The organism is Lewinella sp. JB7, from assembly GCF_024297185.1.
Taxonomy (GTDB): domain Bacteria; phylum Bacteroidota; class Bacteroidia; order Chitinophagales; family Saprospiraceae; genus Neolewinella.
The window spans coordinates 1-230686 of sequence record NZ_JANCTD010000006.1 but is presented as its reverse complement, the minus strand read 5'-3'; the positions used below and the strand labels follow the sequence as shown (position 1 = coordinate 230686).

Sequence of the window (230686 nt, the reverse complement as noted above, 5' to 3'; positions counted from 1 at the left end):
CCCACTTCATTGCATAATGAAGGAATAGAATTTGCGGTAAATAATGGTGCTGCAATTTTCGTCGAGAAACCCTTGATTCACTCTCGGCAGGCCCTTGCTGAGACACACTCCATTCTCACCTCCGGCCCCGTTACGTTTTTCATTGGTTTCATGTTACGCTTTCATCCCTTGGTACGTAGAATTAATGAGGTGTTGCAATCCGGGTCGCTTGGAAAGGTATACTCTGCCCGGTTCTCTTTCGGAAGCTACTTGCCGTACTGGCACCCCTGGGAGGATTATCGGGACAGTTACGCTTCCCGCAGGGAACTTGGTGGTGGAGTGATCAATACCATCACCCACGAGCTTGATCTGATCCAGTACCTTTTTGGAGAACCCGTATCTGTCTACTGTGAAGTCGGCAACACCGGAATGTTAGGTATCGAGGTTGAAGAACAGTGCGAGGCAATCTTCAGCTATCCGGATAAGTTGATTACCCTGCACTTAGATTACCTGCAAAAGGATTACGACAGAAACATCATTATACTCTGTGAGGAGGGTAAGCTTACGTGGGATTGGCACGCTAACGAGATCAACCTGAAGCAACACCGGAGCGAGGACCAGGTAATTGCCACACCGGTAGACTTTGAGGTTAATCATCTTTACATAAATGAACTCCGCACATTTCTCGATCTTGTAGGCAAAGGTAGTGTTTCCCACGATCTAGATTTCGATCACGCTGTAAGGAATACCGAGTTAATGCTATTGATGCACGAATCTGGAGTGCAAGGAAAAAAACTACGAAATGAATAAGATAGATAAGCTTTTCGGGTTAAAGAATCGCACGATCATCGTTGGTGGAGGAGCGGGACAGATTGGGTTTTCATTCTGTCGAATACTGGCCGAAGCTGGGGCTACCATACTGATCGCTGACGTGGATGTCGAAATGGCTCAGCAAAAACTTTCGACGGTCGAAACTGATGCGCTGCGGAATAGAATCCACGTTTTTCCGTTAGACGTTACTAAAAAGAGAGACGTCCTAGATTTTTTCCGGCGGGCGGGGGAAACATACGGTCCGTTGTATGGATTGATAAATTGTTTTCACTTTAAAGGGAATACGCGTAAACTCGATACATCGTCTAACTTTTTCGCTCCGCTCGAAGAGTATCCGGAAGAGGCCTGGAACATGGTCCACGACGTAAACCTGAAGGGGTCCTTTTTAATGACGCAGTCGGCTATTCCGTACCTCGAACAGAACGGTGGTGGTGTTATCGTGAACATTTCATCGACGTACGGGAACGTAAGCGCAAATAAGCACGTATACGGCGACTCGGGAATTAATTCGCCTGTAGCGTATGGTACGTCCAAGGCCGCGTTAATCAACTTCACGCGGTATGTGGCCACCCATGTAGCCGATAAGAATATTCGGGCTAACTGCCTCAGCCCAGGTGGCGTGTTCAACAATCAGTCGGACGAGTTTATTGCGAATTATACCAAATTGACCCCCCTGGGAAGAATGGCTTCAGCTGACGACTATCAAGGGGCCATTCTTTTTCTGATGTCAGACGCCTCCGCTTATATGACGGGCGCCAATTTGAATGTTGATGGTGGATGGACGGCATGGTAAGTGAAAACGTAACCCATAAAAATGGCTTAGTATGAGGGATGAAACTTCGGTAATCAAAGAATTAAGTGGACAGTGGAGAAAAAGTGGAATCGAGCACGGAGATACTGTACTGGTCCATTCCTCCCTCAGGCGGTTGCTACGAAAATTGTCCCCGCGCACTGAGGTCAAAGTCACCCCAAAATTGGTCTATGACTCTTTAGTAGAGGCCGTAGGGAAGTCAGGTACATTGTTGTTACCGTTGTTCAATTTCGACTTCCCCAAAGTGCGGACATTTGATATATTGAACACTCCATCGCATATGGGGGCTCTAACTGAGGTAGGCCGCCTAGATACGGACTCCGTGAGAACGGGACACCCGATCTATTCGTTTGCCGTCCGGGGGCATCATGCAGAACATTTCAGGGGGATAGATAACGTTAGTGGATACGGGAGTGACTCACCCTTTGCAATGCTCAAGGAACTGGATGGTAAAGTTGCGGTCATTGGTCTGGATGATCAAAACAGCATGACGAGCTATCATTTCGTGGAAGAGCAAAACCAAGTCGACTACCGGTATTACAAAGACTTCAGCGGTCTGTACACGGATCATACCGGCAAGACTTCCGAACGAACGTACAAATTATACGTCAGGGATATTGAAAAGGGGGTAACTACGGATGTGAATCGTATGATGGAGCATCTGTGGGCCGCGGGTCTGTATAAAGGAGATAAATATGATGAAAGCTATGGTATGCGTACTATAAAGTTTAAAGACCTATATGACGAAACTGACCGTATCATTAGGTCGGGGAAAGCGATTGACTACCTTTATTCCATAAAAGGCGATTGAAAATGGATGTTACTTTAGGTAAGGAGGTTACCTTCGACTGTACGTTCAGTGAAGAAGAAGTTACGCTATTTGCACAAATATCGGGCGACAATAATCCAATCCATCTGGATAAGAAGTATGCTGAAGATTCGATCTTCAAGCGACGGATAGTCCATGGCTGTCTGGTAGCAAGCTCATTCTCTAAAATTTTCGGTACGCTCTATCCAGGGGAGGGGAGTATATACTTATCTCAAACCTTGAAATTTATAAAACCCGTCTACCTGGGGCAACTTATTACCGCAAAGGCTACTTTGATAGATTTTGATCCGGAGAAGCGACGGGGCCGATTCACGACCGAATGTGTGAACGAAGAATCAGCGGCAGTATTAATTGGAGAAGCCGTGGTAATATTCCCAGATGAAAAGTGATATTGAAGGTTATTTTGACCGATTGTGGCCCATTAATCGAAGCCTCACCGGCGAGGGCAATAGAAAAACTCTGGAAATACTATCCGAAATCGTAGACTTAAACATTAAGGAAGTTCCTTCTGGAACCAAATGTTTTGACTGGGAGGTTCCACCGGAGTGGAACGTCAAGGAAGCGTGGATCGAAAATTCAGCAGGCGAGAGGATTGTTGACTTCGCCGATCATAATTTACATCTTGTTGGGTACTCGGAACCCTATGTTGGAACTCTAAGCTTCGCTGAACTTGATGAGCACCTCTATACACTGCCCGAGCAACCTACAAATATACCCTATGTCACATCGTATTACAAGCGACGGTGGGGATTCTGTATGGCGCATAATAAGTATGAATCGCTTGACCGATCCGATACCTACCGGGTCTGCGTGGATACCAGTTTCAATGGTTCAGGAAGCATGACAATGGCCGAGGCAACTATAGATGGTACCTCGGACCGTGAAATCCTTTTCTCGTCGTATATATGCCATCCTTCACTGGCCAGTAACGAATTGTCCGGGCCATTGGTGGCATCATTCGTCTACCGTGAACTTGCGAATAGAGACAATTTGTATTATACCTACCGATTCGCCTTTCATCCAGAAACCATTGGGTCAATCTGCTATCTGGCACAGAATGGGCGAAGATTACAGCAAAAATTAGATGCGGGATATGTGCTCACATGCTTGGGTGACGAGGGTAGTTTTACGTATAAACAATCGCGTCGTGAAAACGCGCTTTGCGATCGCGTGACTGAAATGGTCCTTTCTCAGAGTGATTGCGCTTATAGCATAATTCCCTTTTCACCCATTGGCAGCGACGAAAGGCAGTACTGCTCACCGGGTTTTAATTTGCCGGTCGGTTCATTAATGCGTACAAAATACGAGGAGTATCCGGAGTATCATACCTCAGCGGATAATAAAGAATATGTGTCCTTCTCGTCGATGGAAGATACTGTCCGTAAGATACTGCAAATAGTCGATGTGCTAGAGATGAATCATCACTTTGTCAACCAACGCCCATACGGAGAGCCAAGGCTCGGTAAGTTAGGTTTGTACCCGAGCCTTGGAACGCCAAAGCGTAACCAGGAGGAATTTGCTGCAATGATGTGGCTACTAAATTTAGCGGATGGGTATAATGATATGCTTGCAATATCAACACGAAGCGGTATCCCACTGAGCGAGTTGATACCGGTGGCAAATAAGCTTACGGAAAAGGGACTGTTGGTGCACGGGGATTACGGTCCACGGAAGACCAACCTGAGCTGAGGATGCAATAACCGCGTTCAGCTAGATTCAAGTACATAGCCTCCAAACTTCAGTAGTTGAGCGGGTGCCGAGGAAAGGTTGATGTTGCCTTTGCTCACAGCTTACGGGCAAGGTCCTGGACACTTTGCCCAATCGTGTGTTAATATCTAACAACAACCGGAACTGACAATACATGTACTTATGGCTCTGCTTGTATCTCCGAGGAAGTGTCAGTTGGAATGTATGACCGTCTCTGACAGCTTAATCGCTTCAGTAATATTTAAATATCGAGCTGTCAATTTTCATAATTTTTAAGCCATATATTTTATATACCGCCCAAAATTATATTTTATGTTATTTCCCGATATGATTGATGTACGTCACAAAGTAATTCCATACGTATTAGATGCATGCTCTTCACTTGGTGTAAACTGGGACAAAATCAGCGCTCGATTTAGGCGAGAGGCTATACTAAGTCAGGTCGGAAGGATGTTCAAAGAAGATCTGGTAGGATTAGGCAAAGCCAACTCACCGCTTGACATAGTGTTTGTACCCTACTTAGGCTGTTTTTTGGGGAACAACATTGTACAGATTACCCTAGGAAAAATTCTTCAGGCGCGTGGTCATAACGTTAAGTACTTGGTGTGTGACATTGAGCTACCTATTTGTGAAACTACCGATATAAACAGTCACAATAATCGTTCTGAGATTTGCGCATACCAGGCGCGTCATATGAGGGCTTTCTTCCAGAAGGCAGGTTTCCAGGTTATCAACTTAACGGAGCTCGTGTCTATTGAACGGATCGAAGGGTTAAAACAACAACTTAACGATGACACGTGGGATGTTTTTGTCGAGTCAAAACTTATCAGGTACTTCAAGGTAGGCTTGCTGGACCGGTCGCACCCTATGTTCGGGGAACTGTTTGATAGAGCCCGGCACGCCGCGCTAATATCGGCCGAAATGGGGAAAGCCCTTGCGGCCCTCCGGCCCGATCGCGTCATCATGAGTCATGGAACGTACACCACCCGGGGGCCCGCCAGAATAACGCTGAATGAGGCCGGCATTAAGGTACTGACGATATCGCGCGCGAAGATGGCCGAATCGCAAAAATTTAATTGGAAGACTGCTGGGGATTGGTGGGATGTGGAGAAGGAATGGAAATCCGTCTGCGAGGTGCCTCTTAACCACCAACAGGAAGCCTTAATAGATGACTACCTGCAATCTAGGCGGAACCATAAAAGAGACATTGTGGTCTTCAATAAGACGGCGGAAGAGGACCGGGCGAAAACGTTCGCCAAGTTAGGACTCGATAATAGCAAGCGTACCTATACACTCTTCACTAACGTGCTATGGGATGCTGCAAGCGCACAGCGGGAGATAGCCTTTAAGAACCCTGTGGAATGGACTATAGAGACCGTCAAGTGGTTCCGTCACCGGCCCGATAAACAACTTGTGGTCAGAACCCATCCGGCAGAAACTATCATCGGTACTAATCAACCTTTGGCAGATTTGATCAAGAACAAGCTTGATGATAACATCCCGGAGAACGTAGTAATTTTAGATCCTGATGCCCCCATAAACAGTTGGTCACTACTCAAAATTACCGATTTAGGGTTGGTGCACACAAGTACAGTAGGCATAGAATTAGCCCTGGAAGGTATTCCATGCGTATGCGTGTCTAAAACGCACTACCGGGAAAAGGGCTTTACGCTTGACATAAATAGTAGACAGGAATATTTTGACCTCCTTGAACTGGACGAGATCTCGGACTTTGACGCTGCAACGGCAAAAATGGTGGCTAAGCGATATTCCTACCTGTTGTTTCTTCGCTACCAACTTCCCATGCCATTTTATCACCCGAGGTCACACATTGGCATCTACTCTTTTAAATCGACGGATTGGAAAGAAATATTATCATCCCACGCAATTCCGACAATTGTCAAGGGGATTGAAGAGGGTGATGAATTCATCTTGCCGGACGAAGTTGTTTACGAAATTTACAGGCATCACCTGAATAAGAAGGTAGACCACGGGCCAGACGCGGAACGGGCTATAACCACGACCCTTTAGTGCGGGCAATTGATCACATATCTGTCGATTAGTAGTGCCAGTTGCTAGAGAATTGAAAATGCTATCAATGAAGAAAGTTCTCGTGACGGGAAACGCCACTTGTGGAAACCGGGGCGACGCTGCGATCCTACGGGGGTTAGTGTACGAGTTGCGCAGGGTTTACCCGGATTTAGAGTTGCATATAACTAGCAGGAAACCGGAGGGGTCTTCCTACCTTTTTGGGGAGCCTCTCGAGTCGGATATACTGTATGACCTGAACAACCTCAGCGGAAGTGGTCTGCGTAGGCTAAAGGGGAAGGTGTTCAGAAACATTCGGTACGACTACTTGTATTATTCGGTGAGCAACAGCGTATTTCGCCATATATTTGGAATCCCACGGAGTTACCGAGCAGGGATCGAATTTCTGAAGCAATTTGACGCCGTTATCCACGTAGGCGGATCGTTTTTTATCGACCTCTACGGTAAGAATCAGTACGAGTGGTTAATGGTAGCACGTTACGTTGACGTTCCAGTCTACTTAGTCGGACATAGTCTGGGACCGTTTGAGACAAAGGGGCCCAATCGGATGGCATCATTTCTATTTCCTGGAGTCAAAAAGATTTATTTAAGAGAACTGGCATCCAAGCCGTACCTAGATACACTAAAAGGGAGATTGGATAACGTAGAAGTGGGGGCCGACACCGCATGGCTACTACCAGAAAGCACGCCATCCGGCATAGCGGATGCGGAAATGATACACATCAAAGACCCTATCATCGCCATCACGGTACGAAATCTCGCTCCGTTCGATGTTCGATTGGGAGTCAGCCAAGAGGACTATGAAGGGCTTATGGTTACATTGGTGAACGAGTACAACCACAGGGGGTATCACGTTGTTTGCCTCTCAATGTGTACGGGTTTGGATGGATACGTGAAGGACGACCGGATAGTAGGATACCGTATTCAACAAAGATTAGACGATTCGGATCGGATGACTGTGCTAATGCACGAGTACAATGATACCGAGCTTGGTTATATTTTACAGAGGTGTAAGCTATTGATCGGCACCAGGCTACACAGTGTTATTCTTTCCCTTCGGTACAGAACCCCCGCGATAGCCATATACTACGAGCACAAATCTCTTGGAGTACTGGAAAAATTGGGCTTAGGCGAGTGGTCATTCTATATTAACGACATCCAGGGTAAAGGTATTCGAGAAACCATCGATTACATATTGGCTAATGGTGATAGCGTCAGAAAAAAAGTTGACCAGGCCGTTCAGCTAGAAATTGAAGTAGGGCAGAAGATGATCCGTAACCTGTTTTCCGAGTGAGTAGGAACCTTATTCTTATCACGGGTAACTACCCGTTTTCTGGCCAGGAGACTTTCCTGGAGACCGAAATTATCGAACTCGCTAGTGTTTTCAATAGAGTCGTTATTCTGCCTTCAGACATTCGGGGACGGAAGCGGTCAGTTCCAGCCAATGTTGAAGTTGATGAGTCCTTTGCGGTAGGTTTCAATACTGCGGGTAATAAAGTTCGATCTCTTGTCTCTTATCAATTCCTCCGGGGGCTGATCCTTCACGCTAGGTACGCTGGGAGTATTCAGGCCATTCGAAGAATCAATTCATTCTGTCGGGATCTGATCCTCACGGAAAGTTGGCTGGAAAAGCACAATCCATTTAAAGAGGCCGTTATCTACACGTACTGGCTGAACGGTAAAACACATGGGGCTGCGCGGTACGCACAGGAAAGAGCCGGCATATCGGTCATCTCCCGTGCGCACCGCTACGATCTATACGACTATTGGTTTACACCGAGTTTTTGGCCGTTCCGACAAAAGACCCTGGACCTAATCGACAAGCTCTACGTAATTTCTCAAGATGGCTACGATTACTTACAAAGTCATTACCAAATTCGTGAAACTAAGGTAAGCGTTTCGCGACTCGGTGTCTATTCTACCAATAATACCACACAACGCTCTTCAGATGGGGTGTATCGTATTGTTTCAGTGTCCGGTGTAACGAAGATGAAACGGGTAGAAATGATCGCTGATTATCTGGTAAAACTTGCTACTACCAACGCAAAGCAAAAGTTTGCCTGGACGCATTTAGGTGCAGGTCCGTTGCTGGATACTGTGAAAGATTGCCTGAAGGGGTTGAACTCAAGCAATTTACGAGTCGAACTAAAGGGGCACGTAACTAATGCTGAGGTTTACGATTATTACCGACATCATCCAGTGGATGTTTTTCTCAATCTTAGCGAATCTGAGGGACTACCAGTTTCAATTATGGAGGCGCAGGCTAATGGAGTCCCCGTTATTGCACCAGACGTTGGTGGAGTTAGCGAGATAGTTAACGAAACCACCGGAGTTCTGCTTTCGGAAAAAGTCACCTACGCTGAGTTTGAGAACGCATTTTGGAAAATCTGTACTTCGGAGTCTAGTTACTCCAGTGCAAGCATTCAGGAATACTGGCGTGCTAACTTTGACGCGGCGGTGAACTATATGAAGTTCGCCCACGAAGTGCAGTCTTTTTGTCAAGATGAATAATCAACTACTGGTGGTTACTCACGCTTTCCCTCCTATGGGTGGCGGCGGTGTGCAGCGAATCGTCAAGTTTGCTGTCTATCTGAAGCAGCATGGTTGGGCAGTAACCGTCGTATGTCCTTCACCTGATTCCTACGCTTGGATCGACGAAGAGCGGTACAAGGAAGTTGTTGATATACCGGTAATCAGGATACCACTGCCGCGAATGTCAGATTCCCTGGTGGCCAAGCTTAATCGCCGGTTGGGCTTCATAGACCCTTTTACAAATTGGGCAAAGGATGCGATCAAGCACATTGACCGGCTGGACCTCTCGGGCTTTGCCGCCGTACTGACCAGTGGACCGCCGCACTCTTGTCACTTGGTTGGGATGCACCTCCGCAACCAGCTTGGACTACAATGGGTAGCGGATTTTCGGGACCATTTTACCTTAGGGCCCGAGTATTCGCCTATTTCTATTATACACAGAATTGTCAACCGCCGGTTCGAACGGTTGATCTACGTGCGCGCGGATCATATCATTACTAATACCTATACTAATCAGCTAGACATAATTAAAAAATTTCCAGAGATTAATCACAGCAATTCCCATGTGTCGACGATTTATAATGGGTTTGACGCACGCGATCTCTCGCGTAGTAAAACCGTTAATTGGGACGACAGCCTTCTACATCTCATCTACCTTGGTGGACTGAGAGGGGATCACATTGACGGGGTATTTTATACATTGGTAAGGGAGGCGGTAAATATTAAGCCGGATATCAGTAATCAAATCATGATTCACGTTCTTGGCGATATTAGTAGGAAGGGAACTTTGACGGAGGAGTTGGGAATCGATGATCTATTTGATTTTCAGACCTATGTGCCCTACAATGAGGTTGGATCATATTTGGCAAGCGCTGATGCGGGAATTACTTGGCAAAGGGATCGGGAGTCGTACCGAGGTACCGTTGCAGGGAAGGTTTTTGACTATATCGGCATGTCATTGCCGATCTTTTCTGTCGGACAGAACGATGGTGAAATTGCCAGGATACTCACCGAATTCAAGATTGGTATTTCAACTTCACCAAAGAATACGGAACAGGCAGCAGCTGATTTTATTCAATTCTGTGACAAATTACGAGCCGGCGAAATAACCTACAGTGTGGAAGCCACCAGAACCTTACACGAAAAATTTGATCGTACGAGTCAGGCCCTTCAACTGGCAACCGTACTGAATAAATTACTATAGACGATGTGTGGTATATTTGGAGTGTTCAACTTGGCCAATAGACAACCTATTAATACTAGTGCGGCCGAAGATGCGCTTGAGATAATCGCCCACCGGGGGCCTGATGCTGCCGGATTAAGGGAATGGGAGGGTCAGGTTTGTCTTGGACACCGACGTTTGTCAATAATCGATCTGCGTAGCGAAAGCAATCAGCCATTCACCTACGAACATCTACATATAACCTTTAACGGAGAAATATTTAACTATAAAGAGTTAAGGTCGCTGCTGGTTAAAGTTGGGTTCGTCTTCAGGACCGCATCGGACACGGAGGTTATCCTGGCGTCGTACCTACACTGGGGAGCTGATTGTGTGAACCATTTTAATGGTATGTGGGCCTTTGTGATCTATGACCAAAAGAATCATACCCTGTTCTGTTCCAGAGACAGGTTCGGTATTAAACCATTTAATTACTCGTTCAAAAACGGTCGGTTTTGTTTTGCTTCCGAAATTAAGGCTCTTATAGCTTTTGATCCGGGTACTTACCGAAGCACGAACTATAATGCCATATCGAGATTTTGTCGAGAAACCGTAGGTGCCCAGACAGAGGAAACCTGGTTTGATAATGTGTTGCGCCTTCCCCCAGCTCATAATCTTTTCGTGTCACTTAATGGTCATCACTTCGAAAAGTATTGGGATTATCCTACCGAAAAGAATCGGTTAAACTACCAAGATGCAAAATCCGAGTATCGAAGTCTTTTTGAATCGGCTGTCCGACTAAGACTGCGAAGCGACGTACCTATTGGTCTTACCCTTTCGGGAGGTGTAGACTCCGCTTCTATTGCCTGTCAAGTGAGTCCTCATCAGGAAAAACCATTGCAAACTTATACAGCAAGTTTTCCGGGGAAAACCTTCGATGAATACCCAGTTGCCCGTGCGTTGTCGGAGAAGCTCGGCATGAATTCGGTAGAAGTTCAGTTGGACTATTCAAATTACGTATCAACTCTCGACCGAATCATTTATCACCTGGAATCAGGCCATGGCTCACCGGCCATATTCCCCCTTTGGAATATTACGGAGAGGGCCAAGCGAAATATCACGGTGTATCTAGAAGGGCAGGGTGCGGATGAACTGTTAGCCGGGTATGCGAATTCCGTTTTCGTAGATCATTTTCTAGACCTTGTCGCTTCCGGCAACTATCAAAGGGCCCTCGGCGAACTGAATTCACACCGTAAAGTGTGGCCCATCAAAGAGACTTTGTTACTATATCTTCGTCAGCAGTTACCCGCCAGTTGGCGGACCAGGTACCGGGAGTTTACCGGGCTAGAATCCTTGTACCGGAATGAGCTTACCAACCATCGCCCCTACGAAGGGGATGTGGCAATTTTGAACGCGGACAGCAAACTGAACCGGAGGCTGCAACTTCAGCACCGAAACGGGCTGGTAAATTTATTACATTACGGAGACGCCATATCCATGGCACATTCGTTGGAGAACCGGCTGCCGTTTCTGGATTATAGACTTGTGGAATTTGTGTACGCTTTGCCCTCAGAATATAAAATCAGCGGAGCAATCGGAAAAAAGATTCACCGTGATGTTATGAATGGCTCGGTGCCGGATGCTATTCTTAAAAATGCGAACAAGTTAGGATTTGTTTCACCGCTGAAGGAGGTATTTACCGCCGGATCAGAAGCAGTGGATGTGCTACAGTCCACTGATGCCCGTCAACCAGAACTCTTTGACCGACGTGCGATTGCTAAGCTTCTCAAGGCTCATCAGAATGGATCGGTCAACCACGAAAGAATTTTGTTCAAATTACTGGGTACTAAACTTTGGCTTAATCGCTACGCGCAATGACAGAAAGGGTGTTAGTGGTGCAAACGATCCTTCCACATTATAGGAAATCATTTTTTAGTAAGATAACAAGGTGCAAGGAGCTAGAAATTTATGTATTAGCTGGTTCGTCGGGTAGAGGAATAAAGTCAATGAAGGCGGATGGTCGCCGAATAATGGATACCTTGGGCAACCAAACTTTTCGGGTTGCAGGGCATACCTTTTATCTGCAAAAGGGCTTGTTTAAAGCTATTCGGAGGCTAAAGCCTACGCACGTTGTTTTTGGCGGTCCGGATCTTCACCTAGTCACTACAATAGTGGCTTTTTTATTTCTCCGGTATCTTACCCCCACGAAGGTCCATTGGTGGACCCATGGGCTGAAAGCAGACGCGGGGAAGTTCAGAAGGTGGTTGCTATCGGCCGCCGATTCCGTACTCACCTACGAAACGCGTGGTCGGGATACTGTTATTGCGCTGCCTGGGTTCGCTAAGCCGGTCACTGTGCTTAAAAACTCAATAAGCAACGATGACTACGGATACAATAAACCACGTGTCGTGAGGTCCTCCCGCCCGCGCCAATTCAAAATACTGTTCGCGGGACGACTTACACACGCCAAGCGGTGCGATTTATTGATTAAGGCGGTGAGTGAACTTAGAAACCGGGGAATCGATTGCTCTTTGGATATAGTGGGCGACGGAGCAACCTATGATGAAAACAGGGATTTAGCGATTCGATTAAGTATTGAAGCTCACGTTCACTTCCACGGTGCTCTTTATGACGATGACCTGGTTCCGTTTTTTTCCTTAAGTGACGTATTTGTCATTCCAGGAAAAGTGGGTTTGTCCATTGTCCATGCGTTGTCGTATGGCTTGCCAATAATTACGAGCGATGCCGACATTCACAGCCCTGAAGTTGCTATTGTCAAAGCAGGCGTGAATGGAGCATTTTTCGAAAACTTGTCATTAACTTCTCTGACGGATGTATTGGCTTATTGGCACATTAAGTTGGCTAACGACAACCACGGACTTAAGCAAAGAATACAGAAGACCGTTGTAGCAGCAGGTTACACTCCTGACCAAATGGCAAAGACATTCCTAAATCATTTTAATAGGATGACGGATGTCTAAGGCAATTGAAAGACAACTTGTAGGTCTGTTCTACGGAGTAGCCGTTATCTATACAATCGTAAATCTGGGAGGAACGTTTATTGGGATCCCCGGTGTCGTGTTTCTGGCAATCTTTGGAGTCACGGTCGTATACCTGTACTGGCAAACTTTTGCCAGAACACTCAGTAAGAATATTGCGTCACTCTTAACGTTTTCTATACCGTTATTCGTTCTAAACGTGTCGTTTTCGATCGAGCCCATCAACACAGGAGTCTATTGGGTGCTTTGGCTGATGTTTCTGATTGCATTGATCAAGATAATTCAGCGCTTAAATCAAGCAGACCTGAACCGTATCCTTCGACACGTACCGTATATGCTCTTGGTCGCAAGTGTTGTTTTGTACATAGTATTATTTCCGTATCTAACTTATAGTCTGCCGACCAAAAACTCACTTGGCTTATTTGCCGGTGCAACGCTCATTTCTGCTATGAGCATTCAAAGCTTGGCACGCAAGGGGTTAGTGGGCAGTGTTGCCTTGTTTATTTTAATCGCTTCGGACTCCCGAAGTTCGCTTGTCTTCGCAATCGGTATTGTTGTAATATATCTGGTCAGCATAGCTAGAATGAAGTACGGTTTGGTGTACATGCTAGCCATTGTGCTTCTCCTCATCTTTGAACAGCCGCTTTACACCTTCTTTGAAGACAAGATGCTGAAGAAAGAATTGTACGCCACCAATCTGGATCAGGCTATTGAAAGTGCACAAAAGGAAAGAACGGATCTACTAATCGCCGGCTGGGAACTATTTAAAGAAAGGCCGATCGAGGGGTTTGGTCTCAAAACGAAGTATTACGAAGGGCGGCTGGCACTGACCCCTGGAGCGTACGTACACGTTCACAATGGGTACTTAGGCACGCTTATTGAGACGGGGCTGCTGATCAGCTTCCTCGTCGTACTTTTTATAATAAAAATTTTATTGAAAACGGTTCGCCTCATAGTGGTGGCACCTAAAAGGTACGACAAGATATGGCTGTTCTTTATACTATTCGGATTCATCCGAGCCTACGGTGAAAATTACCTATTTTTCAACATCGGGAACATTTTTTCGATAGTGTTCGTCTTTTTCTGCCTTGTACTTTTACTTGGAGGTAGTAGGTTGAGCTTATTGCCCCTTAGAAAATGAATGCTTTATCGCTCACGTATTAGGTATTGACGGTCTTAACATTCGGGCCGGTGGGGGACTCAAACACTTGTTGGAACTCACGAACAGCGAAGTTTCCCTGCGCTCGTATGGCTTCGCTAAGATTGTCGTGTTCACTTCCCTGGATGATCTTGATCACAGAATCAACAATCCTAACATCCAGGTGTGGGTATTGCCCAGAAACCCAAATCCCCTCTTCAATTACTTCATCCAGAGTCGACAACTTAGGGAAGCTATCATAAAAACAGGCTGCGATATAATTTTTTGTCCCGGGGGTACGGTCCCCCCCACCAACCTCCCTTATGTCTCTATGTCTCAAAACATGCTGGTGTTTGAAAAGGAGGAACGGAACCGATTTCCTTGGGGACCACAGCGGTGGCGCTATCAGCTACTTCAAGTACTGCAGTCCAGATCACTCCGAAATGCAACTGGGAACATATTTATTTCCAGATATGCCAAAGATTATATAAGTGACCGGTTACCGGAGTTGCAAGGTATACCGTCCCGTATCATACCACTAGGTGCAAGTACTAAATTTAGCAGAGGCCCGGAAAGGCAGTATACGGTTCGCGAAAAAATTGACAATGGTATATGCTTCAGGCTTACGTACGTTTCGATTGTAAATTATTACAAACATCAGTGGAACGTGATCGAAGCCGTAGCTCGGTTGAGGGAGGAAGGCTACCCCGTTCAACTCCAGCTAGTCGGTCCGGTCGTGAAGGGTCTGCGTGATCGGATATCCGCCATCGTTGAAGATTACGATAGCTTCGTCGAATATTCGGGTGTCGTCCCTTACCAGATGATTGAAGAGGTTTACCACAATACTGATATATTCATATTTGCTAGTTCCTGTGAGAATATGCCAAATGTACTGGTGGAAGCGATGTCAGCGGGCCTACCCATAGCGTCGTCGCACTACGGCCCTATGCCGGAAATTCTAAGGGATGGCGGTAGGTACTTTGACCCGCTGCAAATTTCTGAAATAGCGGACGCGGTAAAATTCTTACTCGATAACCCTTCCGAGAGATCCACCCTCGCGCAGCGGGCTCATGAATATGCCCAACAGTATACCTGGCAGGATTGCGCGGTGCAAACCCTGACCTTCTTAAGTGAAATGCTTAAGGACGGTACAAAATCAACCATCTCCAAATGAATATCCTTTCCATCGTAGGTGCCCGCCCCAATTTTATGAAAGTCGCGCCCCTGCACCGCGCCTTTACGGCCCACTCAGGCATCACCTCCAAAATTTTGCACACCGGCCAGCACTACGACGCTAAGATGTCGGATGTGTTCTTCAATCAACTCGGGATGCCCGAACCAGATTTTCACCTTGGCGTGGGTGGTGGTAGCCATACCTGGCAGACGGCCCACGTGATGCTAAAATTTGAGGAGATTCTCACAGAGGAGCGGCCGGACGTTGTTCTGGTGGTTGGGGACGTTAACGCTACGGTTGCCTGTAGCCTGGTAGCGGTCAAAATGGGCCTGCCCACGGTGCACGTCGAAGCGGGCTTGCGATCCGGAGATCGTACGATGCCAGAAGAATTGAACCGTCTGGTGACGGATGTTATCAGCGATCACCTATTCGTGACGGAACACAGTGGCCTGGTCAACTTAGCGAAAGAGGGAGTGTCGGACAACAAGGTTTCCTACGTCGGAAACGTAATGATCGATTCGCTGGTCCATTTTCGGGACCAGGCCGCGGATGAATCCATTTTGGACGATCTGGGGGTGTTGCCAAAGGAGTACATCCTAATGACGATGCACCGGCCGCATAATGTAGACGACGAAAAGGGACTGCGGGATATCATTCAAATAATCCGGGACGCGACCCGGCATAAGCAGGTGGTTTTCCCCATTCATCCCCGTACGGCAAACAACTTCAGACAATTTAGTTTGACCAAAGAGTTGAATTCAATTCCCGGGCTGATCTTAACTGATCCGCAAGGCTATTTGCAGTTTCTCAAACTGATGGATAATGCTGCGGTGATCGTGACTGACTCGGGTGGCATTCAGGAGGAGACTACCTTCCTACAAGTACCCTGTATCACATTTCGCGATACGACCGAGCGGCCGGTAACGGTTGAGCTAGGAACAAATTTTTTGATGGCCGATCTCAATCCGGTAACGGTGCGTACCCAATTAGAAGATATTCTTTCGGGTAATGCCAAAGTGGGCACTATTCCTGCCTTGTGGGATGGTCACGCCGCTGACCGGATCGCCAAGCGCCTATGGATGCTGTACGGTCAATAATAAGGCTGGCTGCAATGCGCCACGGAGCCTCATCAAGTAAGTAATTGAATATCAGGCTCCAAACAACGATATGAAGCAACTCATTCAAAATCTCAGGTCCGGTGAGACCATTCTGGAAGAGGTTCCCGTCCCTCGTGTCGGGCGGGGTCAGGTGTTGATCCGCACACGAAGGTCACTAGTGTCGTTGGGCACTGAGCGTATGCTAGTGGAATTCGGAAAGGCGGGATTGGTGGCCAAAGCGCGACAGCAGCCCGAAAAGGTGAAGATGGTACTGGATAAAATCCAGGCAGAGGGTCTGCTGCCCACGCTGGAGGCTGTGTTCAACAAATTAGGACAGCCATTACCGCTTGGGTACTGCAACGCCGGAATCGTCGAAGCCGTCGGACCCGACGTTACCAGATTTCGTGCAGGTGATCGTGTAGTTTCTAATGGACCCCATGCAGAGTTTGTAACCGTGCCCCAAAACTTAGTGGCTCGGGTGCCGGAAGGAGTGAGTGACGAGGAGGCAGCCTTTACGGTCATCAGTGCCATTGGCCTGCAGGGCATCCGATTACTGCAGCCCACGCTCGGAGAAACGGTTGTTGTTTTCGGGCTTGGATTGATCGGTCTGATAACCGCCGAGCTCTTACTGGCAAATGGTTGTCGGGTTATCGGACTGGACCTGGATGAACAAAAGCTGGAGTTTGCGCGGAACAAAGGAATAACCACGTTCAATCCTAGTACGACCGACCCAGTCGCCGCGACGAGTCACCTTACGGATGGGGTGGGTGTCGATGGAGTCATCATCACCGCGTCGGCCAAAACCGACGCTATTGTGTCCCAGGCCGCCCGGATGTGCCGCAAGCGCGGACGGATCATCCTGGTGGGGGTGGTGGGCTTGCAATTGAACCGCTCCGAATTCTACGAAAAAGAGTTAAGTTTCCAGGTATCCTGCTCCTACGGGCCGGGCCGATACGATGCGGAATACGAGGAGAAGGGTCAAGATTATCCGATCGGCTTTGTACGGTGGACGGAGCAGCGCAACTTCCAGGCCGTATTGGAAGCCATTGAGCGGGGTCGATTGGATGTTCAATCGCTCATTACCGAGAGGGTCCCGCTAGCGGAATACGGACGGATCTACGAGCACATGGGACAATCCAATTCGATTGCATCTATTTTAGAATATCCTGAAGAGGTCAGCGAAGCACGCAGTGTCGTCGTCAATCCGCCTAATAAGAAAAAAGCGACCGGATCGACGGTAGGAATAATTGGCGCAGGCAATTTCACTAAGATGACCATGCTGCCGGCCCTAGATAAAACGGGTGCGGACCTGTCCTTCATCGCGGGAGCGGGGGGCGTTAATGCCACCGCGTTAGCAAAAAAGCACGGAATTACCCGAAGTACAACCGACTACCGAGAATTGCTGGATGACCCGCAGTTGGGGTGCGTCCTGATCGCTACCCGCCACCATTTGCATGCTCCCATGATTGCGGAAGTGCTGGGCGCGGGAAAGCACGCATTCGTGGAAAAACCCCTAGCCATAGATGAGGAGGGACTGAACAAGGTCATGGAGGCATACGCGTCTTCGTCCGGAGGCCTTATGGTCGGCTTTAATCGGCGGTTTAGCCCGCACACCGAGAAAATTAAAGCCGTACTAGATCCAAAAGCCCCCAAGAATATGATCGCGACGATGAATGCCGGTGCCATTCCACCGGAGGTCTGGGTACACGATATGCAGACCGGCGGCGGCCGGTTGGTCGGAGAGGCTTGTCATTTTATTGATCTATTAGTTTTCCTCAGCGGTAGTCTGGTAACGGAAGTGTGTACTTCCGCTTTAGGACTTCACCCGGAGGATAATACGGACAATGCGAGTATTCTGTTACGCTTTGCCAATGGGGACCAGGGAGTAATCAATTACTTCGCCAATGGTGATAAATCCTATTCAAAGGAACGCCTGGAAGTCTACAGCCGGGGGGGGACCATCGTGATGGACAACTTCCGCAAAACGAAAGGCTTCGGAGTGCCGGGCCTTAAGAAATTTTCGACACGTCTCGACAAGGGACACCGGAACCAGTTCACCAGGCTTATGGAGGGTGTGAAAACTGGCGACATTGAACTCATACCCTACGCCGAGATAATAAACGTGAGCAGAGCAGCACTGGCTATAGTCGAATCACTCAAAACCAAAAGCTGGGTAAGCGTTCCCGTATGATCGAGAAGCTACAGAGTGCCGTCAATCTTGCCCGGAACATGGGGCCACGTTACGTGGGCTTTCGACTGTGGTATGAGTTGAGTCGACGTACCGGGTGGCTCCGTCGCAGGTTCCCATCCGCCCCCCCTCATCGGACATTTTGCTCCCTTTCAGAATGGCGCCGGAATACTCCGGCGTTTTTTTTTAATTCCCGGCAAGCGCTTTCGTTCCCGCGCAATCCATCAGGAGATCTCAAAGAATACACTAACCGACTGGTAAGTGGGGAATTTCAATATTTTTCGGCGGAATGGAAGAAAATAGGTACGCAACCTGACTGGTGGCTGAACCCGAATACGGGTTACCGGTATTCCGACGATCACTGGACGGAAATACCAGATTACGACCAGGATAAGGGTGACATAAAGTACGTTTGGGAACGATCACGATTCTCGCACCTGTTGCCGATGATTCGCCTGGACTATCACTCGGGCGATGATCGCAGTGAAGCTGTCGTTGAAGAAATAATTCGCTGGATTGAAGGTAACCCCATTAATCGTGGCCCGAATTGGCGGTGCAGTCAGGAGATATCCCTACGCGTACTGAACTGGACGTTCGCGCTACATTACTACCGAGATGCGACAGTCTTGACGGAGGATCGCTTCTCTCAAATAATTCATGCAATTTATTGGCAGATCCATCACGTATACGAAAACATTCATTTTTCCCGCATTGCCGTGCGCAACAACCACGCGCTGACGGAAACTTTGTTGCTTGCACTTAGTGGATGGTTGTTCCCCTTCTTTCCCGAAGTGGCTAAGTGGCAGAAAGAGGGCGCGAAATGGTTTGAGGAAGAGGTGGATTACCAAATTTACGATGACGGCACTTTCTTGCAGTTTTCCCACAATTATCACCGGGTGACGGTTCAGTTGCTCACGTGGGCAATCCGCCTAGCAAAAGTGAATGACCAGCCTTGGTCGAGAGTAGTTTACCAGAAGTCAGCGGCATCCCTTCAATACCTTTCTGCGTGCATGATCGACCAAAATGGTCATTTGCCAAACTATGGGGCAAACGATGGCGCGCTTTTTTTCCCGCTCACCGACGCGGATTACAGGGATTATCGTCCGGAACTGGGCGCGCTAGCTGCGGCGCTGATCGATGCTGGCTGGGATAACGAAGAAACACGAGGAGCATACGAACGTTGTCGCGAGGCCGCGGCGGAAGCCACATCATGGTACGGTGTAATGATCAGGAGTGCTCCCCAAAGTGCAACTTACCGTCTCCCGACGCTGGCCGAATTTACTGTCGGAGGATACTACCTGATGCGATCGTCTCCGAACGACCTTACGTTCATCAAATGCGGTAGCTACCGCGACCGACCGTCCCACGCTGACAATCTGCATATAGATATATGGTACCAGGGAGATAACATCCTGCGCGATGCAGGAACTTACCGATACAATGCCGAACCGGAATTGCTGCGGTATTTTAATGGAACCAGATCCCATAATACCATCACATTGGGAGACTATGATCAGATGAAGAAGGGCCCCAGGTTTGTCTGGTTTCACTGGTCAAAGGCGCGGGGTGCCAGTTTGTGGAAAGAAGCGGATACGCTTAAGTTCAGGGGTCAGATTGAAGCATTTGCTGAGTTGGGAACAAACATTACGCATACCCGGGAAGTCAGCTATATGCCGGCTAAGTCTTGCTGGGTCGTTCGGGATGAGGTAGATCATGCAACCCCACTGCCCATACAACAGCACTGGAATCCTTCACCTTTATTTTTCGATAATTTTCAGTTGACGGCAAGGGATGCTGAGGGTAATACGCTGGATCCGGAAATTCTACAAGGTTTGTATTCAGGGTATTACGGAAAGAAAGAGACCACCGAGGTATGGAGATTCACCACAACTAAAAAAACGATTATTACTGAAATTCGGCTCCGATGAAAATTTTATTAATCCACCAGTATTACCTGGAAGAGGACGATGGTGGCGGTTCGCGTTTTAATGAAATGACCCGGGTGTGGGCCGATCGGGGACACGAAATTCAGGTGCTCGCAGGGATGATGCACGCTAACGCCCACGAAAAAAGACCGGAGTACCGGGGTAAATACTATGTCCGTAAAGATCATGGATCGGTCTCGGTACTTCGTTGTCATGTTTCCGAAGCCTATAACCGGGGATTCATTGGGCGTCTATGGGGTTACTTTTCCTTTGTTTTTTCTTCTCTTTACGGTGGGCTGTTCAAGTTAAAAAAAGACTATGACGTTATTTTGGTGACGTCCCCCCCGCTTTTTGTTGGTATTACGGCTTTGCTATTATCACTGATCCGAAAAAAGCCTTTTGTTTTTGAAGTGCGTGATCTTTGGCCCGAATCCGCTATCGATACGGGGGTTTTGCGCAACAAGGCAATAATACGCCTCGCGTACTGGTTCGAAGCCATGATGTATCGGAAAGCCCGGTTAATCAACGTGCTTACACCTGCTTTTCGGTCCACTTTGATAAATAAGAAGAACGTCCCGGCCGATAAAGTCATTTTCATTCCGAATGCAGCGGACTTTACTTTGGCGGAAAACGTATTATTTGATTTCAACAGATCGGCATTTCGAAGAAAAATGGGGTGGGACGATCGATTCGTAATTACCTACGTTGGGGCGCACGGAGTAGCAAACCACCTAATGCAATTGGTAGAGGTGGCCCAAACTCTTACTGACGTGCCGGTACACTTTGTTCTCATTGGAGACGGTATGGAGAAACCCCACTTGCGCAAAGAGGTCAATGAACGCGGCCTCAAGAATATAGAGTTTATTGATCCGGTCCCCAAACGAGAAGTATTTCGATACATTGCGGCATCTGAATTTGGAACCTCGGTTTTAAAGCGGGTGGATACCTTCAAGACGATCTATTCTAATAAGACTTTCGACTATATGTCTTGTCGCCGGCCCATCCTTCTGTTAATCGATGGAGTCTCTCGTGAACTAGTGGAAACAGCCGGTTGCGGAGTGTATGCCGAACCGGAAAACATCCGGGACATTGCTAACAAAATTCGTAGCATTTATTCTACGACCGAGGATGAACGCAATGCTATGGGTGTGTCGGGATATACTTACGCGCGTGCGCACTTCGATCGGGAAGAATTGGCGTTGACGTACGAAACAGCGCTACGCGAAGCCATCGAGTTGCCCGCAGTAGACAAATGAAGTCAACGGTACTGGGTCGCAAACCTACCTTATTACGCATCACTACTTCCAGGACCTCCCTTAGCGTGCTACTGGATGGTCAGCTACCGTATATGAGGGATCATGGCTTCAGGGTAGTGAGCGTAGCGGGGGATGATCGTATGGCACCCGGGCAAACTTTCAGTTGGCCGCACTTTGAAGCGCCCCTTACGCGACGCATGACCCCCTGGCAGGACGTGCGCGCCATAATACAGTTAATAACGCTGATGCGTCAACTACGGCCCGATATTGTTCATACACATACTCCCAAGGCAGGCCTATTAGGAATGTTAGCGGCCCGATTTACCGGCGTGCCCATACGTATTCATACCCTGGGTGGTCTTCCGCTAGTGACTGCCCGGGGCAGTAGGCGTGTTTTACTGTGGCTGGCGGAGAAAGTGACCGGTTACGCCGCTCAACACATTTGGGCGAACGGGCCAACCTTACTCGACGATGTTCGACGAATGGGGCTTTATCCTAAAAATAAACTGGAGATGGTGGCCGATGGATCGTCTAATGGGATTGACCTAAGGTACTTCTCCTCCTTAAGCGTTAGTGACCATCGAATATCCGCCGCACGAAAGGCATTTTCTTATTCGCCGGCTGCGTCTTACTTATTGTACGTTGGGAGACTGGTACACGATAAAGGTATTGACGAGTTAGTCAGTAGTTTCGCGCAATTGGTGAAGAAGCGACCGCAACTAAAGTTGCTGCTCATCGGTCCCCTCGAAGAGGAGCGCGACGAAGAAAAATTATTGCCTACGACCCGAAGGATTATCGAAAGCAATCCGGCAATTGTACATCTGCACTGGACTGACGACGTGCCGGCTTTTATGTACGCTGCGGATTTGCTGGTCTTTCCCTCCCACCGTGAAGGTTTCCCCAACGTACTCTTACAAGCGGGGGCCATGGAGTTGCCCATTGTTTGTTCGGATGTTCCGGGAAATATCGATATTGTCGATCACCGATCAACGGGGCTTGTATTTCCGGCCAGAAATGGTCCGGCTCTACTGGATGCGATCGAAAATGCCCTCACTCACCCGGAACAGATGAAACGGATGGCGGTGAAATTGCGGCAAATAATAGAGAATAAGTTTGATCGCAATCATATACACGCGGAATTGCTACGTCGCTACCGGTCGCTGTTGTTTAAGGCGGATTCTTGCTCTACCTTGAGCTAAGAGAATTTGTGATAGAATAACATTTTCTAAAAAATAAGAAAAGCAATCGAGGCCACGACACTTATTGGATATTCCGGACACGCATTCGTCGTTGCTGATGTAATCCTAGCGACTGGGCGTTCACTGTATGGCTATTTTGAGCGGGAACAGAAAACTACGAATCCTTATAAATTAAAATATCTTGGTGAAGATTCGGCGACCCAACTGATTGCCCTACCCCCAGGCGTCGATTTGTTTGTAGCCGTAGGAAACAATCACCACCGCAAGGTCATCACGGAGCGGCTACTCACCTGTGATCGTAAGTTAGCATTTCCGGCTCTCCACCCCTCGGCAGTTGTTTCCCCCCTGGCTTGTATATCGGCTGGTGTACTGCTGGCACCTCAAGTTACTGTCAATGCTCTCGCCAAAGTTGAGGTTGGAGTCATTCTAAATACTTCAAGCATTATTGAACACGAATGTGTCATCGAGGCTTTTGCCCACATTGCACCGGGCGCGGTCCTGGCCGGCAACGTGAGAGTAGGGGAAGGAGCCTTTGTCGGTGCCAACGCAATAATCAAACAGGGCGTGAATATCGGACAATGGTCGACCATTGGTGCCGGTGCAGTCGTTCTGGAGGACGTCGCCCCCCGCACCACCGTAATTGGTAACCCGGCTAAACGAATTAGCCCACCTCTTAGCCCCAGGCCCTAACTTATCTTGCCTCTACAGTATAATCTATGATCCCACTTTCCATCCCCCACCTTGCCGGTAACGAATGGACGTACGTCAAGGAATGCCTAGACACCGGCTGGGTATCCACGGCCGGGGCTTACGTAAGTAAGTTCGAAGAATCCATTGCATCTTTCACCGGAAGCCGCCACGCTATTTCATGCATGAACGGAACCGCCGGTCTGCATACGGCGATGAATTTACTGGGGATCGGTACCGGCGACTACGTACTCGCCCCGAATCTGACCTTCGTGGCCACGCTCAATGCAATCTCCTACACCAAGGCCGAGCCGCTGTTGCTGGACATCGACCCGGAAAGCTGGCAACTCGACCTCGACTTGCTGCAGCGGTTCCTCACCTCGGATACCTACGGCAAGGCGGGTGTCCGCTATCTGAAGGCGGATGACCGCCGGATTGCCGCCATCATGCCCGTACACGTTCTGGGCAATATGTGCGACATGGACCGGCTACTCGCGATCTGTCGAGATCACGATCTTCCAATCATCGAAGACAGTACCGAAGCCCTGGGGAGCACCTGGAAGGGAAAACACGCGGGCACCTTCGGCACCTTCGGCACAAGTAGTTTCAACGGCAATAAGATCATTACTACCGGCGGGGGAGGGATGATCTTTACGCAGGATGCAGTACTAGCCGACCGGGCTAAGCACCTCACGACTACGGCGAAAACCGACCCACTCGACTACTTCCACGACGAAGTAGGGTACAATTACCGACTAGTGAACGTGCTGGCGGCCATCGGCCTGGCCCAGATGGAGCAACTGCCGGAGTTGATCCAGTACAAAAAGCGAATGGATGCATTTTATCGCGCGCAATTGAGCGGGGTAGGGGACATCCAGTTCCAGCAAATCACCGATGGAGTGGACCCCAACTGCTGGCTGTTTACTTTCCGGACCGCCCGGATGCGGGAACTGCTGACCTTTCTGAACGACCGGGGAGTGCAGTCGCGCCCCTTCTGGACGCCCATGAATCAACTCCCCATGTACGCTTCCCTACGGTACGTCACCGAACGCAATCATGCAAGCCGAGTCCACGCTACGGCCATTAGTATTCCGAGTTCTAGTGGATTGAGCGAAGCACAACTCGGAGAGGTCGTAACCACGATTAGAGAGTTTTATCACGCCTAAAGCGCCTACATAACGAATGAAACATTTTAGTCTTAATAATTTTATCAGTCAGTACGTGACCGAACGGGAAGAAAGCCTGTTTGCCGGTGATCTCGCACGCTACCGTGCCGAACTGGCGCGGGAAATCGACGGCAAGTCGGCACTCGTCATTGGCGGAGCCGGCACTATCGGTTCCTCCTTTATCCGCGCGCTACTCAAATTTCGTCCCGCCCGACTGTACGTGGTGGATACCAACGAAAATGGCCTTACGGAGTTGACACGGGACCTGCGCTCCGCCGCCGACCTGAACGTGCCGGACGATTATAAGCCATATCCCATCAACTTCGGAGATCCGGTATTCTCCAAAATCATGCGCAACGAAGGTCCGTTTGACATCGTAGCAAATTTCGCCGCCCATAAGCACGTCCGTAGCGAAAAGGATCATTATTCTATTGAGGCGATGATAGACAATAACGTGCTTAAAGCCCGGCATCTCTTGGAACTACTATTGGCCTACCCTCCTAAACACTTCTTTTGCGTCTCTACGGATAAGGCAGCTAACCCAGTGAACGTGATGGGTGCCAGCAAGAAGTTGATGGAAGAACTGATTTTGGCGTATTCGGACCGAATAAAGATCAGCACGGCCCGCTTCGCCAATGTGGCCTTTTCCAATGGCAGTTTATTGTTCGGCTTCCTGGAACGCATGATGAAGGAGCAACCGCTGAGTTCCCCCAACGACGTAAAGCGGTACTTCGTAAGCCCGGAAGAGTCCGGCCAGATCTGCCTGCTGGCCTGTATTTTAGGCCGTAGCGGAGAAATCTTTTTCCCTAACTTGAGGGAAGAGCAAATGCGCACCTTTTCCAGCATCGCCGTAGACTTTCTACGGGAATACGGCGCGTACGATCCGGATTACTGCGACACTGAGCAGGAGGCCCGGGAAAAGGCCACCCAACTCACGCAACGATCGACCCGGTACCCCGTGTATTTTTTCGGCAGCAGTACGTCGGGGGAAAAACCTTACGAGGAATTCTTCACCGAGGGGGAAGCGGTGGACCACTCACGATTCGAGCAACTCGGTGTAATTCTGAACGCGGGACGCAAGAGTACCCGGGATATCGATGTGATGTTTGCCAAATTAACGGCTCAATTTCAGGACAATCAAATTGACAAGGCCGCCATCGTACGCCTCATCGCGGATTTTATTCCCAATTTTGAGCACATGGAGACGGGGCGGTCACTCGACCAGAAAATGTAAGGATGTACCAGTATATCAAGCGATTTTTCGATTTTGTTTTTGCCCTCATTGCGCTGATTGTCCTTAGTCCCCTGCTGATTCCCATCGTGATCGGTCTGCGGCTAACGGGAGAAGGATATGTCTTCTATCTCCAGGAGCGTATCGGTTACCGTAACCGTCCGTTCAGTATTTATAAGTTCGCCACGATGCTTAAAGATAGCCCAAACATGAAGGGGGGCATCATTACCACGGCCAAGGACCCCCGCATCACCCCCATGGGCGGATTTTTGCGCAAATCAAAGATTAACGAACTTCCTCAATTACTCAACGTGCTTTTTGGGGATATGAGTTTTGTCGGTCCTCGCCCCGTCATGCGGAAAAGCTTCGATCAGTATCCGGAGGCAGTGCAGGCGGTAATCTACAACGTCAAGCCTGGGATCACCGGCATCGGTAGTATTGTGTTTCGTGACGAAGAACAGTTGATCACGGAGGTACGTGACAGCGGCGGGGATACGTGGGCTTACTACCGGAAGGTTATTTATCCCCACAAGGGAAAGATCGAGCAGTGGTACCAGGCAAACCAGTCATTCTGGGTGGATCTCAAAATTCTTTTCCTGACCGCCTGGGTCATTTTGCAACCGGAATCCGACATGGTGTACCGGGCATTTCCGGAAGTCCCCGTTTTCAGGAGAAATGCCGCGAACGAACGGTCAGCGGGTGGCTACAATGCCTAACTAAATCGAGCGTATTCGTGGAGGCGGAAAAAATTCTTTTTCTCACCAATTATTTTCCGCCACGTCCCGCCGTTGCCGGTCGTCGACTTGGCCATTTAGCTACCCGGGCGCTCCAGCAGTATGAGCAGGTTTTCGTTATCCGCGCGGACAGAAAGTTTGTTGGAGAAGATCCTCCCGGATTGATCATCACTCCGCTACCGGCACAGGATTTAAGATCACTGATGAGCGGTGACGGACCCGCGGGCACCCTTCCCCACGATAGCTTGCGCCGAAGGTTTGCCGGCCCTCTTCTTCGCCTACGACAATCCTTCCCTTTTCTTTACTTCACGGACGACGGCGGCCCTCTATATCGTCGCAGCGCTTACCGGGAGGCCGTCCGCCTGATTGAAACGGAAGGAATCGGGACGATCTTTTCCTCCTTCCGCCCCTGGTCGGATCACCTAGTGGCGAGAAAGCTGAAGAAGCGGTTTCCCCAATTACGCTGGATCGCTGATTTCCGCGATATCCATGCAGACCCCGTGCGTAAGGATGTGTGGTGGCCCGCTCTACAACGCTGGTGGGCTCGACGAATGATTGCCAGTGCCGACGAAGTATGGGGGGTTTCCGAAGGACAGGTAGGACATCTGCGGGAGATCTATCCCGCACCCATCATTCGGCGTAATCGCCTGACCGGGCTCCCCCCGGCCACTACGGCCCCCCCCAGCGAACGATTCACGATTCTCTATACGGGTAGCCTGTATGATCGCCTGCAGTCAGTCGAACCCCTGGTGTCTGCGCTGAATGAACTCGTGGCGGCCGGTCAGATCGATCCGCGAAAGGTGGAACTCATATACCGGGGCAAGGACAACGTGCTTTGGGATCTATGGCTCGCGACCCTACACAAAGAAATCCACCGCGATACCCAGACCTACGTTGCTCCCGCGATCGCGCAATCCATGCAACACGCCGCCCAAGTACTGCTATTGCTGAATTGGTCGGCGCAGAACTACTACGGTGTACTTACCGCGAAGTTGTACGAATATCTGTACGCCGGCCGGCCGATTCTGGCGCTGGTCAATGGTCCCGCTGACCCGGAACTTTCCGAACTCGTAGAACTGACCGGCGCGGGCCGGGTTTTTGCCGCCCGGGAGCCGGTGACCGAATGGCTGCTCGAGCACTATAGGAAGTGGCGTGACAACGGGGGCAAGCTAGCGTGGTCACCCAATCTATCACACCTTCGGGTATATCTGGAAGACTGGCAATTCCGGCCGGCTCCAACGCAAGACTAGAATTGCCTTCCCACGCACCGGTTACCAATTGAGTGTACCTTTGCTTGGCTTATGACACATTTAGATCTCAACGGCAAATCCCTCCTCATCACCGGCGGCACCGGCTCCCTCGGGAAGGCGCTTACGAAGCGCATTTTCTCGCAGTGGCCCGACGTGCGCCGCCTGGTCATCTTCAGCCGCGACGAGCAGAAGCAGTTCGTCATGGCGCAGGAGTATCCGAATAAGGCGTACCCGGCGATCCGCTTTTTTATTGGTGACGTACGCGACCGGGAGCGACTGGTGCGGGCCATGCAGGACATCGACTACGTCATCCACGCCGCGGCCATGAAGCACGTTCATCTGGCGGAGTATAACCCCTCGGAGTGCATCAAGACCAACGTGGGAGGTGCCGAGAACGTGATCTACGCTTGCCTGGAAACCGCCGTCGAGCGGGTCGTTGCGCTCAGCACCGATAAAGCCTGCGCGCCCATCAACCTGTACGGAGCCACGAAGCTTACCAGCGATAAGCTGTTCATCGCCGCGAACAACATCCGGGGCAGAAACCCCATCCGCTTCTCCGTCGTGCGCTACGGCAACGTGATGGGCTCCAACGGATCGGTGATCCCCTTTTTCATCAACAGGAAGGGGCAGGACTTTCTGCCGATAACGGATCCGCGCATGACGCGCTTCAACATCAGCCTGGACGGGGGCGTGGACATGGTCTTTCACGCGCTGGCCAACGCCTGGGGCGGTGAGATCTTCATTCCCAAAATTCCCAGCTACCGCATTACCGACGTAGCCACCGCCATTGCTCCGGAAATGGAACAACGGGTGGTCGGCATTCGTCCCGGCGAGAAGATTCACGAGGAGATGATCACGCCCTCGGACAGTTTTTACACCTACGACATGGGCAAGTACTACGCGATCGTCCCTTCGGTGCCGAACTGGAATCTGGAGGACTTCAAGCGGATGTTCGGGGCCCGGTTGGTGGAGACCGGCTTCAGCTACAACTCCGGCACCAATACGGAGTGGGTATCCGTAGAGGAACTCCGCGAATTCATCGTCACCCACGTCGACCCCGAATTCGCCGTATGAGCACCCGATCCATCCCCTACGGCCGGCAGAATATTACCGAAGCCGACATCGCCGCCGTCACCGAGGCGCTGAAAGCCGACTACCTCACCACCGGCCCCCGGGTCGACGAGTTCGAGGAAAAGTTTGCTGCCTACATCGGAGCTAAGTACGCCGTCGCGGTCGCCAACGGTACGGCCGCCCTCCACCTCTGTGCCCTGGCGCTGGACGTCGACGAGCACTCCCGGGTCATCACTACCCCCATCACTTTCGCCGCCAGCGCCAACTGCGTACGCTACTGCGGGGGCGAGGTTTGGTTCGCCGACATCGACCCGGAGACGCTGACGCTGGACCTGGAAAAGGTGCGGGAGCTCATCGAGTCCCATCCGAAGGGCTTTTTCACGGGCATCGTCCCCGTAGATTTCGCGGGCTACCCCGTCGATTTGGAAGCTTTCCGCGCCCTGGCCGACGCCCACGGTCTCTGGCTTATCGAGGATGCCTGCCACGCCCCGGGTGGCTGGTTCACGGACAGTAAGGGCATCCAACAGTGGTGCGGCAACGGAGCCTACGCCGACCTCGCCATCTTCAGCTTTCACCCCGTGAAGCACATCGCCAGCGGGGAGGGAGGCATGATCACCACCAACGACGCGGCCCTCTACGAACGCCTGAAAGTCCTGCGTACCCACGGCATCACCCGCGATCGCGGCAACCTGCGCTACCCCAATCACGGCGGCTGGTACATGGAAATGCAGCAACTGGGCTACAACTACCGCATTCCGGACATTCTCTGCGCGCTGGGCATCAGCCAACTTTCCCGGGCGGAGGAAGGCATGCAACGCCGTCAGGAGATCGCCCGGCGGTACGACGAAGCATTCAGCGGCGGGGACGCGGGAGCCATCCGGTTCCACGGCGTGCCGGCTACCAGTATCCGCCATGCTTTTCACCTCTACGTCATCGAAGTTCCCGACCGGCGCGGACTCTACGATCACCTGCGGGAGCACGGCATTTACGCCCAGGTCCACTACATACCCGTACACACCATGCCCTACTACCGCGATATCGGCTACGAAGACGCGGATCTGCACCGGTCGGAAGACTACTACGCCGGTGCACTAAGTCTGCCCATGTATCCCACGCTCACCGATGAGGAGCAGGATTTCGTGATCGCCCGGGTAAAGGAGTACGCGGGTGGGTAGGCTGGCCATCATTCCCGCGCGGGGCGGAAGCAAGCGCATTCCGCGCAAGAACATCCGGCCCTTTCTGGGTAAGCCGATCATCGCGTATTCCATCGCCGCGGCCCTGGAGTGCGGACTCTTCGACGAGGTCATGGTATCGACGGACGATGCGGAGATCTCCCAGGTGGCCACCTCCCTGGGAGCAGACGTTCCGTTCCTGAGGAGCGCCGAGACCAGTAACGATACCGCCACCACGCTTGATGCCATCACCGAAGTGATCGATGCGTACGGCGATCGGGGGGTGTCGTTCGCGTCGGTATGTTGCATTTATCCCGCCAGTCCGTTCGTGACCCCGGACTTACTGCGCTCCGGCTATGACCTACTGGAAAGACAGTCCTTCGACTGCGTATTTCCCGTACTACGCTACGGCTTCCCGGTGCAGCGTTCCCTGACCCTGAACGACGACAGGCGCATGCGCATGCGGTACCCCCACCACCTCACGAGCCGTTCCCAGGACCTCGAGCCGACCTACCACGACGCCGGTATGTTTTACTGGTTCCGACCGGAGCCCGTGCTGTCCGCCGGCCGGCTGTGGACCGACAATACCGGCTGCCTGGAGATCGACGAACTCGCGGCCCAGGACATCGATACTCCGGCCGACTGGAAACTGGCCGAATTCAAGTACCAATACCTCCGTCGTGGGTAAGCCGGTCGTCATTTTCCGTGCCGACGGCCACGCGGAAATGGGGCTCGGTCACTTGATTCGTTCCGCCGCGCTAGCGGAAATGCTCGCTCCGGACTTCGCCTGCTATTTCGCCTACCGGCACTGTCCTGCGGGTCTGAGTGACCAGATCGCCGTGTCCTGCTCCGGTACCCATCTGCTTGAGAGCGACGAGCCAACGGAGTTTTTGCGGTACGCTGAAGGGGTCGGTAACGGTCCCGTGATCGTGGTACTGGACGGGTACCACTTCGGTACGGCTTACCAACGATCCGTGATCGATGCCGGGCACCGACTGGTCTGCATCGATGATATTCACGCGTACCATTTCCTCGCCCACGTCGTGATCAATCACGCGGGGGGCATCCGGCCCGAAGACTATTCCGCCGAAGCGTACACCCGGTTCTGTCTGGGTCCCCGCTACGCCCTTCTGCGGAAGGCTTTCCGGGATACATCGCCGGTTAGGGCGGCCCTGCCCAATAAGTCCGGCTTCGTCTGCCTGGGCGGTGCCGACCCCCCCAACGCGACCCTTACCGTCCTGGAGGAGTGCGGGGTAGAATGTCCGGACTACACCCTGGACGTCGTGATCGGAGCCGCCTACGCTCACCGGGACGTACTGGACCAGTACTTGGCCGCATCGAACGCGCGGGTCCGCCTGCACCACGGGGTCAGCGCCGAAGAAATGGCCCGGCTAATGGCGGACTCCGACTTCGGAATCACCTCGCCCAGTACGGTGAGTTTTGAGTACCTGAGCGTGGGGGGAACCCTGTACCTGCTTCCCATCGCCGATAACCAGGCGGATATTTACGCCTACTTTGTTTCCGGCGGATTGGCCTTTTCCTTTGAGGATGACTTTCCCGTTTCGCAGGACCGCATCTTAGGGAGTCGGGAGAAGCGTGCCCTCCTGTTTGACGGAAACATTCAGCACCGGTATCGCCAACTGTTCACCGAACTTGCCATCCGATGACGATCACTCTTCTCGTTAGCGGGGCTCTGGGACAGACCTGTCTGGAGCAGATATTATCCACTCACCGGGTGAACTTCGTATTCACCGATCGGGGGTCGGCGTCCATTATCCAGACGTGCCGGGACCGTAATATTGGGTGCTTTGTCGGCAATCCCCGCGGCGGCCGGGCCCGGAGTGTACTGTCCGCGGCCGGGTGCGAGGTGTTGTTGTCAATTAACTACCTCTTCCTGGTGGACGAGGACATCATCGGGCTACCGTCTCTGTACGCCATCAACCTCCACGGGTCGTTACTTCCCCGCTACCGGGGCCGAACGCCCCACGTCTGGGCCGTCATTAACGGGGAGACGGTCGCCGGGGTCACCGCTCACCTCATGGCCCCGGAAATGGACGCCGGCGATATCGTAGCTCAGCGGGAAGTGCCCATCACCGATCAAATGACGGGCGCGGACGTGCTGAGTGAATACCAGCGCATTTATCCTATACTGCTGGGGGAACTGTTGGAGCGTATCGCGCGCGGGCAAATCCACCCGGTCGTCCAGGACGAACGACTGGCCACCTACTTTCCGAAGCGCACCCCCGCGGACGGAGCCATCAACTGGGCGTGGAGCCGCGAACGCGTGCGCAACTGGATAAGGGCCCAGGCCGCGCCGTATCCGGGAGCCTTCTTTACGTTTGCCGGAAAGCAGTGGACCGTTCACCGATCCGTTCCGGACCCACTGGGATTCCGGCACGAGAACCCGGACGGTCAGGTACTGAAGGTGGGAGAAAGTTACATCGTCGTAAAATTGACCAACGGTGCGCTGCGCATCGGCCCGTTCAACCCGGAAGAACTCCGGAGCTTTACCATCGGCGACCAATTACTATAACATGAACATAGGAAAGTTCCAGATCGGCCCCGACCACAGGCCCTTCGTGATCGCGGAGATGTCCGGTAACCATAACGGCGACATCAACCGGGCCCTGGATCTCGTCCGGGCCGCGGCGGAGGCCGGCGCCCATGCCCTGAAGCTGCAGACCTACACGCCCGATACCCTCACGATCGACGCCCGCGGCGGCCTGTTCGAAATCACCAACGAGGATTCCCTGTGGCGGGGGAAGAACCTTTACGAACTGTACGGAGAAGCCTATACGCCCTGGGAATGGCACGGAGAGATCTTTGATCTGGCCCGGTCGCTGGGCATGGTCGCCTTCTCCTCTCCCTTCGACGAAACGGCCGTCGATTTTCTGGAATCCCTGGACGTCCCGGCCTATAAGATCGCTTCTTTTGAATCCAATCATCACCCCCTGCTGCGCAAGGTAGCCGCTACCGGTAAGCCGATCATCATCAGTTCGGGTGCTTCGCGACTGGACGAAATCTACGAATCGGTCCGCGTTCTGCGGGAGGCCGGGGCGAAGGACATCTGCGTGCTGAAGTGCACCAGCACCTATCCGGCGACCCCCGAAAACACGAATTTGCGGACCATTCCGGTCTTCCAGTCGGTCTTCCCGGACTGCACGGTGGGACTTTCCGATCATACCATGGGCATCGGGGTATCCGTCGCGGCCGTTGCCCTCGGGGCCTGCGTGATCGAGAAGCACTTTACCCTGCGCCGGGCCGACGGGGGCGTCGACAGCGCCTTCAGTCTCGAACCCGAAGAGCTGCGGGCCCTGGTCACGGAAACCGAACGTGCCTGGCAGGGCCTCGGGGGCGTGCAACTGGATACCCAGAAAGCGGAGGAGAAAAGTCTGCAGTTCAAGCGGTCGATCTACGTGGTGCGGGATATTGCCGCCGGCGAGGAACTGACGCGGGAGAACCTGCGGGTGATCCGGCCGGGAGACGGCCTGGCACCGAAATACTACGACCAAGTGATCGGACGAAAAGCTACGCTGGACTTTAAACGGGGGACACCCTTCCGGTTGTAGGCTATCTTGGCCGCAATGAATATTCTCGTCAACGGATTCGCTACCCACGCCGTAGACGGCCTCGTGGCCAAACTCGCCGCAACGCCTCCCGTAGACCACGTGTACTGGATTCGGGACAACCTCGGAGAACGTCGGCTGTCTTCCGGCCCGGAAATTACCGTTATCGACCACCAGGCCGCCCTGGTTCTGGAGAGCGAGAACATGCCGTCCGTCCGGACGACGGTAGAATGGACCGACGCATTACTGGATCGGTACACCGCGATTAAGCCTACGGTACTGAAGATGCAGGACCGTCTCGAGCGTTACGGTCCCCCGGTAAGCGCTCCCACGCGGGAGGCCACCTTCCGCCGGCAGTTTCTGTACTGGCTCGGATTCCTTCGGGAATACCGCATCGAGGCTTTCGTCGCATCCAATATCCCCCACGAAATTGCGGACTACGTCATCGCGGAACTCTGCGGCGTACTGGGTATTCAGACCCTTTACTTCTACCAGTGGACGCCGGACCTCTTGCTACCCATGGCGCACTACCGGGAAATGGGGCAGCCCGCCACGCGACCGGCCGCGGTCCTGTCCGACGAGGACGCCGATATCCGTAGCGCCGTAGGCAACCGCATCAGCAGACAGCAAAGGGGCGAAGCGGAGGCACGACCCTTTTACGTGCAGGCCGGTAACATCGCGCGCCAGCGCCGCAAACGGGAGCAGCACTGGCTCACCCGGGCCGCGAACAAACTCAAGGGCGACTGGCGCAAACTGATCCGTCCGTCCGCACTCCGGTACGCCTGGTACCTCGGGATAGAAAAACGCTGGACTCAGCCGCGCCACGACGAAGCCTTCGTAAGACGGTACGCCGCCCTCGCCGACTCCACCCCCGACCTCGAGCGCCCCTACGTCTACCTCGCCCTCCACTACCAGCCGGAAGCCACTACCTCGCCGTTGGCCGAGCGGTTCGTCGATCAGTACCTGATGGTCGATGTGCTACTGGCCGCCTTTCCCCCCGAGGTGCACGTTTACGTCAAGGAGCATCCCGCGCAGCGACTGATCGGACGGGGAGCACGGTATTACGAGCTCTTTGGCAAATCCGCGCGGGTCCGCTTCATCGCGACGGAAGTGAGCAGTTCCACGCTTCAACAAAGGGCGGTGGCGGTCGCTACGGCTTCGGGAACCGTAGGTTTCGAATCCATGTGGAAGGGTATACCGGTACTGGCGTTCGGGTACACCTACTACGAGGGCGGTCCCGGGGTGTATACCGTACGATCGGTGGCGGATGCCCGCCGCGCGGCGAAACGGATTATGGAAGGTGATCACCCAGCGGCTTCGGATCCCGAAACCTTTACGCAAGAACTGGTAAAGCGGGCCCTACCCGCCAACGGTGATGGCTATTACCACGATAACTCCGTGCTTGGTCTGTCGGTCGGGCATAATGTTCGCGTGATTGGGAATGAGATCATCGCCCGACTCGCCGCTCCTGCGTCCCCGCCCTCATGACTACGCTGTTCGTATCCCTGCAGGGCATCAGCCCTATGCATCAGGCGACCGAGGAGGAGCTGTTGCAGCGGTACGCCAAACGGGGGGATCGCCTCTTCCTTCTGCATTGCGACGCCTGCCTGCTCACCTGTAGCCTCAACTCTACCCACAACCTACTGGGCTGCGCCGTATGTGATGCCCGGGCCACGCGTACCGCCGGCCGCGGTGGAGCCACCACGCTAAAACTGGACGGCTCGCTCTTTCCCGCCGGCTTTCCCGACCGGCTGCCCGCTGACCTGGAGGAATTGCTCGCGCTGGAGTACGAAGGCGTGAACATCGGAAGGGGGGTCGCGTCCTCCACCATCTCCGTACTGCGGGAGTACGCCGTAGAACCCCGGGGGAAGCACCAGGAACTGATTAGCCTGCAGCTCCGGAACGCGATCGGGGCCTTGCGCAATTACCAGCGGGTGATGGATACGGTACATCCTGATCGCGTCATCGTATTTAACGGCCGCCACTCCGAACTCTGGCCACTACTCGGCCTATGCCGGCAATGGGGTATCCCCTTCGCCACCCACGAACGCGGCGGCAGCGATCAACTGTACCAGCTCTTCGAGAACAGTCTGCCGCACAGCATCGCGACCCGCCGGCGCCTGATGCAAGAACTTTGGGAAGGAGCCGACCCCCGGGAACGGGTGGCCGCCGCGATGGACTGGTACGAGGCCAAGCGGCGGGGTCAGCACCGCGACGACCGCAATTACCTGAGCGATCAGCGGGCGGGTACCTTGCCCCAAAACTGGGACGAGCGGAAGCACAATATCGCGATCTTCGTTTCCTCGGAAGACGAGATGCAGGCCATCAAGGAATGGGTAACGCCACTTTTTCGGCAGCAGAATGAGGTCGTCTACCGGCTACTGAACGATCTGCGGGACGCGCCGGAGGTACACCTCTACATTCGCATGCATCCGAACCTGAAGCCGGTCGACAATCAGCAGACGCGCGAATTGTACGCAATGCAGCAACGGAACCTGACGGTGATCCGGCCGGAGGAAGCCTTCGACACCTACGCCGTGCTGGAAGCCGCCGACGTGGCCCTGTGCTTTGCTTCCTCGGCCGGCGTGGAGGCTACCTACTGGGGAACGGCGAGCGTACTCTACGGCCGCGCCTTCTACGAGGGCGAGGATGCCGTGTACGAACCCGCGAATTACGGGGAATTGCTCCACCTGCTTACCACGCCGGACCTTCCGCCGAAGCGCAGAGAGAACGTACTGCGGTACGGGTACTTCGTGAGCCACTTCGGCATCCCCTACACCCACACCCGGGTGGTCGATACGAAGACGGCCTACGTGCACGGAGAAAAGATTCGCCGCCTCACCCCCGCCGCCCTACGCAACCTCCTGCGCTACCTGCCCCAAATTCCCCGCTGGCTGCGCACCCACCGGATCGTGACGGGCCGAAAACTGCGGATTACGGAAATCGGAAAGTTGTACTCTCACTTACGGGAAAAGGCGTAGGTATGGGGATCATCCGTCGGCAGACCATCAAAAATAACGCGGTTTCCCTGCTGGGGGTGGCCATCGGGGCGGTGAGCCAGTTGCTCATCTACCCCCTGGATGTCGAGTTGAAGGGGCACATTGACGGCATCGTCAGTTTCGCGACCCTGCTGGTGCCTCTGTTGCTGCTCGGTACGCCGGCGGTCATGGTGCGCTACCTGCCCTACCTGCGGGGAGAGAACGAGGTAAGGAACGCCGGGCAACTACTGACCCGCAGCCTGGTGGTCTCCACGCTCGCCCTGCTGGTGATCGTGGCCCTCAATCTGCTGCTCGGCGATCGGCTCGCGGTGGGGCGGGGGGTGCTGGAGAACAGCCGCTGGACCATCATCGGCATTTCCGCTACCCTGGTGTACGCCGGAATCTTCACCTCCCACCTGATCAATTTCCAGCGGATCGCGCTACCGGTGATCTTCAACAATCTTCTGATCAAGGTAGGGGCACCGGTGCTGGTACTGGCCGCGGTCTACGGCTACCTGTCCGACCGCCAGGTAGACGGGTGGCTGGTGGTGCTGTACGGCTCGTCGGCGCTCGGACTCCTGCTGTACGCCTGGCGACTGGGCGTACTGCATCTGGGGTGGGGGAGTCTGGACCTGGACGGGGTACGCGTCAGGGAGTTGTACGGGCTCGCCGTGTACAGCGTCTTCGGGGCCATCGGGTCACGGCTGGCTGCCCAGTTGGATACGGTGAGCATCAATACCTTTCTGGGGGACGTCGACACCGGCATCTACGCGATCGCCAAGTACGTCATGAACGTGATCATCATTCCCACGGTGGCCATCAACGCCATCACCTCGCCGATCGTGGCCCGGGCCTGGCGGGAGCGGGATCTGTCACACCTCGGATTTCTGTACCGGGAGTCGGCCATGGTCCTCTACGCGGTGGGCGGACTCATCTACGTCGGGGCGGTCGTCTGCATGCCCTACGTGTACAACCTGACCGACGGACTGGAGGCCTACCGCATCGGGTACGCCTCCGTATTGCTGCTCGGCGGGGCGCAGCTGTTCGACCTCATGACCAGCATCAACGGCAACCTGATCGGTATGACGGACTACTACCGCTGGAACGTTATTCTAGTGCTTATCCTGGGCGTACTGAATGTTTTTCTCAATTATTTATTCATCGCCGTGCTGGGCTACGGCATGACCGGCGCGGCACTGTCGACCCTGGTCTCTTTACTCCTCTACAACATTCTGAAGGTGGGCTTCGTGTACTGGAAGATGCGACTGCAGCCCCTGACAATGAGCCTGTTGTACACGACGCTCGTACTCGTAGGCTGTGGACTCGCGGCCTGGTTCCTGCCCCTGAATGCCCGCTCATCGGTGCAGGTAATTGTGCGGGGAAGCCTCGTGTGCCTACTCTTTTTCGGCTATCTGCGCTTCACCAACGGGGTGCCGGCCCTGCGGCGGTTGTTGACTAATGGGGTCGGAAAGATGTTCACCTGACGCATGATCGAGCTACTGTCCACGAATCCCCTGCTCCTGCTCTTCGCCGTGATGGCCATCGGCTACGGCCTGGGGGAAGTACGGGTGCGTGGATTTAAACTGGGGGTCGCGGCGGTACTCTTCGTCGGACTGGGCTTCGGAGCCCTCGATCCCGGACTGGAAGTGCCGCAGTTTATCATCTTTCTGGGGCTGGCGATCTTCGTCTATACCGTCGGTCTGAGCTCCGCCCCGGCCTTCTTCGCCAGCTTTCGCCGCAACGGTTTCCGCGACATCTACTTCGCCACGGGCACCGTTTTGCTGTCCGCCCTGCTCGCTTACGGGGTCGGTCAGTGGTTCGCCTTCGATGCGGCAACCACCAGCGGGCTCTACGCCGGGGCCAGCACCAATACTCCCGCCCTGGCCGGTCTGCTCGACGCCATTCAGAAAAACGCGCCGGTGGACGGGCGGGACGTCATGAGCCAGCAGGCGGTAGTCGGCTACTCACTGGCCTATCCACTCGGGGTACTGGGCGTGATGCTCGGTCTGTTTGCCCTCCAACGCCTGTACCGTATCGATTACGCGGCGGAGTTCCGTACCCTCCAGAAGGAGTACCCGATGGGGGAGGAACTCGTCAGCCGGACCTTCCGCGTCGAGCATCCGGATCTGGCGGGGCACACCCTGCGGGAGTTCCGCCGTCGCCACCCGGCGGGCGTGGCCTTCGGTCGCATGATGCACGAAGGGCAGACCACCCTCACCACCTGGGACAGCCGACCCGAGTACGGCGACCTCATCGTACTAGTGGGGCCCCGCGACGCCATCGACGAAATCGCCCCCCTCGTAGGTCCGGCCGTAGAGGGGCAGCTCAATCACGACCGGTCGATCTTCGACGTGCGTCGCATCTTCGTATCCAACGATGAGATCGCGGGCAAGACCATTGCCTCCCTCAATCTGCAGGAAAAGTTCAATGTCCTCATCACGCGCGTGCAACGGGGTGACATGGACCTGCTCGCCAGCGGCGACACGGTGCTCGAACTCGGCGACCGTATCCTGCTGGTAGCCCACCGCAATGACCTGCCGGAGGTCTTCCGCGTGTTCGGCAACAGCTACGAGGCGCTCTCCCGCGTCAACCTGCTTTCCTTCGGCCTGGGCATCACCCTGGGTCTTCTCCTCGGCATGATCACCTTCGCCCTGCCCGGCGGCTATTCTTTCAGTTTGGGCTTCGCGGGCGGCCCCCTGATCGTCGCGCTCCTGCTCGGTCAGCTGCGGCGTACCGGTCCCATACTCTGGACCTTACCCTACGGTGCCAACCTTACCCTCCGGCAACTCGGCCTCATCTTCCTGCTCGCGGGCATCGGTATCCGCTCCGGCCAGACCTTCTACCAGACCCTGCAGACCGATCTCGGTCCTAAGCTGTTTCTCGCCGGTGGCGCGATTGCCCTCATCACTACCGCGGCCACGATCGTGGTCGGTTACCGTCTGTTGCGCATCCCCTTCAGCTTTCTCGGCGGCATGGTCGGCAGTCAGCCCGCCGTCCTCGAGTTCGCGGTGGAGCAGGCCGGCAACAAGTATCCCACCATCGGCTACACCCGCATGCTACCCGTCGTCCTCATCGGCAAGATCCTGGCCGTGCAGTTGCTGTATAATATGCTGAGCTAGGTCATCCCCCCCATCCACTCGTCTTCAAAAACTAATATACTCCCCCGGGTCCACCGCCCGTCCCTCGTGCCAGAGCTCGAAGTGCAGGTGGGGTCCCGTACTCTGGGTACCCGTGTTGCCGATGATGGCGATGGCCTCCCCGGCCTTGACGCGGTCGCCGACCTGTTTGAGAAGCTGTGAATTATGCTTGTAGAAGCTGATGAGGTTGTTGTCGTGCTGAATGCCGATGACGTTGCCGTGGGCGTTCGTGAACTCCGACATGAATACGATGCCGGCGCGGGTAGCCTTGATGGCCGTATTCTGGGGCGCCAGGATATCCACTCCGGTATGTTCGGAGGTGAGGTTGAAGGATGCACTCACCTCCCCGTTTACCGGCGCGACGAGGTACACCTGCGCCAGGGACACGACATCCGTCACGGGGAGTGGGGGAGGGGCCGTCGCGGTGGGCCGTAGCTGTCCGTTTCTTTCCTGCTCCAGTTCGCGGCGCAGCTGAATTTCGGCTTCCGAGGGGGGCAGGGCGGTCACCTCTTCCGGGATTCCCACCGCGTCGCTCTGGTCGATGCTGTCGGCCGTGATGGCTTCTCCCAGCACCGTGCGCTTCAGATTGTTGATGTAGAGATCCTGGGCTTCCACCAGGTCGCTCAGTTCGCCGACCATAGACTCGAGTTCCTCCAGTTCCTGTCGCTCCACCACGTTGCCGTAGCCGGGGATGTACTCGCGCAGGGGGGTGAAGGTGATGAGCAGGAACACCAGCGCGGCCACCACCAGGAGTAGGGTCGACAGAAGGAAGTAGAGGTTCAGGGGCGTCAGGTGGTAGCTGGCAATTTCCTCGTAGTTCTTGACGTCGCGCACCAGCAGTTGGTACTCCGCCCGGCTTCGGTCCTTCAGCCGCCGCCAACGGTTCGCTTTTGCCTTATTTTCCTGCATCTTATCTTTATTTTGGGCGGGCCCGCGGGTGCAAGGTAGCGTACAATAAAGCAAGCCTTTGGGGCACTTTCCCCGGAGCAGACGGCGTTTGCCCTAAGCAATTCAACGTCCGGTAGGGTAGATCCGTTATCCGGGCGTGCGCCGTGGCAGACCTAAAGAACAAACGAATTTGAAGAAGATAACGCAGCTTTTCCTGCTACTGTTGGTCCTGCAACTGGTCCTGACCGCTTGCTCGTCCACGAAGAGCCGCGAAGATCAGGGGATCGTCGCCCGGGCGTGGCACAACATGAACGCTCACTTCAACGGCTACTTCAACGCCCGCGAGATCATGGACGAAAGTCTCCTCGCCCTCAACGAGCAACACGCCGACAACTACAACCAGCGGCTGGAGATGTTCCCCTTCCTGGCCGTCGACAATCCCAGTGCCGTCGCTGCCGAGCTGGATCGCGCCATCGAGAAGGTTGCCATCGTGGTCAAAAAGCACCCCTACAGCAACTGGACCGACGACAGCTACCTGCTCGTCGGGCAGGCGCAGTTGCTGAAGCAGGATTACGAAGGCGCCGAGCGGACCCTCAACTTTACCGTCAACGAATTCCGCCCGCGCCCCGAACGTCGTAAGGGGAAGAAGGGGAGCTCCGAAGAAACGGAGGAGGACGAGTTCGAAAGCCGCCGCGAAGTAGCCACCAGTCAGACGCAGAACCGCCGCGATCGCCTGCGGGCCCGCCGCGACGCCCAGCGCGAACGCCAGCGTACCATCAAGCAACGGGAAAAGGAAGCGAAGGCCGCCCAGAAGGAACGCGAACGGGAACGAAAGGCCAAAATTCGCGCCCGGAAGAAGGGCATTCGCCTGCCGACGAAAACGCCCGTAGACACCACCCGCGCCGAAGGACTGGAAAATGAGCCGGAAGCGCTCGCCGAAGACGATACGGCGGACATGGAGGAGGGCCCCATCGGCATGATCTCCATTTTCAGCAACCGCAACGAGGCCGATGCCTCCGGCGGTGAGTACGGCAAGAAGTCTGGCAGTTACCTACTCAAACACCGCCCGGCCTTCCAGGAAAGCAGACTATGGCTCGCCTGGACGCTCATAAAGCGGGATAATTTCGACCGCGCCCAGATCATCCTCGAAGACCTGCGCAACGACCGGGGTACCTACGCCGACGTACGCCGTAAGGCCATCGCCGTGCAGGCCTACCTCTACCTCGAGCAGGAGCGGTTGGAGGAAGCTATTCCCTTTCTGGAGGCCGCCGCCGATGTCGCCGAAGAACGCAACGAGCGGGCCCGCTACTACTACATCGCCGGTCAGCTCTACCAGGAACTCAGCCAGCCGGGCTCCGCCCTCGACGCTTTCCGGCAGGTGGTGGCCAGTAAGCCCGCCTACGAATTTGAACTCGGTGCCCGCATCAACATGGCCCAGAATGCCTACCTGAGCGGTGGCGGGACCTCCGCCGACGCCCTGCGCGAACTCGAGCGGATGGTGAAGGAGGAGAAAAATCGCGACTACGAAAGCCAGATCCTGTACTCCATGGCCGGCATCGCGCTCCGGGACGGGGACGAAGCCGCCGGTTCCCGGTATCTGCGTCGGGCCCTCGACAGCCCCAGCGGCGGCGGAGCTACCCGTACCGAAGCCTACCAGCTACTGGGCGATATGGCCTACGAATCGGGGGATTACCTGGGGGCGAAACTCTACTACGACAGCACCCTCCAGGTGATGGGACCCGCGGACAGCCGTTACGTGGGCACCACCGATCGCCGGGACCGGCTCACGGGCATTGCCACCAACATCCAGGAAATTACCCTCAAGGACAGTCTCCTGCGCATCGGCACCCTCCCGGATGCCGATCGCCGCAGCTGGGCCGAGGAGGTCTTCGAACTCCGCCGGGCTACCAACTCCGCGGCTAATTACAGCACCCCCGCTACCCAGGGTAGCCTGCCGGTTGCCAACGCCGCCGCTTCGGCCTCCACCCTGTCGGGCAGCAGCTTCTGGGGCTACAACGATCAGATGATCCGCCGGGGCGGCCGCGACTTCAGCCGCCGCTGGGGCGACCGCTCCCTGGAGGATAACTGGCGACGCAGCAACCGAACCGACGCCGGACTCTTCACCGACGAGGGCGACCTCGCACCCGGCGACCCTACCCGCCGCGAAGTGCAGCTGGCCACCGAGGACGAGATCAACGCCATCCTGGCCGATATCCCTACCGACGAAGCCACCCAGACCGCCACGCGCGACGAACTCGCCGCGGCCTACTTCAATCTCGGACGGGAGTACCGGGATCGCCTGGAGGATAATCCCCGGGCCATCGACGCCTTTACCCAACTGAATACGCGCTATCCGGGCTCAACCCACGAAGCCGAAAGCTGGTATTACCTCTATCTGCTCCACAAACGGGAGGGCAACGTCGCCGACGCCCAGCGCTACGCCGGAGAACTGAACCGGAAGTACCCCGACAGCAAATTTGCCCGTCTGACCAACGATCCTTCCTACGCGGCCGAACTGGTGGGCGAGGAAGGCCGCCGCACCCGCGAGTACGAGACGGCTTATGCAGCCTTCGAGCGCAACGATTACCAGCAGTCCGAGCAGCTTATCGCCTCGGCCCTGCCCGCCCTGCCCGGAGACCACCCCCTGCGGGCCCGGTACGAACTGCTGCGTGCCATGGTGGCGGGCAAGCTCCAGGGACGTGCGGCCTACGTAACCGCCCTCCAGCAAGTAGTCGCCGATCACGACGGCAGCCCGGAACAGATCCGCGCCCGGGAGATTCTGCGGTTGCTGGGCGAGAGCGGCGCCCGTTTGCCCGGCCGTGCCGTCACCGCCGGCGAGACAAGCTTCCGGGAGAGCATGGACGAAATCCACTACGTGCTTGTCGTATTCGACAACAGCAACGCCCCCCTCAACGAGCTGAAGGTCGAACTGGAAACCTACAACCAGAAGTACAACAAGCTGGACCGCTTACGCTCGACTCCTATCTTCATCGGGCAGGACAACGAAACTCCCGTACTGGTCATGCGCCGCTTCAAGAGCGGTAGCGAAGCCATGGACTACTACGAGATCGCCCGGAAGAACACGGGCGAATTTTTGGCCGATAGCGGGCAGGCCTACCAGCTGTACCCGGTTTCCCAAACGAACTACCGCGAGATCCTCAAGGCCCGCTCCTTCGCCGGGTACGGGGAGTGGTTCGAGCAGCACTACTGAAGCATCCGGCGTGGTTAGTCGACGTCAAAGACCCAGCACCGGTGGAGGTTCTTCTTGCGAAAGTCGGGGGGTAGGGTCTGGGCGGTAATCTCCCGGGCAAGGCCGGCAAGTTCGTCGGCCAGTTTGAATTTACGGTAGTTCGTGCTGAAGTACAGACGCCCCCCCGCGGCGAGGCGGGAGAGGGATCCTTCGATCAACCGGACGTGATCCCGCTGGGTGTCGAGTACGTCGGCCATCATTTTCGAATTGGAAAAGGTGGGTGGGTCCAGCACGATGATGTCGTAGCGTTCCGTGACGGGTTGGGCCAGCCACTGGAGGGCATCGGCACGGATAAAGCCGTGATCACGGGAATCGATCCCGTTGCGTTCGAAATTACGTCGGCCCCAATCCAGATAAGTATTGCTCAGATCCAGATTGTCGACCCGGCCGGCCCCGGCCGTAGCCGCGTACACGCCGAAGGAGCAGGTGTAGGCGAACAGGTTCAGTACGCGTTTGTGCCGGGATTGATCGCCGACCATGCGCCGCGTAGCCCGGTGGTCGAGAAAGAGGCCGGTATCCAGGTAGTCGCTCAGGTTGACGAGGAATTGTCGACCGTATTCCGCGACGGCAAATTCCTCCTGACTGGCTGCGAGCTTTTCGTACTGACGGTTTCCCGATTGCCGCTGACGTACCTTGAAGTGTACCCGTTCGGCGGGTATGTCCAGTACTTCGGTCAGGTGGGTACGGTAGGTTTCCGTAAGGTCCCGTTCGCCCCGCTCGTACACCGCTACGTAGAGCCGGTCCGCGTAGCGGTCGACCGTAACGGGAAACTCATCCAGGTCGGCATCGTAGATTCGGTAGGCTTCCAGTTGCTGCCGGCGCGCCCACTTGTCGAAGTGGCGTGCCATTTTGCGCAGACGGTTACGGAAGGGGTCAAAGTCGCTCACCAGTCGATGCCTTTGCGAAGTAAGGCGAGGGTATCGGCCTCGGCGCTGCCCGGTACCGGGCGGTAGTCGTACGTCCAACCGGCTAGTGGAGGCAGGCTCATCAGGATGCTTTCGGTCCGGCCGTTCGTAGTAAGGCCGAACTTGGTTCCCCGGTCCCATACCAGGTTGAACTCCACGTAGCGGCCCCGCCGGAGTTCCTGCCAACGGCGCTGCTCCGGGGTGAAGGGTTTATCCTCATTTTGGCGCAGGAGTTCGAGATAGGTCGGGGCGAAGGTTTTCCCGACGGCGGCGGTGAAGTCGAATAACTGTCGTTTGCTTTTCTGCTCCGCAACGGGTTCGAGCCGGTCAAAAAAGATGCCTCCTACGCCGCGGGTCTCGTCGCGGTGAGGAAGGAAGAAGTACTCGTCCGCCCACTTCTTAAACCGGGTGTAGTAATGAGGATCGGCCGCGTCGCAGGTGTTTCGTAGTTGTTGGTGGAACCAGCGCGCCTGTTCCCGGTCTACGTAGTGGGGCGTCAGGTCGATGCCTCCGCCGAACCAGTAACGCCCCCCGTCCAGTTCGAAGTAGCGCACGTTCATGTGAATGATCGGTACGTGGACATTGCGGGGGTGGAGCACGATGCTTACCCCGGTAGCGTAGAAGGAGGTTTCCCCGGGATCGGTATGGAGGCTGGCCGCGGCGGCGGGCGGTAACTCTCCGTGCACCGCGCTGAAGTTGACTCCCCCCTTCTCAATGGCATCGCCCAGCAGGACCCGTGCCCTTCCGCCACCGCCTCCCGGTCGGTCCCAGCTGTCTTCCGTGAAGGTTCCGCCGTCGGCGGCCGCGAGTTGATGACAAATATCGTCCTGCAACTCCTGAAAGTACCGGGTGATCTCGTCGCGTCCGGGATCACTCATCGAGCGCGGCTTTAGTGGCGGCAACGTTTTTCTTGGCGCTTCCGATGAATATGCGGTCGCCGACGACGGTGACCGGGCGCTTCAGGAAGGTATACTCCTCCAGCAACAGACGCCGGTAAGCCGCTTCCGTGAGGGATTGATCGGCCAACCCCATACTCCGGTATTTCATGGCCCGACGACTGAACAAGGGTTCGTACCCTCCGGCAAGTTCGGCCAGGTGATCGACCTGTGCCGGAGTGAGCGGATCTTCCTTAATGTTGACGACCTCCAGCTCCGGGTATTCCCCGATCTCGGAGCGAATGCGCTGACAGGTCTTGCAGTTGCTGAGTTGGTACATAATTGCCATGGGGCAAAAGTAGGGTACTAGGCCGACTGTGACCGCCACTCGCGGGCAAAGAGGCGGAAGGCGTCCTCGGCGCCGCTCACCGCCTGCTCGATGGCTTCGTCCGTCGGTTGCAGCTCGTGTAGCAACTCTACGTAGGATCGCCACTGCTGCAGTCCCCATTCGGACTGCTCCCGGTAAAAGGGGAAGGGGGCGTGGGCACTCAGGGCGGGATTCGCGCACAGTTTGCGATAAATAATGCTACCCCCCAGACTTGCGCCCTCCAGGACGTACAGCGTGCCGATGGCCCGTTCCCCGTTCATTGCTCCTGCGCTCCGCGCCCCCGAACCCAGCGGAAAGCGTGGACGATAGCGGTAACGTGCCGTGGTAAAATCGGCGACGGTCGGTTCCAGGGTCTCGTGTACGCGCCGTTGCCAATCGATCAGGGTCAGGTACTGCTCGGAGGTGAGGGTGCCATCCATGATCTTATCCCCCCAGGTGACCCGCTCCAGCTCCGTATGCAGGGGCCGGGTCGCGGTGCGGAGACGCTCGAGTAGGGGAGACTTCATGCTGCTCGGTATGGTGATGCGATAGTGGGCTAGGCGGCACCGGAAACCCGATCCCGGCCGTCGGAATCAAAGGTGTGCTGGTTTTCGGGATCGAGGTAGAAGTTGAAGGTCACTCCGAGACCGTCGTTGGTCACCCAGACCTTACCGTTGTGGCGGCTGACGATACGTTCGACGATGGCCAGTCCGATCCCCGTACCCTCCGTCTTACTATTGGAGGAGATCCGGCTAAACATCTGGAAGATCGTATCGCGGTATTCGTCTTCAATGCCCGGGCCGGTATTGCTCACGGTATAGATGGTAGGCTCGAAACCTTCCTCCGGACGACGGTAACCGACCGCGATGCCCAGAGAACCGTCCTCATCCGCCTGCATATACTTAAGGGCGTTCGATATTAGGTTCGTATACAGTTGCCGGAGAAGCCGGCGGTCGGCGACCACGGGGGGCAGGTCCTTATCGACGCGCACGGCAAAATCTTCCTCCCTGGCGTATACGGGGCGGCTCTCGTTTACGACTTCGCTGACGAGTGGAGCGACGTCTACCGGTGACAACTTCAGGCCGCCGCTGCCGACACGGCTCAGCTCCAGGATATCGGTGATGAAGGTATTCATCTGGTCTACGCCCCGCTGAATTCCCATAATTAGGGTACGAGCGTCATCGGTAAGAACCTCCCGGAACTCTTCCTCCAGAATTTCGGCGTAACCATTGATGGCCCGCAGCGGAGCCCGCAGGTCGTGGGACACCGTATAGCTGAAGGTTTCGAGGTCCTCGTAGGCTTTTTTAAGTCTTTCGTTGATCTGTTTGACCTCAGCGTAGTGCTGGATCATACTGTTGATGATCGTGATACGCAGCGTGTAGGCCGCGTCGATCTCCGCCTGCTGCCAGGGGGCGCTACAACCCTCCATCGTCTCGACGTAGCGTTGGAAGCTGCGCCGGGGACCGAGACGCCGGGTGCCTTCCCGGGAAAGAATTTCTTCTTTTTCCGGCTTTCCTCCCCAGGTAATCTTGCGGGTGAGCCCCGGCCGGAACCAACAAATCCAGTCGGCGTGGTCGGGATTGAAGTAAATGATCATGACCCCGGCGGCGATATCGCAGTGGGGGGCGAAAGCGGGATAGTCGCGGCTAACGGAATCATTTGAGTAGATGAGGCTGTCGTGATCGACTCCGTTATTATTTACCCAGTCGATCAGTCCCAGGATATCCTCCATGGGAGGAGTTTCTCCCTTAGTTTCCTGGCGACCCTCGAAATTTATGACCGCGCCGGTGGTATCGTTGAAAATATTGAGTAGGGTGTATTTCCCCTCCAGGAGCCCGGTAAAGAGATCGCGGGTTTTGGTGATGTGCTCTCCGATCGCCAGGCGGACGAGGTTACGGGTCAGGGTTTGTTCGCGGTACCGCCCGGCGGCCTGGAGCGAAAGATGACCGCTGAAGATCTGGCCGATGAACTGTAGCAGATTGCGCAGCGCGTAGTCTACGTTCTTCGGCGAGTAATGGTGCAGCGCGAACAGGCCCCAGAGTCTGTCACCGAGCACGATGGCTACGCTCAACGAGTTGTTGACGCCCATGTAGCCCAGGTATTCCAGGTGAATGGGCGAAACGCCCCGGCTACCGGCCATCGTAAGGTCGAGGTATTCGTCCGTGACCGCCTCACTGCTGTGCACACGGGAGGGCGACTGGCTAATGTCGGAGATGAGCCGCACGCGATTTTTGAGGTACAGTTCGCGGGCTTGCTTAGGAATGTCGGTGTGGGGATAATGCAATCCGAAAAAGGGCTCGAGATCGTCGGCAAGAGCCTCGGCGATGACCTCTCCGTTGTAATCCTTGTCGAAACGGTAAACCATTACACGATCGTAGCCCGTCAGCTGCCGGATGATGGTGGCGGTTTCAGTAAATAGCCGGTCGTGGTTGCTGATGTTCTGAATACGGGCTACCGCGCGCGCCAGCAGTTGCTGATACCCGGAAGTCTGCAGATCTTCCGTGGCATTTTCAATTTCCAGCAGAATGCGTGACCCGTCCCGGTGAACGATTACGTTTTTGAGGGACTGCTGCCCGTCGATTCGAAAAAAGGTCTGAATGGGATTGAGCGACTCGAAGCCGTCTTCCCGGGAGAGTCCCAGGCCGATCTGTTCGATGAGATCGCGGGAAAAGATGCGGGACAGTGGCTGGTCAATAATGTCCTGCCAGTCAATGCCGAGGTAACGGTCGGTGTTCTCGCTGACGTACCGCACGGTTAGGGAGCCGGCATCGGCGGCGATAAGGCAAGCGAAAGCCTGCACTACCTGAATATGACGGAGGGGTTCGTGGTCACAATTCTCCAGATCGACCCTATAGGGATAGACTTCTCTGACCGAGCGTGCTACAGGGTCGTGATTGATTTGCATTCAAAAAGTTGTGTAACCGACGACGCGGCTAGTGAGGGTTTACGACGGGTCAGTCGTGAAGGGGCTTCAGCCGATTAGTCTTGATCCAAAAGGTATGGATGGAACCCACCAGATCGCGCAGGTCCTGGAACCGATTGGGTTTGACCAGATAGCCATTGGCACCGCAGTCGTAGGCCCGGGCGATGTCCTGGGGCTCGTCGCTGCTCGACATGATAATGACCGGTAAATTTTTTGTGCGCTCGTCCGATTTAATCTTCTCCAGAAGTTCCAGGCCGTTCATGCCCGGCATCTTGATGTCCAGAATGGCCAGCCGCGGCAGGGCGGACGCATCGTCCTGACCGGTGAGACCTAAATAAGCCTCCGTTCCGCTTTTGCACCATACCAATTCGGGAGGAGAATCCAGCCGGCTAAGCGCGCGCTGGAAGAACTCGGCATCCGTTGTATCATCCTCGGCAAGTAGGATCTTGTTGGCGTACATGGTAAGTTTATGAGGTTGACAGTAAAAGTAAAATAATCGCAGGAACTCATCCTCCCGTCCGGGGAAGATTCGCTGAAATAACGGAACAGTCGGCTAAATTGTTTGACCCGTAATTACCGGAGGCAGATCCGTATAGAAAAAGAAGGTGGCCCCGCTGCCCGGTTTGCTTTCAATGCGCACTTCTCCGTTATGCCGACGGATGATACGGCGCACCACTGCCAGTCCTACTCCGGAGCCGGCATAATCATCGTTCGTTACGAGACGATTGAACATGCCGAAGATCCGCTGGTGATGATCCTCATTGATGCCGATGCCGTTGTCGGCGATGTAGAATTCCCCATCTCCGAAGGTATTGCGGCGAACGAATCCGACCTCGATGGTACTGATGGCCTGTTTGGAGCTGTACTTCACCGCGTTGCTCAGCAGGTGCTTGAACACGAGCAGCAATTGGTTACGGTCTCCCCGCAGCGGAGGGAGGGGCTGTTGGAGCTTGACCTCGATGGGGTGCCCGAGCTGCTTGGTCAGATCGGCCACGGCCGAGCGGACCAGTTGCGCCACGTCGCAATCGTTCACGACCAGGTTCACCCGGCCCACCCGGCTCAGCTCCAGGATATCCGTGATGAACTGGTTCATGCGGGCGGCATTGAACTGAATCGTGCGGATGAGCTCGCGGGCATCGAGTTCCATCTTCGATCCGTATTCCTCCATGAGAATTTCGGCAAAGCCGTCGATACCCCGCAGGGGAGCCCGTAGGTCGTGGCTGACCGTGTAACTGAAGGCTTCCAGTTCGTTGTAGGCCGCCTGGAGTTGCCGGTTGATGTAGGTCAGTTCGCTGTACCGCTCGATGACTACGTTGCGGACAAAGGCGTGAAAGTCACGAATGCTGGAGAGCTGTTCGTCGGTCCACGGTAAGCTGAAGCCTTCGCGCACTTCAATGGTCTTGGTGAACCGTTCCCCGGGCTTGCCGTCGCCGTCGCGGCTGCCGTATACGACCCGGTCCACGTGCTCGGGGCGGAGCCAGAGGATCCATTCGGTACGGCGGGCGTTGAGGGGGGCCAGTAGGATGCCGGCGGCGCAGTCGCGCAGGTCCCGTGCGGGTGGATAGACGCCCTCGAGGTGGTCGGTGTAGTAAATCTCCTTTTCGCCGTGCTCCTGACGGGCCCACCGTAGGATTTCCCGCACCTCGTTTTCCCCGGGCGTGCAACCAAGGCTGAGGTAATTGTCCTCCACCAGTACGGCGATGCCGCCGGTGTGGGGAATGTAGTCGATCAGAGAGGGGTCGGGTTTGGAGAAGCCCTCCACCAGGCTGGAGGCGCGGGCGATGTTGTTGCGAATGCGGGCCCGTAGGTGGTCCGCATCAAGTATGCGCCGGTTGGCGAGATTGGCCGAGAAACTGCTCAGATCACGACTTACCTGAATGCCGAACAGGCGAGCAAAGGTGCGCAACTGGTAGTCCAGGTAGAGGGGCTCCCGGGACTGGCAGGTAAAGACGCCCCACACCTTATCCCGGATCGTGAGTGAAATGGTGACCTGCGTAGATACGTGAATCTGTTCCACGAATTCCTTCGCCGCGGTGTAGGTCGTACGGCAACCGAGGACGTAGTTGATCAGTTGCGCCGCTTCCCCCGGATCTCCGATCAGGGCGGCCGGCGGCTGGTCGGATACGGTATACTGAGACACGGGTTGCTGAACGTGTAGGCGGTAAGCCTCCTCGGGATAGTCCTCCTTCCGGAACCGAACGCCCAGCAGGGATGGCAGGAGGTCGTTCTTATGCTCGTATTTAACGATGCCGTCGCCGGTCACTTCGTCGATCTGGTACAGCATGGCGCGGTCCAGACCGAGCGTACTGGCTAGCAGCCGGCACGCATCGCCCAGCATTTCCGCTTCGGAAACGGCGCGGGCGAACAGTTCGGAGGCCTCCAGCAGGCGCAGGTCCCAGTTTTCTCCGTAGACCTTCGGTGAGCGGGGTTCGATCTCGAGCAGGATGCGATGACCGGCACTGAAAACGATGGCCTGACGGTTGCCCCACCGTACGGGTTGACCCTCGTGGAGGGGCAGGGGGGGGGGAAGGTACTGGTCGGCCATTCTGCGCATGGCTAGAATGGTGTCCGGGGAGAACAGACTGGTCAGGGTTTGGTCTACCCAGGTATCGGCTTCTTCCGTACCTACGGCTCCCGCGTTCGCGCCCACTACCTGTTGCAGGTTGTTGCTGTGGGCACAAATGTGCAGGGTCGTGGCGTCAAAAATGACGACGCAGGCGTAGGGCTGAATCTGATTGTCGGCGGGCATTTGTGCGGAAAAGAGTAACTTATCAGTTAAGCGTATTGGGCGGAGGCCATGTTTAGCAGCCAAATGTAAAAAAGGCCGGCCCGGGTAAACCACCTTGCGGTTTCCTGGATATACCATCATGACATCTGACGAGCGGATTATAGGGCACCCCGGACTGCGGCCGCTGTGGGATAGCCTGGAGCGGGAACACCGGCTTCAGCAGCTCACGGCCCTCGGGCTGGTAGTCTGCGGACTCGCCGTCAGTTTATTTACCTTATCCGGCTCGGCAGTCCTACCCTTCCTCGGTATGCTGGTGGCGACGCTGGGTGTTTTTTGGCTGGTCCGGTTGCTAGGTAAACGACCGGCGGCAAGTTGGCGAGAGCGGCTACGGGAGGAACCCGAACGCATTGTATGGGTATTCAGCCTGGTCACGGAGCGTATGCCCTTCGGTCTGAACCTCATGCGCAGCGGAATGCTCTACCTCGTGGACGCCGACGGCGAAATGCACGATTTCAGTCTGAAGGCCGACCATCTCCTGCTGGTAACCAAGACCCTGAACCGATTGCTTCCCCACGCCGAATTTGGCTATACCGAAGAGCGGGAACTGAAGTACCGCGGAAAACTGACCCGCTTTAAATAATTTCCCCATGGCCAACTTCTGGCAAAAAATAAGCGCCCTCTTCGACGCTGCGGAGCAGAGCACGCCGGCAGCCCCCGCGGTGCACGAACTCATCGAACGCGACGCGGAGGAACTGGCGCGATACGCGCGCTGGAAAAAGACGCTGGCCCGCCGCCGCCTGTTTGATTGGCTTATGGACCAGTACGCTCAGTTTCGGGTCACCGGAAGGGTCGATACGTCGGTCAGCTTTCTCGATACCCCCAGCAGCAAGGGCTTCGTCATCCACTTCCACCAAACGCAGTACGGAAAGGAGGAGATCAGCCACTTCTTCCACTACCTGCAGGAACGGATCCTGGAGCTCGATTACCGGACCCAGGTCAGCGACCGGCGGATATTCAGCCGGCCCGACTGGGTAGAGACCCAGGAACGCCACTACCTCAAACCGCGCACCCGGCAGCAACGCCAGGAAGCTGAAATCGGGCGGGGAGATCTGGATCAGAAGTTCGGCAACATCACCGTGGAACTGGAACTCCGGGACGACCTTCCCTGGAACCTGCGACTTCGGGCTACGACCTACCAGGATGCCCTGTACCGGGAAGCCGAAAGCTTCCGGGCGCTGATGGTCGCCCTGGCTGGAACATCGGAATAAATCCTTGTGTTTCAAGGATATGAAACTCCTGCTGCCCCTGCTGCCCCTGCTGTCCATGTTGTTCTTACCCCTCCTCGGTGACGCCCAGAGCCTGGAGGATTTTCGCTGGAAATCGCGGCTGGTTCTGCTCTTTACGCCGTCCGCTGACGATCCCCTGTTCGTGGAACAATACAATTTACTCCAGGCACGCGTAGAGGAGCTCAGCGAGCGCCGGTTGAAGGTGATGCTGATCACCCCGAACGGGAACCGGGAGAATACGGGTGTATTCCTGAAGGAAAGTGCCTCCGCGTACTTTTACGATCACTTCAGTGCCGCTCCATACCAACTGGAACTCGTATTGGTAGGCCTGGACGGTACCGAGAAGTACCGGGCGCGCAACACCGTCACCCCCGTATCCGTCCTCATCGAGTTGGTTGACGGCATGCCCATGCGGCAACGGGAACTACGGCAGGGATACGGTAACGAAAGCCAGATTAATACGGAGCGAAGTACGCGATCCCCCGAGCGACGGGGTGGGGGGTAAGTTTACTGGATCATGGTGCGGACCGCGTAGATCTTGGGTTTCCAGTACGAGGAAGCCAGAATGTTCTCCCGAATTACGCCCCGGCTGCTGGTAGGGTGGATGACCCAGATCTCCCCCGGCCCGCTAGCCACGACCATCGAAACGTGAAAAACGGGCTGATTAGCTCCCCGACGGTAGAACACCAGATCACCGGGTTTGGCCGCGGCTACCTCAATCTGCTTCCCCTGGCGCGCCTGATCGCGGGATACGCGGTGAATGTCCAGCCCCTGATCGTTGTAGAGATACTTTACAAATCCGGAACAATCGAATCCTTCCCGGGGATTGTTGCCGCCGTACTTGTAGCGGACGCCGAGAAAGCGCTCCGCCTCCGTGACCAGCTTACTGCGCACGGCGGCGGTCGGGCCCGTGGCTACCGTGACCGGCGGGGTAGACGATTCGGTCCGGCTGCGCGGAGGACGAGCCGTAGGCTTTTCCGCCGGGGGGCGGGTACGGACCGTTTCGGTGGGGCGGGGCAGGCGGGAGGGATTTCTGACCGACGATACCGGACGGAAGGAATTACAGCCCGTGAGCAGGGTAGCCAGAAAAAGGATGGTGACGAGCGGTAACTTCAAGCGGAGGGATTGTGGGGTAAGAACGTCATATTCCACCGAATTAGTTTAGCTTGCCAGGCATGGCTAGCCGTCGGAGTTCCATTCTTACCCATCTGCGGTGCCTCTACCTGGGCGATCGATTTTTCGTGGGGCTCGGCCTGGTGTGCGTGCTGTCGGCCATCGGTTTTTGGAAAACCCCGGCCTTCTGGCTGGCGGTACTGCTCCTGATCGTGCTGGTAGCCACAACCGTCCTGGATGCGGTTCGGCTGTACGCTTGTGCGGGTCAACTCACCGCACGCCGCCGCCCCCCGGAGGTGTTTAGCCTGGGTGATGAAATGGAGGTGCGCATCAGTTTGCACAACGGTAGCAGCGCCAGTCTATCGGTATCGATCATGGACGAACTGCCTGTCCAGTTGCAGTACAGAGACCACGAAATCTCGCTCGGACTTTCCTTTGGCGAAAAACGCGCCGTCAATTATCGGGTACGCCCCCTTACCCGCGGGCGGTACGGTTTCGGAAACCTGAACGTCTATATCCGTACCAAACTGGGATTGATGGAACGTCGCGTGATCTTCACTCAGCCCCAGGAGGTCGCCGTATACCCCAGCATTCTGCAGATGAAGCGCTTCAGCCTGGGAGGCAACATATCGGCCCCGGCCAGCGGCCGGCACCGGCCCCGGCCGGTCACCCAGAGTTATGAATTTGATCAGATCAAGGAGTACGTACGCGGTGATGACCTGCGTAGCGTGAACTGGAAAGCGACGGCCCGGCGCGGGGAAGTGATGGTCAATCAGTACCGGGATGAGCGCGCCCAGCGAATCTACTGCGTGATCGACAAGGGGCGCACGATGCTGATGCCCTTCGGCGGACTCAGCCTTCTTGACTACTCCATCAACACCTCCCTGGCGCTGTCGAATGTAGTGCTCAAGCGCGGCGACCGGGCCGGCATTCTCACCTTTTCCGATAAGCTGGGTGACGTGGTGGCGGCGGACAACAGGCCCGATCAGCTGCGCAACATCCTGGAAACGCTGTACCGCCAGCTGGAACGTCCCGGTGAGAGCGACTACGACTTGTTATACTACGCCACCCGGCGATTCACGGCCGGGCGGAGTCTGCTGATACTGTTCACCAACTTCGAAAGCAGCTATGCGCTTGACCGGGTATTGCCCGCCCTACGCCGCATCGGTCGTGATCATCGACTGATGGTGGTACTGTTCGAAAATACCGAGGTGACCGACCTGCTCGCCGATCGGGCGGTGGACGTTGAGTCGGTGTACCGCAAGCATACGGCCCGCCGCTACGTCCAGGAACGTCAACTCATGGCGGCCCGCCTGCGACAAAACGGAGTGGATGTGCTCCTGACCCGGCCCGAGGAGCTAACGGGGCGGGCCCTGCAACGGTACCTCGAACTTAAGGGGCGGGGCGCGATTTAGTGGAGCCCCGGAAAAAACACGTCTTCGTAGTGATCGAGGCGGTAGTCCTGCGACGAGGGTAAATAAATAGCGATCAGATCGAAGCGGACCTCCCAGTCGTAGCCCGTCTCCTCCATGTATTTGGAGGCCGCCCGGCTGATCCGGCCCTGCTGTTGCTTCCCGAAGAAAATACTGGGGTGACCGAAGGCCAGGGACGAACGGGTTTTGACTTCTACGAACACCAGAATGTCCTGGTGCCGGGCTACGATATCGATCTCGGTACGTCGATAGCGATAATTGGTTGCCTCGATGCGGTAGCCCTTCTCCAGCAAGTACGCGTGGGCCAACGTTTCCCCCCGCCTGCCCGTCTTCATACGGTCGGTCATAGCACCAAATTAGGAAATTCACGAACAAAGCCTGGCGACCGTACTTATCTTAGCCCGCCCCAAACTTGCCGCCAATGAAACATGTAAGTCTACTCCTTTGCCTCATGCTGGGTTTATCCGGAATACTGCCGGGTCAGACCCGGGAGGATTCCGCCCGTGACGATCTCTCCTACGGTAACCGCAGCCAGCGTAACGTCAGCGACGAGGGTGGAGGCATCTGGTACGGAGCCGGTGCCCAACTCGGGTTCCGGGGCGGGAACAACTTCAGCTTCTTCCAGATCGGCGTCTCGCCGATGGCGGGGTATAAGTTCAACAACTTTCTGAGCTTCGGCCCCCGCGTCAGTGTCACCTACAACAGTTTCCGTGACGACTTCGCCGCGATCAAGGATAAGTACTTCAGCTGGTCGGCGGGCCTGTTTGGTCGGGCCAAGATCTTCCGGGGCCTGTTTGTGCATGGAGAGTACAGTTTGATCAGCGACGTGGACTACTTCGTTGCCGGAGGACAGGAGCGGGTGACCCGGGCCATTCCCTTTCTCGGTGCCGGATTTAACCAGGGCGGTGGTCCGGGAAATCCCGGGTTCGAGATCCTGCTACTCTTCCGCCTCACGCAACGGGAACGCCTGAACGACGCTCCGTACGAACTGCGGACCGGCATCAACTACAATTTCTAAAGACGAAGCCCCGGTTCGCGTAGTGAACCGGGGCTTCGTTAAAGGTTATAAAGTTAACCGTGCTTACTTGTTGCTGCCCAGGAGGTAGCTGAAGTTGTTCCGGAAGCCGGCAACCCGGGTGGGGTTCCACTCGCCCTGCTGAATCTGGGCCACGACGTGATTAACGATTTCACTGACCGTTATGTCGGCGGGGTTTTCGCCGTTGGCCAGGCGGGCCTGGTAGATCTTACCGGTCTCGGCGGTGAGGAAGCCACTCAGTGCGGCCTGGGTAGCACCGCCGATGAGAAACTTAAGGGGAGAAAAGGCTTTGGTGATGGACGTTGCCACGCCGGTGATCAGTCGTCCCATGAGGGAGGTCACCCCGGTGGTGATGGTCATGCGGATCATCTGGTCGTCGACGTCATACTCGTAAACCCGGGCCAGTTCCTTGATCATCTTCACCTGTACGCCCGTCAGCACGGCTACGTCCAGTCCGAAGGTAGGGATCAGTCCCGTGGCGGTACCAAAGAGTGCGTAACGCTTAATGATGGCGTCCGCCTGTTCGTTTTTGTTCTGGAGGTCCGTTTTTGCGGGAAGGTTCTCTCCGTTGGTTTTTGAAGGGTTGGTTTCAGTTTTTTGCTCGGTCGATGCCATGGTAGTTGAATTGTTAGATTTGTACCCTTTACAACCCGCCCCGCCGCGGTAAATGTTCGTTCGCCGCCCGGATTAGCTTGCTCACTCTCCGTACTGGTCCAGCAACAGCGACGCCAGTTCCTCGCTGTTGATGGTGATCTTGCCGCTGGCCTCGTCAACGTGGATCTGTCCGTTGCGGAAGTGGTCCTTCGTGCAGGTGATGCTGATGCCCCCGACGCCCGCCCGTAGATAGAACTGGTTGCGCAGCGCTTTACGGTCGACCCGGAAACCCTGATCCAACGGACTGTTCTGCTCGGCCAGCATGTCCTGAAGGGGCTTGTCGTTGCCGTAGAAGTGCTGGTCGAAATCCTGCACCCGGATGGTCTGCTGCGGAGCCTTGGCGGCATACTTGACCAGGGCCTTCTCGAAGTCGCCCTCGTTCATGGCGAAGCCCGTCTCCCGGTCCTTCGGCACCGGTAACTCCTCCACCATTTCCAGGAAGGAGTGGGTAAGCTCGGAGCTGGTTTCGGCCCGGTCAATGCCCACCCAGTCTGTGAAATACTGACTGATGCTGCTCTGCGTCCGCGCGTGGCGGATCATCTGCACGTTGCGACCCGGTCCGGCCAGCAGCCGGGCGGCCATGGCCATGTGCTGGATGTCGAGGTAAGCAATGGTGTGCAGGCGCAGGGATTCGTCGGTTTCTTCCTCGGTGAAGACCATTCCCTCCGTGTTCCGGATCATGTAAATGCCCAGCATCCGTTGTTCGTCGATGCTGTAGTCGGCAAACAATAGATACCCTCCCTTGGCACCTACCACCCCCTGCAGGTTGTCCTTCAGGGCCGTGACGGCATTTCGGCTGAAGTCGACGAAGGCTTCCCGCCGCCGCCCGTCCTCGAGCCAGTTCTGGTAGTATGCCGGAAAGAGGCCCTCGTCGGGCTCGATCAGAAACCCCTGCAGCAGGTCCGATTTCCGCTCGAAGGTCTGGTCGAGACGCCCGATCAGATCGGTGGCCAGCTCGGTGATCGGCAGGGCCTGACTGCTCAACAGCAAATCGGCTTCCGCCATCTCCGGCTGCTTCTTAAGTTCGTGAACGATGAGGTGGTGAACGATGAGCTGATCCATGCCGCGAAGGTAGGCACGCCCCCCGCTTTAACCCCCTACGGGAACCGAAACTTTCGGCAGTCGCAGATGTTTGTTTATAACAATTAATGTACCTACAATAAATAATTATGAAAACCACCTTTCATCCCGCCGCTTCCCGGGGGCACGCCAATCACGGTTGGTTAAATACCCACCATACCTTCAGCTTCGCCGGATTTCACGATCCGGAACGCATGCGCTTCGGGGCGTTACGCGTACTGAACGACGATGAGGTTGCCGCCGGCCGCGGCTTCGGTTCCCATCCTCACGATAATATGGAGATCGTTTCGATCCCGCTGGTCGGCGATTTGGAACACCGGGACAATATGGGCAACACCACCGTTATCTGGGAAGGCGACATCCAGGTGATGAGCGCAGGTACCGGCGTCGTACACTCCGAGAAAAACGGCAACACCGACCGGGAAGTCAAGTTTTTGCAGATCTGGGTCTTTCCCGATCGACGCAACGTGACGCCCCGCTATCAGCAGGTAGCCATGAATCCGCAAGACGAGGTCAATGCCTGGAACCAAGTACTGGGTCCCGAACCCCGGGAAGGTGCCGTCTGGATCCACCAGGATGCCTACTTCAGCATCGGTCGCTTCGATCCCACGACTACCGCGTCGTACGTGCTGCAACGGGAGGGACACGGCGTATACTTCTTCGTTCTCGAGGGTGGGGGACACATCGGAGCACAGGCCGTCGGCCGGCGCGATGGCCTCGGCGTCGAGGCGGCCACCACGATCGAGCTCACCGCCGGCCGGGAGGGCATGCGGGTGCTGGCTATGGAAGTACCAATGAGCTGATTAGCGGGAAGGCCGGCTGATCTCCCTTCCGTCGAAACCGGTGAAATGGATCTCCTCAACTCCGGGGGGCAGCCACACGCCCCGGCCACGCTGACTGAGGTAGCCGCTGCCGTAGTACACTTCCTCTACGACCGAACGCCCCGCTAGGGTGTAGCTTACCCGTTGTACGTTGGCGGGTACCGGCACGAAATTCAGTCTGGACCGGGTAGGAGCAAAGGCCCGCGTCGTGCCCTGATTCTCGGAGGCGACGAGGAGGGGAGCTCCGCCGGCGTTCACGACCGTCAGGCTGCGCCCGTTACCTGGCACGAAGATGGCGGCTTCCCGTTCCCGCGCCGGCCGGAAATCACCCCGCTCTGGATCGAAGAGCAGGACCAGGCCGTTCAGGGCATCCAGAGTACCCATACCGGTTTCGGCGCCGTAATCGTTGCCGATCGCGACCAGGTCGGGGTATCCGTCCGCATTCACGTCCAGGGCCTGGGCACCGAACAGGGGGGCGGACTGGGCTATCCGCGGCAGATCGTGGAAGCGGAAGGTGCCATCGCCCAGGTTCTCGATCCAGGCGGAGCGCAGGTAGTCGGCTTCCAGCAGCGTGACCTCCGCATCGGGATATCCCGCCACGATCTCATCAATGGTGGCCCGCCCGAACTGCTCGTGGCGTTCGAACCGCCGCTTTACGCTGATGAGTTGCTTTTCGGTGTCGTTGCGCTGGTGGTGGGGGAATTTTTGGTACGTACCGTCCTCCGCGAGCGCCAGGTCGGCCACCAGAAGGTCGTAGCCGCCGTTGCCGTCAAAATCCGCACCGTACAGTCCGACGTATTCGCGGCCACTCTGCTGGTAGAGGTTATTCAGGCCGAAGTTCGTCGCGACGTAGTCGATGTCACCATCCTGGTCGAAGTCGGCACCCGTCAGGCCGTTCCACCATCCGGCGCGGTCACCGAGTGATGGGGGTGTACTCGATACAAGTTGTCCCTCCCGGTTCGTAAAGAGTTGAAGAGCCATACCCTGCCCGGCAATCAACAGATCGACCCATCCGTCGTTGTCGTAATCCGTCCACAGCGCGTCGCACACCAAGCCGAGGGCGGCAAATTCGGGCGGGGACGCAGGAGCAAAGCGGCCACGACCGTCGTTGATCAGCAGGTAGCTGTCGACGGGTTCCGGGAAGCGGGCCGGTTTCAGCCGACCCCCTACGAAGAGATCGAGATCACCGTCCCGATCGAAATCAGCGGCGCGTACGCAGGATCCACTGGACCGGATATCGGGCAAAGCGTTCCTGGTGGGGGTGAAATTTCCCGCTCCGTCGTTGAGGAGCAGCTGGTCCAGAAGTTCGGGCTGGTCGAGGCTGTATTCGCTGCCTCCGCTCACGAGGTACAGGTCCGCGTCCCCGTCCCCGTCCGCGTCGAAGAAGAGACTTCCGAGTTCTTCCGGTCCGGACGCGGTGTTGAGGCTCCCCCCGGCGGTGAAGGTCGGGCGACCGTCGGCCGATCTGCCCTGCAGCAATAATTCGCCGCGGTGAAAGTGGGAGCCCGAGCGGTAGAGATCGTCCAGGCCGTCTCCGTTGACGTCCGCCACCGCGAGGGCGGGGCCGTATTCCGAAAGTTTGTGGGGCAGGAGGGGTTGTACGTTAAAGTCGATAAAGAGACAGTCCCGGTGCATGGGGAACTGCCGGAGTAGGTCCGGTTGCTCCACCAGCAGGGGAGCGGCCGGGGGGCGAACGGATAGGGAGCCTGCCTCCCCCCCGCGGGGGGTGAGGGTGATTCGTTGGTCCCACGCTACGTCCTTATATATACGTTCGTTTCCGTCGGGCCAGCGCACGCTCACGGCGAGGAGGGAATCTCCGGGGCCGAAACCGAAGTGAAGCACGTCGCTGACGCTCGAAAGGAAGCCGCGGGACGGGTGGTTGAAGGCGGTCACGGTCCGGTTGCCGGCGTCCACGGTCACGCGGGCACCCAGGGCGGCGGTATTCTGCCCTTCCTGGGCCAGGCTGATCGTGAGCCAGTGAGTGGAATCCGGAACATGTCCGGGCTGAATGAGGTCGTTGCGGAAGAGAAAACAGCTGTCGTTGATGTTATTGACGACGTAGTCGAGATCCCCGTCGTTGTCTAGGTCGGCGTAGGCCGCCCCGTTGCTGAAGGACGGATACTCAAACCCCCACTCCTTTACGCGATTGGTGAAGGAGGGAATGTCCTGACCGTCGTTCTCGTAGGCGTAGTTGGCAATTTTGATGGAGGGGATCTGCGCCAGGCGGACGTCCCGGCTCACCAGGTTACTCATCTGCACGTTGTAGTCCATGAAGTCGCGGTCCGTTACGTCCCGGGGAAATCCGTTAGTGATGAGCAGGTCGCGGTCTCCGTCGTTGTCCAGATCGGCGGCCAGGGGGCTCCAGCTCCAGTCCGTGGCGGCTACCCCCGCCAGCATGCCTACTTCGGAAAAGACGAAAGTGGAGTCGGTGAGTTGCCGGTTTAGCTGCAGCATGTTGCGGGTAAACTGGTACTGGTAGTTGAACCGCTGGTTGTTGAGGTAGGCCGTGTAGTTGTTGGGGGGCATCATGGCTTTCCGCCGCAGGTTGCCTTCGGGAAACATATCGACGGAAACCAGATCGTCCAGGCCGTCGTTGTTGAGGTCGGCTACGTCGTTGCCCATGGCCGAATAACTCGTGTGTTTGAGGTAGGTACCGGCCCGATCGGTGAAGGTTCCGTCTTGGTTGTTGATCCAGAGCAGGTCGTTGCTGACGTAGTCGTTCGTCACGTAGAGGTCGGGCCACCCGTCCATATTCACGTCGCAGACGCTTACCCCGAGACCGTAGCCCTCCTTAAGGATGCCGGCTTCCCGGGTCACTTCGACGAAGCGGGGCAGACCGTCGGCGGCGTTGCCCTCGTTGCGGTATAGTTTATCGTTTTTCCGGCCCGTGCCGTCCGTGATCTTCGGCAGGTAACGATTCGGGAGGGCGCGGTTGTCCATTTCGTTGACCAGTACGTATAGGTCGAGATCGCCGTCGCGGTCGTAATCGAAAAAGACGGACTGGGTTGTATGGGAAGTATCGGCGATACCGCAGGTGGCCGCCACTTCGGTGAAGCGGGGTACGGCGATGCCGTCCTGTCCGACCTCGCTGCCCTGGTTGATGAAGAGCATATTGGCCCGGAGTCGCCCCGGTTGCCGGACGGTGGCGCTTACGTAAAGGTCGGGACGTCCATCCGCATTAACGTCGGTGACCGAGATCCCACTGCTCCAGCGCCCCCGCCCACTTACGCCGGCGGCTTCCGTCACGTCCAGGAACTTGAATTCACCGAGATTGAGGTAGAGTCGGTTGTCCGCCGTATTGCCGGTAAAGTAGAGGTCGGTGAGGCCGTCGCCGTTGAAATCGGCGGTGCCAACGCCGCCGCCGTTGTATACGTATTCGAAGTCGAGAATGTTAAAGGTGTCGTTTTCGGCGATGCGATTGGCAAAGGTGAGGCCGCTTTCCGCGGCATCTATACGTTGGAAGAGGGTAGGGGAGGTATTCTCCTGACAACTCGCTAGTAATAAGAGGCTAATCGACGATAAACAGAGGACAAATTTCATGGAAGCCATTAAGGTGGTGGTAAGATAATAAGGACTGGTCGCCGACCGTAACACTTCCCGGCAACGGGGGCGGCAAAAGTAATTTTTCTGACTTCCGTTGTCTATTGAATATTTGGTATGTTAGCGTCTTGTTAGAGCATAAGGGGTCACCCCGGGGATGCACCATACAAAAATCTGAACTCACTAATTTAACTTCGATCATGAAACAACTTTTGAGCCTGATGATGGCGCTGCTGTGTTCGGCGGCCGTCTATGGGCAAACAACGGTATCCGGTACCATAACCGATCCGGACGGCTTTCCCCTCGTGGGCGCGACGGTGCTGGCAAAAGGAACGACCGCCGGTACGGTAGCCGATCTGGACGGTCGCTACGAACTCACCGTCCCCGCCAACGTCACGGAACTCGTGTATTCCTACACCGGCTTCGAATCCCAGACCCTCGTCCTGAGCGGCGAGACGGTCGTGGACGTCATTCTCTCCGAGGGAGTCGCCCTGGATGAAGTCGTCGTAACGGGTTATGCCGTTACCAGCAAGCGACAGACGACGGGAGCCATCTCTACGGTCAGTACCGAAGAACTCACTGCTATTCCTTCGGGTAACGTGGAGCAGCAGCTGCAGGGACGCGCCGCCGGCGTTACGGTCATCACCAACGGACAACCCGGTACGGAATCCATCATCCGAGTCCGCGGATTCGGTTCGTTCGGTGGAAACAACCCCCTCTATGTGGTAGACGGGGTGCCCCAGACCAACATCAACTTCCTGTCCCCCGACGATATCCAGAACACCTCGATCCTGAAGGACGCGGCCTCGGCTTCGATCTACGGTGCACGTGCCGCTAACGGTGTGGTCGTCATTCAGACCAAGCGCGGTACCCGCGAGCCCTCGCCCCTGCAAATTTCCTACGACGGACTGACCGGCTTCACCGATCCGGGAATGGGTCAGCCTATTCTGACGCCCGCTCAGGATGCCATGAAGACGTGGGAGGCTATCCGCAACACGGCCGCCGCTAACGGCACCGATCCGGTCTTCAACCACCCCCAGTACGGTTCGGGCGAAACTCCCGTCCTGCCCGACTACATCCTGGTCGGTAGCATCGGCGGTGTCCGCGGAACGGTTGACCTGGAGGCTGAGCGCAGTAACTACAACATCGACCCCAGCGCCGGCCCCCTGTACCAGGTCGTTCGCGCCAACAAGGAAGGTACCGACTGGTACGACGCCATTACGCGCACCGCCATGACCAATCGTCACACCCTCGGTTTCCGGGGATCGACGGAGGATGCCCGCTACTACGTCAGCCTGGGTGCCCAGATTCAGGAGGGTATCCTGCTGAACAACAGCTACGAGCGCTACACCGCCCGTATGAACACCGAGTTTGACCTCGGCAACCGCGTCCGCTTCGGACAGAACCTACAGTTCACCCACCGCAAGGCCCTGGGGCTCACCGGTGACGGTGCCGGTGCCGGTAGCTCGGACGACGAGAACGAGATCCTTTCGGCCTTCCGCCTGAACCCCCTCATTCCCGTCTACGACGAATTCGGTGGTTACGCCGGTACGAAAGCCCCCGGTTTCGGTAACCCCCGCAACCCGGTAGCTGCCCGTGACGGTCTGGCAGACAATCAGAACTTCGACAACATTGCCTTCGGTAACCTTTACCTGGAGTTCGAACCCATTTCGGACCTGATCCTGCGCTCGAGCTTCGGCGGTAAGTACATTGGGTACAACGGTCGGTCTTACAGCCGGCAGACGTACGAGAATGCCGAGAACAACGCCAGCTTCGGTTACAGCGAATTTCAGGGCTACGGTACCGACTGGGTGTTTACCAACACGGCTAATTACAAGCGCAAGTTTGGCGGACACAGCGTAGACGCCCTCGTGGGTGTGGAAGCCCTGGAGGCCGGTAAATTCCGCTTCAGTAACGGCTCCGGTATCAACCCCTTCAGCCAGAGCCCCGACTTCGTTTCGCTCAATAACGTCAGCAGCCGCAACGTCAGTTCCGGATTCACCAACGGTAGCCGTTTCTACTCGGCCTTCACCCAGGTGAACTACAACTGGAACGATAAGTACTACCTGACCGGTGTTCTGCGCCGCGACGGTTCGAGCCGCTTCGGTGCCGAGAATCGCTACGGTACCTTCCCCGCCATCTCCGCCGCCTGGCGGGTGACCAGCGAGGGCTTCATGCAGAACCAGAACTTCATCAACGACCTGAAGATTCGGGGTGGCTGGGGCCAGATGGGTAACTCCAACAACGTGAACGGTGACAACCGCTTCAACCTGTTCGGTACCAGCCTGGGTGCTTCGAGCTACGACATTGCCGGTACTAACTCCACGGCCATTGCCGGCTTCTTCCGGAGCCGGATCGGAACGGAATCCGCCCGCTGGGAGACCTCCGTTACCTCTAACGTCGGTTTCGACGCGACCCTGGCCGGCGGCAACGTCGACCTGATCGTCGATCTCTGGCGTAAGGAGACGAACGACCTGCTCGTACAGCTTCCCACTCCCGACGTCCTCGGACCCAACGCAACCGCTCCGGTAGTCAACATCGGTAGTATGCTCAACCAGGGCCTCGACGCCCAGCTCATCTACCGGGCCAAGATCGGTACCGACTTCTCCATCGAAACCACCATCAACGGTGCGATCCTTAAGAACGAGATCACCAAGTTCACCGACGACGTCGACTTCTTCGACGTAACGGGTAGCCGGATCTCCGGTACGATCGTCCGCAACCAGGTCGGCATGCCGCTTTCCTCCTTCTTCGGTTACCGTACCCTGGGCCTGTTCCAGAGCGATCAGGAAGTAGCCAACGCCCCGACGCAGGAAGGTGCCGCTCCCGGCCGTTTCCGCTTCGAGGACAACAACAGCCGCGACGAGAACGGTGACCTCACCGGTCAGCCCGACGGACAGATCACCGAAGCCGACCGCACGTTCCTCGGAAGCGCCGTACCGGACTTCACCGGTGGTCTTAACCTGAAGCTGAGCTACAAAGGCTTTGACCTGACCTCCTTCTTCTACACCTCGCTGGGTGGGGAGATCTACAACAACTCGAAGTGGTTCACCGATTTCTACGGCACCTTCGTCGGCGCCGCGGTATCGACCCGCGTACTCGACAGCTGGACGCCGACCAACACCGATACCGACGTGCCGATCTACGAGAACGTATCGAACTTCAGTACGTCGACCCAGTCGAACAGCTACTACGTGGAGAACGGTAACTACCTCCGCCTCCAGTACCTGGCCCTCGGCTACAACCTGCCCAATACTGCCTTCGGCGGTGCGCTTAACAACGTCCGCATCACGCTGGCGGCTAACAACCTCTTCACCATTTCCGGTTACGACGGACTGGACCCCGCTGTCGGTGGAGCTGCGGATACGAAGTTCGGTGTAGACGTAGGTAACTACCCGGTCACCCGGGCTTACAACCTGAGCCTGCACGTCGACTTCTAACCCCAATACGTCCCGGAGCGCTTGGCCCGCCAAGCGCTCCGGGACCCTATAATCAAACAACAATAAACAATCATGCAGACACACAAACGTCTCACTTATATATTCGGCGCCCTCCTTTCGATGGGCGTCGTCCTCTACAGTTGTTCGGAGGACTTTCTGGAGGTGGCCCCGACGGGCTCACTTAACGAAGCCGTACTCAGTAGCCCCGCCGGTATCGACGGGCTTCTCATCGGCGCTTACTCCCAGCTGGGCGGCCGCGGCAACTGGTTCGGCGGTGCCTCCAACTGGGTGCACGGTTCCATCCAGGGCGGTGACGCTAACAAGGGCACGGAAACGGGTGACTTCACCGCCATCAACGAAGTGGTGGAGTACCAGCTGTCTCCTACCTCTCAGGTACCCGCTAACCGCTGGACGGGCATTTTCGAAGGAGTAGCTCGTTCCAATGCCGCCATCAAGGTAGCGAGCCAGTCGGAGGATCCAACCGTAACCGAGGCCCTGCGCACCCGTGCCGTAGCCGAAGGTCGCTTCCTGCGCGGTCACTACTACTTCCAGTTGGAGATCACCTTCAACCAGGCCCCGTACATTACGGAACTGATGACCTCGGAGGAGGTAGTTACTACCCCTTCGACCGATCTGTGGCCGCACATCGAGGAAGACTTCCGCTTCGCTTACGACAACCTGCCCGAAACGCAGTCCCAGGCCGGTCGTGCTAACAAGACCGCCGCCGCCGCCTACCTCGGCAAGACTTACCTCTTTCAGGGAAAGTGGGCCGAAGCGAAGCAGATGTTTGACTGGGTAGTCGCTAACGGCATGACGGCCAACGGTCAGGAGGTCGGACTTATGGAGAGCTACTCCGAGGTATTCAACGCCGAGTTCGACAACAACAAGGAATCGCTGTTTGCCATTCAGGCGGCCGCTAATACCGGTACCACCAACAACGCTAACCCCGATTTCGCGTTGAATTTCCCCCACAACACTGGTTCCAGTGGACCCGGTAACTGCTGTGGCTTCTTCCAGCCGAGCTTCGACCTGGTAAACTCCTTCCGTACGGAAGACGGACTGCCCCTCCTCGACGAGCAGTACCGTCAGGATCAGTACGAAGTGGCTAACGATTTCGGCCTCGCGTCGGCCGAACCCTTCACGCCGGACAGCGGCCCGCTGGATCCCCGCCTCGACCACTCGGTAGGACGCCGGGGTATTCCTTACCTCGATTGGGGACTCTTCCCCGGACGGGACTGGATTCGCGATCAGCCCCACGCCGGTCCCTACTCTCCGAAGAAATTCGTGTACTACCAGTCGCAGGAAAACACCTTCTCCGACGGTACGAGCTGGACCCGCGGCTACCCCGCCGTCAACTACGTAGTCATCCGGTACGCCGACGTACTGCTGATGCTCGCCGAGGCGGAGATCGAACTGAACAACCTGAGTCGTGCATTGGAACTGATCAATATGGTGCGCGAACGGGCCCAGAACTCCGAACTGACGACCGACGACGGCAGCCCCGCAGCAAACTACGAGATCGCGCTGTACGACGATCTCGGCAGCCAGGACAACGCTCGCAAGATTCTGCAGTTTGAGCGGAAGCTGGAGCTTTCCGGTGAGGGTCACCGCTTCTTCGACCTGCGTCGTTGGGGAAAGGCGGAATCCTTTCTGAACGGCTACATCAACTACGAGAAGCAGTTCCTGCCGGTACAATTCGGTGGTGCGCAGTTCACCGCCCCCCAGGATCTTTACTACCCCATCCCCCAGGGACAGATCGACCTCCAGGGCTTCGAAGTACTCGGCCAGAACCCCGGGTACAACTAAGCCTTGATCGGTTTAGGCCGAATGAGTAGCGGCCAGGATACATCCGTATCCTGGCCGCTTTCTTTTTGGTACGTCGCGCCGGTTGAGGGAGTCTTCCCCCCCCCTTATCCCAGTGAGCTACCGCAGCAGGACCAACTTCTCCAGCTCACCGTTCACCACGTTCACCCCGTCTCCGCGTAGGCGAACCTGGTAGAGGTACACGCCCCGGGCGAGTTGGTCGCCGTAGTCGTCCAGACCGTCCCACTCAATGCAGTCATCCTGACGGATGGAACCGTCACTGAAGGGGAAGGGGCGCTCGATGGTTTTGACCAGGCGGCCATTTACGGTGTATATCTGTACGATCGCTTCCACGTTCTGACCCACTAGGGTATGGTCGAACTGGAAACAGGTACGGGTAGTGAAGGGATTGGGGTAATTCAGAACGTGGGTGAGCGCGTCGCCAACGTCGGTTGCTACGATAAACTCCGCAGTGGTGACCGTACTATTGTTGGCTACGTCCCAGGCGCGAACGGTGATCGTATGCGCTCCGGGTTCCAAATCGAAGAGGGGGTAGCGTACTTTTCCACTGCGGAAGTCGTCCACGTCGGCTTCGTAGTAATCGTTGAGTACGATCGGATTGCGGGTGTCTCCGTCCAGTACGGCTTCCAGGTCGTGGCCGATGCTGTTACCGGTTACGTTGATGCCCAGATCATCGCTGAGGTGCAGGAGTAACACCGGATCTTCCGTTACCTGTCCACCGGCTACGAAGTCAGTGTCGTCGAGAAAGACGTCGACGGTAGGGCCCTGATCGTTGGCGTCGGTTCCTGTCCCGGTACCGCCGATGACGAGCCGGTCGTAGTAGCCGGCCGCATCCGTAAACCGTTCCCGGTCGGCGGCGTAGTAGCTAACCTTACCCGGACCGAAGGTATAGTCGATATCGTTGGGGACGACGAACTCGAAGGAGAATTTACCGGCGGTTACCGTAGCCCGCCCCCGAAACACGATGTTCCGCTGCACTTCCACTTCGATCAGCGGACTGCTGGGGTCCTGTTGCAGGGTAGGAATTACCTGGGCCTTGTCGTAGATAGTGGGGTAGACCTGTCCGTTGAAGTCCGGTAACAGATTACCGTTGACGTCGACGATCTCCCCGCTTATGCGCATCTTTTCCAGAGCACGTACGGTGTCGCGGCGAACGGAATCGACGGCGAGGGTGTCGATCATGGTGGTGCGGATCCCGTGACGGGGAAAGGCGATGACCGTGGCCGGGTCTCCGAGTAGGGTGAATTTGCGGGCGTTCTCCGTGTCACCGGAGAGAAATCCGCGGTCGATGGGCGTGGTTTCATTCTTGGCGATGCGGATGATGTCACCCAGGCTGCGCCAAGAACCATCCGGCCGGTCGAGCATGGCCTGAACGGTATTGTTAGTTAGCTCGTAGTTGCGGGTAGCGAATACCGGACGGGTCGTGGTCATGAGAGCAATCACCCCGCCCCGGGGCGTGAGAAAAGCTTCCTCCCCCGCGCTCACAAAGGAGGCATCGTCGTAATCGCTAAAGGTGCAGGTAGCCGTGATGAACACGGGGGGCTGTATGGGATCGACGGAATTAACGGGGCGGGTCCAGTTGCGGATCTGGGGGATGGTCAGTACCCTTTCCTGAGCCCAGCCCCTGGGGCCGCCGTGTCCGAGGTAGGTCACGGCGAGGGCACCGCGGAAGACGGCCCGGTCCAGTCCCTCCGTGATGTCGGGAAAACGATCGCCGGCCGAGAGGCTCTGCTGGGGGAACAGGTCGAAGTATAGCTTGTCGAAGTTCAGGTCGGGTTTGCGTTCCTGTACGGCGGTTGCGACCCGGTTCACGTCGCGCGTGTGCTTACCGTCATCCTCGTCGTCTCCGACGAAAACCATGCGCGTACGCCAGTCTCCGAGGGAGGAGGGGTCGGTGTCGTAACGAATCAGTTTAGCTACTACCGGGCCGGCCTCATCGGCTGACTTTACCGGGAGCCGTCCTACCGCTATGCTCAGGTCGGGGGCGAGCGGCTGACTTCCGGTGGCGGGAAGCATGATGCCGAAGAAGTCGTCGGCGGGAAAGCTTTTTACCTCGGTGAAGGCTCCCTCGTGCTCGTACACCGGGATGAAGTTGGTCCCCAGTTTGTAAATATTGCGGTGATCGAAGCTCCCATCCCCGAACAGCAGGAGATACTTCAGCGAGGGATCGCGTTCGTACACCATACGGACGAAGTTGCGGATGGCGGCCGCATCATCACGCCCACTACTGAATTCATTGTAGATCTGTTGGGTGGTAACGAGGTGGGTGGTGTACCCGTTGTGGGCACGGCGGTGTTCGGCCAGGGTCTCCGCCTGGGTAAGAAAATCGCGGTGGGTAACGATGATCATATCGGCCCGGTCGATGGCGTGCAGGTTCTGGTTCTCTACTCGTCCTACGGCCGTCGGGGTAAGTAGGCCGGCCCCGGGGCGGAAGGCAATGTATTCGAAGAGTGTCCCGCCGGCAGCGGCGCTGAAACTGTTTCCGTTAAGTGGAGCCTGACGGACGTCGGGGCCGTCTACCCGCCATACCCGTACATCGGCGGGAGGATTCAGGAGTTGGTAGGTTACGGAAGCCTCGTTCATCGTACGGGTGTCGCGGAAGGAGAACTGGTCCTGACCGGCAAAGCTCAGGCGACGGCGGGCGCGGAGCTGGATCCAGTCGAGCCACCCCTCGCTCTGTCCGTTGCCGGCCTGGTGGGGGTAACTGAGTTTGACATTGACCCGCTCCCCGCTCATGTCGGCGCTGCCCGACAGTTCGACGGGGATGACGGCGGATCGTTGCTCCTGGGCGCCGAATACGACCGGGGCGGCGTTGAAGCTGCTCAGTTCCTGGTTGTTTACTTCCAGGAAGAAGCGGCTGGTGGCTTCCGTTCGTAGTCCCATCCGCGCCCGCACGCGTAGCGGCTCACTGACTACCGCGTCCGGGAAGGTGACGAGACCCGGGTAGTTACGCTCCCGCGAAACCCGGAAGAATTCCCCGAACCAGGTCTGCCCCGATCCGTGACTGTTGCCTCCGATTTCGTGAAGTACGTTGTAACGATCCTCCTCCAGGCGAAACAGAGCGTCGTAACTACTGGCTACCGTACCGGTGGAAGTCGAGGGAAGCATACTTACGCGCCGGCCCCTTCCGGCGGTGCCGATCTGCAGGAAGTAGTGGTTCTGCTCGCTGTAGATATTTTTGGTGTAGGTGAAGCGGTCGGTGAGGGCGTCGTACGTCCGCTCGTCCGGCCCCTCTGCGTACAGCAGGATGTAGTCGTTGGCGTCGAAGCGCCCGTCACTTTCGCCCTCAATAGTTATGGCCTGTTCGGTGAGGTCGTCGGGGGGGGTAACGTTATTGAGCTCGGGCAGCATGCCGCCCCGCTGACCGTAGATCTTGATGTCGCGCGGGTCCAACTGGTCGATCCCGCTGACCTTTAGTTCATTGGCCAGAAAGGCTCGGGTAAGTTTGTACACGCCGGACTGGGGTACGGAAAAGCGGTAGATCTCTCCTTCCCGGAGAACGGAATTGCTCGCGAAGGTTGATCGTCCGCTTCCGTTGCCGGCCGGCGGGGCGGGGGTTAGCTCCAGTTCAATGGACACCAGCCGTTTAAGGGTTCCCCCCGCGCGGATAATCGCCGGGCCGCTGACCTTACCGAGCCACCCCTCGGGTTGCAAAGAAGCGCCGAACGTAAAGGTGAATGCATCCTCCGGTTCGGCGGCGAAGCCGGCGGGAGGGGTAAAGTCTTCCGTCTCGATGCCGAGGATACGGACGTCCCGGGGGGCTCCCGAGGAGGCGGTGAAGGTGTGCACGAAGGATGGCAGCTCTCCGGATTTCTCGGCTCCTGCGTCCCCGCCCAAATGGTAAGCCAGGATGACGCGACGGCTTCCTTCCCATTCGATGGTCTGGGGAGGTAACCAACTCAGTTCCTGACTCAACCTCACCTGGGCGACGGCGGTCAGTGAAAAGAGAAAACAAGAAAAACAGAGAAGAAGCTTCGGCATGGTCCGGCATTAGCGCGCAAAATTAAGATACACTAGCGGCGGGGAAACGTTGTTCGCGGTAGCCACATTGCCGGTAACTCCACCGTGGCTGTCGCAGGGACGACGGCCGCTACGTAGCGTTTGGAAAGCGGTGTTCCGGAGGTTAGCTTTAGGCATGCGTAGGTTATTGGCTATTCTGGTGCTGGGCTTGTTGAGTGGGACTGTCCTGAACGGCCAGGACGCGGTATTTTCCCAATTCTACGCTTCGCCCATGCAGCTCAATCCGGCCTTCACCGGGGTAAGTGTGGCTCCCCGTATTACGACCAACTACCGCAGTCAGCACACCAGCTATCCCAGCGCCTACCAAACGTTCGCGGCCAGTCTGGAACTGCCGGTCAACGGTAGCCCGTCCAGTTTCGGCCTGCGCATGCTGACCGATAGCCAGTTAGAAGGGCTGTACCGCAATACCCAAGTCGCGCTGGTGTATGCCCACGATATTCAACTCAACTCCGACTGGCACGCCCGGATCGGGCTGAGTGGCGGATTACTGACCAGCCGGATCGATTTCGGCGGGCTGATTTTCGGGGACGTGATCGACCCATCGGCCGGCATTGACGGCGTCACGGAAGAGCAGCTGGAGAATATTTCCAAAACTTCCGCGGATCTGGGGTCGGGGGTCTTGTTCTACGGCAAAAACGTGTACGGGGGCTTCAGCATCGAGCACCTCAACCGCCCGGACGAGGGGCTTTTGGCCCTGGATAATAATCTGTACGCCGGTCGCCCCCAACGCTTCAGTGTACATACCGGAGCACAGTTTGACGTCAAGCGGTTCAGCAACCCCCGGCGGCCGGCGTACGTAACGCCGAACCTACTGTATACGCGGCAGGCGGGTTTCCAACAACTCAATATGGGGGCCTACTTTGGTTACGGCACCTTTGCCTTGGGGGGGTGGTACCGCCACGCCTTCGGTAACCCGGATGGGTTCATCGGTACGGTTTCCTTCCGCAAGGACGTACTGAAGGTAGGCATCAGTTACGATGCGGTGATTTCGGGATTGCGCGCAGTTCCGGGCGGGTTAGGACCGACCTTCGAGATGAGCGTCGCCATCGATTTTGGCGACAGCCGGGAGGTGCAAAGAAAGCGTCATGCGGACCGCTACAACGATTGTATGGGGATGTTCCGGTAAAAGAATCCTCCATTTTGGAGGAAAAATCGATAATCCGTCCATTTTATGGGTGATATACCGATAATTTCCGGATTAAGTGCCGCTCAGTAATTAGCTTTGCAAGCATCGGATTAGCGGACAAAAAAATAGCGCCAACCGAAAAGCGGTTGGCGCTGTCGTTATAATTTCGCTAAACCGGTTAGTTGACACGAGGCTAGTTATGTCAACCACTCCTTTGATGCTATAAACCCCACATTCAAGGGTTGCGAATTATAACTAAAGAGACACTATGAACAAACACAATTTCATAAAACTCAAGATTAAATTTTGCCGCGATGGGCGGTCTTAGGTGTTTTTCCCTGTTGATGATACAAATATAGAGGGGGTAGGGACCCGAAAAAGAAGCAGCTTACACGATTTCGCAGCACCTAAAAGGGTGCTTTTTTTTTGCCTAATTTTTATAATCGGTTGATCTACTGTAATTTGAGGAGGCAAGATTTACCTAAAATCCACTGTTTTTGAAACATCCTCATGCAAGACCTTAGAGAGCTTCTGGACATAGCCTCCCCAAAAAAGGTGGCGAAGCTGTTGAAAATCAGCCACTCGAAGGGCAGAGAGTCAATGATTGCGCAGCTTCACGGCCTGTTGGTGAAGACGGATCTGGCGGAAGATGAGATCGTTGCGGAGCTTTACGGTCCCGAGTACGACTCCCGGCACCCGGCGTACCGGGCGCTCAAGGGTAGGTTGCGTGATCTGATCACGACAGCGGTGATGGACGATAACGTCTACTCCGCCAACTACAAGACTTACGACGACGCTCAGGTAAATGGATACCGGCAACTCAACCTGATCAGTCTGTTGCTGACCCGCCGTGCGTGGCACAGCGTGAAGTACCTGGCACACACGACGCTTCGCCGGGTGCAGGATTACGAGATACTGCCGATCAACAGTCGTTTGACGTCCATTCTGGCGAGTCTCTACTTAGGGGTGGGTTTCGACGAGAAGCAGTTTCTGAAGTACCAGGAGCTGGCGGATCACTACGCCGACGCGGAGAACGTACTCAACCGGATCTCGAGTGGATACCGGGACATGCGCGGTATGATCTATGCCCATAAGTTGTTGCCGAATGAGATCGGACAGCGGGTGGGTGCTTTCGTAGCCGAGCACGAGGTCGCCGTAAAGAGGTACCCCCGGGTATCGGCGATGCAGGCGATGTTCTACATTATGAAGGTGCACAGCCTGACGCTCCTGGGGAAATACGGCGATGCCATTAAGGTGGCAAACGAGGCCGAAGTCGTGCTCCGTAAGTGCAAGGGTGCCGGTCAGCAATCACTAAGCCTGATGGCCCTGACCCGGGTAGAGTGTTCGGTAAAGCTCCGGGATTTCGAAGAGGGAGTCGTGCAGGTAAAGCGAGCCGATACCATGGTGCCGAAGGAGTCGATCAACAACATCAAGCTCGCGGAATACGCCATTACGCTCGGGCTGCAGACCGGTAATCTGGAATACGCCTACGAGCAGCTGGCGGTAGTCAACCGCAGAACGCTGAACCGACTGCTTACTCCGCAGCACGTGGAATACTGGCTGATCCTGGAGGCCTACGTCAATCTGCTGGTGATGGCCGGGAAGATTGACCTGACCAAAACGAAGGGTACGTTGCCGGATTTCAAACTGTACAAGTTCGTCAACAATGTGCCCTCGTATTCGAAGGACAAACAAGGGATGAACGTGCAGATTCTCATTCTTCAGGTTATTTTCTTCATCATCAACGACCAGTACAGTAAGATCATCGATCGGACGGATGCGCTGATCCGTTACGGTAGCCGTTACCTGATGAACAACGAGAACCTGCGCAACAACTGCTTCTTTAAACTGCTGTTGACCGCGGAAAAATGCAACTTTCACCGCGCGGCAACGGTGAGAAAGTCGAGTAAGACCTACCAGAAGATGGTGAGTCCCCAGGCTAGAAAACTGGGGCGCGCCAATAGTTCCGAGATCATACCGTACGAAACGCTGTGGGAGATCGTCCTGGAAAACCTGGAACAGAACTCACCGGATGGTCGAAAGATCCGCAGCAGGGCGGCGCAGTAGACCCGCGTTCTGGACATTCGGGTAGAAGTGATCCATACAACGCTTTTTAGTAGTGAAGGAGGGGAAGTCTGGTGACTCCGTAAGCAGTATGCTGCTGTCTTAGAGGATGATATCTTCTACCATGATGACTTGAATTGTAAGGGTGATGGGAAAATGTCCGGGAAGGGTCTCCGCCATTTAAGCGCGGCAGACTTAAGCTCTTGTGATGATGTCCTCGACTACGATGCTGGAGACGTCGCCGCGGGTGATGATGTCTTCGACCACGATGTTGGAAGCCAGTTCGCTACCGCGGGTAATGATGTCCTCGACTACGATGCTGGAGACGCCGCCGCGGGTGATGATGTCTTCGACGACGATGTTGGAAGCCAGTTCGCTGCCGCGGGTAATGATGTCCTCGACTACGATGCTGGAGACGTCGCCGCGGGTAATGATGTCTTCGACGACGATGTTGGAAGCCAGTTCGCTACCGCGGGTGATGATGTCCTCGACGACGATGTTGGAGGCGCCGCTGCGGGTGATGATGTCTTCGACGACGATGTTGGAAGCCAGTTCGCTGCCGCGGGTGATGATGTCCTCAACGACGATGTTGGCGGGAACGGAGCTCAGGTAGTCGATGAAAGACTGAGCGGCCTGGAGGGTTTCGGGGGAGAGAATTTCGGTAAAGAGAGCCATGGGATACGAATGAGAGAGATGAAAATTCTTGGTGGGAAGTAGGTGATGGTTGTGAGCGACTTAGGCTACACGGGTGATGATGTCCTCTACTACGATGTTGGAGACGTCGCCGCGGGTGATGATGTCTTCGACCACGATGTTGGAAGCCAGTTCGCTGCCGCGGGTAATGATGTCCTCGACGACGATGTTGGAAGCACCGCTGCGGGTGATGATGTCTTCGACGACGATGTTGGAGGCCAGTTCGCTGCCGCGGGTAATGATGTCCTCTACTACGATGTTGGAAGCACCGCTGCGGGTGATGATGTCTTCGACGACGATGTTGGAGGCCAGTTCGCTGCCGCGGGTAATGATGTCCTCGACGACGATGTTGGAGGCACCGCCGCGGGTGATGATGTCTTCGACGACGATGTTAGAAGCCAGTTCGCTACCGCGGGTAATGATGTCTTCGACAACAATATTGGGGGATACGGTACTCAGGTAGTCGACGAAAGACTGAGCGGCCTGGAGGGTTTCTGGGGAGAGGATTTCCGAAAAGAAAGTCATGAGATGTGTGTTAAGATATGATTTGAGAGCAAGCCGGGCGGGCCCGGAGGTGGTGAATGGGCGGTTGGCCCGTTGTTAGAGAATGATGTCTTCAACCATGATGCCGAAAATTTTTTAGCCCCGTAGAGACTATGTTAAATGTTCTATGCGTTCACTTCATGAGAGAAGAATCAACCCTTGTTGTTGATTGTGATCCAAAGATGACACCGCCTTTCCCCCGAATCATCGGCACTTTTCGCCCATTTGGCAACCAAAAATTGCCAATATATCAGACAATAATTGCGTAAAACGCAGAAAGCCAGCGGTGTACACCGCTGGCTTTCTTTAGTTTCGTAATATGTAAAGGGCGCGAATTTTCTACTCGCTGTGATCGAATTCCCCGAAATCATCTCTTCTACTGCGTCCGGGAGGGCCTAAACGCTCGAAAGTGCTCTCCTGAGGCGGGCCGAATCGTCCCCGGCCTTCCGCCTCGTCGGCGGCGTCGTAGGCTTTAATGATGGACTTAACCAGCCGGTGCCGTACTACATCCTCCGCACTGAGCCGTATAACGGAGATGCCCTTGATCGGGGCCAGCAGTTTGATGGCTCGCCGCAGTCCGGAAACTTGATTCCGGGGTAGGTCCACCTGACTCAGGTCACCCGTCACGATGCACTTAGCCGAGGGGCCCAAACGGGTCAAAAACATTTTGATCTGGGAGGTCGTGGTATTCTGAGCCTCGTCCATGATCACAAAACAGTTATCCAGCGTTCGTCCACGCATGTACGCCAGGGGCGCAATCTCGATGGTGCCGTCCTCCCTAAACTTATCCAGTCGTTCGCGGGGCAGCATATCGTCAAGCGCGTCGTAGAGCGGTCGCAGGTAGGGATCAATCTTGTCCTGAAGATCACCGGGCAAGAATCCCAGACTTTCACCCGCTTCCACGGCTGGCCTGGTTAGAATGATTTTCTTGACCAATTTATTTTTCAGGGCGCGAATCGCCAGCGCGACCGCGGTATAGGTTTTACCCGTTCCTGCAGGACCTACGGCAAAAACGATGTCATTGGATTCAGCCGCCTCGACCATGGCGGCCTGATTGGGCGTCCGAGCCTTGATGGGCTTACCGCTGCGGCCGAAAACGATGGTTTTATTTTTGTCCCCGCTGCCCAATCGTGTCCGGAACGGATTCTCGCCGGCCAGCAGATCTTCTACGGTCTGACTGCTGAGTTCGCGGTTGTCCTGCAGTAGCCGCATCATCAGTTCCAGGTGGTGTTTGATTTTCTGGGCTTCCTGCTTTTCGGCTTTAATCTTCACGTTGGTACCGCGCTGAGTGACGGTAGCCTCCGGATATGCCGCTCGTAGGAGATTCAGTTTTTTATTGTTCTCCCCGAGGAGCTCAACGGGATCCACCCCATTGATGGTCATTACGATTTCGCTCAAACGTCTGCGTTTTAACCACAAAAAAAGCGTTGTGGCGTTCGGCTATTAAACCGTAAGTTCAGCCCCAAAGTTGCGCCAGTGTCCACGCTCCCGGCGGCCGCCTACTCCTTCACGCGGAAACGCAGCGCCCGCAGGCCATTCACGGATTGCAGAGGATCGAGCACCAGATTTTCGACGGCCCCGTCGATGTAATTCGCCTGATGCAGGTAGTGGAGGTAATCCTGGTACTCATCGGCATCCCGGTCCTGCATATACACGATGCTGATCATACCGGGCTGGGTTAGCCGTTCCTGCCCCTGGCGGATAGTCGCCTTGTCGATCCGCTTCTTCAGAATCTCGTAGCGTACGTTGTAATCACCGTCGACGTCGAACCGCTTCTCGTCCATTCGGAAGCGGATGTTTAGCGGCGTGGTGTAGGCGAACACGAGCTGAGCCGTGCGGAGGGGCATGGGCAGTTCCTGGCTGAGCCGACCGACCCGGCGGGTGAGTTCACACATGTCCACGAGCTGGGAGAGGCGGAGATTGCTCAGGTGAATCCGCGTAAACTCATGGCGCTTGAGCATACTCTGCCCCGCGTAGATCTCGTATTCGACCCCGTCGGTCTTGTACTTCTCGAAGTAGTGGGGGAGAATGCGCTGCGCGGCCTGATCCCGGTCGCTCAGGAAGTCACCGATCATTTGATTCAGTCGGTGTACGCTTTGTTCGTAATCCCGCCGCACGCGGTAAAACAGTCCCAGGTCTTGGTTAAGGTCGCCGCGGTACTGCTCCATCAGCTCCCGGAGTTGGGGAATCTGACCTCCCAGTTGCTCGATCAGAGGAGTGAGCCGTTGCTGAATAAACTCGCTGAAGCGGATCTCGTGGCTACTGTCGAATTCTTCCAACGTAACGGCGAGGTGGACGTCTAACGTCATCACGACCTGCTTGACGATGGGAAAATCCACCAGATCCATCGCGCGGGTGAGGAAAAAGCGGGCCGCCCGCAAGTTGTCGACCAGGTCCTGGTAGATAGCCGTATTCCTGAGGTCACTACTGCCAACGATGTCCGCCTGTCCGTATAGTGGATAGACCTTCTTAAACTTGATCTCCTCCGGTTGTTCCGGCAGGCCGTCCTCGAGCCGCTGGAGAATATTGAACGCGGCTTCGGTGAACCGCCACTCCACGGCGGGGTGCAGACTCGTGTACTGTTCCCTAAGAATAACCTCAATACGGTTGTCGATGTACTCCCGGCTACGCTCAACGGCCGTACGGAAAAGTCCGCGAATCTCCTGAAACCGGTCCTTCATGAGGGCGTTCAGCGCATTCGGCGTCGGGCAGGCAACCTCGACCAGGCCGATGACGTGCTTGTCCTGACTTAGTAAGGGAGCCAGTAGCAAGCTCCGGTACCCCAGTCCAATGAGTTTTCGCTCCAGGTCGGTGGGGGAGGGAAGCGCCCGCAGGTCCTCCACGACCAGCATTTCACCGGACGAGAACGAGCGATCGTAGACACCGCCCGCGTGGCGGCTGTTGACGAGTCGATCAACCTGATCGGCCAGCAGATTGTAACGGATCCGGTGTTCGTGGTCGATGGCCCGCTCCAGAGGAAAATCCACGGCCGTAAGCCCCAATTGCAAATTGGGTAACTGAAAGTGCAGACGCACGAGTTCGGCCAGCTCCTTCACGCGTTCCACGTCCAGTACGGCGTCGCGACTGATGAGGCGGTGTTTTAGCCGGCTAAGACTTTCTTCCTGCGTCACTTCGTGTAGCTGAGACAGGTGAAAGCCCCGGAAGGAGAAGGACTCCGGGGGAAGCTTGCGCAGCCACAGCTCGCCGTCGTGGATGTTGTTCAGTAAATGCTGAATGTCGGCCTTGCTCAGGGGGGGGAGGGGCCCCTCTACGACGACCTCGGCGTAGTCGGTACTGACCAGGGGCTTGTAGAAGCGTTGTAGGCCAGTGTTCGGGTCCGGAACCGTGAGCAGCGCGGGAGCCGCGAAATCCACTTCAACCCCGTAGCACTGATTCAGGATCCGACAACCGACCATGACGGCCAACGTTTCCCGCAATTCGGCCATGTCGCACGAAAAGGAATAGCAGACGTCCTGCTGTCCCAGTATTCGTTGCAGTGCCGGACTCACGTAGATGGGCACCATACTGAAGGGTAGGGCCACCTTAAACAATCGGGTCGCGCGGTCCAGTGGTGACATCAGCGCGGTAAACAACAAATCGAGAGTATCCTGGTGGCGTTCGATAACCTCCATGGTCAACTGCGGGCCCCGCAGCGCGGGAGCATCTTCCACGCGTCGCAGGATCTCCCGCGCGAGGAATCGCGCACCGAACTCTTCACTATCGGCAATCTCCTCTACGCGTTGCAGCAAGGTATCCAGACTGAATACCGTGGCATAAGCGGGCGAAAAGGGGGATTGCTCCGCCGTAAGATTGGCGGGAAGGCGGAACGTATGCTCGTTGCCGGTATGCTCCTCAACCCCAACCAGTTGAATATCTAGCTCCATCGTACCGCAACAACGCTCCGGTACCTGCCGTGGTTGCTTATCCCCGGATAGCCCGGATGCCGGGAAGCTCCTTTCCCTCCAGCAACTCGAGCATGGCGCCCCCGCCGGTGGACACGAAACTCACCTTGTCGGCCAGTCCGGCCTGGTTGATCGCGGATACGGAATCTCCTCCCCCGATGAGGCTGTACGCGCCGTTATTTTCCGTCGCGTCGGCCACCGCCTGGGCGATGGCGTCGGTTCCCTTGGCGAAGTTCTTCATTTCGAACACCCCCATCGGCCCGTTCCAGAGGATCGATTTACTGCGGGCGATAACGTCAGAGAATTCCTCAACGGACTTCGGACCGATGTCCAGTCCCTGCCAATCATCGCCGATCTCGCCCGCGGCGACCACCTGCGAGGGGGTTTCGTTGCTGAACTCCTTACCGACTACCGTATCCACGGGGAGGTAAATCTTGGTGCCCGTCTGCTCCGCTTTTTCCAGCAGTTGCAGCGCCAGGTCGGTTTTGTCCCGCTCCACGAGCGAATTACCCACCTTGCCGCCCTTAGCCAGGCTGAAGGTGTAAGCCATGGCACCCCCGATGATGACGTTATCGGCGAAGTTCATGAGCTTCTCCAGCAGTTGGATCTTGTCGCTCACCTTGGCACCACCGACGATGGCGGTCACCGGGTGAGCCGGATTGTTCAGCAATTTATCGGCTCCCTCCAGCTCGGCCGCCATCAGGAATCCGAAGCTTTTTTTGTCCTGGTCGAAGTACTTGGCTACCGTAGCCGTGGAGGCATGCTCCCGGTGGGCGGCACCGAAGGCGTCGTTTACGTAGATGTCCCCGAGTTCCGCCATCTGCTTCGCCAGGTCTTCGTCCCCTTTTTCTTCGCCGGCGTAGAAGCGGGTGTTCTCGAGCAGCAGGACCTGCCCGGCTTCCAGCGCACGGACGGCCTCCTGCGCTTCCTCCCCGATGGTGTCGGCTACGAATTGCACCTGGCAGCCGATGTGGTCCTCCAGGGTGGTGACGACCGGCTTCAGGGTAAATTGTTCCTTGTCGACCGTTCCGTCCTCCAGCTTTTCCTTTTGCGGACGTCCCAGGTGGGACATCAACACGACGGCCGCCCCCTTCTCCAGGAGGTGGCGAATAGTGGGCGCGGCCTTCGCGATCCGGGTGTCGTCGGTGATCGTACCGTCTTCGTCGATGGGTACGTTGAAGTCTACGCGTACGAGTACGGTTTTATCTGCAACGTCAAGATCTTGAAACTTCATAGCGGGGTAGGGTTAGAAAGCAAAAGGGGGCGCTACCGTTCCTGGCGCGCCCCCGTAAATGGTCATGTTCTTACAGGCTGGCAATGCGTTCGCACAGGTCAGCCAGGCGGGCGCTGTAGCCGGCCTCGTTGTCGTACCAGGAGACCACCTTGACGAGGGTTCCGGCAACGATAGTCTGTTCCTTGTCGTACAGGCTGCTGTACTTGCTGCCAACGATGTCGCTGCTGACGTAGGGAGCGTCGACGTAGGCCAGGATGCCCTTCATCTCTCCCTCGGCGGCTTGCTTGAAGGCGTTATCGACTTCCTCCAGCGTTACTTCCCGCTTCACGATGGCGGTCAGGTCCGTCAGCGATCCGGTGGGCACGGGCACGCGCATGGCGCCTCCGTCGAGTTTTCCGTTGAGGTGGGGGAGTACCAGCCCGACGGCCTTAGCGGCTCCGGTCGTGGTGGGTACGATGTTCAGGGCGGCGGCGCGGGCGCGGCGCAGGTCCTTGTGGGGGCCGTCCTGCAGGTTCTGGTCGGCAGTGTAGGCGTGTACAGTAGTGATGAGCCCTTTTTCTACGCCGAAGGCGTCATCGAGCACCTTCACCATCGGAGCGAGGCAGTTGGTGGTACAGCTGGCGTTGCTGTAGATCTTGGTTTCCGCGTTGATGACCTCCTCGTTCACGCCGAGTACGACGGTCGCGACGTCTCCCTTTGCGGGGGCCGAGATGAGGACTTTCTTCGCGCCGGCCTGCAGGTGAAGCCCGGCTTTCTCCTTGTCGACAAAGCGGCCGGTACATTCCAGCACGACGTCAACGTTCATATCTCCCCAGGGCAGTTTGCTCGGATCGGGCTGGCTCAGCGCGTCGATCTTCTTTCCGTCGATGTAGATGTAGTCGTCGTCGGAAGTAACCTCGCCGGAGTAGTTGCCCTGTACGCTGTCGTACTTAAAGAGGTGAGCCAGCGTGGCGTTGTCGGTAAGATCGTTGATCGCCACCACGTCCAGTCCTTTCTCGAGGAGGTTCCGCAGGGTGATGCGTCCGATACGGCCGAAGCCATTGATTGCAATTCTTGCCATAATGGGAGTTGATTTTGAAGTTTGGTCTTTTCACTCCGCCGCGCTTTCGGGGGGCGGGGCCGCAGGTGCCATGTTGTCCACGTGAGGAGCTAACATAAACGGTGGCACCCTTGAATGTTCAAAGGTAAACTACTTAGTGTAAAAAACACAATTAGTCTAGGGGAGGGGAAGGAAATTTACAATGTCCGATTCACCAGCTACCATTTTCGATCGACCGGCAGGGGAGGGTGGCGGAGTGATCGCTTGCTGCCGTGAAAACGAACTGGGAGGGGGAGTTCCCATTGCGAATTACCAGCTTCGCTTGGCGGCCGCTGGAGAAGGATCCGGAGCGACGGCCAAATGGTCAACGGAACATCCGTAAGATGTCAAATTGTCAATTTCAAATCTAGTGTAGCCCGTAGGGGAATCGAACCCCTCTTACCAGGATGAAAACCTGGCGTCCTAACCGATAGACGAACGGGCCAAGAGATTTACCATTTGCGAATTGAAATTTACAATATTCAATTGGCGGTCGTTGGAGATAGCTCCGGAGAGACGGACAAATTGAAAATGGTAAATCCTGAAATGGTAAAATTAAAACGTCAAATTGTCAATTGTCAATTTCAAATCTAGTGTAGCCCGTAGGGGAATCGAACCCCTCTTACCAGGATGAAAACCTGGCGTCCTAACCGATAGACGAACGGGCCTTGATGATTTACCATTTATTAAACTGTAATGTACAATAGTCAATTGGCGGTCGTTGGAGGAAGCTCCGGGGGGACGGACAAATTGGAAATGGTAAATTTCAACCGGCATTCCGGCTTTAGCGAGTGCAAAGATAAGTAGGTAGGGGAAAAACGCAAGAGAAACCGAAAAAAACCTTTACGATGCTTCCGTCTCCTGGTTTCCTTTCTTGCCCAGGGTCATCCGCAATTGCTCGAGTCGCTGGCGCAAGTCTTCGGTTTGGGAGGCTTTCTCGGTCGTGACGGCGTTGTTGCTGAGTTCCACGATGGTCTCCAGTTCGATGCTGTCCTGCTCGATGCTGAAGCGGGTTTCCTCTACCGCGGCCTCGTCGTCAAAATTGCTCTGTCGGAGTTCGCGCAGCTCCCGCCGCCGCGCCGCAATACTTTCCACCAGCCGGTGGCGATCCAGCAATTCCCGGAGACGTTGCGCACAATCGGCGAAAAAACTGGCCTTCGCGTGGCGGAGACTGAATTCCGTCTCCAACTCATGGATGATCTGTTCGGCCCGGCTGGTTTCTCCGGGGTCGGCCGCCGGATTGCGCGCCAGATCATCGCGTAGGGTAGCGATGCTGTGCATGATCCGTTCCCCCTCATCCCGGAAGCGCTCCTCCCGTTGCCGGCAGTCCTTCAGGCGCTCGGCCACGCGCCGCGAGAATTCATCCCGTTCCTGCCCCGTGTTCGGGGAGAACAGTTGCTTCACGGCGGCCGGGTCAATAATCTTGCTGCCCAGTAAAAAGAAGCCGACGATGCTGCCGACAAAGAACGCCATGAAGGCCACGGGAGGGTAGATCCGCAGCAGCAGCAACAGGCTTAGCACGATCAACCCACCGATCAACAACACGCGCGAGAAGTCGGGACCTTGTTCGGATTTCATGTTCAGGAAACTGTTTTAAGTCGGTGGTAGTTGCGTACTATTCGTATAATTGCCACCTAGGATGGAAGCCTCCGCCTAAGATAACTACCCCGCATCATGATCGTAGCAGTCGTCGCCTGTTTTGTCATCGGTTACATCGTAATCGTCTTCGAACACCCTCTCCGCTTAGACAAAACCGTGCCCGCCCTGCTCATGGGGGCTGTCTGCTGGGCCCTGGTGAGCATCGGCTTCAGCAACGGAAGCCTGGAGATCATCAACACCGAGGGGGAGGTCTTCAATATGTTCAACTCGATCAGCGGCGAAGCCTTGGAGGTCGGTCATGCCGGCGCCCACGAAGTAGCGGAGGAAGGCTTCGTCGGCACCCTGCTGCACCACCTCGGCAAAACGGCCGAAATCCTGATCTTCCTGATCGGGGCCATGACCATCGTCGAGATCGTCGATCTGCACCGCGGCTTCGATGTCCTTAAAGGTTGGGTCAATACCCGTTCCAAGAAGCGGCTACTCTGGATCGTGGGTGCCCTCGGGTTCATCCTATCGGCCATCATCGACAACCTGACCGCCACCATCGTCCTGGTTACCCTGCTCCGCAAGCTGGTGCCCGACCGCGACCAGCGTATCTGGTACGTAGCAATGATCATTATCGCCGCGAATGCCGGCGGCGCCTGGTCTCCGATCGGCGACGTGACCACCACGATGCTCTGGATCGGCAAGCGCGTGAGCACCGCGGGCCTGATGGAATACCTCATTGTCCCGTCCCTCGTCTGCTTCGCCGTGCCCTTCGTGATCGCCACCTTCCTGAAACCCTTCCAGGGTGAAATCTTCATGCCCGAACTTACCGATGCGGAGGAGGAGGAACAGGGGCGACTGCTGTCCAGTAAGACCATGCTCTTCCTCGGCCTGGGTATGATCGTTTTCGTACCCATTTTCAAGACCATTACTCACCTGCCGCCCTACCTGGGTATGATGCTGAGCCTCGGTGTCGTCTGGCTGGTGTCCGAGTACATTCACCCCGAAGAGGACTTCACCGAAGAGCGTAAGGCACAGTATTCCGCCCACAAGGCCCTCAGCCGGATCGAAATGTCGTCCATTCTGTTCTTCCTCGGCATCCTGCTCGCGGTGGCCTCCCTCGAGACGGTGGTCATCAACGGCGTAGGTGCCCTGCGCGCGGTGGCCGAAAGTCTTCAGTCCGTCATTCCCAATGAAGACATCGTCATTCTGGTGCTCGGCTTCCTGTCGGCCATCATCGATAACGTTCCCCTGGTAGCGGCCTCGATGGGTATGTACGACCTGGTCACTCACCCCATGGATGCCCGCCTGTGGCACTTCATCGCCTACAGCGCCGGTACGGGCGGCAGCATGCTCGTCATCGGTTCGGCCGCCGGAGTAGCCGCCATGGGTATGGAGCGCATCGATTTCATTTGGTACTTCAAGAAGATCTCCTGGCTGGCCTTCGTCGGTTTTGCCGCCGGCGCCGCCGTATTCCTCATCATTGAATCGATGTTCAACGTCGGAGTGACGCACTAAATACCATCCGCGCATTGCCGAAATACCTCCTGTTCCTACCCCTGCTTCTTCTGCTGCACTGCGAGCGGGAAGATCAATTGCTGCTCGGCGAATGGCGGGGCAGCCTGGTCACCGAAAACGGAGATAGCCTGAAGCTGGACCCCCGGGAGATCACCTTCGACTTTCGCCCCGACAACCGCTACCACTTTACCTCTACGCTGCGGTATTCGGAGGCCGGCACCTGGCGCTACGACAGTGACTACCTCTTCGCCCGGGATACGACCCAGCCGGCCAATCCCGAGCGGGTCGTGGCGATCGAGAAACTCACCGTCGATAGTCTGGTACTGCGTATGCAGGCCGATACCGCCGAACGCATCGTGGTCCTACTCCGTACCAGTCCGATTACGCCAGAGTAGACTGCTGTCTCCGTAACTCAGGAAGCGGAAGTCGTTGGCCAGCGCATAGTCGTACACCCGTCGCCAGTCGTCTCCCACCATGGCCGCTACCAGCAGGAGCAGGGTAGAGCGGGGCTGGTGGAAATTGGTGATCAGCCCGTCAACCAGCCGGGGCCGCGCGGCCGGGGTGAGCAACAGCTGCGTATAGCGGGAAAAAGCGGAGTCCCGCCGTTCTTCCATCCAGTGGATCAGGGCGGAGATCGCGGGTCCGGCGTCGGTTCGGGTAAAGCGGTCCCGGCTGGCCACCCACTGATCGAGTTCTTCCCCCGGTTCACCCTCCTCCAGGGTCGTTGCGCCAAAGTAAAACAGGCTTTCCAGACAGCGCATGCTCGTCGTACCGATGCTGACGATGGGTTTTCCCGCCCCCAGTTGCTCCCTCAGCTGATGCAACAGGGGCAGGGAAACGGAGAAGTACTCCCGGTGCATGACGTGGTCACCCAGGGTGGGTGAAGTGACTGGCTTAAAGGTCCCGGCTCCGACGTGCAGGGTCAGCGCTTCCCAGTTTACTCCGCGTTCCCGCAGTCGGTCGATGACCTCCGGCGTGAAGTGCAAGCCGGCGGTGGGTGCGGCCACGGAACCCTCCTGGCGGGCGAATACCGTCTGGTAACGATGCCGGTCCGCGGACTCCGCGGCGCGGTTGAGGTAGGGGGGGAGGGGTATCGTGCCGGCCGCATCGATCACCTCTCCGAAGCTCATCCGGCGCGGCGCGTTCCACTGAAAGGTGATCTCGAAGGCGTTGTCCCTTCTCCGTCCCCGGGTGGCGTGGAGCGTGAGTGGCTGCCCGGGAAAATCGATGCGCAGGGATATTTCACCCGACTTCCACCGGCGGTTGCCGCCCACCAGACATTTCCATACGACCGGCCCCGGACTGCTCAGGGACAGCGCGTAGTCTACCGGATCGAGGGGTTCCAGGCAGAAGATTTCGAGGGGTCTACCGTCCGGGAGGGTAAACAACAGGCGGGCGTGAATGACCCGCGTCTGGTTGCCGATGAGTAGACTGCCGGCCGGGATCAGGGCCGGTATGTCCCGAAACCGACCGTGGGTGATCTGGCCTTCCCGGTAATGAAGCAGGCGTGAACCGTCCCGCTCCGGAAGGGGATGGCGGGCAATACGTTCGTCGGGGAGATCATAGTCGTAATCCTGAATGCGAAGACCGCGGGCGTCCGAAATCATGCCGTAAAGGTAATTCGTGCCTCCCGACCGGGCACGGAAAGTCTATGATATCGTAGCGTTCATCGAAAAGCGGGTAACCTTCGCGTCCTACTTCCGTTCTTAGCGCTCCCGACCATCCTTCTTAACTTCCCCGGTATGCCCAATTTCGTCAAAATCCTGTTCGGTTCCTGCCTTGGTACGATCCTGGCGCTCGTCCTGCTCGTACTCGTGAGCATCTCCGTAATCGGAGGGCTTGCCGCTACGGGACAGGAGAAGCCTACGGTACAGGCTAATTCCATTCTCACGCTCGACATCGAAGGCCTCGCGGAACTGACCGGAAATACCGACGAGGAGGATTTTGCAACCATGCTGAGCGGACAGGAGAAACTAGGATTGCACGATGCGATCCGCGCGATCCGTAGAGCTACGCGCGACGACGACATCAAGGGAATATTCCTCAATGATCAGGTGACGGGCGTCCCGTTCACCATGCTGCGTTCCCTGCGCCAGGCCATCGCGGACTTTCGCGCGGAGGGGAAGTTCGTCGTTGCCTACTCGCCGTATTACACCCAGAGCGCATACTATCTGGGCAGCGTGGCGGACGAAATTTACGTCGGCCCCCTGGGCGTGATCGACTTCCGGGGGCTCGGTGCCGATATCCCCTTCCTCAAGAACGCTCTCGACCAGGCGGGCATCAAGTTCGAGATCTTCTATGCCGGTGACTACAAGAGCGCCACGGAACCCCTGCGCCGCACCAGCATCAGCCCGGAAAACCGGGAGCAGACCAAGGAATTTCTGGAGGATCTCTTCGGGGAGATGCTGACCGATATTTCCCTTTCCCGGAACGTCGATACCGCCAGCCTGCGGCGGGCCGCCAGCAATATGACCGGTTGGCGCGACCAGGAGGCGGTTGACGCCGGCCTGATCGACGGCATCCGCCACCGCACGGAGATCGACCGCCTGCTGCACGAGAAGGTCGGATTCAAGGACGACGAAAAGCTCCAGACGATCGAGCTCGGTCGTTACTTCGCCGCCCGCCTCGAAAAGCTGAAGGGCGGGGATGATGAGATTGCCGTGCTCATTGCCGAAGGCGGCATCGTGGACGGGGCCGGAGGTCTCGGAAGTATCGGCGACAAGAAATACGTAAACGAGATCGAAAAACTGGCGGAGGACGATGACGTCAAGGCCGTCGTGCTCCGGGTGAACAGCGGCGGTGGTAGTGCCAGCAGCTCCGAAAATATCTGGTACGCCCTCGAGCAGCTCAAGCAGACCGGCAAACCGGTCGTCGTCAGTATGGGCGATTACGCGGCGAGTGGTGGATATTACATTGCCGCGGCAGCCGACAGCATCTACGCCGAACCTACGACCATCACGGGGTCCATCGGCGTGTTCCTCACCTTCCCCATCATCCGCGAACTGATGGAAGATAAGATCGGGATCAATTTCGACACCGTCAATACTGCCGCCAACGCCACGGCCTTTAGTCCCTTCCGGGAAATGGGAAAGGACGAAAAGCAGCTGCTTACCCAGCGTACCCAATCCATCTACAATACCTTCCTGTCCCGGGTAGCCGACGGACGGAACATTCCCGTAGAGCGCGTGCGCGAAATTGCCGGCGGGCGGGTATACTCCGGTATACGGGCGAAGGAAATCGGCCTCATCGATCACTTGGGTGGACTGGGTGCCGCCATCGCCTCGGCCGCCCGTCTGGCCGGCATGACGGACGAAGACGAATACCAGGTCGCGAACTACCCTAAGCTCAAACCGGCCTGGGAGATCTTCCTGGAAGAGTTGCTCGGCGAGTCCGACGACAACGAGGTCGTGAGTAAAGTGCTCAAGAGCCAGCTCGGAGCCGAATCGTACGAACACTTTCAGCTACTGCGTGACCTCACCCGGACTCAGCAGCCACAGGCTAGACTGCCCCTCGTGGTAAAGTTCTAGACCAGAGCGATTACCGGCGATTCAATAAGCGGGCGTGGCGGGACGGGTTCCCGTCACGCCCGCTTACGTTAATACCTACGCCAGCAGCCGGGGCACCCAAAATATGGCGGGGCTGAGGAGCATGGCAACTTGTTAAGCATTTGCTTAAATAATAAATTAGCAATACCTTTGCCCGAAATAACCGTTATGAATCCGGATCTAAATTGTAAGCGCGCCAGGGCCGACCACCAACAGATTGCACGCTGCCGTAAGTCGCTGACGGCTTCCGCGAATGTTATCGGTGAGGTAAGCAAAACCCTGGCGCTGGCCGGCAACGAAGTCCGACTAAAGATCCTGTACCTCCTGCAAAAGGAGCAGGAGTTGTGTCCGTGCGATCTGGCGGATATTCTGTCCATGAGCGTCCCGGCGATATCTCAGCACCTCCGCAAAATGAAGGATGCCGCCCTGATCGACTTTAGGCGAGAGGGTCAAACGCTTTATTATTCACTATTGCCCCAACCCACCAGCGTGGTAACGGACATTTTAGAGTGTCTTCATCCCGCCGGCGCGACCGTCTGATTCGGAATGCCAAAAATTGTAATCGTATGGATTTGATTAAACGTCCTGGTAAAGCGGCCTTCGCGGGACTGCTGACGGCCGCTGCCGCGTCCATCTGCTGCATCACCCCCGTACTCGCGGTGCTGGCGGGCACGAGTGGTATGGCGGCAACCTTTGCGTGGATGGACCCCTATCGCCTTTATCTGATCGGCATCACGGTGGTGATGCTGGGGGTCGCCTGGTACCAGGCGTTGAGGCCCCGCACGGAACAGGAGATCGCCTGTGCCTGTGATGATGATCCGCAGCCGGGATTCTTCCGGTCCAGAAGCTTTCTGGGAATTACCACGGCCGTCGTCGCGCTGATGCTCAGCTTTCCGTACTACGCTAAAGCGTTTTATCCCCGGCCGGTCAGGGAAGTCGTGTACGTGCAGCAGAGTAATGTTGCGGAAACGGAGTTCACGGTGGAGGGGATGACCTGCGCGGGCTGTGAGGGCCACGTGGAAAGCGAGTTGAATAAACTGACGGGTATCCTCACCGTAAAGGCCAGCTACGATAGGGGAAATACCGTGGTGACTTACGATTCCACCCAGGTCGACGCGCAGCAAATCCTGGAGGCCATTAACCGTACGGGGTACACAGCAACGGAGAATCATGAGTGAGCAAATCAACAGGACGTACGACGTCATCGGCTCCGGAATGGCCGGTATGACCGTTGCCAATAAGTGTGCGGCTAAGGGTCTTACCGTGGGTATTACCGATGAGTTGCCCTACGGAGGAACCTGTGCGCTCAGGGGCTGTGATCCGAAAATGATCATCATTGGGGCAACGGAGGTCCGTGACTTTGCCCAACGCCTGAAGGGTAAGGGCATAACGACCGTACCCGAGATCAACTGGCAGGACATTATGGCCATACGAACCGCAATGACCACGAAAGAGCTCAGGACCATGATCTTCGCTTACCCTACCATGGCGTCCGACTTGACGTATATGCTCTAACTATGACCAATATGGAACCTACCCTCCTCTCCACCATCACCTGCCCGGTATGCCAATACGAGAAGGAAGAGACGATGCCGACCGACGCCTGCCAGTACTTTTACGAATGTGAAGGCTGTGAAACGCTGCTGAAACCGACCGCCGGCGACTGTTGCGTATTCTGTAGCTACGGTACCGTACCCTGTCCGCCCATTCAGGCTGACGGCGGAAGGTGCTGCACGACGAAGAGCTAGAACACACTCACGTAACCCAGGTGTACTTTCGGGGCCCCAAGGTCCACGGGCTGCCCGCTACGGGCGCCGAGGGCCAGACTCAACCCGAAGATGCCCGCCCGCGTCTCGAAGTTTACGCCCGCCCCGAAACCACGGGGATAGTCGATCGGTAATTCAGGGCGGGCGGAGCTGCGTCCGTTTACCCGGGCCACATCGGCAAAGGCATACAGGAAGGCGCGCTCCCCGAGCAACAGGCGGTACTCGGCGGTGAAGACCTGGTAGTCCGTGGCGAAAATCTGTTGTTCGTCAAATCCCCGCAGTAGGCGCGCGCCGCCGAGCCGGAATTGTTCGTTGGCCAGCACTTCCCGCCCGGTAAGCAGTGCCCGGGCACGTAGCCCCAGGTAAAGCACGGTGCCCACCAGCGGCTCGAGGTAGAAGTCCGCCGCCGCCGTTAACTGATACTGGGCGCTGCGCCGTCCTAGACTATCGGCCACTTCCCCCGTAAAGTCCAGGTTACGTAAGCGGCGGAAGCCGGCCGCGGCACTGACGTCGATGGCGTAGCCGTTGCGCGGACTGAACCGGCGATCGGTTCGGGTACGGCGGAGCTGCAGCCCGAATAGGGACCGACTCACGCCCAGCGTATCCGGAAGTTGCCCGTTGACCAGGCGGGCGCTGTCCAGTCCGGGGACGATCGTACTGCGCTGTTCCCAGAAGGCGGAGAGCCGGTCGTTGCCCTGCCGCAGGTAGGTCGCGGCCAGGTGCCAGCCCAGGTTCAGAAAGGAAGTGTCGCGGCGGTACAGCTCCAGTTCTCCCTCCACGCCGAAGGGAAGGCCGAACAGGAAGGGATAGTCGAGTCCGAGCTGCAGCTCCTGCGTTTGCGGTTTCAGTTGTTCGAAGCGGGCGGCAATGCGTTCCCCCTGCCCGAAGCCGTTGTAGAGCTCGCCGTTAAGCTCGCCGGTGATCAGCAGCTTCCCCGTTTGGTTACTGTTGGGAAGTACTCCGATGACGAAATCGAACCGACTGGCCGGCCGCCGCTCCAGAGGAAGATCGATGTAGGCCAGGCTGTCGCGGAAACTAACGATCGGGGACCCCTGCACCGTCAGGTACGGAAGCTGGGCCAGACGTTCACGGATCCGTCGTACGCTGCGTTGGGAGTAGGGCTCTCCCGGCGATAGTCCCAGGTACCGTTCCATGAAAAGGGTTCGTACCCGTACGCCGTCCGGTATTCGCAGTTCCCCGATCCGCACCCGGGGACCGGTACGCACGTCCACCGTGGCGGATACTTCCCCCGGCGCCACCCACCGGAGGTCGGTAAGCGCGGCCGACGCAAAGGGGTAGCCCGCCGTAGCCGCCCGCGAAACGATGCTGTCCCGTACCCTCGTCCAGTCGTTCGGAGACAACGGGCGGCCGTTCGCGAAGCGCCGGGCCCGGTAACCGGCCCGGCGGGCCCAGGCCCGTACCCGGGGGTCGTCGGGAAGGGATACGGATGCCCACCGGTAAGCGGGGCCCCGGTGCAGCACGGCGGTCATCGTCAGGCTATCGGGGGCAAAGAGCGTATCTACCGAGGCTTCCCAGTAGCCCCGATCATAGTTCCGTTGCTGCCAATCGGCGAGGTACTGCACCACGGCCTGGGAATCCGCAAAACTCGGTGGTAGCGCATCGGTCCACTGAAAATCGGTTGCTTCCGGCTGGAGGGCGTATACTCTTTGCTCCTGCGCCCCCGCCGTACGGACGTTGGCCACGAAGAGCAAGAACAGTACAAGGAAACGCATGCCGGGAGCTTAGTCTTCTTCCAACGCCCCGCTCCGCTGCCTTAGCGTACGCGCGATGTTGGAAAGCAGGCACATCGCGGCCAGGAGTAGCGCCACCCGGGCGATGATGTCGCCGAAGCGCACGTAGGGGGTGACGGCATCGTTCAAGCGCAGCGTTCCGTTGAGGTAACCCCGCTCGTCGTAGTAGGTCCGCGACTGGATATGCCCCCGCTGGTCGATGAACGCACAGGCGCCCATGTTGGCCGACCGCACGACCGCCCGCCGGGTTTCGATGGCCCGTAAACTAGAAAAGTAAAGGTGTTGCCGGTGGCCGGCGGTATTGTCCCACCATCCGTCGTTGGTCATGACGAAAACGGCCTGTGCCCCTTCGCGGATGTAGTCCGTAAAGTACTCCCCGAACACGCTCTCGTAACAGATGACAGGGGCCACCCGGGCACGTTCCCCCACCAACGGGGTGCGAGCCGACTGGCTGCCCAGGCCGGCCACCGTTCCCCCCAGACTATTCACGAGCGGTTCCAGGAAAAAAAGGACATCGCGGAAGGGAAAACTTTCCGCCCCCGGTACGAAAACCCCCTTGCGGTAAGTCTGGAACTCCCGGCTGTCAAGGTCGATTTGCACCGCGCCGTTGAGGGCTTCCAGGGCGACCTCTCCGCCGTCCCGGGAAGGGTAGTAGCGTACGGCATCGGTAACCGCTTCTCCGGGCTGGAAACGGTAGTAGCTGCTGATACCGGTGACGAGGTAGCGGACCCGTTCGGCCGGCAGCTCCTGCAGAAGGGCGCGGAGCGCGGGAGCGGTGTTTGCCACGGTCTCGTCCACGTTCGAAAAGCTGGTTTCGGGCAGGAGTAGGTAGTCCACCGGTCCGGAAGCCCCTTGCAGCGCTTCCCGGCTCAGCGATACAAAAGTGGCCAGTTGCTGCGCCTGGGTGCCCGCAAACTTCTCGTAGTGGGGCTCGAAGTTGGGCTGGATGGCACTCACGGAGATCGTCTCCCCGGGCGGGGGCGTGTAGGTTGCGTACCGGAGCAGCGAACCGGCCACCGGCAGGACGACCGCGGCCGCGAGCGACCAGGAAAAACTCGGCCGGCGGGGCAGGTAAAAACGCAGGACCAGCCAGTTTACCGCGAGGATCCAGGCGCTTCCTCCCAGTACGCCGGTCACTTCGTACCACTGGATGAGGGCGGGATACTGGGCAAAGCCGTTGCCGAGGGTGAGCCACGGCCAGTTGAGTGACCAGTTATAGTGCAGATGCTCGAAGCTCAGCCAGAAGGCGATGAGGGAAAGGTAGGACACCCGCGGCGACACCCGGCTCGTCCAGTGGAAGAGCATCCAGGGGATGCACATCAGCAGACTGTTGACCGCTACGGCAAAGAGGCCGGCGGCAAAGGCGGTATTGGTGACCCAGAAGGTCGCCAGTATATTGTAGAGCAGAAAGGCATTGAACCCGTGCAGAAAGATCGCGCGGGAGGACAGTTCCGCACGCTGGACCAGCAACAGGGGTACCCAGGCGATCAACAGCAGGAAGGGGAGGGGCAGGTAACCGGGAAAGCCGAGCCCGAGTAATACCCCGCTGGCCGTGGAAAGGTAGAAGTACCGACGATCGTCCGGCGCTTGCTTGGCGGTGAACAGCAGGGTCGCCCCGAGCCACGAAAAGAGGTACAGAGCGAGCGGTAGGTAGCCCCATAAGTCCTCCCGCTGTGTACGATCGTACATCACGTAGCCCACTACCGCGGCGAGCAGTAATAGGATTATGCCGGAGTAGTTTCGGGTCCTGGGTGACATGCCGCGAATATAGCCCGCAGACCGGCACCCGTGCCCCGCCGGCCGGTCAACTCATCACCGTGCGTAAAATGCCCAGGGAATTGATCTCCTTCATGCCCTCGATGTGGTAACGGTAATACCGCAGCAGGTCCGTGAGCAGACCGGAACGTTCCTCCCGACTGGTCTTGATGGTAGCCAGCTCCCGTCGATCGGCGTGGAGCAGTCGGTACATCAGAGCGGCACGGGCGTCGGCCAGGTACTCCGTATGCCCGGGGAAGCCGCCGATGAACTGTCCTTCCCGCAGGTCGAAGAGGGGAGTGGCGGGGCCCTGATCTCCGGACGGAAGAAAACCCAGGTGAGCCGTCAGTTCGAGCAGGAAGTGCAGGTGAAAGTTGTTGGTGGGGCCGCTCGTCGTATCCAGAAAGGCGAAGGAGTCAAAGAGGAAGGCGAACAGCGCCGGATTTTGTTCCGCTTCCCGAATGCTGTTGCGGGCCACCTCCAGCATGAAGAGCCCGATGGTGCCCCGCTCCACCTCGAAGGGAATACGGGTATAGATCAGGGCCGGCTGCACCTCCTTCAGTCGCGTCAGTTCCTTGCCGGGGCGCTCGTAGGCAATCAGGTCGACCAGATTCATGAGTTGTAACTTACTGGCCGGGGTCGAACTGCGGGCCTTGCGTACGCCGCTTACGATGTACTTGCGGATGCCCCGCTCTTCGGTATACACCTCCAGAATGAGTGATGAATCCCCGTACTTGGTACTGCGAAATATGATGCCACGCGTCTTTAAAAGCATACTGCCCTAACAACCCGGGCGCGAAAAGGTGGTTTCGTCGCCTACTTGTAAAAGATGCCGAAACGGACTAACTTTGCCCCGGCAATAGTTGTCAAAGCAATAAAATACGATCATGACCCAGTCCGCACCCAGCCCCGCTACCACCACCGACGCCTTTCCCATCAACGGAACCGACTACATGGAAATGCTGGTCGGCAACGCCCGCCAGTCCGCCCTGTTCTACCAGGCCGCCATGGGTTTCCAGCCGCTGGCCTACGCCGGGCTGTCGACCGGCGTGCGCGACCGCGAGTCGTACGTACTGGTGCAGGATAAGATTCGCCTCGTCCTGACCACCCCCCTCGTGCCCGGTACCGACATCGGAAAGCTCATCGATACCCACGGGGACACCGTGCGTACGGTAGCCCTCTGGGTGGATGACGCCACGGAAGCCTACCGGACGGCGATCGAGCGGGGCGCGGAGTCTCACTTCGAGCCGCGGGAAGAATCGGACGATCACGGTACGACGGTCCGGTCGGCGGTCAAAAGCTACGGCGACGTCGTGCACATCTTCGTCGAGCGCTCCAACTACACGGGAGTCTTTCTGCCCGGATTCGTTGCCTGGGAGCCCGACTACCGTACCGAACCCGTCGGACTGAAGTACATCGACCACATGGTCGCCAACGTCGCCGAGGGTGAGATGAATAAGTGGGTGCAGTGGTACGCCGACGTGCTCGGGTTCCGCCAGCTGGTCAGTTTTGACGACAAGGACATCAGTACCAAGTACACCGCCCTGATGAGCAAGGTGATGTCCAACGGGAACGGCCGCATCAAGTTCCCGATCAACGAACCCGCCCCGGGCCTCAAGAAATCGCAGATCGAGGAGTACCTGGAATTCCATGGCGGTCCCGGCATTCAGCACATCGCAGTAGCGACCGACGATATCGTCAAGACCGTGACCGCCCTGCGCAACCGCGGCATCGAATTCCTGCGGGTGCCCGCGACCTACTACGACGACCTGCTCGACCGCGTAGGGAAGATCGACGAGGCCATCGAACCGCTGCGGGAGCTGGGTATCCTGGTCGACCGCGACGACGAGGGCTACCTGCTCCAGATCTTCACCCGCCCCATCGGCAGCCGCCCCACGGTGTTCTACGAGATCATTCAGCGTAAGGGAGCCACCAGTTTCGGCAAGGGCAACTTCAAGGCGCTCTTCGAAGCCATCGAGCGGGAACAGGAGCTGCGGGGTACCCTGTAACCGATCAGGTAGTACGGAATAAAAAGCCCCCCCGCCGACGGCACGTCGGCGGGGGGGCTTTTTTTGTAGTCTCCGGCGCGGCACCGGTGGGCTTACTCGGGTTCGAAGCCCAGAATGATGTTGAAGGTGCTCAGCTTGTTGTTTTCGGTGAAGTCCACGTCCTTATCGAAGCCGTAGCCCCAGTCGAAGCCGAGGGTACCGAACATGGGCAGGAAGACCCGGGCTCCGAGACCAACGCTCCGCTTAAGGTCGAAGGGGTTGAAGTCGCGGGAGGTGCGCCAGGCATTGCCGCCCTGGGCAAAGGCGAGTACGAAGATGGTACTCGAAGGATTGAGCGACAGGGGGTAGCGGAGTTCCACGGTGTACTTGCTGAAGATGGGCGTGGCGATCTTACGGTTGCCGCCGGATGCCGCGTCGTAGACGAAGTTGTTCGTCAGGTCCTCGATCTCGTAACCGCGCAGACTGATGATGTCCACCCCGGCAAAGGCAAACTGCTGGTTGTTTACGCCGTCGCCTCCCAGCTGGAAGCGCTCGAAGGGGCTCACGCCCACCGCGTCGTCGTAGGCGCCGAGGTAGCCGATCTTGGCCTGGGTCTTCAGAATGAGCTTACCGGTCAGCGGGGTGTACCACTCGGCGTTCAACCGCCACTTGTGGTATTCGACGTAGCGGAAGCGTTCCTCCACGGTTTCCAGATTCTCCGGGTCGTTGCGGATGCCGAGGCTGCGGTAGGGCGGCGTGGCCTGGATAGACAGTTCGATGTTGGATCCCTGACGGGGGAAGATCGGGTCGGTAGCCGTGTTGCGCGACAGCGAGAACTGCAGGCTGAAGTTGTTGTAATTGCCCGTCGTGACCCGTTCGTTCTGGTCAGTGGTGAACAGCTCGCCCCAGTTATCCAGGGTCAGGGTCTGCAGGTTGAGGCCGGTCCGGAACACGAAGTTGTCGTCGGGCCAGCGCAGGCGGGTACCCAGACTTACCGAAGCCTGCTGAATGATGAGTTTGCGGGCCACCGTGCTAGTGCCGAAGTCGTACTTGTTGTAGAAGGCCGATACGGACAGGGAGGTGGGCCGCTTACCGCCCAGCCAGGGCTCGGTGATGCTGGCGTTGTAGCTCTGGTAGAAACGACCGTTGGTCTGTGCGCGCAGCGAGAGCCGCTGCCCGTCGCCCTGCGGCAGGGGATGCCAGGCTTCGCGGTTGAAGAGGTTGCGGAGGCTGAAGTTGTTGAAGGTAACCCCGAGGGTGCCGATCACGCCGCGCCGTCCGCCCCAGCCGGCACTCAGTTCGAGCTGATCGCTGGGTTTTTCTTCCACGGTGTAAATGATGTCGACCGTTCCGCGGTCGGGGTTCACGGGCGTTTCGATGCCCAGGGTTTCCTGGTTGAAGTAGCCCAACCCGATGATCTGCCGCTGGGAACGAATGATGTCGGAGCGGCTGAACTTCTCCCCCGGCCGGGTGAAGACCTCCCGGCGGATCACGTGCTCGTGGGTGCGGTCGTTACCGTTGATCACGACCTTATCGATGGTGGCCTGCGGGCCCTCGAAGATCCGCATTTCCAGGTCAATGGAGTCGCCCTCGATCGCCACCTCGATGGGGTCGACGTTGAAGAACAGGTAACCGTTGTCCATGTACAGGGAGGAGACGTCGGCGTTGTCCTGGCTGAAGTTCAGCCGGGTCTGTAGTTCCTCCTCGTTGTAGATGTCGCCCTTCTTGATGCCGAGGACGCGCGACAGGGTTTCGTTGTCGTAGATGGAGTTGCCCTTCCACTGGATGTTGCGGAAGTAGTACTGGTTGCCCTCGTTGACCCGGATGTCGATGACCAGATCGCCCTTATCGTTGCGGTACACGCTATCGTCCAGGATGCGGGCATCGCGGTACCCGAGGGTGTTGTAGAACGCGATGACGGCATCCTTGTCGGATTCGAATTCCTCGGGGCGGAACTTCGAGGACTTGAAGAGTTTGCTCTTCTCGTTCGTCTCCTTCATCTTCTTCTTCAGCTTGCTGTCCTTGACGGCCTCGTTGCCGATGAAGTTGATGTCGGCGATCTTTACCCGCTCGTTGCGGTCGACGTCAAAAACCAGGCGGACGGAGTTAGCCCGGCTGGTATCCTGAATCTCTTCCACGGTGACGGCGGCGTCGAGGTAACCCTTCTCCACGTAGTAGTTGCGGATGGCCTCGGCGGCGTTCACCTTCGCGTCTTCGGTTACGATACCCCCCCGCACGATGAATTTATTCACTTCCTCGTTCAGGTCGTCGTGACGGCCCTGTTTGGCGCCGGTGAAGCTGTGGCGCAGAAAACGGGGGCGTTCCTCGACCCGTACGATCAGGAAGATCACGTCGCCGATGGTCTTTTCCTCCTCGATGGATACATTGGTGAACAGCCGCAGGCGCCACAGATTCTTGATGGCCCGGGGGATGTCGGGTCCGGGGATCCGCACTTCCTGACCGACGCTCAGGCCGGTCACGCCGATGATGGCGTTTTGCTCGGCGAAGTAGGCGCCCTCGATTTTGATCCCCCCGATTTCGTAGGTCTGCGGCTCGGAGTAGTCGAACACCGGCAGTTCCAGGGAGTCCGTCTGGGCGTAAAGGGCGGGAGCACCCAACAGGCAACCGAAACAGAAAACGATAAAGCTTAATCTCATACTACTGAAGTTTGCCGGCGCGCGGGCCGGCCGTCGGGGTAAAGGATAGGTACGAATGCTCAGGGGTTGGTTGCCTGTTTGAGCTGCTCGCTGGTTTTGCCGAATCGTCGTTCCCGTTGCTGGAAGTCGACCACGGCGGCGTATAGGTCCGGCTTGCGGAAATCGGGCCAGAATACGGGGCTGAAGTAAAATTCCGCGTAGGCGGCCTGCCAGAGAAAGAAGTTGCTGAGCCGGTGCTCGCCGCTGGTGCGGATGATGAGTTCGGGGTCGGGGTAGGCATGGGTACTGAGCCGGGAACCCAGGGCCGCCTCGTCGAGGCTATCCGGATCCAGGCGGCCGGCCGCTACTTCCCGGGCCAGTTGCCGGGTGGCGCGGGCGATGTCCCATTTGCCGCTGTAGTTCAGGGCCAGGATGAGGGTCATGCCTTCGCCGCCGCTGGTCTGTTCGATGCCGAAGGCGAGGGCCTCCCGGGTGGCGGAGGGCAGTCCGTCGGTATCGCCGATGGTCGCCAGCCGGATGCCGTTGTCGAGCATCATTTTCATCTCACTGCCGATGGTGTCTACCAGTAGCTGCATGAGAGCACCCACTTCCATCTGGGGGCGGTCCCAGTTTTCGGTACTGAAGGCGTAGAGCGTGAGGTACTTAACCCCGAGCTCGGCGCAGGCCTCCACGGTAGCGCGCACGGATTCCACGGCGCTGTGGTGTCCGAAGACGCGGGGCTTGCCCTGCCCCTTGGCCCAGCGCCCGTTGCCGTCCATGATCACCCCAACGTGGAGGGGGAGGCGTTCCTTGTCGATCTGTTGTTCCAGCTCCTGCATAGATAAAGACGGGCAAAGGTAGGGAAATTGGACGTATGCTTGTAAGGGACCACCAAAGGTACGGCGGTCGGGGGAAGGGGGCGGGGACGCAGGTGCAATGTTTGCCCGTGGATGCCCGCTTTTTTGGCTTTCCGGTTTAGCGTTGGACCCGCGCTCCGCCGACCTAAAAACGGAAAAAACGGGTGCGCCAGCGAATTTTCACTAAATTGCGGCGTGGGCAGCCTGTTGCCGCCCGGAGTTCGATCGTGTAGCGAAAGTCAATCGCCCTAATACAATGAGGCTAGCAATACTTATTACCGCCGTTTGGCTGGTACTTTGCGGAAATTTGTCCGCCCAGACCGTTCTGAGCGGTTCCATTTTTGACGCTCAGACCGGCGACCCGCTCATCGGGGCCAGCGTTCTGGTCAAGGGTACCACTACGGGTACGGTCACCGAGCCCGACGGCAGCTGGACGCTCACGGTCAGTGGATTGCCCACCATCCTGCAGTTCTCGTACATCGGCTTCGCACCCACCGAAGTGGAGGTTACTTCCCAGGACCAGGATCTGAGGGTCCGGCTTGGCGACGACGCCATCACCACCGACGTGGTGGAAGTGCGCGGCCGGCGCATCAGCGAAAAGCAACAGCAGGCCGCCCTGACGGTGGAAACCCTCGACGCCATTGCCATCAAGGAGACCGCCGCGGCCAATTTTTACGACGGGCTGGGCAGCCTTAAGGACGTGGACCTTACCGCCGCCAGCCTTGGCTTCAAGATCGTCAACACCCGCGGCTTCAACAGCACGAACCCCGTGCGTTCCCTCCAGATCATCGACGGCGTGGACAACCAGAGTCCCGGCCTCAACTTTTCCCTGGGCAACTTCCTCGGCGCCTCGGAACTGGACGTGAACCGGGTGAACCTGGTGGTGGGCGCATCCTCGGCCTTCTACGGTCCTAATGCCTTTAATGGTGTGATCTCCATTGAAACCAAGGACCCCTTCCTGCAGCAGGGACTCTCGGTGCAGGTGAAGGGGGCCGAACGTAGCTTGTTCGAAGCCGGTATCCGCTGGGCACAGGCCCTACGGAACGATTCCGGGCGGGAGTGGATGGCCTATAAGGTTAATCTCTTCGGCTTTCGGGCCAACGACTGGGTCGCCGACAATTACGACCCCGTCTTCGGTACCGAGTTAGGCCGTAATAACCCCGGAGGGTACGACGCGGTAAACCGCTACGGCGATGAATTTAACCGCTCGTTCAGCTTTCCTACCGTGAACGGTTTGGGAACCATCCGCCGCCCTGGCTATAACGAGGAGGATCTGGTCGACTACGATTCCGAAAACCTGAAGGCCAGCGTGGCCGTGCACTTCCGCCTCAATCCAGAGCGCACACTGGAAAGCACCGAATTGCTGATCGGCTCCAACTACAGTACGGGTACCACGGTCTACCAGGGAGATAACCGCTTCAGTCTGAAGGACATCCGCTTTTTTCAGCACAAGGTGGAGTTGCGCAACCGCGACAACTTTTTCCTGCGGGCCTACATCACCCACGAAGATGCCGGCAACAGCTACGACCCGTACTTTACCGCCCTGCGCCTCCAGGATTTGCACAAGACCGACGGCCGCTGGCAGTCCGATTACCGCAACATCTGGATCCGCGACATTCAGCCACAGGTCAATGCGTTAGAGAATTTTCCGGACTGCACGGGATGTTCGATCCCGGAGCGGCGGCAGGCCGAACGTGATTTCTACGCCTCCGATGAGGTACAGGCGTTACTTCCCGAGCTGCACGATCAGGCCAGAGCTCTGGTGGCCATGGCGAGCAGCTTCGGCACCCAGGATCGCTTCGAGCCGGGTACGGCACGTTTTCAGGCGGCCTTCGACAGCATTACCACCACCCGCCTGGGGCAGGGGGGGACCCAGTTCTTCGATAAGAGTGCCCTGTACCACGTACACGGCGAAAAGCAATTCAGATCCGTCTGGCAACCCGCCGAAAACAGTGCGCTCGACCTGACGGTGGGGGGCAACTTCCGGCAGTATACTCCCAATAGTCAGGGAACCATTCTGCTGGACACGATGGGGCGGAACATTAATACCAGCGAGTTCGGGCTGTACGGCGGCGGCACGATGAATTTGCGGCAGGTAAAGCTGAGCGCGAGTTTGCGGGCGGACAAGAATCAGAATTTCGATCTGCTCTTCAGTCCGGCGGCTTCCGTGGTATACTCCCCCCGCCCCAATACCACCCTGCGGGCCTCCTTCAGTTCCGCCATCCGTAACCCGACCCTGAACGACCAGTATCTCTTCTACAACGTCGGCCGCGCCATTCTGCTGGGAAATATCGATGGAGTGAAAAATCTGGTCACGGTGCCAAGCTTTGTGGACGTAATCAGTATGTCGATTCCGGACGTGAGTCAGCTCGAGTACTTCGACGTCGACCCGATCCGGCCGGAGAAGGTCCGGACCTTTGAGTTGGGAGCCCGCTCTACCGTCGGCGAGCGGCTGTACGTAGACGCAACGTATTACTACAGTCGGTACACCGACTTCATCGGTTTTAACCTGGGCCTCGACGTCAATATATTTCAGGGATCTCTCTCCGACCAGCAGGCCTACCGGGTGTCCGCCAACGCCACGGACGTGGTCACGACGCAGGGCTTCAGCATCGGCTCCAACTTCTACTTCGCCGACTATTTTTCGGTTAACGGAAATTATAGTTGGAACGTCCTCAATACGCAAACCGACGACCCCATTATTCCGGCCTTCAATACCCCGGAGCATAAGTTCAATATCGGCGTATCCGGCCGCGACATTCCCTTCCGACTATTCGGGAATCCGCTCAACGGGCTGGGAGCCAATATTAACTATAAGTGGGTAGACAGCTATCTATTCGAAGGTAGTCCCCAGTTTACGGGCCCGATTGAGTCGTACGGCATGCTGGACGCTCAGGTTAATTTTACCGTACCCAGAATTAAAACTACATTTAAATTAGGGGCGAGCAACCTGCTCGACAACCAGGTCTTCCAGGTGTACGGAGGTCCGCGGATCGGCCGCCTGGCCTACGTCTCCGCCACCTATAACCTCGTTCGGCAATAACCCTTGCCCCCATTAGTGGATTAAATCAAACAATATGTATAGCAAAATTACCCTGTTGTTTACCCTGCTGCTGGTTGCCGTATCGGCAGTGCAGGCGCAGACTCGCTTCGTCGACCCTATATACGGCGTCAGCGAACCCACGGTCGCTACCTACGGATCGAATATTGACGTCTACGAAATCGCCCGCGGTCAGGCCGGTGACCCGAACGCTACGCCCCTCCGCAGCCTGAATATGGATGTGTACCAGCCCGTCGGCGATGAAGACATGGGACTCCGCCCCGTAGTGGTCGTTTTCCCCACCGGTAACTTCCTTCCCCAGTACGTGAATCAGGGGCTCTACGGTACCCGCCAGGATTCAGCCGTCGTGCACCTCGCTTCCGAGCTAACCCGCCGTGGATACGTAGGCATCGCCGCCGAATACCGCGTCGGTTGGAACCCCCGGGGCGATCAAAATACGCGCACCCGCACCCTGCTGCAGGCCGCTTACCGCGGAGGGCAGGATGCCCACATGCTGGCCCGCTACCTCCGTAAATCCGTAAAAGAAGACGAGAACCCCTACCGCATCGATACTTCCCGCATCGTCTTTTGGGGCCTCGGTACCGGCGGTTACGTCACGATGACCCACGCTTACCTGGATCGGGTGCAGGAGATACTCGACGACGAGCGCTTTTACGACGAGAACGACGTGGCGTACGTAGACATCGACGTCAACGCCGACCCTCAGGGGCTTCTACCCGCCGAATTCGCGCCCGGTTCTACCTCCAACGTGCCCAATCACGTCGGGTATAACAGTTCGGTCGCTATGTCGATCAACAGCAACGGCGCACTCGGTGATATCGACTGGATCGAGGGGAAGGACGACGAACCCCTCACGCTCGGCTTCCATAGCCCCGGCGACATCTTCGCTCCCTTCAGCTACGGTAACGTAGTGGTGCCGACCACCGAGGATATCGTGATCGGTTGCGTAGCCGGCACGGAAGAAATTCTCGAAGTAGCGAACGCTATCGGCAACAACGCCGACATCGCAGCTGCCAATTCCACCACGCTTCCGGGGATATACAGTGATCTGTCCGTTGCCGTGAACGTGCGTAATGCCGCCTACAAACAACAGAACATGACGCTCCAGAATCCTCCGGCCTGTCCGGATCAGAGTGGATTCGAGCCGACTTTCCCGCTGTCGCGCGACAACATGTACCCACTGCAGGTCGGCAACGGTCTGGGAGCCGGTTACAACTGGGTCAATGAAGCACAGGCCCGTGCCCGCATTCAGGCGTTCAACGATGCCGGCGGTAACCTCAACGCGGAAACGGCCATTCAGGGCGAAGGATTCGTGAATCCGAACGTCTTCAATCCGGAGCGAGCTAAGATGTCGATCGATACCATGATCGCCTTCTTCGTCCCCCGCGCCTACATGGGAATGGACCTCGCCGAATTGTCCACCTCCACCGAGGACTTGATCCCCAGCGCTTCCGTCGGCCTCAACGTCTTCCCCAACCCGTCCACGGCCGAGATCACCGTCCGGGTGGCCGATGCCCACCGGATCCGCCAGATCGATATGTTCGACATCAGCGGCCGGCGCGTCGCCCAGTTCCGGAACATCGATCAGTCGAGCTTCCAACTGAACCGGGGCAGCCTCCCCAACGGACAGTACGTCCTGCAGTTGCGCTTCGACGAGGGCACTACTGCCCGTACGGTTTTCCTGCGGTAGCAGCTACGCCGTACACAGAAAGGAGAGTCCCCACCGTGCACTGCCGGTGGGGACTTTTTTATTTAATCAGGTCCTTCGGGGGAGCCAGAAATACCCCCACCCGGAAGAAGGGCCGGGCGTCCACCGTCGTTCGGATGTCCAGATCGACGTCCTCCGCCGGATTGAAACGGGTATTGACCGGAATGTAGTAACCGCCCTGGGCGAAGGTCCATACCCACTTCGAGAGATTGTGCTCGTACTGCAGCATGGCGCGCACGCCGTTGTTGCGCAGGAAGAACTGCCCCAGGTCCTCGAAGCCGGGCCGGTTGTCGGTGTTCAGGGCGTAGTATTTGCTGTCGAAGGTGGCGCCCAGCAGGAAGGTGTTGATGAGGCGGGCACCGACGTTGCGGCGCAGGTAAGCCTGGCCGGGCAGGGCAGTCTGTATGCCCCAGTGCTCGTTGAAGGTGCGGTTGTACACGAAGAAGGGCAGGGCGATTCGGCGGGCCTTATTCTGGCTGTAAGTGATGCCGACGGCCCATTCGGTGTCTTCGTCCACCTTTTTTCCGTACACGGCCGCGGCACTGTAGGTGTGGTAGATGTCGTCGAAGTCGATCAGGCCCTGGTAGTCGCCGTTGAGCGACATCCGGAAGCGGCCGGAGGAGTAGAACCTATCGTCCCAGCTGTGGGTAAAGTAGGCCGAGAGTTTATTGGCCTTGAGCCGGCGCTCGTCCAGCAGTTGAAAGAGGGTTTGCTCGTTCTCGTAGCCGGTGTAGGGATCGTTGAAAAAGTACTTTTCCGTGTCCCACTCATAACCGAGCAGGATCTTGGTGCGCGCTTTATTCATCAGCGGCACCTTGAATTTGAAGGTGAATTGCTCCAGGTGGGTCACCTTCTGGTTCCCCCCCGGGATTCCCGGCCCCCCGTCCCACATAAAGGTAGGCTGGGTTTCGTAGCGAATGGCTACTCCCCGGCTCTGGCTGCGGTAACGGACGCCGGGGCGTGAAAAAACGGGGTGATCGTCCGTCAGTACCTCCAGATTGCCCTGTTCGAGTTCGATTTGCGCAGACGCGGGAGCACTGCAGAATACCAGCAGCAAAAGGATCGGGTAGAGGGCCGGGAGGTTACGCATGTATCTTGTTAGGGTTGCGGTTTGGGAGAGTGAAGTGCTAGGTATAACTGGCTTGTACGTAGTTAATGTTCGCCCCGCGGAGGGGTTGGCCCGGGCTTCGTTTGTTAAACTTGGGCTTTCTTTGTCGGCCCAAACCGTACCGTCGTGGCCGCCCCCTTACTTACTCTTACTACCGATTTCGGACGGGAGGATTTTCACCTCCCCAGACTAAAGGCACAGCTTCTTTCCAGCCAGCCCGATCTGCAGATGGTCGACATCAGTCACGATATCCCGACCTACGATATTGTACGGGCCGCCTTCGTTTTCACGAAAGTGTGGATGCACTTTCCCCGGGGTACTATTCACCTGCTCAGCGTTTACGACTATTACCAACCCCGCGGGCGGTTTTTGGCAACCTACCACGAGGGCCACTACTTCATCGGGCCGGACAACGGCATCTTCTCCCTCATTTTCGGAAGCGTTCCCGAGCAAACGTACGTTTTGGACGGCTATGAGGCCGATACGCCCCTGAGCGTCGTGTATGCCCGGGCCGTCAGCCATCTGGCCCGCCGCAAGCCCTTTCACGAAATCGGGCTGCCGGCCACCCGCTATACGGAGCGGCTGGCCTTTAAGCCGGTAATCGGACCCAACTACATCCGGGGCTCGGTGGTCTTCATCGATCGCTTCGACAACGTGACCACCAACATCACCCGCAGCCTCTTCGAGGAAGTAGGGGAGGGGCGCGGCTTCCACCTGCTCGTAAAGCGCATGACCCCCCTCGACGGGCTTAGCTTTCGCTACCACGACGTGCCCGAGGGCGAGCCCCTCTGTCGCTTCGACTCGGACGGGTTCCTGGAGATTGCGGTCAACCTCGGTCGCGCCGCCCCACTGCTCGGGATCGCCGTGGAGGATACGGTGCAGATCGAGTTCTTTTCTCTGACCTCCTAGATGAGGCTGATGTAGTGCGGGAACATATCCCGCCAGAGGGGCCAGTCGTGCTCGATGTCGCCCCGCACGTCGAGCCAGTGATCGATACCCCGGCGGCGAAGTTGGGTGCTGAACTTGAGGTTGGCGTCGAGGCATATGTCCCAGTTGCTGGTGCCCAGTACGATCTTCATGTCCCATAGGTGGGGATCGTTGGCGCCCCCGATGAAGTCGACGGGGTTGTTGAAGTAGGCGTTGTCGTCGTAGTACCCGTGCAGGAAGGGCTTGATGTCGAAGGCGCCACTCAGGCAGAACAGATGACTAACGGCTTCCGGATGGCGGAAGGCGAAGTTGGTGGCACTGAACCCCCCGAAACTGATGCCGGCACAAGCGATGCGCCCCCCCGGCGTGTTGTACCGAATTTGCGGGACAAACTCGTCGTACAGAAATTTATCGTACTGTATGTGCCGTTCCAGTCGGTGGCGGGGGTGAATGTTGGCGTACCAACTGGCGTTGTTGATGCTGTCCGGGCAGAACACCTGTATGAAGCCCCGTTCTACGAACCAGCGTACGGACTCGATCATGCCCCGGTCCTTGGCTTCGTAGTAGCTGCCCAGCGTAGTGGGAAAGACCACCACCGGATAGCCCCGGGTGCCGAAGGTGAGGACATTGACGTGGTGCCCCAGGTGGTGGCTGTAGAATTCGGTAAAAGTTTCCTGCATGAAGCGTGATGTTGCGGCCCGTCAAGGTAGTAAACCCCACATTACCGCTACCTTCACGGCGTGAATCCGGCATCTTTCTTCAAACAGCTGATCGGCAGCATGCTCTCGCGGCGCAAGCGCGTGCTCCGGCGTAGGTACACCATCGCGAGCGAACACCTGGGACGAACGGTGCAAATCGACGCATACCGGCCTACGGTTCCCCCCTGGCGACTGCTGTCATTGGTCATCGTTAATGACGGCCAGGATCTGGACCGCATGGGCTTCCGCAAAAAACTGCGCAAGCTGTACAAACAGCGCGAACTGCCCCCCGCCCTCGTTATCGGGGTTCATGCGGCCGACCGGCTGAAAGAATATGGAACCGCTTCCCAGACGGACGATCAGGGCAGGGGAGAGCAGGCGGCGGCCTACGAAAAGTTCATCGTGAAGGAGCTGGTGCCCTGGCTGGAAGATCGCTACAATATCTTCCACGGTCCCGACCGCCGCGCGATCGCCGGCTTCAGCCTGGGGGGGCTCAGCGCCTTCGATATCGCCTGGCGGCGTCCCCGCCACTTCCGCACGGCCGGTGTGTTCAGCGGGTCGCTCTGGTACCGCGGCAAACCCTTCGATCCCGCCAAACCCGACGCGAACCGCATCGTACACGACTACGTCCGCCGCTCCCGTAAGCCCATCACCAACCGCTTCTGGTTCATGGCCGGTACCGACGATGAAACCTCCGACCGTAACAACAATGGCGTGATCGATTCCATCGACGATACCCTACACCTCATGGCTCTCCTGCAGGAGAAAGGGCTAAAACCCGAACTCGATATGACTTACGTGGAGGTAGCCGGCGGTAAGCACGAACCCGAGACCTGGGGCAAGGTGATCGGCGACTTTCTGGTGTGGGCGCTACGGGGGTGAGCCCACGTGCGTACCTTTGCCGCATGGAAACGGACTACCTGCAAGTCGCCGAGGAAGTAGGCGAGATCACCCGCCGGGCCGGCGCGGCCATCATGGAAATCTACGGCACCGATGACTTCGGCGTGGAACACAAGTCGGACGACAGCCCCCTTACCAAAGCCGATAAAGCGGCTAACGACGTAATCGTCGCCGGCCTGAATGCACTCACGCTCAGGGCTCCCATCGTATCGGAAGAAGGCAAGGACATCCCCTTTGCCGAACGGCGGCAGTACACCCGCTTCTGGCTGGTCGATCCCCTCGACGGTACGAAGGAGTTCATCAAGCGCAACGGCGAGTTCACGGTCAACGTGGCCCTGATCGAGAACGGTCGCCCGGTACTCGGAGCCGTTTACGTCCCGGCCACGGACGAACTCTACTACGCCGCCCAGAATCGTGGCGCCTGGCGGGCGGACGGTGAACGCCTGCGGGCCGCTTCCTTTACCCTGCAGGATGCCGGACTGCGCGTCGTGGCCAGCCGCAGTCATCTCAATGAAGCGACACAGGCCTTCATGGACGGATTGAACGAACCCGAAATCGTAAGTCGCGGAAGCTCCCTCAAGATCCTGGAACTTGCCCGGGGCGAAGCCCACCTGTACCCCCGCCTGGCCCCCACCATGGAGTGGGATACCGCCGCGGCCCACGCCGTGTTGTTGGAGGCGGGCGGACACCTGGTCGACGACGGCACCGGCAAGGAGCTGGTGTATAATAAAGAAGTCCTGCGCAACCCCGAATTCGTTGCCTACGGTGCCGTGAGCGAGGGACAGTTGAGCTGCTGATGATCCCCCGGCCCCTCTCGATCATCTATACCACCTTCAACGAAATCGACATCATTCGCCGGTCCCTCGACAGCGTGGCCGGCTGGAGTGATGATCTGGTGGTCGTTGACAGTTTCAGTACCGACGGTACCGCGGAACTATTAGCCGCCACGCCCGGCGTACGGCTCGAACAACGCGCGTACGCCGGACCCTCCGATCAGAAAAACTGGGCCATCGCCCGGGCCCGTCACGAGTACATCCTACTCCTCGACGCCGATGAGATCGTCACCCCGGCCCTGCGCGAGGAAATTGACCGTCTGCTGACCGCGCCGGAATTGCTGGATGCCTACTGGATTGGTCGCGACAATCACTTTATGGGACGCCGCATCTACCACAGCGGGTGGGCGGGCGATAAGGTGGTGCGGTTCTTTCACCGCGACCGGGCCCGCTACAATAGTAAACAGGTACACGAAGAGATCGAGCTTGCCGGACTGCGGGTAGGTAAACTTCAGGGTCGCCTACTTCACTACACCTTCAAGGATCTCGATCACTTTCTCGATAAGACCCGGCGCTACGCCCGCTGGAGCGCCCGGGATCACGCGGACCGCACCCCCCGCGTAGGGCTATTTCATCTGCTGGTAAAGCCCGTCTACCGCTTCTGCAAGCATTACTTATTGCAGGGAGGCTTTCGCGACGGGCGGGAGGGGCTCATCATCAGCACCGTACTGGCGTACGGGGTTTTTCTGCGCTATGCCTACCTGCTGGCGAGCCGGCGGAAATCGGCGTCATAACTGGTACGCTAATCCTTTGTTTATCATCTTTGCACCGACAAAACCCCGGATTTGAACGAAGCAAAGTACCTGATCGTCGGTGGAGGCGCGGCCGGCCTGGTGGCCGCCATCACCCTGGAAGCCGCCGGCCACGCCCCCGTGATACTGGAAGCCGCCGACGCCGTCGGCGGACGACTGCGGACCGACGAGGTGGACGGCTTTTTACTCGACCGGGGGTTTCAGGTGCTACTGACGGAGTACCCCGAGGTCAAGCGCTACCTCGATCTCGACGCCCTCGGCGTGCAGGCCTTCCGGCCGGGAGGGCACGTTCACACGCGTCAGCAACACTTTCGCTTCGCCGACCCCCTGCGCGAACCGGCCCAGCTTTTCCGGTCGGCCCTGTCGCCCGTCGGCACCCTGCAGGACAAGGTTCGACTCGCGCAACTCGGCTTTCGACTGATGAGCCTGAGCCCGGAGGAATGTTTTGAGCACGTCGGCGACCAGTCGACGATCGACTACCTCTGGAATTTCGGGTTCAGCGAGCAGATCGTCGAACGCTTCTTCCGGCCCTTCTTCGGCGGCATATTTCTGGAGCAGCAATTGCGTACGCCGGCGGCAATGTTCCGCTTCATCCTGAAAATGTTCGCCCAGGGCAGCGCCGTGCTGCCGGCGCGGGGCATCGGGGCGGTAGCGCAGCAGCTTGCCGCGAAACTGGAGCGCACCGAGATCCGGACGGGCGTTCGCGTGGTATCGGTTGCCGACAACGAGGTAAAACTCGACGATGGTACTTCCCTCCCCGCCCGGGCCGTGATCGTAGCCTGCGCGCCCGACCGCCTGTTCCCCCAACTGGCCGGAGACCCCACCCGCTGGAAGTCGACGACCAATCTTTATTACTACAGCACCCGCCGGCTGAAGGAGAACCGCCTGATCAATTTGGTAGCCGACCCCACCAGCACCATCAATACCTTCTCCGTGCTCGATGAGGTAGCCCCCACCTATAAACTCCGCAAGCAGGGCGGCTCCCTGATCAGCGTGACCCTGAAGGAAAGCCGCGATGGCGACAGCCTCGCCCAGGCGGAACAGGACCTCCTACGCCACAGTAGACTGCCCAATGATGCCCTGAGTTTCCTCCGCCGTTACGACGTCAAACACGCGCTGCCCCAGCTTGACAGTGTTGCCTTTTCCTATGATCCGACGCACAGTCGACTGATCGACCGGGTATTCCTGGCCGGCGACCAACAACTCAACGGCTCCCTAGACGCCGCCATGCGCAGCGGGCGACTGGCCGCGGAGGGAGCGCTTCGTACCTGACCATGTTCCGTGACCACTTCCACCTCCCCACCGGCCCCGACGGTAAACCCCTCATTTACTTCTGTGGCAACAGCCTCGGATTACAGGCCCGGGCCGTCGACGACCAACTCCACCAGGAGTTGGGCAGCTGGCGGGAACGGGGCGTCGAAGGGTGGTGGGGCGGCCCCGACGGCGGCTGGCTCGGCTACCACCGGCGACTGCAGGACGGGCTGGCGGCCATCGTCGGAGCCCAGCCCGAAGAGGTCGTAGCCGCTAATGCCCTGACGGTCAACCTCCACTTGCTGATGATATCCTTTTTCCGGCCGGCGGGGCGGAGGACCAAGATCATCATGGAAAGCGGGGCCTTCCCCAGCGACCAGCACGCCATAGCGAGCCAACTGAAATTTCACGGCCTCGATCCGGCCGACCACCTCATCGAAGTAAAACCCCGGGTGGGGGAGACGATGATCGCAACGGACGACATCGTCGCGGCGATCGAAGCCGTCGGGGACGAACTCGCACTGGTACTCTGGACGGGCGTTCAGTACTATACCGGCCAGTTCTTCGCGCTGGCATCCATTGCCGCGGCCGGCCGGAGGGTAGGGGCCGTCGTGGGTTTCGATCTCGCCCACGCCGCCGGCAACGTTCCCCTGTCGCTGCACGAGTGGCGGGTCGACTTCGCCGTGTGGTGCAACTATAAATACCTCAACGGCGGACCCGGGGCCCCAGGAGGCATTTTCGTACACCAGGATCACGCCGACCGTCCCGATCTGCCGCGCTTTGCCGGTTGGTGGGGTCACCGGGAGAGCGATCGTTTCGCCATGAAGGCCGAGTTCATCCCCGAACGGGGCGCTGCCGGTTGGCAGGTTTCAACCGTCCCCGTACTGGGCCTAGCCCCCCTCCTGGCAACCCTGCCCCTCTTCGCCGAAGCCGGGGGCATGACCGCGATCCGGCAGCGCAGTATGGAGCTTACGGCAAGCCTGTACGAGGAGCTACAGCAACTGCCCGACCTGCGGATCCTCACCAGCGACGATCCCGCACAGCGGGGCGCACAGTTGTCGGTATACGTTCCCGGTCACCGCCCCGAACTTGAGCGGCAGTTGTCGGAAGCCGGACTGATTGTCGATTACCGTCAGGATAACTACGACGGGAGTGGGGGCGGAGTTTTGCGGTTGGCTCCCGCCCCGCTGTACAATACCCCCGAGGAGGTTCGCGCCGTACCCGAACGGCTGCGGCAGGTGCTGTAAACACAAAGCGGCGGGAAATGAGAACTTATCCGAATTTTTTGGGGTTGTACCAACAATTAGCCCAACAATCAAATGACTATTCTCATCCTTGCCATCGTGGCGCTTATTGGCGTCTACCTTTCCGGAGACATGCGGGTAAGCCAGTAACGATCCGTTACGCATTCCTTTGTCTATCGGCTTTCTTCATTGTCGCCTGTGCGTCGTCCCCCCGTATGCCGCAAGACGGCCGCTTTTCCGTTCCCCCACCCCCCGATTACACCCTTGCCGCCCACTGGGCCGCCCTGCCGACTACGGATGATTACGCCGATCGCACGCCGACGGATTCAATTCAAGACCGCCAGCATGCCGCTCCGGCCGACGTATTCTTCATCCACCCCACGATCTATACCAAGACGCGCGGAACTAACCGTCTCTGGAATGCCGACGTGCGGGACGCGGACCTCAATGGCGCCGTCGACCGATCGACTATCCTAAATCAGGCCAGCATCTTCAACGCTGCGGGCAAAGTGTACGCACCCCGCTACCGACAGGCACACCTGGAAGTGTTTTACGCAAGCGGGGCATCGGTGAAGGATCGGGCACTAGACACCGCCTATACGGACGTGCGCGCGTCCTTCGACCACTACCTGAATTACTATAATCACGGCAGACCGATCATTATTGCCGCCCACAGCCAGGGCACCCTTCACGCAGAGCGCTTACTGAAGGAACGCTTCGTCGGCAAGCCACTCCGCCGGCAACTGGTAGCGGCTTACCTCGTCGGCATGCCGATTGAAAAAACGGCATTTACGGATATTCCCGTCTGCAACGATCCCCGACGAACCGGCTGTTTCGTCAGTTGGCGCACCTTCCGCGACGACTATACCCCCGACCCCGGCCGCGATGATCCATCCGTCGCCGTGGTGAACCCGTTAACTTGGACGACTGATCCCGGACGGGCTCCGGACTCGCTCAACCTCGGTGGAGTGCTCTACAACTACGACGCCGGCCCCGTACCCGGACTGGTCGGAGCGGAAATCCGCGGAGCCTTCCTGTACACCAACAAGCCCCGGTTTTTCGGCGACATCTTCTTCCGTTCCCAAAACTTCCACGTCGCCGACTACAATTTTTTCTGGATGAACGTGCGGCGGAATGCGCGGTCGCGGGTGCAAAGTTTTCTACGGAAGCAGTAGGATTAGGTATACATCCCTTGCGCATTCACCTCACCTGCGCGTGGTCAGCTTTCCGAATCACTGGTTAAAACCGACCGCCGAACAGCGGTGCGTAAGGGTACGTTGGTACAAGAAAAAACCAATGGGAAAGACCGAAAACCTGTTCAGCCGGGAGGCCATCGAGAAGATCAAGAAAATCGCGACGGACGAGGACATCACCATGTTCTGCACCAATCTGGGCGCACGTCCCTTCAGTACCACGCCGATGTCTACCCAACAAGTGGAAGACGATGGTTCCATCTGGTTCTTCAGCGCCAAGGACAGCGACCGCAACGCCGATCTGCAGCGTGATCCCGAAGCCCAACTGATCTACAGCAGTACCAGCGACCAGGAATATCTGAGCCTTTACGGAGAGGCCAGGGTAGTGTATAACCTCGATAAAGCAAAGGAACTGTGGAGCCCCATGGTGAAAACATGGTTCCAGGAGGGGCCGTCCGATCCTAACCTGAGCCTCATTCACTTCAAACCCAAGGAAGGGTATTACTGGGATACCCAACACGGTAAGGTCGTTGCCTTCGCTAAAATGGCTGCCTCCGTGGTGTCCGGTAAAACCATGGACGACGGAGTAAGCGGAAAGATCAGTGTATAGCCGTCCGTAAACGAATATACGCGCAAGTACACGTTTAATTGGCGATTAACGTGTCGGGGGAGCCGGTGCTTTGTGGAGCAATCAAATGCTTTACGAAACCGCTATCCCATGACTACCGATGCGCTGCTTAAACTTTTACGATCCCTCCACGGCGGTTCGGATCCGCTCACCGGCACACCCGTACCCACCGATTCTTGTCTTCATGATTCGGTCATTCGCTCCGGTCTGGACGATCTAATCCGAACGGTAAGCGATCACGCCCCAACTCCCCACGCTCCGAGTGCCCGGGAAGTAGAGGAATTGTGCGATGCTTTACGGACGATGGATTACGCGCCTACCGTACAACAACTGGCCCGGATATTTACCGGAAGCCGCAGCATTGCCGATCCGCGCTTGCGGGGTCTACCGGCTTACCGACGCTACCGCGGAGTGCTAAGCCGGCGAGCGCTGGAGGAGATATTGGGTACCCACCCGCCACTCAGCACAAAGTCCGCCTCGGCAAAGACCGGAGGAGCAGGAGCGAGTGAAGGTTGGCGGGAGATCGACTTCTTCACTACCGACGCTTTCGACAAACTATCCAGTGACAAAGCAGAGGAGCTTCGCCGGGAAATTGCGGCCCTGGGAATGCGTAAGCCTACCGACCGCCTACCGGCCTACATGGCCCGTGCGCGCGCAACCGTTGCCCGGGCGTTCGAGCCCTGGACGCGGGAAGAAAAGGCCCTGCTCATCGAAGCGATGTGCTACACCAACGACAGCGAGCGATTAGCGACGATCTTCGAACGATCTCCCGCCTCCGTGCGGCGAACCGGTCAACAATTAATCTACCGTAGCCAAAAAAAGGAAGTTGCCTGACTAATCCGTTCGACCGCCCGGAGTGTTTACGGGAGTGTCTTCACTTGAACGGATCGGTTTAGGGGGTGGCTGCCACTGGTGTACGGAGGGTGTCTTCGTGTCCCTGCGCGGCGTCGTGCGGGTGGAACAGGGGTGGATCGCTTCGCGTTCACCTTACGATACGCCGTCCGAGGCGGTGATCGTCCACTTCGATCCCGGCCGCATTACCGCCGGTAAGTTGATCACGGTTCATCTGGAGACGCACGCCGCCTGGTCGGATCACGCTTTCCGCGGGAAGTATCGGTCGGCCGTTTACTACTTTCGGGCCCGCGAAGCCGACCACTACCGCCAGCTCCTGGCGGCCGTAGCCGGGCAAACGGATCGAACGCTGCGCACGATGGTGCTGCCGTTCAAAAGTTTTAAGCCCTCCCTGCCGGAGCACCGGGACTATTTTCGGAGCGATCCGGAACGCCCCTTCTGCCGCCGGTACATCGTACCCAAACTGAATCATCTGCGGGAACAATACCCGGAGCTGTTGGGTGGGTGACACGTCAGCCGGTCGCCGGCGGGGCTAAATACACATTTTCGGTCCGTCTAAGCAATAAGGCTTAGGCTGGTACTGTTAAAACCGCGTTATTCAAATCGGTGCGTACATAGTCCATTGCGCCGCTCTCCAACACACGTCTTACAAATCATTCCTCTCTTATGGCCATTACTAAATCACCCGCCTTTAAGTACGCCAAGAACTTCATCATCGGCGTCGGTGCGGCCGTTGTTATGCTGGGTGCGCTCTACAAAATCCAATCGTGGGAAATGCCGACGATCGGTGGCGTCACTTTCGATCTGCTGACGATCGGTCTGGGTGTCGAAGCCTTCCTCTTCCTTCTCATTGGTATCCTCGGCCCCGAGCCCGATTACTACTGGGACAAACTCTATCCCGGCCTCACCAAATACGACGGTGACGTCGCTCCCCTTACGACCGGTACGGTCGGCGCCGCTCCCCAGGTGGCCGCCCTCAACGGCGAAGTCGTGGAAGAGCAACTCGGCGGTATGCTGGTCGAACTGCAGACCATGTCTAAGAGCATGAGCAGCCTTAAAGCACTGCAGGAGGCCGACTTCAGCGGTACCTCCGCCCAGATCAAACAGATGGGTAACTTCTACGCTAAGCTCAACGAAGCCATGGCCGACCTGGCCGCTACCACCGACGAGACCAAGGTGTACAAGAAGAACATGCAGCAGCTCAACGGCAACCTGACCACCCTCAACAACGTGTACGGGAATATGATCAGCGCCATGCGTGCCCCCACTGCATAGCCTTTCTCCCAACAACTAACACCCCCCACGGCCGCCGCTCCCGCGCGGCGACCCAAACAACGTAAATATGTCAATTCCAAAGGAACCCCGGCAGTTGATGATCAATATCATGTACTTGGTATTGATGGCACTGCTGGCCCTCAACGTCTCCGCTGAGGTGATGGATGCCTTCCAGACCCTCGATAAGGGCAACCAAAACAGTATCGCCACCGTCGACGAGCAGATCAACGAAACCGTCACCAGCCTCAACGACCTGCTGGAAGACAAGTCGAAGGCGAAGTTTCGCGTCCTGCAGCCCGCCATCACCTCGATCCGTCAGGAGGTGCAATCTTTCAATAGCTACGTCAACGGATTGCGTGACACCTTGATCGACGTGTCCGGCAACAACGACGGAGAAGTGAACGACGGTGACTACGCCGAAAGCCACGGCGTCGTGGCCCCGAAGGGCAAAAAGAATAAGGACGTCACCACCCGTCTCCTCGTACAGGGCCCTAAGGGAGACATCGGTGAAGGCAAGGGTGAGGGCGAGCGCCTGAAACAGCGCATTATGGATACCCGCCAGCGCCTGATCGATATTTACTCCAACCTGCTCACCGAACACGGCGAAGCGCTCGACCTTAACCAACAGGAGATCCAGAGCCGTATTCAGAGCGTCGCGGTAAATATGCCCTTCAAGGTTGATGACGAAGCCTGGCGTACGTCCAACAATAAGAAAGTAAGCTGGGCCGACTACAAGTTCGGTCACATGCCCCTCGCTGCCGTACTGCCGCTGATGTCGCAGATCCAGTCCGACCTCAAGGTATCCGAAGCCAATCTCGTGAACGACATCGTGCAGATGGCCGGCGGTAAGCAGATCGTCTTCGATAAGTTCTTCCCCGTCTTCCAGGCCGACAAGAGCTACGTCATCGGTGGCGAGCGACTCAACGCCGTAGTATCCGTAGGTAGCTACTCTTCTTCGCTCCAGCCCGAGAACATCGACCTGCGGGTGAACGGACAGCGCCTCAACATTAAGCCCGACGGTACGGCCGATTTCAGCCTGACGGCCAGCGGATCGCCCGGACCTAAGACCATCCAAACCAGTGTCGCGGTCACCAACCCCCTCACCGGGGAGGTCACCCGCGAGAACGGCACCTTTACTTACGAGATCGGTACCCGCTCGGTGGCTGTCTCCGCCGACAAGATGAACGTCTTCTACATGGGCGTCGATAACCCCCTCACCGTTGCCGCGGCCGGGGTCGCCTCGAACGACGTACGCGTCAGCTTCGGCGACGCCATTACCGGTACCGGATCGGGTAACAGCTACGTGGTCAAGGGCGTGCGCCCAACCGGAAACGGTACGACCAACGTAACCGTAACGGCCAATGGCCAGACCCTCGGTACCTTCCCCTTCCGCGTGAAGCCCATCCCCGATCCCGTTCCGACTATGGGCGGACAGCAGGGGGGCGACATTGCCAACTCGACCTTCCGCGCTCAGAAGGGAGTCTTCGCCGAACTGAAGAACTTCGACTTTGACGCCCGCTGTAACATCGCCGGATTCAACATCCTCTACATTCCCGCCCGGGAGGACGCCCTGGTAGCGACCAATGCCGGTAGCGGATTCAGTGGACAGGCCGCCGCCCTCGTCGGTCGTGCCAAGCCTGGCGACAACTATACCTTCAAGAATATCAAGGCCAAGTGCCCCGGAGACGCCGCCGCGCGGGATCTGGGTACCATGTCCTTCACGATTCGCTAACCGATCGTTGGCGGCCGGCCGACCAACAATCACGGGCCTTGCGTAGTTTCCGCTACGGAAGGCCCGTTTTCGTTTCTTTACATACCACGGCGGCGGCCGACCGCGTTGTTACCCTGTTTGTATGAATCATCCCATCATCCCACTTTCCATGAAGGCAGTATATAGTCTAGTGCTCCTCTTCTCCCTGGTCGTGTCCGCCGACTTATCGGCGCAGACCACCGGAAACCCCGAAGAACAGCCCAGTACCTTCACGCTGCCCGGCGTGGCGGACGATAACCCCCTGATGCAGGACGGTGAATTCGTGCCCCCCCTCAACGACATCGTCGAGAACAGGTCCCTGCGCGAACGTCGCGTACTGGCTTACGAGCACCTTCGGGAGGCCGACATCATGTGGAAGCGGCGCATCTGGCGCATCATCGACGTAAAGGAGAAAATCAATCTGCCGTTCATCAACCCGCAGCGTCCCCTCATCTCTATTCTGCTCGAAGCGGCACAGAGTGGTGACCTCCGCGTTTTCGATCCGATCGGTGGCGACAACTTCTCCATGCTCATGGACGAAAAGACCCTGCAGAACATGGCCGGCGGCGTAGACTCCGTCCGCGTGGTCAATCCCGAAACCTACGAGGAGGAGATCGTACTGGAGGAGCGTATTTTCGACCCTACCAGCGTCCTTCGCTACCGCATTCAGGAAATGTGGTTCTTCGACAAGGAAAGCAGCACCATGAAGGTGCGCATTCTCGGCATTGCTCCCATGATCCAGGAAACCACCGAAAATGCGGGCCGCACCATCGAGCGTCCCATGTTCTGGGTCTACTACCCCGAAGCCCGTCAGCTCCTTGCTAACGAAAGTGCCTTCGCTTATGGCAACGATGCCGCTAACCGGAGTTGGGAGGATGTCTTCGAGTACCGCTTCTTCAACAGCTACATCACCAAGGCCAGCAACGTGCTCGATCAGCGTATCGATCGCCCCGAGCGTAGTGGCCGCGAGCAGCTCATCGACTCCGAGCGCATCAAGCAGGAGATCTTCAACTACGAGCAGGATCTCTGGAGCTACTAATTAGTACGATAGTACACAGTACAATGGTAGGGTAGTACACACTACAGTAGTATTATAGTACGGCAGACTTATTTGGAGGCGTGATGGTTAATCCCATTCACGCCTCCAGCATTTTGCGACCACACTACCATACTACCTACCTACCTCCTACCATACTACCTTCTTACCTACCTACCATACTACCCAATTCCCCAGAACCCTCCCCCCCTCCCCGCGGTTACTACTAAAAATCCCGCCCCCCTTTGAATCCTGCCGAGCAATTGCTGCAGCGTTACGCCGAGAGTGCGCGTGTTGCGAAGATTATCCAGTTAACCAAGTCCGGAAAGGAAGCGCCGCGCATCCAGTTGCGCGGACTCGCCGGAGCACTCGAAAGCTTCCTGATCGCGGCGAGTTACCGTAAGGCCGGCGGACATTACCTGGTCGTCGCGACCGATAAGGAGGAAGCCGCTTACATCCAGAACTCCATCGCGGCACTGTTGCCCAAAAAACAGGTGCGGCTGCTGCCCGATAGCTTCCGCCGTCCGCTCTACTTCGAAGTGCTGGATCCGACCAACGTACTGATGCGTACGGAGACGATCAACTACCTGACGCATAGCCAGTCGAAGGGGGAGATTGTCGTCACCTATCCCGAGGCCCTGTTCGAGCAAGTCGTGGCTCCGGCCGTACTGACCAAGAGCCGTATCGAAATACAGCAAGGGGAAGATATCGACGTCGATACCATCATCGAGGTCTTGGTGGAGTACGGCTTTAAGCGGGAGGAATTCGTGTACGAACCCGGGCAGTTCAGCATCCGGGGCGGCATCATCGACATCTTCAGCTACGGCAACGAGTACCCCTACCGGATCGAGCTGTTTGACGATGAAGTGGAAAGCATCCGCACCTTCGATCCGATGAATCAACTGTCGGTGGAAAAGGTGTCCTACGTAAGCATCGTCCCGAACATCAATACCAAGTTCGACCGCAACGAGAAGACCAGCATCTTCAACGTACTACCGGAGGATACCACGATCTGGTTGAAGGATTTCCAACTCTTGCTGGATCGTCTCGGGGAAGCTTACACCAAGGCCGAAGCGTTCGGCAAAAACCTGACGCTGGTCGACGACGAAGAGCTCAAGCAACTGTTTGACGACCGCGCCTTCATTCGGCCCGGCGAAGTGCTGGAGGACGTGGCCGGTAAACCGATCGTCTTTTTCAGCGACTACAAGCAGCCGGTCGGGATCGACGAGACCATCGACTGCCGCTCCAAACCCCAGCCGAGTTTCAACAAGAATTTCGAGCTGCTGATCCGCAATCTGCTGGAGAATACTTCCTCGGGGCTCACGAACTACATCTTTACCGACAACGCCAAGCAGATCGAGCGCTTTTACTCGATCTTCAACGACCTTAACGCCGAAGTACGCTTCGAGCCGGTCCCCGTCTCCATTCACGCCGGCTTTATCGACTCCGAGCTGGAGGCGGCCTGCTATACGGACCACCAGATATTCGAACGCTTTCACCGCTATAAACTGCGGCGGGGATTCACCCGCGACCAGGCCCTCAACCTGCGCCTGCTGCGCGACCTTACACCGGGCGACCTGGTGGTGCACATCGACCACGGCGTGGGGCGATTCTCCGGTCTCGAAAAGCTGGAGATCAATAAGAAGGTGCAGGAATCGGTGCGCCTGGTCTATAAGAACAACGACATTCTGTACGTCGGCATCAACTCCCTCCACAAGCTGTCGAAGTACAGCGGCAAGGACGGACAGCTCCCGCGTCTCGACAAGATCGGCGGCGACCACTGGAAGAACCTGAAGTCGCGGACCAAGAAGAAGATGAAGGACATGGCCGGCGAGCTCATCAAGCTCTACGCCAAGCGACAGGCCAGTCCCGGACACGCCTTCCCCCCCGACGGTTACCTGCAGAACGAGCTCGAAGCCAGCTTCATCTACGAGGACACCCCGGATCAGCTCAAGGCCACCAACGACGTGAAGGGCGACATGATGAAGCCCCACCCGATGGACCGCCTCATCTGCGGCGACGTCGGCTTCGGCAAAACGGAGATCGCCCTGCGGGCCGCCTTCAAGGCTGCGGCCGATAACAAACAAGTGGCCGTACTGGTGCCGACCACTATCCTGGCGCTGCAGCACTTCCGCACCTTCAAGGAACGCCTCGGGGAATTCGGCGTCACGGTCGATTACATCAATCGCTTCCGGAGCGCGAAGGAAAAGACGGCCATCTTCAAGCAGGTTAAGGAAGGCAAGCTCGACATACTCATCGGCACCCACGCCATCCTGTCAAAACGGTCGGAGTTCAAGGATCTGGGCTTGCTCATCATCGATGAGGAACAGAAATTCGGGGTCAAGGCCAAGGAAAAACTGCGGGCCATGCAGGTCAACGTCGATACCCTGACCCTGACCGCCACGCCGATCCCGCGCACCATGCAGTTCAGTCTCATGAATGCCCGCGACCTGTCCGTCATTCGTACGCCACCGCCCAACCGCCAGCCCATTCATACGGAAGTACGGCAGTTCAGTGAGGACGTAATCAAGGAGGCCATCGAACAGGAAGTATACCGGGGCGGACAGGTCTTCTTCGTCCATAACCGCGTTAAGAGCCTCACCGACATGGTAACAATGCTTCGGCGGCTCTGTCCGGACGTGCAGTTCGCCATGGCTCACGGCCAAATGGATCCCAAAGAACTGGAGGAGACGCTCATCGAGTTCATTGACCGGAAGTACGACGTGCTGGTGTGTACCAACATCATCGAAACGGGGCTGGACATCGCGAACGCGAACACGATCATTATCAACAACGCCCACCAATTCGGCCTTAGTGACCTGCACCAACTCCGGGGTCGGGTAGGGCGCTCCAACAAGAAAGCTTACTGTTATCTCATTGCTCCCGCGCTCAGCGTCCTAACCCCCGACGCACGTAAGCGATTGCGCACGCTGGAAGAGTTCAGCGATCTCGGCAGCGGCTTCAACATCGCCATGAAGGATCTCGACATTCGCGGGGCCGGTAACTTGTTGGGCGGTGAGCAGTCGGGCTTCATCGCCGACATCGGCTACGAAACGTACCAGCGTATCCTGGAAGAAGCCGTGCGGGAACTTAAGCAGGGCGAATTCCGGGACGTATTCGCCGACACCATGACGGAGGGCAGCGACTTCGTGCGCGACGTGACCATCGAGACGGACACCGAAATGCACATTCCAACCGATTACGTGGAGTCCACCCAGGAACGCCTGCGACTGTACCAGGACCTCGACAACATCGAGGACGAGGAACGGCTGGAAGCATACGCCAACGGACTGCGCGATCGCTTCGGCCCCTTACCCTCCCAGGTGGAGGAACTCTTCGACGGCCTGCGCCTGCGCTGGTTATGCCGGGAGCTGGGCTTCGATCGGGTAGTGCTGAAGAACGACAAGCTGATGTGTTTCTTCGTCGAGGATGCCCAGTCGCTGTACTACGACTCCGAGATCTTCCGCGCCCTCAGCGGCATCATCGCTACGGAGGGTAAACTGCGAGGGTTACAGCTCAAACAGACGCCCCGCCGCCTGAGCCTCATCAAGGAGCGGGTCTTCAACCTGACCGCCGCCCAGGATGTGCTCGCCGCTCTCGCCAAGCGCGTGGAGGAAGTCAAGGAAGAGCGGAAATTGGAAAAGGCCATGTAGCGACGGCCTCAGCCGTTGGCGTTTTGTGCAGCGACGGCTTCAGCTGTTGGCACGTGCAGCGATGGCTTCAGCCGTTGACGTGTAGCGATGGCTTCAGCCGTTGACCGTGCAGCGACGGCTTCGGCCGTTGACCGTGTAGCGATGGCTTTAGCCGTTGACGTGTAGCGATGGCTTCAGCCGTTGACGTGCTAACGTCGCTCCGTATCAAACAATAGCGCAATGGATAAAAGTCCATCGGCTACCGGGTGAATCAACCGTTACCCAATGCTGAGATGAATTTGCCCGGCTCCTGCGTTCCCGCCACCTCCGTAATGCGGGAAGAATCAGGAATTTAGCGGGTGTGAACGAATTTTAGTCCCTCATAGAGATAGACGGAAACGTGGCGGACCGAACCTGATTATAGTTTTGCCTTGGAGCGAATTTTCCGAATTTCCTTCGCTTCTGGTATAGAACTTAATCAAAGCAATCGGTCATGTTAAAACAAAGATTAATTACGGCCTTCGTGCTGTTGGCGACCTGCGCGTACGGCCAGCAAACCGTCAGTGGCGTGGTCGAGGACGCCGACAATTTCCCCCTGACGGGCGTGTATGTACTCGTGGCACCGGGAGGTGAGGGCACCGTTACCGACCTGGACGGTCAATTCGAGGTAACGGCCTCCCCGGGGGATACCCTGGTATTTTCTTTCCTGGGCTTCTCTACCCAGCGGATCCCCGTGGGCAATCAGACCAGCCTGGACGTCACCATGAGCGAGAACGCCCAGTTGATCGATGAGGTAGTCGTGGTAGGTTACGGCATCACGAAGAAGCGCGATCTCGTTTCCTCCGTATCCCAGGTGAAGGGCGACGTACTGGAAAACCAGCCCGTATCCCGTCTGGACCAGGCCCTGCAGGGGCGGGCGACCGGGGTGTCGGTTACTTCCAACGACGGCACGCCGGGCAGCGGGGCCACCATCCGTATCCGGGGAACGAACTCCGTGAACGGCAACAACAATCCTCTTTTCGTCATCGACGGATTCATTGCGGGGTCCGATTTCGACCTGAACACGCTCAACGTCAACGACATCGCCTCGATCGAGGTGCTGAAGGACGCTACCGCCCTGGCCATTTACGGTACGCGGGGGGCCTCCGGTGTGGTGCTCGTAACCACGAAGACCGGTGCTAACCTATCTACGGAGCGCCCGATCGTGTCCATCAACCAGTACTACACGGTGCAGAACGTCGCTAATCAGGTCGAACTGCTGACGGGCGAAGACTACGCCAACTACGTAAACGAGGCTGCTCAGTTCGTTCCGGGCCCCGACGGCTTCGGCGCGATCGATCCCAGCCTTCCCCTGATCTTTGACGATCCGGCCAGCGCCCCGAGCACCGACTGGCTCGGCCTGGTCACCCAAGCTGGGCAGATCGTGAATACCGACCTTTCCATCCGCGGAAATACCGGCCGGACGAATTACTACGTATCGATGAACCGCTTCGACCAGGAGGGGGTCATCAAAAGTTCCGGTTTCCAGCGCTACTCTTTGCGCACCAACCTGGACTTCAAGATCTCCGATAAACTGAGTACGGGCATCCGGGTCAACCTGTCGCGGACCAATCGGGAGAACAACAAAGTGAACTACTCCCAGATCGTCAGTCACCTGTTGCCGACCCGGAACGTTTACGACGAGAACGGAGAGTACACCGCCATCAACCCGGTTAGCGCCACCTTGCAGCGCAATCCGGTAGCCGACCAGGAACTCCGCGTCGACAACCGCTACGACAACGACCTGCTCGCCAATACCTACTTGCAACTGGAGCCCATCACCGGGCTGGTACTGAAGACCAGTTTCGGTGCCGAGATCAGTTCCTTTAAGCGCAACTTTTACCTGCCCGGCGCCCTCCCCGAACGCCTCGTCGACGGCACCGGTGGCTACGCGAGCATCAACACGGTGCAGAGCAACGACCTGCTCAACGAAAATACCGCGACCTACACCTTCGACGTGGGCAACCACGGCTTCAACGTCCTGGGCGGTTTCTCGCTCCAGCGCAACGAGAGTGAGGGCTTCAGTGCCAACGCCGAGCGTTTCCCGAACGACGTAGTGCAGTTCAACAACCTGTCCTTCGGCTCCGACCCGGCAACCTACCAACTCAGTTCGGGCTACTCCCGGCGCACCTTCGTATCGTACTTCGCGCGCCTCAACTACAGCTTCAACAGTAAGTACCTGATCTCCCTGACGGGACGGAGGGACGGCTCGTCGGTCTTCGAGGACGGCAATAAGTATGCTTTTTTCCCCTCCGTCGGCGTGGCGTGGAACGTGCACAGCGAACCCTTCCTGAGTGAGTCGAACGTGGTATCGCGGCTGAAGATCCGGGGCAGCTTCGGGGAAGTAGGGGAGCAGGGCGTGCCGATCTACAACTCCATCGCCCGCTTCAATAACGTGAACGCCTACTTCAACGAGACGCTGGTCAACGGCGTCCTCATCGGCAGCCTGCCCAGCCGGAACCTGACCTGGGAAACCACCCAGCAGCTCGATCTGGGCTTCGAACTCGGTCTCTGGCAGGATCGGATCTTCCTGGAAGCCGACTACTACCGTAAAACGACCGAGGACCTGCTCCTCAACCGCGACCTGCCCGGCACCGCCGGCGGCAGTCAGCTGCAGAACGTCGGCTCCATTCGCAACGAAGGGGTGGAGTTTTCGCTGCGCAGCTTCAACATTTCCAACGGTGACTTCAGTTGGGAAACCCAGTTGACGGTGTCGGCCAACCGGAACGAGGTCCTGGACTTGGGCGGTGACGAGTTCATCAACCTGCGGCAACCCACCAACCAGGGCGGGTCGGGCGTACGGCTCATTCCGGGGCAACCCGCTCCCGTCTTCGTGGGCGCCGTTTACCTGGGAACTTACAAAGACAAGGAAACCATCGTTGCCGACGGCTTCGAAGGCCGGGCCTTCATCGGCGGTCCCCGCTACCTGGACCAGGACGGCAACGGCGTGATCAACGATCTGGACTACGTAGTCATTGGTAACCCCCAGCCGGACTTCTACGGCGGCATTCGCAATACCTTCAGCTATAAGGACTTCTCCCTCGACATTTTCTTCCAGGGCTCCTACGGCAACGAAGGCTACAACGGTGTCGCCCAGACCGGTCTGTTCGGACGGGGCGAGCAGACCCTGCTTCCGGCGGTCGTGAACCGCTGGCAGGAAGGAATCAACGAAACCAGTAACATTCCGCGGGCGGGTGCTTCGACGAGCCTATTCAATCCGAACAACACCCTGGGCATCGAGGATGCTTCCTTCCTGCGCCTGAAGACGCTGAGTCTTAACTACGACCTGCCGGTTGCCGGTCTGGGCCTGGATGGCATCGTCCGCGATCTGAAGGTGTACGTGACGGGCAACAACCTGTTCCTGATCACGAACTGGTCCTTCGGTGACCCCGAGGTGAGCAACTACGGTTCCGGGCTGGAGCAGGGCGTATCCACGGGTGAGTACCCCTACTCCCGTTCGTTCACCTTTGGTCTGAACGCCTCCTTCTAACCCCCCTCAACAGCAAAGCAATGAAAAACTATAGCACTCCTTTCTTCCTGTTGCTGGCGGTTATCCTGATTCCGCTGGCCAGCTGCACCGAGTTTCTCGATGAGGAATTCCGGGACGGCATCACCACCGATAACTTCTTCAACAACGACGCCGAGGCGGAGCTTGCCGTGAACGGGGTATACCGCATACTCTACAGCGGGGACCTCTACCGGACCCGTGGGCTCGACAATTACTACGTGAACGGCGCCGACGTGGTGGGCCCGAGCCGCAACGTGAACGGACAGATCCATAACTACCTGATCGATGAGGGGGTGGCCGACGGACAGGGCACCTGGAATTCGCTCTACGAAATGGCGCGTAATACCTCACTGTTCATCAGTAGCATTGAGGGCAACGACAACCTGTCGGAAGGTGCCCGGGATCAGGCTCTGGGTGAGTTGCTCTTCCTCCGGGCGCTGGCTTACTACCACCTCACCAACCTGTGGGGTGACGTGCCCTACTTCCGGGAACTGCCCTCGACCGAGGAACTATCCGAGATTACCCGCTCGGACCGCACCATGATCCGTACGGAGATGAAGGCGGATCTGGAACGTGCCATCGGCCTGCTTCCCTCGGAATACTCGGGTGCCGATCTTGGCCGGGCGAGCAAGTGGGCGGCCACGGCGCTCAAGGCGAAGTATCACCTCTTCGACCGGGAGTGGCAGCCCGCCCTGGCAGCATCCCGGAGCATCATCGAAAACTCCCCCCACCGGCTACTGGACAACTACGCCGACGTCTTCGACCAGAGCGATCCCGCTAACCAGTACAACGACGAGTACATCTACGTGGTCGATTTCACGAAAGACCCGGTCTTCGGGGAAGGCCGTACGCAGCGCACCGACGACTACAACCCCCGGATCCGGGACGAACCCTCCAACCGCAACGACCGCCCCGACGGGCCCGGCACCCCCACCCGGGTACAGCTGTACAGCGACCTCCTGGCCTCCTACGGCGAGGGTATGACCGGATACGGTTGGGCCATTCCGCTGCCGGAAATCGCCGACTCTACGAACTGGGAGGAAGGGGACATGCGGTACACGGCCTCCATCGTCACGGAGTACCGGGGCTACGAGCTCAGCTTTCCCTACTACCGCAAGAACTGGAACCTCGATCAGGAAAATTCCCCCCGCGGCAACCACCCGGAGAATTACATCGTCTTCCGCCTCGCCGACATTTATCTGATGGCCGCCGAAGCCGAAAACGAGCTTAACGGACCCGAGGGAGCCTACGCGTACGTCAACGCCGTACGGGCCCGCGCCTTCGAACCCGACAAGCCGTGGAGCGGCATGTCGCAGGATGAATTTCGCCGGGCCATGTACGACGAGCGTAAGTGGGAACTGGCCGCCGAGGGTCACCGCCGGATGGACCTCATCCGCTGGGGCATTCTGCTGGAAACCGTCAAATCTACCGAGCACCGCCCCTGGAACAATCCCGGCAACAACATTACGCCCAAGCACGTCCTGCTGCCGATCCCCCTCGAAGAGATCCAGCTGAACCCCAACCTGCTCGAAACCGACCCGTCCAACAACGGCTACCGGTAACCCCGGAGCCGTTCGGCCGCCAGAAACCAGCATATGACCCTACTATCCAAGCTGCCGTACTGCCTGCTGCTTCTTGCGCTCTGCATGAGTTGCGGCAGGCCGGGCGCGGGAGGAAATGATTCCGTGACCTCCTCCGCCGCAGACCGGCCCAACATTATTTTCATCCTGGCCGACGATCTGGGCTACGGGGACCTGAGCGCCTACGGGCAGCAACGCTTCTCCACGCCCAATATCGACCGCCTGGCGGCCCGGGGCATACGCTTCACTCAGCACTACTCCGGCGCGACGGTATGCGCGCCCTCCCGCTCGGCCCTCCTTACCGGGCTCCATACCGGCCACACCTTCATCCGGGGGAATTACGAGATAGAGCCCGAGGGGCAGTATCCCTTGCCGGACAGCATCTACACCCTGGCGGAATCGCTGCGGGAGGCAGGCTACGTGACCGGGGCCTTCGGCAAGTGGGGGCTCGGTTTTCCCGGCTCGGAGGGTGATCCGGTTTACCAGGGGTTCGACGAGTTCGTGGGCTACAACTGCCAGCGCCTCGGGCACAACTACTATCCCCGCCACTTATGGCACAACCGCGATTCGGTCCCCTTACCGGGAAATGCCGGCGTACGGGAAGAAAGCTACGCCCCGGACCTCATCCACGACGAAACGATGGCCTTCCTGGAAGATCACGCCGATACCTCCTTCTTTCTGTACGTACCCAGCATCATTCCCCACGCGGAACTGATCGCGCCGGATTCCGTGCTGGCGAAGTGGCGGGAGGAATTCAGGGGTGACCAGCCCTACGAGGGTACCGAACCGGGTGATCTGGCATACCGCACCGGAGGCTACTCCTCCCAAAAGACGCCCCACGCCGCCTTCGTAGCCATGATGGACATTCTCGACCGGCAGGTGGGGGAGATCGTACGTAAAGTAGAGGAACTCGGCATTGCCGAAAATACCCTGATCATCTTCACGTCGGACAACGGGCCCCACCGGGAGGGGGGAGCCGACCCCGACTACTTCGACAGCAACGGGCCCCTGCGCGGCTATAAACGCGACCTCTACGAAGGGGGCGTGCGGGTACCCATGATCGCCAGCTGGCCGGGCACCATCGCGGCGGGCGGCGAAAGCGACCACGTATCGGCCTTCTGGGACTTCTTTCCCACCTTCGCCGAACTCACCGGTGCGCCCGCTCCCGCGGTCACCGACGGAATTTCCCTGGCACCCACCCTACTGGGTGAAGGCAACCAGCGCGAGCACGAGTACCTCTACTGGGAGTTCCACGAGCGTCAGGGGCGTCAGGCGGTGCGCAGCGGTAAGTGGAAAGCCGTACGCTACCGGGTAAACGAGATCGGAACGGACGGTGAGGTCGAACTTTACAATCTGGAAAATGACCCGGGAGAGACAAGGGATGTATCCGCCGATCACCCGGAGGTCGTCGCGACCATGAAACGATACCTCCGGGAAGCGCGGGAGCCGTCGACCGTATTCTCCTTCGCTCAGGAAGCCTACCGGGGGTAATGACGGACCGGCCGCCGAACGCAGCCGACAAGCTATATCGATGAACACCTGTAAGTCTCTCCTGGCAACTGCTACGTCATCCTTTACGGGCATTGCACTCCTGTGGATTTTGCTCGGGTCCTCCGGCTGTCATTCCACTTCGGGAGGGCAGGATGCGGATGGTACGGACCTCACCCACACTCCCCCGCCGAACATCGTATACATTCTGGCCGATGACCTGGGGTACGGCGATCTGAGTTGTTACGGACAGACAAATTTCAGGACGCCGACGTTGGATGCCATGGCGGCCGGTGGCATTCGGTTCACCCAGCACTACGCCGGCAGTACGGTCTGCGCACCCTCCCGGGCCTCGCTGATGACGGGGCGGCACACCGGAAACTCCTACGTGCGCGGGAATTACGAAACCGGTCCCCGGGGATTTGGTGCCGAACTGCCGTTGCGCCCCGACGATTTAACCCTCGGTGAAGTCCTGCAGGGAGCCGGGTACCGGACCGCCGCCATCGGGAAGTGGGGCATGGGCATGGACGGGACCACCGGGGAACCACTCAAAAAGGGTTTCGATTACAGCTACGGAGTGCTGAACCAGGCCTACGCCCACTATCAGTATCCGGACAGCGTGTACGTCAACGGTGCCCGGGAGGCCGTGCCCGGAAACCAGGACGGTCAACGGGGAAGCTTCAGTGGCGACCTCTACACCAATCAGGCGGTGCGGTTTATCGAATCCGTGGAACCTGACCAGCCCTTCTTCGTCTACCTCGCCTACACGACGCCCCACGCCGAAATGCTGGTTCCGGAAGACAGTATTTTTCACCGCTTCGCCGGTCAGTTTCCGGAACAAGCCTTCCGGAAGGGACGGCAGGGTGGGGGACACTCCGCCGACTACGGCCCGGGGTTCGGTGCTTACGCCAGTCAGGATCAGCCCTTTGCCGCTTACGCCGCGATGGTCGTCCGCCTCGACCGTGACACCCGGCGCATTCAGCAAAGCCTGGAACGGCTCGGGCTGGCGGAAAATACCCTCGTACTATTCAGCAGCGACAACGGGCCCCACGCGGAAGGGGGAGCGGTGCCGGAGCAGTTCGGTAGTGCCGGGGGACTGCGGGGACAGAAGCGGGACCTGTACGAGGGGGGCATCCGGGTTCCCTTCATCGCCTACTGGCCGGGTGTCATCGACCAACCCGCGGAAAGCGATCTGATCTCTTCTTTCTGGGATATCCTGCCGACGGTAGCCGAGCTGGCCGGAACCGAACTCGGTGATTACGCGACCGACGGCGTTTCCCTGGCCCCCACGCTGCGGGGAGACACCGGTAAGCAGGAGCAGCACGAATATTTGTACTGGGAGTTTCACGAGCGGGCGCACACGACCCAGGCCGTCCGTAGGGGGGACTGGAAAGCCGTACGCTTGAATCCGGCGGGGCCGCTGGAGCTATATCATTTACCAACGGACCCATCCGAGTCCAACAATGTAGCCGAAGACCACCCGGAAATCGTGGCGAGCATGCGCCAGCTTATGCAGGACGCGCGCTCGCTTCATCCGCTGTGGCCACTGAAGGTGTAGCCCCGAAAGCACGGTTCCGCGGGCTTCGGTAGTTTATTATCTTTAGCCAGCTACCAACGTATTGTTCTGCCCCTGGGTGCCCCGCGCACGAGGAGCAGACCCCGGCAAAGTCGATCTACATGCACCGTTTTTGGCAGGTACCTTGCCGATATTGCTCGTTTCTCCGTCCCGCCGGGCGGAAGATCCTCCTGAGCCTACTCGGTGGGATATTATTGGCTGCCGCCCGGGCCCAGCTTCCACAGATCACCGTCGTTCCCGGCCTGCCCCGGCAGGTCGTTACCTCCCTGCTGCAGGACCGGGACGGATACCTCTGGATCGGAACGCGGAGTGGACTGTTTCGCTACGACGGCTACGAGGCCGTACACTTCGTAGCGGACCAGACGGATAGTTCGGCCCTGCTTAACAATACCATTAGTAGTATCAACGAGGGACCCGGCGGGCACATCTGGGTCACGACCGAAAGCGGACTTTCGATTTACGATCCCGCCCGCCGGGACTTTCGGTCCTTCTTTCATCGCAACTACGTGCCGGAAGTCACCTTCGACGAAACCGGCAGAGCGTGGGCGGTGATCGGCACGCGGGGCCTGCTCCATTTCCACGGCGATCCCGTAACCGGAAATTTAGGGGACTCTTTAGCTCCCATCGACGTTAGCGTGCTCGGGCTGGGCACCGCCCGTACCGTAGACGTTGCATTCGACTCTCTCACCAACACCGTGGTACTCACGGGGCAGGGGCGGGCCGTTTTTGACCGGAATGCATTGGAGCTCCTTTCCCTGCAATCCGGCACACTTACCGCCGCCGTTCCGTCTCCGCCCGGACTAAAGGGTCCGGTGCTTGCCCGCGCCACCGACCGGCGGGGTACCGAATGGGTTTCCACTCCCGAAGGCTTATTTTTTCGTACGGAGGACCAGGCCCGCCACTCCGACTTTGTCCCCTTCCGGCCCGGGCACGAATATTTCGAGAATAATCAGATAACCTCCCTACTGACCGACCGCTCGGGATGCCTGTGGGTGGGTAGTCTGCGGGGGATCGCGCGGATCGCCGGTGGCCCACCCCGGTTTCGTCATCATATGATCGACCACGTTCACTACCAGCCGGAGTACAGCAAGATTTCGACTCTGGACTACGCCCGCCAGTCCGAGCGCCTCTGGATCACGACCGAAAACAGCGGCGTGTTTACCTTTCGTCCGGCGAGTAATACCTACGAACACGTGGACCTTCCGGCCTGGATCGACGAGCCACTGATCAACAGCCTGGAACTTACCGATTCTACTCTGTGGGTATCGTTCGATAACTCCGTACTGTCGTTCTCGCTGGCGAATGGCCGGGTGATGACCGATGCAGTGCGGGAAAGGTCACGCCAGGGATCTTTTGCCATACCGTTACTGGAGGTCGCGCCACACGAATGGTGGATCGGTACCTGGCAACACGGGCTGCACCGCAGCGTCTACCCCCCGGACCGCCCCGGGATGCCGGTATTCGATTCCGTAGCCCCCCGCCTCGGGCAGGATCCGGTCTACGCGCTGCTGAAAGACTCACGGGATCGGGTGTGGGTCGGTACCCGCGGCGGGGGCATCCAGCGGGTGCAGTTGCCCGACGGCCCGGTAGTCGTCTTCAATAAGGGAAATGATTCGGGGCTGCGCGTCAACGGAATTCTTCATCTGTATGAGGACGGTCATGGGACCGTATGGGCCGCCACCCGGGGTGGGGGAGTGGCCCGCTTCGATGAAGCCGAGCAGCGCTTTCGTTCGTTCGGTCTTGAAGAAGGTCTTCCGGACCTCACCGTCTGCTCCATCGGCGAAACCGCAACGGGCCAACTGTGGGTGAGTACCAGCAACGGTCTGGCCCGCTATCATCCGGAGGGCTTGCTTCCCTTCTGGGGCTACCACGACGAAGAACTCTTCGTCAACCAGGATTTTTCCTACCAGAGTGTTGCCCGCGACGGTCGGGGGCATCTGTATTTTGGCAGCCTGGTGGGTATGACGGAGGTAGTTCCCACCCCGGACCCCGCCCCGCCGTCGGACGCCCAGGTTCGTCTGACCGCCTTCCGCACCCTGGGGGATGCCGACGAATACGCGGATGTCCGGTCCCGTTTTCCCGACGAACTTGCTCACGACGAGAACAGCTTCACCCTGTCCGTAACTTCCCTCAATCTGACGGCACCCGATCGGGTTCGTTACGCTTACCGCCTTGCGGGTCTGGAGGAACGGTGGAATATCGGCCAACCGGGGGAACGCACGATCGCCTACCACGAAGTTCCGGCCGGGGAGTACACCCTCGAAATCCGCAACAGCGATGCCGATGGATACTGGAGCGAACACCCGGCCCGGTTCTCCTTCCGGGTGCTCGCTCACCCCCTTCTATCCAGGACCGCACTGATGGTGTACGGCCTGCTGCTGCTCGTCCTTCTGGTCGCCGGATGGCTGGTCCGGGCTAACTGGATGCGCCTGCGCCGAAAGGTGGCCCGTCACCGCGCAACCATTCGGCGACAGAACCGGCAAATGATCTACCTGTCGGACATCTCCCACGAAATGCGCAACCGACTGACGCTCATCCTCGGACCGTTAGAACGGGTCATGCAGGGGCAGGAGGTCGATCAGTTGGCCGTGCAGCGCATTTACCAGAACGCGCTGCGGCTCAAACAACTTTCCGACCGGGTCATGAAGCTGCGGCGTACCGAGGATGGTGGCTTTCAGTTATTCGTCCGTTCCCACGCCCTGCAACCCTTTCTGGAGTCCGTCTTCGACCGGGTCCACGACCTGGCCCTCATTCGGGGCATCGACCTGCAACGGCAATTCACGAATACCCGTGCCGACGTATACTTCGACAGCAATGTACTGGAGATCATCCTGCTGAACCTGCTCAATAATGCCATCAAGTATACGCCGGAAGGCGGTGTGGTGGAACTGAACGTATCCTTGCTGACCGACTCCGCTCCCGCACTACAGGTGGTTGTCCGGGACACCGGTATCGGGATTGCTAAGGAAGAACTGCAACAGATATTCGAGCGATTCTACCGCTCAGAAGGTACCCGCAGGGGAGAAGTCGAGGGCACGGGCATCGGCTTGGAACTGGTGGCTCGCCTCGTGAATCTGCACCACGGTACCATCCACCTCGAAAGTGAGGAGGGCCGGTTTACCGAAGTGAAACTGGTGCTTCCCGCCGGCCGAGAATTCTATGAATCGATCGGTCACCTGACCTCCGTTTCGCCGACCGAAACGCTGGTTTCCCCGCCGGTGCCCGTGGCCGGAGAGGTCAGGGGTACGGTGCTCGTGGTAGAAGACAACGCCGGTATCCGGGAACTGATCCGGGATACGCTGCAACCCGTATTTCACGTCCTGGAAGCGGCCGACGGGCAGCAGGGCCTGGAGATGGTCACCCAGAACACCCCCGACCTGATCCTGAGCGACCTGCACATGCCCGAATTAAACGGTCTGGAACTCTTACGCCACGTCCGCGCCCGTCCAGCGTCCCGCAGTACACCCTTCTTACTGCTGACGGGGCGCTACAGCGAAAGCATGAAGCTCGATGCCCTGCAGGCCGGCGTCAACGACATTATGGAAAAGCCCTTCAGCGGTGAACTGCTTACGTGGCGTATCAAAAGTCTTATCGCCGAGCGCAATCGCCTCACGCAACAGTTGGAGGATCAACCCCGGGTCTACAGGATCGAACCTTCGGATCAACCGGACGACATGCTCTCCGCCGACGAGCAGTTTCTGCAACGGCTCAATTATCTCATGGAGGAGCATTTCGCTTCCAGCGAACTGAACGTCGAGTTCCTGGCGGCGGAACTGGCCATGAGCCGGCCTACCCTATACCGCCATATGGAGCGCCTCCTACAGGAAGCCCCCGCCAATTTTATCAAGCGGTACCGCCTGAAGAAGTCCGCCCTGCTTCTGCAGCAGTGCAAATTTCAGGTGTCGGAAGTGGCCTATATGACCGGCTTCAGCAACCCGAAGTACTTTTCCAAGTGCTTCCACAAGGAATTCGGGAGCACGCCGTCCCAGTACGTGAAGGGACTGAGCGTAGCGGAGTAAGCCGCACGTCAGTAGTGGGAATCCGTGCCTTTTTCATCACTTCGAAACCGTGATATTACGGTAGGGGGGATCGCTGTACACCCGTCCGTCCGGGCCATCGAGATAGGCCCGCAGGGCGTAGGTTTTACCCGCCCGCAGTTTATCCGCGGGTATGCGTACGGTAAACTCCCCGCGTTCCGGATGTCGGGCGGTCGCGGGCACTTCGGTTTCTTCCACGTTGAGGTAGGAGACATCGCTCAGGGCAATGCCCGCCGCCGTCCGGCCCGCGATCACGACTCCTTCGACGGTCACCGAGACTACCCAGTCGCCCGTGTCGTCGCCGTGAATTTCCGTTACGGCCAGGCGCATTGCCGCGTCGCGCTCGATGACGGTCGCGACGTTGGGAAAGTAGTTCGATTCACCGGCCGCATTGTATGCCCTCACCGTATAGAAATAAAGGCGACCCGGCACGCGGGAATCGTCGACGTAGGTCGTGTCGGAGATCCCTTCGGCCAAGGCTTGGTAGCGGTAGGGTTGCTCACCCCGGTACACCCGAAAGCGGGCGCTATCGCTCTGACTGATCCAGGACAAACGCACCTTACCCTCCGCCGTTTCGGTTGCTGAAATGTTGCGGGCGGGCAGCGGCAGGTCGCGGTTGGGGGTAAGAGTCACCGGTTCGGATGCCGCGCCGTCGCCCCAGCCGTTGTAGGCGGTGACCGTGACCCGGTAGGAATGGCCGTACTGCCCCTCATCGACCCGGTAGCCGAAGGCCCGGCCGGCATCGAAGGTTTCGGATTTACCGGTCGTCAGGTCGGTCACGTCGAGTCGGTAACCGTTCGCGTCGGGCACGCTCCGCCACTGTACGGTGAGGGTGGTGTCGCGGGTCGCGGTCTGGAAAAAGGCGGGGCGCCCGGGCCGTTGCTGACGGACGGATACGGGCGGACTCGCGGGAGCCGGGCCGTACCCGTTCAGCGCAGTCACCGTGAACCGGTAGTCCTCTCCCGCCCGTAACTCCTTCAGGGTATAGGTCGTAGTCGGAGCGGCGACGTCCACGGTACGCCCGGCATCCCCGGCCACGCCGTACGTGATCCGGTAACCGGTGGCTTCTTCTACCGGTGCCCAGTCCAGGGTGACGGATTCCCGCCCGTTTTCGAGGCGGTACACCCGCGTGGGCGGGGGAGGGCTTGCCCGCTGGTTGGGCCACGACAGCAACATGACGCTATTGGGCAGTAGCTGGAGGGTGGATACGGCGACTTCATCATCGAGCAGCGGAAAATCCTCCGCCTGCTTATCGGTGGTGGTGAAGTACTGACGACGAACCGTGCCGGGCAGGGGGCGGCCGTCGATCCGGAGATCGAGGGGGCGGAGTTCGTCGGACCGGTTGGTAACCAACAGGAAATCGCGGTCCCCCATGCCGCGTAACGCGCGCGCGTAGGCACCCGTAAGGATGGTGCCCGCTTGACCCGGTACGGAGGGCACGTTGTCGAGCCGGACATCCCAAGTATGGTTGCTGCGGTTGGTGGCTTCGTGGACCAGGCGGAGCGCCTTTCCCCGGGGGTGCAGGCGCACGCCCGTACGCAGGGAGTCCGTTTCGATCTTGCGTCCGGCTTCCCAGGCGGCAAGCAGCTCGGCCTTGCGGTCGTTAATGGGTTGGGCACGGCTGCTGATCTCATGACTGCCGATGTACCACGCATTCGGGTGGCCGAGTTGCCGCAGCGTGTATTCGGCCAGGTAGATCCCCGACTGAACCTCGCTGAGTCCCCGGTTCCAGACCCCGAACTCCGTAATGAGCAGAGGAATATCGGGTTGGGTGTAATCCTCGATTTCCCGCATGGCCTCGGGGGAAGTTACCCGGAGCACGGCGGTATTTGCACGCTCGTAAGCCGCGGTGAAATCTTCGGTCTTGCCTACGTGGGGTGCGTAAGAGTGTTTCGAGAAGACGTTCCAGTAGGCACCGTGCTCCCGTTGGTAGCGGTTGATCTCCTTGGCGAAGTCCCAGATGCCGTCCCAGGTAAAGTTCAGGGCGATTTGCGCGTCCGGAAATATCTCCCGGATAGCGTCAGCGTGCGGTTTCATCTTGCGGGCGTAATCGTAGCCGTCGTTCCACCAGTACCGATCACGGGCGGGTACGTAGAAGTAGGGTTCGTTGCAGAACTGCCATCCGACCACCTCGATGTGGTGATTTTTACAGAAGCGGGCGAGCTCCCGGGTCACTTCCGGACTTTCGGTGAAGCCATTAACCGTTACCACCAATTTCGCCCCGTGCTCGCCCAGCAGGTCGTTGAGATCGGAAATTAAGTGAGGCCCCTTCATGGCCGTGAACGCATAACCCGTGAAGTACTGCTTCTGGTGATCCATCATCAGCGCGTAGTCCTTGTCGTACAGTCCCGTAGCGGCGCTGAAGGCATCTCCCATCGTGCCACTGAAGTAGCGAAGCCAACCGGGTTGGGTCTGGCGGAATGCTTCCCGGAAATCAGGATGGGTGTAGCTCCAGACCTTGTCCGCGATCCGTACGTTAAAACCGCTGCTGCCGCGCTCCAGGGGGTGGCCTTCCCGGGTCTGAATGTCGGCCGTGACTGTGCCCAGCTGACGGATGGCTTCCCGTTCGTAGTCGGCGTCGTAGTGGGGATTCGGCTGATCCGGTACGGGCGCGGCGGTGCGTGCTCTCCAGTCGCGCATTTGGGCGAGCAGCCGGCTGGTCACTTCGGGGTGCCGCTCGCTCAAATTCCGGGATTCACCCGGGTCGCTTTCCAGATCGTAAAGTTCCACGCCCCCGTCCTCAAAGTACTCGTGCAGCTTCCATTTTCCCTGCCGCAGGGTAGTACCCGGCCGGGTCCTAAAGAGGGGGTCGCGGCTCTCCGCGCCGGTTTTTTGGTACAATTCCAGGTAGATCGGAAAGTGCCAGTACAGCGGGCGCTCGGCCAACGCTTCCCCGTGCAACAGTAGGCTGCTGAGGTCGGCGCCGTCGAGTGGATGGCGGGGCGTGGGCGATCCGGTCAGGGATGCGAGGGTGGGGTAGAAGTCGAGGTTGGTTACCGGAGTGGAATCCCGGCGCGGAGCGATCTTTCCCGGCCACCGAACCAAAAGGGGTACGCGGGTGCCCCCTTCGTAGTAGGCGCCCTTCCCCGCCCGCAGGGGTGCCTGGTCGCTGATCTTGTCGACCCCCCCGTTATCGGAAGTGAACACCAGGATGGTGTTATCGGCCAGGTCGAGCCGGTCCAGTTCGGCGAGGAGGCGACCGATATTGCGGTCCATCAACTCGACCATGGCGGCGTAGGTCGCCTGCTGCTTATTCGCAATGTCGGGCCGCCGCAGGTAGCGGGCCACCGTCGTATCGGGCGCCTGGAGGGGGCTGTGGACCGTGTAGAAGGGGAGGTACAGAAAGAAGGGATCTTCATTCCCTTCCCCCATGAACGTGATGGCCTCGTCGGTGAGCCGATCGGGGAGGTATTCTCCCACGGGACCGTCCGTAATGTGGGGAATGTTGTAGGGGCTAAAGTAAGTTCCCTTCGGATTACCCGTCGCGCCTCCCCCCACATTGCGGTCGAAACCCTGGAACATAGGGTCCGCGCCGAGGTGCCACTTTCCGAAGGTGCCGGTGCGGTAACCGTTGCGCTGCAGGTAAGTCGACAGCAGTTCCAGGGAATCTGCCGGTACATCCTTGTTCACGATGGGTATGAGGCGGCGGGTCCGGACGTCGCCCCGGTCGGAGGGGCTTACCGTATGCACCCCATGGTAGGAGGCGTAGCGTCCGGTAAACATTCCCGCCCGACTCGGTGCGCAGTTGGCCGCACTGGCGTAAGCATCGGTAAACAGGATGCTCTGCGCACTCAGGCGATCGAGATTAGGGGTGTGGTAGCGGGTACTTCCCATAAATCCCGTATCCATCCATCCGAGGTCATCGGCTACAATCAGTACAATATTGGGCCGGTCGGCGTCTGGCGTGGCCGTCGGGGTAGCGGTGCGGGTGGCGCAGGTCGCGAGCAGTAACAGGACGAAGAGTAGACAGCAGGCGCGAATAACGGAAAACATAGGGGAGGGTTAAATCAGCGGAAGCGAGGATGAGCGACCAGTGCGGGACTGTAGTGAAATGCCCCGGAAGGAATAAGGGCCGGAGCACCGTCGGGGACCGTCCAGCGGAGAGCAAACACCGGCTTAGTGCCCGTAGCGGGGATGTAGCGCACCGTGATGGGGTGTAGTCCGGCCGCCAGCCACACCCGCGCGGAGTTCGGGGTCGGCCGGAGCGGCGGCTCGTTGCGCAACAGATGGATATCATGTAGCCGTACGTAGGCCGCGCCGTCGGCGGTCAGTTCGAAGGTGTACGCTCCGTCGCGGGGTATCCGGAGGAAGGCCGTCCATTCGTACCCCCTACCGGTAGGAAGACCGGTGGCTCCAGTCAGGGCCGGACCGTCGTGCTCCACCATAACCTCCGGCCCGTAGTCGGGTCGCTCCGGTATCCAGGTGCCGTTGATCTCGAAATTCCGGCGTACCACCCCCGGCCGTAATTCATTGGGTTCGGAGACCGCCGGAACCAGCAGGGTGTCGTAGGGGCGTACGGCGGAGGTATCGGCCATTCGGGCGCGGCGGCTGATCTCTCGCATGCGTCGCTCCAGGTCGGGCATACGGGAAGCGAGGTTAGTCGACTCGGACCGATCGTTCACCAAGTCGTAGATCTCGAAGGGGGCATCCCCGCGCTGGATATCAAAGCGGACGCCCTTATACCGACCGATGCGTACGGCCTGCATCTCGCCGCGCCGGCGATCCCGGGTGGGGGCGGGGAAATCGGCGTAGGGGGGCGTCTTGCCCGGATGGAAGTACTCCCAGTACAGGTACTCGCGGGACAGGGTGCTCGAGTCTCCCGTCAGGAGCGGGGCCAGTGAGACGCCGTCGGAAAAGGCCGGCACGGGAACCCGAGCCAGCTCGGCGAAGGTCGCCAGCCAGTCCCAGTTGCCTACGGGTTCGGCCGAAGCGGTTCCGGCCGCGATCCGTCCCGGCCAGCGCGCGATGGTCGGTACCCGGATGCCGCCTTCGTACATATCGCGCTTGATGCCGGTGAAGGGGCCGTAGGACCGGAACCACGTAGGATCCTGCCCGTTGACGTTGTGGGGTCCGTTGTCGGAACTGAAGACGACGATGGTATTATCGTCAATTTCCAGGTCCACCAGCAACTGCAGCAGATCGCCTACGGCCGTATCGATGCGACGCACCATACTGGCGAATACCTTCTCCGCCGGGGGCCAGTCCCGGTCGCGGTAGTCGGGGTGAACATAACTGTCGATCGTTCCCCGCGCGGTATTGACGTGGGGCGTTTCGGGATCATCCGGACCGGTGTACACCAGGCCCCCGTCCAGGCCGTAGCCTTCCGGGTAGGGGCCGGGGGGCAACTGCAACTTACTGTGGGGGGTATCGTACGCCAGATACATGAACAGGGGCTGCTCCGGCCGCGCCCGCTGCTGCTCGATGAGGTAAGCCTTCGCCCGGGCGGTGAAGAGATCGGTGGTGTAGGTTTTCTCGGTGCCCCGCAACACGGGTTCGTAGCCGTCCACTACCAGCGATTGTTTTTCCGTCGTACCGTTACGCGGGTAGTGTTCGTGGCCGTCAATGTGGTGCAGGAAGCCGTAAAAGTCCGTGAAACCGCGGCGCAGGGGATGACCGGCCAGCGCCGAGCCCCGCTTACTGGCCAGTCCGTACTTGCCCACGTGGACGGTCCGGTAACCCGCGCCCGCGAGTAGGGAGGCTACGTTCAGTCCGGCGGGAAGTTCCTTGTCGAACTGGTTGTTACGTACCGGGGAATGTCCCTGGTGCAATCCGAGCAGGAAGGAGGCGCGGGAAGGAGCGCAGACCGGTCCGCTGACGTAGTGATCCGTCAGCAGCATGCCGGAGGCGGCCATGCGATCGAGGTGGGGGGTGTCGAACCGGCGATCGCCGCCGTAGGCCACCGGGGAGTTAGAGAAGGCTCCGACGTCGCCGTACCCGAGATCGTCGGTAAGAATAAAAATGATGTTGGGCCGGCTGAGTTGTGCCAGTAGGTGACCAGCCGGAACGAGCGTCAGTAAAAGGAGGAGCCGGAAGAGGCGAAGCGTCATGGACCGTAGCGGGGATAAAGGTGAAAGGCACCGGGGTACGACTCCATCGTCGAACCTCGGTGCGTACCATCACAATCACATAGAAACAACACGGAAGTGTTGGGCCAGGAGCGTCCCACCGGGCACGCACCGTGACTGCTTCAAGTATAAGCAGGCTGACGGCCCCGCGCCAAGCCGGCGCGGCTCGTTGAACCCAGGCTATACCCTGATTGAGAGATATGCATCCGTTCGCGCTACCCGTTGGGTCCGGCTCCTCGGGAAAAAACGTTGCACCCGCGGCCCCGCCACCCCCCGGCACGCTCTACCGGACGACGAAATCGGTGAACTCCCCCTCCTCCTCCGTCGACACGTATTTGCCCATCTGGTCATCGGCATTGATCCATAACCAGCCCTTTTCGAACTCGGTGTACATTTTGGAGGGAACGCCCGACTGGGGGAAATAATAATCGCGGGTCTCCTCGGAATCGATGATCCAGACGAAGCTGTATTCGCCTTCCCGGTCGCCCCGGATGCTCTTCAGGAATATAATCTTGGAGTCGGGCAAGGCATCGGACTGGGTAGGTGCCCAGACGTCGCGGATGAACCGCTCGAATTCGTCCCTATCCACGTCGGGTTTGAGCGCGATGTGGTGAAAACCGAAGATGGTGCCGGGTTGCAGCCAGTCTTCCGTAACCTGCTTACCGGTTTCGAGGATCACGTAGTCGGCGTCCAGTTCGCTGGAATTGCCGTCATCGTCCAGCGACCGGGCGTCGGTACTGGGGGATACCGTCAGGCGCAGGTCCATATGCTCGTGACGGCCCCGTTCGCCCTCCAGGTGGTAGGTGCGGGCGTTAGCCTGCTGCATGTCTTCGGTAACCGGATCGGCGTCGCCCGGTAAGAACTGTAAACTCAGCTGGGCGCCCTCCCGCAGCAGGATTTTCGGTGCTTCGTTCTCCGTGGACCCGTCCATGTCGCCCTGCGCGAGTACCTGGGAGGATAGGGGCGTCCAGCAGAGAAGGGCAAGCAGGAATAACCAACCGAAAGATGTGCGCGTATTCATGATCGTGGGTTTAAGTACGGAAGTAGTGCCGGTGGGAAACCGGTGGCCTTCCTAATGTAAGGGGAAATCCGGTAGCGTACAAGGTGGACCCCGCGGGGCGAGTAGACATTTGCCTCCTTCGCGCGTTGACTTAGGCGTAACCTTTTCCCGATGCCTGCTACCCACCTGACCACCGACGAAGTCCAACAGTACTTTCCCCAATTCAGCGAGCCCGAATTGCAGCACGCCATTGCCGACGAAGGGAATCTTTACCGGTTCGCCGAGGGTGATATGATGATGGATTACGGGGGGTATATCCGGATGTTGCCCCTCATCATCTCCGGGACGATTAAGATCAGCCGCCTGGCCGACGACGGCAGCGAGCTATTTTTGTACTACCTCACCCGCGGGGAGAGTTGTACGATGACCTTTTCCTGCTGTATGTCCGATAAACGCAGTGAGATCCGGGCCGTGGCGGAGGAAGAAACGACCATTCTGGCCCTGCCGACCCGGAAACTCGACGAGTGGTTAATGCGGTTCAAGAGCTGGAAAAATTTTGTGATGCAATCGTACGACCGACGGATGGGCGAACTCATCACGACCATCGACCAGGTCACCTTTCACCAGCTGGATCAGCGGCTGCTCGACTACCTCGGTCGCCGGGCCGCCGTGGCGGAAGACCGCACGATCCGCACCACCCACCAGACAATCGCCGACGACCTGAACGTAAGCCGCGAGGCCGTTTCCCGGCTGCTCAAGGCCTTCGAGCGCCGGGGTACGATCCGGCTGGGCCGCAACAGCATCACGATCGATGCCGGGAAATAGGCCGAATGTGATCTACATCACCGTATAGCCGTCAGTGGATTCCGACCTTTGCCGTACAACACTCAGCCGCGCTGCACTTGCCTTGCGTGACGCCTTAGTGTTCTCTCATTCTGTATTTGATTCAGATGCCGCGTGTGGATGATTATCCGGCGCGGCGTCGCTCAATGTATACCCTATGCTTCACCTCATTTCCGGTGCCTGGCACTGGTCTATCAGCGGACTCGTGATCGCCCTGGTCATGTTCCTGTTGCTCTACGCGGGCAAGGAATTCGGCGTATCCTCCAACCTGCGGACCTTCTGTACCATCGCCGGTGCCGGAGAGCGCCACAAGTTCTTCGCCATCGACTGGCGTGCCCAACAGTGGAACATCGTCTTCGTGGCGGGCGCGGTGATCGGGGGCTTCATCGCCTACTTTCTGCTCCCGAATCCGGAGCCGGTCACCGTTTCTCCCGAGACCGTCGACTACCTACAGACCATCGGAATCGGCGCGCCCGGGAGCACGCCCGGATTTTCCTCCTACGTACCCGCCGAATTGTTCACCCTTGACGAGCTCTTCACCCTGCGCGGGTTCCTGATGGCCGTCGGCGGTGGCTTCCTGATCGGCTTCGGCAGTCGGTGGGCCGGCGGCTGTACCAGCGGACACGCCATCAGCGGCCTGGCCAACCTCCAGCTGCCCTCCCTCATCGCCGTCGTGGGATTCTTCATCGGCGGACTGCTTATGAGCTGGATCCTCCTCCCCTTCATCATTCAACTCTAAGCCATGCGCTACCTCACCTACCTCCTCATCGGCATCCTTTTCGGGATCGTCATGACCAAATCCGAGGCCGTTTCCTGGTTCCGCATACAGGAGATGTTCCGCTTCGAAAGCTTCCACATGTACGGCATCATCGGTACGGCCGTGGTCGTGGGGGCCGTGGGCGTCTTCCTGGCGAAGCGCCTGGGCTGGAAAACGGTTGACGGCGCGGAGTGGAGCTTGCAACCCAAGGCCTTCAGCGTGCCCCGTTACCTCTACGGCGGCATCATTTTCGGATTGGGTTGGGCCCTTACGGGAGCTTGCCCCGGTCCCATGTTCACCCTGCTTGGGCAGGGCATCTGGATGATCCTCGTGGTCATCATCAGCGCCACCCTGGGTACGTATACCTACGGCGTGTTGCGCGACCGCTTACCCCACTAGCATTCCATTTGGCGGGGACGCGGGAGCCAATGAATCCCGCAAGCAAGCAAACTTGCTACCGCACCTGAAATAAACTATAAATGAAGATCAAGCAATTTTTTGACGACGGATTAGCCCACGCCTCCTACCTGATCACCGCGGGGAAGGAAGCGGTCGTGATCGATCCGGCGCGGGACCCTCAGCCCTACTACGACCACCTCGAGGAAACCGGTGCCCGACTGGTAGCCATTCTCGAAACCCACCCCCACGCCGACTTCGTCTCCGCCCACCTGGAGATGCACCATACGACGGGCGCACCCATCCTGGTCTCCGGCAAGGTCGGTGCGGCCTACCCCCACCGGAGCTTCGACGGGGGAGACACCTTCTCGCTTGGCGAGCTCACCCTGACGGCCCTCGATACCCCCGGCCACTCCCCCGACAGTATTTCCATCCTGCTGACGGACGGCGACGGTAAGCAGCGGGCGGTCTTTACCGGTGATACCCTGTTCGTCGGCGACGTCGGGCGTCCCGACCTGCGGGAATCCGGTGGCGAAGCCGACAGTAAGAAGGAACGCCTCGCCCGGGCCATGTACCATAGTCTGCGCGACCGGCTGATGCCCCTCGACGATGACGTGATCGTGTACCCGGCCCACGGCGCCGGCAGTCTCTGCGGCAAGGGCATGAGCGACGAACGGAGCAGTACCATCGGTAAGGAGCGCCGGGAGAACCCGGCCCTGCAGTCGATGTCCGAAGATGCGTTCGTCGACTGGCTCCTGGCCGATCAACCCTTCATACCGAAATACTTTCCCTACGACGTGGACCTCAACAAGCGGGGAGCTCCCGCGCTGAAGTCCAGCACCGAGGGTGTCCGTCGGGAAACCTACGGCTACGAACCCGAGGATCGGGAAGCGGTCATCGTCGACACCCGTGCGGAGGCCGTGTTCAAGCTCGGACACCTGGCCGGCGCGATCAACATTCAGGAGGGCGGCAAATTCGAAACCTGGCTGGGTTCCCTGGTCGCTCCCGAGACGCCGTTCTACCTGGTGGCCAAGGACGAGGAAACCCGCGAAACGGTGATTCGGAAGGCGGCGAAAATCGGCTACGAAACCTTCATCGCTGCGGCATTTCTCCAACGGGAGACTTCGGCCGGGACGACCATGCCGGCCCTCGATATGGATCGCTTTCGCGCCAAGCCGCAGGAATTTACCATCGTCGACATCCGCAACGCCAGCGAGGTGGAGGAGGGTAAGTTTTTTTCCTCCGCCATCAACATCCCCCTGCCCGAGCTTTCCGCCCGCGCCGGCGAGATCCCAACGGACAAGCCCATCGTGGTGCACTGCGCCGGGGGGTACCGATCGGCGGCCGGGTCCAGCATCGTTGCCGCTGAGCTGGGGGAGCGGGCCGAGGTCTTTGACCTCAGTGATGCCGTGAACGATTTCAAATAGCGGAATGGCTCTTCCCCCCCCGCTAGCCGTTGGACGGTGTGACACCGTCCAACGGCTATAGCGGTCCGACGGCTATAGCCGTCCGACGGCCGGGGCAGCCCCAACCAATGCCCGTGATGCACCGATCCATGCGCTTCTTTTTGCCTTCCTGGGTAGTTGAATACCGGCGCGACTGGTTGGGCGGCGACGTATCGGCCGGGCTGACCGTAGGCGTGATGCTGATCCCCCAGGGAATGGCGTACGCCATGCTGGCCGGCCTGCCGCCGGTACATGGTCTGTACGCCGCCACCTTGCCGATCCTGGCGTACGCGCTGCTGGGTACCTCCCGACAGCTGGCGGTAGGACCGGTGGCGATGGACTCGTTGCTGACGGCAGCCACCTTAGGGGCCCTGGCCGTCGTGGGTTCCGAAAATTACCTGGCGCTGGCTGCCCTATTGGCCCTGTTGGTAGGGATCGTGCAGCTGCTCGCCGGTGTACTCCGCTTCGGATTCGTAGTCGATTTGCTGTCGCGTCCCATCATTAGCGGATTTACGTCCGCGGCGGCCATTATTATTGGTATGAGTCAGTTGAAGCACCTGCTCGGCATCGACACCGGAAACAGCGCGTACGTGCACGAACTGCTACTGGCTACCCTGCGGGAGGTGGACAACATCAACTGGCTGGCCGTCGGGGTGGGCGGACTGGGGATTGCCCTGATCATCGCCGCCAAGCGTATCGATCCGCGCATTCCCGGTCCCCTACTGGCGGTCATGGCCGGCATTCTCCTGACCTGGGGTTTAGGACTCACGGATTACGGACTCCGGATCGTGGGAGGCATCCCCGGAGGGTTGCCACCGCTTGCCCTGCCCGCGCTCGGTTGGGAGGAGGTGCGTCAATTAATTCCTGCCGCCCTCACCATCTCCCTGGTGGGCTTTATGGAAAGTATTGCCGTGGCGAAGGCGGTCCGCAACCGGCACGCGGACTACGAACTGGATGCAAACCGGGAGATGCTTGGACTGGGGGCGGCCAACGTCGCGGTCGCCGTGGTGCGCGGGTACCCGGTCACCGGAGGGTTTTCCCGGACCGCCGTCAACGATCAGAGCGGGGCGAAGAGCGGGCTGGCGGGCATCATCAGCGCGGGCGTCATCGTCCTCACCCTGCTGTTCCTTACTCCGCTCTTCTACTACCTGCCGAATGCCATCCTTGCCGCAATCATTCTGGTGGCCGTAGCCAAACTCATCAATCCCGGTGAAGCGAAGCGACTGTGGCGGGTGGACCGGGCCGACTTCTGGATGCTGGTGGTCACCTTCTTCGCTACCCTGATAGTCGGTATTCAGCTGGGGATCGGCATCGGGGTCGTTCTCTCCGTGGGCGTGCACCTGTACCGGAGCATGCGGCCCCACCTGGCGGTGCTCGGTCGCATACCCGGCACGGATAACTTTCGTAATGTAGCCCGCTTTCCTCACCTTCAGCGGGTGCCCGGTACGCTGATCGTTCGCTTCGACGGGCCGCTGTACTTCGCTAACCTAACGTATTTCCAGCAACAACTCCGTCAGCGCATCGAAGAAGAACCCGGTCTCGACGCCGTGGTCATCAACGCGGAAGGTATCGGTAGTCTGGACAGCAGCGCGCTTTACGAACTCGAGCAATTCGTCGCCGAGCAACGGGACCGGGGGGTCAAGGTCCGCTTTGCCGGAGTGATCGGTCCGGTCCGCGACCGGCTCAAGCGGGCCGGGCTTACCGAGACGATCGGGCAGGAAAATTTCTTCGTCGACGTAGCCTCCGCGGTTGCCGCTAACCGACCCACCGACTACGCGCTGCAGTCGAACGAATAAGGGGAGGTGTGTGATCGGGGTTACAAACTTCCTGCCGCCCGGACCCGACCTTTGCTTAGTGAACCACTACCTCGAACTCGCCCGGTCCGCATACGTCGAATACGCCGATTATCTCTGGCGGGACATCGCCAATCCCCGGTGGTCGTCGTACTTCTATGTGCTCATCTTCGTATCCGTGGTCTTCTTCCTGCTGGAGGTGGTTAGGCCGTGGCGCAAACAACAGGCGATCCTGCGCAAGGACTTCTTTCTCGACCTGTTCTATATGTTCTTCAATTTCTTCCTGTTCTCGCTGCTCGTCTACAACGCGGCATCCATGGTCGTGGTAGAGTCAATCAACGACGGGATACGGACCATTACCGGAGGATTCGACTTACAGGCGAGTAACCCCCTGCAGCACTGGCCGCTGTGGGCCGTACTGCTCACGGGCTTTGTTGTCCGCGACTTTATTCAGTGGTGGATTCACCGCCTCCTGCACCGGGTCGACTTCCTCTGGAAATTCCATCAGGTGCACCATTCCGTCCGGGAGATGGGGTTTGCCGCCCATTTACGGTTTCACTGGATGGAGATCGTAGTGTACCGGAGCATCGAGTACCTGCCCCTCGCCCTGTTGGGAATCGGGCTGTACGACTTCTTTATCATCCACCTGTTCGGCCTGGCCTGGGGGCACTACAATCACGCGAATTTCCGCCTGCCCCACTGGGTGAGCGGAGGTATTGTCGGGGCGCTCACCGGACTAGCCATCGGCAGCGGAAGTTTTGACATCGACCTGCTGGCCCGCACGGGGCCGTGGACGACCATTGCCGGCGGCGCGCTCGGTTTCGCCACCGGGGCCGCGGTGCTGCGCCCCCTGATGCCCTACCTGTTCAATAGTCCCGAGATGCATTTATGGCACCACGCCAGGCATCTCCCCGAAGACCGCCGCTACGGGGCCAATTTCGGGCTTACGCTTTCCGTCTGGGACTACCTATTCGGAACCGACTACGTACCGGAAAAGAGCGGAACCATCGCGCTGGGATTTCCGGGGGTGGAATCTTTTCCCAGCGGGTTCATTCAGCAGGAATTGGTCGGCTTCGCTTCGAACGACCGGAAAGGGAATGCCGGTTCCGGCGATCGTTCCGCCGCGGCTTCTATTAGTGATCGCAGCTCCCGCGTTCCCGCCACGTCGAGCGAAAATAGTTGAGTGTCATACCATATATATATCCGTTCTAAACAGATTCGGCAGACTTGAACCCCCTCCGGCGCGGTCCTAATTTGGGGGACAAATGACCGGATATGGACGTCGAGATACTCGCCAGACTACAGTTCGCCTTCACTATTGCCTTTCACTACATCTATCCGCCGCTGAGCATCGGACTCGGTCTGCTGATGGTGATCATGGAGGGCCTATACCTCAGAACGGGGCAGAAGGTGTACGAGACGATGTGCCGCTTCTGGACCCGCATCTTCGCCCTGACCTTCGGCATCGGGGTGGCAACCGGCATCGTGATGGAATTCGAGTTCGGCACCAACTGGGCTACCTACTCCCGCTACGTCGGCGACATCTTCGGCAGCGCCCTGGCTGCCGAGGGCATCTTCGCCTTCGCGCTGGAGAGCGGGTTTCTGGGCGTACTGCTCTTCGGGTGGAACCGGGTGAGTTCGCGGGTGCACTTCATCGCTACGGTAGGCGTGTTCCTGGGGTCGATGTTCTCGGCCATCTGGATCACGGTGGCCAACAGCTGGCAGCAGACGCCGGCCGGCTACCAAATCGTGGGGGAGGGAATGGACGCGCGGGCCGAGATCGTCGACTTCTGGGCCATGGTGTTCAACCCGAGCAGCGTCGACCGGCTCACCCACGTGTGGATCGGCGCCTTCCTGGCCGGTGCCTTTCTGGTGCTGAGCGTGCACGCTTACTACCTGCTGCGCGGTCGCTACGTCGAGCTTTCCCGCAAGGCCTTCAAAATCGCCCTCGTGGTGGCGACGGTCTTTAGCCTGAGTCAGCTATTCACCGGTCACCGCAGCGCGGAGTACGTGGCCGAGCACCAGCCCGCCAAACTCGCGGCCATGGAGGGGCACTTCAGCGCCTCCGCCCCCGCCGATCTGTACCTGTTGGGGTGGGTGGACAAGGAAAATCAAACCACCACCGGCATCGGGATACCCGGCGGGCTGGGCTTCCTACTGGAGCAGGACTTCGCCGCGCCGGTCACCGGTCTCAACGCCTTTGCCGAGGAAGACCGGCCGGGGCAGGTTAACGCCGTCTTCCAGTTTTACCACCTCATGGTCGCCATCGGCATGGTCCTGATCGGGCTTACCCTGCTGGCCGTCTTCTACTGGTGGCGGGGCCGGCTGTTCGAGCAACGATGGCTACTGTGGGCCTTCGTCTGGGCCGTGGTGCTGCCGCAGATGGCCAATCAGTTCGGCTGGTACACCGCGGAAATGGGGCGGCAACCCTGGGTGGTGTACGGCCTGCTGCGTACCTCTGATGCGCTGTCCAGCGTCGTCACGGCCAACCAGGTCCTCTTCTCCCTAATCGGCTTCACCATTATTTACGCCATCCTGCTGGTACTCTTCATCTACCTGCTCAACAAGAAGATCAAGCACGGGCCCTATGACGAAAGCGACATCGACGACCGGCCGCTCCAGGAAAATATCGCCAAAGTTGCCGGCGGACAGCTCTAAATCACCCCACCGATGAAGTTGCTTTACCTACTCCCGCTTGCCTTCATATTAACCGCATGCGGGGAATCCGACGCCGCCCCCGGTTATTCTTCCCTGCTGGGCATCGATTATCCCACGCTCTGGTTTCTAGTCGTTGGGGCCGTTTTTACCGGCTACGGTATTCTGGACGGCTTCGATCTGGGGGCAGGGGCCTGGCACCTGTTCTTCCGTAAGGAGGAGAGTCGCCGGATCGCGCTCAACGCCGTCGGACCGGTGTGGGACGGCAACGAAGTCTGGCTCGTGATCGGCGGCGGCACCCTGTTTGCCGGCTTTCCGGTGGTGTACGGCACACTGTTTTCGGCTATGTACGTGCCGCTGATGTTGTTCCTCTTCGCGCTGATCTTCCGGGCCATCAGCATCGAGTTTCGCGGCAAGGAACCGATGCAGTGGTGGCGAAATATGTGGGACGTATCGTACAGCGTCTCCAGCGCCCTGCTGGCCTTTCTGCTCGGGGTGGTGCTCGGCAACGTGCTGCTGGGCATGCCGCTCGACGATCGGCTGGAGTTCTCCGGCGACTGGCTGAATTTCATCAATCCCTTCGCCATCCTGGTCGGCCTGACCGCCCTGGCGCTGTTCATGATGCACGGCGCGATCTACCTGACCATGAAGACCGAGGGGCGGCTCTTTGCCAAGGTGAATAAGCTGCTGCAGAAGTCGATCATCGCCTTCGTTCTGCTCTTCGCGGTCCTGACGCTCTACGTGCTGCTCTACATCCCCCACTTGTCGGACGGGCTAAAGGAAAATCCGCTGCTCCTTGGCGTACCGATCCTGGCCATTCTCGCCATCGCCAACATCCCCCGGTTGGTGAGCAAACGCAAGTACCTGCCGGCCTTCATTTTTAGTGCGATCACGGTGGGCCTGCTGCTCATCACGGCCGCCATGGAGCTGTACCCGGTCATCATCCTCGACAGCAGCGGATCGGGTAACGACATCACCGTATACAATGGCGTAGCCTCCAACAAGTCGCTCGGCATCATGCTCACCTTCGTCGCCATCGGCGGTCCAATGGCCATCGGCTATACAGCCTTCGTATACAAAACCTTCTGGGGCAAAGTGCGCCTGGACGAGCACTCCTACTAGGGCGGCGGCGCGCAGGAGCAATCGGTTTTCAAACAGCAACGCCACCAGAAACCATTTCCTTTTTTCATGCGTTTAATGAAAAAAGGAAACGAAATGGCCATTCCGCCACCCTCCGACGACCAGATTTTCATTACACCCGCGAGTATCCGGAAGCGGTACGGAGACTTTAATCCGAATCTATTTAAGTCCTGGCAGGATAAAAACCTGGTGAGAAAGCTGCGGAATGGGCTGTATATGAACAATGCGTTCCAAATAAAATCGCGGGTTGATAAGTACGCGATCGCTAATCGGCTGTACGAACCGTCTTACGTTTCTCTGCATAGTGCGCTGGACTACTACGACCTCATTCCGGAGCACGTATTCGAAGTGATTTCGGTATCCACCAAAAAAACGAAGGAGGTGTCGATCGGTGACACCCGCTACCGATACCATACCATTAAGCCCGAGCTATATTTTGGATACGAGAACGTACCCTGGCGGGGCAGTCAGTATAGCATAGCGTACCCCGAAAAGGCGCTACTGGACCTTGCATATCTCGAGCCCCTGTTTTCCGACCGCGACTGGATCGAGGAAATGCGCTTTGATGAATGGGGAATACGGGAATTAAACTACGATCGCCTGATGCTTTTTGCCCACGTAATGGATTCCGAGGTAGTGATGCAACGTATTACTTTACTTCTAGAAGTCACGGCCGATGATTGAAATGGAACAAATTCTGCGGTATTATCCGGAATCTTTACACACCGAAAAGGAATTCCTCCTCCGCGAATACCTCCAGCACGAAATACTCGGTATTCTCTTCACCTGCAAGTACGCCCACAAGTACACCTTTCTCGGCGGCACCTGCCTGCGGCTCTGTTACGGCACCGAACGCTTTTCCGAAGACCTCGACTTCGACAACGTGGGGCTCGACCGGGGCGAGTTCGAGGAAACCGCCCGCATGATCAAGCGGCAGATGGAACTGCGCGGCTTCAAGATGGAATTGCGCTACGCCTATAAAGGGGCCTACCACTGCAGCATTAAGTTCCCGGGCCTGCTGTACGACTACAACCTCAGCGGCCACCGGGAAGCCAAATTGCTGATCAAACTCGATACCGAAAAACAGCACTTCGAGTACGAACGCAGCCTCCTGCCCCTAGACCGTTTCGGCATCAGGACCGAAGTACCGGCCGTGCCGCTCGACCTCCTGGGGAGCCAGAAGATTGCCGCCATCCTCGGCCGCAAGCGACCGAAGGGTAGGGATTTTTACGACCTGCGGTGGATCCTGCACCGCAGCGGGCTCAACTACGGCTACCTCGACCTCCGCTTCGGAGTGAGCACCCCGGAGGCCCTGCGCCAATTGGTAGCAGACCGCACCGCCCCCTTCGATTTCGATCTGCTGGCGGCGGACGTACGGCCTTTCCTGTTCCGGGAGGAGGACATCGAAGGGGTGCGGCGGTTTCCGGAGTTCTGGCAGTCCGTACCGCTCTAGCAGGAGCAGACGATCGGTAAAAGATTCGCTGCTTTTCACCCGCTCGTTGCACCCGCGACCCCGCCCGCTTGTTGTACTATCCACCAACTTTTACGACCATGCCCTACTTCCTGTTTTTATTGCTCGTGCTGACCGCCTGCTCGACTTCGGAGGAAGCCGGAGCACTTCTCAGCGATGCGGAATCCGACGACCTGCCCACGACCGTCTTCGGCTACCGGGGCGGCTGGGGTAGCGAAAACTACATTCGCTACCACGCGGGCGATCTGTACCGCAATGCCTACGCGGGCCTCCGCACCAACGAACCCGAAAACCAACTGAACCACACGGACCTGGCCACGGACGAAGGCAACTGGCAGCTGGTCGGTCCGGCCCCCAGTGACGTGGTCGATGCCGTACGTACCCTTCCCCTCACAGCGCTGGAGGAGATCGAACAAACGGAGGACTGCCCGGCCCTGGCGGCCGACGGAAGCTGCCCCTACGTCGGCGTGCTGCGCGGCGGGGAGGGCGGCACCTACCTGGACTGGTTCGGGGACTTCAGCGACCGGCCGGTAGTAGCCCGGTACATGCTGCGCGTCAGCGACCTGGTCGAAAAGTACGGTCAGTAAGCCAGCTTAGGCCCCTCGCCGAGGAGGAAGATGCTGGTCTCCACGATGCTCCGCAGGTTGTAGGCCATATTCTTGTCGGCCCCCGGTTCGGCATCCAACTGTTTGAGCTTCGCGCGAAAATCGGGAAGGAAATCGCGCATCGCCGGACCGGCATACTGCATCTGCTGGAGGGCGGAGAGGGCCCGGTAGGGTTCTTCCCCCAGCGCGTGGGTGCGGAGCAGTTCGGCCGCGGCCCCGGCATCATCGGTATGGCGAACGAGTGCGCCCGCCGCGTAAATGGCGACCGTGAAGTGCTCGTCGTTCAGGGCTGTCCGCAGCCCAGCGACGGCATTCGGAGAGGGCGGCACCCGACCCAGCACGACGGCGGCCCAGTAGCGCACGAGCTGGCGTTTGTCGCCCAGCGCCCGGATAAGTTTCCGTTGCCCCTTGGCCGTCACCGGATCGATCAGGGCAACCTCGAGGGCTTCGCTCAGGGGGTAGTTTTCACGATCCTGACGGAATGTATAGGGCATGGGAAGTTTTGCCAGGGCGACTTCCGGCAGGAAGTGTACGTCGCGCTCCGCCAGAATCTCTTCCCGCACGGCCTCGCGCATTCGTCTGGCCCGATCGGCATAAGCGGGATCATCGATCAGATTATGCCGTTCCCAGGGGTCGGACTGCAGGTCGAACAGGGTCTCGGCGGGCTGGGGGCGGAGGATGCGGGACTGGGGCTCGGAGAGTAAGCCGGCCCGGTCGTCGGCGCGGATCGCCTGTACGATATCCGATACGTCGGCGTACTTCTGGGGCTTCTGGGCCGGGTACTGCGGAAAGAAGTTGCGGGTATAGAGGTAGCGGCCGTCGGTAACTGAGCGGGCCAGATCGGGCGTCTCGTCGAGGCGATTGCGGCCCGCGAAGATGTACTCCGGAGCCGGTTCCCTTGCACCGCCGAGTGCCGCGCGGCCATCCATATATTCGGGAATATCACCGCCGGTCAGGCTGATCAGGGTCGGGCCGAGATCGAGAAAGGTCAGGAGTTCCTGACTTACGGAGCCGGATTTCCAGGGCGACAGGTGGCGGTAGACCTCCGGAAACCAGATCAGGAAGGGTACCCGATAGCCGAGTCCCGAGGCGGTCGCCTTGCCCCCCGGGACGGCCTCCCCGTGATCGGCGTAGACGAAGATGATGGTGCTGTCGGTGAGTCCGTCGGCTTCCAGGCGATCGAGCATTTCCCCGATGCGCAGGTCCATGAGGTTAATGGAGTTATAGACCCGTGCGACGTGCTCCCGCATCTCCGGGGAATCGCGGTATACGGGTAGCATCTCCAGTTCACTGGCGCGGGTACGGAGGGAATCGGGCAGGTGGGCCAGTACGTTCTTCTCGTACCACGGGCGCGGTTGGGTCATCGTGCGCGACTGGTGGCTCTCCGCGAAGTTGAACACACTGAAGAAGGGCTGTCCGGGTGCCCGGTCCCACCAGCCGGCCTTGTTGGAAGACTCATCCCAGGACTCGGCGATGATGGCATCGGCCCGACTGGTGTTGTAGTCCGTTTTAGCGTTGTTGGTGGTGTAGTACCCCCGATCGCGCAAGTAAGCCGGGTAACCCCGGATGAATTCGGGAACCGGGTACGCGCTGCGGTGGTTGCCGGTTCCCAGCTTGTCCGGGCTCATGCCCGTGATCAGAGCGTTGCGGGCGATGGCGCACACCGGTGCCGGGGCGAAGGCCCGGTCGAAGCGGATGCCCTCCGCGGCAAGCCGGTCGATGTTCGGGGTATGCACGTCCGTGTTCCCGTACGCACCGATGAACTGGGGGGAGGTGTCCTCGATGGTGAGCCAGAGCACGTTGGGCCTCTCCGAATTACCCTGCTCCCGCGCGCCGCCGCCGGCAACCTGCGTAAAGGCGGAAAACGAAAACAGCAAAAACAGGGAAGCGAGGAATGTGCGGAGCATGACGGTCGTCGGATTGATCTTTTCGGGAGGGAAAAGATACGCGTCATAATGCTGCGTGGAGGATAATCCTCCCCCAATAGCTTATTCCGGCAGGTCGTTGTACACCCGTGCGTCCGCGGGGCGGTCGAAAAAGTCATCCGCCAGGTCGGAACGGTAGGCGTAGTCGGATACCGTGATGTCGGTGACGGGCTCGCTGATCTGCCCGTCGTTCCACATGTAGGTCGTATAACCGGTGGGGAGGGTGATGCCGTCGACCTTCGTCTTGCCGGTGATCTTCATGATCTTTTCGGGGGTACTGCCGCCCTCGGGGAAGTAACCGGGGTAGCTGACGATGTAGCGCAGGGCGTCGACTTGTCCGGTTTCCGGGTTGAGGTAGAGCACATAGTAGTCGCCGGAAGCGTCGCCGGTACCCTGTTCGTAGGTGACCTTCACGAGGTCGTAGGTGGTGCCGTCCAGTTCCTCGGCGGGGAGCTCCTCGAAGTTGATGCCCTCATCGGCGAGTACGAAGGGCAGGCCGACGAAGTAGTAGGGGGTCAGCGACCAGAAGCGGGGGCTCATGCCTTCCACGCGGTCTCCGTCGGGCGACCACGCATCCTGGCCGTCAAAGCCGTAGCGAACGGTGGTATCGCTGGCCAGTTGGTGCACCGCCCGGCTGTTGACGTAGTCGTTGGTGATGTAGGTATCGCGGGGGTTGCCGTCGTCGAGGGGCCGGTAATTGAAGTGATAGTACAGTGGCCCGTTCCCGTACCAGCTTTCCAGTCCGCCGTGGGCTTCGATCGCGCGCAACACTTTTTGGGCGGGAGCGCTGGAGCCGAGACGTTCGGTGGCTGCTTCAATACGGTCGGCGTAGGGGTCGGTGGGTGCCTCGGTGCTGGAAGTTTGCGTCGGTTCGGCTTCCTGGTTCGATTCGCAGCCGAGCAGTATTAGCAGGAGGGGTAGGAGTAGATACTTCATCATCATGTGTTTCCCCCAATACACCGGAGTCCGCATTTGGTTGGACGGCCATTCCCGCCGAAGCCAGTCGGTGTCCTGTGACGACACCCGCCAACTCTTCGTGGGGAGCAAACCCGGGGAATTACATAAGCAGGTTCATCCGTACCGGCCGCCGCCCCCCCGGTCCGCCAAATTGCCGCACGGAAAATCGGAGTAATTTTCGCGCATGATTGAGTTTCAGCCCCTCCGTACCGGCGACCAATCCCGTCTGATGGATCTGATGCGGCGCATCTACCCGCCCGCCTACGCCCACTTCTGGCCGGACGGCGGAGAGTGGTACGTGGAGCAACAGTACGGCCGGCAGAATTTTCTGCGGGAACTGCGGGAAGCCCACGCCGATTACCGCTTCATTCAGTGGAACGATCAGACGGTCGGTATCCTCCGGCTGGTCCACCAACGTGCCTCCCCCGACCACCCGGGCGTAGCGGCCGCTAAACTGCACCGGCTGTACCTGGCCCGGGAGGTGCAGGGTCAGGGAATTGGTAAACGGGTCATCGCGTGGGCGATCGCGCGGACCCGGGAATCCGGCGAGCGACTCCTCTGGTTGGAGGCGATGACCGGCGCACCCGCCGCCCTGGGCTTTTACGAGCGCGTGGGGTTCACCCGCGCGGCTACGTACACCCTCGACATGCCGCTGATGTACGCCGAACTACGGGGCATGTGCCGGATGGAGCAATGGCTCACCGGTACATAATTCGTACCGCCCGCCAACATTCGCACGGACAACCCGCGTCTTACCGAAAAACCGCCCCTGCCTCATGGACAAACTGATCCTGCTTCTACTGCTTCCCCTGCTGGTCGCCTACGGCTGTGAAAAGGAGAAGGTTGAAATTGCCCCTCCCTGCGCGGTCGACCTCTTCATCGTCGGCAACGTCGGCGGCTGGGGTGGCGGCCATGCCCTGAAGCTGGAAGACGGTAGCCTCTACGTCAGCCGGGAACGGGCGGGCGTGGAACTCGATCCGGAAGCCCTCGTCGGCGGCGAATGGGATGCTTACGGCGATGCCGAGGACCTGCGGGAAATCCAAGCCCTCTACGCGGACCTGCCCGGGGGGCGCTTTCTACCGGAAAACGAGCGGTCGGTCTGCGAAGCTTCCTACGTCGACGGCACCTGTCCCTTCGTGGTATTAGTCGATGAGGACGGGCGGGCCGGCGGCTGGACCTCCGAACCGGGCATCACCGCCGCGCCGGAGGAAGATTACATGGACCGGGTAGCCCGCGTGGTGAACGAAGTCCTGTACGAATAAAAGGTTTCCGGAAGCTTAACAATCGTGGCCAACGGCCGCTGGGCGTTACAGGATACCCAGGTGCAGAATACGGCCGCCGCTGCGGTTGACGGGCATGGTGCTTTTCCCGATCACGACCCCGTCTTCGGGGGCGAGATACTGCTCCTTCAGGCTGCCGAAAACGTCGCGCTGGGTAGCGATAAGGTCACCGGCCTTCACCTCCTGCAGCAGGTTCACGTCCACGGTGAGCAGGCCGCCGGTGTGGGTGTATATCCAGTAGCTCCGTTTGCAGATGATGGGCGGGGACGCGGGAGCAACGATCTCGTCCTGGGTCATTCCCAGGTGGGAGAGTACGTTGTGCACCCCCTCGGTGCCGCTCCGGATGAGGGTGCGTTGGTAGACGCCGGGGTTGCCGACCTCCAGGGTGACCGCGGGAATGTCGAGGGAATCCGCCGCGCCGCGCAGGGTGCCGTCGCTGGGCGGGTTATGAACGATCAGTTGGGGGTTCTGCAGTATGGCCAGTTGCCGGGTCACTTCTTGCGACATGTCGGCCCGGACGTAGTAGCTGTTGATGCGGCCCCGGCTGGCGGTGTGCAGGTCGAGCAGGTAATCGAAATGCCGGATCAGACGATCCATCAGTCGGAAGGCATAGATCTCGCTGGCCCGCCCGGTCTCCTTTCCCGGCATGACGTGGTTGAGGTCGAAGCCGTCGGTGTACACGCGGGTTTGCCGCAGGAAGGCCGGTATGTTGACGACCAGCACGCCGACGATGGTGCCCCGGAGTTCGCTCACGTCGAGATCCGTAAAGAGCCGCTGGATCACCCGAATGCCGTTCAGCTCATCCCCGTGTACGGCGGCCGTAACGCCGAGGACCGGGCCTTCGTGGGGCCCCTTGGCGATGAGTAGCGGAATGCGGACCGGTTCGCCCAGGCCGTCACTGATCACGTGCAACCAGTAGCGGCGGATGGTGGCGGGAGCCTGGTCTACGTCGGTCAGACTAAAAATCGTGGGGGTGTCAGCGGGTAAGGTGGTCATGGCAGTAGGTCAGGAATTCGTCGATGGTTTGTTGCAGGATGGGACGGCCGGTCTGGGCTTCGGCCTGGGGAAAGCCGCCGATGCTAAGGGTATTGATCTCGGAAAGAACGCGGCGGCCGTCGTCGTTTGTCAGGGTGTCTACGCCGCAGAAACAAATCCCGTGCCGCAGCAGTTCCGGCGCCAGGGCATCGATCAGCTCGATTTCCTCGGGAGTAACGTCGGCACCCACGGACGTCCCCCCGCGGGCTACGTTGCACAACCACTCCCCCGGCGGGGGAATGCGTAGGGAAGCCGCGAGGATCTTGCCGTTCACCACCAAAATGCGCTTGTCCCCCTCACTGACATTCTTCAGAAACTTCATGGCCAGGTAAGGCTCGCGGAAGTCGAGGTCGGGAAGTGCGTCCGGACCGTCGACCCGCACGATGCCCTGACCGCCGTACGCCCGTAGGGGTTTGAGTACGAGGGGGAAATTGCGGGCAAACGTCCGGACTTCCCCGGCGGAGTGCACCAGCCGTACCGGGGGTGTCCACTCCGGAAAGTGCAGCAGGAACGACTTATCACCGGTACGCGCGATGCCCGCGGGATCGTTGACCACCAGGGTGCCGGGCCGCTGTAGTCGTTCGAATCGCTCCGTCTGGACAGGGTGGGGGAGCCGCAGCCATACCACGTCATAGTCCTCCGGGTGGAGGGGTGCCAATTCACCGTTGAAGCGGCCGCCGTCGGCGGCGAATTTCAGTTCTTCCCGGACCTGGAACCCCCATACTTCCTCCGAGGGCTCGGGACTGTTGCGGAAGAACGCTTCGTTGCGGGCATCCCCGCGGCTGGCGACCGCTACGCGCGCGCAGCGCGGATCCCGGGCCAGCGTAGTGACCAGAGCGTAGAGGGAGTTTTGGGTGCTGTGTCCGCGGTGATCGGTAAGTACGAGAAAGGAAAGAGGGGTCATGCCAGAATTTCGGAAAGCAGGACGGGGTCGTTATTGAGCCCCGAGAAGAGTCGCAGGCTGAATTTGCCCTTGCTGTTGAACAATTTGCGGGCCATCTGATCGATGGCGATCGTACTGAGCACGGTCTGGATGTAGGCCTCGATCAGGTCGTCCAATCCGATGCCGAGCTTATTGAAGTCGCGGCGGTCCATCAGCAGCAGCCGGTTGGTATCGCTCGACCACTGGTTGTCGCCGAGTTTTTCACTCAGGTTGGTGCCGAGCATCGACCACGATTCCGCGCCGGCCGCCAGCGTATCGGTCAGGGGGTCGGCGGCGCGCCGGCTATAGCAGGCCAGGGGGCGGAGGCCGTCTTCGGTACTGCTGACCATGAGGCGTACGTCGCTCACGAAGGTGCGTCCCTTCTTGTCGGGTATGGTGCCGACATGGAAAAACTTACCGTCTCCTCCGGTCGAGCTCCAGCCGTAGTTGCCGATCAGGCTCTGTACAATGAAGCGTTCGTAGTCGATGGGTTCGGCCATGAAGGCTTCGAGTTCGCGCTTGTTGGTGATGGTGTACACGCCCTGTCCGGCATTAGAGTAGGGGACCTTTACGACGGCCTGTCCGCCCAGTTTGGCAACCCATAGCGGAATTTCGTTGCGGCTCACGTCCCAGATGGTTTCCGGGGTGTGGATCTTGAGCCCGTATTTGCGGATTTCGCCGTTGAAAAAGTCGTAGGCCTTGGCGGCCACCATTTTATTCCGCCCACCGGCCAGGCAGGTGACGATGGGGTTGAGGATGCGGGTTTTGCAGTTGAGGGGAATCCGGGTCCAGGGCCGCTGGGTGAGGTAGCGGAAGGCGGCCCGCAGCCGGACCCATTCGCCTTCGTGGAGGGCGAACAGCCAGTCGTCCTCTACCCGCAGTTTACGCTCGGTGGCGCCGTAGTAGTCGCTGATGTACAGTACGTCCTCCTGGAACACATCGGCAATGGTGGCGGCGTAGCCGCTGGCCTCCATAGGGTTCTTATCGTAGATCACGGCCAGGCGGCCCTCCTTACCCGACTGCCGTTTTTCCACCATGGGCCGGAAGGTACGCTCCACGAGCAGCCGGTAGCTGCCCTCCTCCTGGTGATCGTCGAGGAGGGGCATGGACTTTTGTCCGGAGGGGCAGGAGTTGTTCTCGATGATGACCATGCGCCGACGACCCTGAGCGGTGGTCGCGTTGATCAGGTCGGCTCCCCCCCACAGGAAGTACTTGCACTGGTAGGCAAGGATCTCGCGGAGCCCGTCGGGGTCCACCAGGGGGTTGAGGTGGCAGTAGCGGGTGACGATCCGCCCGGGATCGAGGTTCATGAAATAACTCACCATCGGGTGGATGGTAGCGTTCAACGCTTTGGGGTACCAGTGCGCTTCGGCCTTGAACATGCCGGGAGAAATGCTGGTGATGGTGTTGGTCATTCGCTGGAGGTTGAAACGCAAAACCTATTAAGGCGGTAAAGGACGGGATGTTTGGGATAATTCGCCTTTAAAGTTGCCTGACGGGAACCGGGGCCGCGTGGCGCTATATTCCTGCTTTTATTCAATCTTGTGGTCATTAAGCCCTCCATTCTCCATGCGGTCATTCCTGCTGTTCCTGTTTTGCCATTTTCTGTTCTCCCTCCCCGCCCAGGACATCGGCCTGCACCCCCCGGAGATCAACTGGCAGCAACTGCGCGCGGACCACGTAAGGATCATCTTCCCCGCAGGCTACGGCTCCCAGGCCCGACGCGCCGCCAGCATCATCGACCGGATGGCGGCCGACCACACGGCCACGATCGGTGAGGCGCTGTACGACTTCGACCTGGTCCTCCAGACCCCCAACATGACGGTGAACGGCTACGTGGGCCTGGCCCCCTTCCGGTCCGAATTTTACGTTACGCCACCCCAGAGTCTGAGCCTGCTCAGCGCCACCAATTGGGTGGATCTGCTCACGATTCACGAATTTCGTCACGTACAACAGAACAGCAACGAGCGCCGGGGGCTGACGAAGCTCATCAGCTACCTGCAGGGGCAGCAGGGGTGGGCGGCCTTTTCGGCCATCGCCACGCCCAACTGGTTTAGCGAGGGCGACGCGGTGGTCGCCGAGACGGCCCTGAGCAGCGCCGGTCGCGGCCGCACGCCGGCCTTCAGTAAGGATCTGCGGGCGCTCCTTCGGCAGGATATCGTGTACCGGTACGCCAAAGCACGCAACGGTAGCTTTCGCGATCTCGTACCCGACCATTACCGCTACGGTTACGCCATGCTTACCTACGCCCGCGAACGCTTCGGGACCGGCGTATGGCGGCCGATCCTCCAGGAAGGTGCCGCCTACCGGGGATTGCTGTACCCCTTCAGCAAGGCCCTGAAGCGGCAAACGGGCTTCACCACCGCCGGGCTGTACCGGGCGACGATGGTCGATCTGCAGCGACTACAGGACAGCGTCCTGGCCGCCGATCCGCCGACCGTGACCGGCACGCAAATCCCCCGCACCGACCGGGACATTCGCAACTACCGCTTTCCCTTCACCGATGCGGCGGGCCGGCTGCTGGCCCTGCGGAGCAGCTACCAAACGCTGCCGGCCCTCGTGCGCGTAGTAGCGGGCCAGCCCGACGAGGTAATCACCCGTACCGGGATCCAGCGCGAACCCTGGCTCGACGGGGGCAGGCGGCTCGTCGTATGGACGGAGTACCGCCAGGACCCTCGCTACACCAACCAGAACTATTCCGACCTCGTGCTGTACGAACTCAACAGCGGTCGACAGCGCAGACTCACCGAGCGGGGTCATTACGTGGCGGGCAAACTCAGTCCCGACGAAAGCCACATCGCCGCCGTATCCTTCAATCCCCTCGCCGGTGGCCCGGAGCTCCACCTCATCGACGTCGCCTCCGGACAGGTGACCGCGCGTCGCCGCATCCCGGCCGACAACCTGGCCTGGCCCTCCTTCTCCCCCGCGGGCAGTACGGTGTACGTGCTCGCCCAGACCTCCGCGGGCATCGCGGTGCAGGCCTGGAACACCGAAAATGATGTGGTCTCCGTGATCCGGGAAGCTTCGACCGAGCCCATCGATATGCTGGCCGCTTCCCCGTCGGGCGAACTGCTGTTTACCGGCGGCCGTTCGGGAACGGATAACGTATACCGATTAGACCCCGCGACGGGAAGCACCACCCGCCTGACCGACGTTGCGATCGGGGCCTACTTCCCCCACGTAGCGGGCGATACCCTCTACTTTTCGAGTCCTACTCCGCACGGGGAACGCTTGCACCTCCTGCCCCTGGATCAGGTACTGCAGGGCGGGGGGCGCGGCACGTCGGTGCGCCCGAATTTCTTCGAACGTCCCTTAGCCTACGGGGACGATCGGCAGAACCTTCCGGCCGCCACCGAGATCCGGGATTACCCGATCACCAATTTTTCCAATACGCTGGGGGGCATAAAGCTGCACAGCTGGTCGTACAACGGCAGCTACGTGACGCCGGGTCTATCCGTGGAGTTCGCCAACGCCCTGAACACCTTCGAGCTATCCCTCGACGGGCTCTACAACATCAACGAGGACCGGTACTCCGGTGGTGCTACACTGACGTACGGTGGACTTTTCCCCATCATCGAGCTGGCGGCGCGGTACCGTGACCGCAATACGGTAGTCCAGGAGAACCGTACCGACAGTCTACGCTTCTTCGGTCAGGAATTCAGTCAGTTTACGGTGGGGCCGAGCGTAAGCTTTCCCCTCCAGTGGGTGGCCGGTAACATGGTGACCGGTCTTTCCCCCTCCGTCGGCTATCAGTACTATGCCCTCCGGGATGCCGAAACCGGGCGGTTGCCGGATAATTTCGGTAACCTGGCACTGGGCGTGAGTTTCAGCTCGCTCCAGCGCACCGCCGCCCGCCAGGTTCAGCCCCGACTGGGGGTGAGGGCCGAACTGCAGTTCGATCGCGCGCTCGGTGGGGAACAACTGGGTGAACGACTGCTGGTTCAGAGCTCCGTGTTCCTGCCCGGGGCATTCCCAACACATGGTTTGCGCATTGATCTCGACGTACAGCGCGAGCAGAGCGAAAATCTCTACCAGTATCCCGACGTATTCCGCTACGCGCGTGGTTACGACCAGCCGCTCAACGACCGCGTGTACCGGCTCGGGTTGAACTACCAGTTGCCCCTGCTGTATCCCGATCTCGGCCTGCTGGGGATCACCTACTTCAAGCGGATCCGGCTGAACGCGTTTTACGACCACAGTCGCTTCGCGATCGACTCCTTTGACGGACTGGAATTTGACGAAAACAGTATCGGCGGTCAGTTCTTCTTCGACAATACCTGGCTGAATACCGTAGACATCACCGTCGGCGTCGAGGCGGCCTACCGCCTGGAACGCGACATCTTCTCCACCGATACGAATGACCTGCAGTTGCGCTTTCTGTTCAGCGGCAGCTTCTAGACGTTGAGGTAGTTGATCAGGCTGTCGAATCGCTCGCGCAGGGTGTCCTGCAACTGCTTCTCGTTGAAGCTGGCCTTCACCAGGTAGTTGAACCGCTCGAAGGTGGCGATGGTGCCCGCGATGTTCTGGCTATTGAGTTTGAGGGTCACCTCCACCTGATTGGAGTCGGTGATGCCGCGAACGAAAGAACTGAGAATGATGGCACTGTCGCTCTCCACGATTCGGGCGATCTCGGCCAGGCTGTAGTCGTGGCGGCCCATTTCCAGGACCACGATCGACCCGGGGTCGCTGAAGGTACTGGACTGGGCGAAGAAACGCAGCAGGTCCTCGCCGGTCACCATGCCTACATAGTCGCCTTCCCGGTTGATGACGGGCACCACGGTCAGGTTGTTATCGACGAGTTGGCGCATGACGTCGTAGAGGTGGTCGTCGGGGTAGACCGAGGGGGGGAGCTGGGGCGTGCGGTAGTTCTCCACCGTCTCCAGGGGATCGGCGTCCAGGACGTCGCTCTCCGATATCACGGAAACAAGCTTGTTGTTGTCCACCACCGGCAGGTGACGGATGTAGAACTCGTTCATGATCTCCAGCGCTTCCTCTCCGGTATCGGAAGGACGCAGGGGAACGAGGGCGTCGGTAAGGAGGAAGTCAGCTGTCATCTGGATGGGGAAAGTAGGTAAAATAATTCGGGCTCAACCGAGCAAGCGCCGCTTTTGGGTCGTAAACTCTACTTCGGTCAGCAGGCCTTTTTCCCGTAGCGCGGCAAGACGTTGAAGTTGCTCGAGGAGCTCATCGTGGATCGGGGCGGCGCCCACTACCGGTTCGCCGGAGGCCACGAGGGGATCCTCCTCATTCGTAGCACGTTGGGGCTCGGGTGCCGCGAGGCGAAACTGATTATTCGCGAAGTCCGGAAACGCCCGCTGGATGCGTAAGTAGGCCAGGCTGTCGTGGGTGCGGATGCGGTGGAAATCATCAAAGCCGAGTGCTACCGCCCGGTCGAGGTGGTAAAACGCCCGGTCGGCTTCCTCCTCCAGGGAGTAGGCGCAGGCAATGTTGAAGTGAGACGCCACGTCGCGCGGGTTTTTTTCCAGCGCCCGGACGAAGGCGGCGATAGCCTCCTCGTATTCGTACTCGCGAAAGTGGCGCACGCCCGTCTCCCGGTCGGCCCGGCCCGGATCGCGGCGTACGGTTTCTCCCGTCGGCGGAGACTTGCGGGGCAAGGGTTGCTGATTGTACCGTTCCCGGTCGCGGCGCTCGCGTTCCCGCTCCTGTTCGGCCCGCTGTCGCTGCCGCTCCTGAAAGCGTTTTTCTCGGTCGGTCATGCTACCTGTTTTTTGGAATGATTGGCGGCCTGGCGGGGGAGCGGAGGCTGAAGTCGGGGCGAGCGATTCGTTGTACTTCAGGTCGAACTCCCGGGGGTCCATGGAAAGAAAAGAAATGGCGTCGATGATACCAAAGATCATCGCCAGGGAAATCAGCATGACGGTGAACGGACTGGGCCCGGCGGAGAGCGCCAGGACGAAAAAGAAGACCTGGGCCATGCCCATTCCTTTCTGACCCAAATAGAACCGCTGCAGGCCGATGATGCCTCCGAAGAAAGCCAGAATAGCCGCGATCGTCTTGTCCTTCATCTCACTATGGGGAACGGTTAGGAGGGAGTTTTCGTTCTTCCCGGACCGGACTTTTCCCCGGTCTATAGTCCGGACGTCATTCCCCGAAAATGCGACAGGTGAGGATGGTCAGATCGTCGGGGTAGGCGTTGTCCTGGCGGAATTCCTCGAGCTTGGCCAGCAGGTTTTCGTTAAACAGGCTGGCCGAGCGGTAGTGTTGCCGACGGGCGAACTGGTGGAGGATCTCCTCCTCGAAGGTCTCTCCGGCGGCGCTCTGTAGGTCGGTCAGTCCGTCGGTATAGGTCACGATCAGCGCCTGGGGGGGCAGGTCTACGGTGCCGACCTCGAGCACCGGCAGCTCGTCGATGGACCCCAGCACGGTGGTGCCCTTGTCGAGCAGCTGGAAGGTATGCTCGCTGACCAGCACCGCCGGGGGGTGACCGGCATTGACGTAGTGCAATTGGTGGGCGCGGCGGTCGTATTCGGCAACGAAAAAGGTCACGAAGCGGTCGCCGTTCGTGATCCGGTACACGCTCTCGTTGATTTCCGTGACGAAGTCGTGGAGATTGGCGCGCTTCCGGATCAGGGTGTGGAAGTTGGCCTGGAAGTTGGCCATCAGGAGGGCCGCGCTCACGCCCTTGCCGGTAAAGTCACCGATGCAGAACACCAGTTTCCCGTCGCCGAATTCCCGGTAGTCGAAGTAGTCGCCCCCCACGCCGAGTTTGGGGCGGTAAATGGCGCTGAGTTCGTAGAAGTCGTTGGTCGGCAACTCCTTTGGGATCAGCATGCCCTGTACCTTGGCACCGAGGTCCAGGTCGGCCTCCAGGCGTTCCTGCTCAATCTGGCGGCGGAATAACCGTTTGTTCTCGATGGCCACGGCGATCACGTTACTGATCGTGGTGATGATCTGTACCCGTTCGAACATGTCCTCCTCGTCGGTGAAGCGCCCGATCAGAATGAAGGCAATGGGGCGTTCCTTGTGCAGTACCGGCACTACGTGTTCGAAGTGACAAAACAGGGGGTGGTCGGGTTCGTTGATCGTGCCCGGCCGTTTGAGCCGCTGAAGTTCGTCGGCGTAGTCCAGGTCGGTCGGCAGATTATCGACACCGATGGAGGTCGCCAGTTGCCAGCGCTCATCGCGTTCGCTTTCCCGCACGAAGAGGGCCATCTCCCGCACGCCGAGCTCGCTGCTCAGAAACGAGCGGTACATGTGGAAAAGATCACCGGCCGAGACGTTGTTGTTGATGGCCTGGGTGATTTGCAGCAACCGCCGTACCTGCAACTGCCGGAGGTGGAGTTCGCGTTCGAGCCGATTGATGCGGGTGAGGGGCTGAGCCATAGGGGTAAAGGTAGAAAGGGTTTTGAGGATGTAACCGCGGGGCGGGGACGCGGGAGCGGGCGATTATTCGAGAAGCTGTAACAGGGCGTCGATCCGCCGCTGCTGGGCGGGTTCATCGAGGGCCCGCAGGACCTGGACCTTCTCCCAATCGGTCATATGCAGGGAGACCGAGGTGCGCAGCCGGTCGTCCTCCCGGGGCTGGTAGTTGAAGCGGAACAGGTGAAAGCCGGTAGGCCCGAAGGTGCGCTGCAGACCGGCGAGCAGGGCTTCCTGGTCGAGGATCTGCAGACTCAGAATGTTTCCGGCCACTCCGAGGGGACTGAACAATCCGCTGATCACGCCCCGCTGCCCCGTCACGGGTATCTTCTGTTCCCGGAAGGCGCTTACCTGCACCAGAATGACGCCGGAGGTATTCGCCTCGATCCAGTCCCGGAAGACGTGCAGAAAGCGCGACGCCGAGGCGATACCGTAGTTGTCGCGGTAACCGGCATCCATCAGGTGCACGAGGGGCTCGGTCGGCAGGCTTACCTGGGGGAGTACGTAGGGGTAGGAGGCATTCGCCCGCAGGGCCGAACTGAAGCGAAGGCTGTCGGCGTCCTGGGCGCGGAGAAAGCGGCCGAAGTCTACCATATCCGGCACGAGGGGTACGGCCCCCGAATACGCCTCGGGGGGCACCATCATGTAACTCACACCCTGGGGGGAAATGACCATGCGGCGGCCGTCCTCCACGATGCTGGGCGTGACGAACAGTAACGGAACGGCGGCCGACGCTTCCGGCGCGCGGTAGTAGGCGAGGGGACGGTTCAGGAGGTTCTCGGTCGCCTGGTTGTAGGCCCGCTCGAAGGCGTAGCCGCGGTCACGGCGGTACTTCTCGTCGCCTACCTCGATGCGGCGGAAGGGCAGGAAAATATCGTTGCTGACGATGCTGAAGGCTACGGGATTGAGAAGGTCCCGGCTTACGCGGTCCAGCCGGCGCAGGCCGTCGGAGCGAAAGGAGGGCGACTCCAGGTAGCTTTGCCGCAGGTAGGCCATGCCCAGTAGCCCGCCGCTGGCCCCCGTCATGAGGGCGGTGGACTCCAGCAAACGTCCGTCGCTACACGCCTCGATGCTCTGCAGCAGGTGGGTCACCCAGAGGGAAGCCGTAAGCCCGCCCCCGCTGGCGCAGATGACCACCAGTTTCGGTTTTTCGTCCGGCTGTTTCCGCTTCCACCGGTCCAGGATGGCGCGGGTGGAATCCAGGTCCGTCCGTAGGTTTTTCCGTCGGTAGAGGCTGGCCAGGGTGTCGAGGGAATAGCGGGCCTCCGTACCGTAGCTGAGTCCGTAGGCCTGGTTGCCGTGATCGAAAAGCGGGGTACTGGTGAGCCAGTTCACGAGAATGGGCAGCAGGACAAGCAGCGTCAGTCGCCACTCCGAAAACCAGTAGCTCACCGCGCCGATGGTGGAGATGAACAGGCTGAACAGGATAAAGAAGCTGGCCCCGGCCGGAATCTGAAAGGTGGGTTGCTCGATCATCAGGCCCAACACGATGAGCAGGCCGATGGTGAGAAACTGCAGTACCAGCGCGTTGATGTGATTCTGCCGAAAGATGTTGCGCAACAGATCGGTCTCGTAGTGGGCCACCGACCGCACCCGCCGGGCCCGGAGCCGCGTATCGAGGTAGGACCGGACCTGGTAGGGATTGTCGTAGAGGTTCACCAGTTGCGGTCCCAGGGCGGAGGCGGCGTACGGCCGGTAACCCAGGCCGCCGCGCTGTCCGGGACCCCGGTTGGGCGGCGCCTCGCGGCCGCCGGTGTAGTAATGAATATCGCGGTTGGTGAGGTTGAAGTAGATGGAATAAAGAAACAGGCTCATCACCAGTCCCGTCGCTAAACCGGTTAACCCCTGCACCTGCGTCCCCGCCACCTCCTCCGCCGTCCAGTGAAAGCGCACCAGCATCACGCAATACGTCAGAAAGACGGCCAGCGGGAGCAGGGCGTTGTTGATGCAAAACTTCAGAAAGGGGCGCGAAAGACTGGCCAGAAAGTTGAAGTACCCCCCCAGGAGCAGGTAGGTGCTCAGGTTCCAGCTCATGGTGAAAAAACCGAAGGCCAGGCCTACGATCAGAAAGGAATAATAGCCGCTTTCGCCCAGGTACTCGGGGTCGAGGAAGAGGTACTGTAGGCCGAGCTGCTGGCCGAGAAGTCCGCTGACCATGAGCAGCACCAGCAGCCACATCCCGAGCAGGAGAAAGTTGGTTCGCAGGTGCAACAGGAGGAGCTGCACGGGGAAGGAACGGTAGATATCGTGCAGGGTAGGACGCATGTAGCGACCAAATTACCGTTATATTTGCGCGCCCAAAAGGATGGCAAACGAAATTATCCGTCGTCCCTATCGGACTCCATCGTTTTGTCTCCGGAACCCGGCCTGCCGTAACCCCACGACGGACCGCCCGGTGTCCTAACCCCCCTCAATCCAGTCATCTTGCCCCAACGCCTCGCCACCAAGCTTACCCCCCAGGGCGAGCGTATCCTCCGCAGCGGTCACCCCTGGCTCTTCGACGGAGCCGTGGAAGCGGTAAAGGGTTCCGGAGAGGCCGGCGACCTGGCCATCGTGTTCGGGCGGAAGTCGGATAAGGTCATCGGCGTGGGGCTGTACGACCCCGCCTCCCCCATTCGGATCCGGGTACTGCACCAGGGCGGCGGCATCCGCGTCGACACCGATTTCTTTGCCGAACGCATCCAGGCGGCGCGGAAACTGCGCCTGCCCCTGCTGAAGAAGAATACCGACGGTTACCGCCTCGTACACGGGGAGAACGACGGCCTGCCCGGTCTGGTCGTGGACGTATACGGGAGCGTGGCCGTGATCAAGCTGTACACCCCCAGCTGGTTCCCCTACCTCCCGGAAATACTACCGCTGGTACAGCGGGCCTCCCGGGCGGAAACCGTCGTGTTGCGACTGGCCCGCGTGGTGGACCCCCGCCCCGGCTTGGCCGACGGAACCGTGCTGGCCGGCCCCCCGCCCCCGGATGAGGTCACCTTCCGGGAACACAACGTGCGGTTCCTGGCCGACGTGGTGAAGGGACACAAGACCGGTTTCTTTCTCGATCACCGCCACAACCGCAAGCGGGTAGGGGAGTTCGCCGAAGGGCAGGACGTGCTCGACGTGTTCAGCTATGCCGGAGGATTCAGCGTGCACGCCCTGCACGGGGGCGCGTACCGGGTGGTGAGCCTAGACATCAGCGGACCCGCCCTGGAAGTCGCCCGGCGTAACGTCGCCCTGAATTTCGGTGACGACCCCCGTCACGAAACCATCGAGGGCGATGCGTTCAAGGAACTGGAACGGCTCGCGAAGCGGGGGGAGCAGTTCGGGATCGTCGTGGTCGATCCGCCCAGCTTCGCCAAACGGGAACGGGAGGTGTCCGGAGCGCTCGACGCTTACCGGCGCATCAACACTCTGGCCGTGCCGCTCGTGAAGCCCGGTGGTCTGCTGCTGGCCGCTTCGTGTTCGGCCCGGGTGGGTGCCGACGATTTTTTTGCCACCGTCGAAAAAGTCATGAAACGCAGCGGAAGGGCGTACGAGCTGATGGAAAAGACTTTCCACGACGTGGATCACCCCATCGCCTTTGCGGAGGGTGCCTACCTCAAGTCGGTGTACTACCGCCTGGCGTAGGGCGAAACCGAATCCCCTCCCTTCCCCGTACCTCTTAGTCCCTCTCGTGATCCGACTACCCCATGCGCTTGCACATCATTATTCCCGTAGTTAACGAAGTGAATAACCTTCGTGAGTTGTTGCCCTTCCTGACCGCCGAACTGGCCGGGCGGGGAGACATTACGGTGGCCGACGGCGGCAGCAACGACGGGACGGCGGAGCTCCTGCGGGCGGGGACGCGGGTGCGGCACCTGCTCTGTGAGCAACGCGGTCGGGCACGGCAGATGAACGAGGCGGCCCGGTTGGAGGCCGACCGCTACGACGTGCTCTACTTCGTCCACGCGGATACCCGTCCCCCCCGGGGATTTTACGATGATATCCGCCGGGGAGTCGAAGCCGGTGACCCCATCGGATGCTACCGTTTCCGCTTCGACACTTTTCACCCCCTGCTGGCGATCAATGCCTTCTGTACCCGTTTCAGCGGGCTGGCCTGCCGGGGCGGCGATCAGTCGCTCTACCTGACCCGGGGCGCCTGGAACGTTCTCGGCGGGTTTAACGGGGATATGGACATTATGGAGGATTACGACATCATCCAGCGGGCCTGGCAACGGTTTTCCTTCCGCGTGATCCCCCGTTCCGTGACCGTGTCGGCCCGTAAATACCGGGCCAATAACTGGTTCCGGGTGCAGATGGCCAACCTCACCGTATTCCGGATGTACAAACGCGGCGCCCCCCAGCACGCCATGGTAGAGGAATACCGACGGCGGCTCCGCCCCTGGTAACTACAAGTGGACTGCCGCAACCTGCGAGTACGGCAATGCGCCGCGTGATCAGGAGAACAGCGTACCGAGGAGTAGCCAAATCCCCGCTCCCTTCCGCATGCGGGCGTTCACCATCAGTAACAGGATAATCATACCGACGAGCAGACCGGCAATCACCTGGATGACCGCGCCCGTGAACGAACGCTGACCCGGAGAGAGGACCGTCGTGGAGTCCACCTGCGACGTCGAGGATGCTCCTCCCCGGGAGGGATCCCCGTCGTGCATGCTCACGGTCGAAGCCCGGGCAAACTGCGGCAGATCGGGCGTGGAAAAACCGGGTAATGGCGCGATGAACAGCAGCGTCAGCAACGCTAGGGAACAAAATAATCTCACGGGATGGCGTGTTTACGTTCGTTTAATGTACAGCACATTTCGCAACTCGCCGATTTGCTCCCGAAAGCCCCGCTTTTTTGCAGTTTTGCCGGCACCCGCGCACCCGCCCGAAATGCCTTTTCCGCGACTCCATTTGGCTAGGAAAAGTGGCATAATTTTTGTACTTTTGTAGCTATGACAAAGAACAACGAGCTGAGCCCGAAAGCGGGCTACGATGCCGGAAATATCACCGCACTGGAGGGGCTGGAAGCGGTAAGAAAACGTCCCGGAATGTACATCGGTGGTACCGATACCCGGGGCCTCCACCACCTGGTCTGGGAAGTCGTCGACAACTCCATTGACGAGCACCTTGCCGGCTACTGTAGCCGGATCGATATGTACATCCACGAAGATAACTCGATCACCGTCACCGATGACGGACGGGGCATACCGGTCGACCGCCACGAGAAGCTGGGCAAGTCGGCCCTGGAGGTGGTCATGACGGTACTGCACGCGGGGGGTAAGTTTGATAAAGACACCTACAAGGTCTCCGGAGGTCTGCACGGCGTCGGCGTATCCTGTGTAAACGCCCTGTCGAGCCACCTGCGTGCCACGGTCAACCGCGACGGCAAGGTGTACCAGCAGGATTACAGCGAGGGCAAGCCCCAGAACGAAGTGCACGTGGTTGGTACCTCCGAACAGACGGGTACGACCATCCTGTTCAAGCCGGACGCCACGATCTTCGAGTCGCTCGTGTACAAGTACGAGACGCTCGCCAACCGGATGCAGGAACTGGCCTTTCTGAACAGCGGTCTGCAACTCAGCATTACGGACGAGCGGCAGACCGACGAGGAAGGAAACTTCGTCCGCAAGGAGTTCTACAGCGAGGGGGGCTTGGCCGAAATGGTCAAGTACCTCGACGAGGGCAAGCAGGACCTGATCGAGGAGGCAATCTACGTAAAGTCCAAGGAGGACAACGTGGAGGTCGAGGTCGCCATGCAGTACAACACGACCTACCAGGAGAACATTTACTCCTTCGTCAATAACATCAAGACCCGTGAGGGAGGTACGCACGTCAACGGCTTCCGGCGCGCGGTCAATCGCCTGTTCACTAAGTACGGGGAAGAAAACGGCCTGTTCAAGAAGCTGAAGTTCAAGGTCAGCGGCGAAGACTTCCGGGAAGGACTCACCGCGGTGGTATCCGTCAAAGTGCCCGAACCCCAGTTCAAGGGGCAGACGAAGGGAGAGCTCGGTAACAGCGAGGTCACCGGTATCGTCAGCCGCGCAGTGGGGGAGAGCGTCGGTCACTGGCTGGAGGAAAACCCCAACCAAGCCAAGCGCATCATCGACAAGGTGATCATTGCCGCCACCGCCCGCCACGCCGCCCGTAAGGCCCGCGAGATGGTGCAGCGCAAGAACGTCCTTACCGGCACGGGACTACCCGGAAAGCTGGCCGACTGCTCCAATAAGGATCCGGAAGGCTCCGAGATCTACCTCGTCGAGGGTGACTCGGCCGGCGGTACCGCCAAGATGGGCCGTAACCGCGCTTTCCAAGCCATTCTGCCGCTCCGGGGTAAGATCCTGAACGTGGAGAAGGCCATGGAGCACAAGATCTACGAGAATGAGGAGATCAAGAACATGTTTACCGCCCTGGGCGTGAGCATCGTCGAGGGGGAACACGGCGAGCGGGTGCTGAACCTGGATAAGCTGCGGTACCACAAGATCATCATCATGTGTGACGCCGACGTTGACGGCAGCCACATCGTGACCCTGATCCTGACCTTCTTCTTCCGCTACATGCACGCCCTGGTCGATCAGGGCTACGTCTACATCGCCCAGCCGCCCCTCTACCAGGTCCGGCGCGGCAAACAGTTCCGCTACTGCTGGACGGAGGAGGAGCGCCGCGAGGCCATCGCCAACTACAGCAAGAGCGAGAACGACGGTGCCGTAAAGGTGCAGCGTTACAAGGGTCTTGGTGAGATGAACGCCACCCAACTCTGGGAGACGACCATGGACCCCGATACCCGGATGCTGCAGCGCGTGACCATTGAGGAGAGCTCGGAGGCCGATCGCGTCTTCAGCATGCTGATGGGTGATGAGGTGCCCCCGCGCCGCGCCTTCATCGAGGCCAACGCGAAGTACGCGAAGGTGGATGTGTAATTGAAAAACCCGCTGCCCGCTGCCGCTTACCCGTTGGACGGTTCCGAACCGCTACCCGTTGGACGGTTCCAAACCGTCCAACGGGTAGGCGGCAGCGGCGGAGAATCTACTGCAGTTGCCGCGTCGCTTCAAAGAGGAACCACGTACGCCGTTCGGTGGCGTTGAGGTAATCTTCGAGCAGACTGGCTCCTCCGATGTCCTCGGCCTCCTCACAGACGCCATGGGCTTCCCGAAGATTGTGGGCCATCTTCTTGTTTTCCTCCATCAGATCGAGCAGCATATCGCGGGGGGCTACCTGTGCGTTGTCGTTATCGTTGACGCTCTGTAAGCGGGCCACGTGACCGATGCTGGTGATAGTGTTGCCACCGAGTTTCCGTACGCGTTCGGCGAGGGGGTCGACGGTTGTGATCAACTCCTCACTCTGGTCGTCGAGCATAAGGTGGTAATCGCGAAAGTTACGGCCGGACATATGCCAGTGGTAGTTTTTGGTCTTTACCCAGAGCGCGATCAGGTCGGCGACGAGGGGATTGAGGGCCTTGACTACTTTTTCGACCTTTGCGGGATCGAGATCGGTAGGGGTGTTGAGTTCTTTTTTCGAAATATTATTCTCGGGTGACTTGGACATTATTGCTTGATTTGTTCCCTTTTTCAACGTGTACCCGCCGAGCCGTGTTCGTCTGACGCGCCTTATTCCCCCCTGCATATGTCTCACAAGTTCCACTCCGGCGAGCGCCTTAAATCCCGTAAGGAGATCGGTCGCTTGTTCACCTCCGGGGCGGAAAGCGCGGCGGCGTATCCCCTGCGGATGGTATTCCGGCCCGTGGAAAAGCGAAAGGGGACTTACCCTCACCGGGTGACTTTCGTCGTACCCAAGCGGCGGTTCAAGCGGGCCGTCGATCGCAATCTGCTCAAACGGCGCATGCGGGAGGCGTACCGTCAACACAAACATCTGCTGGCGGGGACGCGGGAGCCGGCTACTCCGGAAGAAGAGCCGACCCAGTGGGCCGTGCTGCTTATGTATACCGGTAAGGAAGCTATGACCTATGCGGTCATCGAGCGTAAAATGGTCAAACTGCTGCGCCGTTTAGCCGCGGGCCGATGAGGCGGCCTCCACGGCGCGCCAAACTCTGAGGACGTTGTCCGAAAGAATCTTTTTGATGTCCTCGTCGGAGTACCCCCGCTTCAGAAGCGTGTAGACGAGATTGGGATAATCGGCTACATCCTTGAGTCCCGTGGGGAGGCTGTCGCCTACGCCGTCGAAGTCGGAGCCCAGTCCTACGTGATCGATACCCGCGATTTCCACGACGTGATCGATGTGGTCGGCGACCATTTCGAGGTCCGAGTACAGTGTGGGGTTTTCCTGCTGAAAACTGTCGATCATCAGTTTTCCTTCCTCGCTATTGTTATCCAGACCGGCGTCGGCCAGTCGGTTCAGCAGCACGGTGCGGAGGCTGTCCTGCCGTTCGCGCAGGGCACCGTCGAGAAAGGTGGAACCGAAATTGATCTGTATGACGCCGCCGTTTTCGGCCAGCCGCTTGATCATGTCGTCATCCATATTGCGTTGGAAGCCGGGCGTGAATTTCCGCACCGACGAGTGGCTGGCAATGACGGGCACTTCGGTGATTTCCATAACGTCCCAGAAGGCGGAGTCGCTGATGTGACTTACGTCGACCATGATGCCGACCCGGTTCATTTCCCTTACTACTTCTTCGCCGAAGGGACTCAGGCCGCCGTGGGTGTTGAGGGTGTCGTAGCTGCTGTCGGAGATCAGGTTGTCCTTGGCGTGGGTGAGGGTGATGTAGCGGATACCCTTGTCGTAGTACTCCCGCACCCGGCCGAGTTGATCCTCGATGGGTGACCCGTTCTCCATGCCCATGGGGAGGCTCATGATCCCTTCGCGGAAGTTTCGCTCGAGATCGTCGGGACTGGTGGCGATGCGAAACTTTTCGGGATGGGCATCGGCGATCCCTTTAACCATATCGATGAGGCTGTCGGCCAGGGCGGGGCTGGCTCCCGGCTCTTCCTGCAACCGACTGGGGATGTAGATAGACATGAAGGGGGCATCCAGGCCTCCCTCTACAGCGCGGACGTAGTCGAAGTCACCCTCGCTGGTTTCTACGGGGATGCCGAGCATCTCCCGTTCGAGGCGGAAATTCTTCACCTTGAGGCGGTAGGGTAGGTCGACGTGACCGTCCGTAAGCAAATACGCGTGGGCGAGGCTGTCGGCATGGGCGCGAAGCTCGACGTCGGTCATTTCGTCGGAACCATCGGGTTGAGTACTTCCGCAGGCGGTGAGGAGGGGCAGGAAGATGGCTGCCAGTGAAATTCGGAACATAGGGGTAATGGGTACGGAGGGTATGTGGGGGGCGATCGACTCCGGCGGGGCCAGGAACGACAAAAATAGCCAGAAAAGAGGAATGGGGGCGGGTAGCGGTCCGACGGCTATAGCCGTCGGACGGTCCACCCCGGTTGGACGGCTATAGCCGTCGGACCGCTGTAGGGAAAATTGGTTACTTTTCCAACTCCATTCCCGACTACCGATGAAATTTACCCTCCCCAGTCTGCTTTTGATCCTTCTCTGCGCTCCACCGGCGCGTCATTTTGCCCAGGCTGCCGACCCGCTCATGGGCTTCACCGAGGCCGCCTCCGCGCAGCAGCGGGCGCTAGAAGCAACCCTCGACGCTACCGTCAAGCCCGCTAATCTCGACGAATGGATGAAGTACATGACCGCCCGACCCCACCACGTCGGTTCGCCCTACGATAAGAAGGTAGTGGACTTTATGGCCGAGAAGTTTCGGTCCTGGGGCTACCGGGTGGACGTGGAAAGATTTGACGTGCTCTTCCCCACGCCGAAACTGCGTAAACTCGAACTCATCGCCCCTACCCGGTACGTGGCCATGCTGCAGGAACCCCCGGTGGAGGGCGATCCCGCGACCGCGCAGACGGATGAGGCTCTGCCGCCCTACAATGCATTCTCCATCGACGGAGACGTAAGGGCGGAACTCGTATTCGTTAACTACGGGGTACCCGCTGACTACGAAGAGCTCGAGAAACGGGGCATCGACGTGCGGGGCAAGATCGTCATCGCAAAGTACCAGGGTTCCTGGCGGGGCATCAAGCCGAAAGTAGCCGCCGAAAAGGGTGCCATCGGTTGCATCCTGTACTCCGACCCAAAGGACGACGGCTATTATCAGGGAGAAACCTATCCCGAGGGCGCCTTCAAAAATGAGTACGGCGTGCAGCGCGGTGCGGTCATGGACCTCCCGTCCCAACCCGGTGATCCCCTCACCCCGGGCTACGGAGCTACGGAAGATGCCGAACGCCTCGACCGGGAGGACGCCCCGGGGCTGACCGAAATTCCCGTGCTGCCCATCTCCTACCACGATGCCCAACCCCTGCTGGAAGCCCTGGGCGGGCCCGTCGCCCCGACCGGTTGGCGCGGCGCTCTCCCGATCACCTACCGCATCGGCCCGGGGCCGGCGGAGGTGCACCTACAACTGGAGTTCAACTGGGAACTCGCCCCGGCCTACGATGTGATCGCTACCCTGGAAGGAAGCGAGTTTCCGGACGAATGGGTGATCCGGGGCAATCACCACGATGCCTGGGTACACGGTGCTAACGATCCGATCAGCGGCATGGTCGCCGTCATGGAGGAGGCCCGGGCGGTGAGTGAGCTCGTCCGGCAAGGATGGCGGCCCAAACGGACCATTAAGTACGCCGCCTGGGGCGCCGAGGAACCCGGCCTGCTGGGCTCCACGGAGTGGGTAGAGACTCACGCCGCCGAACTCACCGAAAAGGCCGTCGCTTACATCAACACCGACGCTACCGGACGCGGATTCCTAAACGCGGGCGGCTCCCACACCCTCGAGAAGTTTTTTGGAGAGATCACGACCGACGTCGTGGATCCCCAAACCGGGGTCACCGTCTTTGCCCGGGCCGCCGCCGAAAGCGAAGTGAACGACGGCAAAAGACCGAAACACTTCCAATTATCGGCCCTCGGTTCCGGATCGGATTACTCCCCCTTCTTTCAGCACCTGGGCATCGCCTCCTTCAACATGGGTTTCGGTGGTGAAAGCAACGGCGGAGAGTACCACACGATGTACGATTCCTACGATCACTATAAACGCTTCAAGGACCCCGATTTCTCCTACGGGGCGGCTTTGGTCAAGGTAGCCGGCCGAACCACCCTGCGCCTCGCGAACGCCGACGTGCTGCCCTTCGAATTTACCCGCTTCAGCACGACGATCGAAGGCTACGTCGGTGAAGTAATCAAGCTATCCGAAACACTGCGGGAACAAACCGCCCGGGAGAATCGCCTTATCCGGGAGGGCGCTTACCGCCTGGCCGCCGACCCCACCCAACCCTTCGTGGCGCCCGCGGTAAAGGAAGAGGTCCCCTATCTGAATTTCGCGCCCGTGCAGAACGGACTCCGCCGCGTGCAGGAACTGGCCGATCGCTACGATCCCGCTGCCGCTCCGACACTATCACCTTCAAGGCGTGAACAACTGAACCGCTTGTTCATCGATCTCGAACGCCAGCTGACCCGGGAGGAAGGCCTGCCCCGCCGCCCCTGGTTCGTACACCATATCTACGCACCGGGTTACTACACCGGCTACGGGGTGAAGACGCTACCCGGCGTGCGGGAGGCGATCGAGCAGCGCGATTTTACCGAAGCCCAGGAGCAGATCGATAAACTCGGGGAGGTCCTGCGGGCCTACGCCGAACAGATGGAAAGGGTCACCCAACTGGCGACCGCCCGCTAGCCAACTATCTTTGCGGACGGACCCTCCTTCCGATCACTCATCCCCGCGGTATGCGCCTGATTCTACTGCTCCTTCTTGCATTGCTCTGCTCCCGCGTCCCCGCCCAGAAAGTGCTGCTGTTCGAAAAACTTACGGATTCGAAGAGCGACCGGATGTACGAAGGCGACCCGCTGCGCTTCAAACTGAAGGGCGACAATTTCTGGCAGGAGGGGTACATCCGGGAAATGCGCCCCGACATTCAGGCACTGGTCATCAACGACCGCTTCGTGATGCTCGACGAGATCGCCGTCGTTCACCGGGGAGGCACCATCGCCACCAAGCTCGGTATCGGACTGATGACCTTCGGAGCGGGCTGGTCCGTCTTCGCGGCCCTGGGCTACTCGACCGACAAGGACCCTACGACGAGCTATTCCGTGGACGATGCGCTGGTCACTACCGTATCCGCCACCGTCGGCTACGCGCTCTACCGCATCCTGGGAACCCGAAAATTCCGGACCGGCAAGTACAAGCGGCTACGGGTGGTGGATTTGAGTTTCTGAGAACTGCATCTCAGCCGTATAGCGCCCGCGCCAGCAACTCCGGAAAGGCGTCCGGCGTGGCGGCAAAGGGTTTCAGGCCCATCTCCGTGAGCAGGGCCGCGACTTCCCGGTCGAAGGCCGGCGCCCCCTGATCGTTGAGGGCCAGGACGGGAAGGAAGGTGAGCCCCGTATGCACGAGCCGGCGGACCGATTGCATCATGCCGGCCACCGCCCCTCCTTCAAAGAGGTCGCTGAGCAGCACGAGTACCGTATCGCGGGGAGCCACGTTGAGTTGTTCGGCGTAGCGAAGGGCACGACCGATATCGGTGCCACCACCCAGTTGCAGGGCAAAAAGCAGTTCGATGGGATCGGGTAGACGGGCGGTCAGGTCCACCACGCTGGTATCGAAGGCGACGACGTGGGTCTTTACGCTCGGCAGACTGGCCATGATGCACGAGAGTACACCCGCGTAGACCACCGACGTGGCCATGGAACCGCTCTGGTCGATCAGCAAAATGACGTGCTTCAGGCCTGGCTTACTGCGCTTCTGACCGCGAAGATTCACGGGCAGTATGGTCCGAAACTCCGGTTGGTAGTGTTTCATGTTTACCCGGATCGTCTGGTCCCAGTCGATGTCGGGGTGGCGGGGCCTTCGGTTGCGTACCTGCTGTCGCCGCCGACCGCTAACGGCCTGCAGCAGGGGTTGTCGCAGCTGTCGCTCGATTTGTTCCACGACCCGCCGGACGACCACGCGGGCGGTTTCCCGGCTGCGCTCGGGCAGCACGTTCTTCAGGCTGAGGAGAGTGCCGACCAGGTGCACGTCGGGTTGGATGGTCTCCAATAATTCGGGTTCCAGCAACATTTCCTGGAGCCCCAGTCGCTCGAGCGCGTCGCGTTGCAACAGCTGTACCGTATCGGTGGGGAAGTACTTGCGGATGTCGCCGAGCCAGCGGTTGACGTTGGGGTTGGAGGGGCCGAGCCCACCCCTGCGCTCGTCGGCGTTGTACAGGGCTTCCAGCGTGGCGTCCATTCCCGTGGCCCGGGCGTCGAGCTCGGGACTGCCGGCTTCCCCCTGCGCATCCTGGCCGAGGATCAGCCGCCACTTGCGGCGGTACTCATCGTAATCACTCATCGGCCTCTAGGATGCGGCGAATGAGCCCGTCGAAGTCGGTTACCTTGTCGTCCCCGTGTCCCAGGCGGGCAATGACCAGTTGGCGGCTGGGGATTACAATCACCCGCTGGTCCTGAAAGCCGCGCATCATGTAAGCATCGGCGGGCAGGGACGGGGTGTCGGGGCCGGGGAGCCAGAGTTGGGCCCCGTATTCGCCGTTGCTGCCGGCTGCCGGTTCGCGCATGTAGTCGATCCAGCCGGGGGGAAGGAGGGTGTCGCCTTCCCAGATGCCGTCCTGGAGCATCAACTGCCCGAGGCGGGCCCAGTCGTGGGCGGTGGCCCAACCGTAGCTGCTGCCGACGGGTCGACCGCTCTGGTCGGGTTCGATGAGGAGGCTGGGGGCAACGCTGCCGAACAATTCGTCGAGGTAGGTATGCAGGGCCTCGTTACTACCAGTCTCCCGGCGCAGGTATTCCATCAGGAGGTTCGTGGTGCCGCTGGAGTAATTCCAGGTGGTCCCCGGTTCTTCGATTAACTGACTGCGCATGGCGAAGTCGGCAAAGTCGGGCCGTTCGTGCAGCATGACGGTTGCGTCCGTAATACTGCCGTAGCCCTCATTCCAGGCCAGGCCGGAATTCATGTGCAGCAAATCGGCCAGGGAGATTTCGGCGCGTTTATCCGTCCATGCTTCGGGAAACAGTCCGGTCAGGCGTTCGGGCGGGGGCGCGGGTGCGGTATCATCCGGAAGCGAGCGGGCAAGCCAGGCACCCACCGCCATCCCGGTCAGCGACTTAGTCATCGACCAGCCGAGTAGGGGCGTGGTGGCATCGTATCCCGGGGCGTAGGCCTCCCCGATCATCACTCCGTTCTTCAAAACTACGATCCCCCGGGCACGGCCGCCGGGGACGGGCTGCATGCCGAAATCGAGCGCATCTTCCAGCGCATCACGATCAAAGGGGTCATAGTCAAGTTCACTGGGTTCCCGAGCCGGGCGGAAAACGGCGTCGGCCGGCGGAAAATCTTCCGTCGGAGCGTTGATCAGCACGCAGCCCCTTCCTTCGAGGTAATGGGCTTCTCGCCGTACGAGCCCGAAAAAGTCCGCCTGCACTACCGTCCCCTTCCGTGCGAGGTCGTACCAACCCAGTACGCTGAAGTTCAGGTCGTGGGTGCTGATCTCCTCCAGCTCCCTGCCCTGGAGGAAGTGGCAGCTGCAGGCGTGTTTGGCCGCGTAGCCGCCTCCGATGCGAAGCAGGGGTTTGAGCCACAAAAAGGCGGCGAAGAGGAGAGTGGCGAAAAGGATAATGCCGACGAGCCAGCGTTTGAGGGGGGAGGTGTGCATAGCGAAGCACCAAAGATAGCGGGCCGTACCTTCACGGCATGCAAACGCGTACCTACGGTATTCGCCACCACGGTCCCGGTTCGGCCCGCCGCCTGCGTGGAGAGCTGGAGCGTTGGCAGCCCGACCTCATTTTACTGGAAGCGCCCGCCGACAGTCTGCCCGCCCTTCTGCAACTGACCGAGCCGGGTATGTTGCCGCCCCTCGCCCTCGTGCTGTACGAAGCCCGCGACATCGAACGTGCGAGCTTTTACCCCTTCGCGCGCTTCAGTCCCGAGTACCAGGCCCTCGACTGGGCCCGCGACGCCGACGTGGAGGTACGCCCCATCGATCTGCCGGCCCAGATCTACCTGGCGCAACGGGAGGAAAAACCACTTTCCCTCTTCCCCGAACCCAAAATTGACGAGCCCTCACCCATCCCCGGAAAAACCCGCGCGGAACTCCGCGCCCAACTGCGGCGCGACCCCCTCTCCGTGCTGGCCGAACTGGCCGGTTATCCCGACAGTGAAAGTTGGTGGGACGCTACGCTGGAACGCGGTGACCGCGACGGTGAGCAGACCTTCGCCGCTATCCTGGAACTGGTGTCCGACCTGCGGGCTACCTTCCCCGAAGCCTCCGACGCCGAGAATGAACAACGGGAAGCCTACATGCGGGGTGAGATTCGCAAGGCGCTTAAGCAGGGATTCGAACGCATCGCCATCGTTGTGGGGGCCTGGCACGGACCCGCGGTGCACGATACCACCATCCACAAAGCCGGCACCGACAAGGCAATTCTGCGGGGGCTGCCGAAGGTGAAGGTCAGCCAGGCGTGGGTGCCGTGGTCGTTTCCCCGCCTGAGCCGGGAAGGAGGCTACGGCGCCGGCGTGACCTCGCCGGCCTGGTACGCGACGCTCTTCGACTTTCCGGACCGCGCCGTAGACCGGTACATGGCCCAGGCCGGAATACTCCTGCGGGAGCAGGATTTCGACGGTAGCCCCGCCATGGCAACGGAAGGGGTAGCCCTGGCGACCACGCTGGCCACCCTGCGGGGCCACGAACGTCCCGGGATCGACGAACTCGAACAGGCCGTACTCAGTACCCTGGCCGCCGGAAAGCGGGAACGCCTCGATCTCATTCACCGCCGGCTGACCGTTGGCGAGGAGGTGGGCTTCGTGCTTCCGGACGTGACCACCGTCCCCCTGCTGGAAGATCTCCGGGCCGAGATCAAGAGTACCCGCATGAGCAAGCTCTGGGAGCGGGCGGGGCAGCACTACCTGAAGGCAACGAAATCCGATCCCCGGGGCGGCATCGATCTGCGGCAGTCCAGCGACCTGCGCAAGAGTCACTTGCTGCACCGCCTCAACCTGCTCGACATCCGCTGGGGCAAACTCCAACCCGGTGGCCCCGATAGCCTCAGCAGTTTTCGGGAAGTGTGGCTTATGGAGTGGCAACCGGAATTTAGCCTGCTGGTCCTCGAACGGGGGAGTTACGGAAATACGGTTGCCGCCGCCGCCGCCGCTTACGCCCGCGAACGGGCGGCTACCCTTACCGGCGTCGGGGCACTGGCCGATCTCACCCTGCAGTGTCTGCGCGCCGCCCTCCCCGAAGTGGTGCCGCGGATGATGGAACTGCTGCGTGCCCGGGCCGCCGCGACCACCGACGTGCCTTCCCTGCTGGCCGCCCTGCCCGCCCTGGTCCGGACGAGTCGCTACGGCGACAGCCGCAAAACCGATACCACCGCGCTACTAGTCGTTATTGACGAACTGGTGCCCCGCGTGGTGGCCGGATTGCCCGCCGCGGCCACTCACATCGACGCGGAAAGAGGAGAGGAATTGCTGCGGCTTCTCTCCGCGGCCAACTATCACCTGGCCCAACTGGACAACGAACCGTTGGATGATATCTGGCTGAGCGGATTGGCCCGTACCGCCGCCGCCCCGTCGGTAAATCCGGGCGTGGAGGGACACTGCCTGCGGATCCTCTATGACCGGGAGGTAATTTCCGCCGACGAGGCCGCCCGGCGGTTTTCGCGGGCACTGTCCCGGGCCCACGGAGCCGCCGCCGTCGCGGACTGGATCGGCGGATTTCTTCACGGAAGCGGTCAATTACTCCTGCACCATCCCCCCCTGTATGGGTTGATCGACGCGTGGGTGGCCGGCCTGGCCTGGGACGACTTCGAGAGCGTACTGCCGATGCTGCGCCGCACCTTCGCTACCTTTTCCGTGTACGACCGCCGTCGTCTGATGGACATGACCACCACCGATGTTGCCGCCGCCGTTCCGGCAACTGCTCCGGAGCCACCGCCGCCGCCCGATCCGCTCGTGGACCGGCTGCTGGAATGGATGGCCTAAAAAATGAAAAATAAATCGCTCACCGTGGTGACCTCCCGCCGGGTCGGCGTCTATTCGATTGTCTACAGGCTACATACACAGGCACACCCAAGAAAATGGCACCGCACTAACTCCGCGATCGCCCCAATTTCACAGAACTCACTTTATACTTTGCTACAAAATGACACGTTTTAAGCCCTCGCCGTTCCGGTGGGGGCTCTTTGTGTGTAGCCAATCCATTGGGGAATCCGGTGTACCGGATTTGCGGCCTCGTTTATCTTTGCCGTATGGCTACCCCAACGGAAGAAAACTACCTCAAGGCACTCCTTTCCCTGACCGACGAAGACGGAAAAGCCGGTATTTCGGAACTGGGAAAGGCCCTCGGAGTGAGTACGCCCTCCGTAAACAGTATGGTGCGTAAGCTCAGCGACCGGGGACTCGTGGAGTACCGGCGGTACCAACCCCTGCGCCTTACGCCCGCCGGTCGCAAGGCCGCCGCCCTCGTGGTCCGGAAGCACCGGCTCACCGAAATGTTCCTCGTGGAGGTTATGGGTTTCGGCTGGGAGGAAGTACACCACATTGCCGAGCAGATCGAGCACGTCGACAGTCCGGACTTCTTCACGCGAATGGATAAACTGATGGGGCACCCCACGGTCGACCCCCACGGTTCGCCCATTCCCACCGCCGAGGGGGAGATACAGTCGCCCGACCACCGCCGGCTCGACGAGTGCCTCGTCGGGGAAACGGTCACCATTACCGGTCTGGAGCACTCCTCCAGCGACTTCCTGCACTTTCTGAACGACCGCGACCTCAGTCTGCGCACGGAGCTGACGATCCACCGGCGGGAGGAATTCGACGGCTCCCTCACCGTTTCCTATCCGGGGCACGACCGCGAAGTACTCAGTAAGGTCGTGGCCAGCAAACTGTTGGTGGGGTAGGGCAGGGGTCAGTCGTCCACCAGCGGGCGGCGCTTGATCATGCCGCCGTGCACGTCGCTGATGCTCGACATCGTGATGAACGCACGGGCATCGATGTCCTGGACCAGCAGCGTCAGTTTGCGGATTTCGAGACGCGTAATGACGACGTAGAGAATGTCGTGGTCCTCATCCTTGCGACCCGTATACCCGAATCCACCCTGGCCGCGGTAGATGGTTACCCCGCAGCCGATCTGCTCGATGAGTGCCGTACGAATGGCGATGTTCTGCTTGCTGATGATGGTGACCCCCGTGTATTCCTCCACCCCGTCGATGATAAAGTCGAGCGCCTTGGAGGCTACGATGTAGGTCAGTAAGGAGTACAGTGCCTGCTCCACCGAGAGGATGGCCGCCGCCGCGAGAAAGATCACCACGTTGATGAGGATCACCCAGTCGCTGACCTTGGCGCCCACCTTGCGGCTAAGGAAGATGGCGAGCACCTCCGTACCGTCCAGTACGCCGCCTCCGCGCATGCTGAGGCCGATGCCCGTACCGATGAAGAAGCCCCCGAAAATAGCCACCAGTAAGCGGTCCTCGGTCAGGAAAGGAAAGTTGATGGCCCCGACGGCTATGGCCAGCAGGCCGATCGCAATGGCCGTTTTGATGGCAAACGTACGTCCGATCACCACCCGCGCGAGCATGAGGAAGGGCACGTTGATCACCACCAGCAGTACGGGAAGCGACCAACCCAGACTGTTGGCCAGCAGCAAACACACCCCGGTAACGCCACCGTCGATGAACTGGCTCGGCAACAAAAGCCCCTTGAGGCCGAAGGCGGCGCTGAGCACGCCCAGGCAAATGAAGAGGCCATCGGTGAGCTGGTCGGTGGTGTGTCGGTTCATGGGCAAGGTCGTAAAGGGGAGCTCGGCCGCGCGACCGGACGGGTTACAGGTCGTAAGCCACGCCCAGCCGGGGCACGATGCCGACCGTACTGAATCCGCTTACTTCCACGAAATCACTATCCGTGAGGTTTTGTACCTCACCGAAAACGGTCAGTCCGCGCGCGCCGCCGAAGCGGTACTCGGTGTAGACGTTCACGAGTGCGTAGGGTTCAAGGGTAGGACGCAGGGGGGCGAAATTTTCGTCGAAGATCAGATCCTGCCGCTCCCCGGTGTAGCTTCCGGTCAGGCGCAGCAGAAAGGGCGATTCCGCCCGGTAAGTAACTCCCGCAAAGGAGGTTAACCGTGGCCGGCGGGGAAAGTCCGTGGTTTCGGTGACCTGGTCGGGTGCGGTCTGCTCCCGCAGTCTCCCGCTCACGTAGGTCAGGTTGCCGCTCAGGTGGAAGCGCTGGCCGATACGCACGGCGGCTTCGAGCTCTATCCCCCGGTCGCGCAGCGCGTCCCGGTTCAGGTAGCCCTCCTGAAAATCGTAGACGATCAGCTGCTCGATGTTGCGCTGAAAGACGGCCAGGTCGATCCGAAACTTTCCGGTGGGGTCGTCCAGTCGGGCACCCACCTCGACGGAGGTCGACACCTGGGGCTGTAGCTCGGGGTTCGCGCCGAAGGGACCGCCGAGCTGATCGGGGGTCGGGCTCTGAAAGGCGCTGGCTACGGAGGCCCGGAAACCGAGTCGTTCGCTGGCCCGCGCGCCGACCGCCACCGAATAATTACTCTGCCCCCCGAAATCGCCGTGGTGGTTGTACCGGTATCCCGCTTCCACCAGCCACCGCTCGGCGGGAATCCAGTTAAACTGGAGGTAAGGGGCTAGGTTGACGGCGGTGAGATTGGGCACGTCGGGGAAGCTGCTCTCGAGTTTTTCGTGCCGCAACTGAGCCCCCGCCGTCAGGTGAAGCGAGGGTCGGGGGCGTAAAATGGCGTACGCGTCCCCCTGGTGGGCCCGCCCCCGGAAGGGTGATCTTCCGAAGGCCGCGTCGTCGAATATGCGGTCCGTGGCGGCATAGGTGTACCGCACGCCCGCGCTTGTTTTTCCCTTTACGTAGTCCGCGGCCAGGCTGGGCAGCCACAGTTCGTTGGTGTAGGTATTTTCCGCATCGGTGAAGGGACCCGCGTCGTAATCGCCGGCGAAGGTCGCGTGGCGCAGGGCGGGGCGGATGGTCCAGTGTTCGGTCGGGCGGTAGGTCAGTCCCGCGGAATAGGTATGGCGTTGCGCGCCGTCGCGGTCAAAGTCGTGTTGTCCGGAGGCGGGTTCGGCCGCTTCACTGAGTCCCCGGGTCGTGTAGTAGTCGTAACCGAGGCGGTATTCAAGTTTTTCGGTGCGACCACTGGCGGCCACGCTTCCCTCGTAGGTATTGTAGCGTTGGGCGGCGGCGCGCAGGTGCCAGCGGACGGGGGAAGAGCCATCCCCGGCCGGAGCCGTATGGGCGGGTTCCGTAATGAGATTGATGACTCCGGCCACCGCATCCGATCCGTAAAGCAGCGAACGCGCACCCCGCAGAATTTCAATTCGCTGGATTCCGCGTAGGGACAGCAGCCGCAGATCGACCGCCCCGCCCAGGGAGGACGGGTCGATGAGTGGTTGCCCGTCCACCAGGATCAGCGTGTACTGATTGCCGCCGTTGCGCAAGAAGACGCTCTTGTCCTTGCCCGGATTGCTGTACGCCCCGTTGATCACGATGCCGGCCTGCTCGTTGAGGAGTTGGCTGAGGTCGGCGGATCGCGCGATCGTTGCAGAGTCGATCACCGTCACCCGATCCGGACTCTCCACCGCCGGCCGGGCGTACCGCGCCCCGGTCACGATCACCGCATCCCCGGTAGTTGATAGGGTGGGGGCGCTCTGGGCGGAGAGTTGGCCGGAAAGGAAGATGCAGAAAAACAGGAAAGCCGTACACTGGTGCATGGTAGCGGGGTTGCCGGCGAGAGAAGGGTGGGCGAATGGCGGGTACGCGTGCTTGGGAGAAGGGAGTACCCATCCGTGCACGCTACCGGTCTACCTGCTACCAACCTGGTCCTTTCTCACCGAAAGACGAAGGAATATGACGCGATCCGGCAGGTCTTCTGGCTCGCCCCGCCGGTTCACCGCCTTCCCAGACGATCGAGTCCAGTGGCATCGTGGTGGCCGGCACGCGGGGCTTACAGCTGCGGGGACAGCTCCGGAGTTTCACCGGATTCCCTTACCTGATTGCGCCGCGAAGGTAAGCTGCCTTCACCGACAAAGCCTTAATTTACCGCATGTGTATCTGCGCTACCTTATCCTTCCGCTCTTCCTGCTCATGGAGCAGCCGCTAGAAGCCCAGTCCCGACCCCGCGACCTCGGCGTACCCTTCGGCGTCATGCCACCCGGTCCGCTCAACGCGATCACCGACGTAGAGGGGGTAAGAGTAGGGCATACTACCCTGATCCGGGGCGACAGCATCCGCACCGGCGTGACGGCCATCCTCCCCCACGCCGGTGATATGTACCGCGAAAAGGTGCCGGCCGCCATCCACCTCGGCAACGGCTACGGTAAGCTGGCCGGCTATAGTCAGGTGAAGGAACTGGGCGAGTTGGAAACGCCCGTAGTGCTTACCAATACCCTCAGTGTGGCCACCGCGACGAATGCGCTGATCACGGCCTGCCTGTCCGGCAATCCCGAAGTGGGAAGCGTCAACGCCGTCGTAGGGGAAACGAACGACGGCTACCTCAACGACATCCGGGGCCGCCACGTCACGGAGGCCGATGTCCTGGATGCCCTCGCCGCCGCCGCGGCCGGCCCGGTGGAGGAAGGGAACGTCGGGGCGGGTACCGGCACGAGTTGCTTCGGCTGGAAGGGCGGTATCGGCACCTCGAGCCGGCGGTTACCGGAAAGCCTCGGGGGCTATACGGTGGGCGTACTCGTGCAGACGAACTTCGGCGGAGTACTGCGAATCGCGGGCGCTCCCGTGGGGAAGCAACTCGGACAGTACTACTTCCGCGACCAATTGGAGGAACACGCGGACGGCTCCTGCATGATCGTAGTGGCTACCGATGCGCCCCTCGGTGCCCGGAATCTGGAGCGACTGGCGGCCCGGGCCATGCTCGGACTGGCCCGCACCGGCGGCATCGCCAGCAACGGGAGCGGCGACTACGTCATCGCCTTTTCCACCGCGACGGAGAACCGGATTACTCCCGGGGCCGATCGGATCAGGCAACTAAGTGAATTGAGTAACGGTGCCGTTTCCCCCCTCTTTCTCGCCGTGATCGAAGCGACGGAAGAGGCCATCATCAATTCCCTCTTCGCGGCGGAAGACATGACGGGGCGCGACGGCCACCAGCGCGAGGCCCTACCGGTAGAAGAAGTGCTGGAGATGTTGCGCTGAGAAGGTCGGCTTTCCGGGAGAAAGTGGGCACCCGCGTACCCGCCAAACCGGCGCTAAAGTATCTTTAGCGTTCAACCCCGATCAGATCGCCCGTGAAACCCTTGTTCCTAGTTGTATTTTGTGCTTTCGTCACCGGTTTAGGAAGCCAGTCCCTCACTTTTGATTCCCGTACCGCCAATGAACCACCCAGCGCTACGGTGGTCCGGTTCGCGAAAGGCATTACGCTGGACGGTAAGCTCGATGAACTGGAATGGCAAGCGGGGGAGCCCGCCAAGGATTTTTGGGAAACTTTTCCGGCCGATACCAGTCGTTCGGTGTACCCGACGGAAGTTTACTTCGGCTACGATGATCGCAACCTCTACGTTGCCGCCATTTGCCGCACGGTAGGTAACGACTTCATCATTCCCAGTTTGCGCCGCGACTACCGGGCCGGCGGCAACGACAACATCACCTTCGTCTTCAATCCCTTCCGCGATAAGACCAATGCCATTGTCTTCGGCATGAACCCCTACGGCGTGACCCGCGAAGCGCTGATCTCCAACGGCGGCGAGAACCGGCAAGATTTTCAGGAGAACTGGGATAACAAGTGGCGCGGTGAGAGCTTCATCGGCGAAGACTACTGGTCGTGCGAAATGGTGATCCCCTTTTCCAGCCTTCGTTTCCCCAGCGGAGCCAGCGAGTGGTTCTTCAACAGCTACCGGATGGATACCCAGAGCAACACCCGCAGCACCTGGCACCGCATCCCCCAGAACCAGATCATCATGAGCCTTGCCTATATGGGAAGCCTCCGGTTCGAGGGTGGCGCCCCCCTGGCCCAGACCAAGAACATCGCCGTCATCCCCTACGCCGGGGGAGGGCTGCGCCGCGATTACCAGAACGGTAAGTCCACCGACTTCGACGGCAACGTCGGCGGCGACGCGAAGGTCGGTATCGGCAGCGGGCTCAATCTCGACCTCACCGTGAACCCCGACTTCAGTCAGGTGGAGGTCGACGAGCAGGTCATCAATACGACCCGTTTCGAGGTCTTCTTTCCCGAACGGCGGCAATTTTTCCTCGAAAATGCCGACCTCTTCGGCTCTTTCGGCTTCGAGCGGGCCAACCCCTTCTTCAGCCGGCGCATCGGCGTGACCCGCGATACCACCACGGGCGAGGGGCTCCAGAACCCCATTTACTTCGGGGCCCGGCTGAGTGGAAAACTCAACGACGACTGGCGCATCGGACTGCTCAACATGCAGGCGGCCCGCAACCTCGATCAGGGATTGCCCAGCTTCAACTATACCGTAGCCACCACCCAGCGACGCATCGGGGCGCGGAGCAGCGTGGGCGGCATCTTCGTGAACAAGCAAAATTTTACCAGCTTTTCGGATACGACGGAGACCAATCCGGATTACAACCGCGTCGTCGGCTTCGACTACAACCTGGCCACCCGCGATAATGCCTGGAACGGGAAGACCTTCGTGCACCGCAGTTTTTCGGAGCGAGAGGGCGGCGACGATTACACCCACGGCCTGAACCTCGAGTACCGTCACCGGCACTGGAACGTAGAGTACGCTCACCTGTACGTAGGGGAGGACTTCAACGCCGAAGTAGGCTTCGTACCCCGGCGGGGCTACTTCACCAGTGGAGTGGAGGCGGCCCACATCACTTACCCCGCCAATCCGGCCGTGGTGGAAAAAGGTCCCGTCCTCGAAGCCCGGGTATTCTCCCAACCCGGCGACGGACTTACCGATCGCAACCTGATGGCCGGATACCAGTGGCGGTTTACCAATACCAGCCGGTTCAACCTCGGCGCCGGCTACGAGTACATTTTCCTGTTCAAGGACTTCGACCCCTCGCGCACCGGAGCTACCCCGCTACCCGGCGGGCGGGGCTACGGCTACTGGCGGGCCGGGGCCGAGTACGAAAGCGACTCCCGCAAGCGGCTCAGTACGGGTCTGGAAACCGAAGTGGGCGAGTTCTTCAACGGCTACGGCTACAGCCTGAGCGGCAACCTACAGTATCGGTACCAACCCTTCGGCAGCATCGATCTGCGCTTCAGTTACCAGTACGTAGACCTTCCGGAGCCTTACGCCAGCACGGCGCTGTTCCTGATCGGACCGCGCATCGACTTTACCTTCTCCAAGTCGGTCTTCATGACCACCTTCCTGCAGTACAACGACCAGATCGACAACATCAACGTGAATGCCCGCCTGCAGTGGCGTTTCGCGCCGGTGAGCGATTTTTTCCTGGTGTACACCGACAATTACGACAGCCTCGACTTTGGCGTGAAGAACCGCGCCCTCGTGGCGAAAGTCACCTACTGGCTCAATATCTGAGTGCTCGAATACCCCCCGGGGTGTAAGCTGAATTGCCGGATGCGGAAAACCTTTGGGTTCGGCATACCGTTGCGTCACCCGCCAACGTTAAGCACACCACTTCCCATTGCATGCGGCTAAATACCACCGTCTCCCTTCTACTGTTTTTTTTCCTCTGCACCGCGCCCGCCCGGGCTCAGCTACAAATGCGTGGCCTGGAACTGGGAGCGTGGGCGGGGTCGTCCTTCTACCTGGGTGATCTGAACACGGAATTTCGCTTCAACCACCCGAACCTGTCCGGCGGGGTCGCGGCCCGGTACAACTTCAACCACCGGATCGCCGTACGGGGAAGTTTCAACTACGGTCACGTGGAGGCCTACGACCGCGAGAGCGAGAATACCTTCGAGCGCCTGCGCAACCTGAGCTTTCGCTCGAGTATCCGCGACCTGACCGCTCAGTTTGAATTCAACTTCCTGCCCTATTTCCACGGGAGCCGGGAGTATTTCTTCACGCCCTATGCTTTTGCGGGAGTCTCCGTACTTCACTTCACCCCCACGGCCGTAGCCGACGGGGGGCAGGTGGTGAACCTGCGTCCACTGATGACGGAGGGGCAGGATTACGGCAGCTTCAGCACGGCCTTCGCCTACGGGGTGGGCGTGCGGTGGGACCTGACGTACGAACTGAGCATGGACGCCCACCTGAGTATGCGGAACGCCTCTACCGACTACCTGGATGACGTGAGCACGATCTACCCCGACCTCGGTCAACTGGCCGAGAGTAACGGCGACCTGGCCGCCCGGATGAGCGACCGCAGCCGTCCGCCCATCGAGGGTGGCCCCCGACTGGACCGCGAGGGCACCCAGCGCGGTGACGATTCCGTCAACGATCGCTACCTGTTCCTCGGGATCGGCATCAACTACTACTTCGGGGACGTGCTATGCCCCCAGATTGAAAAGGGGAAGGCCCGCCGCCGCTCGAAAAAGGAGAGTAAGCGGCGGCGGAAGCGGCGGTAACTAGAATTCCACGATCCCGCGCTTGATGTCCCGGACCAGTCCCGGACCGGCGTACACCATACCGCTGTACACCTGGATGAGCCGGGCACCCGCGGCCAGCTTCTCCCGGGCGGAGGCCACGCTGTCGATTCCCCCCACACCAATGATGTCGAGGGTGCGTCCGCTCTGCTCGTAGAGGTAGCGAATCACCTCCGTGGACCGTTCGCGCAGCGGCGCGCCGCTGAGGCCGCCGTTGCCCAGGGCGGCAACCGCCGCGGCGTTCGTGCGAAGTGGCGCGCGGGCTATGGTCGTATTGGTCGCGATGATGCCGGCGATACCGGTGTCGTTCACGATCTGCAGGATATCGTCGAGCTGGCCCTCCGTCAGGTCGGGGGCGATCTTGAGGAGGATAGGTTTCCGGTGCCAGAGTTCGCCGGGCCGTCCGAGTTCGGTGGTGCTCCCGCGCGCCGCCGTCCGCCCGAGGGTAAGGTTGCGTTCCTGCAATTCGGTGAGGAGAGCCGTAAGGGGCTCGCGGTCCTGCAGTTCCCGCAGGTTGGGAGTATTGGGGGAGCTGACGTTTACGACGAAGTAATCGACCAGCGAGAAGAGCCGCTCGAAACACTTAAGGTAGTCGGCGGTAGCCTCTTCGTTGGGGGTGAGCTTGTTCTTGCCGATGTTCCCACCGAGCACCACGTTCCCGGGCCGGCCGTCGCGCAGGAGCCGGCGTGCCAGTGCCTCGACGCCTTCATTGTTGAAGCCCATGCGATTGATGAGCGCCCGGTCGGCCGGCAGGCGGAAGAGGCGGGGCGAAGGGTTTCCGCCCTGCGGCAGGGGCGTGACGGTACCGAGTTCTAGAAAGCCGAAACCCAGACTCGACATGTCGCGGTAGTACTTTCCGTCCTTATCGAAGCCGGCGGCCAGTCCGACGGGATTGGGAAAGGGGATGCCGAAGCATTCGGTCCGCAGGCGGGGGTCCTCGTAGCGGTAAGTCTTGCGGAAAAGATCGCTTACGCCGGGCAGGGACAGGGTAGCGGCCAGACCCTGGACGGTGAGGGCGTGGGCGCGTTCCGGGGCCAGACGAAACAGTAAGGGTTTCAGAATGCTGTACATGACGCGAAGGTAAGCTCCGGGCGGCGACGAGGGTTACGGCTCTACGTATCCTGCAGCACCAGTAGCGGGACGGGGCAGTCGAAAACGATTTTACTGACCGTACTGTCGTTGAAGATGCGGCCGAAAAAGCCGCGGTCGTGGTAGATCATGCACAGGAGGTCCGCGCGATGCTGCTTAACGGCCTGCTGAATGCCCTCGCTGATCGAGCCTTCCTTCCCCGAACGTACCTCGAAGCGGTGGGTGATGCCGGAGAGGTATTCGGGCAGTTTCGGGTCGTAGCCCTGGCCGTCGCCGTCGCGGTCGCCGTGGTACACGATCAGTTCGGCGCCGTAGGCCCGCAGCAGTTCCACCAGGGGTTGCAGGACGTGGGGGCCGTCGATGGATTGATCGTCGATGGCCAGGACGATGCGATTAATGTCTTCGAAGGGTGCCTTGACGGGAACCGCCAGTACGGGCAGTTTGGAGTTCTTGATGACGGCGTTCGCTACGCTGCCGGTGAAGAGTTCGCGGGCGGCGGTGGATCCCTTGGTGCCCATGACGATCAGATCGTAGTCCTTGGCCTTCGCGACCCGGGTGATGGTCCGGCCCGGATCGCCATCCACCGTATGGATGTCGATGGTCGCGCCGTTGGTGAGCTGGCCACTTACTTCCTGCTTCACCTGCTCCATCGTCTCCAGGGCTTGTTCCCGGATTCGCTTTTTAATGTCGACCAGGGCACCGGCCGAGGCGCTGTACGGTTCTTCCACGGCGGAGACCAGGGAGAGGAGGCTGCCGAAGCGGTTGGCGAGGGAAACTCCGTAGTGGACGGCGCTGCCGGCGCTGTCGGAGTAGTCGGTGGCGACCATTATCTTTTTCATGCTGCAGGTGGGTTGGTGAGGTAATATACATACACCCAGGTATCCGGAGCGGTTCGGTGCGGCGTTTACCCGCCCCAAATTGCTACCTTTGCCCCCCAGACGATCATGTACTTCGACCAGCTCATCCACCAGCCTCCCGGGCTCCACCAGCTTCGCCGCATGGCTTCGGCCGACCGACTGCCCCACGCGAATCTGTTGCTGGCCCCCCCGGGTACCGGCGGGCTGCCGGCCGCCCTGGCCCTGGCTAATCTGTTGCTGTGCGAGGACCGTCAGGGAACGGACCGCGATAACACCTGCGGCCGCTGCCGGGCCTGCCGTAAAACCGCCGGGGCCGTACACCCCGACCTGCACTTCACCTTCCCGACCGTAGGCTCCAAAATGACGAGTGACCCCTTCCTGCCCCAGTGGCGTACGGCTCTCCGGGAGAGTCCCTACCTGGAAGCAAACGACTGGCTACAGCGGATCGGCGCCGAGAACAAACAGGGCAACATTACCCGCGAGTCCTGCGCCAACATGCTGCGCAAGCTCCACCTGAAAATTTTCGAGGGGCGCTACAAGGTCATGCTCATCTGGCTGCCGGAGTACCTGGGGAGTGAAGGCAACCGTCTCCTGAAAATGATCGAAGAGCCGCCGGAGCGGACGATCTTTTTTCTCGTAGCCGAGCGTCCCGACCTGATCCTCACCACGATCCTCAGTCGCTGCCAACTCACCAAACTCGCGCCGCCTACGGACGCCGAGATCAGTCTGGCCCTGGCCCGACACGAGGGCGTGACCGCCCCGGCGGACCTGCGGGAAACCGCCGCCCGGCTGGCCGGGGGCAATTACAATCTCGCGCTCTCCCTCGCGGAGTCGGAAACCGAGTCCCACGGCGCCCGCCTGCTCGACTGGATGCGGGCCTGCTTCCAGGGCAGTCCGGCCCGGCTGGTCGCCTGGACGGAGGATTTCGCCAAGCTCGGTCGCGAAACCCAGAAACACTTTATCCGGTACAGCCTCCACTACTGGCGGGAGTTTCTCCTGCTCTCCGTGACCGGCAACGATAACCCGGGCGTGCGCCTGCTTCCCGAGGAGCTGCGCAGTGCCACTAAAATGCTTCCGCTGGTCGACCACGATCAGTTGGCGGGCATCATACAACTGTTGAGCGAGTGCGCCGAACACATCGAGCGCAACGCCAACCCCAAAATCCTTTTTCTGGATGCGGGCATCCGCATTCACCAACTACTCCGCCACCGCGCTCCCGCCAGCCGGGTCGCAAGGGCGTAAACATAAATTGACATACCATGGGATGTACATCCTGCGGAACTCCCCAAGGCTGCGGAAGCAAAGGCAACTGCGGCACGGGCTCCTGCAACAAAATGAGCACCTTCGACTGGCTCAGCCACCTGGGCATCGACGACAGTTATTCCACGGATATCGTGGAGGTAAGCTTTAAGGACGGAGCCTCCAAGGGCTTTTACCACGCGCCCGCAGCCCTCGGCACCTACACCGGCGACTACGTAGCGGTCGAAACCAAGAACGGCTACAACGTCGGCTGCATCACCCTCAGCGGCGAACTCGTGCGGCTGCAACTCAAGAAAAAGAACGTCAAGCAGGCCAAGGTCACCGAAAACGTCCTGCGTAAGGCCAATGCCCGTGACCTGGAAAAGATGCACGAGGCGCGGCAACTGGAATACCCCGCGTTGGTGAAGGCCCGCGCCATCGCCCGCACCAATCACGTCAATATGAAGGTGACCGACGTGGAGTACCAGGGCGATTGCCGCAAGGCCACCATTTACTACACCAGCGACGAGCGGGTAGACTTCCGCGAGCTGGTCCGCCAGTTTTCCCACCAATTACGCGTAAAGATCGAAATGCGCCAGATCGGCCCCCGCCAGGAATCGGGCCGCCTCGGCGGTATGGGAAGTTGCGGGCGCGAACTCTGCTGCTCCACCTGGCTCAGCGATTTCCAGAGCGTCAATACCGCCGCCGCCCGCTACCAGAACATCGCCATCAACCAGAGCAAACTCTCCGGACAGTGCGGCCGCCTCAAGTGCTGCCTGAACTACGAGCTCGATACCTACATGGAAGCCCTCGAGGCTTTTCCCAAGAAGGCGGACAAACTGCGTACCGAAGCCGGCCTCGGCATTCTCATCAAGACCGACATCTTCAAGGGACTCATGTACTACACCTACCGCGAAAACCGCGGCCTGCTCTTCCCGATCCCCGTGGATAAGGTACACGAGATCCTTGCCCTCAACCGCCAGGACCAGAAGCCCGCCGATCTGCAAACCTTCCAGGTCGTCACGGAAACGAAGGACGATTTCGAGTACGAGGACGTGACCGGAGCCGTCGAACTCCCCGCGGAGAAACGCCGGCGTAAGAGTAAATCCAAGAACCGCCGCCGTAAGAAGGGCGGCGGAGAGGGCGAATCGACCCCGACCGGCGCTACCCCCCAGGGCTCCTCATCCAAGGGAGAGCGCAAGGGGAAGTCCACCAGTAAACGACGCAACAACAACCGCCGCCGTCGCAGTAAGAAGAAGCCCGGCGGCAAAGAGTGATCCCCGCTACATTTGCTCCCCCCGGGCCTAATCTTTTTGTACCTCCACCGGTTCCCTTAGCTGACCATCCCAAACCTTTCCTACATGGACTTTGACGTAACCATCATCGGTAGTGGCCCCGGAGGCTACGTAGCCGCCATTCGTGCCGCGCAACTCGGTCTGCGGACCGCCATCGTAGAGCGCTACAACAGCCTGGGCGGTACCTGTCTGAACGTCGGCTGCATCCCCTCCAAAGCGCTGCTCGACAGCTCCGAGCATTATCACAACGCCCACGAGAAGTTCGGCGAGCACGGCATCGATCTTTCCGGACTGGAGGTCAATATGCCGCAGATGATCAAGCGCAAGAACGAGGTGGTCGACCAGACCGTCAAGGGGGTGGAGTTCCTGATGAAAAAGAACAAGATCGAAGTCCTCTACGGTCACGGCACCCTCACCGGGCCCCACGAGCTGCGGGTAGCCATGAACGAGGGCGAGGACCGCACCATCACCTCCGAGCACTTCCTGATCGCTACCGGCTCGAAGCCCATCACGCCGGGCATGTTCAACTACGACAAGCAGCGCGTAATCACCAGCACGGAAGCCCTCAACATTACCGAAGTACCCAAGAGCATGGCCGTGATCGGCGGCGGGGTCATCGGACTGGAACTCGGCAGCGTCTTCGGTCGCCTGGGTACCGTGGTGGACGTTATCGAACTGGAAGACCGCATCCTGCCCACGATGGACAAGGACTGCAGTAAGGAACTCATGCGCGCGCTGAAAAAAACCGGGCTGAATTTCTTCCTCAGCCACAAGGTCACGGCGGTAGAGGGCGGGGACGCGGGAGCAACGCTGACCTTCGAAAAGCAATCCAACGGGGAATCCACGACCAAGGAGTACGACTACTGCCTGCTCGCCATGGGTCGCCGGCCCTACACCGATAACCTCGGCCTCGACCAGGCCGGCGTGACCGTGGACGACCGCGGCCGCGTGATCGTAGACGATCACCTACGGACTTCCGTACCCCACATCTACGCCATCGGCGACGTTATCCGCGGGGCCATGCTGGCCCACAAAGCCGAAGAGGAGGGTATCTACGCCGTCGAGCACATCGCCGGGCAAAAGCCCCACATCGATTACAACCTGATTCCCGGAGTCGTCTACACCTGGCCCGAGGTCGCCGCGGTCGGCCGGACCGAAGAAGAACTGAAGGCCGCGGGCGTGAAGTACAAGGCCGGGAAGTTCCCCTTCAAGGCCCTGGGACGTGCCCGCGCCAGTACCGATACCGAGGGCATGGTGAAGGTGCTCGCCGACGCCGAAACCGACGAAATTCTGGGCGTACACATGGTCGGTGCCCGCGCCGCCGATATGATCTCCGAAGCCGTAGCCCTGATGGAGTTCCGGGCCAGCGCCGAGGATGCCGCACGTATGAGTCACGCCCACCCGACCTACACGGAAGCCTTCCGCGAGGCGGCGCTGGCCGCCACGGCGGATCGTGCGCTGCACGTGTAGCCGTACTACATGGACTTGGTGGTTGGGGGTGGACTATCGTCCTTCCTGACGAAGACCGTGCCGGGGCCGACCAGTAGGTTCCATATATCCTCGTTCTCGACTACCGTATAGGTATCGTCCATCAACAGGCCGTCCGGGCCGATCTCCTGCATCACCAGCGTCGGTCGTCCCCCCCCGATCAACAGCAGGCGGTGGGGTCGGTTGTCGACCATTACCTCAACGGAATTAATGACGGATACATCTGTCACGAGGGTATCGCGCACCGCCCGTACGCGGTACGTGTCCGGTCCGTGGACCAAGTCCCGAAACTGGGTGGAGGGGGGCGTGGCGGAATCACCGCTTTGCCCGGGGGGTGAGTTGGTAACCGCGAGATAAGTCAGGAGAGCAAGCGCGAGGAAGAGGAGGAGGTTGCGGGTCATGAGTGGATAGTCTTACGATAGTTTGCGAAAGAGGGGGGGAATCAGGGATTCTGCCAGCAACTCAGTTGCTGCAACCTTACTATTCGCTCGGGGTCAATGGCCAGATAAGCCACTAGCCGCTCGGCGTCACTCGCCGACAAATGCTTGCGGGCATTCCTGAGGGCCTGACAGATTTGGCCGTTTGGTGCATTATTGATATAGAGCATATCGATGTAGTTGGCGTGGGCCTCCATCAACTCCCGGAATGTTTTCTCCTTAGCACTCCATTCCGCGACCAGTTCCGCCTGGGGAAGATCGTCCATTTGGAATAGCGCGACGGCGATGTCCCGGTAGAAAGCGTATTCATCTGGCGTTGCCGGCTTTTTAAGGAGGCTGTTCAGAGCACCAGCACTGCTGGCCTGTGTCAGCACCACGTACGAGGCATATTCTTCGGGGAAGGGCTGCGAATGCGCATCGATTTGTTTTTTGAAGTACCGCCTGCCGATGCCCTTACGCTTTCCGTTCCCCTTGTTGTACAACTGTCCCAGGCGTCGGTAGCTGTTTTTCGTGGTGGCCTTGTTTCCGGGGTAGTTGACCGCCTGTTGGTAGTTCGTACTGGCGGCCGCCGTATCGGTGGCCTCATGGTGGTAAGCCAGGGCGTAGTGAGCGTGGCCCTTTTTGCGCCCGTTCCCATCGCTGAGTATGCTGTTGTAGAGGGAGACGGCGCGGGCAATATCAGCGGTACTCCCCCCTTTTTTCAGTAACCCACGGGCGTAACCATACTTGATTTCGGAGAGGTCCGGCAGTCTTCCGTAGGCGCGGTCGAGGGTATCGATCGCAGCATCGACGCGGGCCGGGTCCCGTAGGAGCAGGTTCCCCAGTCCGAGGAAGGCTACGGCCGGACCGCCTCCCTTATTGATGGCTTGGCGGTAAGCTTGCGCCGCCCGCTGATAATTCCCCCCGGGGTCCTGAGCCACTAATACGTTGGCCCAGTTGCTCTGGGGGAGCGCCCAGTCGGGCCTGAGATACTGGGCTGCCTCGAAGGATATTCCGGCCGCGGTGTAGTTGCCCGCGAGTTCATATACGATACCCGATTCATTTACGATGTATGCCTGCGCCGGTAGCAAGCCATTGGCAGCGGTCAGGTGTTGTTCCGCCCGAACGAGCTCATCCTTCGCCCCTACGGTATCGACGTCCATCAATTGTTCGGCGGTCATGCGGGCGACTACCCCCCGGAAGTACGATTCCCAGCCGGTCATCGTATCCCGGCGTGGCCCGTCCGGCTCGGAGTCGGCAAGCGCTCGTAAGCAGTCGGCGTATTCCGTATGAACCTGAATCCGCGTATCCCCCGCACGTATGCTGAGTTCGCCCGGATCGGACCGGAGGTACCGGTTCAGGGCACCGGCGATCGCCTCGTACGAGCAGGGCGCCGCCAATCCGGTCACCGGCATCACGGGGTGCAGCGCGGTCGGCCGTGCCAGCGCCGACTCTACGCTGGCACTTCGATTCAGGCTCGTTGGCCCGATGTATAGTAGGAAAAGAGTGAGGAGTAGCGGCCACGGAAAGTACATGTTTGGGTGTTGTGTCGTTCGAGTGTGTGTCCCAAGGGGGGAATAGGAATATACGGGAATAGGTCGATTGTCCTGTTTCGGCTACGGGCTCAGTCCTCAGGGGTGGTTTCCGGCCAGTCCGGACAGTGTTTGGCGTAATAGGGTAGCAGGGATTCCTCCCGTAGCAGGGGTTCGTACAGGTCCACTTCGCGTACGTATTCGCACAGGGGGGGCAGTTCCTGGTTCTTTTTGGCTACCTGCACGGCCCTGCGCGCCGCGCGTTCCGCCGCTTTCCACTGCCCATCGACCAGCAGGATGTCGGTGAGATTTCGGTGGGCGTCCGTCAGTTGTGGATGCAACCGGGCACCCAGTTGCATGGCGATGACGGCCAGTTCGGTATTGCACTGGTACACTTCCACGGCCACCGCGGTGACGAGTTGAAAGTGTTCCGCTTCCGGCAAGTCGAGCTGGGAGAGCAGACTGGACCACTCCCGATCGGTGGTATCCAGTACGGCGGTGAAGGCGTACCCGTAGGGGGCATGGGGCGATTCGCTGATCAACCGCCTGAAAAAGTCCTTACCGCTCGCGGGTTGGTGGCGGACGTACAGCCTGGCGAGGTTGGGGTACAGATAGCCTTCCAGGCGGTGGCCGGGAACCGCCAGCGCCCTTATGTAATACGCTTCCGCCGAATCGCGGAGCTGGAGGGAATCGAAGGTGAGTCCCATGCCGAGGTAGGCTTCGGTCATGTGGGGGCGGTCGCCGATCAGGGAACGGTACACGGAAATCGCCTCTTTACGCTTCAACGGATCCCGGCGGAGAACTTCAGCCAGGTAATAGCGGGCCTCGCCGAGGGAGGGAGATACCGCAACGGCCCGGCGGAGCATTTCGGCCGCTTTATCTTGCTCGCCCATGGACTGATAGAAAATGCCGAAATTCATATAGGCCGCGCCCAGATCCGGACGCAGGGCAATGGCCCGCTGGTATCCCTGGACGATCCGGTCAAAATGAGCTTCGGGATCTACCTTTTTCAGCAGGTTGCTGAGGTTCATATGGGGGAGTGCCCAGGTGGGAGCCAGTTCCTTCGCTCGTTCGTAGGTGAGTCGTGCCAGTGAATCGCGACGCTGGAATTCCAGAATGATACCCAGCTCGTTATGCATGTAGGCCGCCTCGGGAGCCAGTGCGATGGCTTGGTGTAAATAGGTCTCCGCCTCCGACAGTAGGGAATCCGCCTCGGGGGCGAAGTTGGTCCGCAATCGGAGTACCAATCCTTCAAAGTATAGCCGCTTAGCTTCAATATTCCGGTAGCGGGGGTCCATCGTACCGAGAATCGCAGCTGCATGCTCCAAATACTTTGGGAACGCCAGGTACTTTTCGTCCAGTTGTTCCCGCTGCATAAGCTCCTCCCCGTCGGCATCCAGATAGTCCTGGATGGCTTGCTGTACCGAGTCGAGAAGGGAGACGGTGAATCGCTCATCTAGTAGTCCCCGCAGGGGCAGTAGACTCGGGTCTCCACGAAGCTTTTGGTAGTAAGACAGCGCGCAATCTTCTTCCGGTTGCATCAGTTTACCGTCTGCCAGGGCTCGCTGAAAACGGACGTAGTCGAGCTGAGCACCCCGGGAGGCCATGGCTAATTGGGCTTCCTCGAAGGTGGCTTCCACGGCTTTGCTTTTTTCTTGCAGGTATTCTTCCTGTACCTCCACTACGCCCCCGAAGAGACTCTCCCCCTTGTGGCCTCCGGCGAGCTCGGGATGTTGCTTTCGCTGGGTCTCCTCGCTCACGCGATCCTGCACGTACTGCTCGAGTTCGTACAGGTCGATTCGTCGGTCGTGGTCCGTGTCGGCCGCCCCGCTTAACCCCCGGACGAGGTAGTAGGAGAAGACGCCCCGCCCCCCGCCCCAGCGTTCCCCCTCGAAGGAGAGCTCGTAGGGCTGGCTGGAGAGCAAACGGATCTCCGTTGCCTGTGGCATCATTAGGCGGGCGGCCGTAAGCCGTCGTCCGGCCACGGCATTACCGGCCAGACTACCGGCGTGACAGGCGTCCGTAATTAAAATAGCCTGTACTCCCTTCGCGGCCAGGGCGGCCAGGTGCTCGTCCAGGAAATCGACACCGAGAGCCAGCAGGTTGTAATTGTTGTAGGGGGTGTCGTAAGCCAGCAGATAGCCGGATGACCGCAAATTGGTAGCTTCGATGTCTCCGTGGGTAGCCAGGTAAAGGTAGGCCGTGGTACCGGCCTCGGCACTGGAGAGTTGCCAGGATAAAGCGGACTCGATGGCCGCCAACGTAGCCCCAGCGTTCGTCAGGGTCTTGATCCGGTGGGAGGAGAGTTGCCCCCCCTGCTTGCTCGCTAGGAAATCAGCAAAGGCCTCGGCATCCCGGTCGGCAAAGCGTAGATCGGAGATGTTCGGATCCTCGAAGTCAGATATGCCTACGATTACCGCGCTGCCACTTCCGGCCGCTGCGGGGAGCAGGGCGGGCAGTAAGAGCAAGTATGCCCAAACGGTTACTACAACGTAACGGGGTACTGACACGGGGGCGGGTGATTAACGGGTGTGATTACCTTAATTTACCCAATAATTTACTAATCCACTGCCGGCGGTAGCGGTAGATCATACCGGGCAAGCCCTCCACGTACGGAGAAGCCTACTCTTCTGAATACAGAATCCAGTGCGTAAGTACCCCTTCCCGTAGGGAAAAAATTAACCGACTGTCCGGATAAACGAGCAGCTCGCCCCCCGCCGTGAGCTGGGAATAGGCCGGTGAGCCATACTCAGCGGTGATAGCGGACCGGTCGGCGCCCGCTGCGACTTCGAGGGCCGTCGTTCCGTCGTAACCCGGTTGGATGAAGGCGACCATCAATTCCTGCGGCTCGTCGCCGGCCGCATGCCGCAGCAAGGTCGTACGTTCGGCCGGTGGCGGGAGGACCGCTAACTGAACGGGAATTCCGCCCCGCGCCACCTGGATCCGCTGTTGGGGGGCACCCGCGCCCAGCCGGAGATCCGTCATGGTGTTGCCGGCGATTCGTTCGTCCATCACGAAGCCGGCCGCCTGCGGTCCGGAAGTTGGAGTCGGCAGCTTTCCGCTGCGTAGTACGGACAGGTTCGTCGCGGCAAGGGGGCTTTCCGCGGCGCTGGCGAAGTGACGTTCCGCGACATCCCGTTCCCCCTGCAGACCGGCCAGGATGCCGAGGATCATGCGGGCGTTGGCTGCGGTAAGGGACTGTCCCAGGCGGTTGGCCAGTCGTTCCGCTTCCCGGGCCCGGAGCGCGGCCTCCGTACGCCGGTCGCAGGCGATTTCCCGGCTCAGGCTATTCGGGCTTCCTTCCACCAAGGATGTGCTGAGCAGTGCGTGGGTGCTGGCCAGATTGAGCAGGGCGGGCGCGTAGTCGTCATCGAGCAGTCGTGCGCGCTCGAAGTGTTCGCCGGCGGTCCGGAGATAAAAGGCGCGGGTGAGGGAATCGACGGCCGGCCCGCGGGTCTGACCGGATAGCCGGGAACGCAGGTCCAGTTCCAGAGGGTATACGTAGGTAAGGCTGCTGGGCTGGAACAACGGGAGCGCCGCCCGTACGTATACCAGTCCCGCGTTGTTGTAAATCTCGCGGCTGGGGAAGATCTGTAGAAGGTAATCGAAGTACAGCGCCGCTTCCGCGTGGCGATCCAGTACGGTCAGCACGTTGGCCATATCGAAGACCGTGATCAGTTCCCGGGTCTCCCGGAAGGTGCGGTCGGCCAGTGCGATGCGTTCGCTGAGGGGGGGATAGCCGGTGAGGGTATCCGGCAGCTCGTAAATCTCGTAGAGGGACCGCAACACCCGGGGCATGACGTTTGCCGCCGGATAACCGGCCAGGTACGACAGAAACCCACCGAGGTAGTCCGCTTCGGTTTCCTGTTGGCTGGCTCCCGCGTCCCCGACCAAACCGATTGCCGTATTGTCTGCGGAATGGCCTTCGTAGTAATGAATGATCTCGTGGGCAAGCATACCGGCCAGGGCAGCCTCGGCCTCGGGGCCGAAGGAAGAGCATAAGTCGTAGGCGGCCTCCTCCAGAATTACGCGATTCCCCTCACTGCGGGCGCCGCTACGTTTGGAGGAGGTGAAGACGAAATAGGGTGCCGGTTTGCGGTTATCCCCCCGGGCAGCCACCAGCCGTTCGAATACGGCGCGGGCGGTGGCTTCCTTCTCCATGACGGTGTCCCCCGCCCCCAGGGGCAGCCAGGTGGTTATGATAACGAGAAGGAGCAGGGCGCGGCGTCTCATCGGGTACGGATTAGGTTGCGGGCCAGACTACGCTGGTTCCAGCGGCTGAGGAAGGCGGCGTAAGCGCGGCGGATAATCGGATTATTGGGTTCCTCCGCGAGCCCGTCGCGGTACGCCCGGTCGGCGGCGTAGAGATAGTCCGCTTCCTCCAGGGCCATCGCTTCGAGGAGCCGCCGCTGCGCTTCACTGGCCGTGCCCCGGTACATGGGGAGGCCGGTGACCGGCGCCAGCACTTGCGACCGGTCCCGGTCACGGTACGTAAAGTAGATGCGGGTGCCGGCCACGGCCGGGGCCTGAGCGCCGAGACGGGAGGGCCTACTGCTGGGGGCGGCGTTCGGGAACACCTCCCAGTAATACCGATGATTATCCTGCAGGTACAGGCCGGAGAGGTCCAGTAGCAGGGAAGTGTCCCGGGTGGTTGCCGTGAGCACGACCGCCTCGGTAAGGCTGTCGACCACCCGAATCCGGTAGGAGGTGGCGGCATTGTCGCCCGGCCAGGTGAAGGTGGTCGGAAGGGGAAACAGAGTACCCCCGAAGGGTAGTAGTCCGGAGAGTCCCGCGTCGCCCAGCCCGTTGATGTTTCCCTGGGCGTTGCCCTGATTTTCCTGGTACGCGCGCTCCAGGTCCTCGGCGGTACCGGATTGTTCCAGCCCCCGCCGCACGAAGTTGATGAAGCGATCGATGAATCCGGTCTCCCGGGCTTCCTCCGCGAACAAGTCGGACAGCGGGTAGCGGCCGGGCGAGGTGAGGCGTACGAACTGGTCACCGCTGATGGCCTCCAGGCTGGCATCCTCACCGAGGGAGAGCCTTCCCTGTCCGGTGAGGTAGATGCCCGTGTACACCGGGATGGACTTCCCGGACGCCCCGCCCTCGTAATCGATCTTGCCGGCGGCGTACATGACGAGGGGGACATCCTGGGGCTGACCGCACAGGAGCAGGGGCAAGAATAGCAAGATGCATACCTTATTCATGGTCGGGGGCATTGAGCAGCGGAATGCGCTTTCGGATGAAGCTTTCGTATATCATCACGATGTCGTAGGCCAGCACGAGGGCCAGAAAGCCGGTGGAGAAATCGATCTTCAGCCGAAAGTGATAAAAAAGTAAGGCCACCAGGAAGAAAAAGCAAAATAGTTCGACCAACTGCATGATCCGGGTCACTCCGTGGTAGGAATCGGGCAGCCGGTGGTAGATGGCGTGGATGACCAGTACATTGACGTACGTAAAGACGATCGCCAGCAGGGCCTCCAACCAGGGCGGCAGCTCGAAAATGTAGCGACCGTCCAGGATCATGGAGACAATGTTGGCGTGAATGACCGCTCCGTACATGTCCGGAAGGCTTCGCCCGGTGTAGGCCTCGTTTAGGGGGGTGAAGTAGCGGTCCTCGATGGGCGCGTCCGGCTGTTGGCTATCGATGAAGCCGAGGATCACGATACGGTCGCGGAAAACCGCCAGGGGCTCTTCGTCCTCGGTTTCCAGGAGCGCGCGACCGTCGACCCGGAGAAAGCGCCGGTACCCTCCCGAATAGTTGATCCGGACGGGCCGGTCGCCGTACCGCCACCGCAGCAGCCCCACCCGGTTGGGGTCGTAGGCCTCCGCCAACGCCACGCCGAAGGCCCTTTCCCGCTCCCCGGTCAGCGTCGTGATGAAGGGGTTAAATAGCCGGACCGTCCGGTCGGTCCCCGCCAGAAAGTTGGTGTAGGCACTGCGGGCCTCGCGGGTAAACAGGGAATCGGAATACACCATGCCGGGTATCCCCCTGCGTTCGTCGTCGTAGGGTGCCAGATTGGAGGCCAGAACCACCGCGGGGTTACGGGCGATCGCGGCGGCTAACAGGCTATCGCCCTCGGCGTCCTTCCGACCTGCGAAGAGGATATCTACCCCAATGACCCGGGGGGAGCGACTGCCGATGAGGTTCAGCAGCCGGGCCACCTCCGCCCGTTCGGGCCTGGCGATGTGTACGAGTACGATACGCTCCTCTCTGTCCACCCGCTCCGGATCGCGTAGCTGGGAGAAGAGAATGTCCGTTATCTCGTAGTCCCGGATCCCGTTGTTGAAGGGGTCGAAGTAGTGGATGTTGAAGGTCACCAGCCGCACCGCGCCGATGAGGGCGAATATGAGTGCCGTTATGATCAGGGCGTGTACGTGTCGGGAAGGGGCCAACGCGGGGTCCACTTAGAAGCCGTAGTCCCGGGCCAGCGACTGGTAGCCTTCACTACTCCGGAGCTCGTCGAGGTCGCCGTCTTCGGCCAGGTCCACCTCGTAATCCTCCAGCAGCCCCAGGTTCAGCGCAAATTCGAGAAATTCCAGGGCTTCCTCCCGTTCGCCCGCCAGGGCCAGGGAGCTGGCCGTCATGTAGGCGAGGTAGGCGTCGTCCGGTGCGTAGCCGAGTGCCGCGTCGAAGTGGTAGGCGGCGGCACCGGTGAAGCCTAGCTCGTAGTATACGTAGCCGAGTTCGTGGTGTACGTGGTAGGCATCCTCTTCCGTGGGCTCACTATCGAAGAAGTCGTCGATCAGCTCCTCGGCGGAAGCCCAGGCGGTATTGGCCGCGTCTTCGTCGCCGGTAGTGTAGGCCCGGTCAGCTAGTAGGCTGTACAGGGTAAACAACCCGAGGACGGATTCCCGGTCACTCAGGTCCAGATTGTCCGCCGCCGCATCCAGGTACCCGGCCGCCTCGTAGAAGGTTTCGTCGGACTGCAGGTAGTAATATCCGAGTCCGACGGCTTCGTCAAAGTTGTCGGTTTCACTCGCCGGCACCATCTCGTCGCGTTCAATTGCTTCGCGGGTGCGTTCCCGCGCCTGTTGCAGTCGTTCGTTGGCGTTGGCGTTTTCCGCCGATTTCTTACCGAAGCCCATGCCTTTGTCGCGGGTCTTGGAGCCGGATGGACTCGAACCGGTGAAGGTGCCCGAATCGCCGCTGCTACCCCCGAAGGTCGGTTGGTCGCTCTGCGCCGGCAGCAAGGTCGTACTCAACAATAGAAGGACAAGTAGATATTTCATAGTGTATGGATTGAGGGGCTTACCGGCCCAGGGTGAGTAAAAAGTCGTCCACTTCCCCTTGCCACTCGGGGTCGAGGTCGTCCAGCAGTTCCGAATAGTAGAGGAGTTCCTCGTAGAACCACTCTTCGTCCTCGGCGTAGTCGGATAGGGCGGTTTCCCAGAAGTATTCATCCGCCTGACCGTAGTGTACTTCCAGGACGTAGTCGTAAAAGGCCCGCAGCCCGGCGAGGTCCCCGTTGAAGGTAAGTTCGTCAGTGCTGCGTTCGGCCAGCGTGGCGATCAGGTAGTAGGGCAGCAGTTCCAGGGCTTCTTCCTCGTCGAGGCTCTCTTCCCAGTCCGGACTGTATTCATCTTCGTCGATGCCGGTCAGGTTTTCCGCGTCTCCCGGATAGTGGTGAGTGTCGTCGGAGTACATCGCCACCTCGTCGCGTTGGATGAGGAACTGGGCTTCCTGTTCTTTTTTCCATTCTTCCCGGACCACGCGGTCGGTACGCCGCAGAATACTCGCCCAGGAAACGGCCTGTCGGGCCTGTAGCGCTTCGGCTACCGTATTGATGAGCGCATCGATGTAGTACGATCCGATATCGTCGTTGAGGTAGGCCAGTTGCCCGGGCAGGGCGGAAGAAGCCAGGATGTGCCCTTCGTAGCGGGTAAACAGATCGAAATTCTGGTAGGCCGTTTCGTTCAGCGCGTTCAGTTCTTCTTCCCGGGACCCCAGTCGCCGCACGACCCGGTCGGCGGCGGTCGTACGGGGCTCGGCGTTACAGCTGCTGCCGATCGTAAGCGACATGCGTACCCCCTTCGCACGTAACTGTTCGTGGACTTCCTCGAGGGAATAGCCGCAGCTTTCCGGGTCGGGGGTGGTGTTGCCTCCGGCACAGTAGTACAGCAACGGCCAGCGGGGAGCCTGCACGTCTTCCAGTCCGTGGCCGGAATAAATGAAGATCACGGCATCGTCGGGCGCCACTTGAAGTCCTTCGAGGAAGGCATACACTTCTTCCGGATCGTAGTCCGGCGCGTGCATCCGTACCGTCATCCCCGTCCCGCGTTCGTGCAGCGAGCGGGCCACGAAGTCGAAGAGTTTGTGAACGTTTTCCCGGTCCTTGCGGCACCCCTGGGCGATGTCCTCTCCGGGATGCGGATTGATGGTCGTGATTACGTGCAGCGTCTGCTGCCCGGGGAGGGCACCGAGCAGTAGTATTCCCAGTAGGAGAAGGACGTATTTCATGGCGTGTTTTTCGTAGTGCATGGTTTGGGCGGGGACGCAGGAGCAAGCGGTCAATCCGACGGCAGCAATCGGGGACAGTACTCCCCGTAAATTCGTTGAAAATCGGCAATCGCGCGTACTCCGGCAAAATCAGCGTTGCTGGCAAAGCGCCGGCAGTACTCCTCCGCGCTTCCGTCGGCGACGGCGCGGCGAAGGGTTTCCCGGATGATGGTGAGGCTTTTTTTCTCCTGCCCGGTGGCCGCCAGAAAGGCGCTCAGCGTGAACCGAGCCGGCAGGTCGAACGCTCCGTTCCGCACGGCGAATCGCAGACTTTTTTCGGCTAGCCCGTAGTGTCCCTCCCAGTACAGGGAGAATCCGATCTGGGTGGCTAGTTCGTGGCTGTCCGACTCCGATAGGGGGGCACCCCGCAGTTGCCGTAGCCACTCCGTGGATTGCGTATCCGTCAGGGCCAGGTTTAAGTAGCCGTGCGGCCACTCCGGATGGCGGGAGATGAGCTGGCTGAAGTAGGTAACCGCTTCGTCCCGGCCCCGGTCGGCGGTGAGGATACGCCGCATCTGGGCGTAAGCCTCCCGGCGGTCGGGTTGCAGATCGATCGATTGCCGGGTATGGAACTCCGCGGAATCCAGTCGGCCCAGCTGCAGAAAAATGCGTCCGCACTGGAGGTGACTGTCGGCCACCAGCGCGCCGCCGTTCCGGATGATGGAAGTGAACAGTGCGCGCGCTTCTTCCCGGCCGGCGGGGCGTTCGCTGACGAGGCGCGCCAGGTTATAGCGGGCATAGGCATCGGCGGGGTTCAGCTCCATGGCCTGCCGCAGAAAGAGTTCCGCGCTGTCGAGCCGGCCGGTCTCGTAGAGGAGGTTGCCGAAATTCATGTACGCGCCGGCCAGGTCCGGTTTGAGGTCGATGGCGCGGGCGAAGTAATCGGCCGCCAGGCGGTAGTTGGCCCGGGCATCCACTTGCTTGAGGAGGATACCGAGGTTATTGTAGGGAAGGGACCAGGTAGGAGCCAGGCGGGTAGCTTCCCGGAAGCTGGCGTAGGCCGATTCCGGATCCGCTAACCGTTGGAGCAGAAGGCCGAGTTCGTTGTGGTGGTAGGCGGCCTGGGGTTCCAGGCGAACCGCCGTCAGGAGTTGTCCGTGCGCGCGGAAGTAGCTGCTGTCCGTGCCCCCCCGGCGGTCGGCTTCGAGGCGCAATACCACTCCCCGGAAGTAAGCTTCCTTGGCCCGGATGCTGGGTATGCGGGGGTCTCCCTCGCCCAGGATGGCGGCCGCGGTCGCCAGGTAGCGGGGGAAGATGCGGTACTTCTCGTCGATCCGGTCCCGGTCGGTGAGTTCCGCGGGGTCGGCATCGAGGTAGGCCACGATGGCCTGTTGCACCGAATCGAGTAGGGCGACGGTGAGCCGCTCGTCCACTAATCCCCGTATGGCGAGCAGGGCGGGTTCCGCGTAAAGCTCACGGTGGTAGGCCAGGGCGGATTGCTCTTCCGGAACGAGCAGGGCTCCCGCGCTCAGCGCCCGCCGGAAACGCAGGTAGGTCCGTTGGGCTTCCGGGGGAGCAAGGGCCAGGGTGGCCTCCTCGAAGCTGGCCTCCAGTCGTTGGGTCGACTGCCGGGCGAAATCGGGCTGGTCGGAAGCGGCTACGGTGAACAGGACCCGGTCCTTCGGCGCGCCGATCAGCTCGGGATGCTGCTGCCGCTCCGTATCCTCACTCACCCGGCTTTGTACGTAGCGTTCGAGTTCGAAAAGATCGATCTGCCGGTTGCGGTCCTCGTCGGCCGCTCCCCGGATCCCCTCCAGCAGGTGATAGGAAAACGCGCCCCGGCCGCCGCCCCAGCGTTCTCCTTCCCGCGAAAGCTCGTAGGGCTGGCACGCCAGCATACGCACCTCCTGCGCCCGGCCCTGCATGAGTTGTGCGGTGGTCAGCCGGCGGCCCGCTAAGGCATCGCCGGCCAGGGTGCCCGCATGACAGGCATCGGTGATCACTACGGGCAGGGCCTCCTTTGCGGTCAGCGCGGCCAGGTGATCGTTGAGGAAGTTGACGCTCAGGGCCAGTAGATCGTAATTGCTGCGGGGAGAGTCGTGGGCCAGTAAGTACCCACTGGTTGCCAGGTCCGCGGCCTCGACGTCGCCGTGGGTAGCCAGGTAGAGGTAGGCGGTCTGCCCGGGACCGGTCGCGCTGAGCTGCCAGCTTAGTGCCGACTGGATCGCGGCGAGCGTAGCGGAGGTATCGGTCAGTACTCTTAGCCGCTCCTGGGGCAGATTCCCGCCGGAAGCGGATTGGAGGTAAGCGGCAAACGCCCGGGCATCTTCGTCGGCAAAGCGCAGGTCGGTGATGCCGGGGTCCTGAAAATCCGCGATTCCGACAATGACGGCAGTGGCCTGCCCCCGAATAAGCAGGGGAATGAGCAGGAGGAAAGCGATGTGTAATAAGCGTACCGTCATGGTGCCGGCCGACCGGATGAGTGACTGGAAGTTACAACAATTTCCAGCAGATCAGCGGGGGGCGAGCGTGATGCGTAGGGGGCGGTGATCGGACCAGCGGGAGGGCAGACGTTCAATATCGAGGACGGCCAGGCTGGTATCCACCATGAAGTAGTCGATCCGCAGGCCGGGGAGTGGCCCGGTGAAGGTCGTGCCGAGACCTACACCCTGCTCCGACCAGGCGTCGCGCAGCCGGGGGGATAAAATATGATTGTAGGTGTACGAAGACGGAACGTCGTTGAAGTCACCGGCGAGCACCACCGGGTAGGGACTGCGTTCCACGAGCTGCCGGATCTCCTCGGCCTGGAGGGCACGGACGCGGGTGGTCCGGCCGTAGCCACGCAGCATATTGCCCAGCGTTTCGATGCGCCGGGACACTGAATTCTTGTCGCTCATGCCCGCGGTCATGCCACTGATCTGGTTGGATTCCAGGTGGGCATTGATGATGCGCAGGCGCCCCAGCTCGGAGTCTACGTCGGTGACGATGAAACCGTTGTATTCGTTCGGCGGGGTGAAGGAAGAACTGACGGGGGTGATGGCATTGCCGTAGGTAGCGATCAGGGTTCCCTCCTTCTGGTGCCGCTGGCGAAAGTTCCCCGCCTGCGTTATGGAAGGAACGTAATTCTGGGGGTACCGCATGGTGCGCACTTCCTGGAGCAACAGCACGTCGGCCCCGAATTCCCGGACGGCGTCGCGGACGCGGGTCGTATCGGCATCGGCCCCGTCAATGGAACGAAAGGCACGGGCGTTGGCGGTAACCAGCGTAAGCGTCGGAACCCCCGCGTCGACCGGTGGCGGAGTAGCGGGAAAAGCCATCAGGTGTCCGAGCAGCGGTAAGGCGGACACTGACACCGCGAAGGGGAAGAGGGCCGTGCGCCACCGAAACCTGCTTAACTGCACGATCATGAAACCGAAGGTGAGCAGCAGCAGACCCGGCAGCAGGAGGGCCACCACGGCGGGCGGCCAGAATATCTGGGGCGAGACGTAGCGGGCCATCAGACCGAAGGCGGTCACGAAGGTTACGAGGTTCCCGGTCCACAAAAAAATGGTACGCACGCGGTTCAGTTGCGGTTGCTGGCACGGAACAGAAACTCCTTTTCGTCCTTAGACAGGCTGTTGTATCCCCGCTCCTTGATCTTGTCGAGAATGGCGTCGAGCTGCTCCTGATGGGTAGCTTCCCCCTTCGTGCCGCCGTCGGTTTTGCCGGTGGTCGTGCGGGTGGCGCCCCCGGCCCGCCGCATGAAACTGGGCCGTTCCTTCGTAGCCGTCTCCTTGACCGATCGGCCGCCCCGGAAGGCGGCGCGGGGACCGCGGCGGGAATGGTCCTTACTGGGACTCAGCACGCTGTTCCAGAGGCGACCGACGCCGCCGATGACCGACTGGATCGGTTCGGTGAGGTCGGTGCCGCGTTTCAGGTACCAGGCGAACAGAAACCCCATGGTGATACCCCCGATGTGTCCGAACGCGCCCCCGGTATTGATGTCGCTGCCCAGGCTGATGACGTTCATGAGTACGACGAAAGCCACGATGTATTTGAGCCGGACGTTGCCCAGCAGAAATAGCCGGATACTGTAGTCGGGGGCGAACACGCCGGTGGACACGAGGATACACATCACCGCGGCACTGGCACCGAATGCATAGTGCTCGACACTGCCGTCACCGCCGAAGCCGGTCAGGTTAGCCGCGGCGAAGAAGAAGGCCGCCCCCGCCAGCCCGCCCAGGAAGTACAGCGGCAACACCCGCCGGTCGCCCAGCAGATCGCCGAAGATGCGGCCGAACCAGAACAGGAAGAGCATATTCCAGAGGATGTGCCAGAATCCCTCATGCAGAAACATGTGGGTGATCACCGACCAGGGATGGGTGAGCATGTGCCAACCCGAGTTCGAGATCGCCAGGAAGTTGCGAATGTCGAGGTAAAGGTTCGGGGTTTCCCACCCGTTGAATACGCGAAGAAAGACCCACGCCAGATTGATGAACAGGTAAATGGCCGCATTCACGATGATGATGCGGCTGATCATGTTGCCATAATCGAACTCCCGGCGGATGTCGTCCCAGATGGATTGTAGCATAGTTGGCGGTGGTCTACCAGTAAAACGTTTTTCGGCGGAAAAGATTTACCCCGCCCCGGACAAAGCCCTACAAACTACGAATTTAGGTCGGCTTACCGCGGTACGCCCCGGTCCCACCGCCGTGCGCCCGCCGGTGGCTCGGTCTTGTACCAGTAGAACGCCAGAATGCCGCCGGCAACGGCCCCCCCGAGGTGGGCGAAGTGCGCAATGGGGTCCCAGCTATATTCCATGATCCCGAGGAATAGATCGACGGCCAGCAGGACGGGCACGAAGTAGCGGGCCTTAATGGGAATCGGCAGGAAGATGAGCATCAACTTGAAGTCCGGGTACAGAATGGCAAAGGCCGCCACCACGCCGTAGAGGGCCCCGGAAGCACCGACCATGGGGATGCTGGCCTTGAAGTCGATGTATTCCTGCATCATACCCACGCCGTCGCGGAGGGTCTGGGCGGGATCTCCCTTGGCCAGGACGATGTCGTTCTGAATATTCGCGACGACCGTACTGACGCGGGTGCCGTCGTCCATCGAGAGACCTTTCGTGTCGATGCGCCCGAAGAAGTCGTTGAAGTTGGCCAGCGTCGGATCCTGCTGGAAGTTGAGCAGAATATCCTGTAGCCGTTCGAGCTGAAACCAGGTGTAGCCGAAGTGTAGTGCGACGGCTCCGGCGGCGGCAACCAAATACAGTATCAGGAACCGCTTACTCCCGTACCGAGCCTCGAGCAAGGGCCCGAACATGACCAGCCCGAACATATTGAAGAAAATATGGGTCAGCCCGCCATGAACGAAGAAGTGGCTCACCAATTGCACGGGGTGGAAGCGATCGCTGGTCGGGTAGTGAAGCGCCAGAAAATCGGCCAGCTCACCGGTATCGACTCCCAGGTACGGAAGCACGAAAAGTATGGCGAAGACCCCTACGTTGATGATGAGGAGATTCTTAACAATGGGGGTCAGGGGTGGCATTCGGGCGAAACTTTGTGTGAGAATGCTTTAAGCAGGCGGACGGTTCCCGCTGACTTACGACAGAAACAGCCGCTCGACGTCTTCGAGCTCGTACTTGACGTAGCATTTACGCCCGTTGGGAGATATGCGCGGTTGGTCGCAGGCGAAGAGCCGGTCAATGAGTGACCGCATTTCGGCTTCGTCCATGGCGGTGCCCCGTTTGATGGCGGCGGTGCGGGCCAGCAATCGCGCCAGTCGCTCGTGGCCCTCGCTCTGTAGGTCGACGTTCTGCTTGTACTGCTGTAGGAGTTGCTCCAGCAGTTCGAGTTCGCCGGTGTAACCGGCCAGCTCGGCGGGGATACCCCGGACGATGAAGCTCCCGCCGCCGAAAGCTTGCAGGTCGAATCCCATTTTGTTGAGGTCGGGTAGGAGGGCGGTCATCAGGCCGGCGTCGCTGTGGGCCAGGTCGATGGTCTGGGGGAAGAGCGACTGTTGGGTAACGGCCGGTTTATCCCGCAAATTGGCTACGAAGTTCTCGTACAGGATCCGCTCGTGGGCCGCCTGCTGATCGATGAGGAGCCAGCCGTTCTTGATGGCGCTCACGATATAGCGGTGGTGAAGTTGGTAGGGCGCACGCCCCTGGGTGGGCGGCGCGTCCTGGGGTTCGTCCTGCCCCATGCGACTCTGCAGGATCTCCCCGGTGTCGGTATCGACTTCCTCGCCCTCGCCCAGGCCGTCGTACAGCATCTGCCAGTTGCGCAAATTGCTTTCGTGGCGGCGGGATTCGGTCCGTGGCGTGTCGGAGTTCATCTTACTCGGCAGCGCCTCTCCGGTCTCGGACATCACCCGCGGCGGGGGCATACGGGTTCGGGAGGGAGAAAACGGATTGTCACTTTCAAAATCGATGGTAGGCATGATGCTGGCCCGGCCCAGACCGTGGCGGATGGTGGCCTTCAGGTAGTTATAGATGAGGCGCTCGTCCTCGAACTTGATCTCTTGCTTGGTGGGGTGTACGTTCACGTCAATACGGGCCGGGTCGATGTCCAGGAAGATGACGTAAAAGGGGTAGGCGTCCTTTGACAGTAGGTCGTCGTAGGCCGTCGTGACGGCGTGGTGCAGGTAGCTGCTCTTGATGAAGCGATCGTTGATGAAAAAGAACTGCCCCACCTTGGTCTTGCGGGCCGCTTCCGGTTTACCGACGAAGCCCCCGATCCTCAGCACGTCGGTAGCTTCCTCGATGGGTACCAGCAGATCGCGGTACTTCTTGCCGAATACGGCGGTGACGCGCTGCCGCAGATTGCCCGGCGTAAGGGAGAGGTCTAGGCGATCGTTGACGTGCAGGTCGAATCGTACCGATGGGTGGGCGAGGGCGATGCGGATGTATTCGTCGCGTACGTGCCGCAGTTCCACCGAATCGCTCTTCAGGAAGTTGCGACGGGCCGGTACGTTGAAGAAAAGATTGCGCACGGCGATGCTCGTTCCCGCCGGCGTCGCAACCGGCTCCTGAGCAATTACCTCGGAGGCTTCGACCACCAGCTTCGTGCCGAGCTCGTCGGGCGCGCGACGAGTCTTCATTTCCACCTGGGCGATGGCGACGATGCTGGCCAGGGCTTCTCCCCGAAAGCCCATGGTATGGAGACTGAACAGATCCTCGGCCGTGCGCAGCTTGCTGGTAGCATGCCGTTCGAGCGACATACGGGCGTCGGTTTCCGACATGCCGCATCCGTTGTCGATGACCTGGATGAGCGTCTTGCCGGCATCCTTCACGATGAGGTTGATCTCGGAGGCACCGGCGTCGACCGCGTTTTCCACCAACTCCTTCACCACGCTGGCGGGGCGCTGGATGACCTCGCCGGCGGCGATCTGGTTAGCAATGGCATCGGGAAGCAGGTGGACGAGATTGTCCGTCATAAGGCGGTGCAACTATTCGGCGGCAAACTACGCAGAATTAACCGAGCAGTCGTTCGAAATCAGGGAAGTACAGCTTATAGGCGACGTAGCAGACAACGATCAGGGTGATCAGAATGATCAGTAGGCTGTAGTTCGACCGTCGAACCCGCTGACTGCGGTAACGACCGGCCGCCTCCCCCCCGGAGCCCTTGCGGAAACCGCCGCGCAGCCGCTCCTTGATCCCATCCACGCCGCCGTTCTGCAGCGCTTCGATACGCAGGCGCCGTTCTTCCGCCTCTTCCTTCTTGGGGTCCCAGTAGCGGGGCTTGTAGGAGAACTGCTGATTTTTGGGGGTCTTGAAGAGGCGCAAGAATGCCATGGTCGCGAATTATTTGAGTGAAACTAACAATTTGGGGGGAAGAAAAGATGCGGGTAGGGGGGTGGTTTGGCGGGTTTGGGAGAGCGTCCGACGGCTATAGCGGTTGGACGGTGGGACACCGTCCAACGGGTAGATGCTTTATAAGTTAATTAACGTATATTTACGTTAATTAACGTCCCATGGCAAAACTCACCCGAGCTCAGGAGGATCTGATGCGCCACGTCTGGCGTCTCGGCGAGTGCACCGTAGCCGACCTACGCCGTGCCGTGGAGTGGGAAACCGGAAAAAAGCCCGCCCACAGCACCATTTCCACGCTGATCCTGGCCCTCGACGAGCGGGGGTTCGTGACCCACAAGACCTACGGTCGCACGTTTGTCTATACCCCCCGCATCGGCCGGGAAGAGTATGGTCGTCAGCGATTGGGGCGGATCATCCACAAGTTTTTCGATGGATCGGCCGGAGCCGCGGTGAGTTACCTGGTTAAGGATAAAAACCTCAGCCTGAATGAGCTCAGCGCGCTCGTTCGCCAACTCGAAGAGGAATGAACGTTCTGATCCTCCATTCTTTGTTCGGGGGGGCACCATAGTCTGGTCGGCCCTCCTGCTATTCTACCGCGTAGCCTCCCGTCGCAATACGAACTGCCCTGGTCATTTGGGCGATCGGTGCACTCGCCGGCTAGGCGGTATCGGTCGTTGGAATGGCACGGCACCTGCGCCCCGCCGCCTCCGCTTTTGAAACGTACGCTGGATTCCCCGTCATCCGTATTCCTGTGTTTCACTCTCCCTACGCCGCCTCCGGCCGTATGTACCTGCCGGCCGTAATGCCTCCGGATCTGGAACGGACCGCGCTGCTACACGAAGTAGCTCACCTACGTCACGGACATTTTTTCGAGCGCCTTTTATAGTTTTTGGGGACCATTGATGTTCCTGACGGTTGTCTGCAACGGCAAAGCTCTGAATCCACTTCTACGCACAAACATCGGCCCCCGCTACCTTTACTCTTCGTGCCACGGAGGGTCATCCGTCGGCTCCCGAGTTACTGGACCGCCGCTATTCTACCTTCCTCGAGGGTTCCTACCGTTACGTCACCTATCCCAGTCGCTTACCAGCACAATGAAATGGCCCGGGTCCGGGTACAACTTTCGATCTCCGCCCGGTGGCAAGTGACCGCCGTGCACACCTCCACGGTACCGCTAGCGGACCGGGCGGAGGGCGTGACCCAACTGACCGTCGTAGCCCCCGCCGATCCGGATATCTCGGAGATTGTCATCCAGCTGCGGGATCCGAACGTTTTTACGGAAGAAATCGAGCGGGACGTCGGTAATTTGGGCTGCTTTTCTCCCGCAATCGAGGCCGGTCCCGCCCTGGCTTTCGTGCTCGGATTTGAAGTGCACTTCACGCTCGAAGAATAGGGCGGCGGCGCACGGGAGCGGTGCCAATCCTATTCGTCCGGCCAATTCAACACGTAACATGAACAACCAACAACATACCATGAACTTCACTCCTGCTTTCACGCGAACAATTCGCTCGCTCGTGCTCTGTTTTACCCTGATCCTGCCGGTAACGTATCTGGCCGGGCAGGCAACCGAAACGCCCATCGTGCTCCGCGGAGCGCCGGCGGACGGTAGCCCCCAGCGGCACCTCATCAAGACCGTTTACGAGCAGGTCAAGTACCCCCGGGTAGCCCGGGAAGCCCGGCGGGGTGGGGCATACGCTCTGGCCATCACGGTCGATGACGAAGGGTCGACGTGGCAGGCCATGCCACTGGCTCAGCTTCCCGCGGGAGCCGAACCCCTCAACCTGACCATCGTAGCGGCCGACGATACCCAGGGTGCCCCGGTATCCGGACAAATGAAGGTAAACGCCGACCGGGCACTCCTTGAGGAGACGGAGACGCTGGGACGGTACCTGGTCGACATCGGTTTCGACCGCGCTACCGAACAGGTAAACCCGGTGACGGATACGCTCTATCTCGTGCTGTACTTTAAGGTAGAGTAGTACCGCCGCCGTGCCGAACAACCGTCCGGCGGGCGGATCGGTTACCTTTGGGCATCCGTCAAACAGATTTGCGCTATGAACCTACTTCTCACCCTGCTGCTTTTCGCCGCTCCCCCCGTCCACGACTACCACGTCAGTAAGACTAACGTCCGCTACGTAGCCGCCAAACAACAGGTGCAGGTCGAAATGCACGTATTCGTGGATGATCTGGAAGCAGCCATGCGGGAAGCCGGTGCACCGGTGCTCCAGCTCGGTACCGACGAAGAGCTCGGCGACAGCGAACGCTACGTCACCGCCTATCTGGACAAACACTTCAAGGTCGAGTGGAACGGTAGTCTGCTCGATATTGGAATGGTCGGCTGGGAGCTGGAAGATGACATGCACGGTCTCTGGATCTACCTGGTCGGAGAATCCGCCGATCCGCCCCGGAACGTCACGGTGCAGAACAGCGTCCTGACCGAGCACTACGCCGACCAGAAGAATATCGTAAAACTCTACAATGGAGTCGAGCGCCTGGGCACCCTGCTGATGGACCGCGACCGCATCGTCGGCCAGACCAGCGCCGGCAACCAATAAGCCAGTTTCGGCGAACGACCATTCGCGGCTACCGATAAAACTCCATGGAAGAACAAGCTATACTGCGACCGCACGCCGAAACGGCCTACGCCGACGAACTGACCGTGCTCAGAGCACAGGACCGCGACGTCCGCCCCGGCGGCTGGCAACTCAGCCCGCGTAGCGTGGTCCGCTACATCATGGGGGACACCCTCGCGAACGGCACCGAGATCACCCCGAAGTATTTCGGCGACCGCCGGTTAATCGAGGTGGCGGTGGCGAGTCTGGTCACCGACCGGGCGCTCCTGCTCGTCGGCGTGCCCGGCACGGCTAAAACCTGGGTCAGCGAACACCTCGCGGCGGCCATCAGCGGGGATTCGAAACTCCTGGTGCAGGGTACCGCGGGAATGAGTGAAGACGCCCTTCGCTACGGCTGGAACTACGCGCGGCTGCTGTCCGAAGGACCGAGCGAAGCCGCGCTGGTGCCCTCTCCCGTCATGGTGGGGATGCGGGAGGGAAAGCTGGTTCGTATCGAGGAACTCACCCGGGTACCCAGCGATGTACAGGACGCCCTGATTACCGTACTGTCCGAAAAGATCCTGCCCATCCCCGAACTCAACCGGGAAACCCAGGCCCGGCGGGGCTTCAACGTGATCGCCACGGCCAACGATCGCGACCGGGGCGTCAACGAACTCTCCAGCGCCCTGCGTCGCCGCTTCAATACGGTCGTCATGCCGCTTCCCGCTACCCTGGAGGAAGAAGTGCGCATCGTAACCGATCGCAGCCGTGCCGCCGCCATACGCATGCAGTTACCCCCCGTCAAGCAGGACGCCGCGGCGGAGATCCGTCGTCTGGTCACCATCTTCCGCGAGTTGCGGAGCGGACGCACCGAAGACGGACGCACCCAGCTCAAAACCCCGAGCTCCACGTTGTCAACGGCCGAGGCCATTTCGGTCGTCAACCAGAGCCGCGCCCTGAGCCACCACTTCGGCACGGGGGATATCGAAACCCAACATCTGGCAGCGAGCCTGGCCGGAGCCATCGTTAAGGACCCCGAGCAGGACGGTGCCGTATGGCGCGAATACTTAGACGTCGTAGTCCGCGGCAGAAAGGGTTGGGAGGATTTGTTCGAAGCCCTTCGCTAGCCCGCCCGTTGCCGGGCGGTTGATTACTTTTGCATCGCTAAACCCCCGGGCGGACCACCCGCGGTGCAGTACCCGATTATATCCTATGCGTGTAACCGATCATTTTGCCCAGGCCGAGGGCCAGACACTGCTGAGCTTCGAAGTCCTTCCGCCCCTGAAGGGCGGCAGCATGCAGGCCATTTTTGACACGCTGGACCCCCTCATGGAGTTCAAACCGCCCTTCATCGACGTCACCTACCACCGGGAGGAGTACGTGTACAAGAAACGGCCCAGTGGTTACTACGAAAAGACGGCCATCCGTAAGCGTCCGGGCACGGTGGGGATTTGCGCCGCCATCATGCACCGCTACGGCGTCGATGCCGTCCCCCACCTGCTGTGCGGGGGATTCACTAAGCAGGACACCGAAAATGCCCTGATCGACCTGGCGTTCCTGGATGTACAGAACGTGCTGGCCCTGCGCGGCGACGCCCGCAAGTTTGAAGGACGGTTCGTGCCCGAGAAGGAAGGCCACCATTACGCGAGCGAGCTGGTCGAACAAATCGTAAATATGAACAACGGTCACTACCTCGACGAGCTCATCAAGGACGAACACGCCAGCAAGACCAATTTCTGCATCGGCGTGGCCGGCTATCCCGAGAAGCACTTCGAGGCGGCCAATCTGGAGCACGATCTACGCTACGTCAAGGCGAAGGTGGACGCCGGCGCCGACTACATCGTCACCCAGATGTTCTTCGACAACAAGAAGTACTTCGACTACGTCGACGCCTGCCGCAAGGTCGGGATCAACGTGCCCATCGTACCGGGGCTCAAGCCGGTGACCAAGTTGTACCAGCTCAACGCGCTGCCCCGGCTGTTCCACGTCGATCTGCCGGACGAGCTGGTCTGCAGCATCACCAAAGCCAAAAACGCGGAAGCCCGGGTGCAGGCCGGAATCGAGTGGTGCACGGCGCAGAGCAAGGAACTCAAGGAAGGAGGCGTGCCCTGCCTGCACTACTATACCATGGGGGACAGCTCCACCATTCGGGCCATCGCGGAGGCGGTGGCGTAGTTTTTCCGGTAGGCTTGGTGCAATGTCCGGAGAAGGCTTTATATTTGCGGCCGCTTACGGCAATATGGCGCGGTAGCTCAGCCGGTTAGAGCGCAGGATTCATAATCCTGAGGTCGGGTGTTCGAGTCACCCTCGCGCTACTCACGGGCTTTCTTCCAACCGGAAGGAAGCCCGTTCTGCTTCATCCACGTATCGCATAGCGGTATTATACGCCGGAAATAGCCCCTCACCGCACGAATTAACGGAAAGGCGGCGGGGACGCAGGAGCAAACACGGCCAACCAACAGCCGGCAAAACCGAGGAAGCCATGTGCCGCCCGGGGAATGTTTGTCACTAATTTTGGTAAGCATATTCCCGATTTCAACCTTTTGTGGTGGTCAACGCTTCATGGGAAATACCCGGAAGCAATGAAGTCCCTTGCCGCCCTCCTGACCCTGGTTTCGTTGGTCGCGATCGCCGTAGCCTGTACTTCTACTACCAACCGCGTCCTGAACTCCACCATTACTACCTACTGGATCAACAGCCATACGGTACCGTGCACCGGGGCGGGCCAACAGATGTGCCTGCAGATAAAGCGCGGCCCCCAGCTCAGCGCGGGCGAATGGACCTATTTTTACCAGAGCATCGCGGGCTTCGATTTTCAACCGGGCTTCGTGTATAAACTCTCCGTTCGCGAGACACCCCTCATCGACGAAGAAACTCCCGCCGACGGCAGCAGTATGGAGTACACCCTCATCCGAATACTCGAAAAAAACCCGGACCCTACGCTACGCCTCAATGACATCTGGGCCCTGGAGAGCGTCCTCGGCCAGCCATTCGACCCGACTACCACGGAGATGCAGCATCCCACCATCGAATTTCACCTCTCCGAACAACGGGTGATGGGAACCAATGGGTGCAATACCTTCAACGGCACCCTCCGGAAAGCCGACCAGGGGAAACTTGAGTTTGGTCCCCTCGCCACGACCCGGAAAGCCTGTCCCGGCAACGACCTGCCAGACCGGGTCATGGAGGCCCTGAACCGCGTGGCGGGTTACGTGGTCGGTGAAAATGAACTAACCCTGCTGGATAGGGGCGATAAGGAGCTGCTGCGCTACCGAAAGGTAGACTGATCCGACCCTGGATAAACTCACATGCCGAAAAAAGCGGGTACCCGGACGTAAAACAGACGAAGCAGACGGTCCGGGGGGTTATTTATGCATGATGCGATGCGCAGCTTCCTTCCTGGTCATCGTCGTGCTGTTCCTGGGATCGGCCGCGACTCCGGAGCCTACGGCCTCGACTCACCTCATCGTCCGGGACTATGCCCGCTTCGTGGAACACGCGCAACGGCTGTCGGAACTGGTCGAGGCATACCGACGCGGCCAGTCCGACACTACGGCGGTGCGGCAAGCCGTACACGCTACCCGGAAGGCGTATAAACGCACGGCCTGGCTGGTTGAGACGTACTATCCTACCTACACCGCTACCCACTTCAACGGCCCGCCCCTGCCCCGGCCCCGCAAACAGGAGGGCCATTCCGAAATGGTGGCCCCGGAGGGACTGCAGGTGATGGACGAGATGGCCTACACCACGGATCCGGATCCCACCCAATTATCGGTGCTGAGCCGCAAACTGCTCGCCCGGGCCCGGTTGCTGCTGCCGGAGGTGAGTCAGCGTACTTATCCCCTTACTGAAGTACTGGAGGCGATGCGGGCCGAGGTGGTACGGATACCGACCTTATACCTGACGGGCTTCGATACGCCGGGTTCCGCATCCGGACTGGCCGAATCCCGTGCCGCCCTGGCTTCCCTGGCCGACGTCCTGTCGGAACAAAGTATCCTAGCCGCTTACCCCACCCACGCGGAAGCCGTGCACCAGCTGCGGGCGGCGGCGGCGGCGCTGTCCGCCCCGGAGACGTTCGCGGAATTCGACCGACTCTCTTTCCAGCGTAACCACCTCAATGGCCTGTACCGAATACTGGGTCGGCTACAAGGACAATCGGGTCAAACACCCCGGCTGCCCTTTTCGTCTGGCCGTAACCCGGCGGGGCAGGACCTCTACGCCGATGAATTTCTCGATCCCTACGCCTACGCCGAACTGCGATCGGAAGACGACAGCCCGGCCCTGCGTGCCCTCGGGAAGCGATTGTTCTACGACGAGCGACTGAGCGGAGGGGGGCAACTGAGTTGCGGCAGCTGTCACCAACCGGAGCGCTACTTCACCGACGGTAAGCGCCGTAGCGTGCGCGACGCACCGACCCTCCTCAATGCCGTCTACGCCGATCGGTATTTCTATGACCTCCGGGCCTTTTCCCTGGAACAGCAGGCGGCGCACGTCATCTACGATCATGCGGAGTTCGCTACCGACTACGCGGGAATCATAGCCCGCCTACGGTCGGAGGGGGGCTACCGCCGGCAATTCCGGGAGGCGTTCGGAAAGGGTGGGAAGATCGACCGCCGGACCTTCGGCGCGGCACTGGCCTCCTACGTACTCTCGCTTCGCTCCTTCAACAGTCCGTTCGACCGCTACGCCCGGGGGCAGTCGGACGAGCTGGACGAAGCCGCTAAGCAGGGTTTCAACCTGTTCATGGGCCGGGCGGGCTGCGGTACCTGCCACTTCGCTCCCACCTTCGCGGGACTGCTTCCCCCGGCTTACACCGAAAGCGAAAGTGAGGTGCTGGGCGTTCCGGCGGACCCGGATGCCGCCGTTCTTACGCTCGCCCCCGACCGCGGCCGGGCGGCGGGCGGCCCGGCCTACGAGGAAATCGCGTGGTACGAACATTCTGTTAAAACACCGACCATACGTAATGTAGCAGAGACGGCGCCGTACTTTCACCATGGGATGTTTCCGGACCTGGCCGCGGTTGTCGATTTTTACGACCGGGGCGGCGGTGCCGGACTCGGCCTGACGGTTCCTAACCAAACGCTGCCGGCGACTCCGCTGAACCTTACGGCGACGGAAAAAAACGCATTGATCGCCTTTATGCGATCGCTGACCGATTCCGGACCGGAGGGCACGCGGTGACCGCGTCGGCAACCGACCGCAAACCATACCGGACGGACCATTTTATCTCACGCATGTACACTCAGGTATTCACATTATTTGTTCTCGGCGGGCTGTTATCCGCGAATACGTTGTTGGGGCAAGGCCCCGCCGCGGCAAACTGCGCCGACGGTGATCCACACCTTAGTTGTTTCACGTCCATCGACCCTACGGCCCCGACGGCAAACTTCATCTTGCCGGCGAGTCACCGCTTCCAGCAAATCCATCCCGAGGGCACGCGATATACGACCGGCGGCGGAGTAGTACCGACCAACCATGATTACACCGCTTACCTGCCCATCGCGGGCAGTAGTGAGCGCGGCTACCTGAGCATCAATCACGAAACCACGCCAGGTGGCGTTTCCAATCTCGGCCTACACTACGACTCAACCGCCCACCTGTGGGTCGTAGACAGCTCACGCGCCGTGGATTTTTCCGGCGATAACCTGGTGACCACCATGCGCAATTGCTCCGGCGGGATCACGCCCTGGGGCACGGTGATCACGACCGAGGAGACCCACATCACCGGAGACATCAACCGCGACGGTTACAACGACGTAGGCTGGTTGGTAGAGATCGACCCCGTATCCGCCCGGGTAATGGAATACGGCAACGGAAAGCCGGAAAAACTCTGGGCGGTCGGGCGCGTCAGTCACGAAAACGCCCTTATCCTGTCCGACGAGGTGACGCTCTTTACCGGAGAGGACGGAGGTTCGAGCGCGCTGTTCAAATTCGTGGCCGACCAAGCCCGCGACCTCAGCAGCGGCCGGCTGTATACGCTGAGACTCGACGCTCCCCTCGACAATTACGAACCGACCTCCACCACCGGCCGGTGGATCGAGGTACCCAACGCTACCCCCGAAGACCGCAACAATACCCGCTCACTGGCCGTCGCCCTGGGAGCGACCAACTTTAGTGGCATTGAAGACGTGGACGTGAATCCGCTGACCGGGCAGATCCACTTCGCCTCGAAGGGGGCCGGCCGAATCTACCAATTTACCGATGGTGCCGACGGGATCACCCACTTCCGGACCTTCGTAGGGGGGGCAAGCTACGATCTGCAGACCGCTACGGGGCCGGTTACCGAACCGTGGGGCATCGGCAACGACAATCTGGTCTTCGACGATCGGGGCAACCTGTGGGTGTTGCAGGATGGAGGCAATAACTACATCTGGGTAGTAAGTGCCGACCATACCCAACGGGCGCCCCGGGTGAAGATCTTCGGCAGCACGCCCCAGGGTGCCGAGCCGACCGGCCTGACCTTCACTCCGGATTATCGGTTCGGCTTCTTCAGCATCCAACATCCGAGTGATAACAATACGCCGCAGCGCGATGCCACGGGCGAACGAATAACCTTCGACGTATCGTCGTCGGTTGTCTTTTCCCGCCGCAACTTGCTGGGAGCTCAACCGCCGGTCGTCGATTTTGTCGCCGACGTGCGTACCGTTCCCCGGGGGGAACCCGTCACCTTCACCGACCGTAGCCGCAACGGCGTTCAGCACCGGACCTGGACCTTCGAGGGGGGAATACCCGAGACGTCGGTCGACTCCATCGTGGTCGTACACTACGCCCGGGCAGGATCGTACCGGGTCCGGTTGCGGGCCTCCAATGCCGAAGGAGAGGAAACTCTGGTCCGCGATAACTACGTCGAAGTGGTACAGTCCACGGCGGTAGGGGAACGTGGTATACTCGTCGGGCTGGACGTATTTCCGAACCCGACCGACGGGCAACTCTCGGTTCGGCTGGAGCGTGCGGACCACCGGGAGCTCACGCTGGATGTTTTCGACCTCAACGGTCGACATTTAATTACCCTCGAGCGCGGTCGGCAGGACGCTGCCGACGGAATCCTGACCTACGACCTTGCCCCCCTGGCCGCCGTCCACCGGGTCGTTCTTTTGAAGCTTACCCTCGATGGTGCCGTCGCTCACCGGTTGGTACACCTCGTCCGATAATGTTCGTGCGTTTGCTCGTTCTGGTGTTGCTGGCTCCCGCGCTCCGCGCCCAGTACGCGAACGATGCCTGGCCGGTGTTTACGGACGTAGCGAATGCCCGTAAGGCCGTCCATCCGCCCGCCCGCCAGCTCGATCTGCGCGACCGCGACCTATTCCGCTTGCCGCCCCGGACGGCGGAGCTGCGCAGCCTAAAGTACCTCAACCTCATGGGGAATCTGTGGGAAGTGTGGGATGATGAACTCAGTCGACTACGTCAGCTCACTCACCTCAACCTGAAGGAAAATAAACTGCGGGAACTACCTGCCTCGCTCGGTCGACTGCGCCGGTTGCGCTTTCTCGACCTTACCCATAACCGGCTCAGAACCCTGCCGGAAAGCACCGGGCACCTGCGGCGGCTAACCTACCTCCACGCCGGTCTGAACGAGCTCGACCGACTACCCGCCGGGCTTGCCCGCTGCCGCCGACTGGAATCGCTCGACCTGCAGAATAACCAACTCAGCCACCTCCCGCAAGGATTGCACCGACTCCGGCGACTAAGGCAGCTCAACCTGGGGTACAACCAACTGCGCGAAGCGACCGCGGACTGGGGCAAGCTTGCCGCCCTGACCGAACTGAACCTCGCAAGTAATCGCATCCGCACGCTTCCCCCCAACATCGGAGCGCTCGGCCGGCTACGTAGTCTCCTCCTGACGGGTAACGAACTCACGGAACTACCGCCGCAAATCGGGCAACTCAGGGAGCTGACCTTGTTGGTGGTCGCGAATAACGAACTCACTTCCCTGCCCGTCGAACTCCGTAAGCTCACTAAATTGCGGACACTGATCCTTACCGGAAATCCCCTGCCCGCCGACGAGATCGAACGGGTGAGGGCCGCCCTTCCGCACTGCCGCGTGCTGTAGGGCAGTGTCCGGGTCGGCACACCCATCGACCGTATAATCCCTCCACGATGTCCCCCTACCGATTGTTTGTCCTCGTCTTGCTGCTGTCGGTTTCCCTCGCTCCCCTCGTCGGGCAGTCCGGCGCCGTGCTTCCCCTGGACGAGCGGCTGACCGATTACGGCTACCCGTATCCCGCCCGCGTGTACGAGTTTACCTCCCAGTTACAGCAGCTGGAGATGATCTACATGGACGAGACCCCTGCGCGGCACAACGGCAAGACCGTGGTGTTGCTGCACGGCAAGAACTTTCCCAGCGCGTACTGGAAATCGACCATGAACCTCCTCCTCGAGCAGGGGTACCGGGTGATCGCGCCCGATCAGATCGGCTTCGGTAAATCGTCAAAACCGCGGCAGTACCAGTTCACGTTTCAGGACCTCGCCCACAACACCCGCTGGCTGCTGTACTCCCTACGGATCGACGAAGCCATTGTCGTAGGCCACTCCATGGGCGGAATGCTGGCTACGCGCTTCGCGCTCATGTATCCGGAAATCACCACCTCCTTAATTCTGGTGAACCCCATCGGCCTGGAAGACTGGAAACTCAAGGTACCCTACCAGACGGTCACCGAATGGTACGAGGGAGAACTCAAAAAAGACTACGCCTCCATCCGCGAGTATCAGCAGACGAATTACTACGCCGGCGAGTGGAAGGACGCCTACGATCCCTGGGTGTACGTGCAGGCGGGGTGGGCCGCCAGTGAAGACTACGCCTACGTAGCCTGGAACGCGGCCCTCACCTACGACATGATCTTCACCCAGCCCGTGGTGTACGAATTCAGCGAACTGCAAATGCCAACCGTACTCATACTAGGTACCCGCGACCGGACCGCTCTGGGCAAACCGCTCGTCAGCGAGGAAGTACGCCAGACCATGGGCCGCTACGATCAACTCGGCAGCACGATCGTGGAGCAGATCCCCCGGGGCACCCTCATTAAGCTCGACGGACTAGGCCATCTGCCCCACATCGAGAATTTCGATCGCTTCGCGCGTGCCTTCAAGCAAGCCCTGAACGCAACGCCCGACAAGCCTTAGGCGGGAACCAGGAAGGTGCGGCGGATATTGGAGACGGAGTTGGCGAATTCGGGCAGCACCTTGATGCGGTTCCAGGTATCGTCGGCGCCGAATTTCCCCCAGTTTTCGTTGCGCGCCTCCATGTCCTCGAACTGCAGGAGGTACATCAGGGCGGGCCGGTGGGGGCCGGCGATCATATCCCCGTAGAAGACGGGTTTGAGGCCGGTGTTATCGAAGATCTCGATCTCGTAGTCGTTAAACATGCGGATCTTGCGCCGCACGGCATCTTCGGAGTAACCCTCGTAGATGCGCAGTTCGAAGAGGCCGGCATTCTCGTCGGGGGCGACGGATTGGGGCATGCCCGTGAAGGCGGTCAGCAGCCAGGAGGAAAAGCGAGTGTAGATGGGCTTCTCGGGTTTGACGGCGTCGTAGTCGGCCGTGGCGGCGGTATAGTCGCCGTCGTCGCTCAGGTCCTGGGTCGCGATGTAAGTGGCGGCATCCGGATAACTGATCATGACGTACACCTTGGCGGGGTTGGGGTCGCCGTATTCCTTGAATACTACGAACTGGGTGACTCCTTTCCGCAGGAGGGCGGGCCGCAGGGCATCGTTGAGGTAGTCCATGAGCAGGCCCTGGTTGCCTCCGAAGTTCATCTCGTAGGTTCGCCACTCAATAAGCTCGGATTCCGCGTGCTGCCGGTTGGTGGATGCCAGGCTCGCATTGCTGGCGGCTAGGGCTACGGCTCCCGCGGTCCCCGCCTGAATAAACTTTCTGCGTTTCATCTACATCTAGGTTTTGTCACAAGGTAAGCCCCGCAAGCTACGTGACCGGACACCAACTACCAAGTCCCCCAAGCCATGAATCACCCCGCCTGGAGCAAATCCGCCACGGTCTACCAGATCAATACCCGTCAGTTCACTCCCGAAGGGACGTTCGCCGCGGCTACCCGCCAATTGCCCCGGCTGCACGAGCTCGGCGTAGGCATTCTCTGGCTTATGCCCGTGCATCCGATCGGAGAGAAAAACCGGAAGGGAAGTCTCGGGAGCCCCTACGCGATCCGGGACTACTATGGCGTCAATCCGGAATTCGGCACCCTCGAAGATTTGCAAAACTTCGTTGGCCGCGCGCACGCGCTGGGGATGTACGTAATCCTCGACTGGGTGGCTAACCACACCGCCTGGGATAATCCGCTGGCCACCGAACACCCCGAGTGGTACGCCCGCGACTACAAGGGCGACTTCCGGCCGACGCCCTGGTGGGACTGGACCGACATCATCGACCTCGACTACCGGCAGGCCGGTCTCCGGGAGTATATGCGTGGCGCTATGGAATACTGGGTGCGTGAATGCGACATCGACGGCTACCGCTGCGACGTTGCCGGCTACGTCCCGGTCGATTTCTGGGAAGACGTACGGCGGAGCCTCGACCGGATCAAGCCCGTCTTCATGCTCGCCGAGTGGGAGGCCCGCGACCTGCACCGGGCCGCCTTCGACGCTACCTACGCCTGGAGCTGGCACGAGGCGGTACACCGCATCTGTCACGGTAAAGCGGATGTAGCCTCCCTGTACGTCTATTACTCCTGGAACGAGCGTGCCTGGCCCGCCGACGCCATGCGCATGACCTTCACCGACAACCACGACAAAAACGCCTGGGAGGGCAGCATGTACGAATTGCTGGGTGCGGGTACCGAAACCGCCATCGCGCTCTCCTTCATCGGCGAGGGCATTCCTCTAATTCATAACGGTCAGGAAGCCGGTCTCGATCGCAGACTGGCCTTCTTCGAACGCGACCCCATTGAGTGGCGGGAGCATCCCTTCGCCGACCTCTTCCGCAAGCTGATCGCCCTCAAAAAGGAACATTCCGCGCTGGCCAACGCGCCCTGGGGCGCTACCATGATTCGCGTACCCAGCAACCACGAGTCGGACGTGCTCACCTTCGTTCGCCAGGACGAGCACAGCAAAATTCTGGCCCTTTTCAATTTTTGCGGCGGTGCGCGGGAGCTGCGTTTCGGGGAAAAGCTTTGGCACGGGGCATACACCGATGGGCTGACGGGAGCGCCGGTGAGCCTGGCGGAGGGGGATGTGCTGGAGGTGGAAGGGTGGGGGTGGAGGGTGTTGGTGGGATGGTAGGGTGGTCTAGTAGTACTTTAGTCGGGTAGTACGTTAGTCATTTAGTATGTTAGTCGGGCAGTACGTTGGTAATATGGTATAGTAGTCGTTTAGTACGTTAGCCATTTGGTACTTTAGTCGGGTAGTACGTTAGTAATATGGTATGGTAGTCGTTTAGTACGTTGGTCATTTATTACGGTAGTCGGGGTCTGGTTGAACGTATCCTTGGCATTCGGAAGCACACCAACCAACCGCCTAAACTACTAACTGCCTAAACTACTGTCTGCCTAACCGCCTAACTGCCTAACATCTTCCTTATCCAGTTAGATGGTGGCGGCTTGCGAGTTTTCCTTGAGTTCTGTGTACCACGTAAATCCGTGTTTTCTATGATGCTTGCAAGTTTGGTTGATAATTTTTTTGATATGTAGTGCCCCGCCGCACGACGGCGAAGACGCGCTCGATGATTTTGTTCTTCACCGCGTTGGCCACCACCCG

Annotated in this window: 177 protein-coding genes, 3 tRNA genes, 1 pseudogene and 1 riboswitch (1 of these 182 cut by a window edge); of the genes and pseudogenes, 114 read left to right on the top strand and 67 right to left on the bottom strand. The window is 59.1% G+C overall.

The window, feature by feature from the left end:
• From NMA52_RS12580 to NMA52_RS12425, 33 genes are all read left to right on the top strand, one after another.
• A protein-coding gene (locus NMA52_RS12580; protein ID WP_254828033.1) for a Gfo/Idh/MocA family protein crosses the window boundary here: on the top strand, positions 1-789 show its 3' portion. It extends 195 nt beyond the left edge of the window; only the last 789 of its 984 coding nucleotides appear in the window; its start codon lies beyond the left edge, outside the window; it ends in the stop codon at positions 787-789.
• Complete coding sequence (locus tag NMA52_RS12575; protein ID WP_254828032.1) at positions 782-1603, top strand: SDR family oxidoreductase; 822 nt, start codon at positions 782-784, stop codon at positions 1601-1603. The genes NMA52_RS12580 and NMA52_RS12575 overlap by 8 nt, the downstream gene beginning before the upstream one ends.
• A gap of 31 nt (positions 1604-1634) precedes the next feature.
• Entirely contained in the window at positions 1635-2432 is a 798-nt protein-coding gene (locus NMA52_RS12570; protein WP_254828031.1) for an AAC(3) family N-acetyltransferase, read from the top strand.
• Between the two features lie 2 nt (positions 2433-2434).
• Positions 2435-2839, top strand: a complete 405-nt coding sequence (locus NMA52_RS12565) for a MaoC family dehydratase (RefSeq protein WP_254828030.1) — start codon at positions 2435-2437, stop codon at positions 2837-2839.
• Complete coding sequence (locus NMA52_RS12560) at positions 2829-4139, top strand: DUF4910 domain-containing protein (RefSeq protein ID WP_254828029.1); 1311 nt, start codon at positions 2829-2831, stop codon at positions 4137-4139. Before NMA52_RS12565 ends, NMA52_RS12560 begins: the two co-directional genes overlap by 11 nt.
• A 330-nt stretch (positions 4140-4469) precedes the next feature.
• Positions 4470-6188, top strand: coding sequence for a hypothetical protein (locus NMA52_RS12555; RefSeq protein ID WP_254828028.1), 1719 nt, complete (start codon positions 4470-4472; stop codon positions 6186-6188).
• A 67-nt stretch (positions 6189-6255) separates the two neighbouring features.
• On the top strand, positions 6256-7500 hold the full coding sequence (locus NMA52_RS12550) for a polysaccharide pyruvyl transferase family protein (protein ID WP_254828027.1): 1245 nt from the start codon (positions 6256-6258) through the stop codon (positions 7498-7500).
• Entirely contained in the window at positions 7497-8717 is a 1221-nt protein-coding gene (locus NMA52_RS19205) for a glycosyltransferase (RefSeq protein ID WP_254828026.1), read from the top strand. The genes NMA52_RS12550 and NMA52_RS19205 overlap by 4 nt, the downstream gene beginning before the upstream one ends.
• A complete protein-coding gene (locus NMA52_RS12540) occupies positions 8710-9942 on the top strand; it encodes a glycosyltransferase (RefSeq protein ID WP_254828025.1) in 1233 nt (410 codons plus the stop codon). The genes NMA52_RS19205 and NMA52_RS12540 overlap by 8 nt, the downstream gene beginning before the upstream one ends.
• Before the next feature lie 3 nt (positions 9943-9945).
• Positions 9946-11775, top strand: a complete 1830-nt coding sequence (gene asnB, locus NMA52_RS12535; RefSeq protein ID WP_256534273.1) for an asparagine synthase (glutamine-hydrolyzing) — start codon at positions 9946-9948, stop codon at positions 11773-11775.
• A 530-nt stretch (positions 11776-12305) separates the two neighbouring features.
• A complete protein-coding gene (locus NMA52_RS19200) occupies positions 12306-12878 on the top strand; it encodes a glycosyltransferase (RefSeq protein ID WP_254828023.1) in 573 nt (190 codons plus the stop codon).
• Entirely contained in the window at positions 12871-14037 is a 1167-nt protein-coding gene (locus NMA52_RS12525) for an O-antigen ligase (protein ID WP_254828022.1), read from the top strand. The genes NMA52_RS19200 and NMA52_RS12525 overlap by 8 nt, the downstream gene beginning before the upstream one ends.
• A 328-nt stretch (positions 14038-14365) precedes the next feature.
• The gene (locus NMA52_RS18855) at positions 14366-15208 is read left to right on the top strand and encodes a glycosyltransferase (RefSeq protein ID WP_371930968.1); all 843 of its coding nucleotides are present in this window, start codon (positions 14366-14368) and stop codon (positions 15206-15208) included.
• A complete protein-coding gene (wecB, locus tag NMA52_RS12515) occupies positions 15205-16305 on the top strand; it encodes a non-hydrolyzing UDP-N-acetylglucosamine 2-epimerase (RefSeq protein ID WP_254828020.1) in 1101 nt (366 codons plus the stop codon). Before NMA52_RS18855 ends, wecB begins: the two co-directional genes overlap by 4 nt.
• A gap of 70 nt (positions 16306-16375) precedes the next feature.
• Positions 16376-18496, top strand: a complete 2121-nt coding sequence (locus NMA52_RS12510) for a bi-domain-containing oxidoreductase (protein ID WP_254828019.1) — start codon at positions 16376-16378, stop codon at positions 18494-18496.
• The gene (locus tag NMA52_RS12505; RefSeq protein ID WP_254828018.1) at positions 18493-20421 is read left to right on the top strand and encodes an alginate lyase family protein; all 1929 of its coding nucleotides are present in this window, start codon (positions 18493-18495) and stop codon (positions 20419-20421) included. The genes NMA52_RS12510 and NMA52_RS12505 overlap by 4 nt, the downstream gene beginning before the upstream one ends.
• On the top strand, positions 20418-21674 hold the full coding sequence (locus NMA52_RS12500; RefSeq protein ID WP_254828017.1) for a glycosyltransferase family 4 protein: 1257 nt from the start codon (positions 20418-20420) through the stop codon (positions 21672-21674). Before NMA52_RS12505 ends, NMA52_RS12500 begins: the two co-directional genes overlap by 4 nt.
• Positions 21671-22873 (top strand): glycosyltransferase family 4 protein, encoded by a 1203-nt coding sequence (locus NMA52_RS12495; RefSeq protein WP_371930967.1) that lies wholly within the window; start codon positions 21671-21673, stop codon positions 22871-22873. The genes NMA52_RS12500 and NMA52_RS12495 overlap by 4 nt, the downstream gene beginning before the upstream one ends.
• A 33-nt stretch (positions 22874-22906) precedes the next feature.
• On the top strand, positions 22907-23563 hold the full coding sequence (locus NMA52_RS19195) for an acetyltransferase (protein ID WP_371930970.1): 657 nt from the start codon (positions 22907-22909) through the stop codon (positions 23561-23563).
• Positions 23564-23589: 26 nt separating this feature from the next.
• Entirely contained in the window at positions 23590-24726 is a 1137-nt protein-coding gene (locus NMA52_RS12490; RefSeq protein ID WP_254828015.1) for a LegC family aminotransferase, read from the top strand.
• 16 nt (positions 24727-24742) lie between these two features.
• Complete coding sequence (locus NMA52_RS12485) at positions 24743-25960, top strand: polysaccharide biosynthesis protein (protein ID WP_254828014.1); 1218 nt, start codon at positions 24743-24745, stop codon at positions 25958-25960.
• 2 nt (positions 25961-25962) lie between these two features.
• Positions 25963-26673 (top strand): sugar transferase, encoded by a 711-nt coding sequence (locus tag NMA52_RS12480; protein WP_254828013.1) that lies wholly within the window; start codon positions 25963-25965, stop codon positions 26671-26673.
• Between the two features lie 221 nt (positions 26674-26894).
• Entirely contained in the window at positions 26895-27941 is a 1047-nt protein-coding gene (locus tag NMA52_RS12475; protein WP_254828012.1) for a hypothetical protein, read from the top strand.
• A gap of 51 nt (positions 27942-27992) precedes the next feature.
• Positions 27993-29015: a UDP-N-acetylglucosamine 4,6-dehydratase (inverting) gene (gene pseB / locus NMA52_RS12470; RefSeq protein ID WP_254828011.1), complete on the top strand. Its 1023-nt coding sequence runs from the start codon at positions 27993-27995 to the stop codon at positions 29013-29015.
• On the top strand, positions 29012-30187 hold the full coding sequence (gene pseC, locus NMA52_RS12465) for a UDP-4-amino-4,6-dideoxy-N-acetyl-beta-L-altrosamine transaminase (protein ID WP_254828010.1): 1176 nt from the start codon (positions 29012-29014) through the stop codon (positions 30185-30187). Before pseB ends, pseC begins: the two co-directional genes overlap by 4 nt.
• Entirely contained in the window at positions 30180-30872 is a 693-nt protein-coding gene (gene pseF, locus NMA52_RS12460; protein WP_254828009.1) for a pseudaminic acid cytidylyltransferase, read from the top strand. The genes pseC and pseF overlap by 8 nt, the downstream gene beginning before the upstream one ends.
• Positions 30865-31851, top strand: a complete 987-nt coding sequence (gene pseG / locus NMA52_RS12455) for a UDP-2,4-diacetamido-2,4,6-trideoxy-beta-L-altropyranose hydrolase (RefSeq protein ID WP_254828008.1) — start codon at positions 30865-30867, stop codon at positions 31849-31851. Before pseF ends, pseG begins: the two co-directional genes overlap by 8 nt.
• The gene (locus tag NMA52_RS12450; RefSeq protein ID WP_254828007.1) at positions 31848-32717 is read left to right on the top strand and encodes a methionyl-tRNA formyltransferase; all 870 of its coding nucleotides are present in this window, start codon (positions 31848-31850) and stop codon (positions 32715-32717) included. Before pseG ends, NMA52_RS12450 begins: the two co-directional genes overlap by 4 nt.
• A 1-nt stretch (position 32718) precedes the next feature.
• A complete protein-coding gene (gene pseI, locus NMA52_RS12445) occupies positions 32719-33753 on the top strand; it encodes a pseudaminic acid synthase (RefSeq protein ID WP_254828006.1) in 1035 nt (344 codons plus the stop codon).
• A 15-nt stretch (positions 33754-33768) separates the two neighbouring features.
• Positions 33769-35238, top strand: a complete 1470-nt coding sequence (locus NMA52_RS12440) for a hypothetical protein (protein WP_254828005.1) — start codon at positions 33769-33771, stop codon at positions 35236-35238.
• Positions 35235-36731 (top strand): hypothetical protein, encoded by a 1497-nt coding sequence (locus NMA52_RS12435; protein WP_254828004.1) that lies wholly within the window; start codon positions 35235-35237, stop codon positions 36729-36731. Before NMA52_RS12440 ends, NMA52_RS12435 begins: the two co-directional genes overlap by 4 nt.
• Before the next feature lie 2 nt (positions 36732-36733).
• Complete coding sequence (locus NMA52_RS12430; RefSeq protein ID WP_254828002.1) at positions 36734-38212, top strand: lipopolysaccharide biosynthesis protein; 1479 nt, start codon at positions 36734-36736, stop codon at positions 38210-38212.
• A gap of 3 nt (positions 38213-38215) precedes the next feature.
• Positions 38216-39847 carry an aspartate:alanine exchanger family transporter gene (locus NMA52_RS12425; RefSeq protein WP_254828001.1) on the top strand — a complete coding sequence of 544 codons (1632 nt, stop codon included), beginning with the start codon at positions 38216-38218 and terminating at the stop codon, positions 39845-39847.
• 24 nt (positions 39848-39871) lie between these two features.
• On the opposite strand, the gene NMA52_RS12420 is transcribed toward NMA52_RS12425, so the two are convergent.
• On the bottom strand, positions 39872-40774 hold the full coding sequence (locus tag NMA52_RS12420) for a M23 family metallopeptidase (RefSeq protein WP_254828000.1): 903 nt from the start codon (positions 40772-40774) through the stop codon (positions 39872-39874).
• A gap of 169 nt (positions 40775-40943) precedes the next feature.
• Between NMA52_RS12420 and NMA52_RS12415 the strand changes: the two genes are divergently transcribed.
• A complete protein-coding gene (locus NMA52_RS12415; RefSeq protein ID WP_254827999.1) occupies positions 40944-43964 on the top strand; it encodes a tetratricopeptide repeat protein in 3021 nt (1006 codons plus the stop codon).
• Positions 43965-43978: 14 nt separating this feature from the next.
• Here the strand turns inward: NMA52_RS12415 and NMA52_RS12410 are convergent, their stop codons facing one another.
• From NMA52_RS12410 to NMA52_RS12380, 7 genes are all read right to left on the bottom strand, one after another.
• Entirely contained in the window at positions 43979-44890 is a 912-nt protein-coding gene (locus NMA52_RS12410; protein WP_254827998.1) for a class I SAM-dependent methyltransferase, read from the bottom strand.
• A complete protein-coding gene (gene hemF / locus NMA52_RS12405) occupies positions 44887-45786 on the bottom strand; it encodes an oxygen-dependent coproporphyrinogen oxidase (RefSeq protein WP_254827997.1) in 900 nt (299 codons plus the stop codon). The genes NMA52_RS12410 and hemF overlap by 4 nt, the downstream gene beginning before the upstream one ends.
• On the bottom strand, positions 45779-46132 hold the full coding sequence (locus NMA52_RS12400) for an arsenate reductase family protein (RefSeq protein ID WP_254827996.1): 354 nt from the start codon (positions 46130-46132) through the stop codon (positions 45779-45781). The genes hemF and NMA52_RS12400 overlap by 8 nt, the downstream gene beginning before the upstream one ends.
• Before the next feature lie 17 nt (positions 46133-46149).
• A complete protein-coding gene (locus NMA52_RS12395) occupies positions 46150-46677 on the bottom strand; it encodes a biliverdin-producing heme oxygenase (RefSeq protein ID WP_254827994.1) in 528 nt (175 codons plus the stop codon).
• A 29-nt stretch (positions 46678-46706) separates the two neighbouring features.
• The gene (locus NMA52_RS12390; protein ID WP_254827993.1) at positions 46707-49055 is read right to left on the bottom strand and encodes an ATP-binding protein; all 2349 of its coding nucleotides are present in this window, start codon (positions 49053-49055) and stop codon (positions 46707-46709) included.
• Between the two features lie 49 nt (positions 49056-49104).
• The gene (locus NMA52_RS12385; protein WP_254827992.1) at positions 49105-49533 is read right to left on the bottom strand and encodes a response regulator; all 429 of its coding nucleotides are present in this window, start codon (positions 49531-49533) and stop codon (positions 49105-49107) included.
• Positions 49534-49626: 93 nt separating this feature from the next.
• Positions 49627-51822, bottom strand: coding sequence for an ATP-binding protein (locus NMA52_RS12380; protein ID WP_254827990.1), 2196 nt, complete (start codon positions 51820-51822; stop codon positions 49627-49629).
• Between the two features lie 118 nt (positions 51823-51940).
• On the opposite strand from NMA52_RS12380, the gene NMA52_RS12375 reads away from it, so the two are divergent.
• The 3 genes from NMA52_RS12375 to NMA52_RS12365 are packed head-to-tail and all read left to right on the top strand — an operon-like array spanning position 51941 to position 53592.
• Positions 51941-52441: a hypothetical protein gene (locus NMA52_RS12375; protein ID WP_254827989.1), complete on the top strand. Its 501-nt coding sequence runs from the start codon at positions 51941-51943 to the stop codon at positions 52439-52441.
• A 7-nt stretch (positions 52442-52448) separates the two neighbouring features.
• The gene (locus tag NMA52_RS12370; RefSeq protein WP_254827988.1) at positions 52449-53069 is read left to right on the top strand and encodes a hypothetical protein; all 621 of its coding nucleotides are present in this window, start codon (positions 52449-52451) and stop codon (positions 53067-53069) included.
• Between the two features lie 19 nt (positions 53070-53088).
• Entirely contained in the window at positions 53089-53592 is a 504-nt protein-coding gene (locus NMA52_RS12365; protein WP_254827987.1) for a DUF4174 domain-containing protein, read from the top strand.
• Positions 53593-53594: 2 nt separating this feature from the next.
• Here the strand turns inward: NMA52_RS12365 and NMA52_RS12360 are convergent, their stop codons facing one another.
• The gene (locus NMA52_RS12360; protein ID WP_254827985.1) at positions 53595-54203 is read right to left on the bottom strand and encodes a C40 family peptidase; all 609 of its coding nucleotides are present in this window, start codon (positions 54201-54203) and stop codon (positions 53595-53597) included.
• Positions 54204-54262: 59 nt separating this feature from the next.
• Here NMA52_RS12360 and NMA52_RS12355 point away from each other — a divergent pair, with 59 nt between their 5' ends.
• Entirely contained in the window at positions 54263-55615 is a 1353-nt protein-coding gene (locus tag NMA52_RS12355; protein WP_254827984.1) for a DUF58 domain-containing protein, read from the top strand.
• On the opposite strand, the gene NMA52_RS12350 is transcribed toward NMA52_RS12355, so the two are convergent.
• The gene (locus NMA52_RS12350) at positions 55612-55980 is read right to left on the bottom strand and encodes a YraN family protein (protein ID WP_254827983.1); all 369 of its coding nucleotides are present in this window, start codon (positions 55978-55980) and stop codon (positions 55612-55614) included. The genes NMA52_RS12355 and NMA52_RS12350 overlap by 4 nt on opposite strands.
• 74 nt (positions 55981-56054) lie before the next feature.
• Between NMA52_RS12350 and NMA52_RS12345 the strand changes: the two genes are divergently transcribed.
• Positions 56055-56651: a hypothetical protein gene (locus tag NMA52_RS12345; RefSeq protein WP_254827982.1), complete on the top strand. Its 597-nt coding sequence runs from the start codon at positions 56055-56057 to the stop codon at positions 56649-56651.
• A gap of 63 nt (positions 56652-56714) precedes the next feature.
• Here NMA52_RS12345 and NMA52_RS12340 read toward each other — a convergent pair whose 3' ends face one another.
• On the bottom strand, positions 56715-57284 hold the full coding sequence (locus tag NMA52_RS12340) for a DUF697 domain-containing protein (protein ID WP_254827981.1): 570 nt from the start codon (positions 57282-57284) through the stop codon (positions 56715-56717).
• Between the two features lie 81 nt (positions 57285-57365).
• Positions 57366-58385 carry a nucleoid-associated protein gene (locus NMA52_RS12335; RefSeq protein ID WP_254827980.1) on the bottom strand — a complete coding sequence of 340 codons (1020 nt, stop codon included), beginning with the start codon at positions 58383-58385 and terminating at the stop codon, positions 57366-57368.
• Between the two features lie 107 nt (positions 58386-58492).
• Here NMA52_RS12335 and NMA52_RS12330 point away from each other — a divergent pair, with 107 nt between their 5' ends.
• Positions 58493-59206 (top strand): pirin family protein, encoded by a 714-nt coding sequence (locus tag NMA52_RS12330; RefSeq protein WP_254827979.1) that lies wholly within the window; start codon positions 58493-58495, stop codon positions 59204-59206.
• Here the strand turns inward: NMA52_RS12330 and NMA52_RS12325 are convergent, their stop codons facing one another.
• A complete protein-coding gene (locus NMA52_RS12325) occupies positions 59207-62764 on the bottom strand; it encodes a VCBS repeat-containing protein (protein WP_254827978.1) in 3558 nt (1185 codons plus the stop codon).
• A gap of 200 nt (positions 62765-62964) precedes the next feature.
• Between NMA52_RS12325 and NMA52_RS12320 the strand changes: the two genes are divergently transcribed.
• Together NMA52_RS12320 and NMA52_RS12315 are read left to right on the top strand one after the other, a co-directional pair.
• The gene (locus tag NMA52_RS12320; protein ID WP_254827976.1) at positions 62965-66204 is read left to right on the top strand and encodes a TonB-dependent receptor; all 3240 of its coding nucleotides are present in this window, start codon (positions 62965-62967) and stop codon (positions 66202-66204) included.
• Positions 66205-66276: 72 nt separating this feature from the next.
• On the top strand, positions 66277-68010 hold the full coding sequence (locus tag NMA52_RS12315) for a RagB/SusD family nutrient uptake outer membrane protein (protein WP_254827974.1): 1734 nt from the start codon (positions 66277-66279) through the stop codon (positions 68008-68010).
• Between the two features lie 117 nt (positions 68011-68127).
• Here NMA52_RS12315 and porU read toward each other — a convergent pair whose 3' ends face one another.
• Complete coding sequence (gene porU / locus NMA52_RS12310) at positions 68128-72009, bottom strand: type IX secretion system sortase PorU (RefSeq protein WP_254827972.1); 3882 nt, start codon at positions 72007-72009, stop codon at positions 68128-68130.
• Between the two features lie 154 nt (positions 72010-72163).
• On the opposite strand from porU, the gene NMA52_RS12305 reads away from it, so the two are divergent.
• Positions 72164-73174: a PorP/SprF family type IX secretion system membrane protein gene (locus tag NMA52_RS12305; protein ID WP_254827971.1), complete on the top strand. Its 1011-nt coding sequence runs from the start codon at positions 72164-72166 to the stop codon at positions 73172-73174.
• Positions 73175-73684: 510 nt separating this feature from the next.
• Entirely contained in the window at positions 73685-75241 is a 1557-nt protein-coding gene (locus tag NMA52_RS12300; protein ID WP_254827970.1) for a hypothetical protein, read from the top strand.
• A gap of 192 nt (positions 75242-75433) precedes the next feature.
• Here NMA52_RS12300 and NMA52_RS12295 read toward each other — a convergent pair whose 3' ends face one another.
• From NMA52_RS12295 to NMA52_RS12255, 9 genes are all read right to left on the bottom strand, one after another.
• Positions 75434-75913: a hypothetical protein gene (locus NMA52_RS12295; RefSeq protein WP_254827969.1), complete on the bottom strand. Its 480-nt coding sequence runs from the start codon at positions 75911-75913 to the stop codon at positions 75434-75436.
• A 60-nt stretch (positions 75914-75973) separates the two neighbouring features.
• Positions 75974-76456 (bottom strand): hypothetical protein, encoded by a 483-nt coding sequence (locus NMA52_RS12290; RefSeq protein WP_254827968.1) that lies wholly within the window; start codon positions 76454-76456, stop codon positions 75974-75976.
• Between the two features lie 357 nt (positions 76457-76813).
• On the bottom strand, positions 76814-77872 hold the full coding sequence (locus tag NMA52_RS12285; RefSeq protein ID WP_254827967.1) for a PhoH family protein: 1059 nt from the start codon (positions 77870-77872) through the stop codon (positions 76814-76816).
• A gap of 101 nt (positions 77873-77973) precedes the next feature.
• Positions 77974-80358: a GAF domain-containing protein gene (locus NMA52_RS12280; protein ID WP_254827966.1), complete on the bottom strand. Its 2385-nt coding sequence runs from the start codon at positions 80356-80358 to the stop codon at positions 77974-77976.
• 37 nt (positions 80359-80395) lie between these two features.
• The gene (gene pgk, locus NMA52_RS12275; protein WP_254827965.1) at positions 80396-81610 is read right to left on the bottom strand and encodes a phosphoglycerate kinase; all 1215 of its coding nucleotides are present in this window, start codon (positions 81608-81610) and stop codon (positions 80396-80398) included.
• Between the two features lie 70 nt (positions 81611-81680).
• The gene (gene gap, locus NMA52_RS12270; RefSeq protein WP_256534271.1) at positions 81681-82670 is read right to left on the bottom strand and encodes a type I glyceraldehyde-3-phosphate dehydrogenase; all 990 of its coding nucleotides are present in this window, start codon (positions 82668-82670) and stop codon (positions 81681-81683) included.
• 391 nt (positions 82671-83061) lie between these two features.
• Positions 83062-83133, bottom strand: a tRNA-Glu gene (locus NMA52_RS12265).
• Positions 83134-83284: 151 nt separating this feature from the next.
• Positions 83285-83356 (bottom strand) — tRNA-Glu (locus NMA52_RS12260).
• A 175-nt stretch (positions 83357-83531) separates the two neighbouring features.
• The gene (locus tag NMA52_RS12255; RefSeq protein WP_254827964.1) at positions 83532-84266 is read right to left on the bottom strand and encodes a hypothetical protein; all 735 of its coding nucleotides are present in this window, start codon (positions 84264-84266) and stop codon (positions 83532-83534) included.
• Between the two features lie 96 nt (positions 84267-84362).
• Here NMA52_RS12255 and nhaD point away from each other — a divergent pair, with 96 nt between their 5' ends.
• Positions 84363-85790 (top strand): sodium:proton antiporter NhaD, encoded by a 1428-nt coding sequence (nhaD, locus tag NMA52_RS12250; RefSeq protein ID WP_254827963.1) that lies wholly within the window; start codon positions 84363-84365, stop codon positions 85788-85790.
• A gap of 14 nt (positions 85791-85804) precedes the next feature.
• Complete coding sequence (locus tag NMA52_RS12245; RefSeq protein ID WP_254827962.1) at positions 85805-86185, top strand: hypothetical protein; 381 nt, start codon at positions 85805-85807, stop codon at positions 86183-86185.
• Here the strand turns inward: NMA52_RS12245 and NMA52_RS12240 are convergent.
• Entirely contained in the window at positions 86153-87397 is a 1245-nt protein-coding gene (locus tag NMA52_RS12240) for an S-adenosylmethionine:tRNA ribosyltransferase-isomerase (protein ID WP_254827961.1), read from the bottom strand. The two genes, NMA52_RS12245 and NMA52_RS12240, sit on opposite strands and share 33 nt — an antisense overlap.
• A 135-nt stretch (positions 87398-87532) precedes the next feature.
• On the opposite strand from NMA52_RS12240, the gene sppA reads away from it, so the two are divergent.
• From sppA to NMA52_RS12215, 5 genes and pseudogenes are all read left to right on the top strand, one after another.
• Positions 87533-89317, top strand: coding sequence for a signal peptide peptidase SppA (gene sppA, locus NMA52_RS12235; RefSeq protein WP_254827960.1), 1785 nt, complete (start codon positions 87533-87535; stop codon positions 89315-89317).
• A 186-nt stretch (positions 89318-89503) separates the two neighbouring features.
• Positions 89504-89875: a metalloregulator ArsR/SmtB family transcription factor gene (locus NMA52_RS12230; RefSeq protein WP_254827959.1), complete on the top strand. Its 372-nt coding sequence runs from the start codon at positions 89504-89506 to the stop codon at positions 89873-89875.
• 26 nt (positions 89876-89901) lie between these two features.
• The gene (merTP, locus tag NMA52_RS12225; protein ID WP_254827958.1) at positions 89902-90513 is read left to right on the top strand and encodes a mercuric transport protein MerTP; all 612 of its coding nucleotides are present in this window, start codon (positions 89902-89904) and stop codon (positions 90511-90513) included.
• Positions 90506-90769: pseudogene (locus tag NMA52_RS12220) on the top strand (FAD-dependent oxidoreductase); the annotation flags it as partial. The gene merTP and the pseudogene NMA52_RS12220, both read left to right, overlap by 8 nt.
• Positions 90770-90861: 92 nt before the next feature.
• On the top strand, positions 90862-91083 hold the full coding sequence (locus NMA52_RS12215; protein WP_254827956.1) for a GDCCVxC domain-containing (seleno)protein: 222 nt from the start codon (positions 90862-90864) through the stop codon (positions 91081-91083).
• Here the strand turns inward: NMA52_RS12215 and NMA52_RS12210 are convergent.
• The 3 genes from NMA52_RS12210 to recO are packed head-to-tail and all read right to left on the bottom strand — an operon-like array spanning position 91080 to position 95382.
• Positions 91080-92834: a BamA/TamA family outer membrane protein gene (locus NMA52_RS12210; protein ID WP_254827955.1), complete on the bottom strand. Its 1755-nt coding sequence runs from the start codon at positions 92832-92834 to the stop codon at positions 91080-91082. The two genes, NMA52_RS12215 and NMA52_RS12210, sit on opposite strands and share 4 nt — an antisense overlap.
• Before the next feature lie 9 nt (positions 92835-92843).
• Positions 92844-94610 carry an apolipoprotein N-acyltransferase gene (gene lnt / locus NMA52_RS12205; RefSeq protein ID WP_254827954.1) on the bottom strand — a complete coding sequence of 589 codons (1767 nt, stop codon included), beginning with the start codon at positions 94608-94610 and terminating at the stop codon, positions 92844-92846.
• Between the two features lie 46 nt (positions 94611-94656).
• A complete protein-coding gene (gene recO, locus NMA52_RS12200) occupies positions 94657-95382 on the bottom strand; it encodes a DNA repair protein RecO (protein WP_254827953.1) in 726 nt (241 codons plus the stop codon).
• A 112-nt stretch (positions 95383-95494) separates the two neighbouring features.
• Here recO and hppD point away from each other — a divergent pair, with 112 nt between their 5' ends.
• Complete coding sequence (gene hppD / locus NMA52_RS12195; RefSeq protein WP_254827952.1) at positions 95495-96616, top strand: 4-hydroxyphenylpyruvate dioxygenase; 1122 nt, start codon at positions 95495-95497, stop codon at positions 96614-96616.
• A 92-nt stretch (positions 96617-96708) separates the two neighbouring features.
• Here hppD and bamA read toward each other — a convergent pair whose 3' ends face one another.
• Both bamA and NMA52_RS12185 read right to left on the bottom strand, forming a co-directional pair.
• The gene (bamA, locus tag NMA52_RS12190; protein WP_254827951.1) at positions 96709-99252 is read right to left on the bottom strand and encodes an outer membrane protein assembly factor BamA; all 2544 of its coding nucleotides are present in this window, start codon (positions 99250-99252) and stop codon (positions 96709-96711) included.
• Between the two features lie 59 nt (positions 99253-99311).
• Positions 99312-100061, bottom strand: a complete 750-nt coding sequence (locus tag NMA52_RS12185) for an isoprenyl transferase (RefSeq protein WP_371930969.1) — start codon at positions 100059-100061, stop codon at positions 99312-99314.
• A 334-nt stretch (positions 100062-100395) separates the two neighbouring features.
• On the opposite strand from NMA52_RS12185, the gene NMA52_RS12180 reads away from it, so the two are divergent.
• Entirely contained in the window at positions 100396-103131 is a 2736-nt protein-coding gene (locus NMA52_RS12180) for a TonB-dependent receptor domain-containing protein (RefSeq protein ID WP_254827949.1), read from the top strand.
• 34 nt (positions 103132-103165) lie between these two features.
• Positions 103166-104839 carry a T9SS type A sorting domain-containing protein gene (locus NMA52_RS12175; protein ID WP_254827948.1) on the top strand — a complete coding sequence of 558 codons (1674 nt, stop codon included), beginning with the start codon at positions 103166-103168 and terminating at the stop codon, positions 104837-104839.
• Between the two features lie 58 nt (positions 104840-104897).
• Here NMA52_RS12175 and NMA52_RS12170 read toward each other — a convergent pair whose 3' ends face one another.
• The gene (locus NMA52_RS12170) at positions 104898-105947 is read right to left on the bottom strand and encodes a hypothetical protein (RefSeq protein ID WP_254827947.1); all 1050 of its coding nucleotides are present in this window, start codon (positions 105945-105947) and stop codon (positions 104898-104900) included.
• Between the two features lie 144 nt (positions 105948-106091).
• Here NMA52_RS12170 and NMA52_RS12165 point away from each other — a divergent pair, with 144 nt between their 5' ends.
• Positions 106092-106874 carry an SAM-dependent chlorinase/fluorinase gene (locus NMA52_RS12165; protein ID WP_254827946.1) on the top strand — a complete coding sequence of 261 codons (783 nt, stop codon included), beginning with the start codon at positions 106092-106094 and terminating at the stop codon, positions 106872-106874.
• Here NMA52_RS12165 and NMA52_RS12160 read toward each other — a convergent pair.
• On the bottom strand, positions 106871-107572 hold the full coding sequence (locus NMA52_RS12160) for an alpha/beta hydrolase-fold protein (RefSeq protein ID WP_254827945.1): 702 nt from the start codon (positions 107570-107572) through the stop codon (positions 106871-106873). The genes NMA52_RS12165 and NMA52_RS12160 overlap by 4 nt on opposite strands.
• A gap of 60 nt (positions 107573-107632) precedes the next feature.
• Here NMA52_RS12160 and NMA52_RS12155 point away from each other — a divergent pair, with 60 nt between their 5' ends.
• From NMA52_RS12155 to NMA52_RS12070, 18 genes are all read left to right on the top strand, one after another.
• Positions 107633-108472 carry an alpha/beta hydrolase-fold protein gene (locus NMA52_RS12155; protein ID WP_254827944.1) on the top strand — a complete coding sequence of 280 codons (840 nt, stop codon included), beginning with the start codon at positions 107633-107635 and terminating at the stop codon, positions 108470-108472.
• A 23-nt stretch (positions 108473-108495) separates the two neighbouring features.
• The gene (gene cysQ, locus NMA52_RS12150; protein ID WP_254827943.1) at positions 108496-109287 is read left to right on the top strand and encodes a 3'(2'),5'-bisphosphate nucleotidase CysQ; all 792 of its coding nucleotides are present in this window, start codon (positions 108496-108498) and stop codon (positions 109285-109287) included.
• Entirely contained in the window at positions 109287-110057 is a 771-nt protein-coding gene (locus NMA52_RS12145; protein WP_254827942.1) for a glycosyltransferase family 2 protein, read from the top strand. Before cysQ ends, NMA52_RS12145 begins: the two co-directional genes overlap by 1 nt.
• A gap of 51 nt (positions 110058-110108) precedes the next feature.
• Entirely contained in the window at positions 110109-111347 is a 1239-nt protein-coding gene (locus NMA52_RS12140) for an NAD(P)/FAD-dependent oxidoreductase (RefSeq protein WP_254827941.1), read from the top strand.
• A gap of 2 nt (positions 111348-111349) precedes the next feature.
• Complete coding sequence (gene kynU / locus NMA52_RS12135; RefSeq protein ID WP_254827940.1) at positions 111350-112573, top strand: kynureninase; 1224 nt, start codon at positions 111350-111352, stop codon at positions 112571-112573.
• Positions 112574-112785: 212 nt separating this feature from the next.
• Positions 112786-113745 (top strand): DUF3089 domain-containing protein, encoded by a 960-nt coding sequence (locus NMA52_RS12130; protein WP_254827939.1) that lies wholly within the window; start codon positions 112786-112788, stop codon positions 113743-113745.
• 121 nt (positions 113746-113866) lie between these two features.
• Positions 113867-114373: a pyridoxamine 5'-phosphate oxidase family protein gene (locus tag NMA52_RS12125; protein WP_254827938.1), complete on the top strand. Its 507-nt coding sequence runs from the start codon at positions 113867-113869 to the stop codon at positions 114371-114373.
• A 108-nt stretch (positions 114374-114481) separates the two neighbouring features.
• On the top strand, positions 114482-115225 hold the full coding sequence (locus tag NMA52_RS12120) for a hypothetical protein (RefSeq protein WP_254827937.1): 744 nt from the start codon (positions 114482-114484) through the stop codon (positions 115223-115225).
• A gap of 34 nt (positions 115226-115259) precedes the next feature.
• Positions 115260-115751, top strand: a complete 492-nt coding sequence (locus NMA52_RS12115; RefSeq protein ID WP_254827936.1) for a peptide-methionine (S)-S-oxide reductase — start codon at positions 115260-115262, stop codon at positions 115749-115751.
• A 158-nt stretch (positions 115752-115909) separates the two neighbouring features.
• Positions 115910-116518: a gliding motility protein GldL gene (locus NMA52_RS12110; RefSeq protein ID WP_254827935.1), complete on the top strand. Its 609-nt coding sequence runs from the start codon at positions 115910-115912 to the stop codon at positions 116516-116518.
• Positions 116519-116585: 67 nt separating this feature from the next.
• Entirely contained in the window at positions 116586-118250 is a 1665-nt protein-coding gene (locus NMA52_RS12105) for a GldM family protein (RefSeq protein WP_254827934.1), read from the top strand.
• 121 nt (positions 118251-118371) lie between these two features.
• Positions 118372-119307: a gliding motility protein GldN gene (gldN, locus tag NMA52_RS12100; RefSeq protein WP_254827933.1), complete on the top strand. Its 936-nt coding sequence runs from the start codon at positions 118372-118374 to the stop codon at positions 119305-119307.
• A gap of 242 nt (positions 119308-119549) precedes the next feature.
• Positions 119550-122957 carry a transcription-repair coupling factor gene (mfd, locus tag NMA52_RS12095; protein ID WP_254827932.1) on the top strand — a complete coding sequence of 1136 codons (3408 nt, stop codon included), beginning with the start codon at positions 119550-119552 and terminating at the stop codon, positions 122955-122957.
• A 472-nt stretch (positions 122958-123429) separates the two neighbouring features.
• The gene (locus NMA52_RS12090; RefSeq protein WP_254827931.1) at positions 123430-126465 is read left to right on the top strand and encodes a TonB-dependent receptor; all 3036 of its coding nucleotides are present in this window, start codon (positions 123430-123432) and stop codon (positions 126463-126465) included.
• A 20-nt stretch (positions 126466-126485) separates the two neighbouring features.
• Complete coding sequence (locus NMA52_RS12085) at positions 126486-128045, top strand: RagB/SusD family nutrient uptake outer membrane protein (protein ID WP_254827930.1); 1560 nt, start codon at positions 126486-126488, stop codon at positions 128043-128045.
• A 33-nt stretch (positions 128046-128078) separates the two neighbouring features.
• Positions 128079-129554 (top strand): arylsulfatase, encoded by a 1476-nt coding sequence (locus NMA52_RS12080; RefSeq protein ID WP_254827929.1) that lies wholly within the window; start codon positions 128079-128081, stop codon positions 129552-129554.
• A 40-nt stretch (positions 129555-129594) separates the two neighbouring features.
• Positions 129595-131109, top strand: a complete 1515-nt coding sequence (locus NMA52_RS12075; RefSeq protein WP_254827928.1) for an arylsulfatase — start codon at positions 129595-129597, stop codon at positions 131107-131109.
• Between the two features lie 119 nt (positions 131110-131228).
• A complete protein-coding gene (locus NMA52_RS12070) occupies positions 131229-135146 on the top strand; it encodes a hybrid sensor histidine kinase/response regulator transcription factor (RefSeq protein ID WP_254827927.1) in 3918 nt (1305 codons plus the stop codon).
• Positions 135147-135182: 36 nt separating this feature from the next.
• On the opposite strand, the gene NMA52_RS12065 is transcribed toward NMA52_RS12070, so the two are convergent.
• The 3 genes from NMA52_RS12065 to NMA52_RS12055 form a co-directional block, all read right to left on the bottom strand.
• Positions 135183-139157: a sulfatase-like hydrolase/transferase gene (locus NMA52_RS12065; RefSeq protein ID WP_254827926.1), complete on the bottom strand. Its 3975-nt coding sequence runs from the start codon at positions 139155-139157 to the stop codon at positions 135183-135185.
• Positions 139158-139171: 14 nt separating this feature from the next.
• The gene (locus NMA52_RS12060; RefSeq protein WP_254827925.1) at positions 139172-141211 is read right to left on the bottom strand and encodes a sulfatase-like hydrolase/transferase; all 2040 of its coding nucleotides are present in this window, start codon (positions 141209-141211) and stop codon (positions 139172-139174) included.
• Positions 141212-141512: 301 nt separating this feature from the next.
• A complete protein-coding gene (locus NMA52_RS12055) occupies positions 141513-142250 on the bottom strand; it encodes a hypothetical protein (RefSeq protein WP_254827923.1) in 738 nt (245 codons plus the stop codon).
• A gap of 150 nt (positions 142251-142400) precedes the next feature.
• Between NMA52_RS12055 and NMA52_RS12050 the strand changes: the two genes are divergently transcribed.
• From NMA52_RS12050 to NMA52_RS12000, 11 genes are all read left to right on the top strand, one after another.
• Positions 142401-143054 carry a Crp/Fnr family transcriptional regulator gene (locus NMA52_RS12050; RefSeq protein ID WP_254827922.1) on the top strand — a complete coding sequence of 218 codons (654 nt, stop codon included), beginning with the start codon at positions 142401-142403 and terminating at the stop codon, positions 143052-143054.
• A 175-nt stretch (positions 143055-143229) separates the two neighbouring features.
• The gene (locus NMA52_RS12045; RefSeq protein WP_254827921.1) at positions 143230-143811 is read left to right on the top strand and encodes a YeeE/YedE family protein; all 582 of its coding nucleotides are present in this window, start codon (positions 143230-143232) and stop codon (positions 143809-143811) included.
• Between the two features lie 3 nt (positions 143812-143814).
• Positions 143815-144228 (top strand): DUF6691 family protein, encoded by a 414-nt coding sequence (locus NMA52_RS12040; RefSeq protein ID WP_254827920.1) that lies wholly within the window; start codon positions 143815-143817, stop codon positions 144226-144228.
• Between the two features lie 80 nt (positions 144229-144308).
• On the top strand, positions 144309-145652 hold the full coding sequence (locus tag NMA52_RS12035; RefSeq protein WP_254827919.1) for an MBL fold metallo-hydrolase: 1344 nt from the start codon (positions 144309-144311) through the stop codon (positions 145650-145652).
• 116 nt (positions 145653-145768) lie between these two features.
• Positions 145769-147466: a SulP family inorganic anion transporter gene (locus tag NMA52_RS12030; protein ID WP_254827918.1), complete on the top strand. Its 1698-nt coding sequence runs from the start codon at positions 145769-145771 to the stop codon at positions 147464-147466.
• Between the two features lie 58 nt (positions 147467-147524).
• Positions 147525-148646: a sterol desaturase family protein gene (locus NMA52_RS12025; RefSeq protein WP_254827917.1), complete on the top strand. Its 1122-nt coding sequence runs from the start codon at positions 147525-147527 to the stop codon at positions 148644-148646.
• A 92-nt stretch (positions 148647-148738) separates the two neighbouring features.
• Positions 148739-150121 (top strand): cytochrome ubiquinol oxidase subunit I, encoded by a 1383-nt coding sequence (locus tag NMA52_RS12020; protein ID WP_254827916.1) that lies wholly within the window; start codon positions 148739-148741, stop codon positions 150119-150121.
• A gap of 12 nt (positions 150122-150133) precedes the next feature.
• Complete coding sequence (gene cydB, locus NMA52_RS12015) at positions 150134-151240, top strand: cytochrome d ubiquinol oxidase subunit II (protein ID WP_254827915.1); 1107 nt, start codon at positions 150134-150136, stop codon at positions 151238-151240.
• Positions 151241-151315: 75 nt separating this feature from the next.
• Positions 151316-151942, top strand: a complete 627-nt coding sequence (locus NMA52_RS12010; RefSeq protein WP_254827914.1) for a hypothetical protein — start codon at positions 151316-151318, stop codon at positions 151940-151942.
• Positions 151935-152711: a nucleotidyl transferase AbiEii/AbiGii toxin family protein gene (locus NMA52_RS12005; RefSeq protein WP_254827913.1), complete on the top strand. Its 777-nt coding sequence runs from the start codon at positions 151935-151937 to the stop codon at positions 152709-152711. Before NMA52_RS12010 ends, NMA52_RS12005 begins: the two co-directional genes overlap by 8 nt.
• 98 nt (positions 152712-152809) lie before the next feature.
• On the top strand, positions 152810-153316 hold the full coding sequence (locus tag NMA52_RS12000) for a hypothetical protein (protein WP_254827912.1): 507 nt from the start codon (positions 152810-152812) through the stop codon (positions 153314-153316).
• On the opposite strand, the gene NMA52_RS11995 is transcribed toward NMA52_RS12000, so the two are convergent.
• Both NMA52_RS11995 and NMA52_RS11990 read right to left on the bottom strand, forming a co-directional pair.
• Positions 153310-155241, bottom strand: coding sequence for a sulfatase-like hydrolase/transferase (locus tag NMA52_RS11995; RefSeq protein WP_254827911.1), 1932 nt, complete (start codon positions 155239-155241; stop codon positions 153310-153312). The two genes, NMA52_RS12000 and NMA52_RS11995, sit on opposite strands and share 7 nt — an antisense overlap.
• Before the next feature lie 81 nt (positions 155242-155322).
• Positions 155323-156195, bottom strand: coding sequence for a DUF6503 family protein (locus NMA52_RS11990; RefSeq protein ID WP_254827910.1), 873 nt, complete (start codon positions 156193-156195; stop codon positions 155323-155325).
• A gap of 205 nt (positions 156196-156400) precedes the next feature.
• Between NMA52_RS11990 and NMA52_RS11985 the strand changes: the two genes are divergently transcribed.
• Positions 156401-156928, top strand: a complete 528-nt coding sequence (locus tag NMA52_RS11985; protein WP_254827909.1) for a GNAT family N-acetyltransferase — start codon at positions 156401-156403, stop codon at positions 156926-156928.
• 64 nt (positions 156929-156992) lie between these two features.
• Positions 156993-157478 carry a hypothetical protein gene (locus NMA52_RS11980; RefSeq protein WP_254827907.1) on the top strand — a complete coding sequence of 162 codons (486 nt, stop codon included), beginning with the start codon at positions 156993-156995 and terminating at the stop codon, positions 157476-157478.
• 45 nt (positions 157479-157523) lie between these two features.
• On the opposite strand, the gene NMA52_RS11975 is transcribed toward NMA52_RS11980, so the two are convergent.
• Genes NMA52_RS11975 through NMA52_RS11965 form a run of 3 tightly spaced genes read right to left on the bottom strand, consistent with a single transcriptional unit; the run spans position 157524 to position 160868 of the window.
• Complete coding sequence (locus tag NMA52_RS11975) at positions 157524-158492, bottom strand: succinylglutamate desuccinylase/aspartoacylase family protein (protein WP_254827906.1); 969 nt, start codon at positions 158490-158492, stop codon at positions 157524-157526.
• Positions 158473-159435 carry a RimK family alpha-L-glutamate ligase gene (locus tag NMA52_RS11970; RefSeq protein ID WP_254827905.1) on the bottom strand — a complete coding sequence of 321 codons (963 nt, stop codon included), beginning with the start codon at positions 159433-159435 and terminating at the stop codon, positions 158473-158475. The genes NMA52_RS11975 and NMA52_RS11970 overlap by 20 nt, the downstream gene beginning before the upstream one ends.
• Complete coding sequence (locus NMA52_RS11965; protein WP_254827904.1) at positions 159432-160868, bottom strand: hypothetical protein; 1437 nt, start codon at positions 160866-160868, stop codon at positions 159432-159434. The genes NMA52_RS11970 and NMA52_RS11965 overlap by 4 nt, the downstream gene beginning before the upstream one ends.
• Before the next feature lie 154 nt (positions 160869-161022).
• On the opposite strand from NMA52_RS11965, the gene NMA52_RS11960 reads away from it, so the two are divergent.
• A complete protein-coding gene (locus tag NMA52_RS11960) occupies positions 161023-163851 on the top strand; it encodes a hypothetical protein (protein WP_254827903.1) in 2829 nt (942 codons plus the stop codon).
• Here NMA52_RS11960 and NMA52_RS11955 read toward each other — a convergent pair.
• The 4 genes from NMA52_RS11955 to NMA52_RS11940 form a co-directional block, all read right to left on the bottom strand.
• Complete coding sequence (locus NMA52_RS11955; protein WP_254827902.1) at positions 163848-164507, bottom strand: CBS domain-containing protein; 660 nt, start codon at positions 164505-164507, stop codon at positions 163848-163850. The two genes, NMA52_RS11960 and NMA52_RS11955, sit on opposite strands and share 4 nt — an antisense overlap.
• 33 nt (positions 164508-164540) lie before the next feature.
• Positions 164541-165479 (bottom strand): NINE protein, encoded by a 939-nt coding sequence (locus tag NMA52_RS11950; RefSeq protein WP_254827901.1) that lies wholly within the window; start codon positions 165477-165479, stop codon positions 164541-164543.
• A gap of 76 nt (positions 165480-165555) precedes the next feature.
• The gene (locus NMA52_RS11945) at positions 165556-166797 is read right to left on the bottom strand and encodes a PP2C family protein-serine/threonine phosphatase (protein ID WP_254827900.1); all 1242 of its coding nucleotides are present in this window, start codon (positions 166795-166797) and stop codon (positions 165556-165558) included.
• Positions 166798-166860: 63 nt separating this feature from the next.
• A complete protein-coding gene (locus tag NMA52_RS11940; RefSeq protein ID WP_254827899.1) occupies positions 166861-169098 on the bottom strand; it encodes a hypothetical protein in 2238 nt (745 codons plus the stop codon).
• A gap of 159 nt (positions 169099-169257) precedes the next feature.
• Between NMA52_RS11940 and NMA52_RS11935 the strand changes: the two genes are divergently transcribed.
• Positions 169258-170445, top strand: coding sequence for a class I SAM-dependent rRNA methyltransferase (locus NMA52_RS11935; protein ID WP_254827898.1), 1188 nt, complete (start codon positions 169258-169260; stop codon positions 170443-170445).
• 62 nt (positions 170446-170507) lie between these two features.
• Complete coding sequence (locus NMA52_RS11930; RefSeq protein WP_254827897.1) at positions 170508-171206, top strand: glycosyltransferase; 699 nt, start codon at positions 170508-170510, stop codon at positions 171204-171206.
• A gap of 48 nt (positions 171207-171254) precedes the next feature.
• On the opposite strand, the gene NMA52_RS11925 is transcribed toward NMA52_RS11930, so the two are convergent.
• Positions 171255-171578 (bottom strand): hypothetical protein, encoded by a 324-nt coding sequence (locus tag NMA52_RS11925; RefSeq protein ID WP_254827896.1) that lies wholly within the window; start codon positions 171576-171578, stop codon positions 171255-171257.
• A 174-nt stretch (positions 171579-171752) separates the two neighbouring features.
• On the opposite strand from NMA52_RS11925, the gene gyrB reads away from it, so the two are divergent.
• Positions 171753-173717: a DNA topoisomerase (ATP-hydrolyzing) subunit B gene (gene gyrB, locus NMA52_RS11920; RefSeq protein ID WP_254827895.1), complete on the top strand. Its 1965-nt coding sequence runs from the start codon at positions 171753-171755 to the stop codon at positions 173715-173717.
• A gap of 106 nt (positions 173718-173823) precedes the next feature.
• On the opposite strand, the gene NMA52_RS11915 is transcribed toward gyrB, so the two are convergent.
• Entirely contained in the window at positions 173824-174342 is a 519-nt protein-coding gene (locus NMA52_RS11915; protein ID WP_254827894.1) for a Dps family protein, read from the bottom strand.
• Positions 174343-174420: 78 nt separating this feature from the next.
• Here NMA52_RS11915 and NMA52_RS11910 point away from each other — a divergent pair, with 78 nt between their 5' ends.
• Positions 174421-174819 carry a ribonuclease P protein component gene (locus NMA52_RS11910; RefSeq protein ID WP_254827893.1) on the top strand — a complete coding sequence of 133 codons (399 nt, stop codon included), beginning with the start codon at positions 174421-174423 and terminating at the stop codon, positions 174817-174819.
• Here the strand turns inward: NMA52_RS11910 and NMA52_RS11905 are convergent.
• A complete protein-coding gene (locus NMA52_RS11905) occupies positions 174802-176052 on the bottom strand; it encodes a dipeptidase (RefSeq protein WP_254827892.1) in 1251 nt (416 codons plus the stop codon). The two genes, NMA52_RS11910 and NMA52_RS11905, sit on opposite strands and share 18 nt — an antisense overlap.
• A gap of 205 nt (positions 176053-176257) precedes the next feature.
• Between NMA52_RS11905 and NMA52_RS11900 the strand changes: the two genes are divergently transcribed.
• Positions 176258-178480: a M28 family metallopeptidase gene (locus NMA52_RS11900; protein WP_254827891.1), complete on the top strand. Its 2223-nt coding sequence runs from the start codon at positions 176258-176260 to the stop codon at positions 178478-178480.
• A 50-nt stretch (positions 178481-178530) separates the two neighbouring features.
• Positions 178531-179019: a hypothetical protein gene (locus NMA52_RS11895; RefSeq protein ID WP_254827890.1), complete on the top strand. Its 489-nt coding sequence runs from the start codon at positions 178531-178533 to the stop codon at positions 179017-179019.
• A 10-nt stretch (positions 179020-179029) separates the two neighbouring features.
• On the opposite strand, the gene NMA52_RS11890 is transcribed toward NMA52_RS11895, so the two are convergent.
• Both NMA52_RS11890 and NMA52_RS11885 read right to left on the bottom strand, forming a co-directional pair.
• Complete coding sequence (locus tag NMA52_RS11890; RefSeq protein WP_254827889.1) at positions 179030-180130, bottom strand: VWA domain-containing protein; 1101 nt, start codon at positions 180128-180130, stop codon at positions 179030-179032.
• On the bottom strand, positions 180123-181448 hold the full coding sequence (locus NMA52_RS11885; protein WP_254827888.1) for a serine hydrolase: 1326 nt from the start codon (positions 181446-181448) through the stop codon (positions 180123-180125). Before NMA52_RS11885 ends, NMA52_RS11890 begins: the two co-directional genes overlap by 8 nt.
• Positions 181449-181486: 38 nt before the next feature.
• Between NMA52_RS11885 and NMA52_RS11880 the strand changes: the two genes are divergently transcribed.
• Positions 181487-183772, top strand: a complete 2286-nt coding sequence (locus NMA52_RS11880) for a DUF5682 family protein (protein WP_254827887.1) — start codon at positions 181487-181489, stop codon at positions 183770-183772.
• Positions 183773-184038: 266 nt separating this feature from the next.
• A complete protein-coding gene (locus NMA52_RS11875) occupies positions 184039-184689 on the top strand; it encodes a metal-dependent transcriptional regulator (RefSeq protein WP_254827886.1) in 651 nt (216 codons plus the stop codon).
• An 8-nt stretch (positions 184690-184697) separates the two neighbouring features.
• Here the strand turns inward: NMA52_RS11875 and NMA52_RS11870 are convergent, their stop codons facing one another.
• Positions 184698-185567, bottom strand: coding sequence for a YitT family protein (locus tag NMA52_RS11870; RefSeq protein ID WP_254827885.1), 870 nt, complete (start codon positions 185565-185567; stop codon positions 184698-184700).
• A 43-nt stretch (positions 185568-185610) separates the two neighbouring features.
• Complete coding sequence (locus NMA52_RS11865; RefSeq protein ID WP_254827884.1) at positions 185611-187521, bottom strand: TonB-dependent siderophore receptor; 1911 nt, start codon at positions 187519-187521, stop codon at positions 185611-185613.
• A gap of 130 nt (positions 187522-187651) precedes the next feature.
• A riboswitch (cobalamin riboswitch) is annotated at positions 187652-187850 on the bottom strand.
• A 44-nt stretch (positions 187851-187894) separates the two neighbouring features.
• Here NMA52_RS11865 and NMA52_RS11860 point away from each other — a divergent pair.
• From NMA52_RS11860 to NMA52_RS11850, 3 genes are all read left to right on the top strand, one after another.
• Positions 187895-188959 carry a P1 family peptidase gene (locus NMA52_RS11860; RefSeq protein WP_256534276.1) on the top strand — a complete coding sequence of 355 codons (1065 nt, stop codon included), beginning with the start codon at positions 187895-187897 and terminating at the stop codon, positions 188957-188959.
• Between the two features lie 92 nt (positions 188960-189051).
• Complete coding sequence (locus tag NMA52_RS11855) at positions 189052-191274, top strand: DUF5916 domain-containing protein (RefSeq protein WP_371930966.1); 2223 nt, start codon at positions 189052-189054, stop codon at positions 191272-191274.
• Positions 191275-191384: 110 nt separating this feature from the next.
• On the top strand, positions 191385-192266 hold the full coding sequence (locus tag NMA52_RS11850) for a DUF6089 family protein (protein WP_254827881.1): 882 nt from the start codon (positions 191385-191387) through the stop codon (positions 192264-192266).
• Here NMA52_RS11850 and NMA52_RS11845 read toward each other — a convergent pair whose 3' ends face one another.
• Positions 192267-193355: a quinone-dependent dihydroorotate dehydrogenase gene (locus NMA52_RS11845; protein ID WP_254827880.1), complete on the bottom strand. Its 1089-nt coding sequence runs from the start codon at positions 193353-193355 to the stop codon at positions 192267-192269.
• A gap of 41 nt (positions 193356-193396) precedes the next feature.
• Positions 193397-194212, bottom strand: coding sequence for a universal stress protein (locus NMA52_RS11840; protein ID WP_254827879.1), 816 nt, complete (start codon positions 194210-194212; stop codon positions 193397-193399).
• Positions 194213-194317: 105 nt separating this feature from the next.
• Between NMA52_RS11840 and NMA52_RS11835 the strand changes: the two genes are divergently transcribed.
• The 3 genes from NMA52_RS11835 (at position 194318) to lpdA (ending at position 198234) form a co-directional block, all read left to right on the top strand.
• Positions 194318-195472 carry a hypothetical protein gene (locus tag NMA52_RS11835; RefSeq protein ID WP_254827878.1) on the top strand — a complete coding sequence of 385 codons (1155 nt, stop codon included), beginning with the start codon at positions 194318-194320 and terminating at the stop codon, positions 195470-195472.
• A gap of 92 nt (positions 195473-195564) precedes the next feature.
• Positions 195565-196746 carry a regulatory iron-sulfur-containing complex subunit RicT gene (locus NMA52_RS11830; RefSeq protein ID WP_254827877.1) on the top strand — a complete coding sequence of 394 codons (1182 nt, stop codon included), beginning with the start codon at positions 195565-195567 and terminating at the stop codon, positions 196744-196746.
• Positions 196747-196830: 84 nt separating this feature from the next.
• Complete coding sequence (gene lpdA / locus NMA52_RS11825) at positions 196831-198234, top strand: dihydrolipoyl dehydrogenase (RefSeq protein WP_254827876.1); 1404 nt, start codon at positions 196831-196833, stop codon at positions 198232-198234.
• A 5-nt stretch (positions 198235-198239) separates the two neighbouring features.
• Here the strand turns inward: lpdA and NMA52_RS11820 are convergent, their stop codons facing one another.
• The 14 genes from NMA52_RS11820 to NMA52_RS11755 form a co-directional block, all read right to left on the bottom strand.
• The gene (locus NMA52_RS11820; protein ID WP_254827875.1) at positions 198240-198653 is read right to left on the bottom strand and encodes a hypothetical protein; all 414 of its coding nucleotides are present in this window, start codon (positions 198651-198653) and stop codon (positions 198240-198242) included.
• Positions 198654-198694: 41 nt separating this feature from the next.
• Complete coding sequence (locus NMA52_RS11815) at positions 198695-200203, bottom strand: hypothetical protein (RefSeq protein WP_254827874.1); 1509 nt, start codon at positions 200201-200203, stop codon at positions 198695-198697.
• An 89-nt stretch (positions 200204-200292) separates the two neighbouring features.
• Positions 200293-202668 (bottom strand): caspase family protein, encoded by a 2376-nt coding sequence (locus NMA52_RS11810; RefSeq protein ID WP_254827873.1) that lies wholly within the window; start codon positions 202666-202668, stop codon positions 200293-200295.
• Between the two features lie 154 nt (positions 202669-202822).
• A complete protein-coding gene (locus tag NMA52_RS11805) occupies positions 202823-204433 on the bottom strand; it encodes a hypothetical protein (protein WP_254827872.1) in 1611 nt (536 codons plus the stop codon).
• The gene (locus NMA52_RS11800) at positions 204430-205404 is read right to left on the bottom strand and encodes a hypothetical protein (protein ID WP_254827871.1); all 975 of its coding nucleotides are present in this window, start codon (positions 205402-205404) and stop codon (positions 204430-204432) included. The genes NMA52_RS11805 and NMA52_RS11800 overlap by 4 nt, the downstream gene beginning before the upstream one ends.
• The gene (locus NMA52_RS11795; protein WP_254827870.1) at positions 205397-206593 is read right to left on the bottom strand and encodes a CHASE2 domain-containing protein; all 1197 of its coding nucleotides are present in this window, start codon (positions 206591-206593) and stop codon (positions 205397-205399) included. The genes NMA52_RS11800 and NMA52_RS11795 overlap by 8 nt, the downstream gene beginning before the upstream one ends.
• 12 nt (positions 206594-206605) lie before the next feature.
• Complete coding sequence (locus NMA52_RS11790; protein WP_254827869.1) at positions 206606-207430, bottom strand: hypothetical protein; 825 nt, start codon at positions 207428-207430, stop codon at positions 206606-206608.
• Between the two features lie 19 nt (positions 207431-207449).
• Positions 207450-208658: a caspase family protein gene (locus tag NMA52_RS11785; RefSeq protein ID WP_254827868.1), complete on the bottom strand. Its 1209-nt coding sequence runs from the start codon at positions 208656-208658 to the stop codon at positions 207450-207452.
• A 50-nt stretch (positions 208659-208708) separates the two neighbouring features.
• Positions 208709-211099, bottom strand: coding sequence for a caspase family protein (locus NMA52_RS11780; RefSeq protein ID WP_254827867.1), 2391 nt, complete (start codon positions 211097-211099; stop codon positions 208709-208711).
• A 51-nt stretch (positions 211100-211150) separates the two neighbouring features.
• The gene (locus NMA52_RS11775; protein ID WP_254827866.1) at positions 211151-212194 is read right to left on the bottom strand and encodes an endonuclease/exonuclease/phosphatase family protein; all 1044 of its coding nucleotides are present in this window, start codon (positions 212192-212194) and stop codon (positions 211151-211153) included.
• A 5-nt stretch (positions 212195-212199) separates the two neighbouring features.
• The gene (locus NMA52_RS11770; protein WP_254827865.1) at positions 212200-213207 is read right to left on the bottom strand and encodes a rhomboid family intramembrane serine protease; all 1008 of its coding nucleotides are present in this window, start codon (positions 213205-213207) and stop codon (positions 212200-212202) included.
• Between the two features lie 92 nt (positions 213208-213299).
• The gene (locus NMA52_RS11765) at positions 213300-214166 is read right to left on the bottom strand and encodes a rhomboid family intramembrane serine protease (RefSeq protein WP_254827864.1); all 867 of its coding nucleotides are present in this window, start codon (positions 214164-214166) and stop codon (positions 213300-213302) included.
• A gap of 54 nt (positions 214167-214220) precedes the next feature.
• Positions 214221-216056: a DNA mismatch repair endonuclease MutL gene (gene mutL / locus NMA52_RS11760; RefSeq protein WP_254827863.1), complete on the bottom strand. Its 1836-nt coding sequence runs from the start codon at positions 216054-216056 to the stop codon at positions 214221-214223.
• Positions 216057-216093: 37 nt separating this feature from the next.
• Positions 216094-216414, bottom strand: a complete 321-nt coding sequence (locus NMA52_RS11755; protein ID WP_254827862.1) for a hypothetical protein — start codon at positions 216412-216414, stop codon at positions 216094-216096.
• Between the two features lie 179 nt (positions 216415-216593).
• Here NMA52_RS11755 and NMA52_RS11750 point away from each other — a divergent pair, with 179 nt between their 5' ends.
• The 12 genes from NMA52_RS11750 to NMA52_RS11695 all read left to right on the top strand — a co-directional run bounded on the left by NMA52_RS11750 (position 216594) and on the right by NMA52_RS11695 (position 228104).
• Complete coding sequence (locus NMA52_RS11750) at positions 216594-216959, top strand: BlaI/MecI/CopY family transcriptional regulator (protein ID WP_254827861.1); 366 nt, start codon at positions 216594-216596, stop codon at positions 216957-216959.
• Positions 216960-217531: 572 nt separating this feature from the next.
• Positions 217532-217825 (top strand): hypothetical protein, encoded by a 294-nt coding sequence (locus tag NMA52_RS11745; RefSeq protein ID WP_254827860.1) that lies wholly within the window; start codon positions 217532-217534, stop codon positions 217823-217825.
• Positions 217826-217883: 58 nt separating this feature from the next.
• Positions 217884-218411 (top strand): hypothetical protein, encoded by a 528-nt coding sequence (locus tag NMA52_RS11740; RefSeq protein ID WP_254827859.1) that lies wholly within the window; start codon positions 217884-217886, stop codon positions 218409-218411.
• A 75-nt stretch (positions 218412-218486) separates the two neighbouring features.
• A complete protein-coding gene (locus tag NMA52_RS11735; RefSeq protein ID WP_254827858.1) occupies positions 218487-218987 on the top strand; it encodes a DUF6702 family protein in 501 nt (166 codons plus the stop codon).
• A gap of 44 nt (positions 218988-219031) precedes the next feature.
• Positions 219032-220111, top strand: a complete 1080-nt coding sequence (locus NMA52_RS11730) for an AAA family ATPase (protein WP_254827857.1) — start codon at positions 219032-219034, stop codon at positions 220109-220111.
• Positions 220112-220196: 85 nt separating this feature from the next.
• On the top strand, positions 220197-221159 hold the full coding sequence (gene metF / locus NMA52_RS11725; protein ID WP_254827856.1) for a methylenetetrahydrofolate reductase [NAD(P)H]: 963 nt from the start codon (positions 220197-220199) through the stop codon (positions 221157-221159).
• Between the two features lie 66 nt (positions 221160-221225).
• Positions 221226-221299, top strand: a tRNA-Met gene (locus NMA52_RS11720).
• A 267-nt stretch (positions 221300-221566) separates the two neighbouring features.
• The gene (locus NMA52_RS11715; RefSeq protein WP_254827855.1) at positions 221567-222271 is read left to right on the top strand and encodes a DUF4377 domain-containing protein; all 705 of its coding nucleotides are present in this window, start codon (positions 221567-221569) and stop codon (positions 222269-222271) included.
• An 88-nt stretch (positions 222272-222359) separates the two neighbouring features.
• The gene (locus NMA52_RS11710; RefSeq protein WP_254827854.1) at positions 222360-224165 is read left to right on the top strand and encodes a cytochrome-c peroxidase; all 1806 of its coding nucleotides are present in this window, start codon (positions 222360-222362) and stop codon (positions 224163-224165) included.
• 212 nt (positions 224166-224377) lie between these two features.
• A complete protein-coding gene (locus NMA52_RS11705; protein WP_254827853.1) occupies positions 224378-226135 on the top strand; it encodes an alkaline phosphatase PhoX in 1758 nt (585 codons plus the stop codon).
• Positions 226135-227034 (top strand): leucine-rich repeat domain-containing protein, encoded by a 900-nt coding sequence (locus NMA52_RS11700; RefSeq protein WP_254827852.1) that lies wholly within the window; start codon positions 226135-226137, stop codon positions 227032-227034. Before NMA52_RS11705 ends, NMA52_RS11700 begins: the two co-directional genes overlap by 1 nt.
• 47 nt (positions 227035-227081) lie before the next feature.
• Positions 227082-228104, top strand: coding sequence for an alpha/beta fold hydrolase (locus NMA52_RS11695; protein ID WP_254827851.1), 1023 nt, complete (start codon positions 227082-227084; stop codon positions 228102-228104).
• Here the strand turns inward: NMA52_RS11695 and NMA52_RS11690 are convergent.
• Complete coding sequence (locus NMA52_RS11690; protein ID WP_254827850.1) at positions 228101-228865, bottom strand: NIPSNAP family protein; 765 nt, start codon at positions 228863-228865, stop codon at positions 228101-228103. The two genes, NMA52_RS11695 and NMA52_RS11690, sit on opposite strands and share 4 nt — an antisense overlap.
• 75 nt (positions 228866-228940) lie before the next feature.
• On the opposite strand from NMA52_RS11690, the gene NMA52_RS11685 reads away from it, so the two are divergent.
• A complete protein-coding gene (locus NMA52_RS11685) occupies positions 228941-230212 on the top strand; it encodes an alpha-amylase family glycosyl hydrolase (RefSeq protein ID WP_254827849.1) in 1272 nt (423 codons plus the stop codon).
• Positions 230213-230686 lie beyond the last annotated feature (474 nt).

Excerpts from the sequence above, each read along its gene's own strand:
- NMA52_RS12240 (WP_254827961.1), bottom strand. The coding sequence starts at position 87,397 with ATGATTTCGGACGCCCGCGGTCTTCGCATTCAGGATTACGACTATGAT.
- NMA52_RS12495 (WP_371930967.1), top strand. The coding sequence starts at position 21,671 with ATGAAGTCAACGGTACTGGGTCGCAAACCTACCTTATTACGCATCACT.
- NMA52_RS11755 (WP_254827862.1), bottom strand. The coding sequence starts at position 216,414 with ATGGCATTCTTGCGCCTCTTCAAGACCCCCAAAAATCAGCAGTTCTCC.
- NMA52_RS12085 (WP_254827930.1), top strand. The coding sequence starts at position 126,486 with ATGAAAAACTATAGCACTCCTTTCTTCCTGTTGCTGGCGGTTATCCTG.
- NMA52_RS11845 (WP_254827880.1), bottom strand. The coding sequence starts at position 193,355 with ATGTACAGCATTCTGAAACCCTTACTGTTTCGTCTGGCCCCGGAACGC.
- gldN (WP_254827933.1), top strand. The coding sequence starts at position 118,372 with ATGAATCATCCCATCATCCCACTTTCCATGAAGGCAGTATATAGTCTA.
- NMA52_RS12395 (WP_254827994.1), bottom strand. The coding sequence starts at position 46,677 with ATGAAGTCTCCCCTACTCGAGCGTCTCCGCACCGCGACCCGGCCCCTG.
- NMA52_RS11830 (WP_254827877.1), top strand. The coding sequence starts at position 195,565 with ATGAGCACCTTCGACTGGCTCAGCCACCTGGGCATCGACGACAGTTAT.
- NMA52_RS12110 (WP_254827935.1), top strand. The coding sequence starts at position 115,910 with ATGGCCATTACTAAATCACCCGCCTTTAAGTACGCCAAGAACTTCATC.
- NMA52_RS11745 (WP_254827860.1), top strand. The coding sequence starts at position 217,532 with ATGGCCCGGGTCCGGGTACAACTTTCGATCTCCGCCCGGTGGCAAGTG.
- NMA52_RS11695 (WP_254827851.1), top strand. The coding sequence starts at position 227,082 with ATGTCCCCCTACCGATTGTTTGTCCTCGTCTTGCTGCTGTCGGTTTCC.
- NMA52_RS12365 (WP_254827987.1), top strand. The coding sequence starts at position 53,089 with ATGAAACTCCTGCTGCCCCTGCTGCCCCTGCTGTCCATGTTGTTCTTA.
- NMA52_RS12090 (WP_254827931.1), top strand. The coding sequence starts at position 123,430 with ATGTTAAAACAAAGATTAATTACGGCCTTCGTGCTGTTGGCGACCTGC.
- NMA52_RS11885 (WP_254827888.1), bottom strand. The coding sequence starts at position 181,448 with ATGCACACCTCCCCCCTCAAACGCTGGCTCGTCGGCATTATCCTTTTC.
- NMA52_RS12510 (WP_254828019.1), top strand. The coding sequence starts at position 16,376 with ATGAAGCAACTCATTCAAAATCTCAGGTCCGGTGAGACCATTCTGGAA.
- pgk (WP_254827965.1), bottom strand. The coding sequence starts at position 81,610 with ATGAAGTTTCAAGATCTTGACGTTGCAGATAAAACCGTACTCGTACGC.
- NMA52_RS12380 (WP_254827990.1), bottom strand. The coding sequence starts at position 51,822 with ATGCCCGCCGACAATCAGATTCAGCCCTACGCCTGCGTCGTCATTTTT.
- NMA52_RS12550 (WP_254828027.1), top strand. The coding sequence starts at position 6,256 with ATGAAGAAAGTTCTCGTGACGGGAAACGCCACTTGTGGAAACCGGGGC.
- kynU (WP_254827940.1), top strand. The coding sequence starts at position 111,350 with ATGTTCCGTGACCACTTCCACCTCCCCACCGGCCCCGACGGTAAACCC.
- hemF (WP_254827997.1), bottom strand. The coding sequence starts at position 45,786 with ATGAGTGATCCCGGACGCGACGAGATCACCCGGTACTTTCAGGAGTTG.
- NMA52_RS12120 (WP_254827937.1), top strand. The coding sequence starts at position 114,482 with ATGACTACCGATGCGCTGCTTAAACTTTTACGATCCCTCCACGGCGGT.
- NMA52_RS11780 (WP_254827867.1), bottom strand. The coding sequence starts at position 211,099 with ATGACGGTACGCTTATTACACATCGCTTTCCTCCTGCTCATTCCCCTG.
- NMA52_RS12370 (WP_254827988.1), top strand. The coding sequence starts at position 52,449 with ATGGCCAACTTCTGGCAAAAAATAAGCGCCCTCTTCGACGCTGCGGAG.
- NMA52_RS11940 (WP_254827899.1), bottom strand. The coding sequence starts at position 169,098 with ATGCGTCCTACCCTGCACGATATCTACCGTTCCTTCCCCGTGCAGCTC.
- gyrB (WP_254827895.1), top strand. The coding sequence starts at position 171,753 with ATGACAAAGAACAACGAGCTGAGCCCGAAAGCGGGCTACGATGCCGGA.
- NMA52_RS11910 (WP_254827893.1), top strand. The coding sequence starts at position 174,421 with ATGTCTCACAAGTTCCACTCCGGCGAGCGCCTTAAATCCCGTAAGGAG.
- NMA52_RS12320 (WP_254827976.1), top strand. The coding sequence starts at position 62,965 with ATGAAACAACTTTTGAGCCTGATGATGGCGCTGCTGTGTTCGGCGGCC.
- NMA52_RS11690 (WP_254827850.1), bottom strand. The coding sequence starts at position 228,865 with ATGAAACGCAGAAAGTTTATTCAGGCGGGGACCGCGGGAGCCGTAGCC.
- NMA52_RS11975 (WP_254827906.1), bottom strand. The coding sequence starts at position 158,492 with ATGACCACCTTACCCGCTGACACCCCCACGATTTTTAGTCTGACCGAC.
- NMA52_RS12385 (WP_254827992.1), bottom strand. The coding sequence starts at position 49,533 with ATGTACGCCAACAAGATCCTACTTGCCGAGGATGATACAACGGATGCC.
- NMA52_RS12010 (WP_254827914.1), top strand. The coding sequence starts at position 151,316 with ATGAAAAAAGGAAACGAAATGGCCATTCCGCCACCCTCCGACGACCAG.
- mutL (WP_254827863.1), bottom strand. The coding sequence starts at position 216,056 with ATGACGGACAATCTCGTCCACCTGCTTCCCGATGCCATTGCTAACCAG.
- merTP (WP_254827958.1), top strand. The coding sequence starts at position 89,902 with ATGGATTTGATTAAACGTCCTGGTAAAGCGGCCTTCGCGGGACTGCTG.
- NMA52_RS12125 (WP_254827938.1), top strand. The coding sequence starts at position 113,867 with ATGGGAAAGACCGAAAACCTGTTCAGCCGGGAGGCCATCGAGAAGATC.
- NMA52_RS11895 (WP_254827890.1), top strand. The coding sequence starts at position 178,531 with ATGCGCCTGATTCTACTGCTCCTTCTTGCATTGCTCTGCTCCCGCGTC.
- NMA52_RS11765 (WP_254827864.1), bottom strand. The coding sequence starts at position 214,166 with ATGCCACCCCTGACCCCCATTGTTAAGAATCTCCTCATCATCAACGTA.
- NMA52_RS11840 (WP_254827879.1), bottom strand. The coding sequence starts at position 194,212 with ATGAAAAAGATAATGGTCGCCACCGACTACTCCGACAGCGCCGGCAGC.
- NMA52_RS11835 (WP_254827878.1), top strand. The coding sequence starts at position 194,318 with ATGTACTTCGACCAGCTCATCCACCAGCCTCCCGGGCTCCACCAGCTT.
- NMA52_RS12080 (WP_254827929.1), top strand. The coding sequence starts at position 128,079 with ATGACCCTACTATCCAAGCTGCCGTACTGCCTGCTGCTTCTTGCGCTC.
- NMA52_RS12350 (WP_254827983.1), bottom strand. The coding sequence starts at position 55,980 with ATGACCGACCGTATGAAGACGGGCAGGCGGGGGGAAACGTTGGCCCAC.
- NMA52_RS12425 (WP_254828001.1), top strand. The coding sequence starts at position 38,216 with ATGATCGAGCTACTGTCCACGAATCCCCTGCTCCTGCTCTTCGCCGTG.
- NMA52_RS12475 (WP_254828012.1), top strand. The coding sequence starts at position 26,895 with ATGAGCGGTGACGGACCCGCGGGCACCCTTCCCCACGATAGCTTGCGC.
- NMA52_RS11790 (WP_254827869.1), bottom strand. The coding sequence starts at position 207,430 with ATGAAATATCTACTTGTCCTTCTATTGTTGAGTACGACCTTGCTGCCG.
- NMA52_RS12440 (WP_254828005.1), top strand. The coding sequence starts at position 33,769 with ATGAATATTCTCGTCAACGGATTCGCTACCCACGCCGTAGACGGCCTC.
- NMA52_RS12485 (WP_254828014.1), top strand. The coding sequence starts at position 24,743 with ATGAAACATTTTAGTCTTAATAATTTTATCAGTCAGTACGTGACCGAA.
- metF (WP_254827856.1), top strand. The coding sequence starts at position 220,197 with ATGCGTGTAACCGATCATTTTGCCCAGGCCGAGGGCCAGACACTGCTG.
- NMA52_RS11970 (WP_254827905.1), bottom strand. The coding sequence starts at position 159,435 with ATGACCCCTCTTTCCTTTCTCGTACTTACCGATCACCGCGGACACAGC.
- NMA52_RS12340 (WP_254827981.1), bottom strand. The coding sequence starts at position 57,284 with ATGGCATCGACCGAGCAAAAAACTGAAACCAACCCTTCAAAAACCAAC.
- NMA52_RS11980 (WP_254827907.1), top strand. The coding sequence starts at position 156,993 with ATGGACAAACTGATCCTGCTTCTACTGCTTCCCCTGCTGGTCGCCTAC.
- NMA52_RS12255 (WP_254827964.1), bottom strand. The coding sequence starts at position 84,266 with ATGAAATCCGAACAAGGTCCCGACTTCTCGCGCGTGTTGTTGATCGGT.
- NMA52_RS11900 (WP_254827891.1), top strand. The coding sequence starts at position 176,258 with ATGAAATTTACCCTCCCCAGTCTGCTTTTGATCCTTCTCTGCGCTCCA.
- NMA52_RS12565 (WP_254828030.1), top strand. The coding sequence starts at position 2,435 with ATGGATGTTACTTTAGGTAAGGAGGTTACCTTCGACTGTACGTTCAGT.
- NMA52_RS12375 (WP_254827989.1), top strand. The coding sequence starts at position 51,941 with ATGACATCTGACGAGCGGATTATAGGGCACCCCGGACTGCGGCCGCTG.
- NMA52_RS12145 (WP_254827942.1), top strand. The coding sequence starts at position 109,287 with ATGATCCCCCGGCCCCTCTCGATCATCTATACCACCTTCAACGAAATC.
- recO (WP_254827953.1), bottom strand. The coding sequence starts at position 95,382 with ATGCTTTTAAAGACGCGTGGCATCATATTTCGCAGTACCAAGTACGGG.
- NMA52_RS12450 (WP_254828007.1), top strand. The coding sequence starts at position 31,848 with ATGACGATCACTCTTCTCGTTAGCGGGGCTCTGGGACAGACCTGTCTG.
- NMA52_RS11860 (WP_256534276.1), top strand. The coding sequence starts at position 187,895 with ATGGAGCAGCCGCTAGAAGCCCAGTCCCGACCCCGCGACCTCGGCGTA.
- NMA52_RS12295 (WP_254827969.1), bottom strand. The coding sequence starts at position 75,913 with ATGGCTCTCTTTACCGAAATTCTCTCCCCCGAAACCCTCCAGGCCGCT.
- NMA52_RS12505 (WP_254828018.1), top strand. The coding sequence starts at position 18,493 with ATGATCGAGAAGCTACAGAGTGCCGTCAATCTTGCCCGGAACATGGGG.
- NMA52_RS11955 (WP_254827902.1), bottom strand. The coding sequence starts at position 164,507 with ATGACAGCTGACTTCCTCCTTACCGACGCCCTCGTTCCCCTGCGTCCT.
- NMA52_RS11960 (WP_254827903.1), top strand. The coding sequence starts at position 161,023 with ATGCGGTCATTCCTGCTGTTCCTGTTTTGCCATTTTCTGTTCTCCCTC.
- NMA52_RS12065 (WP_254827926.1), bottom strand. The coding sequence starts at position 139,157 with ATGTTTTCCGTTATTCGCGCCTGCTGTCTACTCTTCGTCCTGTTACTG.
- NMA52_RS12400 (WP_254827996.1), bottom strand. The coding sequence starts at position 46,132 with ATGGCAATTATGTACCAACTCAGCAACTGCAAGACCTGTCAGCGCATT.
- NMA52_RS12000 (WP_254827912.1), top strand. The coding sequence starts at position 152,810 with ATGCCCTACTTCCTGTTTTTATTGCTCGTGCTGACCGCCTGCTCGACT.
- cysQ (WP_254827943.1), top strand. The coding sequence starts at position 108,496 with ATGGAAACGGACTACCTGCAAGTCGCCGAGGAAGTAGGCGAGATCACC.
- NMA52_RS12040 (WP_254827920.1), top strand. The coding sequence starts at position 143,815 with ATGCGCTACCTCACCTACCTCCTCATCGGCATCCTTTTCGGGATCGTC.
- NMA52_RS12230 (WP_254827959.1), top strand. The coding sequence starts at position 89,504 with ATGAATCCGGATCTAAATTGTAAGCGCGCCAGGGCCGACCACCAACAG.
- NMA52_RS11985 (WP_254827909.1), top strand. The coding sequence starts at position 156,401 with ATGATTGAGTTTCAGCCCCTCCGTACCGGCGACCAATCCCGTCTGATG.
- NMA52_RS11950 (WP_254827901.1), bottom strand. The coding sequence starts at position 165,479 with ATGAAGGACAAGACGATCGCGGCTATTCTGGCTTTCTTCGGAGGCATC.
- NMA52_RS11870 (WP_254827885.1), bottom strand. The coding sequence starts at position 185,567 with ATGAACCGACACACCACCGACCAGCTCACCGATGGCCTCTTCATTTGC.
- NMA52_RS18855 (WP_371930968.1), top strand. The coding sequence starts at position 14,366 with ATGTCTCAAAACATGCTGGTGTTTGAAAAGGAGGAACGGAACCGATTT.
- NMA52_RS11995 (WP_254827911.1), bottom strand. The coding sequence starts at position 155,241 with ATGCTCCGCACATTCCTCGCTTCCCTGTTTTTGCTGTTTTCGTTTTCC.
- NMA52_RS12540 (WP_254828025.1), top strand. The coding sequence starts at position 8,710 with ATGAATAATCAACTACTGGTGGTTACTCACGCTTTCCCTCCTATGGGT.
- NMA52_RS11735 (WP_254827858.1), top strand. The coding sequence starts at position 218,487 with ATGAACCTACTTCTCACCCTGCTGCTTTTCGCCGCTCCCCCCGTCCAC.
- NMA52_RS12130 (WP_254827939.1), top strand. The coding sequence starts at position 112,786 with ATGCCGCAAGACGGCCGCTTTTCCGTTCCCCCACCCCCCGATTACACC.
- NMA52_RS12315 (WP_254827974.1), top strand. The coding sequence starts at position 66,277 with ATGCAGACACACAAACGTCTCACTTATATATTCGGCGCCCTCCTTTCG.
- NMA52_RS11785 (WP_254827868.1), bottom strand. The coding sequence starts at position 208,658 with ATGAAATACGTCCTTCTCCTACTGGGAATACTACTGCTCGGTGCCCTC.
- porU (WP_254827972.1), bottom strand. The coding sequence starts at position 72,009 with ATGCCGAAGCTTCTTCTCTGTTTTTCTTGTTTTCTCTTTTCACTGACC.
- NMA52_RS11700 (WP_254827852.1), top strand. The coding sequence starts at position 226,135 with ATGTTCGTGCGTTTGCTCGTTCTGGTGTTGCTGGCTCCCGCGCTCCGC.
- nhaD (WP_254827963.1), top strand. The coding sequence starts at position 84,363 with ATGATCGTAGCAGTCGTCGCCTGTTTTGTCATCGGTTACATCGTAATC.
- NMA52_RS12035 (WP_254827919.1), top strand. The coding sequence starts at position 144,309 with ATGAAGATCAAGCAATTTTTTGACGACGGATTAGCCCACGCCTCCTAC.
- NMA52_RS12160 (WP_254827945.1), bottom strand. The coding sequence starts at position 107,572 with ATGCAGGAAACTTTTACCGAATTCTACAGCCACCACCTGGGGCACCAC.
- NMA52_RS11890 (WP_254827889.1), bottom strand. The coding sequence starts at position 180,130 with ATGAGTGATTACGATGAGTACCGCCGCAAGTGGCGGCTGATCCTCGGC.
- pseB (WP_254828011.1), top strand. The coding sequence starts at position 27,993 with ATGACACATTTAGATCTCAACGGCAAATCCCTCCTCATCACCGGCGGC.
- NMA52_RS12210 (WP_254827955.1), bottom strand. The coding sequence starts at position 92,834 with ATGCGTTTCCTTGTACTGTTCTTGCTCTTCGTGGCCAACGTCCGTACG.
- NMA52_RS12300 (WP_254827970.1), top strand. The coding sequence starts at position 73,685 with ATGCAAGACCTTAGAGAGCTTCTGGACATAGCCTCCCCAAAAAAGGTG.
- NMA52_RS11815 (WP_254827874.1), bottom strand. The coding sequence starts at position 200,203 with ATGTACTTTCCGTGGCCGCTACTCCTCACTCTTTTCCTACTATACATC.
- NMA52_RS12215 (WP_254827956.1), top strand. The coding sequence starts at position 90,862 with ATGGAACCTACCCTCCTCTCCACCATCACCTGCCCGGTATGCCAATAC.
- NMA52_RS12020 (WP_254827916.1), top strand. The coding sequence starts at position 148,739 with ATGGACGTCGAGATACTCGCCAGACTACAGTTCGCCTTCACTATTGCC.
- NMA52_RS12575 (WP_254828032.1), top strand. The coding sequence starts at position 782 with ATGAATAAGATAGATAAGCTTTTCGGGTTAAAGAATCGCACGATCATC.
- NMA52_RS12290 (WP_254827968.1), bottom strand. The coding sequence starts at position 76,456 with ATGACTTTCTTTTCGGAAATCCTCTCCCCAGAAACCCTCCAGGCCGCT.
- NMA52_RS12330 (WP_254827979.1), top strand. The coding sequence starts at position 58,493 with ATGAAAACCACCTTTCATCCCGCCGCTTCCCGGGGGCACGCCAATCAC.
- NMA52_RS11945 (WP_254827900.1), bottom strand. The coding sequence starts at position 166,797 with ATGGCTCAGCCCCTCACCCGCATCAATCGGCTCGAACGCGAACTCCAC.
- NMA52_RS11930 (WP_254827897.1), top strand. The coding sequence starts at position 170,508 with ATGCGCTTGCACATCATTATTCCCGTAGTTAACGAAGTGAATAACCTT.
- sppA (WP_254827960.1), top strand. The coding sequence starts at position 87,533 with ATGCCCAATTTCGTCAAAATCCTGTTCGGTTCCTGCCTTGGTACGATC.
- NMA52_RS12500 (WP_254828017.1), top strand. The coding sequence starts at position 20,418 with ATGAAAATTTTATTAATCCACCAGTATTACCTGGAAGAGGACGATGGT.
- NMA52_RS11880 (WP_254827887.1), top strand. The coding sequence starts at position 181,487 with ATGCAAACGCGTACCTACGGTATTCGCCACCACGGTCCCGGTTCGGCC.
- NMA52_RS12525 (WP_254828022.1), top strand. The coding sequence starts at position 12,871 with ATGTCTAAGGCAATTGAAAGACAACTTGTAGGTCTGTTCTACGGAGTA.
- NMA52_RS11685 (WP_254827849.1), top strand. The coding sequence starts at position 228,941 with ATGAATCACCCCGCCTGGAGCAAATCCGCCACGGTCTACCAGATCAAT.
- NMA52_RS12420 (WP_254828000.1), bottom strand. The coding sequence starts at position 40,774 with ATGCAGGAAAATAAGGCAAAAGCGAACCGTTGGCGGCGGCTGAAGGAC.
- hppD (WP_254827952.1), top strand. The coding sequence starts at position 95,495 with ATGACCCAGTCCGCACCCAGCCCCGCTACCACCACCGACGCCTTTCCC.
- NMA52_RS12480 (WP_254828013.1), top strand. The coding sequence starts at position 25,963 with ATGTACCAGTATATCAAGCGATTTTTCGATTTTGTTTTTGCCCTCATT.
- NMA52_RS11865 (WP_254827884.1), bottom strand. The coding sequence starts at position 187,521 with ATGCACCAGTGTACGGCTTTCCTGTTTTTCTGCATCTTCCTTTCCGGC.
- NMA52_RS12430 (WP_254828002.1), top strand. The coding sequence starts at position 36,734 with ATGGGGATCATCCGTCGGCAGACCATCAAAAATAACGCGGTTTCCCTG.
- NMA52_RS12335 (WP_254827980.1), bottom strand. The coding sequence starts at position 58,385 with ATGGATCAGCTCATCGTTCACCACCTCATCGTTCACGAACTTAAGAAG.
- NMA52_RS12045 (WP_254827921.1), top strand. The coding sequence starts at position 143,230 with ATGCTTCACCTCATTTCCGGTGCCTGGCACTGGTCTATCAGCGGACTC.
- NMA52_RS11990 (WP_254827910.1), bottom strand. The coding sequence starts at position 156,195 with ATGAAGTATCTACTCCTACCCCTCCTGCTAATACTGCTCGGCTGCGAA.
- lnt (WP_254827954.1), bottom strand. The coding sequence starts at position 94,610 with ATGTCACCCAGGACCCGAAACTACTCCGGCATAATCCTATTACTGCTC.
- NMA52_RS12355 (WP_254827984.1), top strand. The coding sequence starts at position 54,263 with ATGGCTAGCCGTCGGAGTTCCATTCTTACCCATCTGCGGTGCCTCTAC.
- pseC (WP_254828010.1), top strand. The coding sequence starts at position 29,012 with ATGAGCACCCGATCCATCCCCTACGGCCGGCAGAATATTACCGAAGCC.
- NMA52_RS11915 (WP_254827894.1), bottom strand. The coding sequence starts at position 174,342 with ATGTCCAAGTCACCCGAGAATAATATTTCGAAAAAAGAACTCAACACC.
- NMA52_RS12325 (WP_254827978.1), bottom strand. The coding sequence starts at position 62,764 with ATGAAATTTGTCCTCTGTTTATCGTCGATTAGCCTCTTATTACTAGCG.
- NMA52_RS12435 (WP_254828004.1), top strand. The coding sequence starts at position 35,235 with ATGACTACGCTGTTCGTATCCCTGCAGGGCATCAGCCCTATGCATCAG.
- NMA52_RS11965 (WP_254827904.1), bottom strand. The coding sequence starts at position 160,868 with ATGACCAACACCATCACCAGCATTTCTCCCGGCATGTTCAAGGCCGAA.
- NMA52_RS12490 (WP_254828015.1), top strand. The coding sequence starts at position 23,590 with ATGATCCCACTTTCCATCCCCCACCTTGCCGGTAACGAATGGACGTAC.
- NMA52_RS12345 (WP_254827982.1), top strand. The coding sequence starts at position 56,055 with ATGAAACATGTAAGTCTACTCCTTTGCCTCATGCTGGGTTTATCCGGA.
- NMA52_RS11770 (WP_254827865.1), bottom strand. The coding sequence starts at position 213,207 with ATGCTACAATCCATCTGGGACGACATCCGCCGGGAGTTCGATTATGGC.
- NMA52_RS11750 (WP_254827861.1), top strand. The coding sequence starts at position 216,594 with ATGGCAAAACTCACCCGAGCTCAGGAGGATCTGATGCGCCACGTCTGG.
- NMA52_RS12055 (WP_254827923.1), bottom strand. The coding sequence starts at position 142,250 with ATGAATACGCGCACATCTTTCGGTTGGTTATTCCTGCTTGCCCTTCTC.
- NMA52_RS12060 (WP_254827925.1), bottom strand. The coding sequence starts at position 141,211 with ATGACGCTTCGCCTCTTCCGGCTCCTCCTTTTACTGACGCTCGTTCCG.
- NMA52_RS11715 (WP_254827855.1), top strand. The coding sequence starts at position 221,567 with ATGAAGTCCCTTGCCGCCCTCCTGACCCTGGTTTCGTTGGTCGCGATC.
- NMA52_RS11820 (WP_254827875.1), bottom strand. The coding sequence starts at position 198,653 with ATGACCCGCAACCTCCTCCTCTTCCTCGCGCTTGCTCTCCTGACTTAT.
- pseI (WP_254828006.1), top strand. The coding sequence starts at position 32,719 with ATGAACATAGGAAAGTTCCAGATCGGCCCCGACCACAGGCCCTTCGTG.
- NMA52_RS12070 (WP_254827927.1), top strand. The coding sequence starts at position 131,229 with ATGCACCGTTTTTGGCAGGTACCTTGCCGATATTGCTCGTTTCTCCGT.
- cydB (WP_254827915.1), top strand. The coding sequence starts at position 150,134 with ATGAAGTTGCTTTACCTACTCCCGCTTGCCTTCATATTAACCGCATGC.
- NMA52_RS11740 (WP_254827859.1), top strand. The coding sequence starts at position 217,884 with ATGAACAACCAACAACATACCATGAACTTCACTCCTGCTTTCACGCGA.
- NMA52_RS12560 (WP_254828029.1), top strand. The coding sequence starts at position 2,829 with ATGAAAAGTGATATTGAAGGTTATTTTGACCGATTGTGGCCCATTAAT.
- NMA52_RS12170 (WP_254827947.1), bottom strand. The coding sequence starts at position 105,947 with ATGCGTAACCTCCCGGCCCTCTACCCGATCCTTTTGCTGCTGGTATTC.
- NMA52_RS12570 (WP_254828031.1), top strand. The coding sequence starts at position 1,635 with ATGAGGGATGAAACTTCGGTAATCAAAGAATTAAGTGGACAGTGGAGA.
- NMA52_RS12305 (WP_254827971.1), top strand. The coding sequence starts at position 72,164 with ATGCGTAGGTTATTGGCTATTCTGGTGCTGGGCTTGTTGAGTGGGACT.
- wecB (WP_254828020.1), top strand. The coding sequence starts at position 15,205 with ATGAATATCCTTTCCATCGTAGGTGCCCGCCCCAATTTTATGAAAGTC.
- NMA52_RS11730 (WP_254827857.1), top strand. The coding sequence starts at position 219,032 with ATGGAAGAACAAGCTATACTGCGACCGCACGCCGAAACGGCCTACGCC.
- gap (WP_256534271.1), bottom strand. The coding sequence starts at position 82,670 with ATGGCAAGAATTGCAATCAATGGCTTCGGCCGTATCGGACGCATCACC.
- NMA52_RS11710 (WP_254827854.1), top strand. The coding sequence starts at position 222,360 with ATGATGCGATGCGCAGCTTCCTTCCTGGTCATCGTCGTGCTGTTCCTG.
- NMA52_RS11875 (WP_254827886.1), top strand. The coding sequence starts at position 184,039 with ATGGCTACCCCAACGGAAGAAAACTACCTCAAGGCACTCCTTTCCCTG.
- NMA52_RS12030 (WP_254827918.1), top strand. The coding sequence starts at position 145,769 with ATGCACCGATCCATGCGCTTCTTTTTGCCTTCCTGGGTAGTTGAATAC.
- NMA52_RS12390 (WP_254827993.1), bottom strand. The coding sequence starts at position 49,055 with ATGCAAATCAATCACGACCCTGTAGCACGCTCGGTCAGAGAAGTCTAT.
- NMA52_RS12075 (WP_254827928.1), top strand. The coding sequence starts at position 129,595 with ATGAACACCTGTAAGTCTCTCCTGGCAACTGCTACGTCATCCTTTACG.
- NMA52_RS12005 (WP_254827913.1), top strand. The coding sequence starts at position 151,935 with ATGATTGAAATGGAACAAATTCTGCGGTATTATCCGGAATCTTTACAC.
- NMA52_RS12555 (WP_254828028.1), top strand. The coding sequence starts at position 4,470 with ATGTTATTTCCCGATATGATTGATGTACGTCACAAAGTAATTCCATAC.
- NMA52_RS11905 (WP_254827892.1), bottom strand. The coding sequence starts at position 176,052 with ATGTTCCGAATTTCACTGGCAGCCATCTTCCTGCCCCTCCTCACCGCC.
- NMA52_RS12175 (WP_254827948.1), top strand. The coding sequence starts at position 103,166 with ATGTATAGCAAAATTACCCTGTTGTTTACCCTGCTGCTGGTTGCCGTA.
- NMA52_RS12050 (WP_254827922.1), top strand. The coding sequence starts at position 142,401 with ATGCCTGCTACCCACCTGACCACCGACGAAGTCCAACAGTACTTTCCC.
- NMA52_RS11850 (WP_254827881.1), top strand. The coding sequence starts at position 191,385 with ATGCGGCTAAATACCACCGTCTCCCTTCTACTGTTTTTTTTCCTCTGC.
- NMA52_RS12280 (WP_254827966.1), bottom strand. The coding sequence starts at position 80,358 with ATGGAGCTAGATATTCAACTGGTTGGGGTTGAGGAGCATACCGGCAAC.
- NMA52_RS11800 (WP_254827871.1), bottom strand. The coding sequence starts at position 205,404 with ATGAATAAGGTATGCATCTTGCTATTCTTGCCCCTGCTCCTGTGCGGT.
- NMA52_RS11805 (WP_254827872.1), bottom strand. The coding sequence starts at position 204,433 with ATGAGACGCCGCGCCCTGCTCCTTCTCGTTATCATAACCACCTGGCTG.
- lpdA (WP_254827876.1), top strand. The coding sequence starts at position 196,831 with ATGGACTTTGACGTAACCATCATCGGTAGTGGCCCCGGAGGCTACGTA.
- NMA52_RS12105 (WP_254827934.1), top strand. The coding sequence starts at position 116,586 with ATGTCAATTCCAAAGGAACCCCGGCAGTTGATGATCAATATCATGTAC.
- asnB (WP_256534273.1), top strand. The coding sequence starts at position 9,946 with ATGTGTGGTATATTTGGAGTGTTCAACTTGGCCAATAGACAACCTATT.
- bamA (WP_254827951.1), bottom strand. The coding sequence starts at position 99,252 with ATGAGATTAAGCTTTATCGTTTTCTGTTTCGGTTGCCTGTTGGGTGCT.